Annotated in this window: 225 protein-coding genes and 2 tRNA genes (1 of these 227 cut by a window edge); 84 read left to right on the forward strand and 143 right to left on the reverse strand. The window is 68.0% G+C overall.

Translation table 11 applies throughout. From position 1 onward, the window contains the following. Positions 1–233 carry the final stretch of a phospholipase effector Tle1 domain-containing protein gene (locus tag C9E82_RS05680; protein ID WP_119897356.1) on the forward strand. 1,162 nt of this gene lie to the left of the window's left edge, so only the last 233 of its 1,395 coding nucleotides appear in the window; the start codon falls outside the window, past its left edge; the stop codon is at positions 231–233. Here the strand turns inward: C9E82_RS05680 and C9E82_RS05685 are convergent. The 4 genes from C9E82_RS05685 to C9E82_RS05700 form a co-directional block, all read right to left on the reverse strand. After that, a complete protein-coding gene (locus C9E82_RS05685; RefSeq protein WP_170162028.1) occupies positions 203–1,225 on the reverse strand; it encodes a DUF4123 domain-containing protein in 1,023 nt (340 codons plus the stop codon). The two genes, C9E82_RS05680 and C9E82_RS05685, sit on opposite strands and share 31 nt — an antisense overlap. Positions 1,226–1,244: 19 nt before the next feature. Further along, positions 1,245–1,958: a hypothetical protein gene (locus tag C9E82_RS05690; protein WP_119897354.1), complete on the reverse strand. Its 714-nt coding sequence runs from the start codon at positions 1,956–1,958 to the stop codon at positions 1,245–1,247. 779 nt (positions 1,959–2,737) lie between these two features. Beyond that, positions 2,738–2,814: transfer RNA gene (locus tag C9E82_RS05695), tRNA-Arg, on the reverse strand. A 62-nt stretch (positions 2,815–2,876) separates the two neighbouring features. After that, on the reverse strand, positions 2,877–4,298 hold the full coding sequence (locus C9E82_RS05700; RefSeq protein ID WP_119897373.1) for a sensor histidine kinase: 1,422 nt from the start codon (positions 4,296–4,298) through the stop codon (positions 2,877–2,879). Positions 4,299–4,565: 267 nt separating this feature from the next. Here C9E82_RS05700 and rpmH point away from each other — a divergent pair, with 267 nt between their 5' ends. The 11 genes from rpmH (at position 4,566) to C9E82_RS05755 (ending at position 13,753) form a co-directional block, all read left to right on the forward strand. Then, on the forward strand, positions 4,566–4,700 hold the full coding sequence (rpmH, locus tag C9E82_RS05705) for a 50S ribosomal protein L34 (protein ID WP_028725980.1): 135 nt from the start codon (positions 4,566–4,568) through the stop codon (positions 4,698–4,700). A 107-nt stretch (positions 4,701–4,807) separates the two neighbouring features. Continuing rightward, on the forward strand, positions 4,808–5,164 hold the full coding sequence (gene rnpA, locus C9E82_RS05710) for a ribonuclease P protein component (RefSeq protein WP_119897353.1): 357 nt from the start codon (positions 4,808–4,810) through the stop codon (positions 5,162–5,164). Continuing rightward, positions 5,161–5,436, forward strand: coding sequence for a membrane protein insertion efficiency factor YidD (gene yidD / locus C9E82_RS05715; protein WP_119897352.1), 276 nt, complete (start codon positions 5,161–5,163; stop codon positions 5,434–5,436). Before rnpA ends, yidD begins: the two co-directional genes overlap by 4 nt. 13 nt (positions 5,437–5,449) lie before the next feature. Further along, entirely contained in the window at positions 5,450–6,325 is an 876-nt protein-coding gene (gene ttcA / locus C9E82_RS05720) for a tRNA 2-thiocytidine(32) synthetase TtcA (RefSeq protein ID WP_119897351.1), read from the forward strand. A 59-nt stretch (positions 6,326–6,384) separates the two neighbouring features. After that, positions 6,385–7,683 (forward strand): EAL domain-containing protein, encoded by a 1,299-nt coding sequence (locus tag C9E82_RS05725; RefSeq protein ID WP_147393050.1) that lies wholly within the window; start codon positions 6,385–6,387, stop codon positions 7,681–7,683. 139 nt (positions 7,684–7,822) lie between these two features. Further along, positions 7,823–9,673: a membrane protein insertase YidC gene (gene yidC / locus C9E82_RS05730; RefSeq protein ID WP_119897349.1), complete on the forward strand. Its 1,851-nt coding sequence runs from the start codon at positions 7,823–7,825 to the stop codon at positions 9,671–9,673. Beyond that, positions 9,670–10,422, forward strand: a complete 753-nt coding sequence (locus tag C9E82_RS05735) for an MOSC domain-containing protein (protein WP_119897348.1) — start codon at positions 9,670–9,672, stop codon at positions 10,420–10,422. Before yidC ends, C9E82_RS05735 begins: the two co-directional genes overlap by 4 nt. Then, positions 10,419–11,069 (forward strand): ribosome biogenesis GTP-binding protein YihA/YsxC, encoded by a 651-nt coding sequence (gene yihA, locus C9E82_RS05740; RefSeq protein WP_119897347.1) that lies wholly within the window; start codon positions 10,419–10,421, stop codon positions 11,067–11,069. Before C9E82_RS05735 ends, yihA begins: the two co-directional genes overlap by 4 nt. 63 nt (positions 11,070–11,132) lie before the next feature. Next, complete coding sequence (gene argB / locus C9E82_RS05745; RefSeq protein ID WP_119897346.1) at positions 11,133–12,032, forward strand: acetylglutamate kinase; 900 nt, start codon at positions 11,133–11,135, stop codon at positions 12,030–12,032. A gap of 108 nt (positions 12,033–12,140) precedes the next feature. Beyond that, on the forward strand, positions 12,141–12,659 hold the full coding sequence (locus C9E82_RS05750) for a SixA phosphatase family protein (RefSeq protein WP_119897345.1): 519 nt from the start codon (positions 12,141–12,143) through the stop codon (positions 12,657–12,659). 68 nt (positions 12,660–12,727) lie between these two features. After that, positions 12,728–13,753, forward strand: a complete 1,026-nt coding sequence (locus C9E82_RS05755) for a glycosyltransferase (protein WP_119897344.1) — start codon at positions 12,728–12,730, stop codon at positions 13,751–13,753. Here C9E82_RS05755 and rfbA read toward each other — a convergent pair. From rfbA to rfbC, 4 genes are read right to left on the reverse strand one after another with little or no spacing between them, the layout of a single operon-like run. Continuing rightward, positions 13,720–14,601 carry a glucose-1-phosphate thymidylyltransferase RfbA gene (gene rfbA, locus C9E82_RS05760; RefSeq protein ID WP_119897343.1) on the reverse strand — a complete coding sequence of 294 codons (882 nt, stop codon included), beginning with the start codon at positions 14,599–14,601 and terminating at the stop codon, positions 13,720–13,722. The two genes, C9E82_RS05755 and rfbA, sit on opposite strands and share 34 nt — an antisense overlap. Continuing rightward, positions 14,598–15,452, reverse strand: coding sequence for a dTDP-4-dehydrorhamnose reductase (gene rfbD, locus C9E82_RS05765; protein ID WP_119897342.1), 855 nt, complete (start codon positions 15,450–15,452; stop codon positions 14,598–14,600). The genes rfbA and rfbD overlap by 4 nt, the downstream gene beginning before the upstream one ends. Beyond that, positions 15,452–16,489 (reverse strand): dTDP-glucose 4,6-dehydratase, encoded by a 1,038-nt coding sequence (gene rfbB / locus C9E82_RS05770; protein ID WP_119897341.1) that lies wholly within the window; start codon positions 16,487–16,489, stop codon positions 15,452–15,454. Before rfbB ends, rfbD begins: the two co-directional genes overlap by 1 nt. Further along, positions 16,486–17,046, reverse strand: coding sequence for a dTDP-4-dehydrorhamnose 3,5-epimerase (gene rfbC, locus C9E82_RS05775; protein ID WP_119897340.1), 561 nt, complete (start codon positions 17,044–17,046; stop codon positions 16,486–16,488). Before rfbC ends, rfbB begins: the two co-directional genes overlap by 4 nt. A gap of 180 nt (positions 17,047–17,226) precedes the next feature. Here rfbC and C9E82_RS05780 point away from each other — a divergent pair, with 180 nt between their 5' ends. Together C9E82_RS05780 and C9E82_RS05785 are read left to right on the forward strand one after the other, a co-directional pair. Then, positions 17,227–18,855: an acyl-CoA dehydrogenase family protein gene (locus C9E82_RS05780; RefSeq protein ID WP_119897339.1), complete on the forward strand. Its 1,629-nt coding sequence runs from the start codon at positions 17,227–17,229 to the stop codon at positions 18,853–18,855. Between the two features lie 75 nt (positions 18,856–18,930). Beyond that, positions 18,931–19,395 carry an META domain-containing protein gene (locus C9E82_RS05785; RefSeq protein ID WP_119897338.1) on the forward strand — a complete coding sequence of 155 codons (465 nt, stop codon included), beginning with the start codon at positions 18,931–18,933 and terminating at the stop codon, positions 19,393–19,395. 9 nt (positions 19,396–19,404) lie between these two features. Here the strand turns inward: C9E82_RS05785 and recO are convergent, their stop codons facing one another. The 12 genes from recO to C9E82_RS05845 form a co-directional block, all read right to left on the reverse strand. Continuing rightward, entirely contained in the window at positions 19,405–20,136 is a 732-nt protein-coding gene (recO, locus tag C9E82_RS05790) for a DNA repair protein RecO (protein ID WP_119897337.1), read from the reverse strand. 9 nt (positions 20,137–20,145) lie between these two features. Next, positions 20,146–20,592, reverse strand: a complete 447-nt coding sequence (locus C9E82_RS05795) for a VOC family protein (protein ID WP_119897336.1) — start codon at positions 20,590–20,592, stop codon at positions 20,146–20,148. Between the two features lie 61 nt (positions 20,593–20,653). Then, positions 20,654–21,598, reverse strand: coding sequence for an EamA family transporter RarD (rarD, locus tag C9E82_RS05800; RefSeq protein ID WP_119897335.1), 945 nt, complete (start codon positions 21,596–21,598; stop codon positions 20,654–20,656). 48 nt (positions 21,599–21,646) lie between these two features. Then, positions 21,647–21,982 (reverse strand): DUF1491 family protein, encoded by a 336-nt coding sequence (locus C9E82_RS05805; protein WP_119897334.1) that lies wholly within the window; start codon positions 21,980–21,982, stop codon positions 21,647–21,649. Beyond that, the gene (era, locus tag C9E82_RS05810; protein ID WP_119897333.1) at positions 21,975–22,892 is read right to left on the reverse strand and encodes a GTPase Era; all 918 of its coding nucleotides are present in this window, start codon (positions 22,890–22,892) and stop codon (positions 21,975–21,977) included. Before era ends, C9E82_RS05805 begins: the two co-directional genes overlap by 8 nt. Then, the gene (gene rnc / locus C9E82_RS05815) at positions 22,889–23,548 is read right to left on the reverse strand and encodes a ribonuclease III (RefSeq protein WP_420849807.1); all 660 of its coding nucleotides are present in this window, start codon (positions 23,546–23,548) and stop codon (positions 22,889–22,891) included. The genes era and rnc overlap by 4 nt, the downstream gene beginning before the upstream one ends. A 26-nt stretch (positions 23,549–23,574) precedes the next feature. Further along, on the reverse strand, positions 23,575–24,366 hold the full coding sequence (gene lepB, locus C9E82_RS05820) for a signal peptidase I (RefSeq protein WP_119897372.1): 792 nt from the start codon (positions 24,364–24,366) through the stop codon (positions 23,575–23,577). Positions 24,367–24,440: 74 nt separating this feature from the next. Beyond that, on the reverse strand, positions 24,441–24,854 hold the full coding sequence (gene acpS / locus C9E82_RS05825) for a holo-ACP synthase (RefSeq protein WP_119897331.1): 414 nt from the start codon (positions 24,852–24,854) through the stop codon (positions 24,441–24,443). Positions 24,855–24,926: 72 nt separating this feature from the next. Beyond that, positions 24,927–25,661 carry a pyridoxine 5'-phosphate synthase gene (locus tag C9E82_RS05830; protein WP_119897330.1) on the reverse strand — a complete coding sequence of 245 codons (735 nt, stop codon included), beginning with the start codon at positions 25,659–25,661 and terminating at the stop codon, positions 24,927–24,929. A 35-nt stretch (positions 25,662–25,696) separates the two neighbouring features. Next, on the reverse strand, positions 25,697–26,521 hold the full coding sequence (locus tag C9E82_RS05835; protein WP_119897329.1) for a 4-(cytidine 5'-diphospho)-2-C-methyl-D-erythritol kinase: 825 nt from the start codon (positions 26,519–26,521) through the stop codon (positions 25,697–25,699). 6 nt (positions 26,522–26,527) lie between these two features. Continuing rightward, positions 26,528–28,378, reverse strand: a complete 1,851-nt coding sequence (locus C9E82_RS05840) for a tetratricopeptide repeat protein (RefSeq protein WP_119897328.1) — start codon at positions 28,376–28,378, stop codon at positions 26,528–26,530. A gap of 75 nt (positions 28,379–28,453) precedes the next feature. Beyond that, complete coding sequence (locus C9E82_RS05845; protein WP_119897327.1) at positions 28,454–30,109, reverse strand: electron transfer flavoprotein-ubiquinone oxidoreductase; 1,656 nt, start codon at positions 30,107–30,109, stop codon at positions 28,454–28,456. A gap of 274 nt (positions 30,110–30,383) precedes the next feature. On the opposite strand from C9E82_RS05845, the gene greA reads away from it, so the two are divergent. Then, positions 30,384–30,854, forward strand: coding sequence for a transcription elongation factor GreA (greA, locus tag C9E82_RS05850; protein WP_170162027.1), 471 nt, complete (start codon positions 30,384–30,386; stop codon positions 30,852–30,854). Positions 30,855–30,858: 4 nt separating this feature from the next. Continuing rightward, entirely contained in the window at positions 30,859–31,794 is a 936-nt protein-coding gene (locus C9E82_RS05855) for a hypothetical protein (RefSeq protein ID WP_119897326.1), read from the forward strand. Between the two features lie 7 nt (positions 31,795–31,801). On the opposite strand, the gene C9E82_RS05860 is transcribed toward C9E82_RS05855, so the two are convergent. Further along, the gene (locus tag C9E82_RS05860) at positions 31,802–32,302 is read right to left on the reverse strand and encodes a GNAT family N-acetyltransferase (protein WP_221035974.1); all 501 of its coding nucleotides are present in this window, start codon (positions 32,300–32,302) and stop codon (positions 31,802–31,804) included. Positions 32,303–32,346: 44 nt separating this feature from the next. Between C9E82_RS05860 and C9E82_RS05865 the strand changes: the two genes are divergently transcribed. Then, positions 32,347–33,162: an AzlC family ABC transporter permease gene (locus C9E82_RS05865; protein WP_183154045.1), complete on the forward strand. Its 816-nt coding sequence runs from the start codon at positions 32,347–32,349 to the stop codon at positions 33,160–33,162. Next, on the forward strand, positions 33,159–33,488 hold the full coding sequence (locus tag C9E82_RS05870; RefSeq protein WP_119900282.1) for an AzlD domain-containing protein: 330 nt from the start codon (positions 33,159–33,161) through the stop codon (positions 33,486–33,488). The genes C9E82_RS05865 and C9E82_RS05870 overlap by 4 nt, the downstream gene beginning before the upstream one ends. On the opposite strand, the gene C9E82_RS05875 is transcribed toward C9E82_RS05870, so the two are convergent. The 4 genes from C9E82_RS05875 to C9E82_RS05890 are packed head-to-tail and all read right to left on the reverse strand — an operon-like array spanning position 33,476 to position 37,040. Next, a complete protein-coding gene (locus C9E82_RS05875; protein ID WP_119900283.1) occupies positions 33,476–34,099 on the reverse strand; it encodes a hypothetical protein in 624 nt (207 codons plus the stop codon). The genes C9E82_RS05870 and C9E82_RS05875 overlap by 13 nt on opposite strands. A gap of 19 nt (positions 34,100–34,118) precedes the next feature. Next, the gene (locus tag C9E82_RS05880) at positions 34,119–34,271 is read right to left on the reverse strand and encodes an aa3-type cytochrome c oxidase subunit IV (RefSeq protein ID WP_119900284.1); all 153 of its coding nucleotides are present in this window, start codon (positions 34,269–34,271) and stop codon (positions 34,119–34,121) included. Positions 34,272–34,323: 52 nt separating this feature from the next. Then, positions 34,324–35,346, reverse strand: a complete 1,023-nt coding sequence (locus tag C9E82_RS05885; RefSeq protein ID WP_240643650.1) for an MBL fold metallo-hydrolase — start codon at positions 35,344–35,346, stop codon at positions 34,324–34,326. Then, the gene (locus tag C9E82_RS05890; protein WP_119900285.1) at positions 35,343–37,040 is read right to left on the reverse strand and encodes an acyl-CoA dehydrogenase; all 1,698 of its coding nucleotides are present in this window, start codon (positions 37,038–37,040) and stop codon (positions 35,343–35,345) included. Before C9E82_RS05890 ends, C9E82_RS05885 begins: the two co-directional genes overlap by 4 nt. Before the next feature lie 112 nt (positions 37,041–37,152). Between C9E82_RS05890 and C9E82_RS05895 the strand changes: the two genes are divergently transcribed. Further along, positions 37,153–38,115 (forward strand): L-threonylcarbamoyladenylate synthase, encoded by a 963-nt coding sequence (locus tag C9E82_RS05895; RefSeq protein ID WP_119900286.1) that lies wholly within the window; start codon positions 37,153–37,155, stop codon positions 38,113–38,115. 102 nt (positions 38,116–38,217) lie between these two features. On the opposite strand, the gene C9E82_RS05900 is transcribed toward C9E82_RS05895, so the two are convergent. Continuing rightward, positions 38,218–39,645, reverse strand: coding sequence for a Glu/Leu/Phe/Val family dehydrogenase (locus tag C9E82_RS05900; RefSeq protein ID WP_119900287.1), 1,428 nt, complete (start codon positions 39,643–39,645; stop codon positions 38,218–38,220). Positions 39,646–39,902: 257 nt separating this feature from the next. On the opposite strand from C9E82_RS05900, the gene C9E82_RS05905 reads away from it, so the two are divergent. The 4 genes from C9E82_RS05905 to C9E82_RS05920 all read left to right on the forward strand — a co-directional run bounded on the left by C9E82_RS05905 (position 39,903) and on the right by C9E82_RS05920 (position 41,793). Beyond that, positions 39,903–40,550 (forward strand): TetR/AcrR family transcriptional regulator, encoded by a 648-nt coding sequence (locus C9E82_RS05905; RefSeq protein WP_119900288.1) that lies wholly within the window; start codon positions 39,903–39,905, stop codon positions 40,548–40,550. Positions 40,551–40,685: 135 nt separating this feature from the next. After that, positions 40,686–41,081 (forward strand): hypothetical protein, encoded by a 396-nt coding sequence (locus tag C9E82_RS05910; RefSeq protein ID WP_183154046.1) that lies wholly within the window; start codon positions 40,686–40,688, stop codon positions 41,079–41,081. A 4-nt stretch (positions 41,082–41,085) separates the two neighbouring features. Beyond that, positions 41,086–41,370: an I78 family peptidase inhibitor gene (locus C9E82_RS05915; RefSeq protein ID WP_119900289.1), complete on the forward strand. Its 285-nt coding sequence runs from the start codon at positions 41,086–41,088 to the stop codon at positions 41,368–41,370. A gap of 90 nt (positions 41,371–41,460) precedes the next feature. Then, positions 41,461–41,793 (forward strand): DUF2794 domain-containing protein, encoded by a 333-nt coding sequence (locus C9E82_RS05920; protein ID WP_119900298.1) that lies wholly within the window; start codon positions 41,461–41,463, stop codon positions 41,791–41,793. Positions 41,794–41,800: 7 nt separating this feature from the next. On the opposite strand, the gene hrpB is transcribed toward C9E82_RS05920, so the two are convergent. Further along, on the reverse strand, positions 41,801–44,293 hold the full coding sequence (hrpB, locus tag C9E82_RS05925) for an ATP-dependent helicase HrpB (RefSeq protein ID WP_122449217.1): 2,493 nt from the start codon (positions 44,291–44,293) through the stop codon (positions 41,801–41,803). A 105-nt stretch (positions 44,294–44,398) separates the two neighbouring features. Here hrpB and C9E82_RS05930 point away from each other — a divergent pair, with 105 nt between their 5' ends. From C9E82_RS05930 to C9E82_RS05940, 3 genes are all read left to right on the forward strand, one after another. Continuing rightward, positions 44,399–45,559 carry a calcium-binding protein gene (locus tag C9E82_RS05930; RefSeq protein WP_119901175.1) on the forward strand — a complete coding sequence of 387 codons (1,161 nt, stop codon included), beginning with the start codon at positions 44,399–44,401 and terminating at the stop codon, positions 45,557–45,559. Positions 45,560–45,657: 98 nt separating this feature from the next. After that, a complete protein-coding gene (locus tag C9E82_RS05935; RefSeq protein WP_122449218.1) occupies positions 45,658–47,028 on the forward strand; it encodes a YcjX family GTP-binding protein in 1,371 nt (456 codons plus the stop codon). Next, positions 47,025–48,116 (forward strand): YcjF family protein, encoded by a 1,092-nt coding sequence (locus tag C9E82_RS05940; RefSeq protein ID WP_183154047.1) that lies wholly within the window; start codon positions 47,025–47,027, stop codon positions 48,114–48,116. Before C9E82_RS05935 ends, C9E82_RS05940 begins: the two co-directional genes overlap by 4 nt. 69 nt (positions 48,117–48,185) lie before the next feature. Here C9E82_RS05940 and C9E82_RS05945 read toward each other — a convergent pair whose 3' ends face one another. Next, positions 48,186–48,890: a glutathione S-transferase family protein gene (locus C9E82_RS05945; protein ID WP_119900964.1), complete on the reverse strand. Its 705-nt coding sequence runs from the start codon at positions 48,888–48,890 to the stop codon at positions 48,186–48,188. A gap of 109 nt (positions 48,891–48,999) precedes the next feature. Here C9E82_RS05945 and C9E82_RS05950 point away from each other — a divergent pair, with 109 nt between their 5' ends. Further along, positions 49,000–49,353 (forward strand): winged helix-turn-helix transcriptional regulator, encoded by a 354-nt coding sequence (locus C9E82_RS05950; protein ID WP_119900963.1) that lies wholly within the window; start codon positions 49,000–49,002, stop codon positions 49,351–49,353. A 39-nt stretch (positions 49,354–49,392) separates the two neighbouring features. On the opposite strand, the gene C9E82_RS05955 is transcribed toward C9E82_RS05950, so the two are convergent. Beyond that, positions 49,393–50,856, reverse strand: coding sequence for an MORN repeat-containing protein (locus C9E82_RS05955; RefSeq protein ID WP_119900962.1), 1,464 nt, complete (start codon positions 50,854–50,856; stop codon positions 49,393–49,395). 120 nt (positions 50,857–50,976) lie between these two features. On the opposite strand from C9E82_RS05955, the gene C9E82_RS05960 reads away from it, so the two are divergent. Further along, the gene (locus tag C9E82_RS05960; protein WP_119900961.1) at positions 50,977–52,635 is read left to right on the forward strand and encodes an NAD+ synthase; all 1,659 of its coding nucleotides are present in this window, start codon (positions 50,977–50,979) and stop codon (positions 52,633–52,635) included. 58 nt (positions 52,636–52,693) lie between these two features. After that, positions 52,694–54,289, forward strand: a complete 1,596-nt coding sequence (locus tag C9E82_RS05965) for a hypothetical protein (RefSeq protein ID WP_244936000.1) — start codon at positions 52,694–52,696, stop codon at positions 54,287–54,289. A gap of 103 nt (positions 54,290–54,392) precedes the next feature. On the opposite strand, the gene C9E82_RS05970 is transcribed toward C9E82_RS05965, so the two are convergent. Further along, on the reverse strand, positions 54,393–56,045 hold the full coding sequence (locus C9E82_RS05970; protein ID WP_122449220.1) for an MFS transporter: 1,653 nt from the start codon (positions 56,043–56,045) through the stop codon (positions 54,393–54,395). A gap of 116 nt (positions 56,046–56,161) precedes the next feature. Next, entirely contained in the window at positions 56,162–56,413 is a 252-nt protein-coding gene (locus C9E82_RS05975) for a GlsB/YeaQ/YmgE family stress response membrane protein (RefSeq protein WP_119901096.1), read from the reverse strand. 318 nt (positions 56,414–56,731) lie between these two features. Here C9E82_RS05975 and C9E82_RS05980 point away from each other — a divergent pair, with 318 nt between their 5' ends. The 3 genes from C9E82_RS05980 to C9E82_RS05990 all read left to right on the forward strand — a co-directional run bounded on the left by C9E82_RS05980 (position 56,732) and on the right by C9E82_RS05990 (position 59,679). Next, positions 56,732–57,670, forward strand: coding sequence for a L,D-transpeptidase (locus C9E82_RS05980; protein ID WP_119901097.1), 939 nt, complete (start codon positions 56,732–56,734; stop codon positions 57,668–57,670). Positions 57,671–57,811: 141 nt separating this feature from the next. Continuing rightward, positions 57,812–58,723: a hypothetical protein gene (locus C9E82_RS05985; protein ID WP_119901098.1), complete on the forward strand. Its 912-nt coding sequence runs from the start codon at positions 57,812–57,814 to the stop codon at positions 58,721–58,723. A gap of 35 nt (positions 58,724–58,758) precedes the next feature. Then, positions 58,759–59,679, forward strand: a complete 921-nt coding sequence (locus C9E82_RS05990; protein ID WP_119901099.1) for a lytic transglycosylase domain-containing protein — start codon at positions 58,759–58,761, stop codon at positions 59,677–59,679. Between the two features lie 9 nt (positions 59,680–59,688). On the opposite strand, the gene C9E82_RS05995 is transcribed toward C9E82_RS05990, so the two are convergent. Next, positions 59,689–60,381: an aspartate/glutamate racemase family protein gene (locus tag C9E82_RS05995; protein WP_119901100.1), complete on the reverse strand. Its 693-nt coding sequence runs from the start codon at positions 60,379–60,381 to the stop codon at positions 59,689–59,691. A gap of 47 nt (positions 60,382–60,428) precedes the next feature. Then, positions 60,429–62,636 (reverse strand): primosomal protein N', encoded by a 2,208-nt coding sequence (locus C9E82_RS06000; RefSeq protein ID WP_122449221.1) that lies wholly within the window; start codon positions 62,634–62,636, stop codon positions 60,429–60,431. A gap of 123 nt (positions 62,637–62,759) precedes the next feature. Between C9E82_RS06000 and fsa the strand changes: the two genes are divergently transcribed. The 6 genes from fsa to C9E82_RS06030 all read left to right on the forward strand — a co-directional run bounded on the left by fsa (position 62,760) and on the right by C9E82_RS06030 (position 67,377). Beyond that, the gene (gene fsa / locus C9E82_RS06005) at positions 62,760–63,413 is read left to right on the forward strand and encodes a fructose-6-phosphate aldolase (protein WP_119899269.1); all 654 of its coding nucleotides are present in this window, start codon (positions 62,760–62,762) and stop codon (positions 63,411–63,413) included. A 35-nt stretch (positions 63,414–63,448) separates the two neighbouring features. Continuing rightward, on the forward strand, positions 63,449–64,129 hold the full coding sequence (locus C9E82_RS06010) for a DUF484 family protein (protein ID WP_119899271.1): 681 nt from the start codon (positions 63,449–63,451) through the stop codon (positions 64,127–64,129). Further along, entirely contained in the window at positions 64,126–65,076 is a 951-nt protein-coding gene (locus C9E82_RS06015; protein WP_119899274.1) for a tyrosine recombinase XerC, read from the forward strand. The genes C9E82_RS06010 and C9E82_RS06015 overlap by 4 nt, the downstream gene beginning before the upstream one ends. 54 nt (positions 65,077–65,130) lie before the next feature. Continuing rightward, positions 65,131–65,706, forward strand: coding sequence for a peptide-methionine (S)-S-oxide reductase MsrA (gene msrA, locus C9E82_RS06020; protein ID WP_119899276.1), 576 nt, complete (start codon positions 65,131–65,133; stop codon positions 65,704–65,706). Continuing rightward, the gene (locus C9E82_RS06025) at positions 65,706–66,578 is read left to right on the forward strand and encodes a 50S ribosomal protein L11 methyltransferase (protein WP_119899278.1); all 873 of its coding nucleotides are present in this window, start codon (positions 65,706–65,708) and stop codon (positions 66,576–66,578) included. The genes msrA and C9E82_RS06025 overlap by 1 nt, the downstream gene beginning before the upstream one ends. Before the next feature lie 160 nt (positions 66,579–66,738). Next, entirely contained in the window at positions 66,739–67,377 is a 639-nt protein-coding gene (locus C9E82_RS06030) for a LysE family translocator (protein ID WP_119899280.1), read from the forward strand. A 168-nt stretch (positions 67,378–67,545) separates the two neighbouring features. Here the strand turns inward: C9E82_RS06030 and C9E82_RS06035 are convergent, their stop codons facing one another. Together C9E82_RS06035 and C9E82_RS06040 are read right to left on the reverse strand one after the other, a co-directional pair. Beyond that, positions 67,546–67,740, reverse strand: coding sequence for a DUF1127 domain-containing protein (locus tag C9E82_RS06035; RefSeq protein ID WP_119899283.1), 195 nt, complete (start codon positions 67,738–67,740; stop codon positions 67,546–67,548). Positions 67,741–67,918: 178 nt separating this feature from the next. Next, the gene (locus C9E82_RS06040; RefSeq protein ID WP_119899323.1) at positions 67,919–68,662 is read right to left on the reverse strand and encodes a 16S rRNA (uracil(1498)-N(3))-methyltransferase; all 744 of its coding nucleotides are present in this window, start codon (positions 68,660–68,662) and stop codon (positions 67,919–67,921) included. A 15-nt stretch (positions 68,663–68,677) separates the two neighbouring features. Between C9E82_RS06040 and ubiA the strand changes: the two genes are divergently transcribed. The 3 genes from ubiA to C9E82_RS06055 all read left to right on the forward strand — a co-directional run bounded on the left by ubiA (position 68,678) and on the right by C9E82_RS06055 (position 72,285). After that, positions 68,678–69,616, forward strand: coding sequence for a 4-hydroxybenzoate octaprenyltransferase (gene ubiA, locus C9E82_RS06045; protein WP_119899285.1), 939 nt, complete (start codon positions 68,678–68,680; stop codon positions 69,614–69,616). Between the two features lie 81 nt (positions 69,617–69,697). Further along, positions 69,698–71,959: an OmpA family protein gene (locus C9E82_RS06050; protein WP_244936001.1), complete on the forward strand. Its 2,262-nt coding sequence runs from the start codon at positions 69,698–69,700 to the stop codon at positions 71,957–71,959. Then, positions 71,956–72,285 carry a hypothetical protein gene (locus C9E82_RS06055; RefSeq protein ID WP_119899287.1) on the forward strand — a complete coding sequence of 110 codons (330 nt, stop codon included), beginning with the start codon at positions 71,956–71,958 and terminating at the stop codon, positions 72,283–72,285. Before C9E82_RS06050 ends, C9E82_RS06055 begins: the two co-directional genes overlap by 4 nt. A gap of 148 nt (positions 72,286–72,433) precedes the next feature. On the opposite strand, the gene C9E82_RS06060 is transcribed toward C9E82_RS06055, so the two are convergent. The 3 genes from C9E82_RS06060 to smpB form a co-directional block, all read right to left on the reverse strand. Then, positions 72,434–73,615, reverse strand: a complete 1,182-nt coding sequence (locus tag C9E82_RS06060) for an amino acid aminotransferase (protein ID WP_119899289.1) — start codon at positions 73,613–73,615, stop codon at positions 72,434–72,436. 3 nt (positions 73,616–73,618) lie between these two features. Then, positions 73,619–74,473: a 3-mercaptopyruvate sulfurtransferase gene (gene sseA / locus C9E82_RS06065; protein WP_119899290.1), complete on the reverse strand. Its 855-nt coding sequence runs from the start codon at positions 74,471–74,473 to the stop codon at positions 73,619–73,621. Between the two features lie 70 nt (positions 74,474–74,543). Continuing rightward, positions 74,544–75,017: an SsrA-binding protein SmpB gene (gene smpB / locus C9E82_RS06070; RefSeq protein ID WP_119899292.1), complete on the reverse strand. Its 474-nt coding sequence runs from the start codon at positions 75,015–75,017 to the stop codon at positions 74,544–74,546. A gap of 205 nt (positions 75,018–75,222) precedes the next feature. Here smpB and C9E82_RS06075 point away from each other — a divergent pair, with 205 nt between their 5' ends. The 4 genes from C9E82_RS06075 to C9E82_RS06090 all read left to right on the forward strand — a co-directional run bounded on the left by C9E82_RS06075 (position 75,223) and on the right by C9E82_RS06090 (position 79,963). Continuing rightward, positions 75,223–76,878, forward strand: a complete 1,656-nt coding sequence (locus C9E82_RS06075) for a thiamine pyrophosphate-binding protein (RefSeq protein ID WP_119899325.1) — start codon at positions 75,223–75,225, stop codon at positions 76,876–76,878. Then, positions 76,875–77,861, forward strand: coding sequence for a P1 family peptidase (locus tag C9E82_RS06080; protein WP_119899294.1), 987 nt, complete (start codon positions 76,875–76,877; stop codon positions 77,859–77,861). Before C9E82_RS06075 ends, C9E82_RS06080 begins: the two co-directional genes overlap by 4 nt. Positions 77,862–78,115: 254 nt before the next feature. Beyond that, entirely contained in the window at positions 78,116–79,588 is a 1,473-nt protein-coding gene (locus C9E82_RS06085; RefSeq protein ID WP_119899296.1) for an NAD-dependent succinate-semialdehyde dehydrogenase, read from the forward strand. 120 nt (positions 79,589–79,708) lie between these two features. Beyond that, complete coding sequence (locus tag C9E82_RS06090; RefSeq protein ID WP_119899298.1) at positions 79,709–79,963, forward strand: GlsB/YeaQ/YmgE family stress response membrane protein; 255 nt, start codon at positions 79,709–79,711, stop codon at positions 79,961–79,963. Between the two features lie 25 nt (positions 79,964–79,988). Here the strand turns inward: C9E82_RS06090 and C9E82_RS06095 are convergent, their stop codons facing one another. Then, positions 79,989–80,375, reverse strand: a complete 387-nt coding sequence (locus C9E82_RS06095) for a hypothetical protein (RefSeq protein ID WP_119899300.1) — start codon at positions 80,373–80,375, stop codon at positions 79,989–79,991. Further along, positions 80,372–81,127 carry a DUF1013 domain-containing protein gene (locus tag C9E82_RS06100; protein WP_119899302.1) on the reverse strand — a complete coding sequence of 252 codons (756 nt, stop codon included), beginning with the start codon at positions 81,125–81,127 and terminating at the stop codon, positions 80,372–80,374. The genes C9E82_RS06095 and C9E82_RS06100 overlap by 4 nt, the downstream gene beginning before the upstream one ends. Before the next feature lie 191 nt (positions 81,128–81,318). Here C9E82_RS06100 and C9E82_RS06105 point away from each other — a divergent pair, with 191 nt between their 5' ends. Then, positions 81,319–81,972, forward strand: coding sequence for a ribonuclease T2 family protein (locus C9E82_RS06105; RefSeq protein WP_119899304.1), 654 nt, complete (start codon positions 81,319–81,321; stop codon positions 81,970–81,972). 193 nt (positions 81,973–82,165) lie between these two features. On the opposite strand, the gene C9E82_RS06110 is transcribed toward C9E82_RS06105, so the two are convergent. Beyond that, the gene (locus C9E82_RS06110) at positions 82,166–83,155 is read right to left on the reverse strand and encodes an NAD(P)H-quinone oxidoreductase (RefSeq protein ID WP_119899307.1); all 990 of its coding nucleotides are present in this window, start codon (positions 83,153–83,155) and stop codon (positions 82,166–82,168) included. A 9-nt stretch (positions 83,156–83,164) separates the two neighbouring features. After that, positions 83,165–83,833: a COQ9 family protein gene (locus tag C9E82_RS06115; RefSeq protein ID WP_119899309.1), complete on the reverse strand. Its 669-nt coding sequence runs from the start codon at positions 83,831–83,833 to the stop codon at positions 83,165–83,167. 98 nt (positions 83,834–83,931) lie between these two features. Between C9E82_RS06115 and rpsU the strand changes: the two genes are divergently transcribed. Next, the gene (gene rpsU, locus C9E82_RS06120; RefSeq protein WP_022705914.1) at positions 83,932–84,138 is read left to right on the forward strand and encodes a 30S ribosomal protein S21; all 207 of its coding nucleotides are present in this window, start codon (positions 83,932–83,934) and stop codon (positions 84,136–84,138) included. A 114-nt stretch (positions 84,139–84,252) separates the two neighbouring features. Here rpsU and C9E82_RS06125 read toward each other — a convergent pair whose 3' ends face one another. Then, complete coding sequence (locus C9E82_RS06125; RefSeq protein WP_119899311.1) at positions 84,253–84,882, reverse strand: FMN-binding negative transcriptional regulator; 630 nt, start codon at positions 84,880–84,882, stop codon at positions 84,253–84,255. Between the two features lie 36 nt (positions 84,883–84,918). Beyond that, positions 84,919–85,380, reverse strand: coding sequence for an Lrp/AsnC family transcriptional regulator (locus tag C9E82_RS06130; RefSeq protein ID WP_119899313.1), 462 nt, complete (start codon positions 85,378–85,380; stop codon positions 84,919–84,921). Positions 85,381–85,530: 150 nt separating this feature from the next. Between C9E82_RS06130 and ald the strand changes: the two genes are divergently transcribed. Next, a complete protein-coding gene (gene ald / locus C9E82_RS06135) occupies positions 85,531–86,649 on the forward strand; it encodes an alanine dehydrogenase (RefSeq protein WP_119899315.1) in 1,119 nt (372 codons plus the stop codon). 47 nt (positions 86,650–86,696) lie between these two features. Here ald and mscL read toward each other — a convergent pair whose 3' ends face one another. Beyond that, the gene (mscL, locus tag C9E82_RS06140) at positions 86,697–87,137 is read right to left on the reverse strand and encodes a large conductance mechanosensitive channel protein MscL (RefSeq protein ID WP_119899317.1); all 441 of its coding nucleotides are present in this window, start codon (positions 87,135–87,137) and stop codon (positions 86,697–86,699) included. A gap of 94 nt (positions 87,138–87,231) precedes the next feature. Here mscL and C9E82_RS06145 point away from each other — a divergent pair, with 94 nt between their 5' ends. Next, on the forward strand, positions 87,232–87,942 hold the full coding sequence (locus tag C9E82_RS06145) for a glutathione binding-like protein (RefSeq protein WP_119899319.1): 711 nt from the start codon (positions 87,232–87,234) through the stop codon (positions 87,940–87,942). A gap of 77 nt (positions 87,943–88,019) precedes the next feature. Here the strand turns inward: C9E82_RS06145 and C9E82_RS06150 are convergent, their stop codons facing one another. Further along, the gene (locus tag C9E82_RS06150; RefSeq protein WP_240643604.1) at positions 88,020–88,649 is read right to left on the reverse strand and encodes a DsbA family protein; all 630 of its coding nucleotides are present in this window, start codon (positions 88,647–88,649) and stop codon (positions 88,020–88,022) included. A 5-nt stretch (positions 88,650–88,654) separates the two neighbouring features. Then, positions 88,655–89,203: a DUF721 domain-containing protein gene (locus C9E82_RS06155; protein ID WP_122449223.1), complete on the reverse strand. Its 549-nt coding sequence runs from the start codon at positions 89,201–89,203 to the stop codon at positions 88,655–88,657. A gap of 184 nt (positions 89,204–89,387) precedes the next feature. Between C9E82_RS06155 and C9E82_RS06160 the strand changes: the two genes are divergently transcribed. After that, positions 89,388–90,341 (forward strand): A/G-specific adenine glycosylase, encoded by a 954-nt coding sequence (locus C9E82_RS06160; RefSeq protein ID WP_119897832.1) that lies wholly within the window; start codon positions 89,388–89,390, stop codon positions 90,339–90,341. 9 nt (positions 90,342–90,350) lie between these two features. Continuing rightward, positions 90,351–91,490 carry an alkane 1-monooxygenase gene (locus C9E82_RS06165; RefSeq protein ID WP_119897776.1) on the forward strand — a complete coding sequence of 380 codons (1,140 nt, stop codon included), beginning with the start codon at positions 90,351–90,353 and terminating at the stop codon, positions 91,488–91,490. Between the two features lie 10 nt (positions 91,491–91,500). Here the strand turns inward: C9E82_RS06165 and C9E82_RS06170 are convergent, their stop codons facing one another. The 6 genes from C9E82_RS06170 to C9E82_RS06195 form a co-directional block, all read right to left on the reverse strand. After that, the gene (locus C9E82_RS06170) at positions 91,501–91,887 is read right to left on the reverse strand and encodes a DUF488 domain-containing protein (RefSeq protein WP_119897777.1); all 387 of its coding nucleotides are present in this window, start codon (positions 91,885–91,887) and stop codon (positions 91,501–91,503) included. A 134-nt stretch (positions 91,888–92,021) separates the two neighbouring features. Continuing rightward, positions 92,022–93,155: a site-specific DNA-methyltransferase gene (locus C9E82_RS06175; RefSeq protein WP_420849817.1), complete on the reverse strand. Its 1,134-nt coding sequence runs from the start codon at positions 93,153–93,155 to the stop codon at positions 92,022–92,024. A 101-nt stretch (positions 93,156–93,256) separates the two neighbouring features. Beyond that, a complete protein-coding gene (locus C9E82_RS06180; protein WP_119897778.1) occupies positions 93,257–93,874 on the reverse strand; it encodes a ribonuclease HII in 618 nt (205 codons plus the stop codon). Beyond that, a complete protein-coding gene (locus C9E82_RS06185; RefSeq protein WP_119897779.1) occupies positions 93,871–94,350 on the reverse strand; it encodes an ureidoglycolate lyase in 480 nt (159 codons plus the stop codon). Before C9E82_RS06185 ends, C9E82_RS06180 begins: the two co-directional genes overlap by 4 nt. Positions 94,351–94,375: 25 nt before the next feature. Next, positions 94,376–96,091, reverse strand: a complete 1,716-nt coding sequence (locus C9E82_RS06190; protein WP_119897780.1) for a glycosyl transferase family 90 — start codon at positions 96,089–96,091, stop codon at positions 94,376–94,378. Continuing rightward, entirely contained in the window at positions 96,091–97,311 is a 1,221-nt protein-coding gene (locus tag C9E82_RS06195; protein ID WP_170162048.1) for an MFS transporter, read from the reverse strand. Before C9E82_RS06195 ends, C9E82_RS06190 begins: the two co-directional genes overlap by 1 nt. Before the next feature lie 267 nt (positions 97,312–97,578). Here C9E82_RS06195 and C9E82_RS06200 point away from each other — a divergent pair, with 267 nt between their 5' ends. Beyond that, positions 97,579–98,265 (forward strand): GntR family transcriptional regulator, encoded by a 687-nt coding sequence (locus C9E82_RS06200; RefSeq protein ID WP_170162049.1) that lies wholly within the window; start codon positions 97,579–97,581, stop codon positions 98,263–98,265. Positions 98,266–98,376: 111 nt separating this feature from the next. Here the strand turns inward: C9E82_RS06200 and C9E82_RS06205 are convergent, their stop codons facing one another. Next, complete coding sequence (locus C9E82_RS06205; protein ID WP_119897783.1) at positions 98,377–99,702, reverse strand: TRAP transporter large permease subunit; 1,326 nt, start codon at positions 99,700–99,702, stop codon at positions 98,377–98,379. Positions 99,703–99,920: 218 nt separating this feature from the next. Between C9E82_RS06205 and C9E82_RS06210 the strand changes: the two genes are divergently transcribed. Both C9E82_RS06210 and C9E82_RS06215 read left to right on the forward strand, forming a co-directional pair. Next, positions 99,921–101,294, forward strand: coding sequence for a L,D-transpeptidase family protein (locus tag C9E82_RS06210; protein ID WP_240643505.1), 1,374 nt, complete (start codon positions 99,921–99,923; stop codon positions 101,292–101,294). Further along, positions 101,294–102,112: an extensin-like domain-containing protein gene (locus tag C9E82_RS06215; protein WP_119897785.1), complete on the forward strand. Its 819-nt coding sequence runs from the start codon at positions 101,294–101,296 to the stop codon at positions 102,110–102,112. The genes C9E82_RS06210 and C9E82_RS06215 overlap by 1 nt, the downstream gene beginning before the upstream one ends. Before the next feature lie 6 nt (positions 102,113–102,118). On the opposite strand, the gene C9E82_RS06220 is transcribed toward C9E82_RS06215, so the two are convergent. Together C9E82_RS06220 and C9E82_RS06225 are read right to left on the reverse strand one after the other, a co-directional pair. Then, positions 102,119–102,850, reverse strand: coding sequence for a Crp/Fnr family transcriptional regulator (locus tag C9E82_RS06220; protein ID WP_119897786.1), 732 nt, complete (start codon positions 102,848–102,850; stop codon positions 102,119–102,121). A 136-nt stretch (positions 102,851–102,986) separates the two neighbouring features. Further along, complete coding sequence (locus C9E82_RS06225) at positions 102,987–104,300, reverse strand: FliI/YscN family ATPase (RefSeq protein WP_119897787.1); 1,314 nt, start codon at positions 104,298–104,300, stop codon at positions 102,987–102,989. A gap of 97 nt (positions 104,301–104,397) precedes the next feature. Between C9E82_RS06225 and C9E82_RS06230 the strand changes: the two genes are divergently transcribed. The 9 genes from C9E82_RS06230 (at position 104,398) to C9E82_RS06270 (ending at position 109,008) form a co-directional block, all read left to right on the forward strand. Then, positions 104,398–104,784: a FlgB family protein gene (locus tag C9E82_RS06230; RefSeq protein WP_119897788.1), complete on the forward strand. Its 387-nt coding sequence runs from the start codon at positions 104,398–104,400 to the stop codon at positions 104,782–104,784. Positions 104,785–104,794: 10 nt separating this feature from the next. Then, the gene (flgC, locus tag C9E82_RS06235) at positions 104,795–105,187 is read left to right on the forward strand and encodes a flagellar basal body rod protein FlgC (RefSeq protein ID WP_119897789.1); all 393 of its coding nucleotides are present in this window, start codon (positions 104,795–104,797) and stop codon (positions 105,185–105,187) included. An 11-nt stretch (positions 105,188–105,198) separates the two neighbouring features. Then, positions 105,199–105,483 carry a flagellar hook-basal body complex protein FliE gene (locus tag C9E82_RS06240; RefSeq protein ID WP_119897790.1) on the forward strand — a complete coding sequence of 95 codons (285 nt, stop codon included), beginning with the start codon at positions 105,199–105,201 and terminating at the stop codon, positions 105,481–105,483. Between the two features lie 9 nt (positions 105,484–105,492). After that, positions 105,493–105,759, forward strand: a complete 267-nt coding sequence (locus tag C9E82_RS06245; RefSeq protein ID WP_119897791.1) for a flagellar biosynthetic protein FliQ — start codon at positions 105,493–105,495, stop codon at positions 105,757–105,759. 3 nt (positions 105,760–105,762) lie between these two features. Beyond that, on the forward strand, positions 105,763–106,479 hold the full coding sequence (locus tag C9E82_RS06250) for a flagellar hook-basal body complex protein (protein WP_119897792.1): 717 nt from the start codon (positions 105,763–105,765) through the stop codon (positions 106,477–106,479). Between the two features lie 11 nt (positions 106,480–106,490). Next, on the forward strand, positions 106,491–107,276 hold the full coding sequence (gene flgG / locus C9E82_RS06255; RefSeq protein ID WP_119897793.1) for a flagellar basal-body rod protein FlgG: 786 nt from the start codon (positions 106,491–106,493) through the stop codon (positions 107,274–107,276). Further along, entirely contained in the window at positions 107,276–107,692 is a 417-nt protein-coding gene (flgA, locus tag C9E82_RS06260) for a flagellar basal body P-ring formation chaperone FlgA (RefSeq protein WP_119897794.1), read from the forward strand. The genes flgG and flgA overlap by 1 nt, the downstream gene beginning before the upstream one ends. A gap of 83 nt (positions 107,693–107,775) precedes the next feature. Continuing rightward, complete coding sequence (gene flgH, locus C9E82_RS06265) at positions 107,776–108,501, forward strand: flagellar basal body L-ring protein FlgH (protein WP_119897795.1); 726 nt, start codon at positions 107,776–107,778, stop codon at positions 108,499–108,501. 9 nt (positions 108,502–108,510) lie between these two features. Next, positions 108,511–109,008, forward strand: a complete 498-nt coding sequence (locus tag C9E82_RS06270; protein ID WP_119897796.1) for a hypothetical protein — start codon at positions 108,511–108,513, stop codon at positions 109,006–109,008. A gap of 398 nt (positions 109,009–109,406) precedes the next feature. On the opposite strand, the gene C9E82_RS06275 is transcribed toward C9E82_RS06270, so the two are convergent. The 18 genes from C9E82_RS06275 to rplO form a co-directional block, all read right to left on the reverse strand. After that, the gene (locus tag C9E82_RS06275) at positions 109,407–110,195 is read right to left on the reverse strand and encodes an amino acid ABC transporter ATP-binding protein (protein WP_119897797.1); all 789 of its coding nucleotides are present in this window, start codon (positions 110,193–110,195) and stop codon (positions 109,407–109,409) included. Between the two features lie 12 nt (positions 110,196–110,207). Beyond that, entirely contained in the window at positions 110,208–111,662 is a 1,455-nt protein-coding gene (locus tag C9E82_RS06280) for an amino acid ABC transporter permease (RefSeq protein WP_119897798.1), read from the reverse strand. A 1-nt stretch (position 111,663) separates the two neighbouring features. Then, positions 111,664–112,920, reverse strand: a complete 1,257-nt coding sequence (locus C9E82_RS06285) for an amino acid ABC transporter permease (protein ID WP_119897799.1) — start codon at positions 112,918–112,920, stop codon at positions 111,664–111,666. A gap of 123 nt (positions 112,921–113,043) precedes the next feature. Continuing rightward, positions 113,044–114,060, reverse strand: coding sequence for an amino acid ABC transporter substrate-binding protein (locus C9E82_RS06290; RefSeq protein WP_119897800.1), 1,017 nt, complete (start codon positions 114,058–114,060; stop codon positions 113,044–113,046). A gap of 174 nt (positions 114,061–114,234) precedes the next feature. Beyond that, a complete protein-coding gene (locus C9E82_RS06295) occupies positions 114,235–114,948 on the reverse strand; it encodes an ATP12 family chaperone protein (protein ID WP_119897801.1) in 714 nt (237 codons plus the stop codon). Next, a complete protein-coding gene (locus tag C9E82_RS06300; protein WP_119897802.1) occupies positions 114,945–115,601 on the reverse strand; it encodes an HAD-IA family hydrolase in 657 nt (218 codons plus the stop codon). The genes C9E82_RS06295 and C9E82_RS06300 overlap by 4 nt, the downstream gene beginning before the upstream one ends. Then, on the reverse strand, positions 115,598–116,647 hold the full coding sequence (locus C9E82_RS06305) for an RluA family pseudouridine synthase (protein ID WP_119897803.1): 1,050 nt from the start codon (positions 116,645–116,647) through the stop codon (positions 115,598–115,600). The genes C9E82_RS06300 and C9E82_RS06305 overlap by 4 nt, the downstream gene beginning before the upstream one ends. After that, entirely contained in the window at positions 116,644–117,018 is a 375-nt protein-coding gene (gene crcB, locus C9E82_RS06310) for a fluoride efflux transporter CrcB (RefSeq protein WP_119897804.1), read from the reverse strand. Before crcB ends, C9E82_RS06305 begins: the two co-directional genes overlap by 4 nt. 45 nt (positions 117,019–117,063) lie before the next feature. Beyond that, on the reverse strand, positions 117,064–118,380 hold the full coding sequence (locus C9E82_RS06315; RefSeq protein WP_119897805.1) for a replication-associated recombination protein A: 1,317 nt from the start codon (positions 118,378–118,380) through the stop codon (positions 117,064–117,066). Between the two features lie 62 nt (positions 118,381–118,442). Beyond that, positions 118,443–119,033, reverse strand: a complete 591-nt coding sequence (locus tag C9E82_RS06320) for an acyl-homoserine-lactone synthase (RefSeq protein ID WP_119897806.1) — start codon at positions 119,031–119,033, stop codon at positions 118,443–118,445. A gap of 62 nt (positions 119,034–119,095) precedes the next feature. Further along, complete coding sequence (locus tag C9E82_RS06325) at positions 119,096–119,707, reverse strand: helix-turn-helix transcriptional regulator (RefSeq protein WP_119897807.1); 612 nt, start codon at positions 119,705–119,707, stop codon at positions 119,096–119,098. 328 nt (positions 119,708–120,035) lie between these two features. Further along, entirely contained in the window at positions 120,036–120,461 is a 426-nt protein-coding gene (rplQ, locus tag C9E82_RS06330; protein WP_119897808.1) for a 50S ribosomal protein L17, read from the reverse strand. Between the two features lie 110 nt (positions 120,462–120,571). Next, positions 120,572–121,588 carry a DNA-directed RNA polymerase subunit alpha gene (locus tag C9E82_RS06335; protein ID WP_119897809.1) on the reverse strand — a complete coding sequence of 339 codons (1,017 nt, stop codon included), beginning with the start codon at positions 121,586–121,588 and terminating at the stop codon, positions 120,572–120,574. Positions 121,589–121,704: 116 nt separating this feature from the next. After that, positions 121,705–122,094 carry a 30S ribosomal protein S11 gene (rpsK, locus tag C9E82_RS06340; protein WP_090616034.1) on the reverse strand — a complete coding sequence of 130 codons (390 nt, stop codon included), beginning with the start codon at positions 122,092–122,094 and terminating at the stop codon, positions 121,705–121,707. Between the two features lie 11 nt (positions 122,095–122,105). Beyond that, the gene (rpsM, locus tag C9E82_RS06345; RefSeq protein ID WP_119897810.1) at positions 122,106–122,474 is read right to left on the reverse strand and encodes a 30S ribosomal protein S13; all 369 of its coding nucleotides are present in this window, start codon (positions 122,472–122,474) and stop codon (positions 122,106–122,108) included. 222 nt (positions 122,475–122,696) lie between these two features. After that, the gene (locus tag C9E82_RS06350) at positions 122,697–123,344 is read right to left on the reverse strand and encodes an adenylate kinase (RefSeq protein WP_119897811.1); all 648 of its coding nucleotides are present in this window, start codon (positions 123,342–123,344) and stop codon (positions 122,697–122,699) included. A 36-nt stretch (positions 123,345–123,380) separates the two neighbouring features. Then, complete coding sequence (gene secY / locus C9E82_RS06355) at positions 123,381–124,748, reverse strand: preprotein translocase subunit SecY (protein ID WP_119897812.1); 1,368 nt, start codon at positions 124,746–124,748, stop codon at positions 123,381–123,383. A 109-nt stretch (positions 124,749–124,857) separates the two neighbouring features. After that, positions 124,858–125,334: a 50S ribosomal protein L15 gene (gene rplO, locus C9E82_RS06360; RefSeq protein ID WP_119897813.1), complete on the reverse strand. Its 477-nt coding sequence runs from the start codon at positions 125,332–125,334 to the stop codon at positions 124,858–124,860. Between the two features lie 234 nt (positions 125,335–125,568). Here rplO and C9E82_RS06365 point away from each other — a divergent pair, with 234 nt between their 5' ends. After that, the gene (locus C9E82_RS06365; RefSeq protein ID WP_119897814.1) at positions 125,569–126,249 is read left to right on the forward strand and encodes a hypothetical protein; all 681 of its coding nucleotides are present in this window, start codon (positions 125,569–125,571) and stop codon (positions 126,247–126,249) included. Positions 126,250–126,350: 101 nt separating this feature from the next. Here C9E82_RS06365 and C9E82_RS06370 read toward each other — a convergent pair whose 3' ends face one another. The 45 genes from C9E82_RS06370 to C9E82_RS06585 form a co-directional block, all read right to left on the reverse strand. Then, a complete protein-coding gene (locus C9E82_RS06370; protein WP_183154048.1) occupies positions 126,351–126,881 on the reverse strand; it encodes a hypothetical protein in 531 nt (176 codons plus the stop codon). Positions 126,882–127,088: 207 nt separating this feature from the next. Further along, on the reverse strand, positions 127,089–127,277 hold the full coding sequence (gene rpmD, locus C9E82_RS06375) for a 50S ribosomal protein L30 (RefSeq protein ID WP_119897816.1): 189 nt from the start codon (positions 127,275–127,277) through the stop codon (positions 127,089–127,091). A gap of 12 nt (positions 127,278–127,289) precedes the next feature. Then, entirely contained in the window at positions 127,290–127,856 is a 567-nt protein-coding gene (gene rpsE / locus C9E82_RS06380; RefSeq protein WP_119897817.1) for a 30S ribosomal protein S5, read from the reverse strand. A 128-nt stretch (positions 127,857–127,984) separates the two neighbouring features. Further along, positions 127,985–128,344: a 50S ribosomal protein L18 gene (gene rplR / locus C9E82_RS06385; RefSeq protein ID WP_119897818.1), complete on the reverse strand. Its 360-nt coding sequence runs from the start codon at positions 128,342–128,344 to the stop codon at positions 127,985–127,987. Positions 128,345–128,356: 12 nt separating this feature from the next. Next, complete coding sequence (gene rplF / locus C9E82_RS06390) at positions 128,357–128,890, reverse strand: 50S ribosomal protein L6 (RefSeq protein ID WP_119897819.1); 534 nt, start codon at positions 128,888–128,890, stop codon at positions 128,357–128,359. 12 nt (positions 128,891–128,902) lie between these two features. Further along, positions 128,903–129,301, reverse strand: a complete 399-nt coding sequence (gene rpsH / locus C9E82_RS06395) for a 30S ribosomal protein S8 (protein ID WP_090616000.1) — start codon at positions 129,299–129,301, stop codon at positions 128,903–128,905. A gap of 9 nt (positions 129,302–129,310) precedes the next feature. Continuing rightward, positions 129,311–129,616 carry a 30S ribosomal protein S14 gene (gene rpsN / locus C9E82_RS06400; RefSeq protein ID WP_119897820.1) on the reverse strand — a complete coding sequence of 102 codons (306 nt, stop codon included), beginning with the start codon at positions 129,614–129,616 and terminating at the stop codon, positions 129,311–129,313. Between the two features lie 18 nt (positions 129,617–129,634). Next, entirely contained in the window at positions 129,635–130,195 is a 561-nt protein-coding gene (rplE, locus tag C9E82_RS06405) for a 50S ribosomal protein L5 (protein WP_119897821.1), read from the reverse strand. Beyond that, positions 130,195–130,500, reverse strand: coding sequence for a 50S ribosomal protein L24 (gene rplX / locus C9E82_RS06410; protein WP_119897822.1), 306 nt, complete (start codon positions 130,498–130,500; stop codon positions 130,195–130,197). Before rplX ends, rplE begins: the two co-directional genes overlap by 1 nt. Then, complete coding sequence (rplN, locus tag C9E82_RS06415) at positions 130,500–130,868, reverse strand: 50S ribosomal protein L14 (protein WP_010400243.1); 369 nt, start codon at positions 130,866–130,868, stop codon at positions 130,500–130,502. The genes rplX and rplN overlap by 1 nt, the downstream gene beginning before the upstream one ends. 88 nt (positions 130,869–130,956) lie before the next feature. Next, positions 130,957–131,202 (reverse strand): 30S ribosomal protein S17, encoded by a 246-nt coding sequence (gene rpsQ / locus C9E82_RS06420; protein ID WP_119897823.1) that lies wholly within the window; start codon positions 131,200–131,202, stop codon positions 130,957–130,959. A 12-nt stretch (positions 131,203–131,214) separates the two neighbouring features. Then, complete coding sequence (gene rpmC / locus C9E82_RS06425; RefSeq protein ID WP_119897824.1) at positions 131,215–131,421, reverse strand: 50S ribosomal protein L29; 207 nt, start codon at positions 131,419–131,421, stop codon at positions 131,215–131,217. Between the two features lie 203 nt (positions 131,422–131,624). Then, positions 131,625–132,038 (reverse strand): 50S ribosomal protein L16, encoded by a 414-nt coding sequence (gene rplP, locus C9E82_RS06430; RefSeq protein WP_119897825.1) that lies wholly within the window; start codon positions 132,036–132,038, stop codon positions 131,625–131,627. A gap of 12 nt (positions 132,039–132,050) precedes the next feature. Further along, on the reverse strand, positions 132,051–132,761 hold the full coding sequence (gene rpsC / locus C9E82_RS06435; protein ID WP_119897826.1) for a 30S ribosomal protein S3: 711 nt from the start codon (positions 132,759–132,761) through the stop codon (positions 132,051–132,053). After that, entirely contained in the window at positions 132,761–133,141 is a 381-nt protein-coding gene (gene rplV, locus C9E82_RS06440) for a 50S ribosomal protein L22 (protein ID WP_119897827.1), read from the reverse strand. Before rplV ends, rpsC begins: the two co-directional genes overlap by 1 nt. A 5-nt stretch (positions 133,142–133,146) precedes the next feature. Then, positions 133,147–133,425 carry a 30S ribosomal protein S19 gene (gene rpsS / locus C9E82_RS06445; protein ID WP_119897828.1) on the reverse strand — a complete coding sequence of 93 codons (279 nt, stop codon included), beginning with the start codon at positions 133,423–133,425 and terminating at the stop codon, positions 133,147–133,149. Positions 133,426–133,428: 3 nt separating this feature from the next. Further along, positions 133,429–134,268 (reverse strand): 50S ribosomal protein L2, encoded by an 840-nt coding sequence (gene rplB / locus C9E82_RS06450; protein WP_119897829.1) that lies wholly within the window; start codon positions 134,266–134,268, stop codon positions 133,429–133,431. Between the two features lie 96 nt (positions 134,269–134,364). Further along, on the reverse strand, positions 134,365–134,661 hold the full coding sequence (locus C9E82_RS06455; protein ID WP_119897830.1) for a 50S ribosomal protein L23: 297 nt from the start codon (positions 134,659–134,661) through the stop codon (positions 134,365–134,367). Further along, entirely contained in the window at positions 134,658–135,278 is a 621-nt protein-coding gene (gene rplD / locus C9E82_RS06460) for a 50S ribosomal protein L4 (RefSeq protein ID WP_119897831.1), read from the reverse strand. The genes C9E82_RS06455 and rplD overlap by 4 nt, the downstream gene beginning before the upstream one ends. Beyond that, a complete protein-coding gene (rplC, locus tag C9E82_RS06465) occupies positions 135,278–136,141 on the reverse strand; it encodes a 50S ribosomal protein L3 (RefSeq protein WP_119897834.1) in 864 nt (287 codons plus the stop codon). Before rplC ends, rplD begins: the two co-directional genes overlap by 1 nt. 12 nt (positions 136,142–136,153) lie before the next feature. After that, positions 136,154–136,462 (reverse strand): 30S ribosomal protein S10, encoded by a 309-nt coding sequence (gene rpsJ, locus C9E82_RS06470; RefSeq protein ID WP_042247848.1) that lies wholly within the window; start codon positions 136,460–136,462, stop codon positions 136,154–136,156. A 376-nt stretch (positions 136,463–136,838) separates the two neighbouring features. After that, positions 136,839–138,014 carry an elongation factor Tu gene (gene tuf / locus C9E82_RS06475; protein ID WP_122449224.1) on the reverse strand — a complete coding sequence of 392 codons (1,176 nt, stop codon included), beginning with the start codon at positions 138,012–138,014 and terminating at the stop codon, positions 136,839–136,841. Positions 138,015–138,078: 64 nt separating this feature from the next. After that, complete coding sequence (gene fusA / locus C9E82_RS06480) at positions 138,079–140,202, reverse strand: elongation factor G (RefSeq protein WP_119899047.1); 2,124 nt, start codon at positions 140,200–140,202, stop codon at positions 138,079–138,081. 18 nt (positions 140,203–140,220) lie between these two features. Then, positions 140,221–140,691, reverse strand: a complete 471-nt coding sequence (gene rpsG / locus C9E82_RS06485) for a 30S ribosomal protein S7 (RefSeq protein ID WP_119899045.1) — start codon at positions 140,689–140,691, stop codon at positions 140,221–140,223. A 12-nt stretch (positions 140,692–140,703) separates the two neighbouring features. Then, positions 140,704–141,075, reverse strand: coding sequence for a 30S ribosomal protein S12 (gene rpsL, locus C9E82_RS06490; RefSeq protein WP_022705687.1), 372 nt, complete (start codon positions 141,073–141,075; stop codon positions 140,704–140,706). A gap of 231 nt (positions 141,076–141,306) precedes the next feature. After that, positions 141,307–142,188 (reverse strand): glycosyltransferase, encoded by an 882-nt coding sequence (locus tag C9E82_RS06495; protein ID WP_240643596.1) that lies wholly within the window; start codon positions 142,186–142,188, stop codon positions 141,307–141,309. Then, complete coding sequence (locus C9E82_RS06500; RefSeq protein ID WP_119899056.1) at positions 142,176–143,114, reverse strand: DMT family transporter; 939 nt, start codon at positions 143,112–143,114, stop codon at positions 142,176–142,178. The genes C9E82_RS06495 and C9E82_RS06500 overlap by 13 nt, the downstream gene beginning before the upstream one ends. An 87-nt stretch (positions 143,115–143,201) precedes the next feature. Next, positions 143,202–144,017 carry a glycosyltransferase gene (locus C9E82_RS06505; RefSeq protein ID WP_119899043.1) on the reverse strand — a complete coding sequence of 272 codons (816 nt, stop codon included), beginning with the start codon at positions 144,015–144,017 and terminating at the stop codon, positions 143,202–143,204. 113 nt (positions 144,018–144,130) lie between these two features. Beyond that, positions 144,131–148,372, reverse strand: coding sequence for a DNA-directed RNA polymerase subunit beta' (gene rpoC / locus C9E82_RS06510; RefSeq protein ID WP_119899040.1), 4,242 nt, complete (start codon positions 148,370–148,372; stop codon positions 144,131–144,133). 49 nt (positions 148,373–148,421) lie between these two features. Next, complete coding sequence (rpoB, locus tag C9E82_RS06515; RefSeq protein WP_119899038.1) at positions 148,422–152,567, reverse strand: DNA-directed RNA polymerase subunit beta; 4,146 nt, start codon at positions 152,565–152,567, stop codon at positions 148,422–148,424. Between the two features lie 242 nt (positions 152,568–152,809). After that, entirely contained in the window at positions 152,810–153,181 is a 372-nt protein-coding gene (rplL, locus tag C9E82_RS06520) for a 50S ribosomal protein L7/L12 (RefSeq protein WP_119899036.1), read from the reverse strand. A 65-nt stretch (positions 153,182–153,246) separates the two neighbouring features. Then, positions 153,247–153,762 (reverse strand): 50S ribosomal protein L10, encoded by a 516-nt coding sequence (gene rplJ / locus C9E82_RS06525; RefSeq protein WP_119899034.1) that lies wholly within the window; start codon positions 153,760–153,762, stop codon positions 153,247–153,249. Between the two features lie 250 nt (positions 153,763–154,012). After that, positions 154,013–154,711 carry a 50S ribosomal protein L1 gene (gene rplA / locus C9E82_RS06530; protein ID WP_119899032.1) on the reverse strand — a complete coding sequence of 233 codons (699 nt, stop codon included), beginning with the start codon at positions 154,709–154,711 and terminating at the stop codon, positions 154,013–154,015. 3 nt (positions 154,712–154,714) lie between these two features. Continuing rightward, positions 154,715–155,167 carry a 50S ribosomal protein L11 gene (gene rplK, locus C9E82_RS06535; RefSeq protein ID WP_119899030.1) on the reverse strand — a complete coding sequence of 151 codons (453 nt, stop codon included), beginning with the start codon at positions 155,165–155,167 and terminating at the stop codon, positions 154,715–154,717. A gap of 88 nt (positions 155,168–155,255) precedes the next feature. Next, on the reverse strand, positions 155,256–155,795 hold the full coding sequence (nusG, locus tag C9E82_RS06540) for a transcription termination/antitermination protein NusG (RefSeq protein ID WP_119899027.1): 540 nt from the start codon (positions 155,793–155,795) through the stop codon (positions 155,256–155,258). Positions 155,796–155,984: 189 nt separating this feature from the next. Beyond that, positions 155,985–156,179 (reverse strand): preprotein translocase subunit SecE, encoded by a 195-nt coding sequence (gene secE, locus C9E82_RS06545; RefSeq protein WP_240643595.1) that lies wholly within the window; start codon positions 156,177–156,179, stop codon positions 155,985–155,987. 159 nt (positions 156,180–156,338) lie between these two features. Next, positions 156,339–156,414 (reverse strand) — tRNA-Trp (locus tag C9E82_RS06550). A 99-nt stretch (positions 156,415–156,513) separates the two neighbouring features. Beyond that, positions 156,514–157,509 carry a site-specific integrase gene (locus C9E82_RS06555; protein ID WP_240643594.1) on the reverse strand — a complete coding sequence of 332 codons (996 nt, stop codon included), beginning with the start codon at positions 157,507–157,509 and terminating at the stop codon, positions 156,514–156,516. Next, the gene (locus C9E82_RS06560; protein ID WP_119899051.1) at positions 157,506–157,712 is read right to left on the reverse strand and encodes a hypothetical protein; all 207 of its coding nucleotides are present in this window, start codon (positions 157,710–157,712) and stop codon (positions 157,506–157,508) included. The genes C9E82_RS06555 and C9E82_RS06560 overlap by 4 nt, the downstream gene beginning before the upstream one ends. 100 nt (positions 157,713–157,812) lie before the next feature. Further along, the gene (locus C9E82_RS25250; RefSeq protein ID WP_276312110.1) at positions 157,813–157,944 is read right to left on the reverse strand and encodes a hypothetical protein; all 132 of its coding nucleotides are present in this window, start codon (positions 157,942–157,944) and stop codon (positions 157,813–157,815) included. Beyond that, positions 157,941–158,393, reverse strand: coding sequence for a hypothetical protein (locus C9E82_RS06565; protein ID WP_119899022.1), 453 nt, complete (start codon positions 158,391–158,393; stop codon positions 157,941–157,943). The genes C9E82_RS25250 and C9E82_RS06565 overlap by 4 nt, the downstream gene beginning before the upstream one ends. Then, positions 158,390–158,590, reverse strand: a complete 201-nt coding sequence (locus tag C9E82_RS06570) for a hypothetical protein (RefSeq protein ID WP_119899020.1) — start codon at positions 158,588–158,590, stop codon at positions 158,390–158,392. The genes C9E82_RS06565 and C9E82_RS06570 overlap by 4 nt, the downstream gene beginning before the upstream one ends. Next, positions 158,587–158,781, reverse strand: a complete 195-nt coding sequence (locus C9E82_RS06575; RefSeq protein ID WP_119899018.1) for a hypothetical protein — start codon at positions 158,779–158,781, stop codon at positions 158,587–158,589. Before C9E82_RS06575 ends, C9E82_RS06570 begins: the two co-directional genes overlap by 4 nt. After that, entirely contained in the window at positions 158,778–159,620 is an 843-nt protein-coding gene (locus C9E82_RS06580) for a phage antirepressor KilAC domain-containing protein (RefSeq protein WP_221035975.1), read from the reverse strand. The genes C9E82_RS06575 and C9E82_RS06580 overlap by 4 nt, the downstream gene beginning before the upstream one ends. Continuing rightward, complete coding sequence (locus tag C9E82_RS06585) at positions 159,589–159,798, reverse strand: Arc family DNA-binding protein (protein ID WP_119899016.1); 210 nt, start codon at positions 159,796–159,798, stop codon at positions 159,589–159,591. Before C9E82_RS06585 ends, C9E82_RS06580 begins: the two co-directional genes overlap by 32 nt. A gap of 57 nt (positions 159,799–159,855) precedes the next feature. Here C9E82_RS06585 and C9E82_RS06590 point away from each other — a divergent pair, with 57 nt between their 5' ends. The 4 genes from C9E82_RS06590 (at position 159,856) to C9E82_RS06605 (ending at position 161,219) form a co-directional block, all read left to right on the forward strand. Further along, entirely contained in the window at positions 159,856–160,215 is a 360-nt protein-coding gene (locus tag C9E82_RS06590; RefSeq protein WP_119899013.1) for an Arc family DNA-binding protein, read from the forward strand. Then, positions 160,212–160,622 (forward strand): phage major tail tube protein, encoded by a 411-nt coding sequence (locus C9E82_RS06595; protein ID WP_119899011.1) that lies wholly within the window; start codon positions 160,212–160,214, stop codon positions 160,620–160,622. Before C9E82_RS06590 ends, C9E82_RS06595 begins: the two co-directional genes overlap by 4 nt. 61 nt (positions 160,623–160,683) lie before the next feature. After that, positions 160,684–160,947: a BrnT family toxin gene (locus tag C9E82_RS06600; RefSeq protein WP_119899009.1), complete on the forward strand. Its 264-nt coding sequence runs from the start codon at positions 160,684–160,686 to the stop codon at positions 160,945–160,947. Continuing rightward, positions 160,929–161,219: a BrnA antitoxin family protein gene (locus C9E82_RS06605; protein WP_119899007.1), complete on the forward strand. Its 291-nt coding sequence runs from the start codon at positions 160,929–160,931 to the stop codon at positions 161,217–161,219. Before C9E82_RS06600 ends, C9E82_RS06605 begins: the two co-directional genes overlap by 19 nt. Before the next feature lie 454 nt (positions 161,220–161,673). Here C9E82_RS06605 and C9E82_RS24060 read toward each other — a convergent pair whose 3' ends face one another. The 8 genes from C9E82_RS24060 to C9E82_RS06635 form a co-directional block, all read right to left on the reverse strand. Continuing rightward, positions 161,674–161,862, reverse strand: a complete 189-nt coding sequence (locus C9E82_RS24060; RefSeq protein ID WP_147393111.1) for a hypothetical protein — start codon at positions 161,860–161,862, stop codon at positions 161,674–161,676. Between the two features lie 2 nt (positions 161,863–161,864). Further along, a complete protein-coding gene (locus tag C9E82_RS06610) occupies positions 161,865–162,230 on the reverse strand; it encodes a hypothetical protein (RefSeq protein WP_147393110.1) in 366 nt (121 codons plus the stop codon). Continuing rightward, positions 162,215–163,204 carry a hypothetical protein gene (locus C9E82_RS06615; RefSeq protein ID WP_119899002.1) on the reverse strand — a complete coding sequence of 330 codons (990 nt, stop codon included), beginning with the start codon at positions 163,202–163,204 and terminating at the stop codon, positions 162,215–162,217. Before C9E82_RS06615 ends, C9E82_RS06610 begins: the two co-directional genes overlap by 16 nt. A 72-nt stretch (positions 163,205–163,276) precedes the next feature. Further along, complete coding sequence (locus C9E82_RS06620; RefSeq protein ID WP_119899000.1) at positions 163,277–163,465, reverse strand: hypothetical protein; 189 nt, start codon at positions 163,463–163,465, stop codon at positions 163,277–163,279. 26 nt (positions 163,466–163,491) lie between these two features. Beyond that, positions 163,492–163,914 (reverse strand): hypothetical protein, encoded by a 423-nt coding sequence (locus tag C9E82_RS06625; protein WP_119898998.1) that lies wholly within the window; start codon positions 163,912–163,914, stop codon positions 163,492–163,494. Then, positions 163,911–164,114, reverse strand: a complete 204-nt coding sequence (locus tag C9E82_RS24065; protein ID WP_119898995.1) for a hypothetical protein — start codon at positions 164,112–164,114, stop codon at positions 163,911–163,913. Before C9E82_RS24065 ends, C9E82_RS06625 begins: the two co-directional genes overlap by 4 nt. Before the next feature lie 248 nt (positions 164,115–164,362). Continuing rightward, positions 164,363–165,157, reverse strand: a complete 795-nt coding sequence (locus tag C9E82_RS06630; protein WP_119898993.1) for a helix-turn-helix domain-containing protein — start codon at positions 165,155–165,157, stop codon at positions 164,363–164,365. Between the two features lie 386 nt (positions 165,158–165,543). Then, positions 165,544–167,397 carry an ABC transporter ATP-binding protein gene (locus C9E82_RS06635; protein ID WP_119901061.1) on the reverse strand — a complete coding sequence of 618 codons (1,854 nt, stop codon included), beginning with the start codon at positions 167,395–167,397 and terminating at the stop codon, positions 165,544–165,546. 178 nt (positions 167,398–167,575) lie between these two features. On the opposite strand from C9E82_RS06635, the gene C9E82_RS06640 reads away from it, so the two are divergent. After that, positions 167,576–168,079 (forward strand): DUF892 family protein, encoded by a 504-nt coding sequence (locus C9E82_RS06640; RefSeq protein ID WP_119901062.1) that lies wholly within the window; start codon positions 167,576–167,578, stop codon positions 168,077–168,079. Between the two features lie 45 nt (positions 168,080–168,124). Here C9E82_RS06640 and C9E82_RS06645 read toward each other — a convergent pair whose 3' ends face one another. The 3 genes from C9E82_RS06645 to C9E82_RS06655 form a co-directional block, all read right to left on the reverse strand. Then, complete coding sequence (locus tag C9E82_RS06645) at positions 168,125–168,538, reverse strand: GFA family protein (protein WP_119901063.1); 414 nt, start codon at positions 168,536–168,538, stop codon at positions 168,125–168,127. Then, the gene (locus C9E82_RS06650) at positions 168,535–168,945 is read right to left on the reverse strand and encodes a VOC family protein (protein WP_119901064.1); all 411 of its coding nucleotides are present in this window, start codon (positions 168,943–168,945) and stop codon (positions 168,535–168,537) included. The genes C9E82_RS06645 and C9E82_RS06650 overlap by 4 nt, the downstream gene beginning before the upstream one ends. A 61-nt stretch (positions 168,946–169,006) precedes the next feature. Next, complete coding sequence (locus C9E82_RS06655; RefSeq protein ID WP_119901065.1) at positions 169,007–169,402, reverse strand: VOC family protein; 396 nt, start codon at positions 169,400–169,402, stop codon at positions 169,007–169,009. Positions 169,403–169,571: 169 nt separating this feature from the next. Between C9E82_RS06655 and C9E82_RS06660 the strand changes: the two genes are divergently transcribed. Beyond that, positions 169,572–170,003, forward strand: coding sequence for a nuclear transport factor 2 family protein (locus C9E82_RS06660; protein WP_119901067.1), 432 nt, complete (start codon positions 169,572–169,574; stop codon positions 170,001–170,003). Between the two features lie 50 nt (positions 170,004–170,053). Here C9E82_RS06660 and C9E82_RS24070 read toward each other — a convergent pair whose 3' ends face one another. Together C9E82_RS24070 and tuf (C9E82_RS06670) are read right to left on the reverse strand one after the other, a co-directional pair. Further along, the gene (locus C9E82_RS24070) at positions 170,054–170,428 is read right to left on the reverse strand and encodes a hypothetical protein (protein ID WP_147393169.1); all 375 of its coding nucleotides are present in this window, start codon (positions 170,426–170,428) and stop codon (positions 170,054–170,056) included. Between the two features lie 204 nt (positions 170,429–170,632). Continuing rightward, positions 170,633–171,808, reverse strand: coding sequence for an elongation factor Tu (gene tuf, locus C9E82_RS06670; protein WP_122449224.1), 1,176 nt, complete (start codon positions 171,806–171,808; stop codon positions 170,633–170,635). Between the two features lie 200 nt (positions 171,809–172,008). Between tuf (C9E82_RS06670) and C9E82_RS06675 the strand changes: the two genes are divergently transcribed. The 3 genes from C9E82_RS06675 (at position 172,009) to C9E82_RS06685 (ending at position 174,229) form a co-directional block, all read left to right on the forward strand. Beyond that, positions 172,009–172,962 (forward strand): tellurite resistance TerB family protein, encoded by a 954-nt coding sequence (locus tag C9E82_RS06675; RefSeq protein ID WP_119897772.1) that lies wholly within the window; start codon positions 172,009–172,011, stop codon positions 172,960–172,962. Between the two features lie 230 nt (positions 172,963–173,192). Next, entirely contained in the window at positions 173,193–173,648 is a 456-nt protein-coding gene (locus C9E82_RS06680) for a c-type cytochrome (protein WP_119897771.1), read from the forward strand. Further along, complete coding sequence (locus C9E82_RS06685) at positions 173,645–174,229, forward strand: cytochrome b/b6 domain-containing protein (protein WP_420849816.1); 585 nt, start codon at positions 173,645–173,647, stop codon at positions 174,227–174,229. Before C9E82_RS06680 ends, C9E82_RS06685 begins: the two co-directional genes overlap by 4 nt. A 301-nt stretch (positions 174,230–174,530) precedes the next feature. On the opposite strand, the gene parC is transcribed toward C9E82_RS06685, so the two are convergent. After that, positions 174,531–176,753, reverse strand: coding sequence for a DNA topoisomerase IV subunit A (gene parC, locus C9E82_RS06690; protein WP_119897770.1), 2,223 nt, complete (start codon positions 176,751–176,753; stop codon positions 174,531–174,533). Positions 176,754–176,901: 148 nt separating this feature from the next. On the opposite strand from parC, the gene C9E82_RS06695 reads away from it, so the two are divergent. The 9 genes from C9E82_RS06695 (at position 176,902) to betC (ending at position 184,419) form a co-directional block, all read left to right on the forward strand. After that, on the forward strand, positions 176,902–177,444 hold the full coding sequence (locus tag C9E82_RS06695; RefSeq protein ID WP_119897769.1) for an SH3 domain-containing protein: 543 nt from the start codon (positions 176,902–176,904) through the stop codon (positions 177,442–177,444). 1 nt (position 177,445) lies between these two features. After that, positions 177,446–178,264: an SDR family NAD(P)-dependent oxidoreductase gene (locus tag C9E82_RS06700; RefSeq protein WP_119897768.1), complete on the forward strand. Its 819-nt coding sequence runs from the start codon at positions 177,446–177,448 to the stop codon at positions 178,262–178,264. A 42-nt stretch (positions 178,265–178,306) separates the two neighbouring features. Further along, positions 178,307–178,507 carry a twin transmembrane helix small protein gene (locus tag C9E82_RS06705; protein WP_119897767.1) on the forward strand — a complete coding sequence of 67 codons (201 nt, stop codon included), beginning with the start codon at positions 178,307–178,309 and terminating at the stop codon, positions 178,505–178,507. Further along, positions 178,507–179,079: a cob(I)yrinic acid a,c-diamide adenosyltransferase gene (locus C9E82_RS06710; RefSeq protein WP_119897766.1), complete on the forward strand. Its 573-nt coding sequence runs from the start codon at positions 178,507–178,509 to the stop codon at positions 179,077–179,079. The genes C9E82_RS06705 and C9E82_RS06710 overlap by 1 nt, the downstream gene beginning before the upstream one ends. 112 nt (positions 179,080–179,191) lie before the next feature. Next, a complete protein-coding gene (locus C9E82_RS06715; RefSeq protein WP_119897765.1) occupies positions 179,192–179,950 on the forward strand; it encodes an electron transfer flavoprotein subunit beta/FixA family protein in 759 nt (252 codons plus the stop codon). Next, positions 179,950–180,876: an electron transfer flavoprotein subunit alpha/FixB family protein gene (locus C9E82_RS06720; RefSeq protein WP_119897764.1), complete on the forward strand. Its 927-nt coding sequence runs from the start codon at positions 179,950–179,952 to the stop codon at positions 180,874–180,876. Before C9E82_RS06715 ends, C9E82_RS06720 begins: the two co-directional genes overlap by 1 nt. Before the next feature lie 146 nt (positions 180,877–181,022). Continuing rightward, positions 181,023–181,898 carry a 3-hydroxybutyryl-CoA dehydrogenase gene (locus C9E82_RS06725; protein ID WP_119897763.1) on the forward strand — a complete coding sequence of 292 codons (876 nt, stop codon included), beginning with the start codon at positions 181,023–181,025 and terminating at the stop codon, positions 181,896–181,898. An 86-nt stretch (positions 181,899–181,984) separates the two neighbouring features. Further along, complete coding sequence (choX, locus tag C9E82_RS06730) at positions 181,985–182,920, forward strand: choline ABC transporter substrate-binding protein (RefSeq protein ID WP_119897762.1); 936 nt, start codon at positions 181,985–181,987, stop codon at positions 182,918–182,920. Positions 182,921–182,925: 5 nt separating this feature from the next. Then, positions 182,926–184,419 (forward strand): choline-sulfatase, encoded by a 1,494-nt coding sequence (gene betC, locus C9E82_RS06735; RefSeq protein WP_276312089.1) that lies wholly within the window; start codon positions 182,926–182,928, stop codon positions 184,417–184,419. Positions 184,420–184,465: 46 nt separating this feature from the next. On the opposite strand, the gene C9E82_RS06740 is transcribed toward betC, so the two are convergent. The 6 genes from C9E82_RS06740 to C9E82_RS06765 form a co-directional block, all read right to left on the reverse strand. Continuing rightward, entirely contained in the window at positions 184,466–184,870 is a 405-nt protein-coding gene (locus C9E82_RS06740) for a DUF2852 domain-containing protein (protein ID WP_119897760.1), read from the reverse strand. Between the two features lie 85 nt (positions 184,871–184,955). Further along, positions 184,956–185,570 (reverse strand): TetR/AcrR family transcriptional regulator, encoded by a 615-nt coding sequence (locus C9E82_RS06745; RefSeq protein ID WP_119897759.1) that lies wholly within the window; start codon positions 185,568–185,570, stop codon positions 184,956–184,958. A gap of 12 nt (positions 185,571–185,582) precedes the next feature. Beyond that, positions 185,583–185,861 carry an HPr family phosphocarrier protein gene (locus C9E82_RS06750; RefSeq protein WP_119897758.1) on the reverse strand — a complete coding sequence of 93 codons (279 nt, stop codon included), beginning with the start codon at positions 185,859–185,861 and terminating at the stop codon, positions 185,583–185,585. Then, positions 185,858–186,280 carry a PTS sugar transporter subunit IIA gene (locus C9E82_RS06755; protein WP_119897757.1) on the reverse strand — a complete coding sequence of 141 codons (423 nt, stop codon included), beginning with the start codon at positions 186,278–186,280 and terminating at the stop codon, positions 185,858–185,860. The genes C9E82_RS06750 and C9E82_RS06755 overlap by 4 nt, the downstream gene beginning before the upstream one ends. 33 nt (positions 186,281–186,313) lie before the next feature. After that, positions 186,314–187,291: an RNase adapter RapZ gene (gene rapZ, locus C9E82_RS06760; protein ID WP_119897756.1), complete on the reverse strand. Its 978-nt coding sequence runs from the start codon at positions 187,289–187,291 to the stop codon at positions 186,314–186,316. 29 nt (positions 187,292–187,320) lie between these two features. Then, positions 187,321–187,734 carry an HPr kinase/phosphorylase gene (locus tag C9E82_RS06765; protein ID WP_119897755.1) on the reverse strand — a complete coding sequence of 138 codons (414 nt, stop codon included), beginning with the start codon at positions 187,732–187,734 and terminating at the stop codon, positions 187,321–187,323. A 207-nt stretch (positions 187,735–187,941) separates the two neighbouring features. On the opposite strand from C9E82_RS06765, the gene C9E82_RS06770 reads away from it, so the two are divergent. Continuing rightward, positions 187,942–189,537, forward strand: coding sequence for a phosphoenolpyruvate carboxykinase (locus tag C9E82_RS06770; RefSeq protein WP_119897754.1), 1,596 nt, complete (start codon positions 187,942–187,944; stop codon positions 189,535–189,537). Positions 189,538–189,634: 97 nt separating this feature from the next. On the opposite strand, the gene argF is transcribed toward C9E82_RS06770, so the two are convergent. From argF to C9E82_RS06790, 4 genes are all read right to left on the reverse strand, one after another. Continuing rightward, positions 189,635–190,561, reverse strand: a complete 927-nt coding sequence (gene argF, locus C9E82_RS06775; protein ID WP_119897753.1) for an ornithine carbamoyltransferase — start codon at positions 190,559–190,561, stop codon at positions 189,635–189,637. Between the two features lie 118 nt (positions 190,562–190,679). Next, complete coding sequence (locus C9E82_RS06780; protein WP_119897752.1) at positions 190,680–191,156, reverse strand: GNAT family N-acetyltransferase; 477 nt, start codon at positions 191,154–191,156, stop codon at positions 190,680–190,682. Further along, on the reverse strand, positions 191,149–192,321 hold the full coding sequence (locus C9E82_RS06785) for an aspartate aminotransferase family protein (RefSeq protein ID WP_119897751.1): 1,173 nt from the start codon (positions 192,319–192,321) through the stop codon (positions 191,149–191,151). Before C9E82_RS06785 ends, C9E82_RS06780 begins: the two co-directional genes overlap by 8 nt. A 156-nt stretch (positions 192,322–192,477) precedes the next feature. Beyond that, the gene (locus tag C9E82_RS06790; RefSeq protein WP_240643501.1) at positions 192,478–193,317 is read right to left on the reverse strand and encodes an ABC transporter permease; all 840 of its coding nucleotides are present in this window, start codon (positions 193,315–193,317) and stop codon (positions 192,478–192,480) included. 117 nt (positions 193,318–193,434) lie between these two features. Between C9E82_RS06790 and C9E82_RS06795 the strand changes: the two genes are divergently transcribed. Then, on the forward strand, positions 193,435–193,753 hold a 319-nt coding region (locus C9E82_RS06795), incomplete at its 3' end, for a GcrA family cell cycle regulator (protein ID WP_280524934.1).

Raw genomic sequence — 193,753 nt, forward strand, 5'->3', positions numbered from 1 at the left:
CGCTGTTGCCGCTGCGGACAAGCGATCCCAACTATGTCATCCCCGAGGGGCTGCGCCCCCATGTCGCGGCGATCCGCTCGGGCAGTCTCAGCCGGGCGCAGCACCGGGCGATCCTGCGCGACTACGGCCATGTCTCGGCCAAGACCGGCAATGTCGGCGACTGGGCCGGGCACCGCCCGCGCACCGATCACCGCCGCGTCGTCTATGCCAACCGCCCCGGCGAAGCCGTCTGATCCAGCTCGGCGATCCGCTCGGTCAGGGCCAACATCTTCTGGGTTTCCGGCATCGAATTCTCGAGGATCGCACGAAGCAACCCCTGTGCATCGCGTCCCTCGAGCCGGCCTTCGCTGTGCAGGTCCCAGGCCGCCAGACGCAGCAGGTTGTCGCGCTGCCTGATGCCGAAATCCTGCATGCGCCGGACAGAGCGGGTCACGTCCCGTTCCAGCCGCGCGTGGCCCAGCTTCTCAGCGACATCGGGAAACGTCTTCCGGATCAGTCCCACGATCTGCCGAAGATCGGCGCGCAACCGCGCGTGCTGCAATGCCTGGTATTCGACGGCAGCAAGACGAAAGGGAACATGCGGGCGTGCCGCATTCCCGAAACTGGCGCCGAATACCATCATGCGTCCGGCCTCCGGGTCGGGCACCAGCACGTCGCCCAGCGATTCGCCTTCGACCGTGTGGAACCAGTGCAGCGCGCGCTGCGGCATGTCCTTGATCTGTTCGAAATAGCATTGCGCTGCCCAGGGCTCCCAGAACCGGAAGAAATAGACCTGCCCCTGATCATCGCTCACCCGCATCAGGCGGCGCAGATGCCGACGCAAGCCGGTCATGCCCATGCTGGTACGGAAATAGATGCCCGCCTTGGCATGCAGCAGGCTGGTCGGCCGGTCCCGCCCGTCCAGCAGTTGCCGGGTCAGGCGCGCCTCCGGCAAAAGCTGGACCAGGATTGGCGTGCTGTCGTCCGTGCCGTGCTGAAACAGCGAGACATGATGCAGGCCCGATGCCTCCAGGATCTCTGGCAGGCCAAAAATCCTGGCCGGATCCAGAAGCGCGACGACCCGCCCCTTGGCGGTCGCATCTGTCGCGCCGAACAGGCATTCGGCCGGATTTGTCCCGCCGGGGTCCAGCTCGATTGCCTGACAGGACAATCCGCCGGCTTGCCGCGTCGCCCTGTCGGCCAAGGCCGGGCGTTGCAGCCAGATGTCATCCTCGTCCTCATGCATGGAACCCTGCATCTCCCCATCATCGGTCCCATGCAAGGGGATTTCGCCGCAATCGTCTTGCGTCCGAATGACGACATTCCGCGGCAGGCTTCGGAAGGCCGCCCCGGAACGCCCATTCGCCGCAACGGACCCGATCGCGCCAGCAAGCGGCGTGACAGGCCGGCCGCCCTGCGCGGCAGCGCCGCGCCCTTTTCAGGGCGCCGCCTTGGGCGACAGGCTGTCCTGCCGGCCCTCTGGGGGCGGGGAAGCCCAGATCCGACAACTGGCGCCACAGCCCGTTCCAGACCTGGTCGCGGATCTCCTCCGGGGCCTGATAGGCCCAGAAGATCTGGGGCTGGCGGATCAGCGCGCCGGTGATCGCCTTCTTGTCATCGCGGTGCGCAGTGGCCTCGGGGCGGTCGAGGATCAGCGCATAGTCCTGCACCACCCCATCGCGCAGCCGGCGAAGCGTCGGGCTGTCCTCCAGCGGGGGATGCGCGCCGCCCGTCGCCATGCGCCGCAGCAATTCCTGCATCAGCGGCAGGCTGTCGTCGAAACCAGCGCTGAGACGGGGGCCGGCGATTTCGACCATGCCGGCATCCTGGCGCCACGCCGGACCTTGCGCGAAACCCGCATTCGTCCATTCCGCCATGACGATGCCATCGGCAAACGCGGTCAGGCCAAGCACGGGATTGACGACATGCGCGCTGTAAGGCCCCGCGAACGGTCCCTGCGCCAGCCGGATCCGCCGCATCGCCGAAAGATCCGCACACGCGGTCAGAAGACATGCGCCCCTGCCGTCGCAGCGGCACCAGCAGGAACACGGCGACCATCGACAGCCCGCCCAGGATGGCGGCCAGGATCATGAAGGTCGCGACGCGGTCGGCGATGCCGGTGGGATCGGGCTCAGGACCGTCAGCGACATCATGCACGAGTCACGGCAATCCGTCGCCAGCAAGGCAGAGGGGGGCTGGATCAGGCGTAGCGCTGACGTCCCTGTCCCTGCCCGCCTCCCGACCGCACGCTTCGTAGCAGCGGAACATATGACGGCACGCGCTTGTGCCAACATGCACAATCGGACGGCAGAGAGCCGGCAGCTGCGACCGATCAACAGCTTGCCGATGGCACCGGCCTCATCCCGCGTCAGGCGACCAGGACGGGCAAAGCTTTCATGCCGCGCCGACAGGATATGCGCCTCATCCTCGAAGCGGACGATGACCCGCAAGCCCGGCCGGGGCAGTGCCTGAACATGGCAACATTCGATCTCGACCAGGCGCATCCGCAATTCGAGTTCCCGGAACCGCAAGAAGGTCGGCGTGGTCCCCTGGTCGACGAGGCGGGCCGGGCGGTGCCCCGATCGCTTCAATCATCGGGCACAGGCTGCAATCGGCGACCCGCATTCTTGAGAGATACCTGGCGATGACATCCGCGCTCTCGAAGACTACGATCCGGGCCTTCAGCCCGGCCACCACCGTCGCAAACCGGTCCCCGAAAGGGGGAGCACCGCAAGAGCGCAACAATGCCTGGAAAATATGGCGGACCCGGAGCGATTCGAACGCCCGACCCCCAGATTCGTAGTCTGGTGCTCTATCCAGCTGAGCTACGGGTCCGTCGTAGGGCGGTGATCTATCGCCCCGGATCGGCGGATGCAAGGGGGAGCGGCGAAAAAAGTTCAGCGCGCCGCCGCGCCCTGGCGAAGCGGCACGATGGCCATGTCGCGGGGGATGTGGATCATGAACTCGCTGCCCTCCTCGTCGCTGCGCAGAAGCTCCAGCCGGCCGCCATGGGCGCGGATCAGGTCGGCGGCGATGGACAGGCCCAGGCCGGTGCCGCCCTTGCGGGCGCTGCCGGTGAAGGGCTGGAACAGGTATTCGCGGGCCTTCTCGGGCAGGCCGGGGCCGGTGTCGCCGACGCGCAGCCACCATTCGCCGTCGGTCTCTCCGGCGCCGATCTCGATCGTGCCGGGCCGGGCGGTGCCCTCGATCGCCTGGCGGGCATTGCGCGCCAGGTTCGCAAGGACGCGGTAGAGCTGGTCGCGATCGGCGCGGATCGTCAGGCTGGGCGGGATGTCGGTCAGGAACTCGACCTGGCCCGCGGCCTCGCCGGCCAGGGTTTCGGCCTCGATCACCTCGGCCACCAGCTGCGACAGGTTGAAGCGCGACAGCGAGGGGGCGGGCTCCTCGGCCTTGCCGAAGGCCAGCGTCGTCTCGCACAGGTTGACCGCGCGGGTGATCGAGTTGACCAGCTTGGGCGCGGCGCGGCGCACCTTGGGATCGGCGCTGTCCTCCAGCCGGTCGGCGAAGATCTGCGCCGTGGTCAGGATGTTGCGCAGGTCGTGGCTGATCTTGGCGACCGCCTGGCCCAGCTGCGCCATCCTCTCCTTCTGCTTCAGGGACGAGGTGACGGTCTTCTGCATCGATTCCAGCGCCGCCTCGGCCTCGCGCAGCTCGACCAGCCGGGCGTCGGGGATGATGATGTGGCGCACGTCGTCGGGCGAGGTCGCATAGGCCGTCATGCTGCCGATCACGCGCCGGATCGGCACCAGGATCAGCCGCTGCGCCGCAAGGTTCAGAAGGATCGCGGTGACGATGGCGAAGGCCGCCGACAGGGCCAGCAGCCGCAGCCCGTATTCGATCATCGCCTGGCGCAGCGGCTGGGTCTGCATGGTGATCTCGATCAGCTGCCCGGCCTGGTTGACCGGCGCGCCGATCACCCGGATCACCCGGTTCTCGGCATCGGCCAGCGTCGTCAGCGCATCGCGGACCGCGCCCGGCATCCCGTCCTCGCGCAGGTCGTAGGTCGCCGCGACCGGGCCGGGAATCGGCGAGGACAGCACCAGCTGCCGGATGTCGTTGCGCCGCAGCACGACGTTGAAGACCCCGGCATTCTGCAACAGCTCGGATTCCAGGTCGCTGGCCAGCGATTCGTCGGTGGCCAGCAGCGCCAAGCTGGCGATCTGCGCCCGCTCCAGCCGCGATTCGAGGTAATCGCGGCGGAAGCTGGCCAGGGCGGGCAGCAGGATGAACAGTTCGGCCAGCATGACGAAGATGATCGTCACCGCTGCAAATCGGCCGGAAATGGTGTTCAGTCGCATGTCGCCCCGGTTGTGACGCAGTTTGCCCCGCTTTTCAGCCTCGAAAAGCGGGTAATGCACATCAAACGAATGTGATCCGGCCGGGGTTCCCTGGCAATGGGGTCGCGGGGGATGCTGCGGAATCTCTTGGCTGGGCGGTTGACGGCGCGGCCGGACTGCACTATCCAGCCGACTTCGAACAACCGGCGCATCTGCGCGCGGGATGGGACAGCCTGTCCGAATCCCGCGCCTTTCGCCAACCGCAAGCTACGACCCCGGAGACTGACCATGAAGCGCACCTTCCAACCCTCGAACCTCGTTCGTGCGCGCCGTCACGGCTTTCGCGCCCGCATGGCCACCAAGGGCGGCCGCCGCGTGCTGAACGCCCGCCGCGCCAAAGGCCGCAAGCGCCTGTCGGCCTGATCCTGTCCGGCGGGGCGACCCGCCGACCAGAGGCTTTGCACATGCCGCCCCTGCCCCATCCCACCGCTGACCGCCAGCCAGGGGATGCCGGCACGGCGGCATTTCGCATGTCCGCATCCCGGCCCGCCGGCCCCGCCCTGCCGGTGCTGACCAAGCGGGCCGATTTCCTGGCCGCCGCACGCGCACGCCGCCAGGGAACCCCCGGCTTCCTGCTGCAGGCGCGGGACCGCGGCGACCAGGGACCGGCGCGGGTGGGCTTCACCTGCTCGAAGAAGCTGGGCAATGCCGTGGCCCGCAACCGCGCCAAGCGCCGGCTGCGCGAGGTCGCGCGGCTGGGCCTGCCGGGCAAGGCGCGACCGGGCTGGGACTATGTGCTGGTCGGGCGTCCGGGCGCCACGGCCGAGCGTGATTTCGCCGCGCTTTGCGAGGACCTGGCCTTCGCCCTGCGCAAGGTCCACAAATGAGCCCGCTGGCGCATCTGCTGGCCCTGCCGGTGCGCGGCTACCGGCTGCTGCTGTCGCCCTGGGTCGGGCATGGCTGCCGCTTCCAGCCGACCTGCTCGGCCTATGCGCTGGAGGCGCTGCAGCAGCACGGCGCGATCAGGGGCGGCTGGCTGGCGCTGCGCCGGATCGGGCGCTGCCATCCCTGGGGCGGGCAGGGTTTCGACCCGGTGCCGGGCTCCGAGGGCGATGGCGGGCAGGGCAAGGACCGCGATCATGGCACTGGCTGCCGCTAGAGGAGACGCCGCGATGCTGGACGATACAGACGAGACCGAGATCCACCCGCTTTTCGCGGGCGCGCCCTCCTCGACCGAGTTCCGCAAGCTGCGCAAGCGGCTGGTGCGCGAGACCCGCGCCGCGATCGAGGATTACGGCATGATCCGCCCCGGCGACCGCTGGCTGGTCTGCCTGTCGGGCGGCAAGGACAGCTATACCCTGCTGGCGGTGCTGCATGAATTGAAATGGCGCGGCCTCCTGCCGGTCGATCTGCTGGCCTGCAACCTGGACCAGGGCCAGCCCGGCTTTCCCGCCACGGTCCTGCCCGAATTCCTGACCGCCCGCGGGGTCGAACACCGGATCGAATATCAGGACACCTATTCCATCGTGACCGAGAAGGTCCCGCAGGGCCGCACCTATTGCGCGCTGTGTTCGCGGCTGCGGCGCGGCAACCTGTATCGCATCGCGCGGGAGGAAGGCTGTTCGGCCGTGGTGCTGGGGCATCACCGCGACGACATTCTGGAAACGTTTTTCATGAACCTGTTCCATGGCGGGCGCCTGGCAACAATGCCCCCCAAGCTGTTGAACGAAGAGGGCGATCTGACCGTCCTGCGGCCGCTGGCCTATGTGGCCGAGACCGATTGCGACCGTTTCGCGCGGGCGATGAACTATCCGATCATCCCCTGCGATCTCTGCGGCAGCCAGGAGGGGCTGCAGCGCGTCCAGGTCAAGAAACTGCTGGACGAATGGGAGGCCCGCACGCCCGGCCGCCGCCAGGTCATGTTCCGCGCGCTGATGAACGTCCGGCCCTCGCATCTTCTGGACCCGAAGCTGTTCGATTTCGCCCAGCTGTTCCCCGATCCGTCAAATTCGAGCGATATTCCCAGGCTGCGGCCGGAAGAACATTAACCGAACGGAAGGCATTTCGCGCTAATCCTCGTCAGGTGATTCCATGACGGGGAAGTTCGGTGACTGACGGATTGCACTCGCGCTGGCGGACCCTCTGGGACCGCATCGCCGCGCCCTGGACCCGCGGCGGGAACAATACCGTGCTGCTTCTGCGGCTGGAAAACCTGGCGCTGCTGACCGAACGGCTGGGCAAGGCGGGGATGTCGCAGCTTTTCGTCGGGCTGATGATGCGGCTCAGCGCCGGGACCCGCCCGCATGACCGGGTGCAGATCCTGGGCCAGGGCATCTTCGCCGTCGCCCTGCCCGGCCGGTCGGAAATCGAGGCGATGCGCATCTCGCTGCGCCTGCAGGAACAGGGCCAGCAGCCCGTCGGCATCGCCGGGCAGGAGGTGACGCCGGTCCTGACCGGCGTGCTGATCCGCGACCCGGCCGAGGCGGCGACGGCCTTCGGCGCCTTGATCGACAGCGGCCGCCGGCGCCTGATGGCGCTGCCGGTCGAGCGGATCGGCCGCATCAGCCTCTTCGAGCCGCGCCCCGCCGATCCCGACGACGACCTGCCCGCCACCGTGGCCGAGGCGGCGACCAGCGGCCAGATCATCGCCCATTTCCAGCCGCAGCTCTGCTGCAATTCCGGCCGGATCACCGGCTTCGAGGCACTTGCCCGCTGGCAGCACCCGACCCGCGGCCTGCTGGCCCCCGCCAGTTTCATGCCCGGCATGAGCGAGGCCGACCACAGCGCGCTGACCCTGCGGATCCTGCGCCAGGCGCTGGCGGCGCTGAAACATTGGGACCAGGCCGGACATGACGTGCCGACCGTGTCGCTGAACATCTCGAATTGCGCGCTTGCCGATCCCGGCTTCGCGGCATCGCTGCTGTGGGAGCTGGACCGGCAAGAGGTGTCCCCGTCGCGGCTGGTGCTGGAGGTGCTGGAAAGCGTCGGGCCGATCAGCAGCTCCTCGGCCGCAAGGCGGAACCTTGCGCGGCTGTCGGCGGCGGGCTGCCTGCTGGACCTGGACGATTTCGGCACCGGCTATGCCAGCCTGGACGCGATCCGGCAGTTCGGCGTCCACCGCATCAAGATCGACCGCAGCTTCGTGATGGGCTGCGATTGCGACCCCGCGCAGCAGCGCATGATCCTGGCGATCCTGGCCCTGGCCGAGCGGCTGGGGATCGACACCCTGGCCGAGGGGGTCGAGACGAGGGAAGAGCATTCCTTCCTGGCGCAGATCGGCTGCGACCAGGTCCAGGGCTATGTGATCGCCCGGCCGATGCCGCTGGAAGAGACGCTGGCCTTCCTGCAGGACCAGGAAAGCCGCGCGGCCAGGCTGCCGCCGCTGACCCGGAAAGAGGCGGGCTAGGCCCTCGCGACACGCGCCGCGGCGACGGAAATCATAAAATCCCCTTGCGTTTCGTCCCCGCGCGGGCAAATCCGCTTGACCTTTGATGGCCCCTTCTGTTGAACCGGCGCGACTGACGCGAAGACGGTGGTATCACGGAATGCAAGACAACAACCGCAATCTCATCCTGGCGACGGTGCTGTCGTTCCTGGTGATCCTTGTCTGGTACACGGTCTTCGCCCCCGAACCCGTTCCGCCGCAGCCCGACCAGCCAGCGGCGACGCAAACCGCCGACGGCACCGCCACGCCCCCGGCGGCCGATGGCGCCGCCCCCGGCGCGGACCTGGGCGAGACGGCGGCCGAGACGCCCCGCGCGGGCCGCGTCCGCATCGAATCCGCCGCGCTGTCTGGCTCGATCTCGCTGGCCGGCGGGCGGATCGACGACCTGATGCTGACCCGCTACCAGGAGACGCTGGACACGAATTCGCCGGCCGTGCGCCTGCTGGCCCCGTCCTCCGCGACCGCCGATCCCTCGGTCGACGCGACCGGCGCGAAACCCTATTACGCCGTCTATGGCTGGACCCCCGGCGCGGGCGTTGACCCGGCGCTGGTCCCCGGCCCGGCAACGGTCTGGGAACTCGAATCGGGCGAGACGCTGGCCCCCGGCCAGCCGGTGACGCTGGTCTGGGACAATGGCGCGGGCCAAATCTTCCGCCGCGTCTTCGAGCTGGACGAGAACTACCTGTTCACCGTCTCGCAAAGCGTCGCCAACAATGCCGAGACGCCCTTCGTCGCCGCCCCCTATGGCATCATCGCCCGCCACGGCCAGCCCGACACGCAGAACTTCTTCGTGCTGCACGAGGGCGCCGTGGGCATGCATGACGGCCAGCTGGTCGAGCTGAAATACAAGAGGATCGCCGATCTCGATCCGGTCGACCGCGAGGGCCGCGCCCAGATCCTGAACGTGGACGCCAATGGCTGGATCGGCTTCACCGATAAGTACTGGATGACCACCCTGGCCCCGGCCCCCGGCCAGTCCTTCACCGCCGTCGTGAAATATGCCGATGGCGCCGACATCTACCAGACCGAGGCGCGCTATCCGATGCAGACCGTCGCGGCGGGCGGCGAATACACCGCCAGCGGCTACCTGTTCGCGGGCGCGAAGGTCTGGGAGGTCATCCGCAGCTACGAGGAAAGCCCCGGCATCCAGCGTTTCGTCGATTCGATCGACTGGGGCTGGTTCTATTTCCTGACCAAGCCGATCTTCCGCCTGCTGCACTGGCTGCACGGCATGATCGGCAACATGGGCTGGTCGATCATCGCGCTGACCTTCATCCTGAAGCTGCTGGTCTTCCCGCTGGCGCGCAAGTCCTACATCTCGATGGCGAAGATGAAGGAATTGCAGCCCGAGATGGAGGCGATCAAGGAACGCACCGGCGACGACCGGATGAAGTTCCAGAAAGAGGTGATGGAGCTCTACAAGAGCCAGAAGGTGAACCCCGCCGCGGGCTGCCTGCCGGTGCTGTTGCAGATCCCGATCTTCTTCGCGCTCTACAAGGTGATCTTCGTCACGATCGAGCTGCGCCACGCGCCCTGGATCGGCTGGATCCGCGACCTTGCCGCGCCCGACCCGTCCAGCCTGCTGAACCTGTTCGGGCTGCTACCTTTCGCGGCGCCGGCCCAGGGCACGCTGCTGCATTCGCTGTCGCTGCCGGTCCTGGCCATCCTGCTGGGCGTCAGCATGTGGATGCAGCAGAAGCTGAACCCGGCACCCACCGATCCGGCGCAGAAGATGATCTTCGCCTGGATGCCCTGGATCTTCATGTTCATGCTGGGCGGCTTCGCCTCGGGCCTGGTGCTCTACTGGATCACCAACAACGTGATCACGATCTTCCAGCAATACACGATCATGTCGATGCACGGCCACCGGCCCGACCTGTTCGGCAACATCAGGTCCTCGATGCCCTCGCGGTCGCGCAAGTCGGCTCCCGGCAAGGGCAAGGGCAAGTGAGCGCAGGGCTGGCCCATATCCGCCGCCATCCGATCAAGACGATCGGCGGCGAGGGGCTGGCCGCGACGACGCTTGCCCCGGCCCGCCGCCTGCCCGGCGACCGCGAATGGGCGGTGCTGACCGAGGCGGGCGAGCGTCATGCGGGCGAGGCCGGCGAACCCGATCGCTGGCTGCCGAAATCCTGCTTCCTGCGCGGCGTCGCCTCGGCGCCGCTGCAGGCGGTCAGCGGCGGCTGGCGCGACGGGCGGATCGCGCTGTCCCATCCCGACCGGCCGGGAATCGATGTCGATCCGGCCAGCGAGGGCGCGCGGCTGGTCGACTGGCTGCGCCCGCTCTGGCCCGAGACGGCTCCGGCCCCGACCCGGCTGGTCCGGGGGGCGGCGATCTGGACCGACCAGAAATGGCCGTGGATCTCGATCCTGTCGCTGTCCAGCCTTGCCGAACTGGAAAGCCGCACCGGCCAGGTGCTCGGCATCGACCGCTGGCGGGGCAACCTGTGGGTCGAGGGCTGGGAGCCCTTCGCCGAACGCGCCCTGATCGGGCAGGTCATCCATGTCGGCGCGGTCGAGCTGCGCGTCACCGCCCATATCGGCCGTTGCGAGGCGACCAGCGCCAGCACCGACACCGGCCGGCGCGACATCGACATGCTTGCGACGCTGGACCGGCTTTACGGCCATACCGATTTCGGCATCTTCGCCGAGGTGGTCGAGGGCGGACGGATCGCCGTCGGCGACGCGGTGCGGACATGAAGGTCGCCTTCCCCCTCGCCCCCGAACCCGAGGCCGACGTGGCCGAGGCCGCCCGCCTGCTGTTCGCGGGGCCGGTCGATTTCCTCAAGGGCGTGGTCGCCATGGACGGGCTGCCGCCCGCCGACCGCCCCGAGGTCTGCTTCGCCGGGCGCTCGAATGTCGGGAAATCCAGCCTGATCAACGCGCTGACCGGCCGCAAGGGCATTGCGCGGGCCTCGAACACGCCGGGGCGCACGCAGGAGATCAACTATTTCACCCTGGGCGATCACGGCTATCTGGTCGACCTGCCGGGCTATGGCTTCGCCAAGGCCCCGGTGGCGGTGGTCGCGAAATGGCAGGCGCTGCTGAAATCCTATCTGGCCGGCCGGCCCACGCTGCGCCGCGCCTTCTGCCTGATCGATTCGCGCCACGGCATCAAGCCCGTGGATCACGAGATCATGACGCTGCTGGACCGCTCGGCCGTGCCCTTCCAGGTGGTGCTGACCAAGGCCGACAAGCTGGGCCCCAATGCCATCCGCCCGGTGCTGGAGCAGGTCGAGGCCGAGCTGCAGAAGCATCCCGCCGCCTTCCCGCAGCTGGTCGTCACCTCCTCGGACAAGGGCCAGGGAATCGCCACGCTGCGCAGCATCATCGCCGGGCTGGACTGATCCGCCGATGCGTCCTAGGGTCCGCCCGTCGCTTGGGGGCCTTGAAGGATGAGAAAGCAGAAGATGAACCGGGACTGGATCGCCACCGCTCGCACCCTGTCGGAAGCCCTGCCCTATCTGCAGCGCTATTCGGGTGCGGTCGTCGTGGTGAAATTCGGCGGCAATGCGATGGGCGACGACCAGGCCATGGCCGAGTTCGCCCGCGACATCGTGCTGATGAAACAGGTCGGCATGAACCCGGTCGTCTGCCATGGCGGCGGCCCGATGATCAACGAATTGCTGGGCAAGCTGGGCATCGAGAGCCGCTTCGTGCGCGGCAAGCGCGTGACCACCAAGGAAACCGTCGAGGTGGTCGAGATGGTGCTGTCGGGCCTGGTCAACAAGCGCATCGTGCAGGCCATCAACGATGCCGGGGGCCGCGCGGTGGGCATCAGCGGCAAGGACGACGACATGATGGTCTGCGAGGCGGACGATCCCGAGCTGGGCTTTGTCGGCCGCCCGATCGAGATGAACGTGCAGATCATCCGCGACCTCTACAGCGCCGGGATGATCCCGGTGATCGCCCCTGTGGCCACCGGCATGGAGGATAACGAGACCTTCAACGTCAACGGCGATACCGCGGCCGGCGCCATCGCGGGCGCGCTGCGCGCCGACCGGCTGCTGCTTCTGACCGACGTGGCGGGGGTCAAGGACGGCTCGGGCGAGGTAGTGACCCAGCTGCATCCCGACCAGGTCCGCGCCATGATTGCCGAGGGCACCATCGCCGGCGGCATGATTCCCAAGACCGAGACCGCGCTGAAGGCGCTGGATGACGGCGTGCGCGCCGTGGTCATCCTCGACGGCCGGGTGCCGAATGCCTGCCTGCTGGAGCTGTTCACCGAACATGGCGCGGGCAGCCTGATCCGCTCGACCGAGCCGCGGGTGAAGCCGCGCGGATTGCGCCAGGGGGATACCGGGCTCTGACGCCCGAAGACGGCAGCGGCCGGATCCTGTCAGACATGCTTGCCCCGCAGGCGGACCCTGTGGCAGGCTGCCCCGGCAACCGGCCTGGCAAATGAGGCAGAACCTTCCATGACCCCGCTCGGATATCGACGCCTGATCCTGACCCGCCATGCCAAATCGGCCTGGGACGATCCGACGCTGGCCGATCACGACCGGCCGCTGAACGACCGTGGCCGCCGCGCGGCCCGCGCGCTTGGCGACTGGCTGGCCAGCCGCGGCTACGAGCCCGAGGAGGTGCTGTGTTCCTCGGCCCGTCGCACGCAGGAGACCTGGCAGTCGGTGACCATCACGCCGCTGGAAGTGCGCCCGCTGGTCCGGGTCGAGCCCGGCCTCTACAACGCGGCGCCGGAAAAGATGCTGACCATCCTGCGCACGGCCAGCCAGCAGACGGTGATGATGCTGGGCCACAATCCCGGCATTTCCGAGCTTGCGGCCATGCTGCCCGCGCATCCGCCGCTGGACCCGGATTTCCGCCGCTATCCGACCGCGGCGACGCTGGTGGTGGATTTCCAGATCGACAGCTGGTCGCAGCTCGTGCCCGGCCAGGGCAGCGTGATGGACTTCATCCGCTTCGACGGGCGCCGTTGACGACAGCCGATGCCGTCCGGCACCCGCCCGTCGCGGGGCGCTGGATGACCGGGCAAGAGTGGCCAGGGATGAACGGGACGGACGACCACGACAGGGACCGCGCGCCTCGGGCGCAGGCGTCGGAGGCCGGGGCGAACGCGGACCAGCCCGAGGTCGTGATCCTGATGGCGACCTATCAGGGGGCCCGCTTTCTTCAGGCGCAGCTGGACAGCATCGCCGGGCAGACCCATGCGAACTGGTCGCTGATCGCCTCGGATGACGGGTCCTCGGACGGCAGCCGCGAGATCCTGGCGCGCTTTGCCGCCGCCCATGACGCCGGGCGCGTGACGCTGATCGAGGGGCCGCGCGCCGGCGCCACCCGCAATTTCCTGCACCTGCTGGACGCCGCGCCCGGGGACCGCATCCTCGGCTTCTGCGACCAGGACGATGTCTGGCTGCCGGGGAAACTGGCGCGGGCGGTCTCGGCGCTGCGTGCCTGCGATGGCGCCGCACATTATGCCGCCCGGACGGTGATCTGCGACGAGGAGTTGCGCCCGGTGACGGAATCGCGGCATTTCGGGCGCCCCTTCGGCTTCCGCAACGCCCTGATCCAGGCCTGCATGGCCGGCAATGCCTCGGTCTTCAACGCCGAGGCCGCGCGGATCCTGAAGGCGGGCGCCGCTGCCGCCGCGCAGGCGCGGATCGTCTCTCATGACTGGTGGGCCTATCAGCTTCTGTCCGGTTCCGGCGCGCAGATCCTGCGCGATGCCGAGCCGGTGCTACTGTATCGCCAGCACGGGCGAAGCGAGATGGGCCGGAACGACACCGCCCGCGCCATGGCCAGGCGCTTCGGGATGCTGTTCGCGGGCGATTTCGGCAGGTGGCTGCGGGCGAACCACCTGGCACTGTCCGGCGCCGAGACCCTGACCGCCGCGAATCGCGCCCTGCTGGCAGAGTTCGGCGAGGCGCTGTTCCTGCCCGGCCCGCAGGCCGCGCGGGCGCTGCGGCGCCTTGGCCTCTATCGCCATACGCGGCCCGGCACGCTGGCCTTCTATGCCGCGGCGGCGGCGGGGCGGCTGCGTCAGCCGCGCTCGGAGGCCAGCCTCACCAGATAGCTGCCATAGTCGTTCTTGGAATATTGCGCCGCGCGTTCCCGCAGGTCATCGGCGCTGATCCAGCCGGCGTCGAAGGCAATCTCCTCGGGGCAGCCGGTCTGCAGGCCCTGGCGGTTTTCCAGCGTCCGCACGAAATTCCCGGCATCCAGAAGGCTGGCATGGGTACCCGTGTCCAGCCAGGCGAAGCCGCGCCCCATCAGCTCGACATCCAGCATCCCCTCGGCAAGGTAGCTTTCCAGAAGCGTGACGATCTCCAGCTCGCCCCGCTCGGACGGCTTGACCTGCCGCGCCCGTTCCGGCGCCGTCCCGTCCAGGAAATAGAGCCCGGTGACGGCATAGTTCGAGGGCGGCTCTTTCGGCTTCTCGATGATCGAGCGGACCCGCCCCTGGCCGTCAAAATCCACGACGCCATAGCGTTCCGGGTCGCTGACGCGATAGCCGAAGACGGTGCCGCCGGCGGGCCGCTGGTCGGCGGCCTTCAGCAGCAGCGGCAGCCCGTGCCCGAAGAAGATGTTGTCGCCCAGCACCATCGCCGAAGGCGCGCCGGCCAGAAAATCCTCGGCCAGCAGATAGGCCTGGGCCAGCCCGTCGGGCGAGGGCTGCACGATCCACTCGAAGCGCAGGCCCCACTGGCTGCCGTCGCCCAAGAGGCGCTGGAACTGCGCCTGATCCTCGGGCGTGGTGATGATGGCGATGTCGCGGATGCCGGCCAGCATCAGCACCGTGATCGGGTAATAGATCATCGGCTTGTCATAGAGCGGCAGCAGCTGCTTCGACACGCCCATGGTGATCGGATAGAGCCGCGTCCCCGATCCGCCCGCCAGAATGATGCCCTTGCGCTGAGTCATGCGGTTCTCTCCAGTTCGGCCAATACCTCGTCCAGGCCCCTGCGCCAGTCCGGGCGCGGGATGCCGAAATCGCGTTCGATCCGGGTGCAATCCAGCCGCGAATTCAGCGGGCGCCGCGCCGGGGTGGGGTAATCCGCCGTCGCGATGGGGGTAATCCTGACCGACATGGCGCTGCGGGCGAAGATCTCGGCGGCGAAATCGGCCCAGCTGGCATCCGGCGTCCCCGAGAAGTGATAGATGCCGCCGCCCGTGCCGGCCTGCATCGCGCGGGCCATGACCAGCAGCGCCTCGGCGATGGCCCCCGCCGGGGTCGGGCCGCCGGTCTGATCGGCGACGATCGACAGCGCGTCGCGTTCCGCCCCCAGCCGCAGCATGGTCTTGACGAAATTCGCGCCATGGGCCGAAAAGACCCAGGAGGTGCGCAGGACGGCCCATTGCCCGCCCGCCTCGGCGACGCCGCGCTCGCCGGCCAGCTTGGTCGCCCCGTAGACGCCCAGGGGGCCGGTCGCGTCATCCTCGCGCCAGGGTCGGTCGCCCGAGCCGTCGAAGACGTAATCGGTCGAGACATGCAGGAAGGGCACGCCCAGTTCTGCCGCCGCTCGCGCCATGGCCGCGGGGGCGGCGGCATTCACCAGCCGCGCGGCCTCGGCCTCGCTTTCCGCGCGATCCACGGCGGTATGGGCGGCGGCATTGATGATCGCCGCCGGCGCATGGGCGCGGATCGCCGCCGCACAGCTTTCGGGATCGGTCAGATCCGCCGCCTCGCGGCCCAGAAACAGCGCCTCGGGCGCCCGCCGGGCCAGTTCCCGCGCCACCTGCCCGGTGCGTCCGAAGACCAGCAGCCCGCGCATCAGCCCTGCCCCAGCCGCTTGCCCACGCCCTCGCGCGACAGAAGCGGCTGCCACCAGTCGCGATTGTCCAGATACCATTCGACGGTGCGCCGCAGCCCCTCCTCGACCGTGACCGAGGGCCGCCAGCCCAGTTCCTCGCGGATGCGGGTCGGGTCGATGGCATAGCGCCGGTCATGGCCCGGCCGGTCGGTCACGAAGCTGATCAGCCGGTCGTGGGGCGCGCCCTGGGGGTGAAGATCGTCCATATGGGCGCAGATGGTGCGCACAAGATCTATGTTCTTGGCCTCGTTCTCGCCGCCGATATTGTAGCTGCGGCCGATCTGCCCCTGTTCCACGACCAGCAGCAGCGCATCGGCGTGATCCTCGACATAGAGCCAGTCGCGGACATTGCCGCCATCGCCATAGACCGGGATCGGCTGGCCGGCCAGGGCCTTCAGGATCACCACCGGGACCAGCTTCTCGGGGAAGTGATAGGGGCCGTAATTGTTCGAGCAATTGGTCAGCACGACCGGCAGGCCATAGGTCTCGTGCCAGGCGCGGGCCAGGTGGTCCGACCCCGCCTTGCTGGCCGAATAGGGGCTGCGCGGGTCATAGGGCGTTTCTTCCGTGAACTGCCCGGTCTCGCCCAGGGAACCGAAGACCTCGTCGGTCGAGATATGGTGGAAGCGGAAGGTCTCGGGCCGGCCCTGCGCGGTCCACCACTGGCGGGCGGCCTCCAGCATGTTGAAGGTGCCGATCACGTTGGTCTCGATGAAGGCCGCCGGCCCGTCGATCGAGCGGTCCACATGGCTTTCGGCCGCCAGATGCATCACCACGTCGGGCCGATGCGCCGCGAAGATCCGGTCCAGCGCCGCGCGGTCCCGGATATCGGCCTGCTCGAAGCTGTAGAGCGGGCTGCCTGCCACCGGCGCGACGTTTTCCAGGTTGGCGGCATAGGTCAGCGCATCCAGGTTGACGACCTCGTGCCCCCGCGTCACCGCAAGCCGCACGACGGCCGAACCGATGAAGCCCGCCCCGCCCGTCACCAGAATCTTCATGCGCTTTCTCCGTAAGCGAAGGGCGATTGCCAGTCGCCGAAGGGCGTCGCCGCGCGGTCCTTGTCCGACAGATGCGGCGCCTCCACGTTCCAGTCGATGTCCAGGCTGTCCCACAGGACCGCCCCGTCGCTGGCGCGATCATAATGCGCCGTGCATTTGTAGATGATTTCCGTATCCGGCTCGCATGTGACGAAGCCGTGCAGGAAACCGGCGGGAATCCACAGTTGCCGGCCGTTTTCATGGGAAAGCTCGACCGCGACCCATTGGCCGTAATGGGGGCTGCCCCGGCGCGCATCGACGGCCACGTCCAGCAGCCTGCCACGCCCGCAGCGGACCAGCTTGCCCTGGGCATGGGGCGGCGACTGGTAATGCAAGCCGCGCAGCGTGCCGGTCTGATGCGACATCGAGTGATTGTCCTGCACGAAGTCCGGCAGCTCCAGCCCCGCCTCGGCCAGGGCCCGGCGATTCCAGCTTTCGGAAAAGAATCCGCGCGAATCGCCATGCCTGGCCGGCGTGATGATGACGACCCCAGGCAGATCCGTGTTTTCGATTTTCATTCGCCAGCTCACTCTTCATATCGCCACAGCGCCTTCTGCATAATGCAGAGCAACCTGCGAGGCTACACCAGAAGTCGCGCCGTCGCTGCGCCGCAACAGCGGCGACACTTTAATTCGCAAAATCGCCGAAATGCGCATTATAGTTGCGCTGCGGTTGCGAAATCCCTATCCCTTGCTGCAATGCCGCAAGGGGACGAATCGATGAAAGACATGCAGCACCAGACCGAAGCCGTCCTGACCGAGATCGAGGATCTGCTTGGCCGCGCGACCGCGGCCCTGCGCGACCGGCTTGCGCCCTCGGGCAAGGTCGATGCCACGCTTCTGGAACGGCACCAGCACGCCGCCCATGCCCTGTCCTGGCTGGCGACCTATGTCGAATCGCTGAAGCAGCTGGCGGCGTGGTCGGGCCGCGTCTCGGGGCGGATCGAGGCGCTGATCCTGCAGATCGGCTTCGGGGAATACCTGTCGCAGATCGCCGGCGGCATTCCGATGAGCCAGACGGAATTCGCCCGGCTGTCGGACCTCAGCGTTGACTGGCAGCCCTCGGAGGCGGCGCGCGCGCTGATGGCGGGCAACAGCCCCGAGGCCCGCGCCGAGCTGGCCCAGCTGATCGCGGAAAACAGGGGCAGCGCCACCTTCGGCAATACCGGGCTGGATGAGGATCTGGAGATGATCCGCGACCAGTTCCGCCGTTGGGCCGACGACAAGGTCGTCCCCCATGCCCATGACTGGCACCTGAAGGACCAGCTGATCCCGATCGAGATCATCCAGGAACTGGCCGAGCTGGGCGTCTTCGGCCTGACCATCCCCGAGGAGCTGGGGGGCCTCGGCATGTCCAAGGCGGCGATGGTCGTGGTCAGCGAGGAACTGTCGCGCGGCTATATCGGCGTCGGCAGCCTGGGCACCCGCAGCGAGATCGCGGCCGAACTGATCCTGGGCGGCGGCACCGAAGAACAGAAGGCGCATTGGCTGCCCAGGCTGGCCAGCGGGGAAATCCTGCCCACCGCCGTCTTCACCGAGCCCAATACCGGCAGCGACCTGGGCAGCCTGCGCACCCGCGCGGTGCGCGATGGCGATGTCTGGAAGATCACCGGCAACAAGACCTGGATCACCCATGCCGCGCGCACCCATGTGATGACGCTGCTGGCGCGCACCGATCCCGACACCACCGATTACCGCGGATTGTCGATGTTCCTGGCCGAGAAGGTGCCGGGCACGGACGCGGACCCCTTCCCGACCCCCGGCATGACCGGCGGCGAGATCGAGGTCCTGGGCTATCGCGGCATGAAGGAATACGAGCTGGGCTTCGACGGCTTCGAGGTCAAGGCCGAGAACCTTCTGGGCGGCGAGACCGGCCAGGGCTTCAAGCAGCTGATGCAGACCTTCGAATCGGCCCGCATCCAGACCGCCGCCCGCGCCATCGGCGTGGCCCAGAACGCGCTGGAGCTGGGGTTGCAATATGCGCTGGACCGCAAGCAGTTCGGCCATGCGCTGATCCATTTCCCGCGCGTCGCCGACAAGCTGGCGATGATGGCGGTCGAGATCATGATCGCCCGCCAGCTGACCTATTTCAGCGCCTGGGAAAAGGATCACGGCCATCGCTGCGACCTGGAGGCCGGGATGGCCAAGCTGCTGGGTGCCCGCGTGGCCTGGTCCAGCGCCGACAATGCGCTGCAGATCCATGGCGGCAACGGCTTCGCGCTGGAATATCAGGTCAGCCGTGTGCTCTGCGATGCACGCATCCTGAACATTTTCGAGGGTGCGGCCGAAATTCAGGCGCAAGTGATCGCAAGGCGGCTTCTGGGCTGAAAATGTTTCGGCTAAAGTGCTGGACAATTTGCGGTTCCTCCGCAATTTGACCATCGCATTTCAAGGAGCATCCCGATGTTCAACCGCCGTTCCGCCGCCGCTGCAACCGCACTTGCGGCCACCTTCGCGCTTGCCGCCTGCCAGGATTCCCCGCCGCCGACTGCCGTGGGCGGCATTCCCATGGGCGACTATGTGATGGTGGGCATCGGCAACGGCACGGTGCCGCTGCGCAACATCACCATGCAGGTGAACGAGACCAGCATCTCGGGCCGCGGCCCCTGCAACGGCTATGGCGCGCTGAACACCGCCGAACTGCCCGCCGTTGCGCTGAGCAACTTCACCACCACCTATGCGACCTGCAAGGACCAGGCGCTGGAGGACCGTTTCTTCAACGCCCTGCGCCAGGCGACCGAGATGGAATATTACGGCGGCGTCTTGCGCGTGAAGGGCCCGACCTGGCTGGTCTTCGAACGCGGCGTGCCGGCCTCGCAGGCGACCTCGGGGGTCAGCGCGCTGGAAGCCGCGCGCGGCACCCAGTAGGCGCGCGCCTCAGCCCTGTTCCGCCGCCGCCAGCAGCCGCCGCATCAGCCGGTCGCGCGCGGCGGGCAGGCGGCGGCCGGCCAGTTCGGCCGCGATCCGGCTTTCCAGGAAATGGCCGGTGATCGCCAGCCCCTCCTGCAACCCGCGCCCGCGATTGTCCCCTGCCCCGCCCATCAGCGCCGGCAGGGGCAGCAGCCGGTCGGCCCAGTCGCCCGCGCCCTGCCGGCTGACCGCGCGGCCCGAACGCGGGCTGACATAGGCCAGCCCCTCGCGCGCGCCGGTCACCGCGCAGCGCGACAGGTCCAGGCCGAAGCCCATCTCGTCCAGCAGCAGCATCTCCCACAGAAGATAGCGCGCGGCCCAGTCGCCGCCCGATTCCATCGCGTCCAGCAGCGCCTCGGTCTGCTCCGCCAGGCGCGGATGCGGGTCGCGTTCGGGCAGCGCGAAGGACAGAAGCGCGCAGACCGCGTTCAGCCCGGACAGCGCCAGCGGATCGGCCAGCAGGCCGGCCCGCGCGCGCAGCGGCTCCGCCGTGAAGGTGCCAAGCTGGTCGTCCCTGCGCGCCCGCCAGCGCAGCTGCAGCCGCGATCCCGGCTGCAGCATCGCCGCCCGCCTGCGCGAGGCGCCACCCGGCACCAGCCCGGCATGGCGCCCCTGCCCGGCGGTCAGCACCTCGATGATGACGCCGTTCTCGCCGAAGGGGCGCCGGGCGATGACCGTGCCGTCAGCCTGCCATTCCATCGCCGCGCGTCAGGCCCCGGCCGCATCGGGCAGGGTCAGCGCCCCATCCGGCGACAGCGGCCAGAACGGGTTCATCGCGATTTCCCAGACATGCCCGTCGGGATCGGCGAAATAGCCCGAATAGCCGCCCCAGAATACCTTCTCGGGCCGCTTCAGCAGCTCTGCCCCGGCCTCCAGCGCGGCGTCGAAAACCGCATCGACCTCGGCCTCGCTGGCGCAGTTCTGGGCCAGGGTCATCGCGCCGGCGCCAAGGGTCGCGCCTGGCCGGCCCTGGTCCTCGGCCAGGTCCGAGAGGCCGAACAGCGCCAGCACCGCGCCCTGCATCTGGTAGAAGAAGACGCCGGGGGCGGAATCGCCATGCGGCTGCCAGCCCCAGCGGGCATAGAAATCGCGCGACCGCTCCAGATCGGCCACGCCAAGCGTGATCAGCGTCACGCGCTGTCGGGGATAGCTCATCGCGCCCTCCTGGCTGCTGCCGGCACAGGCTGGCACGCGGCGCCGTGGCAGGCAAGCCGCGCTATTGCATCCGTGTCGCCGCCGCCATCGCCCGCATCGCCTCGCGGCGCTTCACCCTGGCCTGGCGCAGCAGCGACACCGAATAGATCACCAGCGCCGCCCAGATCAGCGGGAAGGCGATCATCCGCGCGCTTCCGAAGGGTTCGCCGAAGACCAGCACGGCGCAGAGGAAGATCATCGTCGGCGCGATATATTGCAGGATGCCGACCGTGGACAGCCGCACCAGCTTGGCGCCATTGGCATAGAGCATCAGCGGAATCGCCGTGACCGCGCCGCAGCCGATCAGCAGCAGCGTGTCGCTGAGGGATCCGGCGGCGAAATGCGACCGGCCGGTCAGCTGCAGCCACATGGCGATCCCGACGGCGAAGGGGCACAGCAGCAGCACCTCCAGCGTGAAGCCCTGATTCGGCCCCAGCGGCAGGCTTTTCTTGCAATAGGCGTAAAAGCCCCAGCTCAGCGTCAGCCCCAGCGCCACGATCGGCAGCCGCCCGGCCTGGACCGTCAGGATGATCACCGCCGCCGCCGCCAGCGCGATCGCGGCCATCTGCGCGCGGCTGAGCCGTTCCTTCAGGATCACCGCGCCCAGAAAGACGCTGAACAGCGGGTTGATATAGTAACCCAGCGCCGCCTCCAGCGCCTGGTCGTTGACGATGGCCCAGACATAGATCAGCCAGTTGGCCGAGACCAGGATCGCCGTCACCGCCGCCATCGCCAGAAGGCGGGGCGTGCGCAGCGCCGCGACCACCTCGTCGGCGCGGCGCTGCCAGATCAGCACGGCGGCGGCGATGGGCAACGACCAGATCACCCGATGCGCGATCACCTCGACCGGCGGCACATGCGCCAGCGCCTTCATGTAGAGCGGCAGGAACCCCCACAGGAAATAGGTCACGGTCACAAGGACCAGACCGCGCGGCGAATCGCTGTTGGAATCGACGGGAATGCTCATGAGATTTGCATATGCTGCAATCCGTGCCGACGCCAGAGGCAGCGTCGCTCAGCCCAGCCCCTCGTCATCCAGCAGGGTGCGGCCGTCGCGGCTCTCGATCTCGATCACCCACAGGTCGCCGTCATAGCCGCGCTGGCGGCGGATCGCCTCGTCGATCTCGCGCTCGGGACCCTCGGCGGTCAGGCGCCAGGGCCGGGTGTCGGTGTCGAAATCCCATTCGCGGGCGTAAAGCCGGGCGGTCCCGTCCAGCAGCGCGCATTTGACCATGACCGCGCCCGCCACGTCATCGCCATGGGCAAGCACATAGGCGGGGATGTTCGCCAGCCCCAGCCGCGCCAGATAGGCGCCGACCCAGATGCCGGCGGCCAGCCGCGGCTCAACCATCGCCATCCTTGAAATCAAGCCCCATCTCGGTGAACCGCTCGGCCTCGTCCAGCCAGTTCTCGCGGACCTTGACCTGCAGGAACAGGTGGACGCGGCGGCCCATGAATTCCTCCAGCTCGGCGCGGGCCAGCTGGCCCACGGCCTTGATCGTCTCGCCGCCCTTGCCCAGCACGATGCCCTTGTGGCCGGGCCGCGCGACATAGACGATCTGGTCGACGCGGGCCGAGCCGTCCTTGCGCTCCTCCCAGGCCTCGGTTTCCACGGTCAGCTGATAGGGGATTTCCTCGTGCAGCCGCAGGGTCAGCTTTTCGCGGGTGATCTCGGCGGCGATCATGCGCATGGGCAGGTCGGCGATCTGGTCCTCGGGGTAAAGCCACGGCCCCTCGGGCAGCGCCCCCGCCAGCCAGTCGCGCAGGTCGTCGCAGCCATGGCCCTTTTCGGCGCTGATCATGAAGGTGTTGACGAAGGGATAGGCCGCGTTCAGCTGCGCCGACAGCGCCAGCAGCGCCTCGGCCTTGACCCGGTCGATCTTGTTGATGACCAGCGCCACCGGCGTCTTGCCGTCCAGCGCCTTCAGCTGCTCGATGATCGCGGCGGCGCCATCGGTCAGCCCGCGATGCGCCTCGATCAGCAGCAGGACCAGGTCGGCGTCCGAGGCGCCCCCCCAGGCGGCGGCGACCATGGAGCGGTCCAGCCGGCGGCGCGGGCGGAAGATGCCGGGCGTGTCGACGAAGACGATCTGGCTGGCGCCCTCGATGGCGATGCCGCGGATGCGGGCGCGGGTGGTCTGGACCTTGTGCGTCACGATCGAGACCTTGGCCCCGACCATCCGGTTCAGCAGGGTGGACTTGCCGGCATTGGGCTCTCCGATCAGGGCGACGAAGCCGGCACGGGTGGTGGTCTCGGTCATTGGCGGCCCTCCAGCCGGTCCAGCAGCGCCTGCGCGGCGGCCTGTTCGATGCTGCGTTTCGTGCCGGCGCCCTGCGCCTCGGCCTCGCGGCCGTCGGCCAGCCGCACGGTCATGCGGAAGGTGGGCGCATGGTCGGGGCCGGAACGCTCGGTCTGGATATAGCGCGGCGGCGGCATGCCGTTGGCCTGCGCCCATTCCTGAAGCGCGGTCTTGGCGTCGCGCGGATCGTCCTCGATGCTGGCCAGCCGCCCGGCCCACAGGGCCAGCACCACCCGGCGCGCGACGTCGAAGCCCGCATCCAGATAGACGGCGGCCAGCACCGCCTCCATCGCGTCCGCCAGCAGCGCATCCTTGCGCCGGCCGCCCGACATCATCTCGGACCGGCCCAGCTTCAGCACTTCGCCCAGACCGATCTCGCGCGCGACGGCGGCGCAGGTCTCGCCCCTGACCAGCGCGTTGTAGCGCGGCGCCAGCTGGCCCTCGCTGGCGCCGCGGTCGGCCTCCAGCAGCGCCTCGGCCATCACCAGCCCCAGGACGCGGTCGCCCAGGAATTCCAGCCGCTGATTGTCGGGCCGGGTGGCGGTCGAGATCGAGCCGTGGGTCAGCGCGCGGATCAGCAGCTCGGGCCGCGCGAAATCGTGGCCCAGCCGCCCCATGAAGGCGCGGATGTCGGCCCCCGGCGTCAATGGACCGCCTTGAAGAAGCGGTCCCCGCGCCAGGTCCAGAAATACAGAAGCGAGCTTCCGGCCGAGGAGAACATGATCCGGTCGGCGCGGCCGATCAGGAATTCGGCCGGCACGAAGCCCAGGCCCCCGACCTGCGCGGGAAAGCGCGAATCCTCGGAATTGTCGCGGTTGTCGCCCATGAAGAAATACTGGCCATCAGGCACGGTGAAGGTGGCGGTGTCGTCGGCCACCCAGCCATCGACGATGTTCAGCACGCTGTGGCTGCGCCCGCCCGGCAGGGTCTCGGTGAAGCGCTGCTTGGCGCATTCGCCGCCCTCGGGCACCGGGTCGTTGACGCAGCGCGGCACCAGCCCCTGCGGGCCCTGCCGCTCCTTGACCTCGATGAAGTCGCCGGCGGGCGTCAGCGGCACTTCCTCGCCGTTCAGCCACAGCCGGCCGCCGCGCATCTGCACGGTGTCGCCCGGCAGGCCGATCACCCGCTTGATGAAATCCACGTCGCGGGTCGGGTGGCGGAAGACGGCGACATCGCCGCGCTCGGGTTCCGAGCCGAAGATCCGGCCGCTGATCGGGCAGATCGCGAAGGGGCAGGAATAGCGCGAATAGCCGTAAGCCATCTTGTTGACGAACAGGAAGTCGCCGATCAGCAGCGTGTCCTTCATGCTGCCCGAGGGGATCCAGAAGGGCTGGAAGAACAGGGTGCGGAAAATGCCCGCGATCACCAGCGCCCAGAAGATCGTCTTGATCGTCTCCCAGATGCCTTCCTTCTTGCGGACCGCCTTGTCAGCCATCATTCCGTCCTTCATTCCTTGGCAAGCGGCGCCTGGCCGCATCGCGCGTTCATGGTCCCCCGCGGGGGGCAAAGTCAAGCTTGCGCGTCAGCGCGGGGCAATGCCTCGATCACCACGAAGGCCTGTGCCCAGGGGTGATCGTCGGTCAGCGTCACATGGACCACCGCCCGGTGGCCGGGGGGCGTCATCGCGGCCAGGCGGTCGGCGGCCCAGCCGGTCAGCTCCATCACCGGCTGCCCGCCCGGCAGGTTCGAGACCGCCATGTCGCGCCAGCTGATCCCCATGGCCAGCCCGGTGCCAAGCGCCTTGCTGCAGGCCTCTTTCGCGGCCCATCTTTTCGCCAGCGTCCCGGCCTCGTCCATGCGGCGGGCGGCGCGGGCCAGTTCGGTCGGCGTGAAGACGCGGTTGCGGAACCGGTCGCCGAAGCGGTCCAGCGTGCCGGCGATGCGCTCGATATTGGCCAGGTCGGTGCCGATGCCCAGGATCATGACCGTGCCTCCGGGATCGAGGGGGGGATCATGGGTATTTGTGCAACGAAGAAACGGCCGGGATACGGCATGTCAGGCGCGCGCCTTTTCCATGCGGCGGCGCATTTCGCGGATGGCGGCGCCGAGGCCGGTGAAGACCGACTCGGCGATCAGGAAATGGCCGATGTTCAGCTCCTTGAGCTGCGGCAGCGCGGCGATGGGGGCGACCGTGTCGAAGGTCAGGCCGTGGCCGGCATGGACCTCCAGCCCCAGTCCCGCGGCCAGCCGCGCGCCCTCGGCCAGGCCGGCCAGTTCCGCGTCGCGCTCGGCCAGGCGGCCCTCGGTGTCCAGGTCGCAATAGGCGCCGGTATGCAGTTCCACCACCGCCGCGCCGATCCGGGCCGAGGCCTCGATCTGGCGGGGCTCGTGGCCGATGAACATCGACACGCGGCAGCCCGCCTCGCGCAGCGGCGCGATGAAATCGGCCAGCCAGGCTTCGTTCCCGGCCACGTCCAGCCCACCCTCGGTGGTGCGTTCCTCGCGCTTTTCGGGCACCAGGCAGACGGCATGGGGGCGGTGGCGCAGGGCGATCGCCTGCATTTCCGCCGTCGCGGCCATTTCCAGGTTCAGCGGCAGGCGCAGCCCCTGCATCAGCGCGTCGATATCGGCGTCCGAGATATGGCGGCGATCCTCGCGCAGATGGGCGGTGATGCCGTCGGCGCCGGCTTCTTCCGCGATCCGGGCGGCGCGCAGCGGGTCGGGCCAGGGCGTGCCGCGCGCGTTGCGGATGGTGGCGACGTGGTCGATATTGACGCCCAGGCGCAGCATGTCATGGCTCCGTGTCGATGCGTTGCCGCGGCAGTCTATAGCGGCGCGGGGGCCGGCGCCAGATCCGTGGCCACCGCCCACCAGCCCTGCCGCGACAGGGCGGCGGCGGCGGTTTCCGCCGCCCGCGCATCCGCGAAGATCCCGAAGCAGGTCGCGCCCGAGCCCGACATCCGCGCCAGCCGCGCCCCCTGCCCCGACAGCGCCGCCAGCACCTGCCCGATGATGGGCGCCAGCGCCATCGCGGGCGGCTGCAAATCGTTGCGGGTCCGCGCCAGCCAGCCGACCAGCGCCTCGGCATCGGCAAAGGCCGGAAGCGGCGGCAGGGGCGGGTTGTCGCGGCTGGCCAGCGCGGCAAAGACCTGCGGGGTGGGGATCGCGACGCCGGGATTGATCAGCACCAGCGGCAGCGCGGGCATGGCGGGCAGCGGTGCGACCCGCTCGCCGATGCCGCTCATCCGGGCGGGGACCGAGGCCAGGCAGACCGGCACATCCGCGCCCAGAAGCTGCGGATCGGCGGGCAGCGGATGGCCGCGCCGCGCGAAGGCCCGCAGCACCGCCGCCGCATCGGCCGAACCGCCGCCGATGCCGCTGGCGACGGGCAGGTTCTTGGTCAGCGTGATCGCGGCCTGCCCCCCCGCCAGCCGCGCCGCGCGCAGGCAGAGGTTGTCGTCATCCGCCGCCAGCCCGCCGGCGAAAGGCCCCTCGATCCGCAAGGACAGCGGGCCGGGCGCCAGCCGCACCTGATCCCCGACCCCCGCGAAAACCACAAGCGAATCAAGCAGGTGATAGCCGTCGCCGCGCCGCCCCGTCACATGCAGCGCAAGGTTCAGCTTGGCCGGGGCGGGCTCGGCGGATGTCATTGCGGGTCAGTCGCCCTGGGCGCGATCGGTGCCGGCATCGGCATGGGAGGGCTGTTGCGGCCGGCCGCCCTCGCGCGCCTCTTCCTCGGCCAACACCGTGTCCAGCCCGCGATCCAGCTTGGCGCGGATCCGGTCGGGATCGACATCGCCGCTGTCCGTGGGCTCCAGCGACAGGGCGCGGCGCCACTGGATCTCGGCCTCGCGGTGGCGGCCGACCTTCCAGTAGATGTCGCCCAGATGGTCGTTGACCAGCGGGTCCGAGGACATGGTGCCGATCGCCTGTTCCATCGGCGCGACCGCCTCGTCATAGCGGCCCAGCCGGTAATAGGCCCAGGCCAGCGAATCGAGGATGTAGCCGTCGCCCGGCGACAGTTCGACCGCCTTCTTGATCATCTCCAGCGCGCGGTCCAGGTTCTGGTTCCGGTCGATCCAGCTGTAGCCCAGATAGTTCAGCAGGCTGGCCTGTTCGGGATTGATCTCGATGGCGGCCAGCAGGTCCTTCTCGGCCCGCTCGAAATGGCCCGAGCGTTCCAGCGCGATGCCGCGCGCGTAAAGCGGGAACCAGCGCGCCTCGGCCGGGGCGTCCTTCAGCAGCGACAGCGCCTTGTCATAGGCGGGCACGGCCTGGGCGAATTTCTCCTGCTGGCGCAGCAGGTCGCCAAGCGCGATCCAGGCCTGCGGCAGGTCGGGATAGGCGGCGGTCAGCGACAGGGCGGCGCGCTCGGCCTCGTTCGGGCGGTCGGCGCGGGACAGCGCGTCGATCCGGCCAAGCTCGGCCACAGGGCGCACCTCGCCCAGCCGGCGCAGGGCGTCGAATTCCGCCTCGGCCAGATCGAATTGCTGGCGTTCCTGCAGAAGCTGGGCGACCATCAGGCGCGCCTCGCCGGTATCGGGCGACAGCCAGGCGGCCAGCCGGGCATGGATCAGCGACAAGGGTTCGGGATCGGGGCTGCCCGACAGCGCCGAGGCGAAGGTCAGGAAGACCTGCGCGATGCCGTCGGCGGGCGCCTTGACCACGTCGAAGGCCACCGGCGCGCCGGCCTGCAGCCGCTCGCGCAGCATCAGCAGCTGCGGCTCGGCCTCGATCCCCGGCACCCCGTCCAGCAGCGCCACCGCATCGGCGCGCCGGTCCAGCTGCGCCAGGACCTGGGCGCGGGCGATGATGCCCAGCAGATGGGTCGCGGTCTGGTCCTGCGACAGCAGCGTCTCGGCGCCCTCGTAATCGCCGACCATCGCGCGGGCCAGCCCCAGGTGATAGTTCACCATCGGCCCGACCCCGGCCAGCCCGGCCAGCTTCTCGAATTCCTCCAGCGCGTCCGAGGCCCGCCCGGCGCCCAGCAGCGCCCAGGCATAGATCATCCCCTCCAGCAGGTCGCCCTCGTCGGTGGCATTGGCGCCCTCCTCGTCCAGCAGCGCCGACCAGTCGCCCTGGTGGACCAGCTGCGCCCGGTTCACCAGATGCGCCAGCTCGGTCTCGCGGTCGTCCTTTTCCATCTCGCCGGCCAGCTTGACGGCGCGGGCGATCTCTCCGGCGGAAATCATCGCGATCAGCGCATTGTCCTGCAGGTACTGATCGCCCGGATCATGCGCGACCGCGCGGGCGAAATAGCGCGAGGCGGCGCGGAAGTCGTTCTGCACCGTCGCCATGCGCGCCGCCAGGTAGGGACCGGCCAGGCCGAACATCGGCGGTCCGGGCTGGGTCTCGGCCTGTGCCTCCGCCTGGGACTCGGCCGCCAGGTCGGCGGGCCGGGGCTCGGGGCGCTGGGGCAGGTCCTGGGCGAAGGCCGGCAGGACCAGCCCGGCGATCAGCAGGCCAAGCAGGGCGAGTTTCGGGCGGGTCGTGGTCACGTCGTCCATCGCATAGAAAAAGGGCGTTGGCGCGACCCTAACCCGAGGCCCGGCGCACGGCAACGCCAGCGCCCGGCGTCGCGATCACATATTCGGGTAATTCGGCCCGTCGGCGCCCTGCGGGGTGGTCCAGTCGATGTTCTGGCTGGGGTCCTTGATGTCGCAGGTCTTGCAATGCACGCAGTTCTGGAAGTTGATCTGGAAGCGCGGGCCGTCGGCACCCTCGATCACCTCGTAGACCCCGGCCGGGCAGTAGCGCTGCGCGGGTTCGGCATATTCCGGCAGGTTCACCGCGATCGGGATCGCCGGGTCGCGCAGCCGCAGGTGGCAGGGCTGGCTTTCCTCGTGATTGGTGAAGGAAAACGCCACGTTGGTCAGCCGGTCGAAGCTGAGCTTGCCATCCGGTTTCGGATAGTCGATCGGCTTGAAATCCGCCGCCTTGCCGGTCGCCTGCGCATCCGTCTTGCCGTGTTTCCAGGTCCCCAGCGGGTTCCAGCCGGTCAGGTTCGCCACCCACATGTCGAAACCCCCAAGCGCCAGCGAGGGCCACAGGCCCAGCCGCGACCAGATCGGCTTGACGTTCCTGACCCGCTTCAGGTCCTTCGCGATCTCGCCGCCGCGCACCGCCGCGTCATAGGCCTCCAGCCGGTCGCCCTCGCGGCCCGCGGCGATGGCCTCGGCCGCAGCCTCGGCCGCCGCGATCCCCGAGAGCATCGCATTGTGGTTGCCCTTGATCCGCGGCACGTTGACCATGCCCGCCGAGCAGCCCAGCAGCACGCCCCCCGCGAAGCTCAGCTCCGGGATCGACTGCCAGCCGCCCTCGGAGATCGCGCGGGCGCCGTAGGAGATGCGCTTGCCGCCCTCCAGAAGTTCCGCGACCATCGGGTGATGCTTGAAGCGCTGGAACTCCATATAGGGATAAAGGTAGGGGTTTTCGTAGTTCAGATGCACCACGAAGCCGACCAGCACCTGGTTGTCCTCGAAGTGATAGATGAAGGACCCGCCCCCGGCATTCCTGCCAAGCGGCCAGCCCATCGTATGCACGACCCGGCCCTTCTGGAATTTTTCCGGCGAGACCTCCCAGATCTCCTTCATGCCGATGCCGAATTTCTGCGGCTCGTGGCCCTCGCACAGGTTCAGCTTCGCCATGATCTCCTTGGCAAGGCTGCCGCGCACACCCTCGGCGATGAAGACATATTTGCCGTGCAGCTCCATGCCGGGCTCGTACATCGGGCCCGGCGTGCCGTCGGGGTTCAGCCCCATCTCGCCGGCCACGACGCCACGCACGCGATCGCCCTCCCAGACGATGGCGCTGGCGGCCATGCCGGGGAAGATCTCGACGCCCAGTTCCTCGGCCTGTTCGGCCAGCCAGCGGCAGACATTGCCCATGCTGACGATGTAGTTGCCGTGATTGTTCATCAGCGGCGGCATCGGCCAGTTCGGCACCCGCACCTGGCCCGCCGCGCCCAGGACGTAGAAATTGTCGTCGGTGACTTCGGTGTTCAGCGGCGCACCACGCTCGCGCCAGTCCGGGATCAGCCGGTCCAGCCCGACCGGGTCCAGCACCGCGCCCGACAGGATATGCGCCCCGATCTCGGAGCCCTTCTCCAGCACCACCACCTGCAGATCCGGGTCGATCTGCTTCAGACGGATCGCCGCGGACAGGCCAGATGGTCCACCGCCGACGATCACAACGTCGTATTCCATCGACTCGCGGGTGGGCTGGCTCTCCTCGGTCATCGCTGCGCGTCCTCCTCCGGGCATGTGGCTGGGACAGCACTAACGATTCGCGCGGCCGGGGGCAATTGTGACGCCGGGGAGAAATCACTTTTCCTGTGGCCGAAAACTGCCAAGCCCCGCCGCACCGCTCTTGCAAAGCCCGCGAAATTCGGTTCACGATGCCTGCAACGGACTTTCGCGCCCCTGCCATTCCGAATGGTGGGGGCGTTCGATTAGCGTTGCGAGCGTACCAAGCACGGCAGAAGTGCCGAGGACCCGGAAGGACAGGGCTGCGATGGAAAAGATACTGATGACCCGCGGCGGCTTTCAGCTGCTGGAGCAGGAATTGACCATGCTGAAAAGCAAGGAACGCCCCGCCATCATCCGCGCCATCGCCGAGGCGCGCGAGCATGGCGACCTGTCCGAGAACGCCGAATACCACGCCGCGCGCGAGAAGCAGGGCTTCATCGAGGGCCGCATCAAGGAGCTGGAGGCGATCCTGTCGCGGGCCGAGGTGATCGACCCGGCGAAGCTGTCGGGCTCGATCAAGTTCGGCGCCACGGTCGAGCTGATCGACGAGGATACCGAGGAGCAGCGCATCTACCAGATCGTCGGCGAGCCCGAGGCGGATATCGAGCGCGGGCGGCTGAACATCCGCTCGCCGCTGGCCCGCGCGCTGATCGGCAAGGACGAGGGCGACAGCGTCGAGGTCAAGACCCCCGGCGGGCAGCGCAGCTACGAAATCGTCGCCATCCGCTACGAGTGACGTGATGGGGCTGGCGGATCGGATCGCAGGACTGGGGCGCAGCGGAAACGCGGCGGCGCTGGGGCTGGCGCTCAGCGCGGTCTGGCTGGTGCTGGTGCTGCTGTTCTGGCTGCTGGTGCCGGGCGGCAGCGAGGGCGCCAGCGGCATCGGGCGGCTGCTGGTCTTCGTCGGCGTGGCGATGCCGCTGGCGCTGATCTGGATGGCGGTCGCGCTGGCCGGCGCCATCGCCGCCCTGCGGGCCGAGGCCGACGACCTGCGCCTGCGCCTGTCGCAGATGCGCGACGGCGGGACCGCGCCGCGCCCGGCGATGGGCGGCGGCATCGCGCCGCCCCCCGCGACCAGCACCCTGCCCGCCGATCCGCCGCGACCGCGCGCGGGTGCGCAGCCGAATGTCCGCCCCCGCGCGGCGGATGCGCGCCCCGTCGATGCGCGCCAGGCCTCGATGCCGCTGGACGATCCCGAGCCGGTCTCGGTCCCGCCCTCGGTCCTGGTCCGCGCGCTGAACTTCCCCGACGGCCCCGAGGATACCGAGACCGTCGCCGCCCTTCGCGCCGCCCTGCAGGACCATGACAACGCCCGCGTGCTGCGGGCGGCGCAGGACGTGATCACGCTGCTGGCAGGGCAGGATCTCTATATGGACGACCTGCCGCCCGAGCCCGCCCCAGTCGCCGTCTGGCGGCGCTTCGCCGAGGGCGCGCGCGGCGCGACGGTGGCCCAGCTTGGCGGCATCCACGAGCCGGTGGCGCTGGAAATCGCCACCGAACTGCTGCGCGGGGACGAGATCTTCCGCGACAGCGCCCATCACTTCCTGCGCCATTTCGACGTGATGCTGACCCGCAGCATCTCGCAGCTGGACGACGACCAGATCCGCTTCCTGTCGCAGACCCGCTCGGCCCGCGCCTTCATGCTGCTGGGCCGCGCGGCGGGGATCTTCGGCTGAGCAGCCCTCAGAGGGCCTTGCGCAGCACCAGCACAGTGCCGGTCCAGGGCCAGCCGAATCGGCCGCGCGTTTCCTCGACGAAGCCAAGCCGGCGATAGAAGGCCAGCGCGGCGCGGTTGCCGGCCGCCACCTCGGCGCGCAGGCCGGGACGGCCGCGCGCCCGCGCCTCGGCCTCGGCCCGTGCGACCAGGGCGCGGCCGATCCCGCGGCGCGGCAGCCGCGCGACGATGCCGTCGATCACCAGGTCGCCGGTCGGCGGCGCCGGCCGGAACAGGATCGCCGCCAGCCCCGCCCGCCAGGTCGCGAAACCGCCGCCCGCGTCGCGAAAGCCGATGACGCCCAGCACCCGCCCGCCTTGCAGCGCCACCGCGCCATTGGCGGCGCGAAAGCCGCGCACCCGCCCCAGCCCGCCGAAATGGCGCCGCCACAGCCGCCCCGCCTGCGGCAGGATCGCGTCGGGGATCGGGCTGAGGATCTGCATCGGCTGGCCTTGCGTCGCTTTGCGCATCATGCAACGAAGGTGCCCGCAATCCCTTCAGGACGGAACCCGTCATGGCGCCCAGCCCCCTGTCCCGCCCGGAACCCGGCCGGGCCTCCCCCGATCCCGCCGATGCCCGCGCCCTGGCGCGCGGACCCGCGCAGGCCTTCCGGCACGGGATGGTGCAATCGCTGCCCTTTCTGATCGTCATCATCCCCTTTGCGCTGCTGTTCGGCGTGGTCGCGCTGGAGGCCGGGATGGACATGGCGCAGGTCATGGGGTTTTCGGTGCTGGTGCTGGCGGGCGCCTCGCAATTCACCGCCGTGCAGCTTCTGTCGGACAATGCGCCCGCCTTCATCGTGATCCTGTCCTGCCTTGCGGTGAACCTGCGCATGGCGATGTATTCGGCATCGCTGGTGCCCTGGCTGCGCGGCGCCTCGGGGCTGCAGAAGGCCGGCGTCGCCTATACGCTGATCGACCAGAGCTATGCGCTGTCGATCCAGCATTACGAGCGCCACCCGAGGCTGAGCCTGACGCAGCGGCTGGCCTATTTCTTCGGCACGGCCACGGCGCTGTGCATCCCGTGGATGGTCGCCAGCTGGGCGGGCGCCAGGCTGGGCAGCGCGATCCCCGACGACATCGCGCTGGACTTCGCCATGCCGATCACCTTCCTGGCGATGATCGCGCCGATGCTGCGCACGCCCGCGCATCTGACCGCCTGTTTCGTCGCGATCCTGGGGGCGCTGCTGCTGGCCGGGCTGCCCTCGGGGACGGGCCTGCTGATCGCCGCGCCCCTGGGCATGGCGGCGGGCGCGCTGGTCGAGCAGAGGACCGAAGCGCAAGCCGCGCGCCGCAAGCAGGAGAGCCGCAAGCAGGAGGCTGGCCGATGACCCCGCATTCCGACCTGACCGTCTGGCTGGTGATCCTGGTGCTGGGGGTCGGCACCTTCCTGCTGCGCTGGTCCTTCCTGGGCGCGCTGGGGAATCGCGACTTTCCCGGCTGGGTGCTGCGGATGCTGCGCTATACGCCGGTCGCGGTGCTGCCCGCGCTGGTCGCGCCGCTGGTCACATGGCCGGCCGCGACCGATGGCCAGCCCGACCCGGCCCGGCTGGCGGCCGCAGCCGCGACCGTCGCCGTGGGGATGCTGACCCGCAACGTGATCCTGGCCATCCTGGCCGGCGGGATCACCCTGTTCGGGCTGCTCTACCTGTTATAGCCGAAGATGGTGCCGTCCTTCTGGCGCAGCAGCACATTGTGGTTGTTGGCCGGATCGCCATCCATGTGGCGCTTCGACCGCACGCCCGGCAGGGTCAGGAACCAGCTGCGCAGCTTGTTCGGCGAAAAGCCCGTGGGCGAGGCTTCGAAGCCCGGCACGCCGCTGAGGACCCTGCCGGTCGCCACGGCGCAGAAGCTCTGGTTCACCGGGCCATAGGCCTCGGCCCGGCGGATCGCCAGGTCGGCCACCTCGCGGCTGACGAAGACGGTGTCCTCGGCGACCCAATAGGTCTCTCGCGCGTGGTAATCGATGTAGAAATTCTTGAAATTGTCGGTGATGCCGTAAAGCACGTCGTTGCGTTCGGGGATGTAGGGATGGTTCCAGCTGCCGGCCGGATCGAAGATCACACGCTGGCTGCCATTGATCATCAGCGCCGAATGCCCGCCTTCGCCGCGCGGGATGCCGATCACCGTGAACAGCGTGATCGAGGGCGGCTCGGACGAGACGAAACGCGCCGCGCGCACGGCCTCGTCGCTGTCCCAGACATGCTTGGCGCCGCAGGCCGACAGCAGCGCCGGCGCCGCGGCAGCAAGGAAGAAACGTCTTTTCATGGGAAAGTGCCGGTCTCGATCAGGAATTCGCCAGCGCCAGGAAGATCAGCACCAGGATCGACAGCACCGTCACCCAGACCGAAAGCCTGATGAAGCCTACGAAGGTTCTTTTCTGTTCGGTGATGTCCATCGAGCCGTGCTTGTGTTCGGTGATCTCGTGATGCGTGGCCATGCATGCCTCCTGTCAGCGTTCGTGTCTGCGATAGCCCAAACCGTTCCGGCTGTCACGCCCCCCACAGCACCGCGCCATCCCTTTCGCCCACCGCGCGGATCACGGCCCGGTGACGCAGGTGGTTGACATGGGCCACCGCCTCGACCAGCGCCAGGCCGAATTCGGGGGCGCCGATGCGGCGCTTGAACAGGATGTCGAAGCAGTCGACCGCGGTGCGCGGCGCTTCGCGCAAGGCCTCGGCCAGCCGGTCCAGCGCGTGGTGATGGTTGTCGATCATCTGCGACAGCCGCGTGGGCAGGCCGCGGAAGGGCAGCTTGTGGCCCGGCAGGACCAGCTGTCCGGGCCGCGCCAGTTCCGCAAGCCGGCCGCAGCTGTCCAGCCATTCGCCCACCGGATCGGCCTCGGGCTCGGTCGGGTAGACCCCCAGGTTGGGCGAGATCGAGGGCAGGAGCTGGTCGCCCCCGATCACCAGGTCGTCGTCCAGCGACCAGAAGGTCGCGTGGCAGGGGGCATGGCCGTGGCCCATCGCCACCCGCCAGCGGCGCCGGCCGAAACGCACCTCGGCGCCCTCGGCCAGGCGGGTGAAGCCAAGCGGCAGCGGATGGACCACATCGGCGAAGTTGAAGGGCCGTTCCGCGGCGCGCCCGGCCAGGATGTCGGCGGGCATCCCGGCACGCTTCCAGAAGGCCAGCGCCTGGGCCGAGGGGCGGTCCTGCACGTCCAGCACCAGCATCCGGGCCATCAGCCAGGCGGTGCGGCTCATCATCAGCTCGGCCCCGTCGGTCTGCATGAACCAGCCGGCAAGGCCGATATGGTCGGGATGGTGATGGGTGCCGACCACCCGCCGCACCGGCCGGCCCGCCAGCGGCCCCTGGCGCAGCGCCGCCCAGATCTCGCGCCCGCGCCTGCTGTCGAAGCCGGTATCGACCAGCGTCCAGCCGTCGCCATCCTCCAGCGCATAGACGTTCACATGGTCCAGCGCCATCGGCAAAGGCAGCCGCAGCCACAGCACGCCCTCGGCGATCTCGACCGCGCCGCCCTCGGGCGGCGGGTCCTGGAAGGGCGTCACGATCACGCGGCGAAATCCCCGGCCATGGCCGCGTCCGGCAGCGCCTCAAGGTCGTCCAGCGCGGCCATGGCCTCGGCCAGGTCGCCGGCGAAATGCGGCAGCACGCGGGTGATGTGGATCCGGGCCAGCGCCTGCTGCGCGGCATTTCCGGCCTGGGCGGCGCGCAGGTGGAAATGCGCGCCCAGCACGCGGGCGAAGGCCGCAAGATAGGGCACGGCGCCGGCGAAACGCTGCGGCAAGCCGCGCTCCAGCAGCGCCTGGGTCGCCTCGCGCAGCGTCTCGGCCGCCTGCCAGACGTGATTGGCCAGCTCCGGGTGGTCGGCCTGGGCGGACTTGGCGCCGTCCAGCACCTCGTCCAGCAGCCGCATCGCCGCCTCGCCGCCATCGGACAGCTTGCGGCCGACCAGGTCCATCGCCTGGATGCCGTTGGTGCCCTCATAGATCGGCGTGATGCGCACGTCGCGCAGATACTGGGCGGCGCCGGTTTCCTCGACATAGCCCATGCCGCCATGGACCTGCACGCCGATATCGGCGACCCGGCAGCCGACATCGGTGCCGTAGGCCTTGGCGATCGGCGTCAGGAAGGCCGCGCGGGCGGCGTGATGCGCGTCGCCGTTGGCGCGCTCCAGGTCGATCGCGGTGGCGCAGGCCAGCCCGATGGCGCGGGCGGCAAAGACCTCGGCCCGCGCCACGGCCAGCATCCGCCGCATGTCGGGATGGCGGATGATCGGCCCCATCTGGTTGCGCTCGGCCGCATAGCCCACCGCCTTCTGCAGCGCCGCCTCGGCCACGCCGACGCCCTGCATCCCGACCCCCAGCCGGGCGCAGTTCATCATGGTGAACATGGCGGCCATGCCCTTGTGCTCCTCGCCGACCAGCCAGCCGGTCGCGCCCTCGAAGCTCATCACGCAGGTCGGGCTGCCATGGATGCCCATCTTCTCCTCCAGGCTGACCACCTTCAGGCTGTTGGCAAGGCCCGGCCTGCCGGCCGCGTCGGGGATCAGCTTCGGGACCATGAACAGGCTGATGCCGCGCGTGCCCTTCGCGCCGTCGGGCAGCCGCGCCAGCACCAGGTGGCAGACATTCTCGGTCACGTCGCTGTCGCCCCAGGTGATGAAGATCTTCTGGCCGGTGATCGCATAGCTGCCGTCGCCATTGGGCTCGGCCTTCGTGACCAGCGCGCCGACATCGCTGCCCGCGCCGGGCTCGGTCAGGTTCATCGTGCCCGACCATTCGCCCGCGATCAGCCGGGGCAGGTACAGCGCCTTCAGCGCGTCGCTGGCGTGATGTTCCAGCGCCTCGATCTGGCCCTGGGTCAGCAGCGGGTTCAGCTGCAGCGCCAGGCAGGCCCCGGCCATCATCTCGGACACGGCCATGTTCAGCGCCTGCGGCAGCCCCATGCCGCCATGTTCGGGATTGGCGGCCAGCCCGATCCAGCCACCCTCGGCAATGGCCCGGAACCCCTCGGCATAGCCGGGCGAGGAGCGCAGCCTGCCGTTTTCCAGCCGCGCCGGCGTGTGATCGCCATTCGGGTTCAGCGGCGCCAGCACGTTCGAGGCCAGCTTGCCCGCCTCGGACAGGATGGCGGCGGTGGTCTCGGGCGTGGCCTCCTCATAGAGGCCGGTCGCAGCGACATCCGCGAAAGGCACGACATGGTGAAGAATGAATTCGATCTGCTCGACCGGCGCCTTGTAGCTCATCTGCTTCCCTCCCGCGCGCGCTTGGCAATCCCGGCACGCGCCACTATCAAACGGGTCCGGCATCCACCTTAGGGGGATGCGGCCATTGCTCAACCGAAACCCGGCGTCACGAATGCAGACCGAACGACTGAAAGCCGATTCCGCGGGGCTTGCCCGTGCCGCCGAACTGCTGTCGGCCGGCCAGCTTGTCGCAATTCCAACCGAGACTGTCTATGGCCTGGCCGGCGATGCCCGCGACGGGACGGCCGTCGCGCGGATCTATGCCGCCAAGGGACGGCCCAGCTTCAACCCGCTGATCGTGCATCTGCCGGACCTCGAGGCCGCGCGCCGCATCGCCCACCTGACGCCCCAGGCCGAGACGCTGGCCCGCGCCTTCTGGCCCGGCGCGCTGACCATGGTGCTGCCGCTGCGGCAGGATGCGCCCATCGCCTCGCTGGTCACGGCCGGCCTGCCGACCATCGCGATCCGCGTGCCCGCCCATCCCGCGGCACAGGCGCTGCTGCGGCGCTTCGGCGGGCCGCTGGCGGCGCCCTCGGCCAATGCCTCTGGCCGGATCAGCCCGACCAGCGCCGGCCATGTGCTGGATCCCGACGGCGGGCTGGACGGCCGGATCGCGGCGGTGCTGGACGCCGGCCCCTGCCCGGTGGGCCTCGAATCGACCATCATCGGCTGGGACGCCGACAGCCCGCTGCTGCTGCGCCCCGGCGGCATCCCGGCCGAGGCCGTCGAGGCCGCGCTGTCGCGCCCGCTGGCCCACCCCGGTCAGGATTCCGGCCAGGACCCCGACCGCCCGACCGCGCCGGGCCAGCTGACCAGCCACTACGCGCCGCAAGCCAGCCTGCGCCTCAACGCCGCCACCCCGCGCGCGGGTGAAACCTTCATCGCCTTCGGCGCCCCCGGCCCGCTCAGCCTGTCGGAAACCGGCGACCTGACCCAGGCGGCGGCGCGGCTCTTCGACCTGCTGCGCCAGGCCGACCGGCTGGGCCGCCCGATCGCCGTCGCGCCGATCCCCGACCACGGCCTCGGCGCCGCCATCAACGACCGCCTGCGCCGCGCCGCCGCGCCGCGCGACTGACCGCCCGGCCATTTCTCCCCCGGCCGCTTCTCTGTTGCCCAAATACCCCGCTTCCGGCGCCGCAGGCCCCGCCCCCGCCGGGACGGGACCCGGGCGGCGACCTTACAGCCCCAGCGAGCCGTAGACGTTCGAGATCCGCCGGATCGCCACCACATAGGCGGCGGTGCGCATGTCGTCGACGCGGCTGTTGCCGACCCAGACCTCCTTCATCTTGCCGAAGGCCTCGCGCATGGTGTCGTCCAGGCCCGAACGCACCAGCTCCAGCTCGTCCGCGCCGGTCAGGAACGCCTCCTTGAAGCCCTTCGACAGCGTCCAGTTCAGCCCGGTATCGGCCGACAGCCGCTCCAGCTCCTCGACGATCATCCGCGCCCGCGCCTCCTCGTGCCGCCGCTCCAGCCGGCCCAGGCTGATCTGCGACAGGTTCTTGACCCATTCGAAATAGGACACGGTCACACCGCCGGCATTGGCATACATGTCGGGGATGATGACCACGCCCTTGCGCTTCAGGATCTCGTCGGCATCGGCGGTCACGGGGCCGTTGGCGGCCTCGATGATCAGCTTGCACTTGATCCGGTCGGCATTCTCGGCGCGGATCACGCCCTCGACGGCGGCGGGGACCAGGATGTCGCACTCGTCCTCCAGCGCCAGCAGCCCCTCCTCGCGATAGTCGCCGCCCGCGAAGCCGCGCACGCCGCCGGTGGCCTGGATATGGCCGCGCAGCGCGTCGATGTTGATGCCCTGCGGATTGCTGATGGCGCCGTCCCGCTCGATCACGCAGGTCACCAGCGCCTTGTCCTCGGCCGACAGGAACTGCGCGGCGTGATAGCCCACATTGCCCAGGCCCTGCACGATCACCCGCTTGCCGGCCAGCGTGCCCGCCAGCCCGGCGCGCTTCATCACGTCGTCGTGGCGGAAGAACTCGCGCAGCGCATATTGCACGCCGCGCCCGGTGGCCTCGACCCGGCCGTCGATGCCGCCCTGGGTGCGCGGCTTGCCGGTGACGCAGGCCTTGGCGTTGATGTCGTCGGGATGCAGCCGCTTGAAGGCATCGGCCATCCAGGCCATCTCGCGCTCGCCCGTGCCCATGTCGGGCGCCGGCACGTTCTGGCTGGGCGAGATCAGGTTGCGGCGCGACAGCTCGTAGGTGAAGCGCCGGGTGATGCGCTCCAGCTCGTCGGCGTCCCAGGCGCGCGGGTCGATCCTCAGCCCGCCCTTCGAGCCGCCGAAGGGCACCTCGACCAGCGCGCATTTGTAGGTCATCAGCGCCGCCAGCGCCTCGACCTCGTCCTGGTTGACATCCAGCGAATAGCGGATGCCGCCCTTGACCGGCTCCATATGTTCGGAATGGACCGAGCGATAGCCGGTGAAGGTATGGATCTCGCCGCGCAGCCGCACCCCGAAACGGACCGTATAGGTCGAGTTGCAGACGCGGATCTTTTCTTCAAGCCCCGGCGGCAGTTCCATCAATGAGGCGGCATGGGTGAACATCCTGTCCACCGAGTCCCGGAACGATGCCTGTTGGTGCAGCATGATGCGAATTCCTCCTGTCCGACTCGCCTCCCCACGCTAGGTCGGCGGCGGCGCCGCGCCAAGCCCCTTCCGACCGGATATGCCAGCAAACGCAAACCCTTCGGTACAGCTTGGTCCGAAACGGCCTTTTCCGGCCCCTGCCCTTCCGCGGGGGCAAGGCGGATTTGAATTGCGGCCGGGAAACCAGTGACAGTAATCTGGCGTTATTGAAGCCATAACCAAGTTGTTTGCAACCTACAGAATAGTGGATGTGACTTGTGATTCAGAAGCACGAAATTTATCGCGGCCGGAAATTTCATCAGGTCTGCCGGGGCGCGCGTCAGGTTTTCCTGCGCGACGGCTATGAAGGCGCCAGCGTGGACGACATTTCGCGTGCCGCCGGCGTGTCCAAGGCCACCCTCTACAGCTATTTCCCGCACAAGCGCCTGATGTTCGAGGAGGTCATGCGCAACGAGATCGCCGAGGCCGAGAAACAGATCGCGATCGCGCCCGACAATGCGCTGCCGCCCTCGCTCGGGCTGCCGGTCGTGGTCGAGACGATGGCCCGCGACGCGGTCAGCGAGATCCAGACCGGGCTCTACCGGCTGGGCATCGCCGAGGCGCGGCGCTTTCCGAAACTGGCGCGGGACTATTACGACCGGATCCTGCAGAAGCGCAGCGCGATCCTGGCCGCCTATCTGGATCACTGGGTCGCCCGAGGCGAGCTGGACATCGCCGATACCCGGCGGGCGGCCGACCAGCTGTGGCGGATGACCGGCGCGGCGCTGGCCGAACGCGCGGTGCTGCTGCCGCAGAGCACCCTGAAGGAAGCCAGCCTGCGCGAGGCCTGCGCCGCCGCGCTGGAGCTGTTCCTGCGGGCCTATGGCGCCAGCCGGGCGGGCGACATCCCGGCGGCCGCGCAATAGCAGCGGCGGCGTGGCCACCCGTCCGCGATGATGGATTCGTGAAAGGACGCGCGGGTTCTCAAGTCCCGCGCGGCAGCGTATAGATGCCTCCGTCGCAGTCCGGCGCTGCCGGGCCAACGAGGGAACAAGACGGAAATGACAAGAACCACGATCCTGCCCTTCGCCGCCGCCGCGGCCCTGCTGGCGGGCTGCATGCCTGTCCCGCCGGACGCGGCGATGGCGCCGCCCCCCGTTCCGATCCAGGCCCCGCTCCAGGCGCCGATCCAGACCCCGGCCATCGCCCCGGTGGCGCCGCCCCCGACCGCCGCCGCCGGCATCGCCGGGCTGGAGGAACGCAAGCCCGACCTGTGCAAGGCCCAGGACTATTCGCGATACGTCTCGCAGCCGGGCAGCGTGATCCCGACGCTGGGGCTTACCCGCGCGTATCGGGTGGTCGAGTATCGCGGGATCGAGCCGCAGGACTACGACCCCAACCGGATCGTCTTCCGCCTCGATTCGGCGGGCAATATCTACAACATCGATTGCGGGTGACGCCATGAAAGTCGAACTTCTGCTGCTGGCCATGGCCGGCCTGGCCGTGCTGGCCGCCTGCGAGCCCCTCCCGCCCGAGGCCGAGCCTGCCGAAACCCCCGACAGCTGCGGCGCGGCCGGCTATCAGGGCCTGGTCGGCCAGCCGCGCACGGTGCTGGACGGCATGACCTTCCCGCTCGGCACCCGCCAGATCGGCCCGAACGACGCCGTCACCGCCGATTTCCGCCCCGACCGGCTGAACATCGAATACGGCGCCGGCGGCCGGATCGAGAAGATCAGCTGCTACTGATCCCGGCCGCCCCGCGGCAGGGGCGGCGCCTGCAGGGCGCCGCCCTTTTCGATTGATTTGCCTCGCGGGCAATGTCACCATTTCGCCATGATGAATGCCGCTCCGCCGTTTCATGCCGACCCCGACCGAGTGGTTTTCGACCGGACGGAACTGGGCATGATTCTCTCGGTCTATGGCCGTTTCGTGGCCGCGGGCGAATGGCGCGACTATGCGATGTCCTTCCTGCGCGACGCGGCCATCTTCAGCGTGTTCCGCCGCGCCACCGAACATCCGCTCTACCGGATCGAGAAACGCCCGCGCCTGCGCATGGCTCAGGGCGCCTATGCGGTGATCGGCATGGACGGCCGGGTCCTCAAGCGCGGCCACGACCTGGCGCCGGTGCTGCGGGTGCTGGACAGGAAGCTGATCCGCCCGGTCGACTGACCTGCCCTCAGGTCCCGCGCGGCTTGGCCCGCATGGTCGGATCGGCGACGGTCGGGTCCTCGGGCCAGGGATGGCGGGGATAGCGCCCGCGCATGTCCTTGCGCACATCGCCATAGGACGTGGCCCAGAAGCCCGGCAGGTCGGTCGTCACCTGCACCGGCCGCCCGCCCGGCGACAGAAGGCTGATCCGCAAGGGCCGCCCGCCCACCACCGGATGGCGGGTCACGCCGAACAGCTCCTGCAGGCGCAGCTCGATCGAGGGCGTCTCGTGGTCGTAATCGATCGGCACCCTGCGCCCCAGCGGCGTGACGAAATGGGCAGGCACCTCGCGATCCAGCAATTGCTGGCCCTCCCAGCCGATCCGCGCCCGCAGCGGCTCGGCCAGGTCCAGCGCCCGCAGATCGGCCAGGCTGCGCGCCTTGCCCAGCCAGGGCAGCAGCCAGCCGCCATCACCCAGAAGGCTGGCGTCATCGACCGGCCCCAGCGCATCCACCAGCGCGATCCGCGCCCGCAGCCGCGCGGCGGCCTTGCTCCAGCTCAGCCCGTCCTGCCGCAGCCCCTCCAGCGCCGCCCGCGCCACCGCCTCCTCCGGCACCTCGGCCCAGATCCGGTCCGACAGCACCAGCGCCCCCAGCCGCTCCTGCCGCCGCGCCAGGACCCGGCCCTCGCGCCGCGACCATTCGCAGATCGCCAGTTCCTCGATCCGCCCGCCATGGATCGCCCGCAGATCGGCCTCCTCCAGCGCCGCCGCCATGCGGATCCGCGCCTCGCGCCCCTCCCCGTCCAGGTCCAGCGCCACGATCAGCCGCCGCCCGGCCAGCGGATCGCCCGCCGCCAGCACCGCCCCCCTGCCCCCCGACAGCACGAAGCGCGGCTCCTCGCCCCGCCGCCGCAGCCCGATCCGGTCCGGCCAGGCCAGAGCCGCCACGCGCCCGGCCGCCCCTTCATCTTGGCGCAAATATCCCGGGGGGGTCCGGGGGGGCAGAGCCCCCCCGCCATCGCGGGACGCAACCAGCCGGCGCAACCGGGCCGCCTCGTCCCGGATCCGCTGGATGCCGGCGCGGTTGACCTCATGGGGATGGCGCGCCGCGAACCCCTTCGGATCGCGGATCGCGGCCAGGCGCAGGGCGATATCCGCCGGCGCGCCGCGCAGCGGATCGCGATCCGACATCAGCGCCGCCACATCCGCCGCCAGCCCGGCCAGTTCCGGCCCGGCGCGCAGCAGCATGTGCCCCAGGCGCGGATGCAGCGGCAGCCGGGCCAGCGCCCGGCCGTGATCGGTGATCCGGCCAAGCTCGTCCAGCGCCTCCAGGTCCGCCAGCAGCGCGCGGGCCCTTTCCAGCCCGGCCTCGGGCGGCGGGGTCAGGAAGGCCAGGTCCGACGGCCCGGCCCCCCAGGCGGCCAGCTCCAGCGCCAGCCCGGCCAGGTCGGCGACCGCGATCTCGGGCGGGGCGAAGGCGGGCAGCGCGCCCTCCTCGGCCCGCGCCCACATGCGATAGCAGATCCCCGGCGCCACCCGCCCGGCCCGGCCCCGGCGCTGGTCGGCCTCGGCGCGGCTGACCCGCTCGGTCACCAGCCGCGACATGCCGCTGCCCGGATCGAAGCGCGCGCGGCGCGCCCGGCCGGCATCGACCACCACCCGCACCTCGGGAATGGTCAACGAGGTCTCGGCGATCGCCGTCGCCAGCACGATCCGCCGCCGCCCGCCGGGCGCCGACAGCGCCGCCCGCTGCGCGGCCTGATCCAGCGCGCCGTAAAGCGGCAGCAGCTCGCAGCCGGTATCCGCCAGCAGCGCCATGACGCGGCGGATCTCGCCCTCGCCGGGCAGGAAGGCCAGGACCGTGCCACCCATGTCGCGCGTCGCGGCCTCGGCCTCGGCGATCAGCCGCGCGGCCTCGGCCACCAGCCGCGCGCCGACCGGCAGGGGCCGGTCCAGCCAGCGGGTCTCGACCGGAAAGGCCCGCCCCTCCGAGCGGATCACCGGCGCGCCGTCCAGCAGCTCCGCCACCGGCCCGGCCTCCAGCGTGGCCGACATGACCAGCACCGCCAGGTCCTCGCGCAGCGCGCCCCGCGCCTCCCAGACCAGCGCAAGGCCCAGGTCGGCGTTCAGGCTGCGCTCGTGGAACTCGTCGAAGATCACGCAGCCGATCCCCTCCAGCGCGGGATCGGACTGGATCATCCGGGTCAGGATGCCCTCGGTCACCACCTCGATGCGGCTGCCCGGCACCGACTCGCCGCGGATGCGATAGCCGACGGCGCGGCCCACCGGCTCGCCCAGGCTCGCCGCCATGCGTTCGGCCGCCGCGCGGGCCGCCAGGCGGCGCGGCTCCAGCATGAGGATGCGGCCCGCGACCTGCTCCATCAGCGCCAGCGGCACCCGCGTCGTCTTGCCCGCCCCCGGCGGCGCGACCAGCACCGCCCGGCCCTGAGCGGCCAGAGCGGCGCGCAGTGCGGGAAGGGCGTCGTCGATGGGCAGCGGCTCGGTCGTCTTCTGGGTCATGGGGCCGGGATAGCCCGTTTGTGCCACAGGGCGCAACGCGGCGAGGACTGGACATGGCCGCCTTCCACCGCAATCCTGCGATCCATTCAGGGAAGGATTGTTTTCGTGGAATATTTGCTGTTGCTTGCCCCCGTCCTCGTCGCTTTCGCCGCCGGCGCCTTCGACAATGACGACCCTGCCGAACCGGAGCCAGAGCTGGAACCCGCCGGCGATGTGACGACCCTGACCGAGGGGAACGACGATCTGACGATCAGCGACCCGGATTTCCACGGCCTCATCCTGGGGCTGGGCGGCGACGACCGGATCTCGGTCGCGACCGACGACCATCCCGATCACCGCGTCTTCCCGCCGTCCGAACCGGACGAGGGCTTCCATGTCTCGATCCCCGAGGCGCCGGACGATCCGGTCTATCGCTACGATCCCGACCGGCCCGAAGCCCCGCCCTCGGACCGGCTGACCATCGTCGATGGCGGGGCGGGCGACGACCACATCACCGTGTCGGGCACCGACATCTGGGTCGAGGGCGGCGAGGGCCGCGACCATATCGACGCCTCGGGGCTGATCAGCGGCGGCATCCATGCCGGTGCGGGCGATACGGTGATCCTCGGCGACGCCGCCCGCAACGTCGAGGTCTATGGCCGCGACTTCACCCTCCATGGCGGCGCGGCGGATGTCAGCGCGACCGGGCTGGGCGCGGTCAGCTTCTTCGGGGGCGAGGGCGACGATTACCTTGCGACCACCGGCGACGGGGCGCTGCTGGACGGCGGGGCGGGCCACGATACGCTCGACGGGGCCTACAACACCAATCGCCTGCTGCCGACGCATGTCTTCGGGTTCGGCGACATGATCGGCGCGGGCAGCGACAGGCTGATCGGCGGCGACGGCAATGACGTGATCCGCTTCGACCATGCCGATACGGTGACGGGGGGCGAGGGCGCGGACCTGCTGCGCGGCTTCCTGCAACCCGGCGAGACGGCGCTGGTCACCGATTTCGACCCGGCCGAGGATCGGGCCGAGATCCAGGTCCAGGCGCTTTCGCCGGACCGGACGGCCGGCGGGATCACGCTGGAACGGGACGGCGCCGATTCCCTGCTGCTGCTGGACGGATCCCCGATCCTGCGCCTTGCGGATACGGCCGGGCTGCAAATCGCCGTGAACCTGCGCGCGGATCCGTTCGAGGGCAACAGCTTCGTCGATCTGAACGGCGATCCGGTCGATCCGGCCACCGCCTCGGTCGTGATCGGCCAGCATGTCGTCGCGCTCTGACATCCGGGGCGGGCCGGCTGCCCTACACATCGGCGCCGCGCGAACTTATCTTGCCCTGGCCGCGTTCCTTTCCGCGGACGAACAGCGACGGAGACGGGATGGGTATCGGCAGCGATCTGATGCAGGGGCTGGGCCTTGCGGATCCGGTGGTCCGGCTGGGCGTGACCGGGCTGTCGCGGGCGGGCAAGACGGTGTTCATCACCTCGCTTGTGGCCAATCTGATGGACCGGGGCCGGATGCACGCCCTGCGCGCCGCCGCCGATGGCAGCCTGAAGGCCGCCTGGCTGCAGCCGCAGCCCGACGACACCGTGCCGCGCTTCGATTTCGAGCGTCACCTGGCGGCGCTGACCGGGCCCAGCCCGCATTGGCCCGACGGCACCCGCCATGTCAGCCAGCTGCGCCTGTCGATGCGGACCGAGCCGCGCGGACTGTTTTCCGGCCTGCGCGGCCCGCAGGTGCTGCATCTGGACATCGTCGACTATCCTGGCGAATGGCTTCTGGACCTGCGGCTGATGGACCGCGATTTCGGCGAATGGTCGGCCGAGGTGCTGGCCCGGATCGAGGGCCGCCCGCTGGCCGGCGACTATCTGCAGGCCGTCGCGCGGCTGGACCCCGGCGACCGGCTGCATGAACCCGCCGCGCAGGCGCTGGCCGAGGCCTATACCGCCCATCTGCAGGCCGCGCGCGAGGCCGGCTGGTCCGACTGCACCCCCGGCCGTTTCCTGATCCCCGGCGAACTGGCCGGCTCGCCGGCGCTGACCTTCGCGCCCCTGCCCGAAAACCTGCAGGACGGCCGGCTCTACAAGGAGTTCCGCCGCCGCTTCGATGCCTACAAGTCGCGCGTGGTGAAGCCCTTCTTCCGCGACCATTTCGCCCGGATCGACCGGCAGGTGGTGCTGGTCGACGTGCTGGGCGCGATCCACCAGGGCCCCCGCGCGGTCGAGGACATGCGCCACGCCATGGCCGACATCCTGACCGCCTTCCGCCCCGGCCGCGCCGGCTGGCTGGCGCAGCTTCTGGGCACGCGGCGGGTAGAGCGCATCCTGTTCGCCGCCACCAAGGCCGACCACCTGCACCATGTCCAGCACAACCGGCTGACCGCGATCGCCTCGGCCATGCTGCGCGAGGCGCGCGACCGCGCCGATTTTTCCGGCGCCCGGACCGAGGCCATGTCGATCGCCGCCCTGCGCGCCACGACCGAGGACATGATCCGCCAGAACGGCGAGGAACTGCCCGCCGTGCGCGGCCGGCTGCTGGACGGGCGGCAGGCCGCGCTCTATCCGGGCGAGCTGCCCGCCGATCCGGCCGCGCTGCTGCACCCGGCGCGCGACGGCGCGGAAAGCTGGCTGGACGGCGACTATGCGGTGATGAACTTCGCCCCCGCCCCGATGACCGCCCGCCCCGGCGACGGCCCGCCGCATATCCGGCTGGACCGCGCCGCCGAATTCCTGATCGGAGACCGGCTGTGACTGACGACACCCCCAGAAAGCGCGGCCCCGGAAAACGCAGCCCCGTGCTGATCGAGCTGGAGGACGGCGCCGCCCCCGCCCGCGGCTCGGCCCCCCGGACCGAGGAGCGCGCATCCGGGACCCAGGCGCCGAACCCCGCCGACGCGCCGCCGGTGGACGAGATCGCCGCGCCGCTGCCACGCCCCCGCACGATGGAGATGGTGACGCGGCTGGTCGGGCGCCCGCCCTCGGCCCTGACCCGCTTCTTCATCAATTCCGGCGTGGCGCTGTTCACTTTCCTGCTGGGTGTGGCGGCGCTGGATTTCATCAACGGGCTGCTGGATCGCTGGCCGGTCCTGGGCTGGGCGGCGGTCACGCTGTTCGCGCTGTTCACCCTGGCCGCGCTGGGGATGGCGCTGCGCGAATATCGCGCCTGGGCGCGGTTCGCGAAGATCGACGCGATCCAGCGGCAGGCCGGGCAGGCGCTGGCCGGCGACGACATGGCCTCGGCGCGCGAGGTGGCCGAGCGGCTGGTCGCGCTCTATGCCCGCCGCCCCGAGACCGAATGGGGCCGCCAGCGGCTGGCCGAGCGCCGGGCCGAGGCCTTCGACGCCCGCACCCTCATGACCATGGCCGAGACCGAGCTGCTGGCGCCGCTGGACCAGCAGGCCCGGCGCGAGATCGAGGCGGCCGCCCGCACCGTCGCCGCCGCCACCGCGCTGATCCCACTGGCGCTGGCGGATGTGGCGGCGGCGCTGGCCGCCAATCTGCGCATGATCCGCCGCATGGCCGAGATCTATGGCGGCCGCGCCGGCGCGGTCGGCGGCTGGCGGCTGGCGCGCACGGTGATGACGCATCTGGTCGCCACCGGCGCGGTGGCGGCGGGCGACGACATGATCGAGACCGTGGCCGGCGGCGGCTTGCTGTCGAAACTGTCGCGCCGCTTCGGCGAGGGCGTGGTCAACGGCGCCCTGACCGCCCGCGTCGGCATCGCCGCGATGGAGGTCTGCCGCCCCCTGCCCTTCATGGCCCAGCCCCGCCCGAAGGTCGGCAACCTGGTCACGCGCGGGCTGCGGGGGCTGTTCGGAGAGGCCGACAGGTCCTCATAATCCCCGGCCAACCGCGGACGGGGCGGCCGGATGCGGGGACCGACGCCGTGCCCCCGCAGCCGAGGGCCGTCATGACCCGAACCGCTCGATCACCTCCGCAAGCTCGACATGGCCCGCGCAGGCGCCGTTGCCCGGCCGGGTCTCGCCCGCCTCCAGCGCAGTCGCGTAGATGACGGCGGGATCGGCCTCGATGCGGCTGCGCAACGCGGCAAGTTTCGGCCAGCGGCCCCGGTCGGCGACCCCGTGGAAATCCAGCCAGCGAGCGACGCCGACCAGGATGCCATCGGCAAGGCCGGGATGGTCGGCGACCAGAAAGCGGGTGTCGCCGATCATCTCCTCAAGCCGGTCATGGCGCTCGATCACGCCTGCGCTGCCCCAGTCGCGCAGGACAGACTGCGTCGCGGGATCGGGCTCCTCCATCTCCATTGCCGCCCAAAGCGGACTGAAGCTGGCGGTGAAGCCCGTGTTGATGAAGGCCATCAGCTGGTGCATCCGGTCGGCTTGCGGCGACAGCGGATCGAAGCTGATCCGCCGTTCGCTGTCGCGGGCCTCCAGCCAGGCGGCGATGGCCATGGTCTCGGTCAGCACCCTGCCCTGATCGGTGATGAAGGCGGGGGTCTCGACGCGGGGGTTGATCCGCCTGTAGGATGGTTCGCGCATCTCGCCCAGCATGTCGACGCGGCACAGCCGGTAGGGCTTGCCCAGCCATTCCAGCGCGGCGACAAGCCCCATCGAGCTTCCCGAGGGGAAGCCGTAAAGAAGGATCGGTTCCATGTTTTCGGTCTCCGTGATTTCCTGACGATCACGCTGCGCAGCGAGGACGGACCCTAGCCATCCCGCGCCGCAAGTAAATTACGCACCTTTTTGTAACCACGAGCTGCCGATGAAGAATCTCGTCTCACGCTGTCCCATCGAAGAGGTGATGCAGGTCCTCAGCGGCCGATGGCCGACCTTGCTGATCTATTACCTGCAGGAGGGCACCAAGCGGTTCAGCGAGCTGCGCCGGGACAATCCGACGATCTCGCACAAGATGCTGACGCTGGAGCTGCGCAAGCTGGAAGACGCCGGCATCGTGCGGCGCACCGAATTCGCGGGCTATCCTCTGCGCGTCGAATACGACCTGACGCCGGCGGGGGAACGGCTGGTGCCGCTGATCGATGCGCTGGGGAGCTGGTGGGAGGAAACCGACGGCAGCGGGCAGCAGGCGGCGGACGAGGCCGACATCACCGAGGCCTAGCCGGCCGCTGCTGCTGCACGCCCGTGACCGGAAGCGGCCTCACTCGCCCGCAGGCGCCTCCTCGGGCATCTCGGGGGCTTCGGCCTCGTCGTCGGTTTCCGGGGCGGGGCCGGCCTCGATCAGGCGGTTGTCCTGCCATTCGCCGGAGGCGACCTGCCCCGTCGCATAGCGCATCACGCCCTGGCCCTGGCGCTTGCCGGCCTCGAAATGGCCCTCGTAGACATCGCCGTTGGGATAGGTCGCGGTGCCCTCGCCGTCGATCTCTCCGGCCTTCCAGCCGCCTTCGTAGATGAAGCCGTTGGGCGAGGTCAGCTTGCCGCGCCCCTCGCGCAGCCCGTTCGCGAAGCTGCCGGTATAGACGGTGCCGTCGGGATAGGTCGCCTGGCCCTCGCCATGGCGCTGGCCGTCGGCCCAGGCGCCGGAATAGACATAGCCGTCGGGATAGGACATCCGCCCCTGCCCGTCATTGCGGGCATTGCGGAAGCTGCCCTCATAGACCATGCCATTGGCATAGGTGGCCTTGCCCTCGCCCTCGATCACGCCGGCCGCCCATTGCCCGTCATAGGTCGAGCCGTCGGGATAGGTGATCTTGCCGCGGCCATCGGGGCGGTCGGCCTTCATCTGCCCGACATAGACCGAGCCGTCGGGATAGGTGATCTGGCCCTGGCCCTCCATCCGGCCCTCGACCCACTGGCCGACATAGACATAGCCGTCGGTGCCGGTGAAGGTGCCCTGCCCGTGGCGGCGGTCGCCGGCGAACTGGCCTTCGTAGACATCGCCATTGGCATAGGTGGCGATGCCCTGCCCCTCGCGCTTGCCGGCGCGCATCTCGCCCTCGTAGCGGTCGCCCGAGGCCTGCACCAGCACGCCCGTGCCCGACATCTGCCCGGCGGCCCAGATGCCGTCATAGACCATCCCGTCCGGCATGGTCAGCTTGCCCTTGCCGGCGCGCTGGCCGGCCAGCATCCCGCCTTCATAGGTGGCGCCGTCGGGATAGGTGATCCGGCCCTGGCCCTCCTTCACCCCGGCATTCCACTCGCCCTCGTAGCGATAGCCGTTGGGCTGGGTCAGCACGCCGCGGCCCTGGTGCAGCCCGCGCGCGAACTGGCCGACATAGACCGAGCCGTTGGCGTAATGCGCCTCGCCCTCGCCGGTGATCTCGCCGCCGATCCAGTCGCCCTCGTAGGTGCCGCCATCGGCATAGGTGATCTTGCCCTTGCCCTCGGGCTTGCCCTTGACGAAATGGCCCTCGTAGACCGAGCCGTTGGGGAAGGTCGCGCGGCCCTGGCCCAGGATCTCGCCCTCGACCCAGTCGCCCTCGTAGCGATAGCCGTTGGGCAGCGTATAGGTGCCCTGCCCGTGCTGGCGGCCGTTGCGGAACGTGCCTTCATAGACGCCGCCGTCGTCGTATTCCTTGGTGATGACCTGCGCATCCACCGCACCCGCCATCGCCACCAGCGCCAGCGCGCCCATCAGTGTCGCTGCCCGTGTTGCCGCCTTCATGCCCGTGCCCTTCGCGTTTTGCCCATGGTCTAGCGCATGGGCCGCCCCCGCGCAAAGGTCGTCTTTCACTTGCCCGGACTATCCCCTATTTCTGGGGCCGAACGAACAGGGACCTCGATCATGACCGAACGTTTCCGCCTGACCATCGGCCAATTGAACGCCACCGTCGGCGATCTTCAGGGCAATGCGGCAAGGGCGCGCGAGGCATGGCAGACCGCCAGGGCCGCGGGCGCCGACATGCTGGCCCTGCCCGAGATGTTCATCACCGGATACCAGACCCAGGACCTGGTGCTTAAACCCGCCTTCACCCAGCAGGCGGTCGATGCGGTCATGGCCGTCGGCGCGGCCTGCACGGACGGCCCGGCCATCGGCATCGGCGGCCCCTGGCGCGACGGGGACCGGCTCTACAACGCCTACTGGATCTTCCGGGACGGCAAGCTGGTGGCACGGGTGCTGAAGCACCACCTGCCCTACAAGCAGCTGTTCGACGAATTGCGGCTGTTCGATTCCGGCCCGATCAGCGGCCCCTATCCCGTGGGCGGCGCCCGCATCGGATCACCGATCTGCGAGGACAGCTGGTATCCCGACGTGGCCGAGACCCTGGCCGAGACCGGGGCCGAGATCCTGATCGTGCCGAATGGCAGCCCCTATCACCGCGACAAGCTGGACCTGCGCATGGGCCACATGGTCGGCCGGGTGGTCGAGACCGGCTTGCCGCTGGTCTATGTGAACCTGGTGGGCGGGCAGGACGACCAGCTCTATGACGGCGCCAGCTTCGTGCTGAACCCTGGCGGGCGGAAGGTCGTGCAGCTGCCGCCCTTCGAGGAAGCCGTCGTCCATGTCGATTTCACCCGCACCGCCGATGGCTGGCTGGCCGAACCCGGCCCGATGGCGCCGCAGCCCGATGCCTGGGAACAGGATTACCACGCAATGATGCTGGGGCTGCGCGAATACCTGCGCAAGTCGGGCTTTTCGAAGGTGCTGCTGGGCATGTCGGGCGGGATCGATTCGGCGCTGGTGGCGACCATCGCCGCCGATGCCATCGGCCCCGAAAAGGTCCGCTGCGTGATGCTGCCCTCGGAATATACCTCGCAATCCAGCCTGGAGGACGCCGCCGATTGCGCCGGGCGCCTGGGCGCGCGGCTGGACACGGTCCAGATCGACGGCGCGCGCCAGGCGGTCGAGAGCGCGCTGGCCCATCTGATGGAGGGCACGGCGCCCGACATCACCGAGGAGAACATCCAGTCCCGCCTGCGCGGCGTGATGCTGATGGCGATTTCCAACAAGTTCAACGAGATGCTGCTGACCACCGGCAACAAGTCCGAGGTCGCGGTGGGCTATGCCACGATCTATGGCGACATGGCCGGCGGCTACAACCCGATCAAGGATCTCTACAAGACCCGCGTCTTCGAGACCGCGCGCTGGCGCAACGCCAATCACCGGCCCTGGATGAAGGGCCCCGCGGGCGAGGTGATCCCGCCGCGGATCATCCAGAAGCCCCCCTCGGCCGAATTGCGCCCCGACCAGAAGGACGAGGATTCGCTGCCCCCCTACGAGGTCCTGGACGCCATCCTGGAGGGGCTGGTGGAACAGGACCTGGCGCTGAAGGACCTGGTCGCGCAGGGCTTCGACGCGGACACGGTGCGCAAGGTCGAAAGACTGCTCTATATCAGCGAATGGAAGCGTTATCAGGCGGCGCCGGGGCCGCGCATCTCGACCAAGGCCTTCTGGCTGGACCGGCGCTATCCGCTGGTCAACCGCTGGCGCGACGAGCTTTGAGCGCCGCAACCGCCGGGAATTCATTGCAGACGATTTTTCACGACGGAGATTTCAGATGATGCCATTGACCCGCAGACTTGCCGCCGGCACCGCCCTGGCGGCGCTTCTGGCCCTGCCCGCCTCGGCCCAGACCGCGCCGGCGCCGGCGCCGGGCAGCTTCCTGTCGCCCGCCAATATCGCCGCGGGCCTTCTGCGCGCCGCCGTCTCCTACGGCCGGATCCTGGCCGACATCCGCTATGGCGCCATCGAGGCCGACCCGGTGCGGGGCGGCGTCATCCTGCGCGACCTGCAGGTCAACGGGCTGGGCGATCACGCGAATTGCCATGTCTCGCTGGGGCGGCTGGAACTGTCGGGCCTGTCGCTGTGGTATAGCGAGCACTCGCATCTGCGCATCGACGCGGGCGACCTGTCGGTGGCCAACAACTGCTTCGGCCCGAATGCGGCGATGATCGGCGTGGTGACGGGCACCGACCACATCCCGCTTGCCAGCCTGGCCATCGACCTGCGCCAGAGCATGGGCAGCGGTGCCGCCGTCATGGACATCGAGGCCGTCAGCCCCGGCATCGCCCGGATCGAGGCCAGCGCGGATTTCGACCATGTCTCGATCTTCTCGCCCGACCTGCTGTCCCGGATGGCCGAGGGCGACCAGCGAACCGATCCGTTCGGCGCCGACCCCTTCGCGCCCGACGAGGATGACCTCGCCACGCCCTTCGGCAATCCTTCCGATACGTCCGAGCCCTCGGTCGGCCTGCATGGCAGCCTGCGCGCGGCCCATCTGACGGTGGAAAACCTGGGCGTCTGGGAAAGGGTGAACCCGATGCTGCCCCCCGATATCGCCGGCCCCCAGGGGATGGAGGCGCTGGTGACGGCCCCGCCGGGCACGCCGCTGCACCAGCTCCAGCAGGGGCTTGCCGAGGCGCTGAAGAATTTCGTCGCCCAGCCGGGCCGGATCACCGCCGAGATCCGCCCCCAGGCGCCGATCGCCTTCGATTCCACCGCCTGGACCAGCCCCGAGGACGCGGCGGCGCTGTTCATGCCGGCCTTCTCGAACGCCCTGCCGACGCCGCCGCTGGCGCTGATCGCCGACCCGCAGGATGCCTCGGACCCGCGCGCGCTGGGTCTGGCGCTGGCGCGGGGCGAGGGCGTGCCCCGCAACACCCGCCGCGCGCTGGAACTGCTGACGCCGCTGCAGGATGACCCCGAGATCGCGCTGGCGCTGGCCGATCTTCTGGCCGACAGCGACCCGGCCGCGGCCTATGTCCATGCCCTGCAGGCGGCGGCGACCGGCACGCCGGGGGCGATGGCCGCGCTGGACCGGGCCGAGGCGCGGCTGGCCACCGCCGATCTGCTGGCCGCCCAGCCCGCCGCCGACAGCGCGCTGGAAGACGACGCCTTCGCCTCGGCCGTGGCGCTGCGCGAGGCGGCGCTGGCGCGGGCCGAGGGCCGCGGGCAGACCCGCAGCTACGGGCTGGCATGGCGGCTGGCCACGCTGGCCGCCGCCGCCGGGGACAGCCCGGCCCGCGCGCTGATGGACCGCCTGCAGGCCCGCTTCGGCGACGACCCGGCCTGGATCGCGGCGCGCGCCCAGGCCGCCGACGCGGCGCTGGAGGACTGGACCGACCGCGACCTGGCCACGACCCTGGCCGCCCGCTAGGCGCGGCCTCCCCGCCACCCGGCCCCGAAGACGCCCGCCGCTTCTTCGTTGCCCAAATACCCATGACCGCGCGGCCGCCCGCGCCGCGCGGCCCATGTCGCGCTCAGGGCACCTCGATCTTGCCCAGCAGAGGCACGTCGTCCTGCGGCGTGACGCTGTGCCGCTCGATCATGCGGTGCACCACCGGATCGCCCTCGCCCCGGTGCAGCTCGCGCAGCAGGACAGTGACCTCGGCATCGGATTTCGTGCGCCGCAGGTTGTGGCGCACATATTCGTCCCAGGTCGCGATGTGATAGCTTTCGGACCACAGGTCCGGGTGCTCCAGGTCGCGCAGCAGGGCCCAGTTCCGCGCCCCGTCGCGGCGGCGGATATTGCGCCGCAGCTGCATCAGGCGCAGGAATTCCGGCACGTCCTTCTGGTCGATCCGGTAATCGACCATGACCATGATCGGCCCCGACCGGCCGCGCAGGTCCAGCCGCAGGGCCGGCTCGCGGAAGCGGTTCACCGGGTCCAGGTCGACGCTGCCGAATTCGGGCGCCTTGAACCAGAAGCCGATGACCGCGCCCACCAGCAGCACCCCGCCCGCCCAGGTCAGCGCCTGGTCCAGCCCCTGCCCGCCCGCGACCGCGCCCCAGGCCCAGGACCCCGCCGCCATGCCGCCGAAGGTCGCGGTCTGATACAGCGCCAGCGCCCGCGCCACGACCCAGCGCGGCGTGGACAGCTGCACCGTCACGTTGAACAGCGACAGCGCCAGCACCCAGGATGCCCCCGCGGGCAGCATGGCCAGCGCGTGCAGCCAGATCGCATCGGCCTGGCCCAGCACGATCGCCGCCCCCGCGAAACCGGCGAAGGCCACGCGGATGACGTTCTCGTTGTCGAAGCGCGCCCGGATGCGCGGGTTCAGCACCGCTCCGGCGATCGCGCCCAGCCCGTAGCAGCCCAGCAGCCCGCCGAACAGCAGCGAGCCGCCCTCGGGATGGCTCTTGGCGACCAGCGGCAGCAGCGCCAGCACCGAGACGGCGGCGAAGCCGAACAGCGCGCCGCGCAGGATCACCCGCATCAGGTTGGGCGACAGCGCGACATAGCGCAGCCCGGCGCCGACGGCGGACAGGAAGGGCTCTCGCGGGGCGGGGCTGGGGGTGGTCCTGGGCTTCCAGCGCAGCAGCGCGCCCAGGAGCGGCAGATAGGTCAGCGCATTGACCGCGAAGGCCGCGGCGGCGCCGAAACCCGCCACGATGAAGCCGCCCGCCGCCGGGCCGACGCTGCGCATCAGGTTGAAGCCAACGGAATTCAGCGTCACCGCCGCAGGCAGGTCGGCGCGCGGCACCAGATCGCCCATGCTGGCCTGCCAGGGCGGATTATAGAGCGCCTGCCCCGCGCCGATCAGGAAGGTGAAGCCCAGAAGCAGCCAGGGCGTCAGCCAGCCCTGCCAGGCGACGACGGCCAGCGCGACCGAGACCACCAGCATGAATAGCTGCGCCGTCAGCAGCAGCGTCTTGCGGTCGAAGATGTCGGCCAGCGCCCCCGAGGCCAGCGCCAGCAGCATGATCGGCAGCGTGTTCGAGGCCTGCACCAGCGCGATCAGCGTCGCGCTGTCGGTCAGCTGCGTCATCAGCCAGGCCGCGCCCACCGCCTGCACCAGCCCGCCGAAATTCGACACCAGCGTCGCGCTCCACAGCAGCCGGAAATCGGCATGGCGGAACGGGGCGAGCGAGGATGGCTTGAGCGGGGGCGGGGGCGGGACGGCGTCGGGCACGGCGGATCCGGTCTTGCTGGGGCTGGCCCGAACCTAGAGCGGCCCGCGCGCGGGGGCAATCCATGCGCCCCCGCGCGGGACGGGCGGATGCCCCCGGCGAAACGGGCGCCGCCGCCTCAGGCGCGGTTCACCAGCCGCAGCACCAGCAACAGGATGACCGCGCCGATGGTCGCATAGATGATCGCGCCGATGACCGAGCCGGTGCCGCCGATGACCAGCCCGGTCATCGGAAACAGGAAGGCCGCGATGACCGCGCCCAGGATGCCCACGACGATGTTCAGGACCACGCCCTGGCCGTGGCCCTTGACCAGAAGACCGGCCAGCCAGCCGGCGATTGCCCCGACGATCAGGGCGACGACGATGCTCATGTTTCCACCTCCTGCCATTGGACGCGGCACGATGCCGCGTCACATCGGGAACCCGTGTTGACGGAGATTTGTTCCATTCCCGACTCAGATTTGAAAACCTGCCGCCCCATGGCCACAGGCCAGCGGAAAACCTTGCGCCGCAAGGGGCGCGGGGCTTGACGGGACCCTGCTGTGACAGGCTGATGAAGCTCTGCGCGAATCGTGCCCGGCCCTGCCACCGGGCGCGACGATAGTGAACAAAAGCTGCCAGCAGCGACCACGGCTGCTGCGGACGCGCCGCCAGGCGGTGCGGCCGATGTGACAAAGGATAGTAGTAGGATGCGCCTCGCTCTCATGATTTCGGCGCTGGCCCTGGGGCTGGCGGCATGTTCGCAATCCACGGACAGATACAGCGTTCCCGTCGCCAATGGCGACGTGCCGGCCATCTACCAGGCCCGCTCGGATGTCGGCCCCAATGGCGAGCCGATCACCATTCCGGCGGTCCGCGCGGCCTATCTGAACGAACGCAACCAGCGCCAGCGCGTGCCCTATAACGGCCCCGAGGCGCCGGGCACCATTGTCGTCGATCCCTATGCGCGCGTCCTCTATCACGTGATGGAAAACGGCGAGGCGATGCGCTTCGGCGTCGCCGTCGGCCGGGCGGGCAAGGGCTATAACGGCACGGCCACGATCCAGCGCAAGCAGTCCTGGCCCAGCTGGCGCCCGACCGACAACATGATCCGCACCGAGCCCGAGCTTTATGGCCAGTTCGCCGGCGGGCTGAAGGGCGGCATGGACAACCCGCTGGGATCGCGGGCGCTGTATCTTTATGAAGGCGGGCGCGACACCTATTACCGGATCCACGGCACGATGGACCCGTCCTCGATCGGCAAGGCCACCTCGGCGGGCTGCATCCGGCTGTTCAACCAGGACATCATGGACCTGTTCGACGAAACCTCGATGGGCACCCGCGTCGTCGTGCGCAGCCAGGCCGAAAGCCTGCGCCTGGAGGGCCCGCTGATCGAGACGCCCGAAGGCTATGTCGTTCCCGCCTCGGAAGCCAGCGCGCTTGGCTTCTCGGGCCAGCCGACCAATGTGACCGACACCGCCCCGGCGACGACCGAGGGTCTGACCGAGCAGCTGCAGGCCCCCCTCGGCGCCCCGGTGGCCCCGGTGGCCTCGACCGCCCCGGCCTCGCCGGCGCTGGTGCAGGACCCCTTCGCCAGCACCGATACGGCCTTCGTCTCGCCGGTCGAAAGCGCCGTGCCCTCCTGGTAGGGCCGCGCGACAGACCCGCAATCGGCCTTTTCCGCAGGCCCCGGCCCTTCGCCGGGGCCTTTGCAATTGCAAAATCCCGCTTCGTGTCGCAATCTGCGCCGCGTATAGATCGCACCGCTGATCCGCCTCATGAGAGCTGCAATGCCCAATTATTCCAAGCGCGAACGCGAATTACTGTCCGAAGACGAACAGGCCCTCAGCACCGCCAGCCGGCAGCCGGCCCTTGGCGCGCTGGATGACGCGGCGCTGATCAGGCTGATCGCCGATCTCGACCAGGCGCTGGCGGCCGCCGGCGCCCTGGGCCAGGATGGCCAGAAGACGCGCGCCGATCTGGTGAAGGCGGCGCTGAACCGGGCCCACTCGGAACGCCGCAAGCGCGGGCTGAAGCCGACCCGCGCCAGACCCGCGGCAGCAAAGCCGGCGGCGAAATCCCCGGCCAGGCGCGCGACCGCGAAGCCCGCCGCGGTCGCGGCACCCGCCGCCACACCCGCCGAGCCTGCCGCCGCCGCGTCACGGGCCAAGGCGCCGAAACGCGCGCCGGCGACCACGCCGCGCAAGCCCGCCGGCCGCAAGCCCGCCGAAAGCCGCAAGACCGATCTGCGCACCGCATCGCGCCGGGTGGTGAAGGCTCCGGCCAAGCCCGCCATCGCGCTGGCCGAGGCCGAACGCCAGATCGAGGCGACCCCCGAGGCGAAGCCCGCCCCTGCCAAGCCTGCCCCGGCCAAGCCTGCCCGTGCCAAGGTGACGGCGGCCAAGCCCGCTGCCGCGAAACCTGCGCCGGTCCCGGCCGCCCCTGCCGTCGCCGTCGCGGATGACGCAGCGCAGCGCCAGGCCGAGAAGCAGGCCGCCAAGGAAGCCGCGAAAGAGGCGCGCAAGGCCGCCCGCAAGGCCGAAAGGCAGGCCGCGAAGGAAGCGGAGAAGGCCGCGCGGAAAGCCGCGAAGAAGATCGCCAAGGAGGCCGAGAAGGCTGCCCGCAAGGCGGCGAAGAAGGCGGCCGACAAGAAGCCCGGCAAGAAGAAGAAACCCGGCAAGAAGAAGGACGCCGGGGCCTGATCGCGCCGCACGGCGCCCCCCGGCATCATCACGCGATGCGCCTGTTCGTGCTGATCCTCTCGCTCTGGGCCGGGCTTGTGCCCGCGGCCTTCGCCTGGCCCGCCGTCGACGCGCTGGCCGGCCGCCCGCCGCCGCGCGACAGCGAACAGCTGCGCTGCACCGATGACGGGCGCGACTGCATCCGCCTGGACGCCTATGTCGCCGATGTCTGCAAGCTGATCGAGCGCAATGCCGCCGAGCGCGGGCTGGACCCGAATTTCCTGGCCCGGCTGCTGTGGAAGGAAAGCCGCTTCGAGCCGGGCGCGATCAGCCCGGTCGGCGCGCAGGGCATCGCGCAGTTCATGCCCGGCACGGCTGAACTTTACGACCTGCACGACCCGTTCAACCCGGCCCAGGCGATCTTCAAGGCGGCGTGGTACCTGCGCCACCTGACCGACATGTTCGGCAGCATCGGCATGGCCGCCATCGCCTATAACGGCGGCGAGAACCGGGCGGCGCGCTTCGTCGCCCGCCAGACCACCCTGCCCTATGAGACGCAGGACTATGTCGAGGCGATCACCGGCCACGACGCGCTGACCTGGCGCGACAACCCGCCGAAATCCGACGACCTGCGGCTGGCGCTGAACCCCGACCTGCCCTTCCGCGCCGCCTGCGAGAAGCTGGGCGGCGACCGGCAGCTGCGCGAGTTCATGGTCCAGCCGCGCGTCCATCCCTGGGGCGTGATCGTGGCCAGCCATCCCAGCCAGTCGGGCGCCGCCCAGCAGGTGTCGCGGCTGAACCGCTCGCTGCGGCCGATCCTGGAGGGCCGGCGCGTCGGCTATGTCCGCAAGCGGCTGACGGGGATGCAGCGCGCCGTCTATACCGCGCAGGTGGGTTTCGACAGCCGCAACGAGGCCGCCGCCTTCTGCCTGCGCCTGCAACGCCTGGGCGGGCGCTGCATCGTGCTGGCGAATTGAGCCGGGGGCCTAGGCCAGGGCCCGGGCAACCGCGGCCCGGCAATGAAGCTCGGTCGTGGAAAAGGCGGGAAGCGGCGAATCCTGCGGCGCAAGAAGCAGCGGAATTTCCGTGCAGGCGAAGGCGACGCAATCGGCGCCGCGCCGGCCCATATCCGCGATGATCCGCTGATATTCCCTGCGCGTCTGGTCGCGAAAGCGGTTGTTGACCAGTTCCTCGTAGATGCTGTCATGGATGAGGCGTTTCTCCTCCTCGTCGGGAATGATCGCCTCCAGACCGCTGCGGGCCAGGATCTCGGGATAGAAATCGCTTTCCATCGTCTTGCGCACGCCGAGAATGGCCACTTTCCTCAGCCCCCTGGCCTTGATGGCCTGGGCCGTGACCTCGGCGATATGCAGGAAGCCGATGTCCAGGCCGGGCTGAAGCTCGGGGACGAAGCGATGCACGTCATTGCAGGTGATGACGATGAAATCGGCCCCGGCGGCCTGCAGGGCGCGGGCCGAGCGCCCGATCTGCGCGCAGGCGGCCCCTTCGTCGCCGCGCTCGATCACGGCATCGACATATTCCTGCCGGTTGACGCTTTCCAGCACGATCCGGGCCGAGGCGACGCCGCCCGCCTGCGCCTGCGTCATCTCGTTGATGCGCTTGTAATATTCGGCGGTAGAGACCCAGCTGAGCCCGCCGATCATCCCGATCTTCTTCATCTGCAATGTCCTGTCCTGCCCGGCCGCCGCGATGGTGGCGAAGGCTCTCACAAAAAACTCTGCGGGTCGATATCCACGGCCAGCCGCAGGTTCGTCGGCGGTCTGTGCGGGGCCAGCCAGTCGGCGATGGCGGCCTGGACGGGGGCCTGGCGAGGGGCGCGAATCAGCATCCGCATCCGGTAACGGCCGCGGATCCGGGCGATGGGGGCGGGCGCGGGACCCCACAGCTCGGCCCCCGCCTGATGCAGGGGGGCGGCGTTGGCGGCCAGATGGCGGGCGAAATCGGCCACCAGCTGCGGATCGGGATGGGACAGGATGATCCCCGCCAGCCGGCCGAAGGGCGGCATCCCGGCGGCCTGGCGCGCGGCCGCCTCGGCGTCCCAGAAGGCCTCGTCCCGGCCCGACAGGATCGCGCGGATCACCGCATGTTCGGGCTGGTGGGTCTGCAGCAGCGCCACCCCCGGCGCGGCCCCCGCCTGCCGCCCGGCCCGGCCCGCCACCTGCCGCATCAGCTGGAAGCTGCGTTCCGCCGCGCGCAGGTCGGCGCCCTGCAGGCCCAGATCGGCATCGATCACGCCGACCAGCGTCAGGCGCGGGAAGTTGTGGCCCTTGGCGACGATCTGGGTGCCGATGATGATGTCGGTATCGCCCGAGGCGATCTCGGCGATGGTTTCCTTCAGCGCGCGGGCCGAATGGAACAGGTCCGAGGACAGCACTGTCGCCTTCGCCTGCGGGAAGCGGGCGGCGACCTCCTCGGCGATGCGTTCGACGCCGGGGCCGATCGGGGCCAGCTTGCCCTCGACCCCGCAGGACGGGCAGGCGGTGGGGATCGGCCGCGTCTCGCCGCATTGATGGCAGACCAGGCGGTTCTGGAAGCGGTGCTCGACCATCCGCGCATCGCATTGGTGGCAGCCGATCTGCTCGCCGCAGGCGCGGCAGACGGTGACGGGGGCGAAACCGCGGCGGTTCAGGAACAGCAGCGACTGTTCGCCGCGCGCCAGCCGCGCCTCCACCGCCCGCGCCAGGCTGGGCGAGATCCAGCGGCCCGATTGCATCTCCTCGGCGCGCAGGTCGATGGCGGCCATGTCGGGCAGTTCGGCCTCGCCATAGCGCGCGCGCAGGTCCAGCCGGCGATACTTGCCGCTGGCGGCGTTCACCCAGCTTTCCAAGGATGGCGTGGCCGAGGCCAGCACCACCTGCGCCCCGCCGATGGATGCCCGCAGCACCGCCATGTCGCGGGCGTTGTAGAAGACCACGTCCTCCTGCTTGTAGCTGCTGTCATGTTCCTCATCGACGACGATCAGGCCCAGGTCGCGAAACGGCAGGAACAGGGCCGAGCGCGCGCCGACGACCAGCCCGACCTCGGCCCGCGCCGCCATGTGCCACAGCCGGCGGCGCTCGGTCCTTGTGATGCCGCTGTGCCATTCGCCGGGACGGGCGCCGAAACGGGCCTCGACGCGGTCCAGGAATTCCGCCGAGAGCGCGATTTCCGGCAGCAGCACCAGCGCCTGCCGGCCGCGCGAGAGGCATTCGGCGACGGCCTCCAGATAGACCTCGGTCTTGCCCGAGCCGGTGACGCCGCGCAGCAGCGTCGTGCCATAGCCGCCCGCCCGGATCGCCGCGCGCAAGGCCTCGGCGGCGGCCTGCTGGTCGGGCGCCAGGGGCTTGCCGGGGCGCAGGGGGTCCAGCCGGGGATAGGGCAGGTCGCGCGGCGCCTGGATCTCGGCCAGGGTGCCCTGCGCGACCAGCCCCTTGACCACCGACACGCCCACCCCGGCCAGCCCGGCCAGTTCCGATGCCGCGAAGCTGGCGCCGCCATGATCGGCGATCACCGCCATGACGCGGGCGCGGGCCTCGGTCATGCGCGCGGGCGGATCGCCTGCCGGGACGATCACCCGGCGGGCGGCGGGCGGCTGGTCCAGATCGGGGGCGCGCGTCGCCATGCGCAGCACCAGGGGCGGCGGGGTCAGGGTATAGTCGGCGGCGCGGGTCAGGAATTCGATGAAGCCGGGCGCGAAGGGCTCGGCCTCCAGCGCGCGGATCACCGGGCGCAGCTTGGCGGCGTCGAAGCCGCCCTGCCCCTCGCCCATGACCAGCCCCAGGACCCGGCGCGGCCCCAGCGGGCACAGGACCAGCTGGCCCAGTCGCACCCCGTCTTCCGGCGCCAGATAGTCCAGCAGCCCCACGGGTTCGCAGACCAGCACGCCGATGCGGCTGCGGGGCGGGAAGAAGGCGGGGGGCGCGGCGGGTCTCATGACGGGCGGATAAAGCCGCGCGCGGGCGGCAGTTGCAAGTCCGGGGATCGGACGCGGCTCTTTCGGCGGACGGGTTTATGCGCTATCACACGGCGCGACTCTGCCAGCCAAGGGAACCGGGCCATGAAATTCTTCGTCGACACCGCCGATACCGCCGCCATCAAGGAACTGAACGATCTGGGCATGGTGGACGGCGTGACCACCAACCCCTCGCTGATCCTGAAGGCCGGGCGCGACATCACCGAAGTCACCCGCGAGATCTGCCAGATGGTCGCGGGCCCCGTCAGCGCCGAGGTCGTGGCCGAGAAGGCCGAGGACATGATCCGCGAGGGCAAGGTGCTGGCCCAGATCGCCGACAACATCACCGTCAAGGTGCCGCTGACCTGGGACGGGCTGAAGGCCTGCCGCGCGCTGTCGGGTGACGGCCACAAGGTCAACGTGACGCTGTGCTTCAGCCCCGCCCAGGCGATCCTGGCCGCCAAGGCCGGGGCGACCTTCATCAGCCCCTTCATCGGGCGGCTGGACGACATCCACATTGACGGCATGGACCTGATCGCCGACATCCGCGAGATCTATGACAATTACGGCTTCGAGACCGAGATCCTCGCCGCCTCGATCCGCAGCGTGAACCACATCATCGAGGCCGCCAAGATCGGCGCCGACGTCATCACCGCGCCGCCCTCGGTCATCAAGTCGATGGCGAACCATGTCTTGACCGACAAGGGCCTGGCGCAGTTCAATGCCGACTGGGCACAGACCGGCCAGAAGATCGGCTGACCACCACCGCGAGGCCGGGCACGAGAGGGGCGAGGATGACGGCAGTTCTGGATGATGTAACGCGCAAGAAACTGCTGGCCGATCCCGGCGTGATCCTGGGCGACAGGGACCTGATGCGGGCCCTTGTCGCCGCCCGCGAGGCCGAGATCGGCGACAATGTCATCGACATTCGCGGCCGCGCGATGGAGGCGCTGGAGGCGCGGCTGGACCGGCTGGAGCATACGCATGAAAGCGTGATCGCGGCCGCCTATGACAACCAGTCCGGCACCGCCGTGGTCCACCGCGCCGTCATCGCCCTGCTGGAGCCCGCCGATTTCGAGGGCGTGGCCGAGATCCTGCAATCCGAGATCGCGCCGATCCTGCGCGTCGAGACGCTGCGCCTGCTGCTGGAACGCGACCAGGCCCCCGACGACCTGCCCGAGGACGTGGCGGTCGTCCCCGACGGCGCCATCGCCCGCATCGCCAGCGCCGGGCGGCGCGCGCCGCGCGGCGACGACATCATCCTGCGCCCGGCCTCGCCGATCACCCAGCCGATCCACGGCCGCGCCGTCGCCTCGGAGGCGCTTCTGCCGATGGACCTGGGTCCCGGCCTGCCGCGCGCCATGTTCCTGATGGGCAGCGCCGACATCAACCGCTTCACCCCCGCGCAGGGCACCGACCTGTTGCGCTTTTTCGGGCAGGTGGGGCGGCTGATGCTGATGCGCTGGCTGGGATGAGCGGGGCGGGCGGAAAGCTGCCGCCCCCGCTGGCGCTGGCGCCCGCCATGTCGGACGCGCTTGCCCGCTGGCTGGAGACCGAGGCCGCGACGCGCGACCGTTCCCGCCACACCATCGCCGCCTATCAGGCCGACCTGCTGGCCTTCCTGTCCTTCCTGGGCGCCCATCACGGCGCCCCCGCCACGCCGAAATCGCTGGCCGGGCTGCGCCAGCCCGAGATGCGCGCCTTCGCCGCCAGCGAAAGGGCGCGCGGGCTGTCGGCGCGGTCCCTGGCGCGGCGGCAATCGGCGGTGCGCAGCTTCCTGCGCTGGATCTCGGACCGCGAGGGCCATGACCTCTCGGCCGCGCTGGCCGCACGCAGCCCGAAATACACCCGCTCGCTGCCCCGGCCGCTGACGCCGGACCAGGCGCGGCAGGCGCTGGACATGGTGGCGGTCGATCACGACACGCCCTGGGTCGCGGCGCGCGACCTGGCGGTGATGACGCTGCTGTGGGGCTGCGGGCTGCGCATCTCCGAGGCGCTGGGGCTGGACGGGCGCGACTGGCCCTTCCGCGACGCGCTGGTGATCCGCGGCAAGGGCGGGCGCGAACGCCGGGTGCCGGTGCTGCCGGTCGCGCGCGACGCGGTGGCCGATTACCTGGCGCAATGCCCGTGGCGGCTGGCGCCCGACCAGCCGCTGTTTCGCGGCGTGCGCGGCGGCAGGCTGGCGCCGGGCAGCATCGAGGCCTCGATGCGCCGGGCCCGCGCGGTGCTGGGGCTGCCGCCCACCGCCACGCCCCATGCGCTGCGCCACAGCTTCGCCACGCATCTGCTGGCCGCCGGCGGCGACCTGCGCACGATCCAGGAGCTGCTGGGGCATGCCAGCCTGTCCACGACGCAGGTCTATACCGGGGTCGACGACGCGCATCTGCTGGCGGTCTATCGCGCCGCCCATCCGCGCGGCTGAACCGAACCGCGCGGCCCCTTCATGCGTTGAAGACCCAGCAATAAGAGGTATGCGATGACCAATCACGCGATCTTCAACCGCCCGATGGATGCCGATGTCCCGCAGGGCTACGATCAGGCGGTGTTCGGCATGGGCTGCTACTGGGGCGCCGAGCGGCTGTTCTGGCGCCAGCACGGCGTCTGGCTGACCGAGGTGGGCTTTGCCGGCGGCCATGTCGAAAACCCCGGCTACGACCAGGTCAAGGCCGGCGACACGGGCCATGCCGAGGTGGTGCGCGTCGTCTTCGACAGCTCGCTGATCAGCTATGAGCGGCTGCTGAAGCTGTTCTGGGAAAACCACGACCCGACGCAGGGCGACCGGCAGGGCCAGGACCTGGGCAGCCAGTATCGCAGCCTGATCATGGTCTTCAACCACAGCCAGCGCGCCGCCGCCGAGGCCTCGAAGATCTCCTATGGCAACCGGTTGGCGGTCGAAGGCTTCGCCGCCGTCACCACCGAGATCATCGACCCCGCGCCCTTCTGGCCCGGCCCCGAGGCGCATCAGCAATATCTGGAAAAGAACCCCGACGGTCATTGCGACCCGAAGGGGACCGGGGTAGAGGCCTCCATCCCCAACCCGGACCTGCCCTGATGCCCACCTTCACCGCGCTGACCCATATCCAAGGCCGCGAGGCCGCCGAAGCCCTTGCCGAGGCTTGCGAGGACCTGACCCCCGAGCCGGTCGGCACCGGCGTCTTCGAGATCGAGGACGGTCTGGGCCGCTGGGAAGTCGGCGCCTATTTCACCGACAGCCCCGACGAGGTCGCGCTGGCCCTGCTGGCCGCCGCCCATGGCGCGCAGCCCTTCGCCGTCTCGGAACTGCCCGAGGTGGATTGGGTCGCCCATGTCCGGCGCGAGCTGACCCCGGTCCATGCCGGGCGCTTCTACGTCCATGGCAGCCATGACGCGGGCAGCGTCCCCGAGGGCGTCGAGGCGCTGTGCATCGAGGCCGCGATGGCCTTCGGCACCGGCCATCACAACACCACCAAGGGCTGCCTGGAGGCGCTGGACCGGCTGGCTGCCGAGGGGTGGCAGCCCCGGCGCATCGCCGATATCGGCTGCGGCACGGCGGTGCTGGCTATGGCCGCGGCGCGGGTCTGGCCGGTGACGGTGCTGGCCGGCGACATCGACCCGGTGGCGGTGGACACGGCCTCGGCCAACGTGATCGCCAACGGGCTGGACGGCCGCGTCCTCTGCGTCGAGGCCGTGGGCTTCGACCACCCCCTGCTGGACGAGGCCGCGCCCTTCGACCTGGTGCTGGCCAATATCCTGAAGCAGCCGCTGATCGACCTGGCCCCCGAGATGGCGGCCCGCGTGGCCCCGGCCGGTCGCATCATCCTGTCGGGCATCCTGACCACCCAGGCCGACGAGGTCACAGAGGCCTATCGCGCCACCGGCTTCACGGATGTCCAGCGCACCGACCTGGGCGAATGGTCCACACTGGTGATGTCGCGCGCGGGGTGATCGCGGCGGCGCTGGTCGGGGTTGCGCGGGACGACCGGCACGATTTGCGTCGTCGTTCCTGCGGGAGGGTCGGGTTTGCGGACATACCGGACGTTGCAAAAAATCCCTTGCACCACCTTCGGGGCTATGGATTGCTCGGACCTCCAACAGGAGGAATGCAATGTCTTTTGAACAATGGCTGGCCTTTGCGGCTGCGTCTGCCGTCTTGCTGGCAATCCCCGGTCCCACGATCTTGCTGGTGATCTCCTACGCACTCGGGCACGGTAAAAAGGCGGCTGGCGCGACGGTCGGCGGCGTCGCTCTTGGCGATTTCACCGCCATGACGGCTTCCATGCTTGGCCTCGGGGCGCTGCTTGCGACCTCGGCCACGTTGTTCACCGTCTTGAAATGGATCGGGGCTGCCTATCTGATCTATCTTGGCGTGAAGCTCTGGCGCGCGCCGGTTTCGGTCGGCGAAGTCAGCGCGGATACGGAAACCCTGTCGAAAGACAGGCCGCTGCGGATTTTCCTGCACACCTATATCGTGACGGCGCTCAATCCGAAGAGCATCATCTTCTTCGTGGCCTTCCTGCCCCAGTTCCTGAACACTGCGCAGCCGGTGTTGCCACAGATGATCATCTTCGAGACCACATTCCTCGTTCTGGCGATCCTGAACGCTGGCTTTTACGCGCTGATGGCGGCAATGGCCCGCAAATCGATCCGCAAGCCAAGCGTGCAGCAAGCGGTCAACCGTGTCGGTGGGTCTTTGATGATCGCCGCGGGCGCGTTGGCCGCAGGCTGGAAGCGCGCCGCAACCTGACAACAGCAGCAGGACATATGAGGCACCTTTCGGTGTCCCATATGTCAGCAAGGGGCTCAAACCACCCCGCATCACGATCCGCGCGGCCCGCGGCGCCAGCCCCACCTCCAGACATGAAAAAACCCCCGCCGCGGCCGCTTCGGGGGTTCGTTCGTCTGTCGCTGACGCTCAGTAGTGGCGCGCGATCCGCTCGATGTCGCCGCGGCACAGGCCGATATCGTCCAGTTCGCGGTCCGACAGGCGGCTCAGTTCGCGGCGCGTCACGCGGGTATCGTTCCACGCGCTCAGCATCGCCAGAACCTTTGCTACGACGCCATGAACGCCTCCGACAGCATAGCCGCGGTTCGTCTCAATCGCCGACATTTCATCACCTGTTCATAAATTGCCCGATCCGTGGGCAGGTTTCGGATAGGCAGGATATAGATTGGGCATCCCGGAAAGAGTATCCCCGGAAGCGGCAAGGCCGATATGCAGTTTTCGCAGGGATCGCAAGGACTTCCGGGACCAGGAAAGGTCGCGGATGACGTCCCGGGCGTCGTTTTCAGGCGATGCGCTGCTGCCCGCCCCCGCGCCAGTCGCCCAAGGCTGCCTGCCACAGCGCGATTGCCGCTACGGCAGCCGTATCGGCGCGCAGGATTCGCGGCCCCAGACTCAGCCGCGTCACGAAGGGCAGGTCCGAGAGTTTCGCCCGCTCGGCCGGAGAGAAGCCGCCCTCGGGGCCGATCAGGATCGCCCAGGGACCGGCGGGCAGGCCGGCCAGGGTCTCGGCCGGGCCCGCCAGCGATTCGTCGGCCCAGAGGATGCGGCGCGCCGGGTCCCAGCCGGCCAGCAGGCGCGGCAGGGGCGCCAGATCCGCGACCTGGGGCACGAAGGTGCCGCCGCATTGCTCGGCCGCCTCGACGGCATGGGCCTGCAGCCGGTCCTGGCGGATCCGCTCGGAATTGGTGAACTCGGTCTGCACCGGCAGGATCCGCGCGCAACCCAGCTCGGCCGCCTTTTCCACGATGAAATCGGTGCGGGCCTTCTTGATCGGCGCGAACAGCAGCCACAGGTCGGGCGGGTCCTGCTGCGGCGCGCTCCGCGCCCCGGCCAGCAGGCTGCCGCCGCGCTTGGCCAGCTGCTCGATCCGCGCCGACCATTCGCCGTCGCGGCCGTTGAAGACCGACACCACATCGCCCGGCTTCTGCCGCATCACCCCCGACAGGTAATGCGCCTGCGCCGCGTCCAGGGGCACGGGTTGTCCCGGCGCAAGGGGGTGGTCTATGAACAGCCTGATCTTCGCCATGATGGGGCCGACGCTATGCAAAGCCGCGACGAAAGACCAGATGCCGTCATCGACGCGCCGGCCGGAAACTGGGTGGACCGCCATGCCCCGGCCGCGTGGAGACCCTGGCTGCGCCTGTCCCGCGCCGACCGGCCGATCGGGACCTGGCTGCTGCTGCTGCCCTGCTGGTGGGGCGTCGGGCTGGCGATGATGGCGGACGGGCCGCGATGGTTCGACCTGTGGATCGTGATCGCCTGCGGTCTGGGGGCGCTGGTCATGCGCGGCGCGGGCTGCACCTGGAACGACATCACCGACCGCGACATCGACGCGAAGGTGGCGCGGACCCGCTCGAGGCCCCTGCCCTCGGGCCAGGTCACGCTGCGGGGCGCCTATGCCTGGCTGATCGCCCAGGGGCTGGTGGGCCTGGCGATCCTGCTGACGCTGGGTCCGGCGGCGATCTGGATGGGCGTCGCATCGCTGGCGCTGGTCGCGATCTATCCCTTCGCCAAGCGCTTCACCTGGTGGCCGCAGGTCTTCCTGGGCCTGGCCTTCAACTGGGGGGTGATGCTGGCCTATGCCGCGCATATGGGGCGGCTGGACCTGGCGCCGGTCGTCGCCTGGCTGGGCGGCATCGCCTGGACGATCTTCTACGACACGATCTATGCCCACCAGGATACCGAGGACGACGCGCTGATCGGCGTCAAGTCCACCGCGCGGCTGTTCGGCAAGGCCAGCCCCCGCATCCTGCTGGGCTTCGCCGCGCTGTCGGTGCTGCTGCTGGCGCTGGCCATCGGGCTGACGGGTCGCAATCAGTTGATAGGCTTCACCGGACTGATCGGTTTCGCGGCGCATCTGCTGTGGCAGCTCAGGATTTTCGATCCCGATCAATCGCTTGTCTGCCTGCGGCTGTTCCGCTCGAACCGCGACGCGGGGCTGATCCTTGCGCTGTTTCTCGCCATTGCGGGGCTGGCGTGATTGCGCCGCAGGCAGCGCGGGGCTAGACCCGAGCGGCTTGCAACTGCCCAAGGTTTCCCAATGGCGTCTTCCCGCAGCCGGATGTCCACCGCGATCGCGACGATCACCGTCCTGGGGGGCGCCGCGGGGCTGTGCTGGATGGGCGCGACGGCCGGCGCGGTCTTCATCGAGCGCGAGTCGCTGGCCGAGGTGCGCCAGGCGCTGAACGGCAGCGGCTATGACTGGGTGCAGGTCCAGACCGACGGGCTGCAGGTGCGCCTGTCGGGGACCGCGCCGACCGAGGTGGAACGCTTCCGCGCCATGACCCAGGCGGGGACGGCGGTCGACGGCAACCGCATCCTGGACGAGATGACGGTCGCGGCCGCCGACGCCCTGACGCCGCCCGATTTCAAGATCGAGCTGCTGCGCAACGACGACGGCATCTCGCTGATCGGGCTGGTGCCGGCCTCGATGGATCGCGGCGCGCTGCTGCGCGAATTGCGGGGCGAAACCGCCGCCCCGAAGATCACCGACCTGCTGGAGGGCGCGGATCATCCGGTGCCGCCGCTGTGGGACGAGGCGATCCGGCTGGGGCTGGGCGCGACGCAACTGGCGCAGCGGGCGAAGATCTCGATCTCGCCCGGCGCGGTGCATGTGACGGCGCTGGCCGACAGCGCGCGCGAAAAGGCGCGGATGGAAAGCGACCTGCGCCGCGCCGCGCCCGCCGGCGTGGCGCTGAGCACCGACATATCCGCCCCGCGCCCGGTGATCGCGCCCTTCACCCTGCGCTTCCTGATCGACGATGACGGCGCGCGTTTCGATGCCTGTTCGGCCGATGACGAGGAAGGGCGCGACCGGATCCTGGCCGCCGCCATCCAGGCGGGGGTGCCGGGCAAGCCGGGCTGCACGCTGGGGCTGGGCGCGCCCACCCCGGTCTGGGCCGATGCGGCGGTGCCCGCGATCGAGGCGGTGGCGGCGCTGGGGCGCGGCTCGGTCACGATCTCGGATGCCGATATCGCGCTGATCGCCCCCGACGGCATTGCGCAGGACCGCTTCGACCAGGTCGCCCGGCAGCTGGACGAGGCGCTGCCCGATGTCTTCTCGCTGCATGCCGAGCTGGAAAAGCCCGCCGCCGTCGACCAGGGGCCGGCGGAATTCATGGCCACCCGGACCGCCGACGGCAAGGTCTCGATCCGGGGCGGGCTGTCGGATGCGCGGATGCTGGATGCGGTGGACAGCTTCGCCCGCTCGCGCTTCTTCGGGGTCGAGAGCGAGCTGCGCAGCGATGTCGAGGTGCCCGCCGGCTGGACCGTCAAGGTGATCGCCGCGCTGGAGGCGCTGAGCGGGCTGGAAAACGGCGCCGTCACGGTGACGCCGGGCAACCTGCGGCTGTCGGGGACCTCGGGCGATCCGCGCGCGGTGGACCAGGCGGCGGCGGTGCTGTCGCAGCGGCTGGGCGCGGGGTCGAAATACGAGCTGTCGATCCGCTATGACCGCCGGCTGGACGCGACGCTTGGCCTGCCCGATGGCGAGGAATGCGTCTCGCGGTTGAATGTCGTGATGTCGGAATCCGAGATCGGCTTCGAGCCGAACCGCTCGACCATCGCCGGCGACCCGTCCGAGACCCTGGACAAGCTGGCCGCGATCATGATCGATTGCGCCGATTTCCAGATCGAGGCGGGCGGGCATACGGATTCGCAGGGCTCGGCCGGGTTCAACGCGGACCTGTCGCGGGCCCGCGCGCAGACGCTGGTCAGCGCGATGACCGATGCCGGGATCGACACCAGGCACATGACCTCGCGCGGCTATGGCGAAAGCCAGCCCATCGCCACCAACGACACCGAGGAAGGCCGCGAGGCCAATCGCCGGATCGAGTTCCGGCTGATGTCGCCGATCGCGGTGCGCAGCGAACCGCTGCCCGCCCCCGCCGTGCGCGAGGGCGTGACCACGGAGGCGCTGGCCCAGACCGCCGCCCCCGAAGGCGCCACCGCCCCGGCCGAGGCCTGGCAGGCGGCCAGCGGCGTGGTGGCCCGGCCCGGCGCCACGGATGCGCCCGTGGCCTTCGGGCCGGTGCTGCCCCTGCCGCTGATCGGCACCGCCGGCCATGTCGCGCCGGGATCGGCGGGCGTGGCCCCCGCGACCCTGGGCGTGAGCGAGCAGGTCGAAGCGGGGATGGCGGGCGGCTTGGCGGGGGCGCTGCCGATCCTGGACATCCTTGAGGAAAACCTGACCTTGCCGGTCCTTGTCGCCGATGAGAACACGCCCCGGCCCGCGCGTCGCCCAGCCGAGAACGAGGCGGCCGAGAACGGGGCGGCCGGGAATGGCGCAGAGGAAGACCCCGAAGCCGGAGCCGAGGCGCAATGAACCGCACCGAATTCATCACCGTCACCTCGATCATCCTGTTCGCCGCCTTCCTGCTGGGCTGGTTCGCCTGCTGGCTGATCCACCGCCTGACCCGCCCGACCCGCGCCGACATGGGCGAGCTGGACCGCATGGCCCAGCAGCTGCACGAGGCCGAGGAGGCCCGCGACCTGGCCATCGCCGCACTGGAGGAACGCGAATCGGCGCTGATGACCCGGCTGATCGATGCCGAGGGCGAGTTGCAGGCGGCGCTGGAGGGCCTTCGCGAGAGCCGCACCGAGGTCGAGGAATTGCGCGACTATATCGAGCGCAAGCTGGCGCGGCGCTGATCCGGGGCTGACGGGGACGAAAAAAGGCCCGGCGCGGCTGCCGGGCCTGTTTCATGCGGTGGCGCCGATGGGGCAAAGGGGGGGCTGTCCGCCCCCCGTCGTCGTTCCGACGACTCCCCCCGAGGGTATTTTGCCAACGAAGAAGGGCTCAGATGCCCGCTTCTACGATGGCGCGGGCCAGGACCGGGACGGTGTCGCGGTTGAGCCCGGCGATGTTCAGCCGCGAATCGCCGACCATGTAGATGGCCGAATCGGATTTCAGCTTCTGGACCTGCTCCGGCGTCGCGCCGAGGCGCGAGAACATGCCGCGGTGATGGGCGATGAAGTCGAAGCGGTCGCTGCCCGACAGGTTGCGCAACTCCGAGGCAAGCTGTTCGCGCAGCGCCAGCATCCCCTTGCGGACATCCTCCAGTTCGGCCCTCCAGTCGGCGGCGAGATCCGCGTCGGTCAGGATGGTGCTGACGATGCGGGCGCCGTGATCGGGCGGGAAGGAGAAGGTCTGCCGGTTCAGGAAGGCCATCGAGCCCTGCGCCATCTCGCGCGCTGCGCCATTGTCGGCCAGCGCCATCAGGATGCCGGTGCGTTCGCGATAGATGCCGAAATTCTTCGAGCAGGAGGCGGCGATCAGCACCTCGGGCAGGCGGGCGGCGATCAGGCGGGTGGCGGCGGCGTCCTCGTCAAGCCCGTCGCCGAAGCCCTGATAGGCCAGGTCGATGAAGGGGATGGCGCCGGATTTCTCCAGGATCTGCGCGAGTTCTTCCCATTGCGCCAGCGTCAGATTGGCGCCGGTCGGGTTGTGGCAGCAGCCATGCAGCAGCACCAGGTCGCCCCTGCCCGCCTTCGCGATATCGGCCTTCATCGCCTCGAAATCGACGCCGCGGGTCTCGGGGTCGAAATAGCGGTATTCGGTGAAGGGCAGGCCCATGAATTTCAGGATCGACAGGTGGTTGGGCCAGGTCGGATCCGAGACATGGACATGCACCCCCGGATTGGCCAGCCGCGCCAGTTCCAGCGCCTGCCGGATCGCCCCCGTGCCGCCGACGCTGGAGAGCGTGGCCAGCCGGTCCGCGGGCAGCTCGCCCAGCACCATCCGCGCCATGGCATCGCGGAAATCCGCCTCGCCCGCCAGGCTGGTATAGGCCTTGGTGGTCTGCGTCTGCCAGATCCTCTGCTCGGCGGCCTTCACGGCGCGCATCACCGGCGTCACGCCCTCGGGGTTCTTGTAGACGCCCACGCCGAGGTCAATCTTGCCCTGGCGGCTGTCGGCCTTGAATTCCTCGATCAGCATCAGGATCTTGTCGGGGGCTTGCGGTTTGAGGTCGGACAGCATCTTTCAGGCGTCTCCGGTTGCGATGTTCAGGTCGGGGAAGCTGCCCCATTCGGTCCAGCTTCCGTCGTAGAGCGAATGGTTGCGGTGGCCGATCCGCTCCAGCGCCAGCGACAGGGTGGCGGCGGTGATGCCGCTGCCGCAGCTGGTGATCGCCGGCTTCGCCAGGTCCACCCCGGCCTCCTGGAAGGCGGCGCGCAGGGCGTCGGGGTCCTTCATCGTGCCGTCCGGGTTGAAGAGGCGGCCGAAGGGGACGTTCTTCGCGCCGGGGATATGGCCCGCGCGCAGGCCGGGGCGCGGCTCGGGCGCCTCGCCGCGGAAGCGTTCGGGGCTGCGGGCATCGATGATCTCGTGATCGGCCAGCTTGCTGGCGGCGGCCACCTGGGTCACGTCGCGCACCAGCCCCGCCTGGCGCTGCACGGTGATGTGGCGGTCGCGCAGGATCGGGGCCATGTCCTCGACCGGGCGGCGCTCGGCCTGCCACTTGGCCAAGCCGCCGTCCAGCACCGCCACGTCGGTCTTGCCCATCAGCCGGAAGGTCCACCACAGGCGGGCAGCGCTGCGGACCTCGGAATTGTCATAGACCACGACCTGGTGGCCGTCGCCGACGCCCATCGCCCGCATCCGGCTGATGAACAGCTCGACCGGCGGGGCCATATGCGGCAAGGCGCTGCGCTTGTCGGCGATCTCGTCGATGTCGAAGAAGCGCGCGCCGGGAATGTGGGCGGCGTCATATTCCGCCCGCGCGTCGCGCCCCGCGGCCGGCATGTGCCAGCTTGCGTCGATGACGCGCAGGTCGGGATCGTTCAGATGCGCGGCCAGCCATTCGGTCGAGACCAGCGTTTTCGGATCATCCTGCATCGACACCCCCCTTCGCACCGCCCCCGATTTACCCCTGACGGCGCGACGCTGCAATGGCAGGTTCAAGGGTTCAGCCCTGTTTCAGCAAACGCTGCTTCTGGCGGTTCCAGTCGCGCTTGGCCGCGGTCTCGCGCTTGTCGGCGACCTTCTTGCCCTTGGCGACGCCGATCTTCAGCTTCACCAGCCCGCGATGGTTGAAATACATCACCAGCGGCACCAGCGTCATGCCCTCGCGCCCGGTGGCCTGCCACAGCCGCGCCAGTTCGCGCCGGCTGACCAGCAGCTTGCGCCGGCGGCGTTCCTCGTGCCCGAAGACGCCGGCCTGCTTGTAGGCGGCGATATAGCTGTTGATCAGCCACAATTCGCCATCCTCGACCGAGGCATAGCTTTCGGCGATGTTCGACTGCCCGGTCCGCAGCGACTTCACCTCGGAACCGGTCAGCACGATCCCGACCTCCAGGTCGCTCTCGATGAAGTAATCGAACCGCGCCCGCCGGTTCTCGGCGATCACCTTGTAGTTCTTGTTTTCGGGTTCCTTGGCCATAGCCGCCCAGATAGGCGCGCCGCCGCCGCCTGTAAAGGCTCGCCCGCCCGCCCTTTCATCTTGGCGCAAATATCCTCGGGGGGTCCGGGGGGCGAAGCGCCCCCGGCTTGGCCGTCCCCACGCGCCCCCGATCTGCGGTCTTGGCAATCGCGCCGCGCCCGGTCACGGTAGCGCGCAGACGGAACAGTGGGAAGGACGGGCTATGATGCGTCACGGTGGGCAGATCCTTGTGGATGCGCTGAAGGCGAACGGGGTGACGCGGGTCTTCTCGGTCCCCGGCGAGAGCTTCCTGGCGGCGCTGGACGGGCTGCACGAATCGGGCATCCAGAACGTCGTCTGCCGCCACGAGGGCGGGGCCGCGATGATGGCCGAGGCGGCGGGCAAGCTGACCGGGCGGCCGGGCGTGGCCTTCGTGACGCGCGGCCCCGGCGCCACCAATGCCAGCGCCGGCGTGCATGTGGCGCGGCAGGATTCGACGCCGATGATCCTCTTCGTCGGCCAGATCGCCCGCTGCGACCGCGACCGCGAGGCCTTCCAGGAGGTCGACTACCGCGCCATGTTCGGCACGGTGGCGAAATGGGTGGCCGAGATCGACCAGACCGAGCGGATCCCCGAATACCTGGCCCGCGCCTTCGACCTGGCCATGTCCGGGCGCCCCGGCCCGGTGGTCCTGGCCCTGCCCGAGGACATGCTGTCGGCCGAGGTCGAGGTGCCCGACCTGGCCCCCGCCCCGCGCCCGGTGGCCGGGATCTCGGCGGCCCAGCTGGCGGCGATCCGCGAGGCGCTGGCCGGGGCCGAGCGGCCGCTGGTCATTCCGGGCGGCGCGATCTGGACGCAGGCCGATGCCGACCGGCTGGCGCGCTTCGCCGAAAGCTGGGGCCTGCCGGTGGCGGTGCCCTTCCGGCGCCAGGACTACATGGACAACCGGCTGCCCAATTACGCGGGCGACCTGGGCGTCGGCATGAACAGCCGCATGGGCGACGCGCTGCGCCAGGCCGATTGCATCCTGTCACTGGGATCGCGGCTGGGCGACACGCTGACGGCGGGATACGAGCTGATGAGCCCCGCCCAGCAGGGGCGCCGCATCATCCATGTCTATCCCGACCCCGACGAGATCGGCCATCTGTGGCGTGCCGATCCCGGCATCGCCGCCTGCCCCCGCGCGGTGCTGGCCGCGCTGGCCGACACCCCTGCCCCGCGCCGCTGGGACGGTTGGACCGCCGCCCTGCGCGCCCATTACGAGGACTGGCAGACCCCGCGCGAGACCCCCGGCGCCGTCAAGATGGAGCAGGTCGTCTGCTGGCTGTCGGCCAACCTGCCCGAAAACGCCATCCTGACCAATGGCGCCGGCAATTACGCCGCCTTCCTGCACCGCTATTTCCGCTTCAAATGCGCGCGCACGCAGATCGCGCCGACCTCGGGCAGCATGGGCTACGGGCTGCCGGCGGCGATCTCGGCCAAGCTGGCGCATCCCGACCGGGTGGTGGTCTGCCTGGCCGGGGACGGCTGCCTGCAGATGACCGTCAACGAGCTGTCCACCGCCGCGCAATACGGCGCCCATGTCATCGTCATCGTGGCCAATAACGGCCAATACGGCACGATCCGCATGCACCAGGAAAAGCACTATCCCGCCCGCGTCTCGGGCACGGCGCTGTTCAATCCCGACTTCGCCGCCCTGGCCCGCGCCTATGGCGGGCATGGCGAGGTGGTCGAGCAGGGCGGCGATTTCCCCGCCGCCTTCCAGCGCGCCAGCCGGGCCGGCAGCCTGGCGGTGATCGAGCTGCGGCTGGACCCCGAGGCGCTGACCACCGGCGCCACCCTGTCGCAGACGCGGCAGGCGGCGCTGGAAGCGCAGGAATGAGACCGGGTGCGCGGAACCTGATTTCGGACGTGGCCGGGCTGCGGGTCGGCAACGCCGCCGACCAGCGGCTGAAATCCGGCGTCACCGTGCTGACCGGGGATGCGCCCTTCGCGGCGGCGGTGCATGTGATGGGCGGCGCGCCCGGCACGCGGGAAACCGACCTGCTGGCCCCCGACAAGCTGGTGGCAGGGGTCGATGCGCTGGTGCTGTCGGGCGGCTCGGCCTTCGGGCTGGCGGCCTGCGACGGGGTGATGGCCGGGCTGCACGCCGCCGGGCGCGGCTTCGCCGTGGGCGCGGCACGGGTGCCGATCGTGCCCGGCGCCATCGTCTTCGACCTGCTGAACGGCGGCGACAAGGACTGGGCGCAGAACCCCTATCCCGCCCTTGGCCGCGCCGCGCTGGACACCGCCCGGCCCGATTTCGCGCTTGGCAGCGAAGGCGCCGGGACCGGCGCGCTGACCGCGCGGCTGAAGGGCGGGCTGGGCTCGGCCTCGGTGGTGCTGGAAAGCGGCGCGACCCTGGGCGCGCTGGTGGTGGTCAACGCGCTGGGATCGGCGACGGTGGGCGACGGCCCGCATTTCTGGGCCGCCCCGTGGGAGCTGGCGGGCGAATTCGGCGGGCTCGGCCTGCCCGCCGCCTTTCCCGCCGCCGATGAGCCCGCCCCCATGAAGCGGCTGGGCGAGGCGACCACCATCGCCATCGTCGCCACCGATGCCGCGCTGGAAAAACCCGCGCTGCAACGGCTGGCGACGGCCGCCCATGACGGGCTGGCGCGTGCGCTGGTGCCCAGCCATACCCCCTTCGACGGCGACCTGGTCTTCGCCGCCTCGACCGCGGCGCGCCCGCTCTCGGACCCGGCCGAGGCCTTCCTGCTGGGCCATGCCGCGGCCTGCGTCCTGGCCCGCGCCACCGCCCGCGCCATCCATGCCGCCCGCCCCGCGCCGGGCGATCTGCAACCCTGCTGGCAGGCGCTTCACGCATGAAAAGGGCGGTGCGACAAGCGCACCGCCCCCCTGAGAGATCGCCAAGAGGGACAACCTGGCGATGTGACCGAACGCCCGAAAGACGATCCGGTTCATTCCTGCCGGGTGTCGATTCCGGGAAATATCCTCGGAAATCGCCCCGGACGAGGGCCGCCGCCCCCCTGCCGCCGTCACATTTCCGAGAGCCGCGACCGCTTTGACAAGCCCGGACGCCACGCGCAAGATGCGCCCGAAGCCAACCCCGAGGAGAGGCCATGACCAAGCATTCGACCGATCTCAAGACCCTTCTGCGCGATCCCTCGCTGCTGGAGACGCGCGCCTTCCTGGCCGGGGAATGGGTCGAGGCCGCCGATGGCGCGACCTTCGACGTGGTGAACCCGGCGCGCGGCGACGTGATCGCCAAGGTCGCCGACCTGGGCCGCGAAGACGCCGCCAGGGCGATCGAGGCCGCCCATGAGACCATGAAGGACTGGGCGGCCCGGACGGCCAAGGAACGCGCGCAGGTGATGCGCAAATGGTTCGACCTGATGATCGAGAACCAGGACGACCTGGCCCGCATCCTGACCGCCGAGATGGGCAAGCCCTTCGCCGAGGCCAAGGGCGAGATCGTCTATGGCGCCAGCTTCATCGAATGGTTCGGCGAGGAAGCCAAGCGCGTCTATGGCGAGACGATCCCCGGCCACATGCCCGACAAGCGCCTGACCGTGCTGCGCCAGCCCATCGGCGTGGTGGGCTCGATCACGCCCTGGAACTTCCCCAACGCGATGATCGCCCGCAAGGCCGGCCCCGCCCTGGCCGTGGGCTGCGGCTTCGTCGCGCGCCCGGCGGCGGAAACCCCGCTCTCGGCGCTGGCCATGGCGGTGCTGGGCGAACGCGCGGGCCTGCCCAGGGGCATCCTGTCGGTCATCACTTCGTCGCGGTCCTCGGATATCGGCAAGGAATTCTGCGAGAACCCGAAGGTCCGCAAGCTGACCTTCACCGGCTCGACCGAGGTCGGGCGGATCCTGCTGCGCCAGGCCGCCGACCAGGTGCTGAAATGCTCGATGGAGCTGGGCGGCAACGCGCCCTTCATCGTCTTCGACGACGCCGATCTGGATGCGGCGGTGGAAGGGGCGATGGCCTCGAAATTCCGCAACAACGGCCAGACCTGCGTCTGCGCGAACCGCATCTATGTCCAGGCCGGGGTCTATGACGCCTTCGCGAAGAAGCTGGCCGAGGCGGTGGACAAGCTGCGCGTCGGCGACGGGCTGGAAGAAGGCGTGACCACCGGCCCGCTGATCAACGAGGACGCCGTGGAAAAGGTCGAGGAACATATCCGCGACGTGCTGGACGGCGGCGGCCAGGTGGTGACCGGGGGCGAGCGCCTGGAGGGGCTGTTCTTCAAGCCCACCGTCGTCACCGGCGTGACCGACGCCATGAAGGTCGCGACCGAGGAGACCTTCGGCCCGCTGGCGCCGCTGTTCCGCTTCGAGACCGAGGAAGAGGCCGTCGCCAAGGCCAACGACACGATCTTCGGGCTGGCCTCGTATTTCTATGCCCGCGACATCGGCCGCATCACCCGCGTGCAGGAGGCGCTGGAATACGGCATCGTCGGCGTCAATACCGGCATCATCTCGACCGAGGTGGCGCCCTTCGGCGGCGTCAAGCAGTCGGGGCTGGGCCGCGAGGGCAGCCGCCACGGCATCGAGGACTTCCTGGAAATGAAATATGTCTGCCTGTCGATCTGAGGTCGGCGCCGCCGCAACCCACAGGACGCGATGCCGGGGAACGAAATCGCGCCCTGCGGCATTGCGTCCCTGAAAGCGCGCCGGGCGGGACCGGCGCGAGGCATCGAAAGAGGACATCTCATGGAAGGTTTTGGCTGGATTCTGTCGATCATCCTGGGCGGCATCGCGGGCTGGATCGCGGAAAAGCTGATGGGCTCGGACCACAGCCTGGTGATGAACATCATCCTGGGCATCATCGGCGCGCTGCTGGGCAACTGGCTGTTCCGGCTGCTGATCGGCACGACGGCCGGCGGCGCGATCGGGCAGCTGGTGGTCGCGGTGATCGGCGCCTGCATCCTGATCTGGCTGGGCCGCGTCGTTCGCGGCCGTGGCTGAGGCCGATCAGGCGCGAAACGCCGCGTCAGCCCTGCTGCGCCGCCGTGTCGGGAAGGCGGCGCAGGAACAGCCCGCTCATCATCGGCGGGACATGGCTGAACCACAGCAGGAACAGGAAGATCAGCCCCAGGCGCCAGCCCAAAGGGCGCGCGATCATCAAGGGCTGGGCGGCAAGAAGATCATGCGCCGCACGCATCTGCGAAGGCGGCACGACGATGCGGACGCCGCCAAGCGCAAGCCCCATCTGCGGCATCTGGTGATGCGTCAGGGTGTCCAGCAGATCGGCCCGGATACCCGCGTCGCGCAGGACCGCCACCGCCAGCTGCACTTCTGGCCAGCGATAGCCATGGGCAATGCAGACCGGCCCGCCGCCGTCCCTGCTGGACGGGCTGGCAAGCCGGGCGGGTCTCATTTTTCGTCGTCCTCGTCGTCCTCGTCATCCTGCTCGGGCAGGTTGAAGAAGCTGTCGGCATCCAGGTTGCGCTCGGTCTCTTTCTCGGCCTCGTCGTCGCGGGTCAGCGAGAAATTCTCCAGCCCGGCGATCGAGCTGGGCAGGCGCGGCTCCTCGCCCATGGCCAGCGAGGTCTCGGTGCTGACCAGCTTGCGGCGCTCGTCATCGGTCATGACCTCGCCCGCGGCGGCGGCCTTCTTGGCAGCCTTCTGCACGGCGGCGTCCAGCTCGGTCTGGCGGCACAATCCCAGCGCGACCGGATCGATCGGCTGGATGTTCTGGATGTTCCAATGGGTGCGCTCGCGGATCGAGGCGATGGTCGGCTTGGTGGTGCCGACCAGCTTGGCGATCTGCGAATCCGCCAGCTCCGGGTGGAACTTCACCAGCCACAGGATCGCCGCCGGGCGGTCCTGGCGCTTGGAGAGCGGCGTATAGCGCGGGCCGCGGCGCTTCTCCTCGCCCTCGGCGGCGGGGTTGTGCTTCAGGCGCAGCTTGTAGGCGGGATTGGCCTCGGCCTTCTTGATCTCCTCGGCGTCCAGCTGGTGCGAGGCGACCGGGTCATAGCCCTTGACCCCCACCGCCACGTCGCCATCGGCGATGCCCTGCACCTCCAGCTCGTGCAGACCGCAGAAATCGCCGATCTGCTTGAAGCTGAGCGTGGTATTGTCGACCAGCCAGACGGCGGTCGCCTTGGCCATCAACGGCTTGCTCATGTCGTTCTCCTTCGCGTGTCTGCCCCGATGACGGCATGGCTTCCTTTGGCCGTGAAAACGGCTTTCGGCGGGGGCCATTCCTCGTTTTCGGGGGGAATTGCCGCCGGATATAGCGTTTTCGCGGCGCGGGGAAAAGAGGATTCGCGCATTCCGCTGATGCGCGGCCCGACAGGCCGGTCTAGGCTGGCGCCATGAAACGGATCCTGTGCCTTGCCCTGGCGCTGGCCTGCGCGCCCGCCGCCGCCCCGGCCCATGATATGGCGGCCCGCGACGTTGCGGGGGAATTCGACTATTACGTGCTGGCGCTCAGCTGGTCGCCGGCCTGGTGCAGCGCGACCGGCGCGGCGCGCGGCGCCGATCAATGCGCGGCGGGACGGCGGCTGGATTTCGTCGTCCACGGGCTGTGGCCGCAATACGAACGCGGCTGGCCGCAGAACTGCACGACCGCCGAGCGCGACCCGTCGCGGCGCGAAAGCCAGCAGATGGCGGACATCATGGGCTCGGGCGGGCTGGCCTGGCACCAATGGCAGAAGCACGGCCGCTGCTCGGGCCTGTCGGCGGCGGGCTACTACGGCGCGACGCGCGCGGCTGCCGGGCGGATCCGGATCCCCGACCCCTTCGCCGAGCTGGACCGCGACATCACCCTGCCACCCGAGGTGATCGAGGAAGCCTTCATCGAGGCCAATCCGGGGTTGGGCCGCGACGCCATCACCGTGACCTGCCGCGGCGAGGAACTGCAGGAGGTGCGGATCTGCCTGACCCGCGACCTGGAGCCCCGCGACTGCGCCCCCGACATACGGCGCGATTGCAGCCGCAGCCGGGTGCTGATGGAAAGCCCGCGCTGATCCGCCGCCCCGGCGATCTGCGCCCCGCGACCGCCGGGGCGCTTCGCCCCGTCGCCGGCTGGTACTTGAACCAGTGGCGCACCAGCCGGCGCCCCCCGAGGGTATTTGGGCAACGAAGAAGACAGAGAGCACTACCCTGCGCATCTCCGTTGTCCCAATACCCCCGCCGGAGGCAACCGCCCGTGCCGCGGGCTCAGCCGCCCGCCACTTTCAGGACGATCTTGCCGATATGCCGGCTGCTTTCCATTCGGCGATGCGCCTCGGCCGCATCCTTCAGGTCGAACTCGCTGTCGATGGTGACCTTGACGGCGCCGCCCTCGATCATCGGCCAGAGCATGTCGCGCAGGGCTTCCGCGATGTCGGCCTTGGCACCGTCCGATTGCGGGCGCAGCGTCGATCCGGTCACGACCAGGCGCCGGGCCATGATCTGGGCGAAGTTCAGCTCGGCCTTCGGGCCGTCCAGGAAGGCGATCATCACCAGCCGCCCGTCATTGGCCAGCGCCTTGATGTTGCGCGCAATATAGCTGCCGCCCACCATGTCGAGGATCAGGTCGGCGCCGCCCTCGTCGCGCAGGCGGGCGACGAAATCCTCGTCGCGGTAATTGATCGCGCTGGCGCCCAGCTCGGCGATGGCCGCGCATTTCTCGGCGCTGCCCGCGGTGGCGAAGACGCGGGCGCCAAGCGCGCGGGCGGTCTGGATCGCCATCATGCCGATGCCCGAGGTGCCGCCATGGACCAGGAAGCGCTCGCCCGCGCGCAGCTTGCCGCGCATGACCACGTTCGACCAGACGGTGAAGGCGGTTTCCGGCAGGCAGGCGGCCTCGCGCAGGCTCAGCCCCTCGGGGATCGCCAGGGCATGGTCGGCATGGCAGACCGCGTATTCGGCATAGCCGCCGCCCGGCAGCAGCGCCGTCACCCGGTCGCCCTTCCGCCAGCGGCTGACGCCCGCGCCGATGCCGACGACCTCGCCCGCGGCCTCCAGCCCCGGCAGGTCCGAGGCCCCCGGCGGCGGCGCGTAGGAGCCGGCGCGCTGCAGCACGTCGGGCCGGTTCACCCCGGCCCAGCCGACCCGGATCAGGATCTGGTCGTGGCTGGGGACCGGCACCGGGCGGCGGGCGGGTTGCAGCTTGTCGGCATCACCGGGGGCGGTGATCTCGATGGCGTTCATCGCGTCGGGGAACATCCTGTCTCCTTATCGGGTGGTCGTCTTGCCGGGCAGGTCGCGGTTGCGGGGCGCCCGGATCCAGCCGAAGGCCATGTCGCCTAGCGCCGCGGCACCGGGCAGCTTGCGCAGCCGCGTCTTGAAGGTCTCGAAGCGCATCACCCCGTCGATCCGGCGGTCGAGAAAGGCGCGGCTGTCGGCGCGGCCGGGCGAATCGTCGCCCAGCCAGAACAGCACCGTCGCGCTGATCACCGCCGACAGCGTGGCGCGCTTGCTGTACCAGCTTGCATCGCCCGAGCGGTCGCCCAGCCCGGTCCAGATGATGTCGGCGCTTTCCCAGACCAGCCGCGCGCCGAGCGGGGCATTCTGCGGCAGGGCAAGCGTGGCGGCGGCGGCGCGGACCAGTTCCGGCTCGACCAGCGTCAGCCGGTGCCAGACGGCACCCGCCACGCGGTCGCGCAAGCGACCCTCGGGCGGGGTCGCGGGCGGGGTCGCGGCCAGCCAGTCGCGCAGCTGGGCATCGGCGCGGCGGTGATAGGCGGCCGCCAGCCCGGCGCCGCCTTGCGGGAAATGCACCCGCGCCAGCGCGGCGGACATGCCGATGTCGCGGGCGCCGGCCATCAGCGCGGCCTCGTTCATCCCGTCGAACGGCACATGGGCCAGCGCGGCGTTCAGCAGGGTTTCCTGATCTGTCTGCATGGTTTCGGCCTCTGTCTGGACAAGAACGTCCCTCGCTGCTATGGGAACGCTTCCTGCAATCATCTGCAACTCTAACCTAGGAAGGTGGTGACAACCACATGCAGGTCAACGTTCGCGACAACAACGTCGAACAGGCGCTTCGTGCCCTGAAGAAAAAGCTTCAGCGCGAGGGTGTTTTCCGTGAAATGAAGCTTCGGCAGCATTTCGAGAAACCGTCGGTCAAGAAAGCCCGTGAAAAGGCCGAGGCCGTCCGCCGCGCCCGCAAGCTGGCCCGTAAGAAGGCACAGCGCGAAGGCGCCCTCTAAGGGTCCTCTCGCCCGGACGCGCTGCAAGACGACGCGATCAGAAAATCAGCGACCCCCGCGGCCCCGGCCTGCGGGGGTTTGCTTTGCCGGTCAACCCCGGTCAGCCCTCCCCGGTCAGCCCTCGTCGGCAAGGCGGCGGGCCATGCGCCCGGCCAGGGCGTCGCCGCCGGTCCTTTGCAGCCCCTCGATCACGCCGCGATAGTCGCGCGCCTCGCGGTTCTGGCTCAGCTTGGACTTTGCCAGGACCCTGCGGACCGAGATGCGGAAGGCGACGATATTCTCCAGCATCTGCGCCAGGTAATCGGCGGGCGCGTCGGCCATCCTCCAGCCGTCCCGGCCGTTCAGGCGGCGCTCGTGATCGCGCGTCAGCAGGCCGACGGCGGCGCGCTTGGTGCGTTCGTCATGCTGGAAGGTGATGGCGCCGTAGACATGCACCACCTGATAGTTCCAGGTCGGCACATGCCGGTGATGTTCGGGCTTGCTGGGATAGAAATTCGGCGAGACATAGCCGTCCTCGCCCCGGAAGACGGCCAGCACCTGTTGCCCGGCGGCGATCAGGCGGTGCATGTCATTGGCCAGCGCCACATGGCCGACCAGCGCACCGTCGGGGGCGGCGAAGACCGGGATATGGTTGGCGACCAGTCCCTCGGCCGTCTGCGCCACGATGCAGGCCAGCGGCGCGGCGCCGATCACCGAGGCGATCTCGGCGCCGTCGATTTCCTTGAAATGCGGGGGTAGATACATCCTGCGCCTCCGTTCGCCGCGCTGCGAAGGGATCCATCATACCGGAATCGCCGTCGTGCGGAACACCGTGCGCAGCGCGAATGACGAATGCATCTGCCGCACCCCCGGCAGGCGCGACAGGTGCTGGCGGTGGATGCGGGCGAAATCGTCGGTGTCCTCGACCACGATCTTCAGCAGGTAATCCGCCGTGCCCGCCATCAGGTGGCATTCCAGCACGTCGGGAATCGCCCGGACCGCGCGCTCGAAGGCGTCGAGGATGTCGTCGGCCTGCCCGGTCAGGGTGATCTCGACGAAGACGGTGGTCGGGCGCTGCACCTTGCGCTGGTCCAGTAGCGCGACATAGCCCGAGATGACGCCCGCCTCCTCCAGCCGCTGCACGCGCCGATGGCAGGCGCTGGCCGACAGGTGGATGCGCTGCGCAAGCTCGGCATTGGTGATTCGGCCGTCCTTCTGCAAAAGCGCAAGGATTCGGCGGTCTATTGCGTCGATTTCGGTCATTCTGCGCATTTCTTCGATTGACGGCCCCGATGATAACCGGATCTTCGGCCAAGGCCAGCGTCAGGCCGGCAGTTGCGCAGCATCTTGCGCGGCGCTTGTATCAGACTGAGGTCACAGGGCCCCTTTCGAAGGGCCACAGGGAGGAATGCAATGCAGATCGGATGTCCCAAGGAAATCAAGCCGCAGGAATTCCGCGTGGGCCTGACCCCGGATGCCGCGGCCGAGGCGGTCGCGCGCGGCCACGGCGTGCTGGTCCAGGCCGGGGCCGGCGAGGGTTCGGGCTTCACGGACGAGGATTACCGCGCCGCCGGCGCCCGGATCGCGCCGGATGCGGCGGCGGTCTTCGCCGATGCCGAGATGATCGTGAAGGTGAAGGAGCCGCAGGCGCCGGAACGGGCGATGCTGCGCCGGGGCCAGCTGCTGTTCACCTATCTGCACCTGGCGCCCGATCCCGACCAGACGCGCGAGTTGCTGGCCTCGGGCGTGACCGCCATCGCCTATGAGACGGTGACCGACGCGCGGGGCGGTCTGCCCCTGCTGGCGCCGATGTCCGAGGTGGCGGGCCGGCTGGCGCCGCAGGTCGGGTCCTGGGCGCTGCAGAAGCCCAATGGCGGGCGCGGGGTGCTGCTGGGCGGCGTGCCGGGCGTGCGGCCCGCCAATGTCGTCATCATCGGCGGCGGGGTCGTGGGCACGGCGGCGGCGCGGGTCGCGGTGGGCATGGGCGCGAATGTGACGGTGCTGGACCGCTCGGTGCCGCGGCTGTCCTATCTGGACGACGTGTTCATGGGCAAGCTGACCACGCAATATGCCAGCGGCGCGGCGGTGGCGGACCTGCTGCCCCTGGCCGACATGGTGATCGGCGCGGTGCTGGTGCCGGGGGCGGCCGCGCCCAAGCTGGTGCGGCGCGACCAGCTGGCGGCGATGCGGCCCGGCGCGGTGCTGGTCGACGTGGCCATCGATCAGGGCGGCTGTTTCGAGACCTCGCGCCCGACCACCCACCAGGACCCGATCTACGAGGTCGACGGCGTGGTCCATTACTGCGTGGCGAACATGCCGGGCGCGGTGGCGCGGACCTCGACCCAGGCGCTTGGCAATGCGACGCTGCCCTTCATGCTGACCCTGGCCGACAAGGGCTGGCGGCGGGCGACCGGCGAGGATGCGCATCTGCGCGCCGGCCTGTCCACGCATGAGGGGCTGCTGACCTCGCCCCCGGTGGGCCAGGCGCTGGGGCTGGAATCGGTGACACCCGAGGCCCTGCTGGGCCTTTGAGGGCTGACGGTCATGGCCGGCGGCGAGCCGGCCATGACGGATGCGGATCAGGCGCCGGGACGCGCGGCCAGCAGGTCGCGGATCTGAGCCAGCAGTTCCTCTTGCGAGGGGCCGGCGGGCTCTTCTTCCTTGACTTCCTCTTTCCGCAGCGCGGCCGTCTGGACGCGGTTGACCGCCTTGACCAGCAGGAACACCGCCCAGGCGATGATGAGGAAGTTCAGCACCGCCATCAGGAAGGAACCATAGGCGAAGATCGCCGCGCCGGAATTGCGCGCGGCTTCCAGGCTGGCGCCATCCGGCACGTTGCCCGACATGACGAAATACAGGTTGGTGAAGTCGATGCCGCCGATGATCAGGCCCAGGATCGGGTTGATCATGTCCTCGACCAGCGAATTGACGATGGCGGTGAAGGCGGCGCCGATGATGATGCCGACCGCAAGGTCGATCACATTGCCACGGGCAATGAACTGCTTGAATTCCTGAATCATGAGATTAGCTGTCCCCTGTAACGCGCGACATTCCGCCGCAAGATTAGCCGATAATGCAGTTGGTCCAAACAGCCGGGAAGGAGCATTTTTTCCGATGGCCCTGAACACTGACGAATTTCCGATCACGAAACGCTGGCCACCAAGGCGGGCCGAGGTGATCCAGCTTTATTCACTGGGGACTCCGAACGGCGTCAAGGTATCTATTTTGCTGGAGGAGCTGGGCGTCGATTACGACGTGCACCGGATCTCGATCTCGGATCCCGAGGACCAGATGACCCCGGAATTCATCAGCCTGTCGAAAAACAACAAGATTCCGGCGATCCTGGACCCCGACGGGCCGGACGGCACGCCGATGGGCCTGTTCGAATCCGGCGCGATCCTGATCTACTTGGCCGACAAGTTCGGCAAGTTCCTGCCGAAATCGGGCGCCGCGCGCTATGAGGTGCTGCAATGGCTGATGTTCCAGATGGGCGGGGTCGGGCCGATGTTCGGCCAGGTCGGCTTCTTCCACCGCTACAAGGGCGCCGAGATCGAGGATCCCCGGCCGCGCACCCGCTATTACAACGAGGCCAACCGGCTGCTGGGCGTGATCGACCGGCAACTGGAAGGGCGGGACTGGATCGCCGGCGACTACTCGATCGCCGACATGGCCATCGTTCCCTGGATCCGCGCGCTGCGCGTCTTCTACGAGGCGGAAAAGGAGGTCGGGCTGGACAGCTTCGCCAATGTCGCCCGCTATGTCGAACGCTTCGAGGCCCGGCCCGCCGTCCAGCGCGGGCTGGAGGTACCGCCGCGCCAGGACTGAGAACCGACCGGCCCCGGCCGTCCCGCAGGGCGGCCGGGGCCATGTCGCGCGCGGCCCGTCAGGGCCGCTCCGCAAGGTTACTCGGCTTCGGCCAGCTTGGTCTCGATGACCTCCTTCAGCTGGTCCCAGGGCTGGTTCATGACCTTCTCGCCGCCGATGATGAAGGTCGGCGTGGCCTCGATCTGGTCGGCGGTGGCGTTCTGCTGGAAGGTCGCGATCAGTTGCTCGGCCTTGGCGGTGTCGTCCCAGCAGGCGGTCATCTGGTCCTCGGTCATGCCCGCCTTCAGGCCGATCTTGCGCAGATTGGCCGCGATCTCGTCGCCCGAGCCGCCGCCCAGCCATTTCTCCTGCTCGTCGAACAGCATGTCCGAGACGGCGTAATACTTGTCGTCGCCGCCGCAGCGCGCCAGGATCCCGGCCCACAGGCCGACCTGGTCGAAATAGACGTCGCGCTGGATGAAGCGGACCTTGCCGGTATCGACATATTCCTCGATCAGGCTGGGCAGGCTCTGGGCGTGGAAATTCGCGCAATGGCCGCAGGTGAAGCTGGCATATTCCACAACGGTCAGCGGCGCGTCCTCGGCCCCCAGCGCGATATCGGGCAGGATCTCGGGCGCGGCGGCCTCGGGGGTGGCGTCCTGCGCCATGGCGGCGGGAACGGCGGCGAAGGCCAGCGCCAGCGCGGTCGCGGCAGAGCGGATCAGCATGGGGGTCATCCTTTCGGTGTCTTTCGTGGTTTTCGCGTGGCGACATTCAGCGCCAGCCGGGCCATCGCCTCGGCCAGCACCGGGTCCTCGAACCGGGCGCCCACCTGCCGGGCCGCTTCCTGCGCCGCGGGATCGGGGGCGGCGGCGGGGCGGCTGGCAGGGGCATGGGCGAACTGCGCCTGCCCCTCGGCAAAGCCCGAGGCGGCGGTCTGGGTCAGCACGATCCGCTGGATCGCGTTATAGCCATAGCAGGCGTTCACCCGCTCGCGCAGCTCGGGCAGCTGCATCTCGACCATGGGCGCGACCGGGCCGGTGGTCAGCAGGGTCAGCGTCGCGCCGAAGCCGCCGCGCGAATGGCTGATGCGGACCGGGCGGGTCATGGCGGCAAGCTGGGCGCCGGCGATCTCGGGCCAATGGGTCAGCAGGCGCGAGACGGCGAAGCCCCGCCCCTCGGCCGCCTTCTGCACCCGGCGCGACATCAGCGACGCCGCCGCCTCGAAGCCGCGCTTGCGGCGCGATCCGGGGCTGTCGCTGCGGTTCTGCATCTGTGCCATTGCCGTCCGATGGGTTATCACCCGGACAGCATTAACCAGCGCGGCGCAAGGATGAAAGCGCGCGCTGCGCCACGAGGACTGAAAATTGCGTGACGACAAGGTGATCGGCAAGCAAACCGGGAAGGTCATCGCCGGCCCGCTTCTGGCCTGGTATGACCGCCATGCCCGCCAGCTGCCCTGGCGGATGCCGCCGGGGACCGGCCGCGCCGATCCCTATCGCGTCTGGCTGTCCGAGGTGATGCTGCAGCAGACCACCGTCGCGGCGGTGAAAAACTATTTCATCCGCTTCACCACGCTGTGGCCGCGCGTCGAGGACCTGGCGGCGGCCCCCGATGCGCAGGTCATGGCGGAATGGGCCGGGCTTGGCTATTACGCCCGCGCCCGCAACCTGCTGGCCTGCGCCCGCGCGGTGGCGGCCTCGGGCGGCGGCTTTCCCGACACGCGCGCGGGGCTGCTGACCCTGCCCGGCATCGGCCCCTATACCGCCGCCGCCATCGCCGCCATTGCCCATGACGCGCCGGAAACCGTGGTCGACGGCAATGTCGAGCGGGTCGTGGCGCGGCTGTTCGCGGTCCAGACGCCGCTACCCGCTGCCAAGCCGGAACTGACCGCGCTGGCAGCAAGGCTGACGCCCCGGACCCGGCCCGGCGATTACGCGCAGGCGATGATGGACCTGGGCGCGACCATCTGCACGCCCCGCAGCCCGGCCTGTGCGCTGTGCCCCCTCAGCGACATGTGCGACGCCCGCGCCCAGGGCATCGCGCCCGAGCTGCCCCGCCGCGCGCCCAAGGCGCCGAAGCCGCAGCGCACCGGCATCGCCTGGGTGGCGCGCTCGGCCGATGCGCTGCTGCTGGAGGAGCGCCCGGCCAAGGGGCTGCTGGGGGGCGTGCTGGCCTTCCCCTCGACCGGCTGGGACGGGCGCGAGATGCCGCCCCCCTGCCCCGCCGACTGGCGGCATCTGGGCGAGGTCCGCCATGTCTTCACCCATTTCAACCTCAGCCTGACGGTGATGGCCGGCGACCTGGCCGGTCCCGCCACGCGCGGGCGGCTGGTGCCGCTGCGACAATTCGACCGTAGCGCCCTGCCCGGTTTGATGCGCAAGGTCTGGGACATGGCGCGCGACCAGGTGAAACAGTAGGATACCGTCATGAGTTCTGCCCGCCCCTCGAACCTGCCCGCCGCCGCGCCCTTCTGGATGTCGGTCCTGATGCTGCCGCTGGTGGCGCTGGCGGCGGTGCTGGGCGGCTGGTGGTGGCTGCTGATCCCGGCCTATGCCTGGTATCTGACCACGGCGATGGACGGCATCCTGGGGCTGAACCAGGAAAACCCGGACCCCGAGACCGGCACCGCGCAGCTGTTCTGGCACCGCGCCGTCACCATCATCTGGTTCCCGCTGCAATTCGCCGCGATCTTCGGCTCGATCTGGTATGTCCAGCAGATGGGCCACCTGTCGGGCTGGGAAAAGCTGGGCCTGTTCTTCGGCATCGGCGTTTTGTCGGGCACCATCGGCATCGTCTATGCCCATGAGCTGCTGCACCAGAAGACGCCGCTGGAACGCTGGCTGGGCGATCTGCTGCTGGCCTCGACGCTCTATTCGCATTTCCGCACCGAGCATCTGCTGGTCCATCATTCCTGGGTGGCGACGCCCCGCGACGCGGTTTCCGCCCGCTATAACGAGGGGTTCTACCGCTTCTTCTGGCGGGTGCTGCGCGACAGCCCGGCCAGCGCCTGGCGGGCGGAAACCCGGATGCTGGCCCGCGCCCGCCGCACGCCCTGGGACCGGCGCAACCCGTTCTGGCGCTACGCGGCGCTGCAGCTGGGGATGCTGGCGCTGGCGGCAGCCTTCGGTGGCTGGCAAGGCCTGCTGCTGTTCGTCTTCCAGGCCTTCATCGCCATCTGGCAGCTGGAGCTGACCAACTATGTCGAACATTACGGGTTGACCCGCCGCCATCTGGGCGAGGGCCGCTATGAACATATCCTGCCGCGCCACAGCTGGAACGCCAGCCATACCGCCTCGAACTGGCTGCTGATCAACCTGCAGCGCCATTCCGACCACCATTACAAGCCCGAGCGCCGCTTCCCGCTGCTGCAGACCTATGGCACCGACGAGGCGCCGCAGCTGCCGCTCGGCTATCCGGCGATGACCTTCGTGGCGATGGTGCCGCCCTGGTGGCGGCGGCGGATGAACCCCCGCGTCCGGGCCTGGCGGCGGCAGTTCTATCCCGATATCGAGGATTGGGGCCCCTATAACCGCGGCGAATTGCCGATGCCGCGGAATGCGGTCTGAGCGCGGCGGATCAGCCCTTGCCGCCCTCCTGCCCCAGAAGCACCTCGCGCAGGACCACCGCGTCATTGTGCCGTCCGTCGCGCGCGCCATAGACCAGCGTGACCGTTCCCTGCCGCGCCAGCGCGCGGATGTGATCCAGCTGTTCGCCATGGTCCCGCAACTCCGCCCGGTAACGGCGGCGGAACTCTTCCCAGCGGGCGGGATCGTGGCCGAACCATTTGCGCAGCTCGGTGCTGGGTGCGATCTCCTTGATCCAGTCGTCCAGCGCGGCATCCTGCCTGCTGCGCCCGCGCGGCCACAGCCGGTCCACGAGGATGCGGGTGCCGTCCTCGGGCGCGGCGGGCTCGTAGGCGCGTTTCAGCCGCAGATGCGCGGCGGGAATGGCGGGTCGGGTCATGAACGCCCCCGGGGGTTGTCGGCGCAGGCTAGCATGGAAACGCGACCGAAAAAGCCTCGCCATGCGGACATGGCGAGGCAAGTTGGTCCCCCCGCGCGGCTGGCGGCGGAACGTGGCGAACTGCGAAAAACGGATCAGTTGGGGCGCGAGACCTCGCCCGCCATCTCGGCGCGGATCTGCTGGCGCAGGATGTCGATCGGGATCATCTTGCCCTCGCGCCGGAAATGCCAGTAGGTCCAGCCGTTGCAGGAGGGCGCGCCCTCCAGCGCGGCGCCGACCTGGTGGATCGAGCCCTTCACGTCATTGCCGATCAGGCTGCCGTCGGCGCGGACCTTGGCCTTGTGGCGGTTGCCGATGGAAAACAGTTCCTCGCCCGGACGCAGCATGCCGCGTTCGACCACCTGGCCGAAGGGGATGCGCGGCTCGGCGCGTTTGGCGCGGGTGGTGGCGATGGAGTCGGCGTCGAAGCGGCGGACGCGGGACAGGCGGCGGGCGGCGACCTCGCGATAGGCTTCCTCGCGCTCGATGCCGATGAAGTCGCGGCCCAGCATCTTGGCGACCGCGCCGGTCGTGCCGGTGCCGAAGAACGGGTCCAAGACCACGTCGCCGGGATTGGTGGTGCCGACCAGGACCCGGTGCAGCAGCGATTCGGGCTTCTGCGTCGGATGGGCCTTGTCGCCCTGCGCATCCTTCAGGCGTTCACCGCCATTGCAGATCGGCAGCACCCAGTCGCTGCGCATCTGCACGCCCTCGTTCAGCGATTTCAGCGCCTCGTAGTTGAAGGTGTATTTCGATGCCTCGGACTTCGAGGCCCAGATCAGCGTCTCATGCGCATTGGTCAGCCGCTTGCCGCGGAAATTCGGCATCGGGTTGGCCTTGCGCCAGATCACGTCGTTCATGATCCAGTAGCCCTGGTTCTGAAGCTCGGCGCCGACGCGGAAGATGTTGTGATAGCTGCCGATGACCCAGATGGCGCCATTGGGCTTCAGCAGCCGGCGGGCGGCGGCCAGCCAGTCGCGGGTGAAGCTGTCATAGGCGGCGAAGCCGGAAAAGCGGTCCCATTCGTCGTCGACCGCATCGACCCTGGAATTGTCGGGCCGGTGCAGCTCGCCCTTCAGTTGCAGGTTGTAGGGGGGATCGGCAAAGATCAGGTCGACGCTGGCTTCGGGCAGCGCGTTCATCACCTCGATGCAATCGCCCGCCAGAATCTGGTTGAGCGGAAGGGTTCGCGCCATGGCGGCGCGGTCGTCTTTGATCTTCGTCATCACTACTGCCTCTGGTGTGCCGGCTTTGGCCGATCTGGTATGGGCAGATGATGATTCAGACCCGATTCGCCGTCAAATTCTTTTTTGAATCAATAGGTTAAGAATTAACCTTTACACAAGATATTGTGGACGGGCCTGAAGGAACGCCTATGATGTGGGGTAATCCCGATATCTAGAAGCGCGCGCTTGTGGGCCGGCGTCGGATAGCCCGCATTCACTTCCCAGCCATAGCCGGGATGCTGTTGCGCCAAATCCACCATGATGCGATCGCGCAACACCTTGGCCAGGATCGAGGCCGCCGCGATCGACAGGCAGCGCGCATCGCCCTTCACCACCGGCTGGGCCGGAAGCGGCAGGTCGCGGGGCACGCGGTTGCCGTCGACCAGGACATGGCAGGGCGGCTGGCGCAGGCCCGCGACCGCCCGGCACATCGCCAGATGGGCGGCGTGATAGATGTTCAGCCGGTCGATCTCCTCGACGCCGACATGGGCGGCGGACCAGTCGCAATTCAGCATGATCCATTCGGCCAGCACCTCGCGCCGCGCGGCGGTCAGCTTCTTGGAATCGTTCAGCCCCTCGGGGATGCGGCCGGGCTCCAGCACCACCGCCGCCGCCGTCACCGGCCCGGCCAGGGGGCCGCGCCCGACCTCGTCCACGCCCGCCACCCGGCGCGCGCCGCCCGCCAGCACGGCGGTCTCGTGGCTGAAATCGGGCAGGCTCATGGGGTGATGGTCACCGGGTCGATGCGGACTTCCTCCAGGTTCACGCCCTCGCCCTCGCGGTCGACGACCAGGAAATCGGCGGCGCGGTCCAGCGGCGTCAGCACGCCATGCCAGACGCCGGCGCGCAGGTTGATGCCCATGCCCGCCGGCACCAGGAAGGCCAGCGGCGCGCCGGGACGGCCGCCCGCGTCGGGGGCCACGACCGACAGCCAGGGGTCGGAATGCAGCGGCATGAAGGCCTGCGATCCCAGCGGATGGCGCTCCAGCAGCGCGCAATCATGGGGCAGGCTGACCGGCTTGGACCGGAAGATCGAGATGATCGCCTCGCCGCCGCCGCGTTCGACCGTGGCAAGGGCATGATGGCGTTCGCAGCGGCCCTCGTTGATCATGCGGTCGGCCTGGGCCCTGGGGGTCAGCAATTCTCCGAAGGGGGCAAAGGCTTCGGCGGTGATCGGCATGGCCTTGATGGTGGTCATGAATGGCTCCTCCTGTCGGACTGTTCTAGCCCGCCGCCGCCAGCCCGTCGAGGATCCGGTCCAGCAGTTCGCGCCGCAGCACCGGATCGGCGAAGCGGGCGGCCTCGGCCCGCGCGGCCTGGGACATCGCCTTGCATTCGCTGGGATTTTCGCGGGCCCAGGCCAGCTTTTCCTGGATGTCGGCGCCATAGCGCGCCACGGGTATATAGTGTTTCCATGGTTTGAAGCGGCCGGAATAGAAGACTTCCCAGCCGTCCTCCTCGGCCAGAAGGACCGAGCGGCTGTTGATCGCCGTGATGAAGTTCGAGCCGTGGTCATAGCCGCCAAGGCACAGCTGATAGCGGAAGCGGCGGAAGAAATCCGGCCCCTCGCGCGGCCGGCAATAGGGCGCCAGCAGCGGGTCCCTGGCGAAATCGCGGAAGGCCCAGGCCATCACCACGCCCAGGTCGAAATCGGGATGATCGATGAAGCGCCGCACGAAACCCAGCCGCGAGGTCTGCGACAGCTCTGCCCAGATCTCGGCGCGCAGGGCCTGGTCGGCGCCCGCCGCCGCCAGCCGGGTCAGGTAGACATGGGAGGCCGGGCCGGGCTTCACCCCATCGCGCATCAGGCTGCCCGAGATCATGCCGCGCCAGACCACCCGGTCCAGCTTCTGATCGAAGGGGATCGCGTCGGGGGCGGCCTGCGGATCGAAGCCCGGCATGCCGATGTCGTGCTGGCCCGGCAGCGGCCACAGCACCACGTTCCGCGCCCCCGCCCGCCGGTTGTGGCACAGCACCGGCAGCCCCAGCGGATCGCCATGGGCCGAGCCCATCCAGCGCGAATCCTCCATGTCGATGCGTACCGGGTCGCGCCGGCCCAGCCGCAGGATGTCGTTCACCACGCCCTCGGCCCGGCCCAGCTTGAAATGCACGCCGGGCCGCGCCACGGCCAGCGCATCCGCCAGGGCGATGGGCTGGGCGCTGCCGTCGCGGCCCGAAAACCGCGCCGCGCCGTCCCATGCGCAATAGAAGCGCGACACGCCGGGAAGCCCGCCCTCGCCGGGTTCCAGCCCGCGCAGGCAGAACCTGGCGACATCCTCCAGCCAGTCACCGGCATCGGAAGGCCGCGCGGGCGCCGCGCCTTCCAGCACCGCGCGCAGGCGGCGATCCTGCGCCGGATCGCGGGCGGGCAGCCAGGCCCGACCGGGCGGATGGCGCGGCATCGGCAGGAATTGCGACAGATGCTCGCACAGCTGCTGCGGGCTTTCCCGGTCGATATCGACGCGGATCAGCCGCGGATCGTCGCCGAAATGCGCCGCCACCGCCGCCAGATGCGCCTGCCAGTCGGCCAGCCACAGGTCGGGCAGCCCGGATTCGGCCACGCCGCGATGATGGGCATGGGCGCGGGCGGCGGCACCGCCTTCGCGCGTCAGGCGGTCGAACAGCCAGGCATCGGGGTCGCGCGTGGTCAGGACGAAGCGCGCCTGCGGGAAATGCCGGTCCAGGAAGGCAAAGCTGCGCCAGGCCTCCAAGGGCGGCTGCCAATGCGGCGCGTGACGGTAAAGCCCGGTCAGCAGCCGGGCGCGCGGCCAGTCCGACAGCGGCGCGCGCCCCGCGCCCTGGCTGAACAGGATGTCCTGCGCCAGCCGCCCGCCGTCGTGGCAGGACGAGGGATGGCCGTTCAGGCGAAACAGCTGGACCAGGCGTTCCTGCCCGCACCATTCGGGGCTGATGTGGAAGAACCGCGGCGGCCCCGCCATCAGCGCGCCAGTCGCCCCGGCCGCGGCAGGAAGATCGTCAAGAGGCCCAGGGCCGGCAGGAAGGAACACCAGACGAAGACGGTCCTCAGCCCGACCTGGTCGGCCATCACCCCCAGCGCCGCGGCCGAGATGCCGCCCATGCCGAAGGCGAAGCCGAAGAACAGCCCGGCGATCATGCCGGTCCGGCCGGGCACCAGTTCCTGCGCGAAGACCACGATCGCCGGGAAGGCCGAGGCCAGGATCAGCCCGATCACCACCGCCAGCACGCCCGTGGCGATCAACCCGACATGCGGCAGCAGCAGCGTGAAGGGCAGCACGCCCAGGATCGAGATCCAGATCACCCGCAGCGGCCCGACCCGGTCGCCGACGACGCCGCCCAGCAGCACGCCGCCCGCCATTCCGGCCAGGAACAGGAACAGCATGATCTGCCCGCCCTGCGGACCCAGCCCGAACTTCTCCATGGTGAAGAAGGTGAAATAGCTGGTCATGGCCGCGCCGTAGATGTTCTTGGTGAAGGTCAGCACCGCCAGCACCACGATTGCCCGGATCACGATGTCGCGCGGCAGGGGCAGCGCCAGGTCCGGCAGCGCCTTGGCCGCGCGGCGCCGCCCCTCGGCCCAGGAGCCGACCTGCCACAGCACCGCCGATCCCAGCGCGGCGGCGACGGCGAACCACGCCACCGCCGGACGGCCAAGCGGTACGACGATGAAGGCGGCCAGCAAGGGCCCCAGCGCCTGGCCGAAATTGCCGCCCAGCTGGAACAGCGACTGCGCGGTGCCGAATCGCCCGCCCGAGGCCAGCCGCGCCACGCGCGAGCTTTCGGGGTGGAAGACCGAGGAGCCGATGCCGACCAGCATCGCCCCCGCCAGCAGCATCGGATAGCTGGTGGCATAGGCCAGCAGCAGCACGCCGCAGAAGGTCGAGCCCATCCCCAGGGGCAGCGAGCGCGGCTGCGGATGGCGGTCGGTCACCATGCCGACCACCGGCTGCAGCAGCGAGGCCGTCACCTGGAAGGCCAGGGTCATCACCCCGATCTGCGCATAGCTCAGCGAGAATTCGCGCTGCAGCAGCGGATAGATCGCCGACAGCATCGACTGCATGACGTCGTTGACCATGTGGCAGGCGCTGATCGCGCACAGCACCAGCCATGCGGTGCCGCCCGAGCCCGCCATGGATGGTCCCGCCGGCGGCACGGCCGGCCCCGTTCCTGTCGCGCGCATCCGCGCCTCCGATTCCCAGCTTCCGGGATGACCTAGCAGCCGTGGGCTGCATTGAAAATCGGCATTCTGCACGATGCGCAAATCGGATACGCGACACACCTGCGTTGTCAATGGCAGGTTTTGTCTATTTCGACAGGTTTCCTTATTCCGCCAGCCGTTTATTAAAGAGAGCGTAGAAAGTCTCAGCGTCGTTAACTCATGACCAAGTTACCGGGTAAAGTCGCCCGTTCGCTTCGCCCGGCGGCGCGCGAGCGTGCTGGAAAACGTATGAACACATGGCAGTCGGTTCGCGCCGAGGTGCTGGAACGCATCAGATCACGCGAATGGCCTCCCGGTGAACTTATTCCTACGGAACAAGAGCTTGCGCATCAGCTTGGCTGCGCGCGCGCGACCGTCAACCGGGCGCTGCGCGAGCTTGCGGACAGCGGCATCATCGAACGCCGCCGCAAGGTCGGCACCCGCGTCTCGGCCACCCATTCGCGGCGCACCCGGCTGGAAATCCCGGTCATGCGCCAGGAAATCGAGGCGCTCGGCGCCAGCTATGCCTATCGGCTGCTGTCGGTCGAGCTGCGCCCCCCCAGCGAACTGGCGCAACGCGCGCTGCAACTGGGACCGGGGGGGCAGGCGACGCAGGTCAAGGCGCAATACCTGGCCAATGGCAAGCCGCATTGCTGCGAGGTGATCTGGCTGAACCCGCTGGCCCTGCCCGCCTTCTCGCGCGCCGATTTCGAGGAATTGCCCGCCCATGAATGGCTGGCCCGCAACGTCGCGCTGACCCATGGGCGCTTCTCGATCCTGGCCGAGGGCGCCAGCGGCGATTGCGCGCGCAACCTGCAGGTGGCCGACGGCACGCCGGTCCTGACCATCGAGCGCATCAACTGGAGCGATGCGACCCCCGTTTCCTTCGCGCGGCAATTCTATCCGCCCGAACACCGCCTGATCTCCGAGGACTGATCCGGCGCGACAAGCGCCATGTCGGCAGCCCGGATCGGCACCGCAGCCAGCCTCATCCGCCAGCCGTCGCCACAGGGAAAGGGCCGCAGGGCAGGACCATCGGCGCCACCTTCAACGGATCAGCCCCGGCAGCAGCAGGGATATGGCCGGAAACAGGATCAGCACCAGCAGGACCAGCATGTCGGGGCCGATGAAGCGCGCGACGCCGGCAAAGACCCGGTCGGCGCGGACATTCGGGGTGACATTGCCGATCACGAAGACGTTCATCCCGACGGGCGGCGTGATCAGCCCGATCTCCAGCAGCTTGACCAGGATGACGCCGACCCAGATCAGGTTCATGTCCATCGCCAGGGCCAGCGGCAGCAGCAGCGGCAGGACCAGCGACAGGACGCCCGCCGGCTCGATGAAGGCGCCGAGGACCAGGCAGGCCAGCGACAGCGCGATCATCACCGCGATGACCGACAGCCCCTGCCCCGTCACCCAGGCGGCCAGCATCTCGCCCAGCCCGCCAAGCTGCATCACGCCGTAGAACAGCCGCGCGGCGATCAGGAACAGCAGCAGCTGGGCCAGCTGCATCGCGCTTTCGCGCAGCGCCAGCCACAGGACCGCGCCGGTCAGGCGATGGGCGGTGATGCCGGTCGCCAGCGCCAGCGCCGTGCAGATCGCCAGCGCGGCGACGATGCCCAGCCCGGCAAGGATCGCGCCGACCAGCACCGCCAGCAGCAGCAGCGCCGGCCACAGCGCGCGGGCGGCCTCGACCCGGCGCGGCGGGGCGTCGTCGAAGGCCGGCCCCGCGCCCGGATCGCCGCGCAGCCACAGCATCACCGCCAGCAGCGCCGCGGCAAGGGTCAGAAGCCCCGGCAGCAGCCCGGCCAGGAACAGCGCCGCCACCGGCGCACCCGCCAGCAGGCCGAACAGCACGAACAGCACCGATGGCGGGATCAGCGCCCCCAGCGTGCCGCCCACCGCGACCGAGGCCGTCGCCAGCCGCGGATCATAGCCGCGATTCAGCATCTCGGGCACGCAGATCCGGCCCATGGTCGAGGCGCAGGCGACCGAGGACCCGGTCATCGCCGCAAAGCCCCCGCAGCCCAGGATCGCGGCCATAGCCAGCCCGCCGGGCACCCCGCGCAGCCACAGTGCCGCCGCGTCGTAGATCCGCGTGGCGATGCCGCCATAGAAGGCCAGGTTGCCCAGGATCACGACCAGCGGCAGCGCCCAGATCTCGGGCAGAAGCATGAGCGTCGAGGCGTCCGCGACCAGCCCGGCGCCGGTCGCGTGAAGCGCGGGCATCAGCGCGCCGCCGGCCAGCGACAGCTGCATCAGCAGCCCGGCCAGGACCGCGACCGCGGCCAGCACCGCCGCCACCGGCAGCTGGATCGCCATCAGCAGTCCCGCCACCACCAGCGCCCCGAAACCGATCACCCCCGGCGTCATCCGGTGCGCCCCCCGGCGCCTGGACCGCCTGGGCCGCCGCCATCTGTCGCAAGCGCCGGCTTGCGGGTCATGCCTGCCCTCCCCTGTTGCAACCCCCTGAATAGAGGTCGCCCGGAGGGGCTACAACGTGGAATTGACCGAAACGTGACCCACAGGCTATCTGGCGCATTGCCGCCGCAGCGTGGATGCTGCAGGCGATCAGGACCCCGGAGACCCTCATGCCGCTTCGCCGCCATCTCTCATCGCTGGCCATTCTGCTGAGCCTTGCCGCAGCCCCCGCCGCCCTGGCCGACACGCCCTTCACCACCGCCGATATCGAGGCGGCGCAATATGACGGCGGCGACCTGCCCTCGGGGCGGTCGGCGCTGACGGCGAAGGTGCAGGTGCTGCTGGACCGCTCGGGCGTGTCGCCGGGCGTGATCGACGGATTCCGCGGCGGCATGAGCGAAAGCGCGATCATGGCCTTCGAGCGCCGCGCCGGCCTGCCGATGGACGGGCGGATGGACCCGCATGTCTGGAATCTGCTGCAGGCCTATATCGGCGCGCCGCTGACCATGGAATACACGATCACCCCCGAGGACGCGCAGGGCCTGGTCGATGCGATCCCGGCCGATTACGCGGAAAAGGCCAAGATGTCCGCCATGGCCTATACCAGCATCGCCGAGAAGCTGGGCGAGCGTTTCCACATGGACGAGAAGTTCATCCATTTCCTCAATCCCGGCGTCGAGCTGGTGCCGGGCGCGACGATCCAGGTGACGGTGCCCGCGCCGCCGCTGCGGGCCAAGGTCACGCGGATCATCGTCGACAAGGCCACCCGCCGGGTGGCGGCCTATGATGCGAAGGGCCAGATGATCGTGGACTATCCCGCGACCGTGGGCTCGGACGCGACGCCCTCGCCCTCGGGCGATCACAAGGTGGTCACGGTGGCGATGAACCCGAACTATACCTACAACCCGGCGCGCAATTTCAAGCAGGGCGACAACGACCGGCCGCTGCTGATCCCGCCGGGGCCGAACGGGCCGGTGGGCACGGTCTGGATCGACCTGTCGAAGCCCAGCTACGGCATCCACGGCACGCCCACGCCCTCGCAGCTGTTCCGCAACCAGTCCAACGGCTGCGTGCGGCTGACCAACTGGGACGCAGAGGAGCTGGCGCGCATGGTCCAGCCCGGCGTGACGACGGTGGAATTCCTGGAACCCGGCGTGACCATCGCCGACGTGACCGGCGTCACCCAGCCGCCCGTGGCCACGCCCGAGATGACCCTGCCGCAGCCCGAGGCTACCCAGCCGCTGCCCGACACGCCCGGCGCGGCGGTGGCGCAGGACGAGGCCGTTCCGGTCGCGCCCTCGCAGCCGCTGCCCCAGACGGCCCCGGCCAACGCCGCCCCGGCCCCCGACAGCCCGATGCCCGCCAGCCCGATGCCTGACAGTCCCATGCCCGACAGCCCGATGTATGAGGACACGACCGAGGAACTGGCCGACCAGCTGGCGCCCCTGGGCGAGCCCAATCCCGAGATCGACCGGCTGATGGAGGCGCTGACCGACGCGCTGCCCATCGAGGCGCTGCCCCCGGCCGAAGGCCAGCTGCCGTGATGGCGCGCGGCCTGGCGCTGGTCCTGGTCGCCTGCGCCGGCATCGCCGCGGCGCAGGAACCGCCGGGCGAGGACCGGCCGCCGGAGCGCCCGGAGGCGCCGGCCAGCGATGCCCCGGTCGAGGAAGCCGCGCCGGAACCGCCCACCCCCGCCGCACGACCCGACGAACTCCCGGAGGAGACGGAGGACACCGAAACGCGCGAAAGCTTCGGCCCGCCGATGCCGCCCCGACATTTCCAACTGCGCGAAAGCGACGCGGAATATGCGGCCTGCCGGCTGTCGCTGTCGCTGCTGGGCACGCGCTACGAGGAACAGCCGCCGCTGACCGATCCCGAAATCGCCGATTGCGGCATCGCCCGGCCGATCCTGGTGACGCAGGTCATCCCCGGCGTGGAGCTGGAGGGCGGCGCGGTGATGCGCTGCGACACCGCGCGCGCGCTCGGCTTCTGGACCCGCGACTTCCTGCTGCCCGCGGCGGCGGCCCTGCCCGGCGCGCCCCGGCTGCAGGCCATGCAGCTTGGCACCACCTATGACTGCCGCGCCCGCGTGGGCACCGGGGACGAGACGCCGGAGCTGTCCGAACACGCCTTCGGCAATGCCATCGACATCATGGCCTTCCGCTTCGACCAGGGCGATCCGCTGCCGGTGCAGCCGCGCGCGGGCGACGGCGATCCCCACGAGGCTTTCCAGCGCGCCGCCCGCGCCACCGCCTGCCTGTGGTTCACGACCGTCATGGGGCCGGGCTCGAACGCGGCGCATGACGACCACCTGCACCTGGACGTCATCCCGCGCCCCAGCGGCTGGCGGCTTTGCGACTGAGCGCCCTCAGCGGCTCAGCTGCTCCATGTCCAGATAGGTCGGATCGAAGCGCGCAAGCCGCGCAAGCCCGGTCCAGTCCAGGATCGTGACCTCGGCCCCGTGCCAGCGAATCAGCCCGCGGTCGCGCAGGTCGCGCACGGCCCGGTTCACGTGGATCGGCGAATATCCCAGAATATCGGCCAGTTCGCGCTGCAGCAGCGGCAGCATGAAACTGCCGCCCGAGGCCGCGCCGACGGCATTCAGCCGCGTGTAGATCTCGCATAGCAGATGCGCCAGATGCGCGCTGGAACGCAGCGAGGCCGCCGCCACCAGCCATTGCCGATGCACCGCCGCATCGATCAGCGTCGCCATCCACAGAAGCCGTGTCAGATGCGGGAAGTTCTCGGTGATCTCGGTCAGTTCCTCGTGGTCGACGAACTCGACCTCGGCCGAGCCGACGGCGATGACCGAATGTTCCAGCCCGGCCAGCACGAAACCGTGCAGATCGACGAAATCGCCGGGCACATGCAGCGCGGTGATGACCCGTTCATCGGGCCGCCCGACCAGCCGGTGCGACCGCGCCGACAGCCCGCGCAGCATCATGCAGCTGCGCGCGGCCAGGCGCTCGGCCGGGACGATCACCTCGCCCGGACCGAAGCGGACCTGCTCGGTCTTCATCGCGTGCAGGCGGCAAAGATCCGAATCGGTCAGCCTGTCGCGGCGCTGAAGGTAGCGAATGAAGTATTCCGTGATCGCCATTCCCATCCTCTTTCCGACAGCGGGCGGACAGTTGCAAATCGTCAATATGGACGCAATGGGTCAGGGAACCCTGCTAACAATCATCAATCGACGCCAGAATTATTCTGTCAAATCACGATGGAAAGCCAGCCCGGCATCAGCGCGGGGGAAGGCGCAGCGCCTCGGCCAGCGCGGCGAAGCTGTCGGCGATGCCGGGGCTTGGCCGGGTCACGAAACCGTCCAGCCGGGGATGGAGCTTCACCGCCTCGTCCAGCCGCGGATCCGAGCCCGGCGCATAAAGCCCGGCGCGGATCATCAGCTCCGATTCGGCATAGGCCCCCAGCGCCGCCCGCGCCCGGCCGATCATGGCGTTTTCCTCGGCGCTGGCTGCCTCGGGCAGCGAGCGCGACACCGAGCGCACCACATCCACCGCCGGGAAACGCCCGCGCTCGGCGATGCTGCGCTCCAGCACGACATGGCCGTCCAGCGTGCCGCGCAGGATGTCGGCGATCGGCTCCTCCATGTCGGATCCCGCGACCAGCACGCTGAAGATGCCGGTGATGTCGCCCGCCCCCTCCAGCCCCGGCCCGGACCGTTCCGCCAGCGCCATGATCAGGTTCGAGACCGAGGGCGGAAAGCCGCGATAGCTGGGCGGCTCGCCGGCGGCCAGGGCGATCTCGCGATGCGCCTCGGCGAAGCGGGTGATCGAATCGGCCAAGAGCAGCACATGGCGGCCCTGGTCTCGGAAATGCTCGGCCACGGCCATGGCCGCCCAGGCGCAGCGGCGCCGGATCAGCGGCGAGCGGTCCGAGGTCGCGGTCACGATCACCGCCCGCCGCATCCCTTCCGGACCCAGCGTCTTCTCGACGAATTCGCGCAGTTCGCGCCCGCGTTCGCCGATCATGGCGATGACCACGACATCGGCCTCGACGCCGCGCGCCAGGTTGGACAGCAGCGTCGATTTCCCGACGCCCGAGCCCGCGAACAGCCCGATCCTCTGGCCCCGGACCAGCGGCAGCAGCGTGTCGAAGACCGCAAGCCCGGTCGCCAGCCGCGCCCCCAGCCGCTTGCGCCGCACGGCGGGCAGCGCCTCGCAGCGGAAGGGGCGCGGAAAGACGCCATGCGGCAGCGGCCGGCCGTCCAGCGGCTGCCCCAGCGGGTCGATGATTCGCCCGATCCAGGAATCGCAGGGCGCGATGGTCGGCGCGAACAGAAGCTGCGCGTCGGCGCCGACCGAAAGCCCCTCGGTATCGCCCTCGGGCAGCACCTCGGCATCCTCGGGACCAAGGCCGACGATCTCGCCCCCGACCGCGCCGGATTGCAATGAAATCAACACCCTGTCGCCCACCGAGGCATGGCTGTTCAGCCCGCCGATGCGGATCAGCCCGGCCCGGATCGACCGCACGCACCCATAGCGGATCGCGGGGCGCAATCGCCGGATCCGATGCGCGACCGATTCAAGTTTATCCATTTCGCCGCCCTCCTGGCCGCCGCGAATTCCGCGGCACGAAACGGTTTCTAAACCAATTGGGGTTAAGACCCGGTTATCGCCAATGAGGAGAAGCCTCGTGTTCGAAAAGATCGAAATGATGCGCATGGCCCGCGCCATGACCGCCCATGCGGCCGAACGGCAGGTCGTCGTCGCCCGCAACATCGCCAATTCCGACACGCCCGGATTCAAGGCCCGCGACATCCAGGATTTCGCATCCCGCTATCGCGACACGCTGCCCGAACCGCGCCAGACCCGCGCCCGCCACATCGCGACGCCCGGCTGGTCGCCCGCCGCCGCCCGGCAGGTGGCGACGGAAACCGGCGTCTCGCCCAACGGCAACTCGGTCTCGCTGGAGGAGGAGATGGTGAAGCTGGCCGAAACCCGGCGCGAACATGAGATGTCGATCGGCATCTACCGCTCGGCGCTGAACATGATGCGCACCAGCATCGGCCGCCGGAACTGAGGGGGCGCCGATGACCGACCGCGTCACGCCGCTGCGGCTTGCAGCCTCGGGAATGCGCGCGCAGAGCGAACGGCTGCGCCACAGCGCCGAGAACATCGCCAATACCGACACGCCGGGCTATCGCCGCAAGCTGGTCACATTCGAGGAGGCCGTCCGCTTCGGCCGCCCCTCGGGCGAGGTCCAGGCCTCGCGCACCCGGCTGGACCAGCGCGAATTGCCGCGGATCCACGACCCGTCGCATCCGATGGCGGATCAGGACGGCTATTACCTCGGCTCGAATGTCGACCTGGTGGTCGAGATCGCCGATTCCCGCGAGGCCAGCCGCAGCTACGAGGCCAATCTTCGCATGTTCGAACAAACGCGCCAGATGGGTTCGGCCCTGATGGACCTTCTGCGCCGCTGAAAGGATTTTCCATGATCACCCAGATCAATGCCGTCAACGCCTATGCCGCCGCCCGCCCGGCCATCGCGCCCGGCGCCCCCTCCGATGCCGTCCAGAAACTGGGCCAGGCGGCCGAGGCCTTTGCCGGGCAGATGGACCGGGTCGACCAGGTCGCCACCGGCGCCATGACCGGCCAGGTCGAGACGCACCGGCTGGTCCAGACCATCGCCGAGGCCGAGCTGGCGCTGGAGACCGTGGTCGCCATCCGCGACAAGGTCGTTGAGGCCTATCAGGAAATCCTGCGGATGCCGGTCTGAGGCGCGGCCATGAACGAGACCCTGCTGTTCGACATGATGCGCCAGGCCCTGCTGATCGCCGTCAGGATCTCGGCGCCGATGCTGGGGGTCGCGCTGATCGCCGGCGTCGTCATCGGCCTGTTCCAGGCGCTGACCTCGGTCCAGGAAATGACGCTGACCTTCGTGCCGAAGGTCGGCCTGATGCTGATCGTCTTCTGGGTCACCATGAGCTTCATGACCACCGCGCTGGCCGATTTCTACCTTGGCCAGATCATCCCGCTGATTTCCGGAGGCTGACCCGTGGACAACGCCATCTATGCCACCCTGACCCGCCAGTCCGGCCTGATGAAGGAAATGGGCGTCGTCGCCAACAACATCGCGAATGTGAACACCACCGGCTTCCGCCGCGAGGGGGTCATCTTCGCCGAACATCTGGGCGCGCTGGACCGCCGGGGCGCCACACTGTCGATGGCCCATGCGCGCGGCCGGCTGATCGACCTGCGCCAGGGCGTGCTGACGCAGACGAACGGCACCTATGACCTGGCCATCGAGGGCGAGGGGTTCTTCGCCGTCGAAACGCCCGACGGAAACCGCCTGACCCGCGCCGGCGCCTTCATCCCCTCGGCCGAGGGAGAGCTGATGACCGCCGAGGGCTACCGCCTGCTGGACGAGGGCCAGGCGCCGATCCTGATCCCCCCCGGCGCCAGCGCCGTCAATATCGGCCCCGACGGCACGCTGTCGGCCAATGGCGTCCCCTTCGGCCGCATCGGCCTGTTCACCGCCCCCGAGGGCGCCCGGCTGGACCATCGCGGCGGCACGCTGTTCCAGCTGGACGGCGACCCGGAACCGCTGGAGGAAGCCAGCCTCCGGCAGGGTTTCCTGGAGGAATCCAACGTCGACCCCGTCTTCGAGATCACCCGCATGATCGAGGTCCAGCGCGCCTATGAGCTGGGCCAGTCCTTTCTGGATCGCGAGGATGAACGCATCCGCAACGCGATCACCTCCATGACCCGCTGAAAGGAGCCGCCATGAGAGCCCTGCAGATCGCCGCCACCGGCATGAGCGCGCAGCAGACCCGTGTCGAGGTCATCTCGAACAACCTCGCGAACATGTCCACCACCGGCTACAACGCCCGCCGCGCCGAATTCGCCGACCTGCATTACCAGCAGGCGGTCCGTCCCGGCAGCGTCACCGCCGCCGACGGCACGGTCATCCCCGCCGGGGTGCAGCTGGGCCTGGGCGTGCGCCCGACCGCCGTCAGCGTGAACCTGGCCCAAGGCTCGCTGACCCAGACCGGGGGCGACCTGGACATCGCCATCGACGGGGACGGCTATCTGGAGGTCACCCTGCCCTCGGGCATCTCGGGCTATACCCGCGACGGCGGGCTGAAACGGTCGCCGGACGGGCAGATCGTGACCTCGGACGGCTATCCGGTCGTGCCGGGCATCACCATCCCCGACGACGCGCGCTCGATCGCGATCAATGCCGGCGGCGAGGTCTATGCCTATTTCAGCGACCAGGTCGAGCCCGAGATGCTGGGCCAGTTCACGCTGGCCGGCTTCACCAACCAGAAGGGGCTGGAGGCGATCGGCTCGAACCTGTTTCTTGAAACCGCGGCCTCGGGGGCCCCGCAGGTCGCCTCTCCGGGCCAGGACGGGCTTGGCACCGTGCGGCAGGGCTATCTGGAGGAAAGCTCGGTCGACGCGGTGCGCGAGATCACCGAGCTGATCAAGGCGCAGCGCGGCTACGAGCTGAACGCCAAGGTCATCACCGCCGCCGACCAGATGCTTGGCGCGACGACGCAGATCCGCTGATGCGCGCGCTGATCCTGACCCTGGCCCTTCTGGCGCCGCTTCCCGCCTGGGCGGCGGTGGTGACCGCGGCGCGGACCCTGCCCGCCGGAACCGTCATCACCGCCGAGGACCTGCGCATGGCCGAGGACAAGCGGACCGGCCTCGCGGATCCGTCCCAGGCGATCGGGATGCAGACCCGGATCACGATCTACGAGGGCCGCCCGATCCAGTCGACGCTGCTGCAGGCCCCGCGGCTTGTTGCGCGCAACCAGATCGTGCGGCTGTCCTTCCGGCGCGGCCCCCTGCGCATCGAGACCTCGGGACGCGCCATGTCCGAGGGCGCGGCGGGCGAGGTGATCCGCGTGCTGAACCTGGAATCGCGCAGCACCGTCAATGCCCGCGTCAACCCCGACGGCACGCTCAGCGTGCTGAACTGAACGGCAGCCGGCCATGGACGGCTTGCGAATGAACGATCTCCCGGAGGCCCCCTCGCGGCGTCCGGCCGGACAAGGATGACCCCATGAAACCAAGTCATGTCCTCTGCCTGCTGCTGGCGCTTGGCGCCTGCGGCCGCGCCGCCAATATCGGCCAGGTGCCCGAGCTGACCTCGCCGCGCCAGACCGAGGAATTCATGGCGATGACCAACCCGCCGCTGGAGATCCCGGTGGTTTCCGGCCGCCCCGAATCCGCCGCGTCGCTGTGGGCGGGGACGCATTCCTCGCTGATCAGCGACCGCCGCGCCTCGGTCCGCGGGGACATCCTGACCGTGGTGATCCAGATCGACGACCGGGCCGAGATCAGCAACAGCTCGGGCCGGTCGCGCAGCGCCCGCGAGGACCTGTCGATCCCGCAGATGATGGGCTTGCCGCAGCGGCTGGCCGACAAGCTGCCCGAGGGCGCCAGTTTCGACGAGCTTGCCGAGGCCAGCTCGTCCTCGACCTTCAAGGGCAGCGGCAACATCTCGCGGCGCGACAAGCTGACCTTGCGGGTCGCGGCGACCGTCATCGACACCCTGCCCAACGGCACGCTGCACATCCAGGGCACGCAGGAGGTGCGGGTCAATTTCGAGCTGCGCGAGCTGACCGTCAGCGGCTTCGTGCGGCCCTCGGACATCGATCGCAGCAACGAGATCGCCTATGACCGCATCGCCGGGGCCCGGATCTCCTATGGCGGGCGCGGGCAGATCACCGATGTCCAGCAGCCGCGCCTGGGCCAGCAGATCGCCGATATCATCCTGCCCTATTGAGGAGCCGACATGGCACGAAAAATCCTGATGCTGCTTCTGCCGCTGCTGGCGCTGGTCGGGGGCGCGATGGGCGGCGACATGCTGCGGCCCAAGCCCGACCCGACCCCGGCAGAGGCGGCGGAAGGCCATGACGCGCCGGATCACGATACCGCGGCGGCTTCCGGCCACGACACGGCCACGACGCCGCAAAACCCCGCCTGGATGAGCTTTGCCAACCAGTTCTTCGTGCCGGTGATGCGCGACGGCGACATGAAATCGCTGATGATCCTGACCCTGACCATCGAGACCAGCGAGGAGGCGCTGGAAAGCCTGCGCAAGCGCGAACACCGGCTGCGCGACGCCCTGCTGCGCCAGCTGATGATCCAGGCCAATACCGGCGCCTTCGACGGCAACTTCACCTCGGAACCCTATCTGCGCGGGCTGCGCGAGACGCTTCTGGAGGCCGCGCGCGCCGCCGGAGGAGAGGAGATCACCGCCGTGCTGATCGAGGACATCGCGCGGCAATGACGCGACCCGCCGGGCATCGTCTTGCATCGCCGTCATGGCTGGCGGCGTGAAGGGCGGCACGAAGATTTTCCGCGCCTGACGACAGGATCCGGCGATGGCAGCACTGCGTCGCGGACCAGAGCCGTCGCGGACCAGTGCGAGCACGGATCATGCGCGGTCGGGCCGCCGGGGAAGGATCGGTCCCGCAAGGCGGGCAGGTCGCACCGGCGGCGCAGGAATATGCGCCGTCCCGCGCTATCAACAACGCCGGCGCCGGGGCATGAGCGACCATCGGGAAGCGGCGATCGGTTCGCGACACGGCCTTCCACGGCCGCAATGCAAGGACCCCGTGGCTAGGGTCGGCGCCCCCGCCCGCGAGGCGGGGATGCCGGCCGCGACGCTTCGCAGAGGATCGCCGCTCAGTGGCCCAGGATCTGGCTGAGGAACAGCTTGGTCCGCTCGGATTTCGGGTTGTTGAAGAATTCGCGGGGGCTGTTCTGCTCGACGATCTGGCCCTGGTCCATGAAGATCACCCGGTTGGCCACCGCCTGCGCGAAGCCCATCTCGTGGGTCACGCAGATCATGGTCATCCCCTCCTCGGCCAGCTCGATCATCGTGTCCAGCACCTCCTTGATCATCTCGGGGTCCAGCGCACTTGTCGGCTCGTCGAACAGCATGATCCGCGGCTGCATGCACAGCGAGCGGGCGATGGCCACCCGCTGCTGCTGGCCGCCCGAAAGCTGGCCGGGATACTTGTCGGCCTGTTCGGGGATCTTCACCTTTTCCAGGTATTTCATCGCCGTCGCCTCGGCCTGCTTGCGCGGGACCTTGCGCACCCAGATCGGCGCCAGGGTGCAGTTCTCCAGCACGGTCAGATGCGGGAACAGGTTGAAATGCTGGAAGACCATGCCGACTTCGGAACGGACCTTGTCGATATTCTTGATGTCGCTGGTCAATTCGACCCCGTCGACGACGATCCGGCCGGACTGGTGTTCCTCCAGCCGATTGATGCAGCGGATCAGCGTCGACTTGCCCGAGCCCGAAGGCCCGGCGATGACGATCCGCTCGCCGCGATGGACGGTCAGGTCGATGTCGCGCAGCACGTGGAAGGTGCCGTACCACTTGTTCATCTTGTGGATCTCGATCGCGACCTCGTCGCTGATCCGCATCTGGCTGCGGTCGATCTCTCGGGTGATGGCTTCGCTCATGAATGGGGCTCCTTAGCGGTGGTCGCGGCGCAGCCGACGTTCGAGATACATCGAATAGCGCGACATGCCGAAGCAGATGATGAAGAAGATGAAGCCGACGAAGATGAACGGCTCCCAATAGATGCCCTTCCAGGCGATATTGGCGCGCACCGCGTCGGACATGGATTTCAGCGGTTCGTAAAGACCGACGAAGGTCACCAGCGTCGTGTCCTTGAACATGCCGATGAAGGTCGACACGATCCCAGGGATGCTGATCTTCAGCGCCTGCGGCAGCACGATCAGCCGCTGCGCCTTCCAGTAGTCCAGCCCCAGCGCGTCGGCAGCCTCGTACTGGCCGCGCGGCAGGGCCGCCAGGCCCCCGCGGATCACCTCGGCCATGTAGGCGGCCGAGAACAGCGTCACCATGATGATGACCCGCAGGATGATGTCGAAATTCGTCGAGGGCGGCAGGAAATAGTTCAGCAGCAAGGAGGCCACGAACAGCAGCGCGATCAGCGGCACGCCGCGGATGAACTCGATGAAGATCACCGCCATCGACTTGATCAGGAACATGTCCGAGCGCCGCGCCAGCGCCAGGATGATCCCCAGCGGCAGGGACAGCGCGATGCCGGCGACGCCGATGGTGATCGCCAGGAGGAAGCCGCCGAACTGGTCGGAGCGCACGAAGGGAATGGCCAGCGACAGCAGCCCCTCGGCATCGGCCGCCGCGCGCGAGGCGAACATCAGCCACCACAGCAGGGTGACGACGATGGCCGCGACCGTGGCCAGCAGGGCCGAGAACCGGCCGACCAGCGTCCAGGCGGCCCAGCCCAGCAGCGGCCCGACCAGCACCATGATCGGCCCCCAGAGCGAGCCGCCCCAAAGGAACCAGACGCCCAGCAGCGGATAGAGCACCGAGAAGATCAGCAGCCAGCTGACATGGCGCTCGGAAATCGCCAGCCCGCCGACCAGCACGATGGCGGCGAAGACCAGCCAGGCGCCGGGCGCGTTCAGCTGGACCATCGCCCACAGCGTCACGACGGCGGTGACGACCAGCACCGTGCGCCGGATCTTCAGCGATTCCGAGAACAGCACCGGCGCCAGCGCGACGAACATCAGCCCGAAGGCCATCGTCGGCCGCCAGTAGAGCGCCGAAGGGTAGAAGCCGAACATGTACTGGTTCCAGCGTTCGCGGATCACCGCAAAACAGGCGCCGCGCGCGCCCTCGCCCCAGGTCTCGATGATGATCTGGCGGCACTCGTTCAGGCTGGAGGCGTTCCAGACCGAATGCGCGAACCAGTCCCAGAAATGGCTGACCAGGAACCAGATGATCGCCACCCCCAGCAGGGTCAGCACGGTGTTGACCGGCCCCGAGAACAGGTTCTCGCGCAGCCATTTCACCGCGCCCGATTCCGCCACCGGGGGCGGCTCGGGCGCCAGCATCGTGTCGCGGACGAAGGCGACGGTCTGGGCATGTGTCTCGCTCATGTCACCGCTCCTTCAGCTTGACGCGGGCGTTGAAGATGTTCATCCCGGCCGAGATGATCATGCTGAGCGCCCAGTAGATGGCCATCATCAGCACGATGGCCTCCAGTTCCCGGCCGGTCTGGTTCAGCGTCGTGCCGCCAAGCGTGCCGCGCAGGTCCATGTAGCCGACCGCGATCGCCAGCGAGCTGTTCTTGGTCAGGTTCAGGTATTGCGAGATCAGCGGCGGGATGATCACCCGCAGCGCCTGCGGCAGGATCACCAGCTTCATGGTGCGCCGCGGCCGCAGCCCCAGGGCGAAGGCGGCCTCGGTCTGGCCCTTGCTGACCGCAAGGATGCCGGCGCGGACGATCTCGGCGATGAAGGCCGCGGTATAGAGCGTCAGCGCCAGCCACAGCGCCACCAGCCCGTTCTGGACATTGATGCCGCCGGTGAAGTTGAAGCCGCGCAGCTCGGGCGCCTCCAGGTGCAGGCCGAACCAGAAGATCAGGAACAGCGAGGGCACGGTCATCACCGCAAGGTTCATCACCCATGTCCGCGGCCGCAGCCCGGTCGCGTCCTGGACCCGCTGCGCCCAGGCCAGGATCGCCCGGCGGACGAACCAGCCGCCGACCAGCACGACGACGAAGGCGATGGTCGCCCAGTTGAAGGTGATCCGCGCGCCCAGGTCCAGGCTGCCCGGATCGTTGGTCATCGCCAGCGTCGGGATCGCCGTATAGCGGTTGGTCAGCGCGACATTGTCGAAGAAGATCATCGAGGCCGTCGCATCCTCGCCGCGATAGGCATTGGGCGGCGGCAGGATCTCGGTGAAGATCGCATAGATGATCAGGATCCACAGCAGCAGCGGCATGTTGCGGAACGCCTCGACGAAGACGGTCATCAGCCGCGCGAACAGCCAGTTGTTCGACAGCCGCGCGACGCCGACCGCGACGCCCAGGACGGTGGCGGCGATGCAGCCCAGGATCGAGACGATGAGGGTGTTCAGAAGGCCGACGATGGTCGCGCGAAGATGGGTGTCGTCGGAGGTGTAGGGAATGGGCGTTTGCGGGATGTCATAGCCCGCGCGCTGGAAAAGAAAGCCGAAATTGAAATCCTTGCCGAGGACCGCGAGGTTGCGGATGGTGTTGTTCACCAGCCACCAGGCCGCAGCCATGACCAGTATGAACACGATGACCTGGAATGTCATTGACCGGTAGCGGCGGTCATAGATCAGCATGCTCAATCGGAACGGCGGTTCCGCCGGTGCCGAGACATCTGCCATTATAATACCCCTGTTGCCGCCCGTATCAGCGCCCCCTGGGAGGAAGGCCGGGCATTTTTATCTTTGAACCGGGGCCGGTCCGGAAACCGCCCCCGGCGATCATGCCAGCGTCGATCCGTCAGATCAACGGAAGGGCATCGCGTACATCAGGCCGCCCTGCGTCCATTGCGCATTCAGGCCGCGCGCCAGCCCGATCGGGGTCTGTTCGCCGATATTGGCCGCAAAGATCTCGCCATAGTTGCCGCTGGCCAGGATGGCGCGCTTGGCCCATTCCGCGTCCAGCCCGATCATCGCGCCCAGGTTGTCGGTCGTGCCCAGCAGCCGCTGCACTTCCGGGTTCTGCGAGGATTTCGCCAGTTCCTCGATATTCTTCGAGGTGATGCCGTATTCCTCGGCCGCGATCAGCGCATAGAGCGTCCAGCGCACGATGTCGCCCCAGTTGCTGTCGCCATGGCGCACGGCCGGGCCAAGCGGTTCCTTCGAGATGATCTCGGGCAGGATGATGTGGTTTTCCGGGTCCGCGAAGGCGGCGCGGGTCGCCGCCAGGCCCGAGGCGTCGGTGGTGTAGGCGTCGCAGGCGCCCGCCATGTATTGCTGCTCGCCCTCGGCATTGCTGTCGATGTTGACGGGCTGATAGTTCATGTTGTTGGCCCGGAAATAGTCGGCCAGGTTCAGCTCGGTCGTGGTGCCGGTCTGGATGCAGATCGTCGCGCCTTCCAGTTCCTTGGCCGAGGTCACGCCCAGGTCCTTGCGGACCATGAAGCCCTGGCCATCGTAATAGTTCACGCCGACGAAATCGAGCCGCAGGTCGGTATCGCGCGAGAAGGTCCAGGTCGAGTTGCGCGCCAGCACGTCCACCTCGCCCGAGGACAGGGCGGTAAAGCGCGTCTGGCCGGTGGTCGGCACGTATTTCACCTTGGACGGATCGCCCAGCACGGCTGCCGCGACGGCCTTGCAGATGGCCACGTCGAAGCCCGTCCAGTTGCCATTGGCATCGGGCGCCGCAAAGCCCGCAAGGCCGGTATTGACGCCGCAGTTCAGTTCGCCGCGCGCCTTCACATCGGCCAGCGTGTCGGCCATGCCTATCCCGGCCACCATGCTGGCGGCGGCGACGGTGCCCAGAAATACCGTTTTTCTCATATCTACCTCGTTGTTGGATCGCCGCCGCCCGCCAGGAGAGGGGCAACAGCGCATCGGAGCGATCGTCCCGCCCCGTTTCGGTTCGGCCCCGCAGGAGTGAACTGCGGAGCCAATAGGCAACATTGTGCCGATCGCCCCCAGCACGTCAAGCAAAACGCCCGATCCGGCCACAGTTCAACCCCTGCGCGACAGATCCCAGAAGCGCGCCGCCGCCAGGACGGCAAGGCGGCGCCCCTCGGCCGCTTCCGCGGCCTCTTCGTCGGCGCCCCAGCGTTCCGCCTGGAAGATGTCGTCGATCCGCGACAGCCGGAAGGCTTCCTCCGCGCCGATCCGGCCGTGGATGACCGCCAGGCCCAGGATCAGCGATCCGGGCAGGGTTACAAGGTCATGCAGCGCCGTCAGCCCGAAATCGTCCAGCTCGTCCAGGCAGGCGCGCAGGCGGCGCAGCGCGCCGGCATCCTGCGCCACCGGGATCACCCCATGGGTGATCCGCAGCGGCGCGCGCAGCTCGGTCGCGGCCCAGTCGATCAGCGGGTCCCAGCCCTCGGCCTGCCGGCGCACCAGTTCCTCGGGCTGCTCTGCCCGATAGCACAGCAGGTCGGTGCCCGCATATTCGGCAAGCATGTCGGCCACCGCGTCAAAATTCGCACGCACCTTCTCGATGGCCGAGTTCGCGGCGCGGGTCAGCGGCATGGCATTCGGGTCGATCACCTGGTCCTGCGCGTCCCATTCGGCGGCAATGGCCTGCGCCAGCGCCCCGGTCGGCAGGACCAGCGGCTGCTTGCCGGGGGTGCGCAGCGGGCGGTCGTCCAGCGCCACCTCCCAGCCGGTCCCGGCCGGGCGCACCCCGGCCGCCTTCCAGAACCGCCGCGCCTTCCATTCGCTCATCGCGCCCACTCCTCGATCGCGGCGGTCAGGCCGGCGAAATCCGCCGCGACCAGCGCCGCGCCCGCCGCATGAAGCGCCGGCACCGGATGATAGCCCCAGCCGACGCCGAAACCCGCCATCCCCGCCGCCCGCGCCATCTCCATGTCGAAGGCGGTATCGCCGATCATCACCGCGTCGCCCGGCCCGATCCCGGTTTCCGCCATGATCCGCTCCAGCATCGAAGGATGCGGCTTCGAGGGATGGTCGTCCGCCGTCTGCATGCTGACGAAGCGCCCCTGCAGCCCATGCGCCTCGACCAGCGCCACAAGACCCCGGCGCGACTTGCCGGTGGCGATCGCCAGCAGCCAGTCGTCGCGCCCCGCCAGCCGGTCCAGGCAATCCGCCGCCCCGTCATAGAGCGGCGCATGGGCCATCTGCCGGGCCGCCATGAAGGCCGCGCGATAGCCGTCGGTGATGCGCTCATGCGCGTCGGGCGCGGCCTCGGGCGCCAGCCGCGCGACGGCCAGGGGCAGCGACAGCCCGACGATGGACAGGATCGCCTCGCGCGCGGGCGCCGGCAGACCGGCCGCCGCGAAGCCCTGGCCCATCGCGGCGCAGATCAGGTGCTGGCTGTCGACCAGCGTGCCGTCGACATCGAAGACGATCAGCTTCATTCGGCCTCCGCGAAGGGGTCGTCGGGCACGTCATTCTCATGCCAGCCAAGCGCCTGCCAGGTCCGCAGCATATGTTCGGGCAGCGGCGCGGTCAGGGTGATCCGCTTCTTCGTGATCGGGTGGTCGAAGGACAGGCTGCGGGCGTGCAGATGCAGCTTGCGGCTGATCTCTCCGCCCAGCTGCGCGCCCCAGCCGTCGCCCAGATTCTCCTGCCCCGAGCCGCCATACTTCCCATCGCCGACGATCGGGTGGCCCAGTTCGGCCATATGGGCGCGCAGCTGGTGGGTGCGGCCGGTGATCGGGACCAGCGCGCACCAGCTGGCCCGCGTTCCCAGCGCGTCCAGCACCGCGTAATCGGTGGTGGCGCGCTTGGCGCCCTCGGTCTTGTCGATGTCGCGCGGGTGGATGGCGATCATCTTCTCGCCCTCGCCGCCGCGCCCGCGGCCCGGCGCCTTGACCAGGCCGAAGCGGATCGTGCCCATGCGCGGATTGGGCACGCCGGCGACGGCGGCCCAATAGATCTTGCGGGTGGTGCGCGCCCGGAACGCCTCGGACAGGGCCCGCGCGATCCGGTCGGTGCGCGCCAGCAGCAGCAGGCCCGAGGTGTCCTTGTCCAGCCGGTGGACCAGCTTCGGCCGGTCCTTGAAGCCGAACATCAGCGCATCAGTCAGACCGTCCACATGGCGGCTGCCCTGCCCGCTGCCGCCCTGGCTGGGCAGGCCCGGCGGCTTGTTCAGTGCGATGATATGTTCGTCCTTCCACAGCACCGCGCGCTGGATCATCTGCTGGTCGCTTTCCGCGATGCGCGGACGCGGCGCGGCCGGGGCGGCGGGCTGGGCCTCGGGCAGCGGCGGGATGCGCACCTCCTGCCCCGCCTCGATCCGGGTCGCGGCCTTGACCCGGCCGCCATCGACGCGCAGCTGCCCGGTGCGGCACATCTTTTCGACCGCCCCCTGCGTCAGCTGCGGAAAGCGCTTCTTCAGCCAGCGGTCCAGGCGCTGGTCGCCCTCGTCGCCGCTGACGCGAATGGTCTTGACGCCGCTCATCCCAGGATCCCCCGTCCGATGGCCAGCCCGGCGACGACGGCCAGCAGCGACAGCCCGACCGAGCCCAGGACATAGAGCCCCGCCGCCAGCACCTGCCCGCGTTCCCACAGCACCATCACATCCAGCGAAAAGGCCGAGAATGTCGTGAACCCGCCCAGGATGCCGGTCGCCAGCAGCGGCGCATGGGCATGGCCCCAGCGCAGCGCCATCAGCGCGGCCAGAAGCCCCATCACGAAGCTGCCCAGGACATTGACGGTCAGGGTCGCGACCGGAAAGCCCGCGCCGGCCGGCGGGATCAGGCGATGGACGGCATAGCGCGCGGTGCTGCCGATGGCGCCGCCGATGGCGACCTGGAGGAATGGATTCATCATGGCGCGTAACTGTGGCGGGTCGGGCGCAAAGTCAACCGTTCCGCGTCAGCCGCCGCGCTTCAGACGCTGCGCCACGAACCAGTCCAGCCGCTTCTTCAGCTCGCGCTCGAAGCCGCGCTCGACCGGGGTATAGAGGACCGGCCGCTTCATGCCCTCGGGGAAATAGTTCTGGCCGGAAAAGCCGTCCTCGGCATCGTGGTCATAGGCATAGCCGGCGCCGTAGCCCTGTTCCTTCATCATCTTCGTCGGCGCGTTCAGGATATGGGCGGGCGGCATCAGGCTGCCGGTGCGCCGCGCCTCGGCCCGCGCGCCCTTGTAGGCGGCATATCCGGCGTTCGATTTCGGCGCCAGCGCCAGATAGATCACCGCCTGGGCCAGCGCCAGCTCGCCCTCGGGGCTGCCCAGACGCTCATAGATCGCCCAGGCATCCAGGCAATGGCGCGCCGCCGCCGGGTCGGCCAGGCCGATATCCTCGACGGCCATGCGGGTGATGCGCCGGGCCAGATAGCGCGGATCCTCGCCCCCCTCCAGCATCCGGGAAAACCAGTAGAGCGCCGCGTCGGGATCGCTGCCGCGCACCGATTTGTGCAGGGCCGAGATCAGGTTGTAATGCTCATCCCCCGACTTGTCGTATTTCGCCGCCCGCCGCATCAGCCGCTGCGCCATGGCCTGCGCATCGACGGGCGCATCGGTCTTCCAGGCCGCGACCTGCTCGATCAGGTTCAGCGCCGCGCGGCCGTCGCCATCGGCCATTTCCAAGAGCGCCTCGCGCGCCTCGGCGGTCAGCGGCAGCTTGCGGCCCAGCTCGCGCTCGGCCCGCTGCGCCAGAAGCTCCAGGTCCTTCAGACCCAGCCGCTGCAGCACGATCACCTGCGCGCGCGACATCAGCGCCGCGTTCAGCTCGAACGAGGGGTTCTCGGTCGTGGCGCCGACCAGCAGGATCGTGCCGTCCTCCATATGCGACAGGAAACCGTCCTGCTGCGCCTTGTTGAAACGGTGGATCTCGTCGACGAAAAGAAGCGTGCCCCGGCCCTGCTGGCGGCGCAGCTTCGCCGCCTCGAAGACCTTGCGCAGGTCCGGCACGCCGGTGAAGATGGCGCTGATCTGGACGAAGGCCAGGTCGGTCTCGTCGGCCAGAAGCCGGGCGATCGTCGTCTTGCCGACGCCCGGCGGCCCCCAGAGGATCAGCGAGGACAGGCTGCCCGCGGCCAGCATCGACCCCAGGGGGCCGTCGGGGCCCAGCACGGCGTCCTGGCCGATGACATCGGCCAGCCGCGCGGGGCGGATGCGATCGGCCAGCGGCCTTGTCGCGGGTTGCGGCGCGGGTTGCTTGTCGGGGCTTATGTCGAACAGATCTGCCATGGCCGGGCCATATTAGGCGCGGGAAGGCAGGCCGAACAGCCCCGACAAGCGCGGATCCCGGCTCAGTGCATCTTGCCCGCCAGATTGATCGACACGCATTGGAAATCCCCGTCGTCGATCCACATCTTGCGGCCGATCGCCTCGGCATCCAACCCGCAGCGGCCGTACCAGCGCGGCCAAGTGGCGCCGGTCAGCGCGATCAGCCGCGTCGCGCCCAGCTCGCGGGCCGAGCCGGTCATCGCCTCGACCATCTTGAAATGCACCTTGCGGCGCCAGGCCTGCGGGATCGAGTGGCTGACGAAGACCCGCGAGCATTCCCAGACGCTGTCCTCGACCGGCGCTTCCTGATAGAGCAGGTCCTGCGGGATCGAACCGCCCAGGATGCCGCGCTGCGCGTCGCGGATCATGTAGCTGTAGATGCCGCATTTCGCGGTGGTCGGCGTCAGCCGGATGCCCGCCAGCACCTCGCCCAGGTCGTGGATCGCGATCCAGCGGCTCTGCGGGGTGTCGTACTGGTCGAACTCCATGTCCTCGGATTCGGGCAGGTCCCAGTTCTTCTGGACGATGAAGCTTTGCTTGCGGGCCCGGAACAGGTTGGCGAACAGCTCGCCATGGTTGTGCAAGTTCGAGAAAGAGAGGGTCGTCGTCTGCATTTCATTTACTCCTGGGGTGTGAGGTGACCCCTCACTGCCTCACGGTTCCCCTGGGCGACCCCTCACAGCAGACGGTATTCCTTGGCCCGCTGCAACGCCTCGGCCGTGGTGCGGGCCATCAATCGCTCCCGTACCGAGATAAGCCTTGCCTTGAACGCGCTTTCGGTAATGCCAAGCTTGGCTGCCGCCGCTGCATGACGATCGCCCTCCGCGATGCACCGAAGGGCTTCTTTCTGAGCCTTTGTCAGGCTCGCCGGCGGCTCCGTGATCTCGTGGAGCCGTCGAACCGTGGTCGAGATCTCGGCGATCTCGTCTTCCGTGAACTCGCGATCGCCGCGGGCGAAGCTGGCGATCGTGCGAGAATTGATCGGACCGTGCGACACGGTCAGGCCAAAGGTCAGCCCGTGATTGGCAGCCTCCTTCAGGATGTTGAACGGATCCGGTATCGGCAAGAGCGACCAGCGACAGGCACCCGTCGTCGAGAAGCCCCAGGCGATCGTCGGATCGCGCAGGGCATAGCCATTCTGCGAATAGAATTCGGACCACTCCTCGGGATAGGTCTGAAACTGCATCAGCGGTGCGGCAAAGCGGATGTGCAGGCCAACGAAGTAGCCTGCCTGGGCAACCTTGCCCAATTTCCGCAACCCGGCGTTTATGTCAGCGCGTGAGGACATGACCTTTTGTACAAATTGTTTTCGGTGCTACCGCCGTCCAAAATAGTATTGGCACCCATTACTTGCCATACAGTTAATGTCTGCGAGGTTTTTCGCACAGCACTCTGCAAGCACGGGGCAACGAGTGGCGCAAATCCGCCTAAAGGTAAGGATTTCAATACCTTACCTTTGACGGCAGGGTCTTTTCTTGCCTGATGCCTTTCCGCCACCCCCACAGACAAAATCCGATGCCGTAAGGGCAACTTCCTGCAACTGTGCGAATCCTAAATAAAAATCCCCGCAATCCGGTGGATTGCGGGGCGGGTGATTCGCCGCGGAAGGCCGCGGATCAGGCTTCGTCGCCGGCCTCTGCCTCGGCTTCCAGGCGGGCGCGGTCGGCCGCACCCTTGGCCGAGGGGTCGCGATCGACCAGCTCGATGATCGCCATCGGCGCCATGTCGCCATAGCGGAAGCCGGCCTTCAGGACGCGGACATAGCCGCCCTGGCGGTCCTTGAAACGCTCGCCCAGCACGTCGAACAGCTTGGCCACATGGGCGTCCTGCTTCAGCTGCGCGGCGGCCTGGCGGCGGGCGTGCAGATCGCCGCGCTTGGCCAGCGTGATCAGCTTCTCGACGATCGGGCGCAGTTCCTTGGCCTTGGGCAGGGTCGTCTTGATCTGCTCATGCTCGATCAGCGAGCCGGCCATGTTGGCGAACAGCGCCTTGCGGTGTTCGTGGGTACGGTTCAGGCGGCGATAGCCGCGGGCGTGACGCATGATGTTTCTCCTTTGACGTCTTTTGCTTTGTCCGGCGGCCCATGCGTGCGGGCCGCTCTCCTTGGGGCGGGATGCCCGGATGGCAGGGGACCTGTGGCCCCCCCCGAAACTCAGAACTGGTCGTCGAAGCGCTTGGCCAGGTCCTCGATGTTCTCGGGCGGCCAGTCGACGACATCCATGCCCAGGTGCAGGCCCATGCCCGACAGCACTTCCTTGATCTCGTTCAAGGACTTGCGGCCGAAGTTCGGGGTCCGCAGCATCTCGGCCTCGGTCTTCTGGATCAGGTCGCCGATATAGACGATGTTGTCGTTCTTCAGGCAGTTCGCCGAACGGACCGACAGTTCCAGCTCATCGACCTTCTTCAGCAGGCGCGGATCGAATTCCAGACCCTCGTCGCTGTCCTGGCGGCTGGCCGATTCCGGCTCGTCGAAGTTGACGAAGACCGACAGCTGGTCCTGGACGATGCGCGCGGCATAGGCCACGGCGTCTTCCGGGGTCAGCGAGCCGTCCGTCTCGATCTTCATCGTCAGCTTGTCATAGTCCAGCACCTGGCCCTCGCGGGTCGGCGTGACCTCGTAGCTGACGCGCTTGACCGGCGAGAAGATCGCGTCGATCGGGATCAGCCCGATGGGCGCGTCCTCGGGGCGGTTCTTGTCGGCGGCGACATAGCCCTTGCCGGTCTGCACGGTCAGTTCCATGTTCAGCTCGGCGCCGTCGTCCAGGTGGCAGATGACGTGGTCGCGGTTCAGGACGGTGATGCCCGCGGTTTCCTGGATGTCGCTGGCCTTCACCTCGCCCGGACCCTTCGCGGTCAGGGCCAGGCGCTTGGGGCCTTCGACGTCCATCTTCAGGGTGACACCCTTCAGGTTCAGCACGATGTCGGTGACGTCCTCGCGGACCCCGGCGACGCTGCTGAACTCATGCAGAACGTTGTCGATCTGCACCGAGGTGATGGCGCCGCCCTGCAACGAGGACAGCAGCACCCGGCGCAGCGCATTGCCGAGCGTCAGGCCGAAGCCACGCTCCAGCGGCTCGGCGACCAGGGTGGCGGTGCGGGTGGCATCCGCGCCCGGCTTGACGACCAGCTGGGTAGGCTTGATCAGTTCGGCCCAGTTCTTGTGGATCATGGGTTTGCCTCCATACTTGTCCCCGACCCATGACCAAGGCCGGAAACGCCCGAGGTTGAAAGCGAAATGTCCGAACCGCGCAGGCGAGGCGCGGTCCGGATAATCTTGAACTGAAATCAGACGCGGCGGCGTTTCGGCGGGCGGCAGCCGTTATGGGCGATCGGGGTCACGTCGCGGATGGCGGTGATGTTGAAGCCAACAGCCGCCAGCGCGCGCAGAGCCGATTCGCGCCCCGAACCGGGGCCCTGCACTTCGACTTCCAGCGTCTTCACGCCATGTTCCTGCGCCTTGCGGCCGGCATCCTCGGCGGCCATCTGCGCGGCATAGGGGGTCGATTTGCGCGAGCCCTTGAAGCCCATGGTGCCGGCCGACGACCATGCGATCGCGTTGCCCTGCACGTCGGAGATCAGGATCTTGGTATTGTTGAAGCTCGAATTCACATGAGCAACGCCGGTGGCGATGTTCTTGCGTTCCTTGCGCTTCATGCGGGTCTTGTCGCGTGCCATGTCCGTTCCCCTTACTTCTTCTTGCCGGCGATGGGTTTCGCCGGGCCCTTGCGGGTGCGGGCATTGGTATGGGTGCGCTGGCCGCGGACCGGCAGGCCGCGGCGGTGGCGCAACCCGCGATAGGAACCCAGGTCCATCATGCGCTTGATGTTCATCTGGACTTCACGGCGCAGATCGCCTTCGACGGTCAGGTTCGCGTCGATATATTCGCGGATCTGCAGGATCTCGGCATCCGACAGATCGTTGACGCGACGGGCGCGGTCGATGCCGACGGCCTCGCAGATCTGTTCGGCGAACATCGAGCCGATCCCGTGGATATAGGTCAGGGCGATGGGGACACGTTTCCCCGTCGGAATGTTGACGCCAGCAATACGAGCCACGCGTTATCCTTTTTTGGTTGCGGTTCCGTAGCGCCGGAACCTTTTTTCACAACGTAAGGCCCGAAAGCCATGCCTTCGGGCCGGTCAGCGATCCACCCAGGAAGGGCCGGGTGATTCTCTTGCGAGATGCCGTGACTTAATGGCGAACCCCGCCGGGGTCAAGGGGCAGGGTCACAATCGCTTCATCGGCCGCGTCATCGGCGGAACCGAAGCCCCTCCGGGTCAGCCGCCCAGCGCCTTCGCGATCTGCCCGGCGACATCGTCCATCTCGGCCAGGCCATCCACCGGGGCCAGCTTGCCCTTGGCGTAGTAATAGCCGATCAGCGGCGAGGTCTTCTTGTAATATTCCAGCAGCCGGGTCTTCAGGCTGTCCTCGTTGTCGTCGGCGCGCCGCTTCAGGTCGGTCGAGCCGCAGGCATCGCAGACCCCCGGCACCTTGGTCGGCCGGGTGTCGTCGTGATAGACCTCGCCGCAATTGCCGCAGGTGAAGCGGCCGGTGATCCGGCGCACCAGCGCCTCGTCATCCACCTGCATCTCGATCACCGCGTCCAGCGAATTGCCGGTCTCGGCCAGCAGTTGCCCCAGCGCATCGGCCTGGGCCAGGGTGCGCGGGAAGCCGTCGAAGATGAAGCCCTTGCCGCCCTCGGCCAGCTTCTCGCGGATCAGGCCGATGACGATCTCGTCCGTCACCAGCTGGCCGCGATCCATGACCTCGGCCACGCGGCGGCCCATCTCGGTCCCCGAGCTGCGGGCGGCGCGCAGCATGTCGCCGGTCGACAGCTGGACCATGCCCCGCTCCTCGACCAGCCGGCGGGCCTGCGTTCCCTTGCCCGCACCCGGAGGCCCAAGCAGAATGATATTGATGGTCATGGCTAACTGTCCCCCTCGGCTGGCCTTCGGCCTTGTTCAGCGGCGCGACGGTGCGCGCGGTTTGGTCGATCCCGCTTTGCGTTTACCACGCAGCTGCGATTTCTCTATCAGGCCTTCGTACTGGTGCGCCAGCAGATGGCTCTGGACCTGGTTGATCGTGTCCATCGTCACCGAGACCACGATCAGCACCGAGGTGCCGCCGAAATAGAAGGGCACAGACCACTGGTGACGCAGGATTTCGGGCAGAAGGCAAACGGCGGTCAGATAGGCCGAACCGATCACCAGCACGCGGTTGACGACATAGTCCAGATATTCCTCGGTCCGCTTGCCCGGACGCACGCCTGGAATGAAGCCGCCCTGGTTCTTCAGGTTCTCGGCCACGTCGTCGGATTTGAACGAGACGTTCTGCGTGTAGAAATAGGTGAAGAAGATGATCATCGCCGCGAAGAACAGCAGGTAGAGCGGCTGGCCGGGCCCGAAATAGGCCAGGAGCAGCGACATGATCGGCCCGCTTTCATGGCCCGAGAAGGTCGAGATCGTGACCGGCAGCAGCAGCAGCGAGCTGGCGAAGATCGCCGGGATGACGCCCGCCGGGTTGACCTTGATCGGCAGGTGGCTGGACTGGCCGTCATAGATCTTCATGCCGACCTGGCGGCGCGGATACTGGATGCGGATCTTGCGCAGCGCGCGCTCCATGAAGACCACGAAGGCGATCACGGCGACCACCATCACGATCACCGCCAAGATCACCGGGGTCGAGATCGCGCCCGAGCGCCCTTGCGCGAAGAACGCCGCCAGCGCGGCCGGGATCTCGGCGATGATGCCGACGAAGATGATCAGCGAGATGCCGTTGCCGATGCCGCGGGCGGTGATCTGCTCGCCCAGCCACATCAGGAACATGGTGCCGCCGACCAGGGTGATGACCACCGAGGCCTGGAAGAACAGGCCCGGCTCATGCGCCAGCCCCCCGGCCTCCAGGCTGCGCGCGAGGCCATAGGCCTGGAACAGCGCCAGCGCGACGGTGCCATAGCGCGTGTACTGGTTGATCTTCTTGCGCCCGGATTCGCCTTCCTTCTTCATCGCCTGCAGCGAGGGCACCATGGATGCCAGCAGCTGCACGATGATCGAGGCCGAGATATAGGGCATGATCCCCAGCGCGAAGACGCCCATCCGCCCCAGCGCGCCGCCGGTGAACATCGACAGGATGCCGCCGATGCCCGATTGCGCCTGGTCCATGAAGTTGCGCAGCGCGGCGCCGTCGATCCCCGGCACGGGAATATAGGTGCCCAGACGATAGATGATCAGCAGCCCGATCGTGAACCAGATGCGCTGGCGGAGTTCCGTGGCCTTGCCCAGAGCCCCCCAGGAGAGGTTCGCGGCCATCTGTTCTGCGGCTGACGCCATGTTTTTCCGTCCCGTGTCATGACAGCGCCGCCGACCCGTTTCCGGGGACCGGCGGCGCCTGGAAAACCTTGTCTGCTATCTATGGGGCGCGCGCGCCCCATTCAACAGCTTATTCGGCCGCCGCGGCTGCCGCGGTCAGCGTCACCTTGCCGCCGGCTTTCTCGACCGCTTCCACGGCGGCCTTCGAGGCCCCGGTCACGGCAATGTTCAGCTTGGCGCTCAGCTCGCCCTTGGCCAGCAGGCGCACGCCGTCCAGCTTGCGGCGCACCAGGCCCGAGGCGACCAGCGCGTCCTCGGTGACCTCGGCATTCGCGTCGATCTTGCCGGCATCGACGAAGCCCTGCAGCTGGCCCAGGTTGATGACCGCGAATTCCAGGCGGTTGGGCTTGCTGAAGCCGCGCTTCGGCAGGCGCCGGTACAGCGGCATCTGGCCGCCCTCGTATCCGTTCAGCGCGACGCCCGAGCGCGATTTCTGGCCCTTGATGCCGCGGCCGGCGGTCTTGCCCTTGCCCGAGCCGGGGCCGCGCGCCACGCGCTTCTTCTTGCGGTTCGCGCCGTCGTTGTCGCGGATTTCATGCAGTTTCATGTCGCTTCTCCTTGCCGGACGCGCCCCCGAAGCGATACAGGACGGCCACGGCGTTTCTTGCTTTGTGGTCACATGCCCGAAGGGGCACCGTGGCGCTATACGCGCAATGCCGCGGGCTTTCAAGCGATCCCGCCACGCTTTCCGGTCGATCACGCGGTCACACTCACTTGTGTCTTGAGCGGGCGCGGCCGCTTGCTATGGCAGGGGTCGCCGTCAGATCCCCCATAGGCCGCCATGTCCCGCTTGTCGCCGATCCCCTTCGCCCCCGCCCTTCCCGCCGCGCCGGCCCTTGTCGCCAGCCTGGCCGCTGCCCTCATCGCCCTTGCCGTGCTTGCCACCGGCCCGGCCACCGCGAAAGCGGCCGACCCGACCTTCTGCCTGGCGCGGATCAACGGCCAGGACGTCGTCATGGGCTATGACAAGGCCGAGGCGCGGCTGGCCGACAGCTATTCCCGCCGCGAGTTGCTGGCCACGAAATGGGGCCGCCACGACTGCCCCAGCTATGTCGTGCTGCGCAGCCTCACCCCCGAGCTGACCGACCAGCAGCGCCAGCCCTTCTGCCTGCGCTTCGACGCCGAAAGCGAATCGGTCGCGGGCTACGATCTGGGGCCGCGCGATGCCTGGGGGCGCTGCCGCCAGCCATCGGGATCGGTCTGCAACCGCGTGAACCGGACCGCCTCGGCCGCCGGTGCGCTGACCTCGGCCGCGGCGCGGCGCTCGGTCCAGCGGCTGCGCGCATTGCCCGACGGCTCGGGGGCGGTGATCCTCAGCGGATCGAGCGGCGCGGTCAGCAGCATCCTGTCCTCGATCGGCGGCGGGGCGGCGGCGGTCGCCTCCTCCCCTGCCCTGCTCGCCGGCGCGGCGGTGACCGTGGTCGCCGTCGGCGGCGCGCTTTACGCCTGCCACCCCGGTTAGGCAGCAGGCTGCCTTGACGGGGTCGCGGCGTTCCGCGCCCCGCCCGGCTGGAGCATCTCCTTGGGCGGGGAACGCCGCTTCAGATCACGGAGCCCGAGAGATCAGAACCTGAGACCGGCAAGGACCTGGGTGCTTTCGCCGGTCGCCCGCAGTCCCAGGGCGAACCCGTCGAAGGAGAGGGTCAGCACGCCGCCGAAATTCCCCTTGTAATCGGTCTCGGGATCGCGATCCGCATAGCATCGCCAGCCGATATAGGAATCCGGACAATCCTTCGCCGCTTCCCGGACGCCCAGCAGAAGCGCGGCATCCGCGCGGAAACGCCCGCTGTCCACCATGTTCCGGCCCAGCAGCAGGTTGAACGAGGTCCCCCGCTTCGGCCTTTCATCGCGTCCCCAGGTCGAATCGAGCATCGTCCCTTCACCCGCGATGTCGAAGCCCACGACCATCTTGCTGTTGACCAGCTGATGCGTGAAGCCAAGCGAGAAGGGCGTATCGTCATTCTCGAACGCGCCGTCGGAATTGGCGCTGCCGGCACCCAGATAGAACGTGTTTCTCATCGACACGTCCTCCTGGGCATGGAGATAGCCCGCCGACATGAGCAGCAGCAGGCAGGAACAGAACGCTTTAACCATATTCACCAGGTATTCCTCGACAATCATTTGACTGGAATATCCGTTATCCGCCTGCCCGCATCCGTTCAACTTCCGATTGCAGACAATTTTCGGCAGAATTTTCGGCTGCCGGGAACACGCCCCGCGCTTCCGGGGCGACCGGGCGGCCAGCGCGGTTCGACCATGCGGCGCCGCCAGTAGAAAGGGGCGCCGCGGCGCCCCTTCTTCTCAGTTCTTTTCTTCGATGATGGTCACAAGATGCGGGATCTTGTTGACCATGCCGCGGATCGCGGGCGTGTCTTCCAGCTCGCGCGTGCGGTTCATCTTGTTCAGGCCCAGACCCTTCAGCGTCTCGCGCTGGATGGCCGGACGGCGGATCGGGCTGCCGATCTGCTTCACGACGATGGTTTTAGCCATGTGCCTTGCTCCTTACGCTTCGACGGCGGCTTCAGCCGGCTTGTCGGCCTGGGGCAGGATATCGGCGACCTTCTTGCCGCGGCGCTGTGCGACCGCGCGCGGGCTGGCGCCCTTCTTCAGACCGTCCAGAGTGGCGCGGATCATGTTGTAGGGGTTCTGCGAGCCGAGCGACTTGGCCACCACGTCCTGGACGCCCAGCATCTCGAACACGGCGCGCATCGGACCGCCGGCGATGATGCCGGTGCCCGGAACGGCGGTGCGCATCACGACCTTGCCGGCGCCATGGCGGCCCTCGATGTCGTGGTGCAGCGTGCGGCCGTCGCGCAGCGGCACGCGGACCATGCTGCGCTTGGCCTGCTCGGTCGCCTTGCGGATCGCCTCGGGCACCTCTTTGGCCTTGCCCTTGCCGAAGCCGACGCGGCCGCGCTGGTCGCCGACGACCACCAGGGCCGCGAAGCCGAAGCGCTTGCCGCCCTTCACGGTCTTCGAGACCCGGTTGATCGCCACCAGACGATCGGCGAATTCCGGGGTTTCCTCGCGCTCTTCGCGGCGACCCCGACGATTATCACGTTCTGCCATAAGGCATTCCTCACATGCTGGCGCGCGATCCGCGCCGTTATCTCCAATCCTGGTGGGCCGCCGACGGATCGCACGGCCCCCGGATCATCGGGGTGGCGCAGCCCTTTCGGACGCGCCACCCGCAACCATCAGAACTTCAACCCGCCTTCGCGGGCAGCGTCGGCCAGGGCCTTGATCTTGCCGTGGAACAGGAAGCCGCCGCGGTCGAAGACGACTTCTTCCACACCGGCCTTCTTCGCCCGCTCGGCGATCGCCGCACCGATCTTGGCGGCGGCCTCGACATTGTTCTTGCCGACCAGGCCGAAATCCTTCTCCAGCGTGCTGGCCGAGGCCAGGGTCACGCCGTTCAGGTCGTCGATGACCTGAACCGAGAGGTTCTTGGACGAGCGGTGAACCGACAGCCGCGGACGGCCGTTCGACATCGCCCGCAGTTTGTTCCGAACGCGCAGGCGGCGCTTCTGGAACAGCTCTTGCTTTTTCAGTGCCATTTCATGCGCCCCTTACTTCTTCTTGCCTTCCTTGCGGAAGACGAACTCGCCCTTGTAGCGGATGCCCTTGCCCTTGTAGGGCTCGGGGCGGCGCCACTCGCGGATGTTCGCGGCGACCTGACCAACAAGCTGCTGGTCGATGCCTTCCACGACGATTTCGGTCTGCTTCGGCGCGGTGATCGTGACACCTTCCGGCGTCTCGAAATTCACGTCGTGGCTGTAGCCCAGGGCCAGCTTCAGGGTCTTGCCCTGCATCTGCGCGCGGTAACCCACGCCCTGGATCTCCAGTTCCTTCTTGAAGCCTTCCGACACGCCGACGGTCAGGTTCTCGATCATCGAGCGGGTCATGCCCCATTGCTGGCGCGCCCGTTTCGACAACCCGCGCGGCTTGACGCTGACCGAACCGTCTTCGACGATCATGTCCACGTCATCCGTCGCGGTGAAGCTGCGGGTGCCTTTCGGCCCCTTCACCTCGATGGTCTGGCCCTTGACTTCGGCCGTCACGCCCTTGGGCAGTTCGACCGGCTTCTTACCAATCCGAGACATCTGCTGCCCTCCTTAGAACACGGTGCAGAGGACTTCGCCGCCGACATTGGCATTGCGAGCCGCTGCATCCGACATCACGCCTTTCGGCGTCGAGACGATCGAAACGCCCAGGCCCTGGCGGACCTGCGGGATCTCACGGGCGCCGGCATAGACGCGGCGGCCGGGCTTCGAGACGCGCGACAGCTCGCGGATGACCGGCGTGCCGTCGTGGTATTTCAGACCGATTTCCAGCTCCTTGTGGCCGGCGTCGGTGGTCACTTCCTCGTAGCCGCGGATGTAACCTTCGGATTTCAGCACATCCAGCACCCAGGCACGCAGCTTGGAGGCGGGGGTGCGGACGGTCGACTTGCCACGCATCTGCGCGTTGCGGATGCGGGTCAGCATATCGCCGAGAGGATCGTTCATCGACATGTTGCCCCCTTACCAGCTCGATTTGACCATGCCGGGGATCTGCCCGTGCGAGCCCAGCTCGCGCAGCATGATCCGCGACAGTTTCAGTTTGCGGTAATACGCGTGCGGACGGCCGGTCAGCTGGCACCGGTTGTGCAGACGCGTGGCCGAGGAATTGCGCGGCAGTTCGGCCAGCTTCAGCGTGGCCTTGAAACGCTCTTCCATCGGGCGGGACTGGTCCTTGATGATCTCGTTCAGCGCGGCGCGTTTCGCGGCATATTGCTGGACCAGACGTTCGCGCTTCTTCTCGCGCTCAACCATGGATTTCTTTGCCATATCTTCTTCCCTCCGCGATCAGCTGGTGAACGGCATGTTGAATGCCTTCAACAGCGACTTCGCTTCCGCGTCGGTCTTCGCGGTGGTGCAGATGATGATGTCCATCCCCAGGACTTCGTCGACCTTGTCGAAGTTGATTTCCGGGAAAACGATGTGTTCCTTCAGACCCATGGCATAGTTGCCGCGGCCGTCGAACGAGGTTGCCTTCACGCCGCGGAAGTCGCGGACGCGCGGCAGCGCGATGTTGATCAGGCGGTCCAGGAACTCGTACATGCGGTCGCCGCGCAGGGTCACCTTGCAGCCGAGCGGCATCTCCTCGCGCACGCGGAAGCCGGCGATCGACTTCTTGGCATGGGTGATGACGGCCTTCTGGCCGGCGATCAGCGACAGCTCCTCGGCGGCCTGCTTGACCTTCTTGGTGTCCTTGACGGCCTCGCCGACGCCCATGTTCAGGACGATCTTGTCCAGGCGCGGGATCTGCATGTCGTTCTTGTAGCCGAACTCTTCCTTCAGGGCAGCCCGGATCGTGTCGCGGAACTGCGCCTTCAGGCGCGGCGTGTATTTGCTTGCGTCCAGCATCAGATCACGTCTCCCGTGGTCTTGGCGAAACGGACCTTCTTGCCGTCTTCCACGCGGAAGCCGACGCGGGTCGCTTTGCCGTCCTTGTCCATCAGCGCGAGGTTCGACAGATCGATCGGCATCGCCTTCGGGATGCGGCCGCCCTGCGAGGACTGGGTCTGGCGCTGGTGACGGATCGCGATATTGATGCCGTCAACGATGGCCTTGTTGTCCTTGGGCATGACGGCGGTGATTTCGCCCTGCTTGCCCTTGTCCTTGCCGGCCAGCACGACGACCTTGTCGCCCTTCTTGAGCTTCGCAGCCATCACAGCACCTCCGGCGCAAGCGAGATGATCTTCATGAAGTTCTTCGCACGCAGCTCGCGCACGACCGGCCCGAAGATACGGGTGCCGACCGGCTCGCCCTGGTTGTTCAGGATGACGGCGGCGTTGCGGTCGAAGCGGATCGAGGTTCCGTCCTCGCGCTTCACTTCCTTCGCGGTGCGCACGACGACGGCCTTGCGGACGTCGCCCTTCTTCACGCGGCCCCGCGGGATGGCTTCCTTGACGGACACGACGATGATGTCGCCCACCGACGCATAGCGACGGTGCGAACCACCCAGGACCTTGATGCACTGAACCCGGCGGGCGCCGGAGTTGTCAGCGACATCCAGATTGGTCTGCATCTGGATCATTTGGTTTCTCCCGACCTTTGGGGACCGGCCCGATTGACTTGGCGTCCGGCCCCAGGGTTTCGATCATTTCTGACCTGTGATGATGGACTTATGCCGAGGCGGCTTCGTCCGTCAGGACAGTCCAGCGTTTCGTCTTCGAGATCGGCGCGCATTCGATGATGCGAACGGTATCGCCGATCTTGAACTGGTTTTCCGCGTCATGCGCCCGGTATTTCTTGGACGAACGGACGGTCTTGTGCAGCAGCGGGTGCTTGAAGCGGCGCTCGACCAGGACGGTGACGGTCTGGTCGTTCTTGTCGCTGGTCACGCGGCCTTGCAGGATGCGTTTAGGCATGGGCCGGTCTCCTCAGTTCGACGCCGCGGCTTCCGCCGCTTTCTGGTTCAGGATGGTCTTCACGCGCGCCACGTCGCGGCGAACCGCGCGCATCCGGGCGGTGTTCTCCAGCTGGCCGGTGGCCTGCTGGAAGCGGAGGTTGAAGGCCTCCTTCTTCAGCGCGACAAGCTGATCCTTCAGCTGGTCGGGCGTCTTCGATTTCAGTTCCTGCGCATCCATTGCGCCATTCCTTTCCAACATCACCGGAGAGCCCCTGACACGCAGGGCCACCCTGATTCCCGGTGGAGTTTCGTGATGAAGGCCTGCCCATACAGGCAGCCCCCCCGTTTTGCAACCCCCTTTTGCCCCGGCGGGGAACGGGGAAGCCCCGCCGGTCTCCCGGCGGGGCCAAAGTCACGGCTTGCGCGATGCGCGCCGCGAAATCACCAGTCTTCGCGCGCCACGATGCGGGTCAGCACCGGCAGCTTCTGCGCGCCCAGGCGCAGCGCCTCGCGGGCGATGGTGTCGTTCACGCCGTCGATCTCGAACATGATCCGGCCGGGATGGACGCGGGCGGCCCAGAAATCGACCGAGCCCTTGCCTTTACCCATCCGCACCTCGGTCGGCTTCGAGGAAACCGGCACGTCCGGGAAGATCCGGATCCAGACCCGGCCCTGACGCTTCATGTGGCGGGTGATCGCACGGCGGGCCGCCTCGATCTGGCGGGCGGTGACGCGCTCGGGCTCGATCGCCTTCAGGGCGTAAGAGCCGAAGTTCAGGTTGAACCCGCCCTTGGCTTCGCCGTGAATCCGGCCCTTGTGCTGTTTGCGGAACTTCGTCCGTTTCGGTTGCAGCATCTTTCAGTCTCCTTACCGGGCGTCGCGGCGCGGGCCACGGGGGGCCGGTCCGTCCTGGGCCTCGGCGGCGCGGCGATCACGGGCCTGCGGATCATGTTCCATGATCTCGCCCTTGAAGATCCACACCTTCACGCCGATGATCCCGTAAGGGGTCGAGGCTTCGGACAGCGCATAATCGATATCGGCGCGCAGGGTGTGCAGCGGCACACGGCCTTCGCGATACCACTCGGTCCGGGCGATCTCGGCGCCGCCCAGGCGGCCCGACACGTTGACCCGGATGCCCAGGGCACCCATGCGCATGGCGTTCTGCACCGCACGCTTCATCGCGCGGCGGAACGAGACGCGGCGCTCCAGCTGCTGGCCGATCGATTCCGCGACCAGCTGGGCGTCCAGCTCGGGCTTGCGGACCTCGACGATGTTCAGGTGCAGCTCGGAACCGGTCAGGTTGGCCAGTTTCTTGCGCAGCTCCTCGATATCGGCGCCCTTCTTGCCGATGATCACGCCCGGACGCGCCGCATGGATGGTCACGCGGCATTTCTTGTGCGGACGCTCGATGATCACCCGGCTGATGCCGGCCTGCTTGGCCTCTTTCCTGATGAAGTCCCGGATCTTCAGGTCTTCAAGCAGCAGATTGCCATAGTCCTTGTCATCGGCATACCAGCGGCTGTCCCAGGTGCGGTTGACCTGCAGGCGCATGCCGATCGGATTGACCTTCTGACCCATTACGCTTGCTCCTCGACTTGGCGCACCTTGATGGTGATTTCCGAAAACGGCTTCATGATCTTGCCGAACCGGCCACGCGCCCGCGGACGGCCGCGCTTCATCACCAGGTTCTTGCCGACCCAGGCTTCGGCGACGATCAGGTTGTCGACGTCCAGCCCGTGGTTGTTCTCGGCATTCGCGATCGCCGATTGCAGGCATTTCTTCACGTCGCCCGCGACCCGCTTGTGCGAGAAGGTCAGGTCGGCCAGCGCCTTGTCGACCTTCTTGCCGCGGATCAGCTGCGCCACAAGGTTCAGCTTCTGCGGCGAGGTGCGAAGCATCCGGGTCTTCGCAAAGGCCTCGTTCTCCGCCACGCGGCGCGGATTGTTTTCCTTACCCATGACGATTACTTCCTCTTGGCTTTCTTGTCCGCCGCGTGACCGTAATAGGTGCGCGTGGGCGAATATTCACCGAACTTCTGGCCGATCATCTCTTCGGTGACGGCAACGGGGATATGCTTGTGCCCGTTATAGACAGCGAAGGTCAGGCCGACGAATTGCGGCAGGATGGTCGAACGACGCGACCAGATCTTGATGATGTCGGATTTCCCCGACTCACGGGCCTTTTCCGCTTTCTTGAGCACATAGGCGTCAACAAAGGGGCCCTTCCAGATAGAACGTGCCATAGGTCAGCGCCCCTTCTTCTTCGCGTGGCGCGACCGCAGGATATACTTGTCGGTCGCCTTGTTGCTGCGGGTCTTCTTGCCCTTGGTGTCCTTGCCCCAGGGCGTGACCGGCGTGCGGCCGCCCGAGGTCCGGCCCTCGCCACCGCCATGCGGGTGGTCGATCGGGTTCATCGCGACACCGCGGACGCTGGGACGGATGCCCTTGTGGCGGTTGCGGCCGGCCTTGCCCAGGTTCTGGTTCGAATGGTCGGCATTCGACACCGCACCGATGGTCGCCATGCATTCCTGGCGCACCAGGCGCAGCTCGCCCGAGCTGAGACGGATCTGGGCATAGCCGCCGTCACGGCCCACGAACTGGGCATAGGTACCCGCCGAGCGCGCGATCTGGCCGCCCTTGCCGGGCTTCAGCTCGACATTGTGGACGATGGTGCCGATCGGCATGCCGCTGAAGGGCATCGCGTTGCCGGGCTTCACGTCGACCCTGGCGCCGGCGATCACCTTGTCGCCCACGGCCAGGCGCTGCGGCGCCAGGATATAGGCCTGCTCGCCGTCTTCATACTTGATCAGCGCGATGAAGGCGGTGCGGTTGGGATCGTATTCGATCCGCTCGACCACCGCGGCCACATCGAACTTGTTGCGCTTGAAATCGACGATGCGATACAGGCGCTTTGCCCCGCCGCCCTGGCGGCGCATGGTGATCCGTCCGGTGTTGTTCCGGCCGCCTTTCTTGGTCAGACCCTCGGTGAGGGATTTGACCGGGCGACCTTTCCAAAGCTCCGAACGGTCGATCAGAACCAGCCCGCGCTGGCCAGGCGTCGTCGGCTTATACGACTTCAATGCCATCTTTCTGTCTTCCGTTGCTTTGGACCTGGGTGGTCCGTTTCTTCCAAAAGCTCAGCGGCCCCGGACACGCCGGGGCCGCAGATTCGCGCCCTGTTATCAGAGTCCGGTGGACACGTCGATAGTGTTCCCCTCCTCGAGGGTCACATAGGCCTTCTTCACGTCGCTGCGGCGGCCCAGCTGGCCACGGAAGCGTTTCTGCTTGCCCTTGGTGATGGTGGTGTTGACCGCCTTCACCTTGACGCCGAACAGCGCCTCGACCGCTTCCTTGATCTGCGGCTTGGTCGAGTCCTTGCTCACCTGGAAGACCACGCCGTTGTTTTCCGACGTCATGGTGGCTTTCTCGGTGATGATCGGCTTGACGATCACGTCGTAATGTTCAGCTTTCGCGCTCATTTCAGGCGAGCCTCCAGAGCTTCGACACCCGCCCGCGTGATCACCAGCGTGTCACGCTTCAGGATGTCATAGACATTGGCGCCGATCGAGGGCAGCACGTCCACGCCCTCGACATTGCGCGCGGCGCGGGCGAAGCCCTCGTTGACTTCGGCACCGTCGATCACCAGCACACGCTTCCAGCCGTTTTCCTTGACGGCCTTCGCGACGACCGAGGTCTTGGCATCGGCAAGGTTCAGATCCTCGACGACGACCAGCTCGCCCGCATTGGCCTTGGCCGACAGCGCGTGCTTCAGGCCCAGGGCCCGGACCTTCTTCGGCAGGTCGAAGGCGTGGCTGCGCGGGGTCGGGCCCTTGTAGACGCCGCCATGGCGGAAGATCGGCGCCTTCTTGGAACCGTGGCGGGCGCCGCCGGTGCCCTTCTGGCGATAGATCTTCTTGGTCGAGTAGCTGACCTCGGATTTGGTCAGCACCGAATGGGTGCCGGCCTGCGCCTTGGCGCGCTGCCAGCGGACGACGCGCTGCAGGATGTCGCCGCGCGGCTCCAGCCCGAAGATCTCGTCGGCCAGCTCGATCGACCCGGCCTTGCCGGAGTCCAGCTTGATCACATCGAGTTTCATCACTTGTCTCCTTCGGGCGCGGCATCGCCGTCGGCAGCCTTGTCGGCCTCGATCGAGGCTTCGGCTTCCTTCAGCGCGGCCTCCTCGGCGGCGGCGGCGGCTTCCTCGGCAGCCTTGCGGGCGGCTTCTTCCTCGGCGGCGGCGGCGGCTGCGGCTTCCTCGGCCAGGCGCTTGGCTTCATCGGCGGCCGATTTCAGCGCGGCGGGATAGATCACGTTCTCGGGCGTCGCCTTCTTGACGGCGTCCTTGATGGTGACCCAGCCGCCTTTCGAGCCGGGAACCGAGCCCTTGACCATGATCAGGCCGCGGTCGGCATCGGTACGCACGACCTGCAGGTTCTGCGTGGTGACGCGGACGGCACCCAGATGGCCGGCCATCTTCTTGCCCTTAAACACCTTGCCGGGGTCCTGGCACTGGCCGGTCGAACCATGCGAGCGGTGGCTGATCGACACGCCGTGCGAGGCGCGCAGACCGCCGAAGTTGTGACGCTTCATCGCACCCGCAAAACCCTTGCCGATCGAGGTGCCGGCGATGTCCACGAACTGACCGGCGAAATAGTGGTCAGCGGTGATCTCTTCGCCCACGTTGATCAGGTTTTCCTCGGCGACGCGGAATTCCGCGATCTTGCGCTTGGGCGCGACCGAGGCCTTGGCGAAATGACCGCGCATCGCGGCGGTCGTGCGCTTGGCCTTGGCTTCCCCGGCGCCCAGCTGGACGGCGGTATAGCCGTCACGCTCGACGGTGCGCTGATCGACGACTTGCAGGTTGTCCAGTTGCAGGACGGTGACCGGGACCTGACGGCCATCCTCGAGGAACAGCCGGGTCATGCCCAGTTTCTTGGCGATAACACCAGTACGCAGCATCATCCGGCCTCCTTACACCTTGATCTCGACATCCACGCCGGCGGCGAGGTCGAGCTTCATCAGGGCGTCGACGGTCTGCGGCGTCGGGTCGACGATGTCCAGAAGGCGCTTGTGGGTGCGGATCTCCCACTGGTCGCGCGACTTCTTGTCGATATGCGGGCCACGCAGGACGGTGAATTTCTCGATCTTGTTCGGCAGCGGAATCGGGCCGCGAACGGTCGCACCGGTGCGCTTGGCCGTGTTGACGATTTCCTGGGTGCTGGCGTCCAGCACGCGGTAATCGAAGGCCTTCAGCCGGATGCGGATATTCTGGCTTTGCATGTCTCATCCCTCGGGTGGGGGATTTCAGTCGAGAGGCTGACAGCGCACCACGCGATGCCAGCGTCGGACCGTATAGAAAGAGCAAGGCCGCCATGAGCGGCGGCCACGCGCAAGGCAACCGATTCTGGATGATCGGCGGCGATGCGGTCCTATGCAGGAAAACGAAGGGGCCGTCAAGCGGGGTTACGTTCAGCGAGAGGGCAAGGTGCCCAGATCCACCCTTCGTCAGGTGGCGATCCAGCAACCGGTCCCTCAAGCTCAACGTCCCATCCAATAAACATTGAGCCTCCAAGCTTTCCTCGACTTGCCTCCCCTGTCTCATCAAAAAAACCCGCCCTTTTCGGGCGGGTTTTCCTTGTTCAGGCTGTAGGCCCGCTCACTCGATGATCTTCGAGACCACGCCGGCGCCGACCGTGCGGCCGCCCTCGCGGATGGCGAAGCGCAGCTTCTCTTCCATCGCGATCGGCGCGATCAGCTCGACCTCGAACTTCAGGTTGTCGCCCGGCATCACCATCTCGGTGCCCTCGGGAAGCTTCACCGTCCCGGTCACGTCCGTCGTGCGGAAGTAGAATTGCGGGCGGTAGTTCGCGAAGAACGGCGTGTGACGGCCGCCCTCTTCCTTGGTCAGGATGTAGGCCTCGGCCTCGAACTTGGTGTGCGGCTTGACCGAGCCCGGCTTGCACAGCACCTGGCCGCGCTCCACGCCGTCGCGGTCGATGCCGCGCAGCAGCGCGCCGATGTTGTCGCCGGCTTCACCACGATCCAGCAGCTTGCGGAACATCTCGACCCCGGTGCAGGTGGTCTTCTTCGTGTCGCGGATGCCGACGATCTCAAGCTCGTCGCCCACGTTCACCGCGCCGCGCTCGACGCGGCCGGTCACCACCGTGCCGCGGCCCGAGATCGAGAACACGTCCTCGATCGGCATCAGGAACGGCTGGTCAACGGCGCGCTCGGGCGTCGGGATGTATTCGTCCACCGCAGCGATCAGCGCCCGGATCGAATCCTCGCCGATCTCCTTGTCGCGGCCTTCCAGCGCCGCCAGCGCCGAGCCCTTGATGATCGGAATGTCGTCGCCCGGATAGTCGTAGCTGCTCAGCAGCTCGCGCACCTCCATCTCGACCAGCTCCAGCAGTTCCTCGTCATCCACCTGGTCGACCTTGTTCAGGTAGACGACCATGAAGGGGATGCCCACCTGGCGGCCCAGCAGGATATGCTCGCGCGTCTGCGGCATCGGGCCGTCGGCCGCGTTCACCACCAGGATCGCCCCGTCCATCTGCGCCGCGCCGGTGATCATGTTCTTCACGTAGTCCGCGTGGCCCGGGCAGTCCACATGCGCGTAGTGGCGGTTCTCGGACTCGTATTCCACATGCGCCGTCGAGATCGTGATCCCACGCGCCTTCTCCTCCGGCGCGCCGTCGATCTGGTCATACGCCTTGAACTCGCCGAAATACTTCGTGATCGCAGCCGTCAGCGTCGTCTTGCCGTGGTCAACGTGACCAATCGTCCCGATGTTGACGTGCGGTTTCGTCCGTTCAAACTTTGCCTTTGCCATGATTGGCTCCTCGATGCGTCAATTCTTGTGAAGCGGGCGGGAGGGTCGCCCCCGCCGCGCGAAATCAGGCGTATTTCTTCTGGATCTCGTCCGAGATGTTCTGCGGCACGGCCTCGTAATGGTCGAACTGCATCGTGAACACCGCGCGGCCCGAGGACATCGAGCGCAGGTTGTTGATGTAGCCGAACATGTTGGCCAGCGGCACGAAGGCGTCGATGACATTCGCGTTGCCGCGCGAATCCTGGCCCCGGACCATGCCGCGACGGCTGGTCAGGTCGCCGATGATCGAGCCGGTATATTCCTCCGGCGTGACCACCTCGACCTTCATGATCGGTTCCAGCAGCTTGGCGCCGGCCTTCTTCAGGCCCTCGCGCATCGCGGCGCGCGAGGCGATCTCGAAGGCCAGGACCGACGAGTCGACGTCGTGGAAGGCGCCGTCGATCAGCGCGACCTTGAAGTCGATCACCGGGAAGCCTGCCAGCGGACCGGAATCCATGACCGACTTGATGCCCTTCTCGACGCCCGGAATATATTCCTTCGGAACCGCGCCGCCGACGATCTTCGATTCGAACGAGTAGCCCTCGCCCGGCTCGGTCGGCGTGATGACCAGCTTGACGCGCGCGAACTGACCGGTGCCGCCGGTCTGTTTCTTGTGCGTGTAGTCGATCTCGGCCTGCTGCGAGATGGTCTCGCGGTAAGCCACCTGCGGGGCGCCGATATTCGCCTCGACCTTGAACTCGCGCTTCATGCGGTCGACCAGGATGTCGAGGTGAAGCTCGCCCATGCCCTTCATGATCGTCTGGCCCGATTCCAGGTCGGTCTCGACACGGAAGGACGGGTCCTCGGCGGCCAGGCGCTGCAGGGCAAGGCCCATCTTCTCCTGGTCGGCCTTCGACTTCGGCTCGACCGCGATCTCGATGACCGGGTCGGGGAAGGTCATGGTTTCCAGAACCACCGGCTTGGCCGGGTCGCAGAGCGTGTCGCCCGTGGTGGTTTCCTTCAGACCGGCCAGCGCGATGATGTCGCCGGCGAAAGCCTCGTCGATCTCCTCGCGGTTGATGGCGTGCATGACCATCATCCGGCCGACGCGCTCGCGCTTGCCCTTGGTCGCGTTCAGCATCTGGTCGCCCTTCTTGAGCTGGCCAGAATAGATCCGCGTGAAGGTCAGCGAGCCGACGAAGGGGTCGTTCATGATCTTGAACGCCAGCGCCGAGAAGGGCTGCGCGTCATCGGCCGAACGCTCGATATTGCGGGTCTCGGTCTCGTCACCCGGGGCAAAGCCCAGATAGGCGGGAACGTCCAGCGGCGTGGGCAGGAAATCGACAACGGCATTCAGCAGCGGCTGCACGCCCTTGTTCTTGAAGGCGGAACCGGCCATGACCGGGAAGAAGGACAGCGACAGCGTGCCCTTGCGGATCAGCTTGCGCAGGGTCGCCTCGTCGGGCTCGTTGCCCTCCAGATAGGCTTCCATCGCGTCGTCGTCCTGCTCGACGGCCAGCTCGATCATGTTCGAGCGCCACTCATCGGCCAGGTCCTTCAGGTCGTCGCGGATCGGCTGGCGAATCCAGCTTGCGCCGAGATCCTCGCCCTTCCAGACCCATTCTTCCATCTTGATCAGGTCGATGATGCCTTCCAGCTTGTCCTCGGCGCCGATCGGCAGGGCGATCGGGCAAGGCGTGCCGCCGGTGCGGTCCTTGATCATGCGCACGCAGTTGAAATAGTCCGCGCCGATCTTGTCCATCTTGTTGACGAAGACGATCCGCGGGACCTTGTAGCGGTCGGCCTGGCGCCACACCGTCTCGGTCTGCGGCTCGACGCCGGCATTGCCGTCCAGCAGGCAGATCGCGCCGTCCAGCACCGCCAACGAGCGCTCGACCTCGATGGTGAAGTCGACGTGGCCCGGCGTGTCGATGATGTTGAAGCGGTTGCGCTGCGACTGGTCCTCGGTGAACTCGGTGTCCTCGTGGCGCTGCCAGAAGGTCGTGGTCGCGGCCGAGGTGATGGTGATGCCGCGTTCTGCTTCCTGCTCCATCCAGTCCATCGTCGAGGCGCCGTCATGGGTCTCGCCGATCTTGTGGTTCTTGCCGGTGTAGAACAGGATGCGCTCGGTCATCGTGGTCTTGCCCGCATCGATATGGGCCATGATCCCGAAGTTCCGGTAACGCTCCAGCGGATATTCGCGTGCCATTAGGGGCCTTCCTTCCGGTTACCAGCGGTAATGGCTGAACGCCTTGTTGGCGTCGGCCATCTTGTGCGTGTCTTCACGCTTCTTGACGGCGGTGCCGCGACCGTTGACGGCGTCGGCCAGTTCGCCCGCCAGGCGCTCTTCCATGGTGTGTTCGTTGCGGTTCTTCGCGGCGGTGATCAGCCAGCGGATCGCCAGCGCCTCGCGGCGCGACGGACGCACTTCGACCGGGACCTGGTAGGTCGCGCCACCGACCCGGCGCGAACGCACCTCGACCGAGGGCTTCACGTTGTCGAGGGCTTCGTGGAAGACCTCGATCGGCTCGCGCTTCAGCTTGCCCTGGACGCGGTCCAGCGCATTGTAGACGATCCGTTCGGCAACCGACTTCTTGCCGTCGATCATCAGGTTGTTCATGAATTTGGTCAGCACGCGATCGCCAAACTTGGCGTCGGGCAGGACTTCGCGCTTCTCAGCGGCGTGACGACGGGACATGTGCCTATCTCCTTACTTCGGACGCTTGGCGCCGTATTTCGAACGACGCTGGCGACGATCCTTGACGCCCTGGGTATCCAGCACACCGCGCAGGATGTGATAGCGGACACCCGGAAGGTCCTTCACGCGGCCGCCGCGGATCAGCACGACGCTGTGTTCCTGCAGGTTGTGCTTTTCGCCCGGAATGTAGGAAATGACCTCGAAACCATTGGTCAGGCGCACCTTGGCGACCTTGCGCATGGCCGAGTTCGGCTTTTTCGGCGTCGTGGTATAGACACGCGTACAGACACCACGCTTCTGCGGGCATCCCTGGAGGTGCTGCGACTTCGAGCGCTGCACTTTCGGCTGCCGCGGCTTGCGGATCAGCTGTTGGATCGTCGGCATTCGGTTCCCCGTCTTGCTTTCGTCAATACTCGCAGCCACTTGGCTGCGCCACTTCTCGACGGCATTCCGCGCCCATCGCGAAATGCCAAACCCGTCCGATCCCGACATTCCGGGCTGGACGAGTGAATTCCAGAGGATCGGGGCCGGGCCCGGATCATGACCACACAGGTTCTGGTTCCCGCTGCGGTTGCCCGCCGGGTGTGGGGCGTATAGGGGGAATCGCCCCTGCTGTCAACCAATCGGCCCGGCCCCCGAAGCAGCCCCCGGACCGGCCCCGTCCGGCCCCCGGAACGCCTGCCGCGCCGCCCGCTCCAGCGCCGCCCTGCGCAGCCGGAACCGCCGCCACAGCGCCCGCTCCAGCGCCTGCGGATCGGCCTGCCAGGGATGGCCCGGCCCCAGCGCGCCCGAGTCGCTGTCGGCATGGATCGAGCGGATGAACATCAGCGGCCCCGGCACCGAGACCCCCGGCATCCACAGCCCGATCTTCGAGTGATCGTAATGCAGCGCGGTCTCTTCGGCATCGGGACGCAGGAACACCGTCAGCGCGACGCCCATATTGTGGCAGATGCGCGGGGTCAGTTCCAGCCCGCCCGCGTCCAGCCGCATCATCAGCCCGCGCGAATGGTCCAGCGACAGCTTGCCCTCGGCCCGCCACAGCGCCTTCACGCGGCGGAAATCGCGGCGCGCCGAGGCGATATAGTCGATGGCCACCGCATCGTCGTCGTCATGGCGGAAATGGCCGATCACGTCGGCCTCGGGGTCGACATGCGGCGCGACGGCGGCGCGGCAGGCGGCCAGGTGCCGCTCCATCGGCGGGACCAGTTCCAGCCGCAGCTGCGGGATCTCATGCGCCAGGTCGTGCAGGCGCGACAGCCAGGGCTCGGGCAGGTCGGGGCCGGTCATCACCACCAGGGTGAAATCCGGGTCGCTCTGCGCGCGCCAGGCCGGCAGCGCCACCTGCGTAAACCAGAACCAGCGCCGCGCCAGCCGCTCCGGGTCATAGAGCAGCGCCCGGCGTTCGTCATAGCTGGCATGTTCGACCTGATAGCCGCGCAGGCCGACATAGGAAAACCGGCACAGGCCCAGCATCTGCACCCGCATCAGCGCCGCCACCCCAGCTGCGCCTCGCGCCAGATCGTATAGCCCCCCGCGCCGACCACCAGCGCCGAGCCCAGCCAGGTCCACAGGTCGGGCCATTCGCCGAAGACCACCAGTCCCAGGAAGATCGCCGCCAGAAGCGAGGTATAGCGGAACGGCGCGACATAGGACATCTCGCCCACGCGCATCGCCGAGACGGCGCTGACATAGCCCACGGTCAGGAAGGCGCCGGCCAGCCCCAGCAGCAGAAGCTGCGACAGGCTGGGGGCGACCCAGCCCTGGCCCAGGCTCATCACCAGCCCGGTCAGCGCCACCGCGATCGCGGCATAGAAGGCGATGGTCGAGGAGCGCACCTCGCGCCCGAACCTGCGCGTCGCCAGGTCGCGCAGCGCCACCAGCAGCATCGACCCCAGCGCGACCAGCGCCCAGATCCCGAAGGTGCCGCTGCCGGGGCGCAGGATGATCAGCACGCCCAGCAGCCCGACGATCACCGCGCTCATCCGCCGCCAGCCCAGCTTCTCGCCGAAGAACAGCGCGGCGGCCAGCATGACGACCAGCGGCAGGGCCTGCATGATCGCCGACAAGTCGCCGATCGCCATATGCATCAGCGCGTTCAGGAACAGCAGGGTCGAGCCGATCTCGCCGATCACCCGCAGCGCCATCGGCAGGCGCGCGCCGGGGGCGATGCGCAGCTTCAGCCCGCCCTCGCGCCAGGCGATCAGCCCTATCCCCAGGATGACGACCACGCCGCGCAGGGTGATCGCCTGATAGAGCGGCATCTCCTGCGTGACGAATTTCATCACCGTGTCGTTGCAGGTGAAGCCCAGCATCGACAGGCACATCAGCATCGCGCCGCGCAGGTTGTCGCCCGGCTGCAGCGGCGCCGGCGTGATCGAGGCCGGACGCATCCGGCGGATGGGCGAAATGATCGGCGTGCGCATGATCGCTGGCTCCCTCTTGACCAAGCGATAGGCGGGGCCGATCACAAGGGCAAGATCCTGTTTCCGGCGCGCCTGCCGGCCGGGCGGCTATTGCGGCGACAAGGCCGCGAACAGCTCCTCGCGGCCCAGGCCGAAACGGTCGAACAGGGCGTCGTCCAGCTGCTCGGCGGTCATCTCGATCCGGCGATGGCCGTAAGGGTGGCGCGGGCTGTCGTTGTTGCCGTGCAGGCCCCGGATCCACATCACCCGGTCGATCCGGCTGACCGTGCTGACGAAGCGCCACATCCAGTCGTGGCGATAGTTCATCACCGAGCGCGGCTTGCCGCCCGGAAAATACAGCGTCAGCGCCGCGCACCAGAAATGCGTCAGCTCGCAGCGCAGGGACAGCTGGCCGCCCGGATCCTGCTCCAGCACCAGCCCGCGCCCGTAATCCAGCGCGACCGGATCGCGGCCGTTCATCAGCCGCTCGACCAGGGGATAGTCGCGGCGGATGCGGGCGACGTAATCCACCGCCACCGCATCGTCGTCATCCATGCGGAACTGCGCCACGACATCGGCGCCGGGATCGGTATGCCTGGCCAGAAGCGTCCTGCAGATCTCGGCATGGCGGCCCGGCGCGACCTGTTCCAGCCGGATCTGCGGCACCGCCTCGGCGATCTCGCGCAGCCGGGTGATCCAGGGCTCGGGCAGGTCCTCGCCCGTGGCCAGGATCAGCGTGAAATCGGGATCGGATTGCCACAGCAGGGGCGGCAGGCACAGGTTCTCGAACCAGCGCATCCGCTGCGCCATCCGCTTAGGCGCATAGAGAATGGCGCGATTGCGGTCCAGGTCCGCCCCGGTCGTCTGGAAGTCGCTGTCGACCAGCATCGAGAAGCGGCAGAGACCAAGAACCTGAATACGCATGATTTTCCCCTTCGCCACTTGGCCTGAATGCCCCGGCGGCAGGCGGCGGGTCAACCGCAAAAGGAAAGGCCCGGCGCAAGGGCCGGGCCTTTCGGATCATGTCGCGGCCAGGATCACTCCTCGCTGTCGGCCTCGGGCAGGTCGGCGAAGACGCTGGCGCCGGTCGGCTCGGCCGCGGCTTCGGGCGCGGCCAGGGCGGCAGCGGCCTCGGCCTCGGCGCGGCGGGCCTCGATCACCTCATTGTCGCGCTCGGCGGCGATGCGGCGCACGCGGCTGGTCGCGCCCCCCGTGCCTGCCGGGATCAGCCGGCCGACGATGACGTTCTCCTTCAGCCCGACCAGCTTGTCGCGCTTGCCCTGGACGGCGGCCTCGGTCAGCACGCGGGTCGTTTCCTGGAACGAGGCGGCCGAGATGAAGCTGCGGGTCTGCAAGCTGGCCTTGGTGATGCCCAGCAGCACCGGCTCGCCCACGGCGGGACGGCCGCCGCGCGCCTCGATCTTGGCGTTCTCTTCCTCGAACTCGTCGCGCTCGACATGCTCGCCCTTCAGAAGCGTCGTCTCACCGCTGTCGATGATCTCGATCTTCTGCAGCATCTGGCGGACGATCACCTCGATATGCTTGTCGTTGATCTTCACGCCCTGCAGCCGGTAAACGTCCTGCACCTCGTCGATCAGGTAATCGGCCAGCGCCTCGATGCCCAGGATCCGCAGGATGTCGTGCGGCGCCGGGTTGCCGTCCATGATGTAGTCGCCCTTCTGCACGAAGTCGCCTTCCTGCACCGGGATGTGCTTGCCCTTCGGCACCATGTATTCGACCGGATCGCGCCCTTCTTCCGAGGGTTCGATGCTGATGCGGCGCTTGTTCTTGTAGTCCTTGCCGAAGCGCACATAGCCGTCGATCTCGGCGATGATGGCGTGATCCTTGGGACGACGGGCCTCGAACAGTTCCGCCACGCGGGGCAGACCCCCGGTGATGTCCTTGGTCCGGGCGCCTTCGCGCGGGATACGGGCCACCACGTCGCCCGGACGGATTTCCTGGCCGTCCTCGATCGACAGGATCGCGTCCACCGACATCGGATAGCTGACCGGGTTCCCCTGGCTGTTGCGCACCGGCTCTCCGTTCTCATCCATGATGATGATCTCGGGCTTCAGGTCGCTGCCTTTCGGCGCCGAGCGCCAGTCGGTCACGATCTTCTGCGTCATGCCGGTCGCCTCGTCGGTCTCGTCGCGGACCGAAAGGCCCGTGACCAGGTCGACGAACTTCGCCACCCCGCCCTTCTCGGCGATGATCGGAAGCGTGTAGGGGTCCCATTCGTACAGCTTGGCGCCGCGGGTCACGCGCTCGCCTTCCTTCACGAACAGCTTCGAGCCGTAGAACAGCTTGTGGCTGGCGCGTTCCTGCCCCTGGTCGTCCATGACCAGCAGCTGCATGTTGCGCGACATCACGACCTGCTCGCCATTGGCGTTGGCCAGGATGCTTTCGTTGCGGAACTGCACGGTGCCCTCGTGCGAGGCCGCCTGGAACGACTGCTGGCCGCCCTGCGCGATGCCGCCGATGTGGAAGGTCCGCATCGTCAGCTGCGTGCCGGGCTCGCCGATGGACTGGGCGGCGATGATGCCGACCGCCTCGCCGATATTGACCAGCGTGCCGCGGGCCAGGTCGCGGCCATAGCACAGCGCGCAGACCCCGTCCTCGGATTCGCAGGTCAGCGCCGAGCGGATGCGCACCGATTGCACGCCCGACTGCTCGATCTCGTCGGCCTTGCGCTCATCGATCAGCTCTCCGGCGCGGACGATGATCTCGTCCTCGCCCGGAACCAGCACGTCCTCGGCGGCCGTCCGGCCCAGCACCCGCTCGCCGAGCGGGCTGATGACCTCGCCGTCATTGACCGCGGCGGATGCCGTGATCGCCCGGTCGGTGCCGCAATCATGCTCGCGGATGATGCAGTCCTGCGCCACGTCCACCAGGCGGCGGGTCAGGTAGCCCGAGTTCGCCGTCTTCAGCGCGGTGTCCGACAGGCCCTTCCGCGCGCCGTGGGTCGAGTTGAAGTATTCAAGAACGGTCAGGCCTTCCTTGAAGTTCGAGATGATCGGCGTCTCGATGATCTCGCCCGAGGGCTTGGCCATCAGACCGCGCATCCCCCCCAGCTGCTTCATCTGGTTGACCGAGCCCCGCGCGCCCGAATGCGCCATCATGTAGACCGAGTTCGGCTCCTGCTCGGCCCCGTCCTCCGAGGTCTTGGTGGCCGAGATCGTGGACATCATGGCATCGGTGACGCGGTCGTTGCATTTCGACCAGGCATCGACGACCTTGTTGTACTTCTCGCCCTGGGTGATGAGACCGTCCAGATATTGCTGTTCGAACTCCTTCACCTGCTCCTGGACCTCGTCGACGATGGTCCACTTGTTGTCGGGCACCACCATGTCGTCCTTGCCGAAGCTGATGCCGGCGCGGAACGCCTCGCGGAAGCCCAGGCCCATGATCTGGTCGCAGAAGATCACCGATTCCTTCTGGCCGCAGTAGCGGTAGACGGTGTCGATGACGTGCTGCACGTCCTTCTTGCGCAGCAGCCGGTTGACCAGCTCGAAGGGCGCCTTGGCGTTCATCGGCAGCAGCGCGCCCAGCCGGACGCGGCCCGGCGTGGTCTCGAAGCGCTTGACGACCTCGTTGCCGTTCTCGTCGATCTGGCGGATCCGCGCGGTGATCCGGGCGTGCAGATGCACCTCGCCGGCGGCAAGGGCGTGCTCGACCTCGTCGACATTGGCGAAGGCCATGCCCTCGCCCTTCATGCCCTTACGCTCCATCGTGGTGTAGTAGAGGCCAAGGACCATGTCCTGCGACGGCACGATGATCGGCGCGCCGTTGGCGGGCGACAGCACGTTGTTCGTGGACATCATCAGCACACGCGCCTCGAGTTGGGCTTCCAGCGAGAGGGGAACGTGGACGGCCATCTGGTCGCCGTCGAAATCGGCGTTGAAGGCCGAGCAGACCAGCGGGTGCAGCTGGATCGCCTTGCCCTCGATCAGGATCGGCTCGAAGGCCTGAATGCCCAGGCGGTGCAGCGTCGGCGCGCGGTTCAGCAGCACCGGATGCTCGCGGATCACCTCGTCCAGGATATCCCAGACTTCGGGGCGCTCCTTCTCGACCAGCTTCTTGGCCTGCTTGACGGTGGAGGACAGCCCCTTCGCCTCAAGCCGCGAATAGATGAACGGCTTGAACAGCTCGAGCGCCATCTTCTTCGGCAGCCCGCACTGGTGCAGCTTCAGTTCCGGGCCGGTCACGATGACCGAACGGCCCGAGAAGTCCACGCGCTTGCCCAGAAGGTTCTGGCGGAACCGGCCCTGCTTGCCCTTGAGCATGTCGGACAGCGATTTCAGCGGGCGACGATTGTTGCCGGTGATCACGCGGCCGCGGCGGCCGTTGTCGAACAGCGCATCGACCGATTCCTGCAGCATCCGCTTTTCGTTGCGCACGATGATGTCGGGCGCGCGCAGCTCGATCAGCCGCTTCAGGCGGTTGTTGCGGTTGATGACCCGGCGATAGAGGTCGTTCAGGTCGGACGTGGCAAACCGGCCGCCATCCAGCGGCACCAGCGGGCGCAGTTCCGGCGGGATGACCGGGATCACGGTCAGCACCATCCATTCGGGACGGTTGCCCGATTCCAGGAAACTTTCCACGATCTTCAGCCGCTTGATGATCTTCTTCGGCTTCAGCTCGCCCGTGGCTTCCTTCAGGTCCTCGCGCAGCTGTTCGGCGGTCGCGGCCAGGTCGATATTGGCCAGCATCGCGCGGATCGCCTCGGCGCCGATATCGGCGCTGAAGGCATCGGCGCCATACTGGTCCTGCGCGTCGAGGAATTCCTCCTCGCTCAGCAGCTGGCCATAGCTGAGATCGGTCAGGCCCGGCTCGATGACCACGTAGTTTTCAAAGTAAAGGATCCGCTCCAGGTCGCGCAGCGTCATGTCCAGCATCAGACCGATGCGGGACGGCAGCGACTTCAGGAACCAGATATGCGCGACCGGGGCGGCCAGCTCGATATGGCCCATCCGCTCGCGGCGGACCTTCTGCAGCGTGACTTCCACGCCGCATTTCTCGCAGACCAGGCCGCGATACTTCATCCGCTTGTATTTGCCGCACAGGCATTCGTAGTCCTTGATCGGACCGAAGATGCGCGCGCAGAACAGACCGTCACGTTCCGGCTTGAACGTGCGGTAGTTGATCGTCTCGGGCTTCTTCACCTCGCCGAAGGACCAGGCGAGGATTTCCTCGGGCGAGGCCAGCGAGATCTTGATTTCGTCGAACTGCCGCGGCGGGGCCAGCGGGTTCAGGGGGTTGGTGGCAAGTTCCTGGTTCATTTTTCAATCCTGATGAAGGGCGCGGGAAATGGGGTGAGGGCCGGGGCCCTCACTCGTCCTCTTCCGCATCCAGGAGTTCCATGTTGAGGCCCAGACCCCGGACCTCCTTGACCAGCACGTTGAAGCTTTCGGGGACACCGGCCTCGAAATTGTCCTCGCCCTTGACGATGGACTCGTAGACCTTGGTGCGGCCCGCCACGTCGTCCGACTTCACGGTCAGCATTTCCTGCAGGGTATAGGCGGCGCCATAGGCTTCCAGGGCCCAGACCTCCATCTCACCCAGACGCTGGCCGCCGAACTGCGCCTTGCCGCCCAGGGGCTGCTGCGTGACCAGGCTGTAGGGGCCGGTCGAGCGGGCGTGCATCTTGTCGTCGACAAGGTGGTGCAGCTTCAGGACGTATTTCATCCCGACCGTGACCTTGCGGGCGAATTGCTCGCCCGTGCGGCCGTCGAAGACCACCGACTGGCCCGAGGTGTCGAAGCCGGCCCGCGTCAGCGCGTCGTTGATGTCGGCCTCCTTGGCGCCGTCGAAGACCGGCGTGGCGATGGGAACGCCGCCGCGCACGGTATTGGCGTGCTCGACCAGGCGGTCATCCTCCATGCCCTCGAAGGTCTCGGCATACATGTCGTCGCCATAGCCGATCTTCATCGCCTCGCGGACCGGGCTCATGTCGCCGTTGCGGCGATATTCCTCCAGCGCCTCGTCGATCTTGATGCCAAGACCGCGCGAGGCCCAGCCCATATGCGTCTCGAGGATCTGGCCGACGTTCATCCGCGACGGCACGCCGAGCGGGTTGAACACCAGATCGACCGGGGTGCCGTCCGCCAGGAACGGCATGTCCTCGACCGGGACGACCTTGGAGACGACGCCCTTGTTGCCGTGGCGGCCGGCCATCTTGTCGCCGGCCTGCAGCTTGCGCTTCACGGCGACGAAGACCTTGACCATCTTCATGACGCCCGGCGGCAGGTCGTCGCCCTGGCGGACCTTCTCGACCTTGTCCTCGAAACGGGCTTCCAGCAGCTTCTTCTGGGTGTCGTATTGCTGGTTCAGCGCCTCGACTTCCTTGGCCACGTCTTCCTCGCCGACGGCAAGCTGCCACCACTGGCCGCGCGACAGCGTGCCCAGCAGTTCCTCGGTGATCTCCGAGTTCGGCTTGACGCCCTTCGGCCCCTTGACCGCCACCTTGCCGAGGATCAGCGATTTCAGGCGCGCATAGATGTTGCGGTCCAGGATCGCCTGTTCGTCGTCGCGGTCGCGCGCCAGGCGCTCGACTTCCTCGCGCTCGATCTGCAGCGCGCGCTCGTCCTTGTCCACGCCGTGGCGGTTGAACACCCGGACCTCGACGATGGTGCCGTAAGCCCCCGGCGGCAGCCGCAGCGAGGTGTCGCGCACGTCGCTGGCCTTCTCGCCGAAGATGGCGCGCAGCAGCTTTTCTTCCGGCGTCATCGGGCTTTCGCCCTTGGGGGTGATCTTGCCCACCAGGATGTCGCCCGGCCCGACTTCGGCGCCGATATAGACGATGCCGGCTTCATCCAGGTTGCGCAGCGCCTCTTCGCCGACGTTCGGGATGTCGCGGGTGATCTCCTCGGGCCCCAGCTTGGTGTCGCGGGCCGCCACTTCGTATTCGTCGATATGGATCGAGGTGAACACGTCGTCGCGGTGGATCCGTTCCGAGATCAGGATCGAGTCCTCGTAGTTGTAGCCGTTCCAGGGCATGAAGGCGACGACCACGTTGCGGCCGATCGCCAGTTCGCCCTGGTCGGTCGAGGGACCGTCGGCGACGACCTGGCCCTTGACGACCTTCTCGCCCACCTTGACCAACGGGCGCTGGTTGATGGTCGAGGACTGGTTCGAGCGCTTGAACTTGCGCAGACGATAGATGTCCACGCCCGCATCGCCCGCGCCCAGATCCTCGGTCGCGCGGATGACGATCCGCTGCGCGTCGACCTGGTCGATGACCCCGCCCCGGCGCGCCATGATCGCGGCGCCGGAATCGCGGGCCACGATGGCCTCCATGCCGGTGCCGACGAAGGGCGCCTCGGCGCGCAGCAGCGGCACCGCCTGGCGCTGCATGTTCGAGCCCATCAGCGCGCGGTTGGCGTCGTCGTTTTCAAGGAAGGGGATCAGCGCGGCGGCGACCGAGACCAGCTGCTTGGGCGACACGTCGATCAGATCGACGGCATCGACCGGGTTCAGCATGAAGTCGCCGGACTGGCGGGTGCTGACCAACTCGTCCACGAAGCGGCCGTCCTCGTCCAGCGTCGCGTTGGCCTGCGCGACGGTATGGCGCATTTCCTCGGTCGCGGACATGTAGACGACATCATCCGTCACCTTGCCCTCGATCACCTTGCGATAGGGGGTCTCGATGAAGCCGTACTTGTTCACCCGAGCGAAGGTCGCCAGGCTGTTGATCAACCCGATGTTCTGACCTTCCGGCGTCTCGATCGGGCACATCCGGCCGTAATGGGTCGGGTGGACGTCGCGCACCTCGAAGCCCGCGCGTTCGCGCGTCAGGCCGCCCGGCCCAAGCGCCGACAGGCGGCGCTTGTGCGTCACCTCGGACAGCGGGTTGGTCTGGTCCATGAACTGCGACAGCTGCGAGGAGCCGAAGAATTCGCGCACCGCGGCCGCGGCCGGCTTGGCGTTGATCAGGTCCTGCGGCATCACGGTGTCGATCTCGACACCCGACATCCGCTCGCGGATCGCGCGCTCCATGCGCAGCAACCCGACGCGATACTGGTTCTCCATCAGCTCGCCGACGGAACGCACCCGGCGGTTGCCCAGGTGGTCGATATCGTCGATCTCGCCCTTGCCGTCGCGCAGTTCCACCAGCCCGCGCACGCAGGCCACGATGTCCTCGTGGCGCAGGGTGCGCTGGGTGTCGGGCGCGTCCAGGTCCAGCCGCATGTTCATCTTGACCCGGCCGACGGCCGAGAGGTCATAGCGCTCGGCATCGAAGAACAGGCTGTTGAACAGCGTGCTGGCGGCCTCGACCGTGGGCGGCTCGCCCGGACGCATGACGCGATAGATGTCCATCAGCGCGCCGTCGCGATTCATGTTCTTGTCGGCCGCCATGGTGTTGCGGATATAGGGGCCGACATTCACGTGGTCGATGTCCAGGACCGGGACGTCGGTCACGCCGTTGTCCAGCAGGACCTTCAGCAGCCCGCCGTTCAGCTCGCCGTCGCGGTCGTATTCCGCGGTGATCTCGTCGCCGGCCTCGGCATAGATCAGGCCGGTCTGCTCGTTGATGATGTCCTTGGCGACGAAGCGGCCGATGATGCGGTCGAAGGGCACCAGCAGGTTCACCTGCTCGCCCGATTCCTGCAGCTGCTTCACCAGGCGCGGGGTGACCTTGTCACCGGCCTTGGTGATGACCTCGCCGGTCTCGGCATTCACCAGGTCATAGGCGGGACGGGTGCCGCGCACGCGCTCGGGGAAGAAGCGGGTGACCCAGCCCTGTTCGCGCCCCGATTTGCGCAGGCTGTAGTCCACCGTCTCGTAGAAGGCGTCCATGATGCCTTCCTGGTCCATGCCGAGCGCATAGAGCAGCGTCGTCACCGGCAGTTTCCGGCGGCGGTCGATGCGCGCGAAGACCAGGTCCTTGGCGTCGAATTCGAAATCCAGCCAGCTGCCGCGATAGGGAATGATGCGGCAGGCGAACAAGAGCTTGCCCGAGCTGTGGGTCTTGCCGCGGTCATGGTCGAAGAACACGCCGGGGCTGCGGTGCATCTGCGACACCACGACGCGCTCGGTCCCGTTCACGATGAAGGTGCCGTTCTGGGTCATCAGGGGCATGTCGCCCATGAAGACGTCCTGCTCCTTGATGTCCTTGACCGATTTCGCACCGGTATTCTCGTCGACATCGAACACGATCAGGCGCAGCGTGACCTTCAGCGGCGCGGCATAGGTCATGTCGCGCTGCTGGCATTCGTCCACGTCGTATTTCGGGCGCTCCAGCTCGTACTTGACGAATTCCAGGACCGCGGTCTCGTTGAAATCCTTGATCGGGAAGACCGACTGGAACACGCCCTGAATGCCCTCGCCATCGTGATGGCCGGTGCCTTCGCCGGAATTCAGGAACAGGTCGTAGGAGGATTTCTGGACCTCGATGAGGTTCGGCATCTCCAGAACTTCGCGGATATTGCCGTAGTAACGCCGGATGCGTTTCTGGCCGACATAAGCTTGCGCCATGGGGTCTCGTCACCTTTCGTCTTCGCGCGCGTCTTCCGGGTCGGGGCCCCCGGAACACGGCCTACGAATGCAGGGGTGAGGTTCCATTCACGCCGCCCGTCCCACCGCGCGGCTCCCGAACCTCGAACATGCCCTGAAGGAAGGTCTGCCACGGGTCTGCGCCCAGACCGCCCTTCAAGACAGGTTCGGCAGGGACCGGGAAACCCCGGACCCTGCCCCATTTCACACGGCCATCGGGCCGATTACTTCAGTTCGACCTTGGCGCCGGCTGCTTCCAGCTTGGCCTTGATCTCTTCGGCTTCGGCTTTCGCCGCGCCTTCCTTCACCTTGCCGCCGGCTTCGACCAGGTCCTTGGCTTCCTTCAGGCCCAGGCCGGTGATGCCGCGCACTTCCTTGATCACGTTGATCTTGTTGGCGCCGGCGTCGGTCAGCACGACGTCGAATTCGGTCTTTTCTTCAGCGGCTTCGGCAGCGGCAGCCGGACCCGCGACCATGACGGCGCCGCCAGCGGCGGGCTCGATGCCGTATTCGTCTTTCAGGATGGTTTTCAGTTCCTGGGCTTCCAGCAGGGTCAGGCCCACGATTTCTTCGGCGAGTTTTTTCAGATCAGCCATTTTTCCGTTCTTTCAGTTAGTGTTCCAACGTCGGGTTTTCAACCACACGTCGGGAAGGGGTTGCATCAAGCAGCCTCACGCTCTTCCAGAGTCGTCAGGATGCCCGCGATGTTGCTGGCAGGCGCACCGATCGCACCGGCGATGTTCGAGGCAGGCGCGCCGAGGCACGACACGATCTGAGCGATCAGCTCTTCACGCGACGGCATCGAGGCGACGGCTTTCACACCGGCCGGATCAAGCGCCGAGTCACCCATGGCACCGCCCAGGATCACGAATTTCTCGTTGTCCTTGGCGTATTTGTCGGCGATCCGGGCCGCAGCCGTGGGATCTTCCGAATAGGTGAGCACGGTCATGCCCGTCAGGTAATCCGCGATGCTGGCGCAGGGCTTACCTTCAAGGGCGATCTTGGCGAGCCTGTTCTTGGCAACGCGGACAGCACCGCCGGCTTCGCGCATGCGCGAGCGGAGGTCCTGCATCTGTGCAACCGTCATCCCTTCGTAGTGGGCAACCACCACGACGCCAGAGCTTTCAAAGATCTGGCCGAGTTCCTCGACCACCTGTTCTTTTTGTGCTCTATCCACGGTTTCACTCCAAGTTGGGGGTTTCCCCCCGGCTCTCACTTTTCCCGAACCTTGCGGCCGGGTCGGGTCCGCGAGGGGCAAGATCGCCCGAGGTCAACCCCCGGAAAAATGCTTCCCCATCTCAGGAAGGACATTAAGCCGGCCAGATACTGGACCTGGATCGGCACCCTCCGTCTCGGACAGGACGGGGCGGCATGGGGCTGCCCCGTCATCCGCAGGGCCCCGAACGGATCGGGACCCGGCGAAATTCTCAGTTGGCGGTCGCCGAGGCGACATCCACCGACACGCCCGGCCCCATGGTCGAGCTGATCGAGACCTTCTTCATGTAGGTCCCCTTCGCGCCCGAGGGCTTGGCCCGGTTCACCGCGTCCACGAAGGCGCGCAGGTTCTGGGCCAGCTTGTCGGCCTCGAACGAGACCTTGCCGATGCCGGCATGGACGACGCCCGCCTTCTCGGCCTTGAACTGGACCTCGCCGCCCTTGGCGGCCTTGACGGCATTGGCGACATCCACGGTCACCGTGCCGACCTTCGGGTTCGGCATCAGGTTGCGCGGGCCCAGAATCTTGCCCAGGCGGCCGACCAGCGGCATCATGTCCGGCGTCGCGATGCAGCGGTCGAACTCGATCTTGCCGGACTGGATCGTCTCCATCAGGTCCTCGGCGCCGACGATGTCCGCACCGGCTTCCTTGGCCTCGTCGGCCTTGGGGCCGCGGGCGAAGACGGCGACGCGGACGTCCTTGCCGGTGCCGGCGGGCAGGGTCACGACGCCGCGGACCATCTGGTCGGCATGGCGCGGATCGACGCCCAGGTTCAGCGCGATCTCGACGGTCTCGTCGAACTTGGCCGATGCGGCACCCTTGACCAGGCTGATCGCGTCCTCGACGGTCAGGTTGTCCTTGCCTTCGAAGGCGGCGCGGGCCGCGGCTTTCTTCTTGGAAATCTTCGCCATGGCTTAGCCTTTCACCTCGATGCCGATCGACTTCGCCGAGCCGAGGATGATCTTCATCGCCTGGTCGACGTCATTGGCCGACAGGTCCGCCATCTTGGCTTCGGCGATCTCGCGCACCTGCTTGACGGTCACGGTGCCGGCGACCGCGCGGCCGGGCTTTTCCGAGCCCTTCGGACGGTTGCGCTTGCCGACCGGCTTCAGGCCGGCCGCCTTCTTCAGCAGGAAGGACGCCGGCGGCGTCTTCGTCTCGAAGGTGAAGGACTTGTCGGCGTAATAGGTGATCACGACCGGAACCGGGGCACCCTGCTCCATCTCCTGCGTCTTGGCGTTGAACGCCTTGCAGAATTCCATGATGTTGATGCCGCGCTGACCCAGGGCGGGGCCAACGGGGGGCGACGGGTTCGCCTGACCCGCCTTGATTTGCAGCTTGAGGCTGCCGACAACTTTCTTGGCCATCTGGCCTTCTCCTTATCATCACGCCCCGCGTCCCGGATCGGGCCTCGGGGCCGACTTAGCGGTCCGGCGTCACGCCTCCCGCGACCAATCACGCGGTCTTGGCGACCTGCGTGAATTCCAGCTCGACCGGCGTGGGCCGGCCGAAGATCGACACGGTGACCTTCACCCGCGCCGCGATCTCGTCCACTTCCTCGACCATGCCCGAGAAGCCCTCGAACGGGCCGTCGGTCACGTTCACCTTCTCGCCCACGTCGAAGCGGATCAGGTTGCGCGGCGCGGCCTGTTCGCCATCGCCGCCGCCGCGGTTGAGGATCGCATTCACCTCGTCGTCGCGCATCGGCATCGGCTTGCCATGCGCGCCCAGGAAGCCGGTAACCCGGTTGATCGAGTTCACCAGGTGATAGGTCCGGTCCGACATCTCCATCCGCACCAGCACATAGCCCGGCATGAAGCGGCGTTCCGACGTCACCTTCTTGCCGCGGCGGATCTCGATCACCTCCTCGGTGGGGACCAGAACCTCCTCGATCTCGTCCTCGAGGCCCTTCTCGGCCACCGCCTGACGAATCGCCTCGGCGACCTTCTTTTCGAAGTTCGACAGGACGCTGACCGAATACCAACGCTTTGCCATGTCTCGATCGACCCCTGCTCGTCGTTTTGGGAATCACCCGGCCTGGCCGGCAACCCATTGAATTCATTCACGTCCGGCAAAATTGAAATCGGCGCGCATGCGGATTCGATGCACGCCGTTTGCCGGACAGTCGGGGGCACATACCGCCCCCGGCCCGAAAATGCAAGCCCCGAAGGCCCAGGGCAGGGCTCAGCCGCTGATCAGCTTCAGCCCCTCGGTGATGCCGAAGCGGATGGCCAGGTCCACCAGCGAGAAGAACACCGCCGCCAGCGCGGCGAGGATCAGCACCATGATGGTCGTGGTCACCACCTCGCGCCGCGTGGGCCAGGTGATCTTGCCAAGCTCGGCGCGGACCTGATTGATGAACTGGACTGGATTGGCCAATGTCGGCTCCTTCGGAAGTGCAGCGCCGGATGTAGCGCGACCGGCCCGGCGTTTCAAGCCTTGGCCCGACATGCGCCGCGCCCTTCCGGGCGGCCTGCGCGATCCGTTCTGCCGGAAAGGACCCGTCTTTCGGGAAGGACCTGATTTTCGGGAAGGACCTGGCAGGGGCAGAGGGACTCGAACCCCCGACCCTCGGTTTTGGAGACCGATGCTCTACCAACTGAGCTATACCCCTGCAGCCCGGCCCTGATAGGGTTTGCGCGGGGTATCGTCAAGCCGGGAAAAGGCGAGTTATCACCCGAGTTATCAGTTTCCCGTTCTGGTCCCGTTCTGTTCACTGCCGCTTCTTCCATGCCTGTTTCGCCCTCATGATTTGCCGGGCCTCGCCGGCGTATTTGATGATCATCGCCTTGGACGCGTGGCCGCTGTAGCTGGCGATCTCGTCGTCGTCGCAGCCCGCCCAGGCCAGCTCCATCACCCCGCGATACCGCATGGCGTGCTGGTCATATGCTTCAAGGCCGAGACGCCTGCGTTCCTTGCGCATCATCTGCGCCATGCCGGAATAGGTCAGCGGATCGCCCTTGCGGCCGGTCAGGATCCGGCGCGACGGATGCGGGACGACGCCCAGCGCCGCCCTGGCCTGATCCAGCGCCGCCTTCAGCTGCGGCGTGCAGGGCAGCTTCAGGGGTTTGTCCGTCTTGTTCTGGCGCAAGGTGAGGCTGTCGCCGTCATAGTCGCCCCAGCAGAACTCCACGAGGTCGCCGGGCCGCTGCACGCTGCCCACGCCCAGTTCGAAGATCAGGCGCGGCATGGGCCGGGCCTCGGCCCGCATCTTCGCCACCGCCTCATCCGTCCAGGGTATGTGCGGCTTCTGCTTCTCCTTGGGCGTGGCGATCTTGCGGACACCCTTGGCCGGGTTTTCCCTGATCCAGCCGATATCGATCGCATGTTCGCACAGAACCGACATGACGGCGGCAATGGAATTGGCGAAGCGGACGCGGTGCAGGTTCGCCTGCTGCGCCGCGATCACGTCCTTCCGGCGCACGCGGGTCATGTCCTTCGCGCCGTTCTTCTCCTCGATGTAGAGCAGCACCCGCTCATAGCCCTCGCGTGTGAGGGCCTTGAGATTGGTCCAGCGATCCGACGCCCGATAGCTCTTGATGAGGGCTGACCACGAGGTCGCGGCCTCCAGGTTCTTGCCTGACAGGATTTCCCAATACTGGCGATCGAACTCGGCCGTGCCCTCGGGCGCCGTGATCCTGGTGTGCTTGCCCTTCACCCTGACATAGATGTAGCCGGGCTTCGGCGAGAAGAGGTATTTCTTCTTCACCAGTCCATCTCCCCGCCCAGCGCCGCCGTGCCCGAAGCGATCAAGCGGAGACGATCCACCTCCCAGCGACGAATGCCGCCGCCGATATCGATCGCACCGGGCAGGTGGCCCGCCTCGACCAGTTGCAGAAATTCGGGCTCGCGCAGATCGAACAGCTTGGCCGCGGTGCGGGACGATGCGAAGATGGGAACGGTCGTGGACATACGCAGCCTCGGGCAGATGCTTCGGTGCGGCACAGTCTCCGGCGGCACCATGAAAATCCAAAGTGGGTAGTGCGCCCGACCGAAGCCGGGCGCGGAATCGTCATCGGCTCGGCAGGTTGACCGCATCAAGGCCTTCGCGGATCTGGACTCCAAGATCACTCGACCCAAAACTGGGCGCAGTGCGGCGGACCATAGTGACCATCTGCCCCTTCGTTTCGAACAGACGGTTCATTCATCGTCCTCCTTCGCCCGACGACAGCTCAATTCGGTGATGCGCGCTGCGCGCTCGACCCGATCCGGCCCATCAAGGATCTCCGCGATCTGCTCGAGGCGTTCGGAGGCGACCTCGATCGCTTCCGCCACCCGTTGCGCAATCCAGATCGCGGCCTCGCGCTCTGCGGCAGGGCGTTCGGTCTCCAGCTTCTCGATCATCGGCACCAGCGCCCAGGCCAAGCGCATCGCTTCCTCAAACCCATCGGGGAATTCGGCGCCGCCGGGATGCAGCAGCCTGCGCGCCGCGCTGATTGCGACCTTCGGGTCGGTCGGCAGGCTATTCAGGTAGTCCGCCTGGCGCTTCCGAAGCCTCCTCACCTTGGCCATATCTTCTTCGAAGACGTTGTCAGACGACAGCGCCCAACCGTGCACTTCCGCGTTTTCCCAACCCATGACGCGCCCGATCATGCGTCACCCCCTTTCGGCAGATTGACCACGTCGAGGGCGGCGCCGATCTGGGCTCCCAGATGGAGGGCGACCCGTAGCAGCTTGTCATGATCCTCATTCCTCATCCGGTCGCTGATATCGACCAGCACTTCGATCAGGGCGCAGAGATGAACCGCACGGGCCTGCTGCTGCGCGATGTGTTCGAGAAGTTCCTTCATTGCCCCACCTCCATCAGCCGGACGGTGTTGCGCAGGGCGGCCCGGATGTAGCCGCGGGCCTCGCGCTCGGTCTGGGCATAAGCGCCGCCGCCCCGCTTCTCCGTGGCGTCCAGGGCCAGGACGAGGCTGTCGTGGATTTCATGGAGCCGGGCCTTGGCGATGGTCGGGGCGAAACGGACAACGGCGGTCATTTCGTCACCTCGGCGATCGGGTTGATGAGCTTGGCGAGGCGCGAGAGGCCCTTGGCCGTCACCCGCACCTGCCTCGTGACGGTCTCGGAACCATCACTGCGCGTATAGGTCGCGGCACGATGCTCCAGCAGGCCGGCCGCGCATTTGGCCTCATAGCCAAGCCAGCCCGAGCCGCCATCCCGCCGGAAGATCCAGTGATGGTGGAACAACCAGTCAAAGAGCATCTTCGGCCCGACGCCCAGCGCCTTGGCCGCATCGGTGATGCAGAGCGAGCCACGGGCGCCAGTCAGGCGCTCATGGGCCTCCGCAACTTCCCGCAGACCGTCGATCTGCCGCGCCTGATCCGCGGCCAGCTGCAGGGCGTCGCCAAACGTCCGGGGGATCAAGAAACCGCCGCTGGCCTTTTCGTCCTCAAGCTGCTGCCAGCGGTCCACCAGACGGGCGGTGAATTCGGGCGACAGCTGGGCCACGACGACGAAGCTGCTGCGCTTGTCGAGGCGATAGACAGATGTGATGCGCGGTCGGCCCATCGCGTCAGTATCTTGTTCATCCCCCATTGGGGATTGGACAATCACGCCACGCGCCACGAGGCGTTCGATGGATTGCTTCACCTTATCGTGGCGGCTCTGAACCAGGTCCGCGATCTCGCGGCTGGACATGGTCAGGGGCCCAGCACCGGCGGAGAGCGCAGAGGGCGGCTTGTAATTCAGACCGGGTTGCATGATATTGCCTTTCATCTTGGATCTTCTTGGTTTGGGGATCTTCAGGCCGGTGACAGCGTTGGCGCGCTGCCCGGCCGCTTTCAATTCAGGATTGCGGGCGCTGGGCATCGGCAGCATCGATGGTCGGGCGCAGACGCTGCAAGATCTCCGAATTCAGGCTGCGGTCGTTCATCGCGGCCGCGATCTTCAGCGCGCGCCGCCATCCGTCAGGCAGGCGCAGCATCACCTTTTCGCTTTCGGCGGTGGTCTTGATCATGGGGGTTCCTCTGACAAAACATGGCTCATAGCCATACATGATAGATGGCTCACAGCCTGCATTGCGTCAAGCCAAAAATTATGGCTCATAGCTAGCATGGTTGAGCGCACCCCCCAGACCCAAGACAAATATGTCGTGCGATTGCCCGACGGGATGCGCGAACGGATTAGGCGCGCAGCAGACGCACGCGGTCATTCAATGAACCAGGTCATTGTCGACACTCTGGAAAAAGAGTTCCCTGCCCCTATCCCGAGCGCGGATGACATTATGCTGCGTATCGAAGCCGTTCTGCGGCATGAAGGCGAGCGAGGGCGTTTCGAAGATGTGAATATTCTAAATGAGATGCTTGAGGCAGCACATTATCCTTTCCGCGTTGTAGATGAGGAGGAGGGAATGCGGCTATCCATCCTGCCTGCAGACGATTTACCGTCCCGCCCGAAACATGAAGGCCAATGACCGTGAACCTGTTTGTCGATGGCAGGGGCTATGTCGGGCAGATTGACGGCTACAATCCGCCTGTGGCGTTGGACACGGGCCAAGAAGGGCTGGCAACGTCCTTTGCACTGACCAACTATGACGCCGATGTGCTGGCGCTGTTTGGCGTGGTGGCGGGGGAAATGGTGACTTTCACGATTCGCGGCGAACTGGAAAGGGACCATGAGACGGTGAAGCGGATGGAGCATGTCATACGCGGGCGGATCACCACCATAGAGTGCGGGGCGTTGAGGCCGGGGCAGAAGCCTGCGCTGACTGTCACCATGCGGCTGGATCATCACATGGCAGTCCACAGTCCCAGAGGCGCTGACGGCGCATCATCACCGCGGATGTCCGGCAAAGCTGTGGTGCTTCGCCTGAAACGCTGACCCTCCGGCTACTGCCCGCCGCCGCTTGCCCCACCCCTTGATTTCGTATATACGGAAACCCATGTTGATGATCGTCTGGGACGAACCGAAGCGGCAGACGAACCTTGCCAAGCATGGTCTCGATTTTGCCGATCTGGATGAGGGTTTTTTTCTGGGCGCGCTGGTGGTCCGCACCAGGCAGGACCGCTTCAAGGCGATGGGGCGGTTCGCTGACGGTACGATTGCCGTGGTTTTCGCCACGCTGGGAACGGAAGGGGTATCGGTGATCTCGATGCGGCCGGCCAGCAAGAAGGAAAGGAGCCTGCTATGCCCAGAAAGCACCTGACCGAGGCGCAGATCCAGCGCATGATCGCCAGCGACCCCGACAACCCGGAATGGTCCGACGAGGAGTTGGCCCAGGCTCGCCCCTTCACCGAGGCATTCCCGGCGCTGGCCGAGAAGATGCGCCAGAATGTCGGCGGGCGGCCCAGATCGGCGAACCCGAAGGTCGCTATCTCCCTGCGGCTCGATCCGGAGGTGGTGGCACGCTTCAAGGCCGACGGCCCAGGCTGGCAGACGCGAATGAACGACGCCCTGCGCAAGGCGGCAGGGGTCTGACACGGCGCCAACCGTGCTCTGCGCGCCTGCGGCGCTCTGATACCACCATGCCAAGATCGCTGCGGCAGGTAAAAGCCTGCAGGGCATTGCCCCGCAGAACCGCCAGAAGGCGCCACACAGGCCCGAGGGGCCGTTGCAGCCACTTGGCCTAATAAAAACGCAAGTTGCCCGCCAGTGGCGCGCCCAGCAGGGCGGCGGGCGGATTGAAGCACCCTTGCACCTCGATCACCTGTCGAAGACCTCGGCGGCGGCCCTGCGGGCGGCGCGGATTTCCTCGAAGCTCGGGACGATACCTCGGGCGCCGGAATCGCCCGGCCGTTCGCGATCAGCGTCCGCGCCGTGCGCGGCCCGCAGAAGACGCGATCACCATGCCGGACCACTTCGCCATGGACAAGGATGCCGGTCTGCGGCCCAGCGTCCGGCAGATCGATGATGATCTCATATTTCTTGCGCATCAGATTTTCCTTTCGAACGGCCAGCCGACAAGGTGGCCCTTCCGCGCCATGCGCTTGACCCGACGGGCGGTCGGGTTCTTGCCGGTGGGTTCAGTAGGCTCAAAACCATGCTGCGGAAGGCAGGCCATCGGCTTTGCCGTCTTCGCCAGCCTACGGCGGGTGGTCGGGTTCTTCCAGCGCCGCGCCATGCTCAGAAATCCCACACCCAGGACCGCGGCGGCTCGCGCAGAATCGCGATGATGAGCCGGTCGCCGACTTCGGCCTCCAGCAACCGCGCGGCCCGATCGGTGGCCGCACGGCCGAGGTCGGGATAGGTCGCGGCGATCCGTTCGGCCGCATCCTCGATGCCACGCCACCGGAATGCCCCAAGAATCGGCGAACTCACCGAGACGATCAGATTGCCCTCACCATCGGGCCGAGGCGACACGCGGATCCGCGACCGGGTGATGGCGGCGACCAGTTCGGCCGGGACGATGGCCCCGCCCGGTCGGTCAGGCGCGCCACGCCCGCGGCCGAGGCGTTCCAGCAACGCACCCAACATCAGACTGCAGCCCATGCATAGCCCGCGTCGGGGATCACGGCCTTCATCGCCGCCCAGGCGGTGATTTCCACATCACCCGCCCCGCTGGTGCGCTTGACCAGAAGCGTGATCTGCCCGCCCAGCGCCACGGCGAAGCGATCCCATGCCCCGATCAGTGTTCCGGCCAGATCGCCGGACAAGGCAGCCGGTATGCCATCCACGAACAGATTGCCGCGATCTCCGGCAGCGCCAATGCCGGACGTGCCGACAATGGCCCGCAATTCATCGAAGCGCAAACCCGTGGCAGCTGCGAAGGAGATACGCTGTCCAGCGGTTTCAGCCGCGTCGACCACAGCGGCCAGCGCTGCCAACAACTCGGCATCCACGGCGCGCGCCACGCCCATCGAGATGCTGTGAACGATCGCGCCCATCAGGGTGGCTTCGTCCATATCGCGGATCTGGCGCCGGGTCAGCGTCACGCGAAAGCCGAGATTTCGAAGATCCTCGGGCCGCTCGATCCGGCCTTCGGCCATGATGTCCGACAGATCGGAAAGTGCCGCCTCATCGGGCGAAACATCCGCGTCGGGGTCGTCAACCAGGGCAAAGGGCGCAGGACTGAATATCTGCATCCCGACGGATACCTGCTGCATGGCGGGAACACCTGTGCCGGTCTGAGCAGCGACAGATTGAGGCTCGGCAAGGATATGGGCGCCCGCCTGGACAACCCGACTGTGCGAGGCCACCGCGTCCACCAGCGTCAGCACATCCCCGGCCGAGCGGCTCGACGCAGGAGCAACGGTAATGCGGCCATCGGCATCGAGCAACGACGGCAGGGCAGCGGTCAGCCGCAGGCCATGCATGGCGGCTGCGGGTCTGGCGATGCGCACCGTCGGCTCCTCGAAGCCGGCCGGCGTCCGCTCGTCATACGGCAGGAGGCGGCGAACATGGGCGACCAGGTCGCGCAGCTGGTGTCCCGCATCATGCGCGTCATCGGTGGCGGCGCGGGTCATATGAGCGCCAACGAGACCGCCATTCAGGGCGGTGCGCGCGCGGCGATTCGGTCGGTATCTTGTTCGTCATAGTCAGGCCTTCGGGTTTTCTGTCTTGGGGCTTGCCGGGATGCGATCCCGCAATTCCCCGGCGAGCCGCACGAAATCGGCCACGAGGTCGGCGCCTCCGCACATGGCGGCGATGCCTGCGGCACGTTCGAGGTGATAGGCTGCGCGGCGCAGCTCGGCAGGATCGACGGGATGAAAGGTTTTCATGGTCATGGTTCAGCTTCTTCCGGTTGACGAAATCAGCGCCCCTCGGGCGCCAGGTCGAATTTCGGGGCGCGATCGCCAAGCAGCGCAGCGGCGGCGAACAGCAAGCCGATGGCTTGGTCGGGGGTCAGATTCCAGCGCGCACAGGCATCCCGCCAGCAATCGAGATCACCTGCCGTAATCGGTATCGGTTTCTTGAAGATGAAGCCTGCAAGCCAGCCGACAGCGGCCAGCGTGTCCGCGGAACAGTTGCGGGATACCCGCTGGTTGAGAACGATCACGGCGCGAGAAACGCAGAGGGCGTGCGTAACGTCGAACAACCCCCGACCCCGGCGACGCAATCTGCCTTCCTCGGCCATCTGCCTGACACGCCGAACGCCGACGCCCAGTAAATCAGCGATCTCATCGGCCGGGACTGCGGTTATGTCGCGGTCTTCGGTTTTCGCTCCGGCGGTCATGTGGCGGCTTTCTGGTCAGCCAGCGCACGACGCAGCACCGATGCGATGGTTGCCGACACCGAAACCGAGGGAAGCCCCGCACGCCCCGCGATGCTGGCGCGTTCGGCTTCGATCTGTGCAACCAGATCAGGCTCGGCGTAAACCATCAGGGCAGCCATCTTCGGCGCAGCGGTGTCACGGCTTTCAAGCGGGTCAGACATTTTTCAAACTCCTGGAGTTGCGGTGCGCGATCAAGCTGCACGGCATTTCGCCGCCGTTCCTCTGGCGCTTTTTCACCTCTGCAAGAAACCCGATGCGCTGGCGCGCCGCCCTCGCTGCGAGACAAGCGATGCGGAAGAAACGGAAGTCGATTTTCTTCGCCCTCGCAGACCTGAATAAATGCGGGGCTCCACCCCCCGCATGACATACCCCCGCGAAAGGACCCGTGGTTTTTTCGCCGAGCGGGGCATCAGATCGCCACCCCGGCGCGGCGCAACTCGGCTTCGCTCACCATGCCCTGCCCCGCGTCTTGCCCATCGGCTGGGCGGGCGCGCACTATTGGGACCAGCGGCTTCTTGGCCTCCTCGAGAGCTTCGCTGAGCCGAAGCATGTCGCCGGTGAAATAGGACATGCTGTTGGGCAGCCCGCCTCGCTTGCGGGCCATGACCTCGCGGAGCATTTCGCAGATCTCGTCCGTGCCGATGTGAGGAAGATCGAGCCATCTGCATGCCTCTGTCATGCCAGCCTTTCCGCAGAGGGTCCTCGCTTCGACCTCGTCGAGGGCCAATGCTGCGACGATCCGATCTTTCAGGCCGTTCGCGCGCGCGTCATCACCACCATCATCATCATCATCATCATAACGGTTCTGATGGTTCCTTGATGGTTCGGGTGAACCGCCATTCACCCTTTTCTGCTTCCCCGTTCGGGGTTTCTGTTTCCGTGTTCGGGGTGAACCTTGTTCGGGGTGAATGCGGTTCGGGGTTTCCCGTTCACCCTTTTGCAGCAGATCGAGGTCGATCTGGTATTCGTTGCAGTTCTTGCGGCCGGTCCCTGTTTCCACCGAAACATAGCCCTGCACCTCGAGCCGCCGGATGATCTTTTGCACCCCGCGCTCGGTCATCCTTGCCTTCGCGGCAAGCGTCTTCACCGATGGCCAGCAATAGCCGTCGTCGTCGGCGAAATCCGCGATGGCGAGCAGCACGAGAAGGTCGTTCCGGTCCTCCGGCCCGTGGCGCCATGCAAGGGAAGCGCAATAGACGCTCATGCCGCGCCCTCGCCCAGGATGCGGTCCCGGAGGTCCCGATAATCGTTCGGCACCCAGACGCCCAGGCCATCCGGCGACAGCCGGCGCGCGGGGTCCTGGCCGGCGCAAGCGCCATGTTCCGATTTATCAGGTTCGCGGTTTGTTTCCGCTATGTCCTGATAACCCGGAGGCGGGCCGTCACTGATTTTTCTTGGAAAATTCGGGGATTTGGAGACCGATGCTCTACCAACTGAGCTATACCCCTGCGGCCGGGCGCCTGATTACGGCGGATCGCGGGGGCGCGCAAGGGGGGATCGCGGGGCGCGAGGCGGAAAGCGCGGCGGCGGGGGGCTCTCCGCCCCCCGCACCCCCCGAAGGTATTTGTCAGGAGTGCGAGGGGGCCCGGCTCATTCCGCCGCGTCGGCGGCCAGGAAGCCGCCGGACTGGCGCGCCCAGAGCCGGGCATAGAGGCCGCCCTGGGCCAGGAGCTCGGCATGGCTGCCCTGCTCGATGATGCGGCCCTGGTCCATCACCACCAGCCGGTCCATCGCGGCGATGGTGGACAGACGGTGGGCGATGGCGATCACCGTCTTGCCGGCCATCAGCGCCTGCAGGCGGGACTGGATCGCCGCCTCGACCTCGCTGTCCAGCGCGCTGGTCGCCTCGTCGAGAATCAGGATCGGCGCGTCCTTCAAGGCCACCCGCGCGATCGCGATCCGCTGGCGCTGGCCGCCCGACAGCTTGACGCCGCGTTCGCCGACATGGGCGTCGAGGCCGCGGCGGCCATGACTGTCGGCGAGATCGGGAATGAAGCCCTCGGCCTCGGCGGTGCGGAGGGCGCGGGCGATGTCACCCTCGTCCGCGTCGGGACGGCCATAGGCGATGTTGTCGCGCACCGAGCGGTGCAGGAGCGAGCTGTCCTGCGTGACCACGCCGATCGCCGCGCGTAGGCTGTCCTGCGTGACCTGCGAGACGTCCTGCCCGTCGATGGTGATCCGGCCCGATTCGATGTCGTGGAAACGCAGCAGCAGGTTCACCAGCGTCGATTTCCCCGCGCCCGAGCGGCCGACCAGCCCGACCCGCTCGCCGGCCGCGATGGACAGCGACAGGTCGTCCAGCACCGGCAGCGGGCGCGCGCCCTCCATGCCGCGATAGCGGAAGGTGACGTGGTCGAAGACCACCGCGCCGGGACCGGGCCGCAGCGGGCGGGCACCTTCGGCGTCCAGCACCTGGCGCGGCAGGGCCAGCCCGGCGATGCCGTCGCGGACCGTACCGACATTCTCGAACAGGGCGGCGAATTCCCACATGATCCAATGCGCCATGTTGTTCAGCCGCAGGGCCAGCGGCACGGCCACCGCCACCGCGCCGACCGCGACCAGCCCGCGCGACCACAGCCACAGGCCGAGCCCGGCCACCGAGGCGACCAGCGCCACGTTGATCAGGTTCAGCGTGATGTCCTGGATGCTGGACAGCCGCATCTGCGCATGGACGGTCCTCAGGAAGCGGTCCATGCCCCGGTGCATCCAGGCTTCCTCGCGCGCGGAATGCGAGAACAGCTTGACCGTGGCGATGTTGGTATAGCTGTCCACCACCTGCCCGGTCATGGCCGAGCGCGCATCCGCCTGCGCCTGCGCCACCCGGCCCAGGCGCGGCACGATCTGCCACAGCATCACCCCGTAGCCCACGGCCCACAGCAGGAAGGGCAGCGCCAGCCGCCAGTCCTGGCTGGCCGCCAGCGCCAGCGCGCCGATGAAATAGACGACGACATAGGTGCCGACATCCATGACCTTCATCGCCACCTCGCGCACCGCCAGCGCGGTCTGCATCAGCCGCTGCGCGATCCGGCCGGCGAATTCGTCCTGGAAATAGCCGATCGACTGGCGCAGCAGATAGCGATGCGCCTGCCAGCGGATGCGCTGCGGGAAATTGCCCATCAGCGTCTGGTGCAGCACCAGGCTGCTGAGCAGGTTCAGCCCCGGCAGCAGCACCAGCAGCAGCACCGCCATCAGCGCCAGCCGCCCGCCCTCGACCTGCCAGAACTGGTCGCGCGGGGTGTCGGCCAGCCGGTCCACCAGATCGCCCAGATAACCGAACAGCGCCACCTCGATCAGCGCGATCAGCGCCGATCCCAGGGCCAAGAGCACCAGCCAGGGCAGCGCGCCACGGCTGTAATGGATCACGAAGCGTCCCAGCGTCCGGGGCGGCATTCCCGGCGCGTCCGAGGGATAGGGATCGATGCGGCGCTCAAACCAGCCGAACATGGCGGCTCACCTTGTCAGTTCCGGGGTTTCATCGGCAGGGCCGGCCTTGCTGGCCCATGCGGCGGGCGAAGTCAAGCCCGCCCGGCCTGGCTGATCTTTGTCAAGTGGTGGAACGAAGCCGGCACGATCCGGTTGCATTCCCATGGTGACACGACCATCGCGACAAGAGGAGGAGCCCATGCCCGTCAAGGATCTGAAAGACCTCTATCTGGACCAGCTCAAGGATCTCTATTCCGCCTGCAAGCAGGCCATGCCGGTGGTGACCGAGATGGGTCGCCATGCCCGTTCGCGCGAACTGGCCGAGGCGCTGATCGCCGGCAACCAGGGCATCGCCCGCGGCATCGAGGTCCTGGCCGAGCTGTGCGAGCGCCACGACACCGACCCGACCGGAGAGCTGTGCAAGGGCATGGAGGGGCTGGCCCTGGAAGCCCGCCGGCACGCGGTCGAGGCGGATTTCGTCGACGAGGACGCCCAGGACGCGGCGATCATCGCCCAGTACCAGCGCATGGTCCATTACGCGATCGCCGGCTATGGCTGCCTGCGCAGCTTCGCCAGCCGGCTGGACTTCGCGGACGACGCGGCGGCCCTGCAGGAATGCCTGGACCACACCTGGAGCGGCGACCGCCACATGACCGCCATCGCCGAGGGCAGCGTCAACGAGGCGGCGCTGGACGGCAAGTAGTCTGCCCTCGCCGACCCGGACGCCCCGCGCCCAGAGACGCCGCGTCTAGAGATGCCTGATCTCGGGCGCGGGGTTCCACCAGTTGTCATGGGCGCCATCCGCCCACCAGACCGGGGCCGCGACCAGCTCGTCCTGGCCGGCATCGTCCAGCGCCGAGACGCAGACCTGCAGGAAGCGGCCGCCCATCTCGGCGATGTCGCCCTGCGTCCACAGCCGCGTGCCGCAGCGCACGCAGAACCAGTGATGCATGTCGATGCCGTCGTCCTGCGCGCGCGGCGTCTCGGCCAGATAGGCGTCGCCGCGGGTCAGGCGGAACCCGTCGGGATCGGGCAGGCGCATTTCCCAATAGCGCATCTTGCGGCAGAAGCTGCAATTGCAGCGCATCGTGCCCTCGGCCAGGTCGCCATCGGCCTCGAAGCCGACGGCGCCGCAGAAACAGCTGCCGTGATAGGTCTTCATGCCGCCTCCCCCTCCTGCTGCGCCTGGCCGTGATGGACGGCCTCGATATTGTTGCCGTCCGGGTCCAGGATGAAGGCGCCGTAATAGCCGGGATGGTATTCGGGCCGCAGCCCCGGCGCGCCGTTGTCCTGCCCGCCCGCCGCCAGCGCCGCCGCGTGGAAGGCATCGACCCCGGCCCGGTCGGTCGCGGCGAAGGCGACATGCACCCCGCCCGAGGCGGCCTTGCCCGAGCCGATCCAGAAATCCGGCTTGCCGCCCCGGCCATAGCCCAGATGCGCGCCCTGCCCGCCGGTCATGGCCTCGCTCACCTCCATCACCACAGAGATCCCCAGCGGCGCAAGCGCCGCGTCATAGAAGGCGCGCGACCGCGCCAGGTCCGCCACGGCGATTCCGATATGGTCGATCATGATGCTCTCCTTTTCTCGGGGTCATGATCGCGCGGGGCTGCTGACAGTTCCGGTCAGCAGCCTACCGATAGCGCCCGCCGCGCTGAAGCACCTCGATCTGGTAGCCGTCGGGATCGGCGATGAAGAAGAACCGCGCGATCACCTCGCCCGCCGGAGCGAAATCGACCAGCTTGCGGGGCGCGAAGCCCTCGGCCTCCAGCCGGGCGTGCAGCGCGTCCAGGTCCTCGACCGAGAAGGCCACATGGCCATAGCCCTCGCCCAGGTCATAGGGCTGGGTCCGGCCCTTGTTGACGGTCAGCTCCAGCTCGGTCCCGCTTTCACCATTCGACAGGTAGATCAGCGTGAAATCGGGAAAATCCAGCCGCTCGGCGACCTTCAGCCCGAAGACCCGGTCGTAGAACGCGACCGAGCGTTCCTCGTCCAGCACGCGGATCATGGAATGGATGTATTTCGCCATGGGGTTTCCCTTCGCTGTCGATATCCCCGCGCCATAGCACATGCGCCATGAAATGCCATCGATGCGGACCGCCGCCGAGATCCGCCGCCCGGCTGGAACCCGTCGCCATTGGCAGCGCCGGCCCGCCTTGCCATGATGGCCGGGATCTTCGCTCAAGCCGGGAAACATGATGGAAAACCAGGTGCGCAAGCTGTTCGCGCGATACGAGCGCTTCTCCAACCGGGCCCTTGGCGGCAAGATCGACCTGGACGAGCTGGCATCGCTCTATGCTTCCGAGTTCATCGGGGCAGCGCCCGCCGGGGTGAGGACCGGAAGGAACGATGACCAGTTCCGAAGGGTCATGGCGCAGGGCTATGACCATTATCGGGCGATCGGGACGAAGGAGATGCGGATACGCGACATCCGCCTGTCCGCGATGGACGAGCTGCATTGCGTGGCCCATGTTTCCTGGACCGCGACCTATGCCCGGACCGATCGCCCGGACGTGGCGATAGATTTCGAGGTCCACTATCTGGTTCAGCTGCTGGAGGGGGAAGCGAAGGTCTTCGGCTGGGTGTCAGGCGACGAGCAGGCCCTGCTGAAACAGCACGGCATCACCTGAGGGCCGTTTCGCCTTTCGCCGGCGGGTGGGGTGTTGGTCGGGAAGAATGCCTAGCGGACCGCTAGCTCGACCAACTCTTCCAGGGCTGCAAGTCCGGGGTTCGTTGCGAGATATCCCCGAAGCCTGGGATCTTCTGCATAGCGTGGTTGCTGATCCAGTATCTCATGGTCTTCGCCCAGTTCCAGACGCAGCAGCGCAAGAAGATGGTCCACTCTGGAATTGAAACGCTCACACAAGGCTTGTTTCCAGAGACTCGGATCGGGCGGATAGATCGGATTGAGATACCGGGAATGGGCGGCATCAAGCTGGTCGCGCAATTGTTGGGCCACGTTGGAAAGAACAACCTTCGGTTTGCGGCGGATCTTTCCCTCGAGGTCATAGAGTGTCGCATCAACCGGCCCCCCGTCGAGGCTCGCGAGAGTCATGCTGTCCCCCGCCCAAAGGCATCCACCCGCGCCGTAATCGAAGAAGAACCTGAGAACGCCCTTTGCCATGCCGACAATTTAGACGCTTGGTAAACGACAAGAAAGTCCCGCGCAGCAGACCACCCGATGATCACCAAAAAAAGGCCGCCCTTTCGGGCGGCCCCTCTGTCTTGCGGTTGCGGTCGGGGGCCTGGCCCCGGCCGCTCACTCGATGATCTTGGAGACCACGCCGGCGCCAACCGTGCGGCCGCCCTCGCGGATGGCGAAGCGCAGCTTCTCTTCCATCGCGATCGGCGCGATCAGCTCGACCTCGAACTTCAGGTTGTCGCCCGGCATCACCATCTCGGTGCCCTCGGGAAGCTTCACCGTCCCGGTCACGTCCGTCGTGCGGAAGTAGAATTGCGGGCGGTAGTTCGCGAAGAACGGCGTGTGACGGCCGCCCTCTTCCTTGGTCAGGATGTAGGCCTCGGCCTCGAACTTGGTGTGCGGCTTGACCGAGCCCGGCTTGCACAGCACCTGGCCGCGCTCCACGCCGTCGCGGTCGATGCCGCGCAGCAGCGCGCCGATGTTGTCGCCGGCTTCACCACGATCCAGCAGCTTGCGGAACATCTCGACCCCGGTGCAGGTGGTCTTCTTCGTGTCGCGGATGCCGACGATCTCAAGCTCGTCGCCCACGTTCACCGCGCCGCGCTCGACGCGGCCGGTCACCACCGTGCCGCGGCCCGAGATCGAGAACACGTCCTCGATCGGCATCAGGAACGGCTGGTCAACGGCGCGCTCGGGCGTCGGGATGTATTCGTCCACCGCAGCGATCAGCGCCCGGATCGAATCCTCGCCGATCTCCTTGTCGCGGCCTTCCAGCGCCGCCAGCGCCGAGCCCTTGATGATCGGAATGTCGTCGCCCGGATAGTCGTAGCTGCTCAGCAGCTCGCGCACCTCCATCTCGACCAGCTCCAGCAGTTCCTCGTCATCCACCTGGTCGACCTTGTTCAGGTAGACGACCATGAAGGGGATGCCCACCTGGCGGCCCAGCAGGATATGCTCGCGCGTCTGCGGCATCGGGCCGTCGGCCGCGTTCACCACCAGGATCGCCCCGTCCATCTGCGCCGCGCCGGTGATCATGTTCTTCACGTAGTCCGCGTGGCCCGGGCAGTCCACATGCGCGTAGTGGCGGTTCTCGGACTCGTATTCCACATGCGCCGTCGAGATCGTGATCCCACGCGCCTTCTCCTCCGGCGCGCCGTCGATCTGGTCATACGCCTTGAACTCGCCGAAATACTTCGTGATCGCAGCCGTCAGCGTCGTCTTGCCGTGGTCAACGTGACCAATCGTCCCGATGTTGACGTGCGGTTTCGTCCGTTCAAACTTTGCCTTTGCCATAAGGGCCTCCTGATCGCGGGGCGTGGCTGAGCGAGGGCCCCGATTAAGCGTGCGCCGCGATGTATAAGGCGGTCGGGGAAAAATCAAGTGCGCCAGAGCGCGGAATGAGCCAGTCTGGTCAGGGGAACCGCACAGGCCGGCCTCACGTTTCCAGGGGGGAAGTCCTGCCCTTGCGGCAGCGACAGCAAAAGGACGAAAACATGAGCCTCATGAAGACTTTGGCCCGCGTCGCCGCGGGCGTCGTTCTGGCGAAGGGCATCGGCGCCGCCATGCAGCACCGCCAGCAGCAGGGCGGCGGCCAGGGCGGCGGGCAGATCCGCGATTCGCGCGGCGCGCGGCAGGGCGGTTTGCTGGACGAGCTTTTCGGCAACAACATGGGCCAGCAGGGCGGCGGCAGCCTGGGCGGAATGCTGGGGCAGGTCCTCGGCGGCAGCCGCGGCAGCGGCGGCGCCACGCCCTATGGCGGGCCGAACTCGGCCGGCGCGCAGGGGGGCTTGGGCGGGATGCTGGACCGCATGACCCAGACCTCGCGCGGCCGTTCCGGCGGCCAGGGCGGGCTGGGCGACCTGCTGGGCCAGCTGGCCGGAGGCGGCAGAAGCACGCAGGCCGGCGCGCAGGGGGGCGCCTCGGGCGGTCTTGGCGATCTTCTGGGCGGGCTGCTTGGCGGCGCGGCCGGGGGCGCCGCCGCGGGCGGCCTGGCCCGCAAGGATTCGCAGCCCGCGAACGATGCCAGCTTCGGCGAGCTGTTCAACGACGCCATCTCGCATGACGGCGAGCCCGAGGTGGCGCCGACGCCCGAACAGAACGCGGTGGCGGGGCTGATGCTGAAGGCGATGATCCAGGCGGCCAAGTCCGACGGCCGCATCGACGAGGCCGAGAAGCAGCGCCTGCTGGGCGAACTGGGCGATCTGGACGATGACGAACGGCAGTTCATCCGCGAGCAGATGGCCGCGCCGATCGACGCCGAGGCCCTGGCCCGCGAGGTGCCGAAGGGGCTGGAGCCGCAGGTCTACCTGATGTCGCTGATGGCCATCGATTTCGACAACGAGGCCGAGGCGCGCTATCTGGACGCGCTGGCCCGCGCGCTGGGGATCGAACGCGCCGAGGTCAACCGCATCCATGACGAGCTTGGCGCCACGCGGCTTTACAGCTGAGGTCGCACGACGGCGCAGCGGATCGGGGGCGGGGCGGCGGTCCCGCCCCTTTCGCATGGGGAGGCCCGCCCGGCCCTCTCATGGCAAACCCCTCATAGCAAAAGCGTGATCGGAGAGCCGGCAAGGTTGCGAGACGGGAAAGCCTCTGCCACTCTGCCAGACGTGCGGAATTTGCACGGATTTTCAGATTGCTAACCTTCGCCGCTCGCGAGCCTTTCCAGGAGCCAGCCATGCGTCACATGCTTTGCGCCGCCACCCTTGCCGCCCTGACCCTTCCCGCCATCGCCCATTCCCAATCCGCCGAGGACGTGCTTGCCGCGCGCCAGGGCTACATGAAGCTGATCGGCCTCAACACGGGCGTGCTTTCGGGCATGGCCCGCGGCAATATCGATTACGACGAGGATCGGGCAGCGGCGGCCGCCGCCAACCTCGAGGCGCTGGTCCGCTATGACGCGCCGGGGCTCTTCGTGCCGGAAACCTCCAGCGACGACCTGGCCAATTCGGGCGCGCTGCCCGCGATCTGGGACAATCCCGAGGATTTCGGCGCGAAATTCGCGGCGCTTGGCGACGCGGTCGCGGGCAGCACCGACGCGGTCCGCGGCGGGCAGGGCAATGTCGGCGCGGCGCTTCAGCAGATCGGCGGCGCCTGCAAGGACTGCCACGACGACTATCGCAAGCCGGAATGATGGAGGGCCGGGCCGAACGTATCAGGGTCTGGGACCCGGCCCTGCGCCTCTTCCATTGGCTGCTGGCGGCCCTGGTCATCGCGAACTGGCTTCTCGGCCAGTTCGGGCCGAACGTGATGACGCTGCATTTCTGGCTGGGCTACGCGATCCTGGCGCTGCTGGCCTTTCGCCTCGTCTGGGGCTTCATCGGCCCGGAACCCGCGCGCTTCACAAGCTTCCTGCGCGGTCCCTCGGCCATCCTGTCCTATCTGGGCGGCATCGCCCGGCGCGAGCCCAGCAACTGGCCGGGCCACACTCCGCTTGGCGCGCTGTCGGTGGTCGCGATGCTGGCTGTGCTGCTGGTCCAGGTCGGGACCGGGCTGATCTCGGACCCGCTGGACTATGTGAATATCGGCCCGCTGGCCGACCAGGTCGGCAGCGCCACGGCGCGCAAGGCGGTCGGCTGGCACCGGCTGGGCGGCAACATCATCCTGCTGCTGGTCCTGCTGCATGTCGGCGTGATCCTGTTCTACCGGCTCTGGAAGAACGAGGACCTGGTGCGGCCGATGATCACCGGCTGGAAATGGGTGCGCCGGCGCTGAAAGAACATTCTTGCCTCCGGCGGGGATATTTTAACCAAGATGAAAGGTTTTTCCGGCAGATTGGGCGGGCGGTACAGGCGGGGACGCCGATGACCGCCCAAGGTGAAAGCGCCCTGCCGGGCCGCCCTTTCCGGGGCCGTCGCGGCAGGGCGTCGCTCTTTCATCTTGGCACAAATATCCTGGGGAGGCCGCCGCTTGCGGCGGCCGGGGCGAAGCCCCGCCGACAGCCGATACCGGGCACGACGCCGCAATTCCGACCGGCGACCGGCGGCAGCCCGCCGGCCATCCGTCGCGGCGCCGATCAGGCGAAGCGGTTGTCGCGCGGGAAGCCGCGCGGCGCCATGCGCCCGGCGCTGGCGCGCTTGCCCAGCCATTCGGACAGGTCCGGCTCGGTGCGGGTCTTGCCGCCGCCCATCGGCCAGCTGAGCCCCTCGGCCAGCGTCAGGCAGATCGCGTCGGACAGCCCGCCATCCTTGAACTTCTGCAGCCGGACGCCCTTGCCGCGGCCCATTTCCGGCAATTCGGCCAGCGGGAAGACCAGCAGCTTGCGGTTCTCGCCGACCACGGCGACATGGTCGCCGCTGACCGGGCGGCACAGCAGCGCCTCGCCGTTCAGGACCTGCTTGCCGGATTTCGTCTGCGCCAGGATGTCGCCCGCGCCCACGACGAAGCCGTCACCGGCCTTCGAGGCGACCAGGTATTTCTCGCCCTCGCGCCAGGGGAAGACGGCGATCACCTCGGCCTCGTTGGGCAGGTCGATCATCAGACGCAGCGGCTCGCCCATGCCGCGGCCGCCGGGCAGGTTGTTCGCCGGCAGGGTATAGAAGCGCCCGTTCGAGGCGAAGACCATCAGCTTGTCGGTCGTCTCGGCATGAAGCGCCAGGCCCGGCCCGTCGCCATCCTTGAACTTGACCTCGGCCTCCAGCGGCTGGTGCCCCTTCATGGCGCGGATCCAGCCCATCTTCGAGAGGATCACGGTCAGCGGCTCGCGCTCGATCATCGAGTCGAGGTCGACCGGGGCGACCTCGGCGGCTTCCGAGATCAGGGTGCGGCGCTGGCCCTCGGGCGTCGACTTGCCGAACTGGTTGCGCACGTCCTTCAGCTGCTCGGTGACGCGGGCCCATTGCGCGCCCTCGTCGGCCAGCATGGCCTGCAGCCCCTCGCGTTCCTCAAGCAGGGCGTCGCGCTCGGCGCGCAGCTCGATCTCTTCCAGCTTGCGCAGGGCGCGCAGGCGCATGTTCAGGATCGCCTCGACCTGCACGTCGGACAGGCCGAATTCGGCCATCATCACCGCCTTCGGCTCGTCCTCGTGGCGGATGATCTCGATCACCCGGTCGAGGTTCAGATAGGCGACCAGGTAGCCTTCCAGCACCTCCAGCCGGGCGGCGATCTTCTCCAGCCGGAAATTCGCGCGGCGCACCAGTACCTCGCGGCGGTGGTCCAGGAAGGCGCGCAGGACCTCCTTGAGGCTGCAGACCTTCGGCACCCGCCCGTCGATCAGCACGTTCATGTTCAGGCTGAAGCGGATCTCCAGGTCGCTGACCTTGAACAGCGCCGCCATCAGCTGCTCGGGGTCGACGCTGCGGGTCCTCGGCTCCAGCACGATGCGGATATCCTCGGCGGATTCGTCGCGCACATCGGCCAGGATCGGGATGCGGCGGGTCTGGATCAGCTCGGCCAGGCGCTCGATCAGCTTGGATTTCTGAACCTGGTAGGGGATCTGGGTGACGACGACCTGCCATTGCCCGCGGCCCAGATCCTCCTGTTCCCATTTCGCGCGGATCCGGAAGGCGCCGCGGCCGGTGCGATAGGTCTCGGCGATGGTTTCGCGGCTTTCGACGATGACGCCGCCGGTCGGGAAATCGGGCCCCTGGATGATGCCCGCCAGCGTGTCGTCGCGCGCGTCGGGCGTCTTGATCAGGTGCAGGCAGGCGTCGATGACCTCGTGCAGGTTGTGGGGCGGGATGTTCGTCGCCATCCCCACCGCGATCCCCGAGGCGCCATTGGCCAGAAGGTTCGGGAAGGCCGAGGGCAGCACGATGGGTTCGGTCAGCGTGCCGTCGTAATTGGGGCGGAAATCGACCGAATCCTCGGCCAGCCCGTCCATCAGCGCCTCGGAGGTCTGCGCCAGGCGCGCCTCGGTATAGCGGGCGGCGGCCGGGTTGTCGCCGTCGATATTGCCGAAGTTCCCCTGCCCGTCCACCAGCGGATAGCGCATGGCGAAATCCTGCGCCAGCCGCGCCATCGCGTCATAGATCGCCGCATCGCCATGGGGGTGATAGTTGCCCATCACGTCGCCGGTGATCTTGGCCGACTTGCGGAAGGCGCCGTTGGGGGCCAGCCGCAATTCGCGCATCGCATAGAGGATGCGGCGATGCACCGGCTTCAGCCCGTCGCGGGCATCGGGCAGCGCGCGGTGCATGATCGTGGACAGCGCATAGGTCAGGTAACGCTCGCCGATGGCGCGGCTGAGCGGTTCGGCCTGCGTGTTCTGTTCGGGGTCGAGGGGCATTTCGTCGGACATGCCGCCTTGGATATTCCCACGCGCGCCGCCGGTCCAGACGGAATTTCCCCCACCCTGCCGCGGCGGAACGAAGCCGCCGGTCGTAGCGTTGGGCGCCGACCTGCGCTAAACGGAAAGACGTGGGGCCTGGAGGGGGTGTTATCGGACGATGATTCGACTGTTCCTGCTGATCGCGGCGACGCTGGCCGGCTTCTATGTGCTGCTTGCGGCCTTCGGCGATCCCGGCGCGCGGCCGATCGCGTCGCAGGTCCCGGAACCCGCAACCGCCGCGCCCCCCGCCCCCCCGGCCGAGGAAGGCACGCTGGCCGAGGCGCTTGGCGAAGGCGCCGGCACCGGGGCCGAGGGCGAGCCGCCCGCCGACCTGGTCCAGGCCAGCTCGCAGACGCCCGAACAGGTCCAGCGCTTTCCCGGCCCGCCGCTGGAACCCTCGCCCGAACATGCCGGGCAGGCGCCCCAGCCTGCGGCAGGCCAGCCCCCGGCGGGCGCCGAGGGGCCGATCCTCTATGTCACCGGCAGCCGGGTGAACATGCGGGCGGGGCCCTCGACGGGCGATGCGGTGCTGACCGCGCTGACCGCGGGCACGGCGGTCGAGGCGCTGGGGCCGACCGACGCCGCATGGGTCAATATCCGCGCGCCGGGCGGTCAGGTCGGCTATGTCTCGGGGCAGTTCCTGTCGGGGTCGGCGAACTGAGATGACCGGCCGGGTGCTGATCACGGGATGCTCGTCGGGCATCGGGCTGGATGCCGCGCGCCGGCTGAGGGACGCGGGCTGGCAGGTCGTCGCCACCTGCCGCCGCCCCGAGGACATCGCCGCGCGCCGCGACGAGGGGATCGACTGCCTGCCGCTGGAACTGTCCGACCCGACCAGCGTGATGCTGCTTGCGGAACGGGTGCTGGCGGACGGGCCGCTGGACGCGCTGGTCAACAATGCCGCCTTCGCCCTGCCCGGCGCGGTCGAGGACATGCCGCGCGGCGCCCTGCGCGCGATCTTCGAGGCCAACCTGTTCGGCACCCATGACCTGACCGTGCGGCTGATCCCGCATTTCCGCCGGCACGGGGGGCGGATCGTGAATATCAGCTCGGTCCTGGGGCTGGTCGGCATCCCCTGGCGCGGCCCCTATGTGGCGACGAAATTCGCGCTGGAGGGGCTGACCGACGTGCTGCGGCTGGAAATGCACGGCACCCCGGTCAAGGTCGTGCTGATCGAGCCCGGCCCGATCACCAGCCGCATCCGCGAAAACGCCATCCCGCATTTCGAGCGCTGGGTGGACTGGCAGGCCAGCCCGCGCGCCGATGACTATCGCGCCAGCCTGCTGAAACGGCTCTACGAGCCCTCGGGCAAGGACCGGTTCGAGCTGCCCCCCGGCGCGGTCAGCGACCGGATCCTGACCGCCCTGACCGTGCGAAACCCGGCGCCGCGCTATTACGTCACCACGCCGACGCGGCTTTCGGGGATCGCCCGGCGCATCTTGCCCACGCGCGCACTGGACTGGTTCGCCCGGCGCAGCTAGGGTCCAGCGAATCGCGAAAGTCCCCCTGGAAAGGTGGTTTCCATGCCAGACAAACCGCTCTTCATCCTGATCGTGCTTGCGGGGCTGGTGGTTCTGGTGATCCTGATGACCGGGATCGGCGGCTTCGCGCGGGGCGGCGAATTCAACCGCAAGCACGGCAACCGCATGATGCGCTGGCGGATCATCGCGCAGGCCGTCGCGGTGGTGCTGATCCTGCTGTTCATCTGGGCAAGGGGGCACTGATGGTCGTCCTGAACAAGATCTATACCCGCACCGGCGACAAGGGCGACACGGCGCTGTCGGATGGCAGCCGCGTGGCCAAGCACGACCCGCGGGTCGAGGCATACGGCACCGTGGACGAGCTGAACTCGGTCCTCGGCCTGTGCGGCCTGCATGCCGAGGGGGCGACGGCCGCGCAGCTGGCGGTGATCCAGAACGACCTGTTCGACCTGGGCGCCGACCTGTCGCGGCCGAACATGGCCGCGGACGACCAGGCCGGCTATCCGGTGCTGCGCATCATCGACGCGCAGGTGGCCCGGCTGGAATCCGAGATCGACGCCATGAATGCCGACCTGCAGCCGCTGCGCAGCTTCATCCTGCCCGGCGGCTCGACGCTTTCGGCGCATCTGCACCAGGCGCGCACCGTCGCCCGCCGGGCCGAGCGCCGCGCCACCGAACTGGCGGCTGGCGGGGATGCGAATCCCGCCGCCATCCGCTATCTGAACCGGCTGTCGGACTGGCTCTTCGTGGCCGCCCGGCAAGCCAATGAAAACGGGACGAAAGACGTCCTGTGGGTCCCCGGGGCCAGCCGTTAGCGCCCGCATTCGCAAACGCAGCGTCGAATGCCGATTTTGACCTGTGCAAGCCAGCAACCTGCCGCTAACACTTGCCCCCGACGAAGAACGCAAACCAAAGGGAGAGGAGCCGATGAAGGTTCTGGTGCCGGTCAAGCGCGTGATCGACTACAACGTTAAGGCCCGTGTTCGGGCGGATGGTTCGGGCGTTGATCTTGCGAATGTGAAGATGTCGATGAACCCGTTCGACGAGATCGCGGTCGAGGAGGCGATCCGTCTGAAGGAGAAGGGCGCGGCCTCGGAGGTGGTGGCGGTCAGCATTGGCGTCAAGCAGGCGGCCGAGACGCTGCGCACGGCGCTGGCGATGGGCGCGGACCGGGCGATCCTGGTGGTCGCGGCCGATGACGTGCACCAGGACATCGAGCCCCTGGCGGTGGCGAAGATCCTCAAGGCGGTGATCGACGAGGAACAGCCGAAGCTGGTCATCGCCGGCAAGCAGGCGATCGACAACGACATGAACGCGACCGGCCAGATGCTGGCGGCGCTCCTGGGCTGGGGCCAGGCGGCATTCGCCTCGAAGATCGAGATCGCGGGCGAGGCGGCGAAAGTCACCCGCGAGGTCGACGGGGGGTTGCAGACCATCGAGGTCAGGCTGCCGGCGATCGTGACGGCCGACCTGCGCCTGAACGAGCCGCGCTATGCCAGCCTTCCGAACATCATGAAGGCGAAGAAGAAGCCGCTGGAGGAGAAGACGGCCGCCGATTACGGCGTCGATACCGCCCCGCGGCTGGAGATCGTGACCACCCGCGAACCCGAGGGCCGCAAGGCCGGGATCAAGGTCGGCTCGGTCGACGAACTGGTGGGGAAACTGAAAGAAGCGGGGGTGCTCTGATGGCCGTTCTTCTGTTGGGTGAAGTCACCAATGGCGAGCTGAACCGCGACGCCACGGCCAAGGCGGTGGGCGCGGTCAAGAGCTTGGGCGAGGTGGTGCTGCTCTGCGCCGGCGCCCATGCGAAGGACGCCGCCGCCCAGGCCGCGACGATCGCCGGCGTGGCCAAGGTCCTGGTGGCCGAGGATGCGCGCTACGGCCACCGCCTGGCCGAGCCGACCGCGGCGCTGATCCTGTCGCTGGCGGGGGACTACGACCATATCGTCGCGCCCTCGACCACGGATGCGAAGAACGTGATGCCGCGGGTGGCGGCGCTGCTGGACGTGATGGTGATCCCGGACGTCTCGAAGATCGTCGATGCCGACACCTTCGAGCGCCCGGTCTATGCCGGCAACGCCATCCAGGTGGTGCGCTCGCGCGACGCGAAGAAGGTGCTGACCATCCGCACCGCCAGCTTCGACGCGGCCCCCGACGGCGGCAGCGCCCCGGTCACCGAGGCCGCGCTGGCCGAGGATCCGGGCCTGTCGTCCTGGGTCGCCGACGAGGTGGCCGAGAGCGACCGCCCCGAGCTGACCTCGGCCGGCCGGGTGGTCTCGGGCGGCCGCGGCGTGGGCTCCAAGGAGGACTTCGCGATCATCGAGGCGCTTGCCGACAAGCTCGGCGCCGCGGTCGGCGCCTCGCGCGCGGCGGTCGACAGCGGCTATGCCCCGAACGACTGGCAGGTCGGCCAGACCGGCAAGGTCGTCGCCCCCGAGCTCTACGTGGCGGTCGGCATCTCGGGCGCCATCCAGCACCTGGCCGGCATGAAGGACTCGAAAGTGATCGTCGCGATCAACAAGGACGAGGAAGCCCCGATCTTCCAGATCGCCGATTACGGCCTCGTCGGAGACCTCTTCACAACCGTCCCCGAACTCACCGAAAAGCTCTGACCGCTTCTTCGTTGCCCAAATACCCAAGCACCGACCGCCGGGCCCAAGCCCCGGTGGCCAACCGCCCCCGGCTCCGGGGGCGGTTTTGCATTGCAGCATCCCCCGGCCCGCCCTATCGTCGCGACGATCGAAGAATGGGGGCAAGCATGGCGGTTCAGACGGTTGGCGTGATCGGCGCGGGACAGATGGGCAACGGCATCGCCCATGTCTTCGCCCTTGCGGGCTATGATATCCTGCTGAACGACATCAGCCAGGAGGCGCTGGACAAGGCCCTGGCGCTGATCGACCGGAACCTGGAACGCCAGGTCAGCCGCGGGAAGATCAGCGCCGAGGACAAGAAGGCCGCGCTTGGCCGGATCCGCACCACGCTTAACCTGGCCGAGCTGGGCCAGACCGACCTGGTGATCGAGGCCGCGACCGAGCGCGAGACCGTCAAGCAGGCGATCTTCGAGGACCTGCTGCCGCATCTGAAGCCGAACACGATCCTGACCTCGAACACCTCGTCGATCTCGATCACCCGGCTGGCCAGCCGCACCGACCGGCCCGAGAAGTTCATGGGCTTCCACTTCATGAACCCGGTGCCGGTCATGCAGCTGGTCGAGCTGATCCGCGGCATCGCCACCGACGAGGAAACCTACAAGACCCTGCACGAGGTCGTCGAAAGGCTGGGCAAGACCGCCGCCAGCGCCGAGGATTTCCCCGCCTTCATCGTCAACCGCATCCTGATGCCGATGATCAACGAGGCGGTCTATACGCTCTATGAAGGGGTCGGCAGCGTGAAGTCGATCGACGAATCGATGAAGCTGGGCGCCAACCACCCGATGGGGCCGCTGGAGCTGGCCGATTTCATCGGGCTGGACACCTGCCTTGCGATCATGAACGTGCTGCATGACGGGCTGGCCGACACGAAATACCGCCCCTGCCCGCTTCTGACGAAATATGTCGAGGCCGGCTGGCTGGGCCGCAAGACCGGCCGCGGCTTCTACGATTACCGCGGCGAGGTGCCGGTTCCGACGCGTTGAGTGCCGCGATTGGTCGTTTTCAGACGCGCATGATATGACAGGCCAAAGTTGACTGGTCAGACAATCAAGAAACGCTGGAGGTAGCGATGAAGATCCTCACGACCACGACCGCCGCGCTGATGCTGTCGGCGCTGGCCCTGCCCGCCCTGGCCCAGGACCCGGCAAATTGCGGCACGGTGCGCTTCTCGGATCCGGGCTGGACGGACATCACCGCGACCAACGGCGTCGCGGCGGTGCTGCTGTCGGCGCTCGGCTATACGCCCGATATCGCGACGCTCTCGGTCCCGGTGGGCTACGAGGCGCTGAAGAACGGCCAGACCGACATGTTCCTCGGCAACTGGATGCCCGCGCAGCAGAGCTTCCGCGACGACCTGGATGCCACCGGCGGGATCGTCGAGCTGGTGCAGAACCTGGAAGGCGCGAAGTTCACCCTGGCGGTGAACAAGGCCGGCGCCGATGCGGGTGTGGCGGATTTCGCCGATCTGGATGCCCACAGGGACGCCTTCGACGGCAAGATCTACGGGATCGAGCCCGGCGCGCCGGCGAACCAGTCGATCCACGCGATGATCGAGGCCGACGAATTCGGGCTGGGCGACTGGGAACTGGTCGAAAGCGGCGAACAGGCGATGCTGGCGCAGGTCACGCGCAATGCCTCGGTGCCGACGGTGTTCCTGGCCTGGGCGCCCCATCCGATGAACGAGGCGATCGAGATCACCTATCTGTCGGGCGGCGACGCGCAGTTCGGCCCGGATTTCGGCGGCGCGACGGTCCACACCCTGGCCCGCCAGGAATGGGTCGAGGCCTGCCCCAATGCCGCGAAACTGCTGAGCCAGCTGGTCTTCGACGTGCCGATGGAAAACGTGCTGATGGGCAAGATCCTGGATGAGGGGATGGACCCGCAGGATGCCGCGACGGAATGGATGGCCGACAATCCCGACCGGCTGGCCGAGTGGCTGGACGGGGTGACGACGCTGGACGGCCACCCGGGTCTGGCGGCGGTCGAGGCTGCGGTGGGCGGATAAGCACCTTGCAACCGAACATCCTGATCCTGATGGCGGATCAGCTGTCGGGGGTGCTGTTCCCCGACGGCCCCGCCGATTTCCTGCACACGCCGAACCTGCGGCGGCTGGCCGAACGCTCCACCCGCTTCGCCAATGCCTATACCGGCAGCCCGCTTTGCGCGCCGGGACGGGCCAGCTTCATGTCGGGGCAGTTGCCGCGCCGCACGCGGGTCTATGACAATGCCGCCGAATTCGCCTCGGACATCCCGACCTATGCCCATCACCTGCGGCGGGCCGGCTACCAGACCACGCTGTCGGGCAAGATGCATTTCGTCGGCCCCGACCAGCTGCACGGCTTCGAGGAGCGGCTGACCACCGACATCTATCCCGCCGATTTCGGCTGGACCCCCGATTACCGCAAGCCGGGCGAGCGGATCGACTGGTGGTATCACAACCTGGGCTCGGTCACCGGCGCGGGCGTGGCCGAGATCACCAACCAGCTGGAATATGACGACGAGGTCGCCTATCACGCCTGCCGCAAGCTCTACGACCTGGCGCGCGGCGGGGATGCGCGGCCCTGGTGCCTGACGGTCAGCTTCACCCATCCGCATGATCCCTTCGTGGCGCGACGCCGTTACTGGGATCTCTACGACGGCATCCCCCAGCTGGAGCCGCCCGAGCCAATCGCCCATGACGATCAGGACCCGCATTCGCGGCGCCTGATGGAGGCCGCCGAATGGGACGCCTTCCAGATCACCGACGATCATGTCCGCCGGGCGCGGCAGGGCTATTTCGCCAATATCAGCTATGTCGACGACAAGATCGGCGAGATCCTGGACGTGCTGGAGGCGACGCGGCAGGACCCGATCATCCTGTTTTTGTCCGATCACGGCGAGATGCTGGGCGAGCGCGGGCTGTGGTTCAAGATGAGCTTCTTCGAGGGCTCGGCGCGGGTGCCGCTGATGATCTCGGCCCCCGGCATGGCGCCGGGACGCGTCGACCGGCCGGTCAGCACCATCGACGTGCTGCCGACCCTGTGCGACCTGGCCGGCCTGCCGATGGACGAGATCGCGCCCTGGACCGACGGCGAATCGCTGGCCTCGGGCGGGGCGGATCGCGGGCCGGTGGCGATGGAATACGCGGCCGAGGGCAGCGTCGCGCCGATGGTCGCGCTGCGCGACGGGCGCTGGAAATACATCGCCTGCGCCGCCGATCCCGAAATGCTGTTCGACCTTCAGGCCGACCCGGCCGAGCGCGTCAACCTGGCCGGCGATCCGGCCCATGCCGCGACCCTGGGCCATCTGCGGGCGGCGGCCCATGCGCGCTGGGACCTGGACGCCTATGACGCCGAGGTGCGCCAGTCGCAGGCACGCCGCTGGATCGTCTACGAGGCGCTGCGCAACGGCGCCTATTACCCCTGGGACCACCAGCCGCTGCAACGCGCGTCCGAACGTTACATGCGCAACCACATGGACCTGAACGTGCTGGAGGAAAACCAGCGCTTCCCCCGCGGCGAATAGGCAAAGGGCCGGTCGTCCCGGCCCTTGCTTCCGTCATTGCGCGACATCAGGCGTCGGTCTTGTCGCCGCGCTGCTGCATGAACTGGTCGAATTCGGCCTTGTCCTTGGCCTCCCGCAGCTTCTGAAGGAAATCGACGAATTCGCGATGCTCGTCCTCCAGCCGCTTCAGCGTCTCGCTGCGATAGGCGTCGAAGGCCGAGTTTCCGGTGGGCGCCGCATGATAACGCGGGCCATGCGTGCGTTTGCTGCATCCGAACATGCGCTTGCTCCAGATCATGTAGGCGAGGATGGCCAGACCGACCGGCCAGAACAGGACGAAGCCAAGGACCATCGCGGCGATCCAGGCGGGCTTGCCCCGCTCGTCCAGCCAGTCGCGGACACGGCCGAACGGCCCGGTCGCGCTTGCGTCGATGATCCGATGGCCCGGCAGAGAGTGCGAGGCGCTGTGCATCTGGGTGATCCCTCCATGTTAATGTTAATCACATTTACATAGATGGGTCGCAGAGGACGGCCTTCAAGGGGCGGCATGCATTTTTTCAGTCGGAGATCAGGCCCAGCCCGCGCAGATAGATGATGGCGGCGCTTTCCAGCATCTCGGAGGGCTCGACCGAGCTGCGCCGGCCGGGGCGCCCGCGCGAGAACAGCTCGACCACGCCATGGCTCAGCGCCCAGATGTGATTCGCGACCATCCGGGCCGGGGGGCGCTGGCCGGGCGGCAGGCGTTCGGCAAGGGTTTCGGCGGCGCGCAGCAGCACGCCCTGCGCGCGTTCCGAGGCGCGCGACAGCTCGGCATTGCCGGCGATCGAGATGCCCGATTCGAACATCGCCATGTAGAAGCCCGGCCGGTCGCGGGCGAAATCCAGATAGGCCTGGCCCATGCGCAGGAAGGCCGACAGCGGTTTCGGGCGGCCATCGTCGAAGGCGCGTTCCAGCCGGTCGGCGAATTCCAGGAAGCCCTGGCGCGCGACCTCTTCCAGCAGGTCCTCGCGCCCCTTGAAATGGCGATAGGGGGCGGCGGGCGAGACGCCGGCGCGGCGCGCGGCCTCGGTCAGGGTGAAGGCCTGCGGCCCCATCTCCTGGATCAGCGCCGAGGTCGCGTCGACCAGCGCCTGCCGCAGATTGCCGTGGTGATAGGGTTTGCGCTCGACCACCTCGCCGTGGCCCTACATGCCTTCGCCGAAGTAATCCGCGACCAGCGCCTCCAGCGCATCGGCAAGCGCCGCGGCCTCGGGCCCGCTGGTCGTGACCCGGATCGTGCTGCCGCGCGGGGCGGTCAGCATCAGCAGGCCCATGATCGAATCGCCCGCGACGCTGAGCCCGTCCTTCTCGACCTCGGCCTGGGCGTTGAACCGTTCCACGACATCGACGAATTTCGCGCTGGCCCGCGCATGCAGGCCCTTCACGTTGACGATTTCAAGCTGGCGGGTGACCGGCGCGCTCATCTGGCATGGCTTCCCGGATCGAACACGGCCTCCAGCGGCACATTGTAGGAGTTGATGTATTTGCGCCCGGCTTCCTTGGCGAAGGCCACGGCATCGGGCACCGGCAGGTGCCGCGACTTGGCCAGCTTGACCAGCATCGGCAGGTTGGCGCCGTAAAGGATGGTCCGGTCCTGCATCGCGCAGGCAGGCAGGGACAGGTTCGAGGGCGAGCCGCCGAACAGGTCCGTGACGACCACGACTCCATCGCCCCGGTCCACCGCATCGGCGGCGGCCCGGATCTCCGCCGTCTTGGCGGCCCGGTCGTGGTCATCCTCGATCATCACCGCCGCGATCCCGCTTTGGGGACCGACGACATGCTCGACCGCCGACAGATATTCCCGCGCCAAACCACCATGCGCAACGATGACAATTCCGATCAACGCGCTCCACCAAGTCCTAAGGGCCGCATCGCGTCATCGTCCTGCCTCCGGCGCGGGCATTCGGGCCGAATCACTCGGCAGAATGTCACCGGAATTGGACGACGCCATGACACGGCGCTCGAGTTCCCGATGCCTTATTGACACCGGCCAGCCAGCATCTGCAAGCGCAACCGCCATTTTTTCCACCATTGTGACGGAACGGTGTTGCCCTCCGGTACACCCGAAGCCGATCGCCAGGTGCGATTTGCCCTCTTCGACATGGGCGGGCAGCAGAAAAAGGATCAGGTCGCGGATGCGGCTGAAGAATTCGTCATAGCGGGAATCAGCGGCGACGAAGCCCTGCACCCCCGCATCGCGGCCGTCCAGGGCGCGCAGGTCCGGCTCCCAATGCGGATTGGCCAGGAAGCGGCAATCGAACATCAGGTCCAGCCCGCGCGGCACGCCGCGCTTGTAGGAAAAGCTGTGCAGCGACAGGCTGAGCCGACGCCCCTCGCGGCCGCCGAACCACAGCGCCAGCTCCGCCTTCAGTTCGTGCGGCGACAGCTCCGAAGTATCCACCAGCACATCGGCCCTGACCCGGATCGGCGACAGCAGGTCGATCTCGGCCAGCACCCCTTCCATGGGCGCCTCCTCGGGCATCAGCGGGTGGCGGCGCCGGGTTTCGCTGTAGCGGCGCACCAGCACGTCGGCGGCGCAGTCCAGATACAGCACCTGCGGCGCGAAATCCGGGTTCCGGGTCAGCGAATCGATCAGCTCGATCAGGTTCGAGGCCGAAAAGTCGCGATTGCGCACATCCAGCCCCAGGGCCAGCGGCGCCGGCCGCGACGGCCCGTCCAGCAGGCGCGGGATCAGCGACAGGGGCAGGTTGTCGATGGCCTCGAAGCCCAGATCCTCCAGCACGTTGATCGCCGTCGAACGCCCAGCGCCCGACGGCCCGGTGACCAGCACCAGCCGCTGCCCCGCGCGCTGCGCGGTGTCATGCTCGTCGATCCTGGTCGCGTCCTCAGCCATCTCGGCCTCATTTCCTCGGCTGGGGCCGTTCATTCGGCCCGTCCGGTCAATAGCAGCTGCCGCAATGCAGCATAAAGATGCGGGCGATAGGGCCCAAGCACAAGAGGCAGAGACATTCCCGCAACAGAGTGTGACCTAAATGGCGGCAACCGCTGATCCTCGGCGCGGCCCAGGTCGACCGCCAGGGCCAGCGGAACGGGTCCCGAGACGGGCGCATCCAGGATCCCCACGCCGCGCGCCTCGATCCGGCCGCGCAGTGCCTGCGGCGCGCGGGCGATCAGCCGGCCGCCCTCCACCGCGACATCCGTCCGGTCATCCGCCACCAGCACCGCACCCACCGCCATCAGCTGCAGCGCCAGGCTGGACTTGCCCGACCCCGAGGGCCCGAGGATCAGAAGCCCCCTGCCCTCGACCGCCACTGTCGTCGCGTGCAGCTGCGTCATGCGAATCACCTCCTGGTTCCGATTCTGGCCGATAGTGGTTAATTCAGCGTGCAGAAGCGCCCGCCAGAGGCCCTGTTTGCGATAACATGTTATGTTTCCGCTAACCGTTGGCGCTCGCTTCTTTTTTCATGCGCGCCCCGTGCTATAGGCCGCGCATACTGCGTCATGAAACCGTCGCAGGTCTCTTCAAGTCAGGAGCGATAGCATATGACCACCCGCGTAAACCCGAACTGCCGACTGGAAGATCAGGGAATCGAGGGACTCGGCCGGGTTTATTACAACCTGCTGGAGCCTGCGCTGATGACCGAGGCCGTCGCCCGTGGCGAGGGCAAGCTGGGCCTTGGCGGCACCTTCCTCGTCTCGACCGGCGCCCATACCGGCCGTTCGCCCAAGGACAAGTTCGTCGTCCGCACCCCGGATGTCGAGGACACGATCTGGTGGGACAACAACAAGCCGATGTCCCCCGAGGCCTTCGACCGGCTGCACCAGGACATGCTGGCCCACATGAAGGGCCGCGACTATTTCGTGCAGGACCTGTTCGGCGGCGCCGACCCGGCCGAGCGCCTGGACGTGCGCATCATCACCGAACTGGCCTGGCACGGGCTGTTCATCCGCCACCTGCTGCGCCGCCCGGCGGCCGAGGAACTGGTGGAGTTCACTCCTGAATTCACCATCATCAACTGCCCCGACTTCAAGGCCGACCCGGAACGCCATGGCTGCCGGTCGGAGACCGTGATCGCGCTGAACTTCGCCAAGAAGCTGATCCTGATCGCCAACACCGCCTATGCGGGCGAGAACAAGAAGTCGGTCTTCACGCTGCTGAACTACATCCTGCCGGGCAAGGGCATCATGCCGATGCATTGCAGCGCCAACCACGCGCCGGGCAATCCCGACGATTCGGCGGTGTTCTTCGGCCTGTCCGGCACCGGCAAGACCACGCTCTCGGCCGATCCCTCGCGCACCCTGATCGGCGATGACGAGCATGGCTGGTCCGAGAACGGCATCTTCAACTTCGAGGGCGGCTGCTATGCCAAGACCATCAGCCTGTCGCCCAAGGCCGAGCCGGAAATCTACGCCACCACCTCGCGCTTCGGCACCGTGATCGAGAACATGGTCTATGACGAGGATTCGCTGGAGCTGGATTTCGAGGACAACTCGATCACCGACAACATGCGCTGCGCCTATCCGCTGGAGGCGATCAGCAATGCCTCGGACACCAGCCTGGGCGGGCATCCGAAGAACGTCATCATGCTGACCTGCGACGCCTACGGTGTGCTGCCGCCGATCGCGCGGCTGACGCCGGCGCAGGCCATGTATCACTTCCTGTCGGGCTTCACCTCGAAGACGCCGGGCACCGAGGTCGGCGTGACCGAGCCGATCCCGACCTTCTCGACCTGCTTCGGCGCCCCCTTCATGCCGCGCCGCCCCGAGGTCTATGGCAAGCTGCTGCAGGAAAAGATCGCGCGTCACGGCGCCTCCTGCTGGCTGGTCAATACCGGCTGGACCGGCGGCGCCTTCGGGACCGGCAAGCGGATGCCGATCGCCGCGACCCGCGCCCTGCTGGCCGCCGCGCTGGACGGCAGCCTGAACAACGTGCAGTTCCGCAAGGACCCGAATTTCGGCTTCGAGGTCCCGGTCTCGGTGCCCGGCGTCGAGGACCGGCTGCTGGATCCGCGCCAGACCTGGGCCGACGGCGCCGCCTATGACGCGCAGGCCGCCAAGCTGGTGCAGATGTTCAGCGACAACTTCGCGCAATATCTGGACGCCATCGACGACGAGGTCCGCGCCGCCGCCATCGGCTGAGCGTCGCCTTACCCCAGACACGAAAAGGCCGCGCCCCGGGCGCGGCCTTTTCACATGGCGCCGGGCGGCAGGGCCGCCCGACCTTTGGATCACCTGCTCAGAGGCCCAGGCACCAGCGCATCACCGCCTTCTGGGCGTGCAGGCGGTTCTCGGCCTCGTCCCAGATCACCGAATGCGGGCCGTCCATGACGGCGCTGGTCACCTCGTCCTCGCGATGGGCGGGCAGGCAATGCATGAACAGCGAATCGGGCTTGGCCCGCGCCATCAGCGCCTCGTTCACCTGATAGCCGCGCAGCTGGTTGTGGCGGCGTTCGCGCGCCGATTGCGGATCATGCATGGAAACCCAGGTATCGGCCATGACCAGGTCCGCGCCCTCGACTGCCCTTGCGGGGTCGCGCTCGACGGTGATGCCGACGCCCTGCGCGCGGGCGAATGCCAGCGCCTCGGCTTCCGGGTCCAGCGGCGGTGGCCCCGAGAAGGTGAAGTCATAGCCGAACTGGCCCGCGCCGTGGATGACGCTGGCGCAGACATTGTTGCCGTCGCCCAGCCAGACCACCTTGCGGCCGGCGATGGGGCCGCGATGTTCCTCGAAGGTCATCACGTCGGCCATGATCTGGCAGGGATGGGTGCGGTTGGTCAGCCCGTTGATGACCGGCACGCTGGCATATTCGGCCATTTCCAGCAGCGTCGCCTCCTCGAAGGTGCGGATCATGATCAGGTCGACATAGCGCGACAGCACGCGGGCGGTGTCGGCGATGGTCTCGCCATGGCCCAGCTGCATCTCGGAACCCGACAGCACCATGGTCTGCCCGCCCATCTGCCGCACGCCCACGTCGAAGCTGACGCGGGTGCGGGTCGAGGGTTTCTCGAAGATCAGCGCGACCATGCGGCCGGCCAGCGGCAGGTCGTCGTCCGGCGTGCCCTTCGGGCGACCGTTGCGGGCGGTCTTCATGGCCAGGGCCTGGTCGATGATCGACCTGAGATCGGCCTTGTCGGTCTTATGGATATCCAGGAAATGCTTCATCTATGTGACTTTCGGCGATTTGGGCCAGCAAGCCCGCTTGCGGAGGCGGGGTCAAGGGGGCGCTGCCCCCGCCGCGCGGATGCGCGGCTCCCCCGGGATATTTCTGCCAAGATGAAAGTCATCGCAGGCGCGTCATGATGCGGACGGGATGGCCCTCGGCATCGAGGGCGACATGCGCGCCCGCGAAGCCGGCCTTCCGGTAGGCGCGGATGGCGCGCAGGTTTTCCGGGTCCGGGTCGATCACCAGCACCGTGGCCTGCCCCAGCAGCAGGTCGCCAAGCGCCCTGAGCCAGGCGCCGCCATGGCCGAAGCCCGCCGGCGCGGCGAAGACGTCGATGGCGATCGCATCGGAGGGCAGATGCGCGAAATGCGGGGCGGGCCAGTGATGGGCGGGGTAATGCTGCGCGTAGCCCACCGGCCGATCGCCATGCAGCGCGATCAGCTGCCGCATGGCGGGGTTGTCCAGGTCCTCGGTCACCAGCGCCAGCTGGTGGTCGGGATCCTGCCAGAAGGCCGCGACGCGGGGCTGGCGGAGCCATTCCGCCAGCATCGGCAAATCGTCGCGCCGGACCGGCCTGAAGGCATAGTCAGGCATCGAGGCTTTCGGCCGCCTTCTCCAGCCGGCTGACCGCCTCGGCGATATCCTCGTCCGAGATGTTCAGCGGCGGCAGCAGGCGCAGCGTATCGTCGGCCGCCGGCACGGTCAGGATCTGCTGCCTATAGCCGGCCGCCACCAGATCGGCGGGCGCGACCTTGCATTTCAGGCCCAGCATCAGCCCTTGGCCCCGGACGGAGTCAAAGACCTGCGGATGCGAGGCGACCAGCCCCTCCAGCTTCTGGCGCAGCAGCGCGGCCTTGCGGTTCACCTCGGCCAGGAAGGCGTCGTCGGCGACGATCTCCATCACCTTCGCCCCTACCGCGCAGGCCAGCGGGTTGCCCCCATAGGTCGAGCCATGCGTGCCCGCCACCATGGGTTTCGCCGCCTTTTCGGTGGCCAGCACCGCGCCCAGCGGGAAACCGCCGCCGATCCCCTTGGCGACCATCATGATATCGGGCGCGATCCCCGCATATTCATGCGCGAACAGCCGCCCGGTGCGGCCCATGCCGCATTGCACCTCGTCCAGGACCAGAAGCGCGCCGGTCTGGTCGCAGAGCGCGCGGATCCGGCGCAGATCGTCGTCGGACAGCGGGCGGATGCCGCCCTCGCCCTGCACGGGCTCCAGCATCACCGCGGCCGTATCGGGGCCGATGGCGGCCTCCAGCGCCGCGATGTCGCCCCAGGGCAGCGCCCGGAAGCCCGGCATCAGCGGGCCGAAGCCCCCGGTCATCTTCTCGGACCCGGCGGCGGCGATGGCCCCGGTCGAGCGGCCGTGGAAGGCGCCCTCGAAGGTCAGGATCTCGATCCGCTCGGGCTGGCCGGCGTCGGACCAGTATCTGCGGACCATCTTGATGGCCAGCTCGGCCGCCTCGGTGCCGGAATTGGTGAAGAAGACAGTGTCGGCGAAGGTCTTTTCGACCAGCAGGTCGGCCAGCCGCTCCTGCTGGGGGATCTGGTAGAGGTTCGAGACATGCCAGATCTTCCCGGCCTGTTCGGTCAGCGCCGCCACCAGTTCGGGATGGGCGTGGCCCAGCACGTTGACCGCGATCCCCGCCCCCAGGTCCAGGTATCGGGTGCCGTCCGTGGCGATGGCCCAGGCGCCCTCGCCGCGTTCAAAGGCGATGGGGGCACGGTTATAGGTCGGCAGAACATGCGAAATCATGGCGGATTCCCCGAATGGCATGACAGATTTGCAAGGGCAGGCGTGATCGGACGGCGACGGTTTCCCCAGGCGGGGGCGTCAACGTCGGGAGCGGGCGAAAGAGGCGGTCCATGCGATCATGCCTTCGCCCATAGCGCGGAATTTCCCGGCGCGCAATCACGCTTTCATGCGATAGCCGGATTTCAGCCAGCGCCATGCCAGCCACAGCACCCCCGCCACGCAGAGCCCGCAGATCACCAGCCCGCGCAAGGGCGGCGCGTCGCTGACCCCGGTCACGCCATAGCGGGCGCCGTCGATCAGGTAGAAGATCGGGTTCCAGTGCGACAGCGTGTCGAAGGGCGCGGGCAGGTTCTGTACCGAATAGAAGGTGCCCGACAGAAACGACAGGGGCGTGATGATGAAATTGCTGATCGCCGCCATCTGGTCGAATTTCTGCGCCAGGATCCCGGCCAGGATGCCCAGGCCGCCCAGCAGCAGCGCCGCCAGCAGAACGAATCCCGCCGCCCAGACCGGATGCGCCACTCCCGCCCCGGTCACGACCACCATGCCCGTGCCGATCACCAGCGCCACCAGCCCGGCCCGCACGACCGAGCCCGCCAGATAGCCCGCCAGCAGTTCCCCCGCCGACAGGGGCGGCATCAGCGTGTCGACGATATTGCCCTGCACCTTGGCCGAGGTGATCGAGCTGGAGGTGTTGGCGAAGGCGTTCTGGATCACCGTCATCATCAGGATGCCCGGCCCCAGGAAGACCAGGTAGGGCAGGCCCATCACCTCGCCCCTGCCCTGCCCCAGCGCCAGGGCGAAGACCAGCACGAACAGCCCCGCCGTCATCAGCGGCGCGAAGACGGTCTGCTGCCAGACCGCCATGAAGCGCATCACCTCGCGCGTGGCCAGGGTGCGCAGGCCCAGCCAGTTCACCCGCCCGAAGCGGCGCACCCCCATGGCGGGGCTGTCGGTCATGATCCGGCGTTCCATCGGCTTTGCCTCTTGCGTCATTCAGCGGTCCTTGAATTTCCGCCACCCTGCGGCTATTTCTCGGCATCCCGTTTCTGACGGGACCAATCGCAGGTTTCAAGATGGGGCGGCAGGTCGGACCCGCCCGGAAAGGCAGCCATGTCCTGGACGGATGAACGTGTCGAGACGCTGAAGCGCATGTGGGCCGAGGGTCAGTCGGCCAGCGCCATCGCCAAGGAACTGGGCGGCGTGACCCGCAACGCGGTGATCGGCAAGGTGCATCGCCTGGGCCTGTCGAACCGCAACGACGAGCCGGCCGAGGCCGCGGCCCCCGCCGCCGAGGCCCCGGCCCCCGAGAAGAAGGTCGAGAAGAAGCCGGCCGCCGCGCCCTCGCGCCCCGAGCCCGCGCCGGAACCGGCCGCGGCCCGCGCGCCCGCGGCCGAGGCCCCGGCGGCGCAGCCCGCCTTCACCCCGGTCC

This window comes from Paracoccus sigandri (assembly GCF_003709565.1).
Taxonomy (GTDB): Bacteria; Pseudomonadota; Alphaproteobacteria; order Rhodobacterales; family Rhodobacteraceae; genus Paracoccus; species Paracoccus siganidrum.

Bases quoted from the DNA above. Each gene is read 5' to 3' on its own strand.
- C9E82_RS05685 (WP_170162028.1), bottom strand. From the start codon at position 1,225: ATGCATGAGGACGAGGATGACATCTGGCTGCAACGCCCGGCCTTGGCC.
- C9E82_RS05690 (WP_119897354.1), bottom strand. From the start codon at position 1,958: ATGCGGCGGATCCGGCTGGCGCAGGGACCGTTCGCGGGGCCTTACAGC.
- C9E82_RS05700 (WP_119897373.1), bottom strand. From the start codon at position 4,298: ATGCGACTGAACACCATTTCCGGCCGATTTGCAGCGGTGACGATCATC.
- rpmH (WP_028725980.1), top strand. From the start codon at position 4,566: ATGAAGCGCACCTTCCAACCCTCGAACCTCGTTCGTGCGCGCCGTCAC.
- rnpA (WP_119897353.1), top strand. From the start codon at position 4,808: ATGTCCGCATCCCGGCCCGCCGGCCCCGCCCTGCCGGTGCTGACCAAG.
- yidD (WP_119897352.1), top strand. From the start codon at position 5,161: ATGAGCCCGCTGGCGCATCTGCTGGCCCTGCCGGTGCGCGGCTACCGG.
- ttcA (WP_119897351.1), top strand. From the start codon at position 5,450: ATGCTGGACGATACAGACGAGACCGAGATCCACCCGCTTTTCGCGGGC.
- yidC (WP_119897349.1), top strand. From the start codon at position 7,823: ATGCAAGACAACAACCGCAATCTCATCCTGGCGACGGTGCTGTCGTTC.
- yihA (WP_119897347.1), top strand. From the start codon at position 10,419: ATGAAGGTCGCCTTCCCCCTCGCCCCCGAACCCGAGGCCGACGTGGCC.
- argB (WP_119897346.1), top strand. From the start codon at position 11,133: ATGAACCGGGACTGGATCGCCACCGCTCGCACCCTGTCGGAAGCCCTG.
- C9E82_RS05750 (WP_119897345.1), top strand. From the start codon at position 12,141: ATGACCCCGCTCGGATATCGACGCCTGATCCTGACCCGCCATGCCAAA.
- C9E82_RS05755 (WP_119897344.1), top strand. From the start codon at position 12,728: ATGAACGGGACGGACGACCACGACAGGGACCGCGCGCCTCGGGCGCAG.
- rfbA (WP_119897343.1), bottom strand. From the start codon at position 14,601: ATGACTCAGCGCAAGGGCATCATTCTGGCGGGCGGATCGGGGACGCGG.
- rfbD (WP_119897342.1), bottom strand. From the start codon at position 15,452: ATGCGCGGGCTGCTGGTCTTCGGACGCACCGGGCAGGTGGCGCGGGAA.
- rfbB (WP_119897341.1), bottom strand. From the start codon at position 16,489: ATGAAGATTCTGGTGACGGGCGGGGCGGGCTTCATCGGTTCGGCCGTC.
- rfbC (WP_119897340.1), bottom strand. From the start codon at position 17,046: ATGAAAATCGAAAACACGGATCTGCCTGGGGTCGTCATCATCACGCCG.
- C9E82_RS05780 (WP_119897339.1), top strand. From the start codon at position 17,227: ATGCCGCAAGGGGACGAATCGATGAAAGACATGCAGCACCAGACCGAA.
- C9E82_RS05785 (WP_119897338.1), top strand. From the start codon at position 18,931: ATGTTCAACCGCCGTTCCGCCGCCGCTGCAACCGCACTTGCGGCCACC.
- recO (WP_119897337.1), bottom strand. From the start codon at position 20,136: ATGGAATGGCAGGCTGACGGCACGGTCATCGCCCGGCGCCCCTTCGGC.
- C9E82_RS05795 (WP_119897336.1), bottom strand. From the start codon at position 20,592: ATGAGCTATCCCCGACAGCGCGTGACGCTGATCACGCTTGGCGTGGCC.
- rarD (WP_119897335.1), bottom strand. From the start codon at position 21,598: ATGAGCATTCCCGTCGATTCCAACAGCGATTCGCCGCGCGGTCTGGTC.
- C9E82_RS05805 (WP_119897334.1), bottom strand. From the start codon at position 21,982: ATGGTTGAGCCGCGGCTGGCCGCCGGCATCTGGGTCGGCGCCTATCTG.
- era (WP_119897333.1), bottom strand. From the start codon at position 22,892: ATGACCGAGACCACCACCCGTGCCGGCTTCGTCGCCCTGATCGGAGAG.
- rnc (WP_420849807.1), bottom strand. From the start codon at position 23,548: ATGGGGCGGCTGGGCCACGATTTCGCGCGGCCCGAGCTGCTGATCCGC.
- lepB (WP_119897372.1), bottom strand. From the start codon at position 24,366: ATGGCTGACAAGGCGGTCCGCAAGAAGGAAGGCATCTGGGAGACGATC.
- acpS (WP_119897331.1), bottom strand. From the start codon at position 24,854: ATGATCCTGGGCATCGGCACCGACCTGGCCAATATCGAGCGCATCGCC.
- C9E82_RS05830 (WP_119897330.1), bottom strand. From the start codon at position 25,661: ATGCTGCGCCTGGGCGTCAATATCGACCACGTCGCCACCATCCGCAAC.
- C9E82_RS05835 (WP_119897329.1), bottom strand. From the start codon at position 26,521: ATGACATCCGCCGAGCCCGCCCCGGCCAAGCTGAACCTTGCGCTGCAT.
- C9E82_RS05840 (WP_119897328.1), bottom strand. From the start codon at position 28,378: ATGGACGACGTGACCACGACCCGCCCGAAACTCGCCCTGCTTGGCCTG.
- C9E82_RS05845 (WP_119897327.1), bottom strand. From the start codon at position 30,109: ATGACCGAGGAGAGCCAGCCCACCCGCGAGTCGATGGAATACGACGTT.
- greA (WP_170162027.1), top strand. From the start codon at position 30,384: ATGGAAAAGATACTGATGACCCGCGGCGGCTTTCAGCTGCTGGAGCAG.
- C9E82_RS05855 (WP_119897326.1), top strand. From the start codon at position 30,859: ATGGGGCTGGCGGATCGGATCGCAGGACTGGGGCGCAGCGGAAACGCG.
- C9E82_RS05860 (WP_221035974.1), bottom strand. From the start codon at position 32,302: ATGCGCAAAGCGACGCAAGGCCAGCCGATGCAGATCCTCAGCCCGATC.
- C9E82_RS05865 (WP_183154045.1), top strand. From the start codon at position 32,347: ATGGCGCCCAGCCCCCTGTCCCGCCCGGAACCCGGCCGGGCCTCCCCC.
- C9E82_RS05870 (WP_119900282.1), top strand. From the start codon at position 33,159: ATGACCCCGCATTCCGACCTGACCGTCTGGCTGGTGATCCTGGTGCTG.
- C9E82_RS05875 (WP_119900283.1), bottom strand. From the start codon at position 34,099: ATGAAAAGACGTTTCTTCCTTGCTGCCGCGGCGCCGGCGCTGCTGTCG.
- C9E82_RS05880 (WP_119900284.1), bottom strand. From the start codon at position 34,271: ATGGCCACGCATCACGAGATCACCGAACACAAGCACGGCTCGATGGAC.
- C9E82_RS05890 (WP_119900285.1), bottom strand. From the start codon at position 37,040: ATGAGCTACAAGGCGCCGGTCGAGCAGATCGAATTCATTCTTCACCAT.
- C9E82_RS05895 (WP_119900286.1), top strand. From the start codon at position 37,153: ATGCAGACCGAACGACTGAAAGCCGATTCCGCGGGGCTTGCCCGTGCC.
- C9E82_RS05900 (WP_119900287.1), bottom strand. From the start codon at position 39,645: ATGCTGCACCAACAGGCATCGTTCCGGGACTCGGTGGACAGGATGTTC.
- C9E82_RS05910 (WP_183154046.1), top strand. From the start codon at position 40,686: ATGACAAGAACCACGATCCTGCCCTTCGCCGCCGCCGCGGCCCTGCTG.
- C9E82_RS05915 (WP_119900289.1), top strand. From the start codon at position 41,086: ATGAAAGTCGAACTTCTGCTGCTGGCCATGGCCGGCCTGGCCGTGCTG.
- C9E82_RS05920 (WP_119900298.1), top strand. From the start codon at position 41,461: ATGAATGCCGCTCCGCCGTTTCATGCCGACCCCGACCGAGTGGTTTTC.
- hrpB (WP_122449217.1), bottom strand. From the start codon at position 44,293: ATGACCCAGAAGACGACCGAGCCGCTGCCCATCGACGACGCCCTTCCC.
- C9E82_RS05935 (WP_122449218.1), top strand. From the start codon at position 45,658: ATGGGTATCGGCAGCGATCTGATGCAGGGGCTGGGCCTTGCGGATCCG.
- C9E82_RS05945 (WP_119900964.1), bottom strand. From the start codon at position 48,890: ATGGAACCGATCCTTCTTTACGGCTTCCCCTCGGGAAGCTCGATGGGG.
- C9E82_RS05950 (WP_119900963.1), top strand. From the start codon at position 49,000: ATGAAGAATCTCGTCTCACGCTGTCCCATCGAAGAGGTGATGCAGGTC.
- C9E82_RS05955 (WP_119900962.1), bottom strand. From the start codon at position 50,856: ATGAAGGCGGCAACACGGGCAGCGACACTGATGGGCGCGCTGGCGCTG.
- C9E82_RS05960 (WP_119900961.1), top strand. From the start codon at position 50,977: ATGACCGAACGTTTCCGCCTGACCATCGGCCAATTGAACGCCACCGTC.
- C9E82_RS05965 (WP_244936000.1), top strand. From the start codon at position 52,694: ATGCCATTGACCCGCAGACTTGCCGCCGGCACCGCCCTGGCGGCGCTT.
- C9E82_RS05975 (WP_119901096.1), bottom strand. From the start codon at position 56,413: ATGAGCATCGTCGTCGCCCTGATCGTCGGGGCAATCGCCGGCTGGCTG.
- C9E82_RS05980 (WP_119901097.1), top strand. From the start codon at position 56,732: ATGCGCCTCGCTCTCATGATTTCGGCGCTGGCCCTGGGGCTGGCGGCA.
- C9E82_RS05985 (WP_119901098.1), top strand. From the start codon at position 57,812: ATGCCCAATTATTCCAAGCGCGAACGCGAATTACTGTCCGAAGACGAA.
- C9E82_RS05990 (WP_119901099.1), top strand. From the start codon at position 58,759: ATGCGCCTGTTCGTGCTGATCCTCTCGCTCTGGGCCGGGCTTGTGCCC.
- C9E82_RS05995 (WP_119901100.1), bottom strand. From the start codon at position 60,381: ATGAAGAAGATCGGGATGATCGGCGGGCTCAGCTGGGTCTCTACCGCC.
- C9E82_RS06000 (WP_122449221.1), bottom strand. From the start codon at position 62,636: ATGAGACCCGCCGCGCCCCCCGCCTTCTTCCCGCCCCGCAGCCGCATC.
- fsa (WP_119899269.1), top strand. From the start codon at position 62,760: ATGAAATTCTTCGTCGACACCGCCGATACCGCCGCCATCAAGGAACTG.
- C9E82_RS06010 (WP_119899271.1), top strand. From the start codon at position 63,449: ATGACGGCAGTTCTGGATGATGTAACGCGCAAGAAACTGCTGGCCGAT.
- C9E82_RS06015 (WP_119899274.1), top strand. From the start codon at position 64,126: ATGAGCGGGGCGGGCGGAAAGCTGCCGCCCCCGCTGGCGCTGGCGCCC.
- msrA (WP_119899276.1), top strand. From the start codon at position 65,131: ATGACCAATCACGCGATCTTCAACCGCCCGATGGATGCCGATGTCCCG.
- C9E82_RS06025 (WP_119899278.1), top strand. From the start codon at position 65,706: ATGCCCACCTTCACCGCGCTGACCCATATCCAAGGCCGCGAGGCCGCC.
- C9E82_RS06030 (WP_119899280.1), top strand. From the start codon at position 66,739: ATGTCTTTTGAACAATGGCTGGCCTTTGCGGCTGCGTCTGCCGTCTTG.
- C9E82_RS06035 (WP_119899283.1), bottom strand. From the start codon at position 67,740: ATGTCGGCGATTGAGACGAACCGCGGCTATGCTGTCGGAGGCGTTCAT.
- C9E82_RS06040 (WP_119899323.1), bottom strand. From the start codon at position 68,662: ATGGCGAAGATCAGGCTGTTCATAGACCACCCCCTTGCGCCGGGACAA.
- ubiA (WP_119899285.1), top strand. From the start codon at position 68,678: ATGCAAAGCCGCGACGAAAGACCAGATGCCGTCATCGACGCGCCGGCC.
- C9E82_RS06050 (WP_244936001.1), top strand. From the start codon at position 69,698: ATGTCCACCGCGATCGCGACGATCACCGTCCTGGGGGGCGCCGCGGGG.
- C9E82_RS06055 (WP_119899287.1), top strand. From the start codon at position 71,956: ATGAACCGCACCGAATTCATCACCGTCACCTCGATCATCCTGTTCGCC.
- C9E82_RS06060 (WP_119899289.1), bottom strand. From the start codon at position 73,615: ATGCTGTCCGACCTCAAACCGCAAGCCCCCGACAAGATCCTGATGCTG.
- sseA (WP_119899290.1), bottom strand. From the start codon at position 74,473: ATGCAGGATGATCCGAAAACGCTGGTCTCGACCGAATGGCTGGCCGCG.
- smpB (WP_119899292.1), bottom strand. From the start codon at position 75,017: ATGGCCAAGGAACCCGAAAACAAGAACTACAAGGTGATCGCCGAGAAC.
- C9E82_RS06075 (WP_119899325.1), top strand. From the start codon at position 75,223: ATGCGTCACGGTGGGCAGATCCTTGTGGATGCGCTGAAGGCGAACGGG.
- C9E82_RS06080 (WP_119899294.1), top strand. From the start codon at position 76,875: ATGAGACCGGGTGCGCGGAACCTGATTTCGGACGTGGCCGGGCTGCGG.
- C9E82_RS06085 (WP_119899296.1), top strand. From the start codon at position 78,116: ATGACCAAGCATTCGACCGATCTCAAGACCCTTCTGCGCGATCCCTCG.
- C9E82_RS06090 (WP_119899298.1), top strand. From the start codon at position 79,709: ATGGAAGGTTTTGGCTGGATTCTGTCGATCATCCTGGGCGGCATCGCG.
- C9E82_RS06095 (WP_119899300.1), bottom strand. From the start codon at position 80,375: ATGAGACCCGCCCGGCTTGCCAGCCCGTCCAGCAGGGACGGCGGCGGG.
- C9E82_RS06100 (WP_119899302.1), bottom strand. From the start codon at position 81,127: ATGAGCAAGCCGTTGATGGCCAAGGCGACCGCCGTCTGGCTGGTCGAC.
- C9E82_RS06105 (WP_119899304.1), top strand. From the start codon at position 81,319: ATGAAACGGATCCTGTGCCTTGCCCTGGCGCTGGCCTGCGCGCCCGCC.
- C9E82_RS06110 (WP_119899307.1), bottom strand. From the start codon at position 83,155: ATGTTCCCCGACGCGATGAACGCCATCGAGATCACCGCCCCCGGTGAT.
- C9E82_RS06115 (WP_119899309.1), bottom strand. From the start codon at position 83,833: ATGCAGACAGATCAGGAAACCCTGCTGAACGCCGCGCTGGCCCATGTG.
- rpsU (WP_022705914.1), top strand. From the start codon at position 83,932: ATGCAGGTCAACGTTCGCGACAACAACGTCGAACAGGCGCTTCGTGCC.
- C9E82_RS06125 (WP_119899311.1), bottom strand. From the start codon at position 84,882: ATGTATCTACCCCCGCATTTCAAGGAAATCGACGGCGCCGAGATCGCC.
- C9E82_RS06130 (WP_119899313.1), bottom strand. From the start codon at position 85,380: ATGACCGAAATCGACGCAATAGACCGCCGAATCCTTGCGCTTTTGCAG.
- ald (WP_119899315.1), top strand. From the start codon at position 85,531: ATGCAGATCGGATGTCCCAAGGAAATCAAGCCGCAGGAATTCCGCGTG.
- mscL (WP_119899317.1), bottom strand. From the start codon at position 87,137: ATGATTCAGGAATTCAAGCAGTTCATTGCCCGTGGCAATGTGATCGAC.
- C9E82_RS06145 (WP_119899319.1), top strand. From the start codon at position 87,232: ATGGCCCTGAACACTGACGAATTTCCGATCACGAAACGCTGGCCACCA.
- C9E82_RS06150 (WP_240643604.1), bottom strand. From the start codon at position 88,649: ATGCTGATCCGCTCTGCCGCGACCGCGCTGGCGCTGGCCTTCGCCGCC.
- C9E82_RS06155 (WP_122449223.1), bottom strand. From the start codon at position 89,203: ATGGCACAGATGCAGAACCGCAGCGACAGCCCCGGATCGCGCCGCAAG.
- C9E82_RS06160 (WP_119897832.1), top strand. From the start codon at position 89,388: ATGCCGCCGGGGACCGGCCGCGCCGATCCCTATCGCGTCTGGCTGTCC.
- C9E82_RS06165 (WP_119897776.1), top strand. From the start codon at position 90,351: ATGAGTTCTGCCCGCCCCTCGAACCTGCCCGCCGCCGCGCCCTTCTGG.
- C9E82_RS06170 (WP_119897777.1), bottom strand. From the start codon at position 91,887: ATGACCCGACCCGCCATTCCCGCCGCGCATCTGCGGCTGAAACGCGCC.
- C9E82_RS06180 (WP_119897778.1), bottom strand. From the start codon at position 93,874: ATGAGCCTGCCCGATTTCAGCCACGAGACCGCCGTGCTGGCGGGCGGC.
- C9E82_RS06185 (WP_119897779.1), bottom strand. From the start codon at position 94,350: ATGACCACCATCAAGGCCATGCCGATCACCGCCGAAGCCTTTGCCCCC.
- C9E82_RS06190 (WP_119897780.1), bottom strand. From the start codon at position 96,091: ATGGCGGGGCCGCCGCGGTTCTTCCACATCAGCCCCGAATGGTGCGGG.
- C9E82_RS06195 (WP_170162048.1), bottom strand. From the start codon at position 97,311: ATGCGCGCGACAGGAACGGGGCCGGCCGTGCCGCCGGCGGGACCATCC.
- C9E82_RS06200 (WP_170162049.1), top strand. From the start codon at position 97,579: ATGAACACATGGCAGTCGGTTCGCGCCGAGGTGCTGGAACGCATCAGA.
- C9E82_RS06205 (WP_119897783.1), bottom strand. From the start codon at position 99,702: ATGACGCCGGGGGTGATCGGTTTCGGGGCGCTGGTGGTGGCGGGACTG.
- C9E82_RS06210 (WP_240643505.1), top strand. From the start codon at position 99,921: ATGCCGCTTCGCCGCCATCTCTCATCGCTGGCCATTCTGCTGAGCCTT.
- C9E82_RS06215 (WP_119897785.1), top strand. From the start codon at position 101,294: ATGGCGCGCGGCCTGGCGCTGGTCCTGGTCGCCTGCGCCGGCATCGCC.
- C9E82_RS06220 (WP_119897786.1), bottom strand. From the start codon at position 102,850: ATGGCGATCACGGAATACTTCATTCGCTACCTTCAGCGCCGCGACAGG.
- C9E82_RS06225 (WP_119897787.1), bottom strand. From the start codon at position 104,300: ATGGATAAACTTGAATCGGTCGCGCATCGGATCCGGCGATTGCGCCCC.
- flgC (WP_119897789.1), top strand. From the start codon at position 104,795: ATGACCGACCGCGTCACGCCGCTGCGGCTTGCAGCCTCGGGAATGCGC.
- C9E82_RS06240 (WP_119897790.1), top strand. From the start codon at position 105,199: ATGATCACCCAGATCAATGCCGTCAACGCCTATGCCGCCGCCCGCCCG.
- C9E82_RS06245 (WP_119897791.1), top strand. From the start codon at position 105,493: ATGAACGAGACCCTGCTGTTCGACATGATGCGCCAGGCCCTGCTGATC.
- flgG (WP_119897793.1), top strand. From the start codon at position 106,491: ATGAGAGCCCTGCAGATCGCCGCCACCGGCATGAGCGCGCAGCAGACC.
- flgA (WP_119897794.1), top strand. From the start codon at position 107,276: ATGCGCGCGCTGATCCTGACCCTGGCCCTTCTGGCGCCGCTTCCCGCC.
- flgH (WP_119897795.1), top strand. From the start codon at position 107,776: ATGAAACCAAGTCATGTCCTCTGCCTGCTGCTGGCGCTTGGCGCCTGC.
- C9E82_RS06270 (WP_119897796.1), top strand. From the start codon at position 108,511: ATGGCACGAAAAATCCTGATGCTGCTTCTGCCGCTGCTGGCGCTGGTC.
- C9E82_RS06275 (WP_119897797.1), bottom strand. From the start codon at position 110,195: ATGAGCGAAGCCATCACCCGAGAGATCGACCGCAGCCAGATGCGGATC.
- C9E82_RS06280 (WP_119897798.1), bottom strand. From the start codon at position 111,662: ATGAGCGAGACACATGCCCAGACCGTCGCCTTCGTCCGCGACACGATG.
- C9E82_RS06285 (WP_119897799.1), bottom strand. From the start codon at position 112,920: ATGGCAGATGTCTCGGCACCGGCGGAACCGCCGTTCCGATTGAGCATG.
- C9E82_RS06290 (WP_119897800.1), bottom strand. From the start codon at position 114,060: ATGAGAAAAACGGTATTTCTGGGCACCGTCGCCGCCGCCAGCATGGTG.
- C9E82_RS06295 (WP_119897801.1), bottom strand. From the start codon at position 114,948: ATGAGCGAATGGAAGGCGCGGCGGTTCTGGAAGGCGGCCGGGGTGCGC.
- C9E82_RS06300 (WP_119897802.1), bottom strand. From the start codon at position 115,601: ATGAAGCTGATCGTCTTCGATGTCGACGGCACGCTGGTCGACAGCCAG.
- C9E82_RS06305 (WP_119897803.1), bottom strand. From the start codon at position 116,647: ATGAGCGGCGTCAAGACCATTCGCGTCAGCGGCGACGAGGGCGACCAG.
- crcB (WP_119897804.1), bottom strand. From the start codon at position 117,018: ATGATGAATCCATTCCTCCAGGTCGCCATCGGCGGCGCCATCGGCAGC.
- C9E82_RS06315 (WP_119897805.1), bottom strand. From the start codon at position 118,380: ATGGCAGATCTGTTCGACATAAGCCCCGACAAGCAACCCGCGCCGCAA.
- C9E82_RS06320 (WP_119897806.1), bottom strand. From the start codon at position 119,033: ATGCAGACGACGACCCTCTCTTTCTCGAACTTGCACAACCATGGCGAG.
- C9E82_RS06325 (WP_119897807.1), bottom strand. From the start codon at position 119,707: ATGTCCTCACGCGCTGACATAAACGCCGGGTTGCGGAAATTGGGCAAG.
- rplQ (WP_119897808.1), bottom strand. From the start codon at position 120,461: ATGCGTCACGCCCGCGGCTATCGCCGCCTGAACCGTACCCACGAACAC.
- C9E82_RS06335 (WP_119897809.1), bottom strand. From the start codon at position 121,588: ATGATCCACAAGAACTGGGCCGAACTGATCAAGCCTACCCAGCTGGTC.
- rpsK (WP_090616034.1), bottom strand. From the start codon at position 122,094: ATGGCACGCGACAAGACCCGCATGAAGCGCAAGGAACGCAAGAACATC.
- C9E82_RS06350 (WP_119897811.1), bottom strand. From the start codon at position 123,344: ATGACCATCAATATCATTCTGCTTGGGCCTCCGGGTGCGGGCAAGGGA.
- secY (WP_119897812.1), bottom strand. From the start codon at position 124,748: ATGGCGTCAGCCGCAGAACAGATGGCCGCGAACCTCTCCTGGGGGGCT.
- rplO (WP_119897813.1), bottom strand. From the start codon at position 125,334: ATGAAACTGCATGAAATCCGCGACAACGACGGCGCGAACCGCAAGAAG.
- C9E82_RS06365 (WP_119897814.1), top strand. From the start codon at position 125,569: ATGTCCCGCTTGTCGCCGATCCCCTTCGCCCCCGCCCTTCCCGCCGCG.
- C9E82_RS06370 (WP_183154048.1), bottom strand. From the start codon at position 126,881: ATGGTTAAAGCGTTCTGTTCCTGCCTGCTGCTGCTCATGTCGGCGGGC.
- rpmD (WP_119897816.1), bottom strand. From the start codon at position 127,277: ATGGCTAAAACCATCGTCGTGAAGCAGATCGGCAGCCCGATCCGCCGT.
- rpsE (WP_119897817.1), bottom strand. From the start codon at position 127,856: ATGGCAGAACGTGATAATCGTCGGGGTCGCCGCGAAGAGCGCGAGGAA.
- rplR (WP_119897818.1), bottom strand. From the start codon at position 128,344: ATGGCACTGAAAAAGCAAGAGCTGTTCCAGAAGCGCCGCCTGCGCGTT.
- rplF (WP_119897819.1), bottom strand. From the start codon at position 128,890: ATGTCTCGGATTGGTAAGAAGCCGGTCGAACTGCCCAAGGGCGTGACG.
- rpsH (WP_090616000.1), bottom strand. From the start codon at position 129,301: ATGTCGATGAACGATCCTCTCGGCGATATGCTGACCCGCATCCGCAAC.
- rpsN (WP_119897820.1), bottom strand. From the start codon at position 129,616: ATGGCAAAGAAATCCATGGTTGAGCGCGAGAAGAAGCGCGAACGTCTG.
- rplE (WP_119897821.1), bottom strand. From the start codon at position 130,195: ATGCTGGACGCAAGCAAATACACGCCGCGCCTGAAGGCGCAGTTCCGC.
- rplX (WP_119897822.1), bottom strand. From the start codon at position 130,500: ATGGCTGCGAAGCTCAAGAAGGGCGACAAGGTCGTCGTGCTGGCCGGC.
- rplN (WP_010400243.1), bottom strand. From the start codon at position 130,868: ATGATCCAGATGCAGACCAATCTGGATGTCGCTGACAACTCCGGCGCC.
- rpsQ (WP_119897823.1), bottom strand. From the start codon at position 131,202: ATGCCTAAACGCATCCTGCAAGGCCGCGTGACCAGCGACAAGAACGAC.
- rpmC (WP_119897824.1), bottom strand. From the start codon at position 131,421: ATGGATGCGCAGGAACTGAAATCGAAGACGCCCGACCAGCTGAAGGAT.
- rplP (WP_119897825.1), bottom strand. From the start codon at position 132,038: ATGCTGCAACCGAAACGGACGAAGTTCCGCAAACAGCACAAGGGCCGG.
- rpsC (WP_119897826.1), bottom strand. From the start codon at position 132,761: ATGGGTCAGAAGGTCAATCCGATCGGCATGCGCCTGCAGGTCAACCGC.
- rplV (WP_119897827.1), bottom strand. From the start codon at position 133,141: ATGGGTAAGGAAAACAATCCGCGCCGCGTGGCGGAGAACGAGGCCTTT.
- rpsS (WP_119897828.1), bottom strand. From the start codon at position 133,425: ATGGCACGTTCTATCTGGAAGGGCCCCTTTGTTGACGCCTATGTGCTC.
- rplB (WP_119897829.1), bottom strand. From the start codon at position 134,268: ATGGCATTGAAGTCGTATAAGCCGACGACGCCTGGCCAGCGCGGGCTG.
- C9E82_RS06455 (WP_119897830.1), bottom strand. From the start codon at position 134,661: ATGAGCGCGAAAGCTGAACATTACGACGTGATCGTCAAGCCGATCATC.
- rplD (WP_119897831.1), bottom strand. From the start codon at position 135,278: ATGAAACTCGATGTGATCAAGCTGGACTCCGGCAAGGCCGGGTCGATC.
- rplC (WP_119897834.1), bottom strand. From the start codon at position 136,141: ATGCTGCGTACTGGTGTTATCGCCAAGAAACTGGGCATGACCCGGCTG.
- rpsJ (WP_042247848.1), bottom strand. From the start codon at position 136,462: ATGCAAAGCCAGAATATCCGCATCCGGCTGAAGGCCTTCGATTACCGC.
- tuf (WP_122449224.1), bottom strand. From the start codon at position 138,014: ATGGCAAAGGCAAAGTTTGAACGGACGAAACCGCACGTCAACATCGGG.
- fusA (WP_119899047.1), bottom strand. From the start codon at position 140,202: ATGGCACGCGAATATCCGCTGGAGCGTTACCGGAACTTCGGGATCATG.
- rpsG (WP_119899045.1), bottom strand. From the start codon at position 140,691: ATGTCCCGTCGTCACGCCGCTGAGAAGCGCGAAGTCCTGCCCGACGCC.
- rpsL (WP_022705687.1), bottom strand. From the start codon at position 141,075: ATGCCGACGATCCAACAGCTGATCCGCAAGCCGCGGCAGCCGAAAGTG.
- C9E82_RS06500 (WP_119899056.1), bottom strand. From the start codon at position 143,114: ATGCGCACGCCGATCATTTCGCCCATCCGCCGGATGCGTCCGGCCTCG.
- C9E82_RS06505 (WP_119899043.1), bottom strand. From the start codon at position 144,017: ATGCGTATTCAGGTTCTTGGTCTCTGCCGCTTCTCGATGCTGGTCGAC.
- rpoC (WP_119899040.1), bottom strand. From the start codon at position 148,372: ATGAACCAGGAACTTGCCACCAACCCCCTGAACCCGCTGGCCCCGCCG.
- rpoB (WP_119899038.1), bottom strand. From the start codon at position 152,567: ATGGCGCAAGCTTATGTCGGCCAGAAACGCATCCGGCGTTACTACGGC.
- rplL (WP_119899036.1), bottom strand. From the start codon at position 153,181: ATGGCTGATCTGAAAAAACTCGCCGAAGAAATCGTGGGCCTGACCCTG.
- rplA (WP_119899032.1), bottom strand. From the start codon at position 154,711: ATGGCGAAGATTTCCAAGAAGAAAGCCGCGGCCCGCGCCGCCTTCGAA.
- rplK (WP_119899030.1), bottom strand. From the start codon at position 155,167: ATGGCCAAGAAAGTTGTCGGCAGCCTCAAGCTGCAAATCAAGGCGGGT.
- nusG (WP_119899027.1), bottom strand. From the start codon at position 155,795: ATGGCAAAGCGTTGGTATTCGGTCAGCGTCCTGTCGAACTTCGAAAAG.
- C9E82_RS06560 (WP_119899051.1), bottom strand. From the start codon at position 157,712: ATGTCCACGACCGTTCCCATCTTCGCATCGTCCCGCACCGCGGCCAAG.
- C9E82_RS25250 (WP_276312110.1), bottom strand. From the start codon at position 157,944: ATGAACCGTCTGTTCGAAACGAAGGGGCAGATGGTCACTATGGTCCGC.
- C9E82_RS06565 (WP_119899022.1), bottom strand. From the start codon at position 158,393: ATGATCGGGCGCGTCATGGGTTGGGAAAACGCGGAAGTGCACGGTTGG.
- C9E82_RS06570 (WP_119899020.1), bottom strand. From the start codon at position 158,590: ATGAAGGAACTTCTCGAACACATCGCGCAGCAGCAGGCCCGTGCGGTT.
- C9E82_RS06575 (WP_119899018.1), bottom strand. From the start codon at position 158,781: ATGACCGCCGTTGTCCGTTTCGCCCCGACCATCGCCAAGGCCCGGCTC.
- C9E82_RS06580 (WP_221035975.1), bottom strand. From the start codon at position 159,620: ATGCTGCCGATGCCCAGCGCCCGCAATCCTGAATTGAAAGCGGCCGGG.
- C9E82_RS06585 (WP_119899016.1), bottom strand. From the start codon at position 159,798: ATGTATGGCTATGAGCCATGTTTTGTCAGAGGAACCCCCATGATCAAG.
- C9E82_RS06590 (WP_119899013.1), top strand. From the start codon at position 159,856: ATGGTTGAGCGCACCCCCCAGACCCAAGACAAATATGTCGTGCGATTG.
- C9E82_RS06595 (WP_119899011.1), top strand. From the start codon at position 160,212: ATGACCGTGAACCTGTTTGTCGATGGCAGGGGCTATGTCGGGCAGATT.
- C9E82_RS06600 (WP_119899009.1), top strand. From the start codon at position 160,684: ATGTTGATGATCGTCTGGGACGAACCGAAGCGGCAGACGAACCTTGCC.
- C9E82_RS06605 (WP_119899007.1), top strand. From the start codon at position 160,929: ATGCCCAGAAAGCACCTGACCGAGGCGCAGATCCAGCGCATGATCGCC.
- C9E82_RS24060 (WP_147393111.1), bottom strand. From the start codon at position 161,862: ATGGCGCGGCGCTGGAAGAACCCGACCACCCGCCGTAGGCTGGCGAAG.
- C9E82_RS06610 (WP_147393110.1), bottom strand. From the start codon at position 162,230: ATGGGCTGCAGTCTGATGTTGGGTGCGTTGCTGGAACGCCTCGGCCGC.
- C9E82_RS06615 (WP_119899002.1), bottom strand. From the start codon at position 163,204: ATGACCCGCGCCGCCACCGATGACGCGCATGATGCGGGACACCAGCTG.
- C9E82_RS06620 (WP_119899000.1), bottom strand. From the start codon at position 163,465: ATGACCATGAAAACCTTTCATCCCGTCGATCCTGCCGAGCTGCGCCGC.
- C9E82_RS06625 (WP_119898998.1), bottom strand. From the start codon at position 163,914: ATGACCGCCGGAGCGAAAACCGAAGACCGCGACATAACCGCAGTCCCG.
- C9E82_RS24065 (WP_119898995.1), bottom strand. From the start codon at position 164,114: ATGTCTGACCCGCTTGAAAGCCGTGACACCGCTGCGCCGAAGATGGCT.
- C9E82_RS06630 (WP_119898993.1), bottom strand. From the start codon at position 165,157: ATGAGCGTCTATTGCGCTTCCCTTGCATGGCGCCACGGGCCGGAGGAC.
- C9E82_RS06635 (WP_119901061.1), bottom strand. From the start codon at position 167,397: ATGTTCGGCTGGTTTGAGCGCCGCATCGATCCCTATCCCTCGGACGCG.
- C9E82_RS06640 (WP_119901062.1), top strand. From the start codon at position 167,576: ATGCCCGTCAAGGATCTGAAAGACCTCTATCTGGACCAGCTCAAGGAT.
- C9E82_RS06645 (WP_119901063.1), bottom strand. From the start codon at position 168,538: ATGAAGACCTATCACGGCAGCTGTTTCTGCGGCGCCGTCGGCTTCGAG.
- C9E82_RS06650 (WP_119901064.1), bottom strand. From the start codon at position 168,945: ATGATCGACCATATCGGAATCGCCGTGGCGGACCTGGCGCGGTCGCGC.
- C9E82_RS06655 (WP_119901065.1), bottom strand. From the start codon at position 169,402: ATGGCGAAATACATCCATTCCATGATCCGCGTGCTGGACGAGGAACGC.
- C9E82_RS06660 (WP_119901067.1), top strand. From the start codon at position 169,572: ATGGAAAACCAGGTGCGCAAGCTGTTCGCGCGATACGAGCGCTTCTCC.
- C9E82_RS24070 (WP_147393169.1), bottom strand. From the start codon at position 170,428: ATGACTCTCGCGAGCCTCGACGGGGGGCCGGTTGATGCGACACTCTAT.
- tuf (WP_122449224.1), bottom strand. From the start codon at position 171,808: ATGGCAAAGGCAAAGTTTGAACGGACGAAACCGCACGTCAACATCGGG.
- C9E82_RS06675 (WP_119897772.1), top strand. From the start codon at position 172,009: ATGAGCCTCATGAAGACTTTGGCCCGCGTCGCCGCGGGCGTCGTTCTG.
- C9E82_RS06680 (WP_119897771.1), top strand. From the start codon at position 173,193: ATGCGTCACATGCTTTGCGCCGCCACCCTTGCCGCCCTGACCCTTCCC.
- C9E82_RS06685 (WP_420849816.1), top strand. From the start codon at position 173,645: ATGATGGAGGGCCGGGCCGAACGTATCAGGGTCTGGGACCCGGCCCTG.
- parC (WP_119897770.1), bottom strand. From the start codon at position 176,753: ATGTCCGACGAAATGCCCCTCGACCCCGAACAGAACACGCAGGCCGAA.
- C9E82_RS06695 (WP_119897769.1), top strand. From the start codon at position 176,902: ATGATTCGACTGTTCCTGCTGATCGCGGCGACGCTGGCCGGCTTCTAT.
- C9E82_RS06700 (WP_119897768.1), top strand. From the start codon at position 177,446: ATGACCGGCCGGGTGCTGATCACGGGATGCTCGTCGGGCATCGGGCTG.
- C9E82_RS06705 (WP_119897767.1), top strand. From the start codon at position 178,307: ATGCCAGACAAACCGCTCTTCATCCTGATCGTGCTTGCGGGGCTGGTG.
- C9E82_RS06710 (WP_119897766.1), top strand. From the start codon at position 178,507: ATGGTCGTCCTGAACAAGATCTATACCCGCACCGGCGACAAGGGCGAC.
- C9E82_RS06715 (WP_119897765.1), top strand. From the start codon at position 179,192: ATGAAGGTTCTGGTGCCGGTCAAGCGCGTGATCGACTACAACGTTAAG.
- C9E82_RS06720 (WP_119897764.1), top strand. From the start codon at position 179,950: ATGGCCGTTCTTCTGTTGGGTGAAGTCACCAATGGCGAGCTGAACCGC.
- C9E82_RS06725 (WP_119897763.1), top strand. From the start codon at position 181,023: ATGGCGGTTCAGACGGTTGGCGTGATCGGCGCGGGACAGATGGGCAAC.
- choX (WP_119897762.1), top strand. From the start codon at position 181,985: ATGAAGATCCTCACGACCACGACCGCCGCGCTGATGCTGTCGGCGCTG.
- C9E82_RS06740 (WP_119897760.1), bottom strand. From the start codon at position 184,870: ATGCACAGCGCCTCGCACTCTCTGCCGGGCCATCGGATCATCGACGCA.
- C9E82_RS06750 (WP_119897758.1), bottom strand. From the start codon at position 185,861: ATGAGCGCGCCGGTCACCCGCCAGCTTGAAATCGTCAACGTGAAGGGC.
- rapZ (WP_119897756.1), bottom strand. From the start codon at position 187,291: ATGGCTGAGGACGCGACCAGGATCGACGAGCATGACACCGCGCAGCGC.
- C9E82_RS06765 (WP_119897755.1), bottom strand. From the start codon at position 187,734: ATGACGCAGCTGCACGCGACGACAGTGGCGGTCGAGGGCAGGGGGCTT.
- C9E82_RS06770 (WP_119897754.1), top strand. From the start codon at position 187,942: ATGACCACCCGCGTAAACCCGAACTGCCGACTGGAAGATCAGGGAATC.
- argF (WP_119897753.1), bottom strand. From the start codon at position 190,561: ATGAAGCATTTCCTGGATATCCATAAGACCGACAAGGCCGATCTCAGG.
- C9E82_RS06780 (WP_119897752.1), bottom strand. From the start codon at position 191,156: ATGCCTGACTATGCCTTCAGGCCGGTCCGGCGCGACGATTTGCCGATG.
- C9E82_RS06785 (WP_119897751.1), bottom strand. From the start codon at position 192,321: ATGATTTCGCATGTTCTGCCGACCTATAACCGTGCCCCCATCGCCTTT.
- C9E82_RS06790 (WP_240643501.1), bottom strand. From the start codon at position 193,317: ATGACGCAAGAGGCAAAGCCGATGGAACGCCGGATCATGACCGACAGC.